The following is a 177,919-nucleotide window of genomic DNA, read 5'->3' as shown; positions in this document are numbered from 1 at the left end:
GACAATGGCATCCTGCTCTGCCGCCACCACCACCTGCTCCTGCACGACGAGGGCTGGGAGATCGAAACCCGCGACCACGACCCGCTAGCCCGGTTCTGGCTCATCCCACCCCGCGACATCGACCCCAGCCAGACCCCCAGGCCGATGCCATCCAAATCCCCGGCACTCAACGACGCCCTCCGAACCGCCGAGCGACATCGGGCCACCTGAGGCACCGCGGGAGAACTCTGCCCACCGACGGGTCTCGACAGGCTCGATCACCGAAATCGCCTACGCGTCGATGAGCACCTGCTCCAGCCCATGCTCGCCGATCGCTCGCATGGCGGAGTCCGGCTCCGAGTGAACCAGGAACGCCGTCGACAGCAGCAGCGCCCAGCCGTGCGCACGCAGCCAGGTGTCGTTGTCGGCATCGACGATCAGGTCCCTGAACGCGGTACGCACATCCGGGTCGAACGCCAGCCAGGCCACCGCTAGGTCGCTCGCCGGGTCCCCAGCGGTCAGGTCCCCGAAGTCGATGACGGCGCTCAGGGCTCCGGATGCGTTCACGAGCAGGTTCCCGGGATGCAGGTCGCCGTGCAGCCACACCGGCGGTCCTTGCCACGGCGGTGTTTCCACCAGCCGCTCCCACAATCGCCGCAACCGGTCAGCATCCGGCAGGTCAGCGGTCGCAAGCCGCTCCAGGAACACCGTCTCCCTTGACCGCAGCGGCACCCCGCGCACGGGGTTATGTGGCGCATCCGGTGGCGCCTGCTCGTGAAGCTCGTGCACGAACGCGGCCAGGTCGACCGCGAGCCTGCCGCGATCCTCCACCGGCACCCCGGTTGCGGCCGAACCGTCGAACCACGGCAGGATGCTCCACGGCCACGGGTACGCCGGTGTCGGCACCCCGATCCGCTCCGGAACGGGGATCGGGACGCTCACCTGACCAGCCAGTTCGGGCAGCCAGCGCTGCTCGTTGAGCGTCAGCTGCGCAGCGACCTCGCGCCGAGGCAACCGCACACCGAGCCGATCGCCGAGCCGGTAGATGGCGTTGTCCCAGCCGTTGGCGATCAGCGTGACTGGCCCCGCGACATCCGGATGCTGCGTCTCGACCAGGCGGGCAACCAGCGCGTCATCGACGCGGATGTCGGCGGCCGGCGTGCTCACCGGAGGATGTCCGCGGGCGGCGTGCGCTGAGGCACAGGCAGGATGCTGCGCGCGGCGAGCACCACGAATGCGACGAGCAGACCGAGGATCGCGACGTCGCACGCGATGTAGAGGTAGTGCAGGATCGAGCCGCTGTCCGCCGTGCCCGCAAGCACGGCATCCGTTCGTGCGTTCAGCATCGGCCGCACCACCAGCACCTCGAGCACCACCACGGCCCAGAGCGCGATCAGCACGCCGAACTCGCCGCGCGAGACGCGTGGCCGCATACACGCCACGGTGAGCACAACCATCAGCACGACCGTCGAGATGTTCAGCGCGGTGAAGACGAGGCGGCCGATACCAAGGCCCAGTTCGATGGTGATGCCGGGGGCGAGGAACTTCAGCGGCGCCTCAATAAACGAGATCGCGGCGATCATCCCGAACATGATCGCGGGGATGGTCAGCCGCAGTACAGGTGAGATGCGCTCCACGGTCAGACGTAGTCGGATTCGGGTTCGTCGGGGTCAGCCATGCGGACATGTTCTCATGCTCCACTGGAACCGACCAGAGTGTCAGATGTCGAGTTCGTCGCCGGGCTCGAGGGGGAAGAACTCGCCGCCGATCGCCTCGGTGGAGAGCTTCACGCGGGCGTTGGAGAGGTCCTTGCCCGCTTTGGACAGCACCATCTCGTGCACGGTGAAGCTGCGCCGCGGCTTCACCTCGGCGACGTAGTCCATCGCCTCGGCGATCTTCATCCACGGCGCCGCTGCCGGCACCGCGAGGGTGTCGACCTCGACGTCCTCGGGCACGGTGAAGGAATCACCCGCGTAGTAGAGCAGGTCGTTCACCAGCACGCCGACGTTGTCGACGACGGGGATGCTGGAGTGGATGACGGCGTGCTGCCCACCGAAGAAGCGCAGCGTGAACGGCTCGACCTCGACGGTGTCGCCGGCGCTCACCGCTTCTACCTTGAAGCCGTGGGCCGCGTCGACTACGCCCTGCGGGCCGAAGACTCGCGCATCCGGATTCTGCTTCAGGATGTGCTCGAGCTGGTCGGCCGTCCAGTGGTCGGCGTGCTCGTGGGTGATCACGATGGCCTTCACGTTGTTGGTGCCGATGAGCAGGGTCGTCCAGTTGCCGGGATCGATCACCAGGCTGCTGCCGCCCTGGTCCACGACAAGGCAGGAGTGCTCGTGCTTAGTGATTCTCATAGGCACAGAGTACTGAGCGATCTGGTGAAAACATGAGGAGCGGTCTGCCCCCGGTCTGGGGAGGAGGGGGCGAATCGCGGGCATCCGGATTCCCGCCATAATCGTGGGATGGTTACGACGGGGGCTAAGCGCATCGTCGTGGCCATCAACCCGAACGCGAGTTTCGGCAAGAGCCGCGCCGTCGGCCCGGCGGTTGTGCACACGCTGCGGGCGGCTGGCCACGAGGTGATCTCGCTCACCGAGCCGGACTACGAGCAGCTGCGCATCGTCGCCGAGCGTGAGGTGCGCCGGAAGCCGGATGCGCTCGTGGTGGTCGGCGGGGACGGCATGGTCAACCTGGGCGTGAACCTAGTGGTGAACACGAAGGTTCCGCTGGGCATCGTGCCGTCGGGCACCGGCAACGACATGTCGCGCGGGCTGGGCATTCCGGTGGGCAACACCGAGCTGGCGATCGACGCGCTGCTGGAGGCGCTCGAGCACAAGCCGCGGCTGATCGACGCCGGACGGATGCGTCATGCCGGTGGTGAGAGCTGGTTCGCGTGCGTGTTCTCGGCGGGGTTCGACGCGATCGTCAATGAGCGCGCCAACCTGATGCGCTGGCCGCGGGGGAGGAGCCGCTACAACCTCGCTCTGCTGCGTGAGTTGGCGGCGCTGAAGCCGATCCGGTACCGGCTCGAGCTCGACGGCGAGCCGCTGGAGACCGAGGCGGTGCTGGTCGCGGTCGCCAACAACGTCAGCCTGGGCGGCGGGATGCGGATCACCCCGGATGCGCTCCTCGACGATGGCCTGTTCGACGTGCTGATCGTGCAGCCGCTGTCGCGCACGGCGTTCCTGCGGATCTTCCCGCGTGTGTTCAAGGGCACGCACGTGAGCGACGCGCGCGTGGACATCCGGCGCGCCCGTCATGTGCGCGTGGATGCGGACGGCGTCGTGGCCTACGCCGACGGCGAGCGGATCGCGGCACTGCCGGTTGAGGTCGACGTGGTGCCGGATGCGCTGCGCATCCTGGCGAAGGCTCCCTCGCCTGCGAGTCGCGACTAGCTGTCGATGCGCGCCGGGTCGGTGGACACGCAGGTGTAGACCTGGTCGCCGTCGGCGTCCTTGTCATCGAGCGGGAAGACCATGAAGGTCTGCTCAGGGCGGGTCTCGAAGGTGCCCGCGGTCTTGAAGTCGGTGAACGCTGTTTCGCACGCGACGTTGACCGCATTCTGCAGCGAGCCGGCGTCGCTGATGTCGCCCCGGCTGAGCACGCCCTCGTCGAGCACGATGTTCTCGTGTTCGTCTGAGCACGGCACGACCGTCACCTCGCCGACGGTGCTGCCGTCGGCGGAGTTGAAGCTGAAGCAGTCACCGGGCATCAGGTCGCGCGCCGAAATCGTGGTGCTTTCGGTGACGCGGCCGCTGTCGTCCCGGGGTGGGCCGGACGCGCATCCGGCGAGAATCAGGCCGATCGAGACAGCAGCCATGGCGGACAGAACGCGCTTCAATGAGACCCCCTCGGTATACCAACCCGTCGAGCTTGGCAGAGGCAGGGCCGTTTTGGAGGGCGGGCGCGCCGTGTGGCATACTCTATGAGTTGTGCGACGCGGCCCCATCGTATAGCGGCCTAGTACGCCGCCCTCTCACGGCGGTAACGCGGGTTCGAATCCCGCTGGGGTCACCAATCGAAAGCCCCCGGACGTTCTTCGTCCGGGGGCTTCTTCGTTTGAGAGTCTTTCTCGAGACTGCGCAGACCTGCGGAATGAAGCCCCGAAACGCCTGTTTGTGCAGTTTCGAGGCAGGGTGCGTGGGCCCCGGCTCAGTCCCGCGTGTAGACCCACGGCAGCGCGCCGGTCTCCAGACGGTGGTGCGGGCCATCCGCGTCGAGCAGCGAGTCGTCGTCATAGGCGACGTCCGGGTGCCACAGCACCGTCGTGCCTGCGAAGCGGGTGATGAACTCCGCCAGGTCGGTAGCCCGCGCACGCGAGACCGCATCCGCCACTGACGCGTCGCCCAACAACTCGTGCAGCGTCACCCACGTCGGCGGGAACAGCTTCAGCCCACCCGCAGCATGCCGCTCCAGCGCATGCGCCGGTCGGATCCATTGGAACGCGATCGCCTCATCCGGATGCAATGTCACCGGTCCTGCCTCAGCCGGCGCATAGAAGAACCAGGTCTGCATGCGCTTCGGGATCCCAGCCGGCGGCGTCCACCGCGACACGGTCACCAGATTGGAGGCCGAGAGGACCAGCCCGGTCTCCTCCTCGACCTCGCGCACAGCAGCGACCCGCGCGGCCGCCTGATCCGAATCAGCACCGAGACCGGCGGCATCCTCCGGATCAACAGCCCCACCCGGGAACACCCACGCCCCTGCGAAGGATCCTCGATCGTGGGGCCGCTCCAGCAGCAGCACCTCGAGCCCGTCTGCGCCGTCGCGAAGCAGCACGACCGTCGCCGCGATGCCGTGCAGTCCCTCGTCCACTAGAGCCTCCCGATCAAGAAGCAAAGCCTGCCGCTATTGTGAGCGACTATGACGCGGCTCGCCCAATGCATCCTCGCCCCCAACCCCGGCCCGATGACGCTGGACGGCACCAACAGCTACATCATCGCCACGCCGGATGCCGCAGCGACGGTCATCGTCGACCCCGGACCTCTCGACGAAAGCCACCTGGCCAAGCTCACCGCCCGCCCGGTCGAGCTCATCCTCATCACGCACCACCACGCCGACCACACCGAGGCAAGCGCCGAACTCCACCGCCGCACGGGCGCCCCCGTGCGCGCGGCCGACCCCGCTCACTGCATCAGCGGTGACCCGCTCACCGACGGTGAGCTCATCGAAGCCGGCGGCGCCAGCATACGGGTCGTCGCCACTCCGGGCCATACAGCCGACTCGGTGTGCTTCGAACTCGCCGAAGACCGCTCGATGCTCACCGGCGACACCATCCTCGGCCGCGGCACGACCGTGATCATCCCGCCCGACGGCACCCTCGGCGACTACCTCGAAACCCTCGGCAGGCTGGGCGAGTTCGGAGCGCTCACGGTGCTGCCTGGCCACGGCCCCGAGCTGCCCGACCTGGCCGCCATCGCCAGTCAGTACCTCGAGCACCGGCTCGCCCGGCTCGACCAGGTCCGCGAAGTCATCGCGGGCCTCGGCCGCTCCGTCACCGTCGAGGACGTGGCGAAGGCCGTCTACCCGGATGTCCGCGGTGACGTGAAGAAGGCGGCGCAGCAGTCCATCCGGGCGCAACTCGACTACCTGGCAACCGAGTGAACGCGTAACCAGAAGCGGAAACCTCAAACCGGTCGGATACAATCGGCAACGCGAAGGGGAGTATCCCACTTCACCGCAATCGTCAGTACGGGCCGATCGGCTCCGGGTGCGGTGGTGCCGAAGGGCACGGGAGAGACTTTCGTCTCTTTCCCGCACCGTCCCTAACGAACGGACACACCTTTGCAATTACCGCTGTGGTTCGAAATCGGCTCACTGGCCGTGCTGACGCTCATCATCATCTTCGACCTCGTGCTCGCCTTCAAACGGCCACACGTCCCCTCCACGAGGGAATCCAGCCTCTGGGTCAGCTTCTACGTCGTGCTCGCGCTGATCTTCGCGGGCCTGATGTTCTGGCTCGGCGGCGTGCAGAAGGGCAGCGAGTTCATCGCCGGCTGGCTCACCGAATACAGCCTCAGCATCGACAACCTGTTCGTCTTCCTGATCATCATGGGCCGCTTCGCGGTGCCCAGGAAGTACCAGCAGGAAGTGCTCATGGTCGGCATCATGATCGCGCTCGTGCTGCGTGGCATCTTCATCCTGCTCGGCGCGCAGCTGATCGCGAACTTCAGTTGGATCTTCTACATCTTCGGCGTCTTCCTGCTCTGGACGGCGTGGAATCAGGCGTTCACGAGCCATGAGGACGAGGCGGAGAGCGAGAACAGGATCATCGGATTCCTGCGCAAGCGCATCCGGATGACCGACCAGTTCGAGGGCGGCAAGCTCCGCACGGTCGTCGACGGACAGAGGATGTTCACGCCGATCCTGGCGGTGATCATCGCGCTGGGCACAACGGACCTGGTGTTCGCGGTCGACTCGATCCCGGCGATCTTCGGCATCACGCAAGACGCGTTCATCGTCTTCACCGCGAACATCTTCGCGCTCATGGGCCTGCGGCAGCTGTACTTCCTGCTCGGCGACCTCGTCGAGAAGCTCGTCTACCTGCACTACGGCATCGCCTTCATCCTCGCCTTCATCGGTGTGAAGCTTGTGTTCCACGCGCTGCACACCAACGAGGTGCCGTTCATCAACGGCGGCGAGCCCATCCTGTGGGTGCCGGAGATCGGCACCGGACTGTCGCTCATCGTCATCGTCGCGGCGATGACCATCGCGACCGTGGCGAGCCTGATGCGGATGCGCAAGGACCGCGACCGGATCAGCAGCTGAGCGGCACTTGCTAACCTCGTTGTCGGGGTAGACGCGGGGGAGAGGTTTTCATGACGGATGCTGAGCACGAGTTCGTGCTGACGTCGCCCGGCCTCCGGATGCGCTTCTCGTCGTCCTCTGACCGCGGCAAGGTGCGCACGGTGAACGAGGACAGCATGCTCGTCGCACCACCGCTGTTCCTCGTCGCTGACGGCATGGGCGGCCACTCTTTCGGCGACCGCGCCAGCCAGCAGGTCATCGAGACGTTCTCGCGCGGCATCGAGGACGGCAGCGTGCTCACGCCGGATCGCGTCGTCGAGCTCATCAACGAGTCGAACACTGCGGTCGTCGCGCTGACCAGCGACGATCCGGATGCCGTGTGCGGCACCACCCTCGCCGGCATCACCGTCGTCGAGGTCGGCGTCGAGCCGCAGCACCACTGGATGGCGTTCAACGTCGGCGACTCGCGTGTCTACAGCTGGGACGGTCGACGCCTGGAGCAGGTGACCGTGGACCACTCGGCCGTGCAGGAGCTGCTCGACCTGGGCGAGATCTCCGCCGAGGAGGCGATCGCGCATCCGCATCGCAACGTCATCACCCGTGCGATCGGCGTCGGCGCCGAGGTGGACGCCGACATCTGGCTGCTGCCGCTGGGCGGCAGCCAGACCTTCCTGCTGTGTTCGGACGGGCTCAGCAAGGAGCTCGACGATGACCTCATCGCGGGCATCCTCGCCGACGTGAGCAAGCTCGCCACCGGCCAGGAGCTCGCCGACCGGCTGGTCGAGGCGGCGCTCGCCGCGGGCGGCACCGACAACGTCACGGTCGTCGTGGTTGAGGCGCAGTCGCTCGACACCGAGCGTCTCGAAGAGGAAACCAGCGACCGCTACGCTCTCCCGAACCACCTCGAGCAGACCCGACCAAGGAAGAGAAAGTGAAGCAGCTCACCTACGCACCCGACTCGGCCGGCTGGCTGGCGCTCGCTTCCGACGCCCGGCTTCTCGTCGTCAAGGTGACGGATGCGTCGACCGCCGAGCTGTACTGGCCCGCGGTGAATGCGGGCTTCCCGGCAACCGTCGACGCGCTCGCCAAGGGCGGGTTCTCGGCGCTTCCGTCGTTCGCGCTGCTCGAGCGCGAAGGCTCCGCGCTCCGCGTCATCGTGCGCGGCGCTGCCACCGTGCGGGTGTCTGCGACGTCGGGCGACACGGTGCTGGATGGTGCGGCGGTGACGACCTGGACCGAGTATGTCGTTCCGGATGCGCTCGGTTTCGACGTGTCCATTGACGCCGCCGGAGCGCTGCCGGTGCTGCCGCTGTCGAACGGCGCGGCGTTCGCGTCGCGCCTGGTGGGAACGGTCGACGTCGCGTCGGGAGCACCTGCCATCGCCGAGGTGCCCGAGGCGACGCTCAGCGAGGTCACCTTGAACGTGCCGGATGCCGAGGCGCCGGCGGTCTCGGCGCTGGTGGAGGCTCCGGAGAGCGACTACGACTACCTGTTCGGCGACACGATGTACCGCAACGTCGCTGACGCGGCGGTGCACGTCCCCGAGACCCAGGACGATGCCCCCGACCTCGCCGGGGACCACGACGGCATGACGATCGTGACCGACGACATCCGGAAGCTGCGCGGCGAGCGCAAGTCCGCACCGACGCCCACGCGTGCGACGGAACCGGAGCCGACGCTGCATCTGACCCTGTCAACCGGGTTGCGAGAACCACTTGATGCGCCGATCATCATTGGGCGTGCGCCGAGCGCCAGCAAGGTGTCGGGTGGCGCGCTGCCCCGACTGGTGACCATCCCCGGCGATCAGGACATCTCCCGCAACCACGCTCAGGTCACCGTCGAAGGCGGCACGGTCGTGGTGACCGACCTGCACTCGCGCAATGGCACCCAGGTGATCCTGCCCGGCAAGGCGCCGCAGCGGCTGCGGGCCGGCGAGCCCACCTCGGTCATCGTCGGGACCGTGATCGATCTGGGAGGCGGAGTCACGCTCACGGTCGGGCAGGACGCCTGATGCGCCGCCCGACCTCGACACCGCCCGAGCTGCCCGGCTACACCTTCGTCAACGTGCTCGGCTCCGGCGGGTTCAGCGACGTCTTCCTCTACGACCAGCAACTGCCGAAACGCCGGGTCGCGGTGAAGGTGCTGCTCACCGAGGAGCTCAGCGGAGCCAACCGCGCCGCTTTCGTCGCCGAGGCGAACGTGATGGCGCAGCTGTCCGCGCATCCGTACATCGTCTCCATCTTCCACGCGGACGTAGCCAAAGACGGCCGGCCGTACTTCGTCATGGAGTACTGCTCCGGCCCAAGCCTCGCCGAGCGCTACAAGGCCCGGCCGCTCGAGGTCGCCGACGTGCTGCGCACCGGCATCCGGGTGGCCGGAGCGGTCGCAACCGCGCACTCCGCCGGCATCCTGCACCGCGACATCAAGCCGGCGAACATCCTGACCAACGACTACGGCTGGCCGGCGCTCACCGACTTCGGCATCTCATCAACGGTTGATGACGACCTGGCGGTGCACACCACGACACTGAGCCGCGGCGGTGACACCGGCGGCACGAGCGGTGGAACGTCGGTCGGCATGTCCGTGCCGTGGTCGCCCCCGGAGATGTTCGAGGACGATCCGAAGCCGGATATCCGCGCCGACGTGTTCTCGCTCGCCGCCACCATGTACACGCTGCTGGCCGGGCACACGCCATTCGAGCTGCGCGGCCGCTCCAACGGCACGCTCGACCTGATCGGCCGGATCGAGCGCGGCGCGATCACCCCGTTCGACCGTGAGGACATCCCGCGCTCGCTCGTTGCCGTGCTGCACAAGGGGATGGCGACGCATCGGGATGACCGGTTCGCCACCGCGGTCGACTTCGCGCGGGCGCTGCAGCGCGTCGAGCTCGAGCTCGGGTACGCGCCGACCACAATCGACGTGCCGAACCTGGTCATTGCGGCGCCAGAGGCGATTGCAGGCGACTCGAGCGAGGACGAGACGCGGGTGCGTGGTGTCGCCACGATCGAGGCGCAGACCGCTGCGGCGCAGCCCGCGGCATCCGCTGGCCAGGTCGACGATGTCGCCACCGAGACCGTCGTGCGCGCCCGGCCGGTGCAGGCCGAGCCCGCCGTCAGCCGGCAACCCGAGCCGGAACTGGATGCGCCAGTCAAGTCGCGGGGCCGAACCCTCGCGATCGTCGGTACCGCGGTCGCGGTGCTCGTGCTCGCCGCAGCGGTGACCGTCGGCATCATCTTCTTCGGCGGGCGCGACTCGGAGGCCACCACCCCGACTGCGGCACCGCCACCGGGCGGCAACTCCGCGATCGTGGAAACCGTGCCGGTGCCGACCCTCGTGTCTGCGACCGAGAGCGGCGGAGCGATCGAGTTCACCGTCGAGCACGCGAAGGCGAAGGAGGGCGACTCCTACCGCTGGCAGCGCATGTTCGGTAGGGAGAACGAGCCCGTGCAGGCGTCCAAGACCGGCACGTTCACCGTCGACGGCTTCACCGGCGGCGAGGTGTGCGTCGAGGTTTGGGTGGTGCGCGACGGTCGCCAGTCGCCAGACCCGCTTCAGGGGTGCTACCCGCAATGAAGCCGTTGAGGGTTGAGTTCTGCGGCGAGTGGTACGACGTGGCGCCCGGCGCCGACTTCCACATCGGACGCGAATCCGACCTCGTCATCGACGAGAATCCGTACTTGCACCGCCGCTTCCTGCGCATCTACGACGATTACGGCCTGTGGTGGCTGGGCAATGTCGGCAACCTGCTCACCGCGACGGTGACGGATGCGTCGGGTCAGGTGCAGACCTGGCTGTCGCCGGGTGCGCGCATCCCGATCGTCTTCCAGCGGATGCAGGTGCTGTTCAGTGCTGGTTCGACCACGTATGAGTTCGCCATCCATTCGGAGGAGGACTACTACAACACGTCGAGCCCGCTCGGCGGGGCTGGGGGAGCGACCACCATCGGCCCGGTGCCGTTGACCACCAGCCAGCGCCTGCTGATCGTCGCGCTCGCCGAGCAGGTGCTGCGGCAGGACTCACCCGGCCGCGGTGAGATCCCGTCGTCGGCGGAGGCCGCGGAACGGCTGCACTGGTCGATGACGACGTTCAACCGCAAGCTCGACAACGTGTGCGACAAGTTGGACAAGGTCGGTGTCTCCGGCTTGCGCGGCGGTCGCGGCAAGCTGGCCACGAGCCGCAGGCTGCGGCTGGTGGAATACGCGGTCGCGACCCACCTGGTCAGTAAGGAAGACCTCTACCTGCTGGACCGCAACGACGCTGAACACACCGGTGGAACCGCTGGTTGAGGGATTACGCGTTTCCCCTGGTTGAGGGATTACGCGTAGCGCAATCGTCTCGAAACCGGCTCGCGCGGGTGCACCATCCGTGCGCGGGTCGAATTCGACCCGCGCGCGGAAGTTTGACCCGCGCGAGCGCTGGGATGGCGCGAGCGCCGGGATGGGGAGTTCTCCCCATACAGAGCGGTCCACCAAGCTGGCAATACCCTGTTAACCTTGACGTGATTCAGTCGACTGACAACTAGGACAGGCAACGGGAACCGGGCTTGAGCTTTCTCGGCAATTGGACGAAGCGACGCAAGACCGTCGCATCCACCGTCGCAATTGCCCTGATCGCCGGTATACCGGTCACGATGGCCGTGCTGCACCCCGGCTTCCCGGTCACCGACGTCGAACTGAACGCACGCGACGTCTGGGTCACCAACGGTGAGCAGCTGCTCGGCGGCCGCCTCAACCGCCAGATTGATGAGCTCAACGGCTCGGTCGCGGCATCCAGCCCCAACTTCGATGTGCTCCAGGAGGGCGACGCCCTCTTCATGCATGATCCGGATGCCGGGCGCATCGAGTCCGTCGACCCGTCGTTCACGCGGGTCAGCTCGGCGATCGACGTGCCCAAGGGCGCCGACGTCGACTACGGCGGCGGGCAGCTCGCGATCACCTCGGCCTCCGGCGACGTCTGGCTGATCTCCGCTGCCGGCGACCTGCAGTTCAACTACACCTCAACGCCTCCGTTGCTCGAGCTCGGCGCGGGTGGCCAGTCGGTCCTGACTAAGACCGGCACCCTCATCGCGGTGAGTCCGGACGACAAGACGATCTACCGCTATGAGGTCGGCGCGGAGGCGCCGGTCGAGTCGGCGTTCCCCGGTGTTGGTGACTTCCAGCTCACGGCGGTTGGCGAGCAGGCGGTAGTGCTCGACCAGTCCACCAATGACCTGATCAAAGAAGACGGCACGATCTTCCGCCTGGGCGACGAACGTGCAGTTCGCCTCCAGCAGGTGAGCGACGACGTCTCGTACGCGAGCGCTGCCACCGCGAGCTCCCTGCTCAAGGTCGATCTCGCATCCGGATCCGTCGAGAAGATCGACGCGGGAATCGCCGGAGGCGGCTCGGCGACCGGCGTGGCCGCGCCCGTGTGGCTCGACGGATGCCTGCACGGCGCCTGGGCCGCGGGCCAGCGTTACGTCCTCGCGTGCGACGGCCAGGAACCGCAAGGTGCCGACATTGACCAGCCGACCCAGGGAAGCCGGCTCGAGTTCCGCGTCAACCGCTCGGTCATCGTGCTGAACAACCTCGACAACGGCAACGTCTGGCTCGTTGACGAGAACATGCGCCTCGTTGAGAACTGGGACGAGGTCACTCCGCCCGAGGAGCAGGAGGGCGAGCAGGGCGACGAGAAGTCGACAACGCAGTCGTTCGAGGAGACCCTCGCCGAGCGCACAGAGCAGAACCGACCGCCCCTGGCGCGCGACGACGACTTCGGTGTGCGGCCGGGCAAGACGACGATCCTGCCGCTGCTGAACAACGACAGCGATCCGGATGGCGACGTCCTGGTCATCGCGGCCCACGGGGCGATCGCCGAATCCACCGGCGTGCTTGACCTCATCGACGGTGGACGGGCGCTGCAATTCACGCCAGCGCCCGGGTATGTCGGCACCATCACCTTCGGCTATACCGTCGACGATGGCCGCCCGGCCGGACGAGCGGATGCTCAGGTCACCGTTCGCGTTGTGCCGATGGACGTCAATAACCCGCCCGTCGAGGTTCGCACCAGCGGTGTCACGGTCGAGGTGAACCAGACCGTCAGCTACAACGTGCTCACCGACTGGATCGATCCGGACGGTGACGACCTCTTCCTGCTCGGTGCTGCACCGAAGTCCGCCGACCTGGTGCAGTTCACGCCCGACGGCTTCGTCACCTTCAGCCACCAGACCTCGGAGGTCGGCGCCAAGGAGGTGGTGTTCCAGGTCACCGACGGCATCGGGGCCCCGGTGCAGGGCACCCTCAACGTCGACGTGCAGCCCACCGGCGCACTCAATCCGATCGGCACACCCGACTTCGCCACGACGTTCGTCGGCGAGACCGTGGTCGTGAAGCCGCTCGCCAACGACCTGTCGCCATCCGGGGCCCAGCTCTCGTTGGCGGCGTTCGAGCAGCCCAGCGGCAGCGCATCCGCCTGGTTGAACACCGACCAGGGAACCATCACCTTCCTATCGCCCGACCCAGGCGTCCACTACGTCAAGTACACGGTCGCGGCTGGCGCCAACTCGAGCGTCGGCATCATCCGGATCGACGTGCACGAGAAGCCGGGTGAGGAACTCCCGCCGATCGCCGTCAAGGACACCGCCTACCTGCGCGGCGAGGAACCGACCACGGTGTCGGTGCTCGCCAACGACGTGAGCCCGAGCGGGCGCATCCTCGCCATCCAATCGGTCGACGTCGACCCCGCACTTGTGGCCAAGGGCCTCAAGGTCGAGGTGCTCGAGAGCACACTCGTGCGCGTCACCTCCCCGGCAGCGCTCGACGGGCAGGTGCAGTTCGGTTACACCGTCTCCGACGGGCTGAACACCGCCACCGCGGGTGTGACCGTCGTGCCGGTCCCGCCGCTCACGAAGCACCAACCGCCGGTGGCTGAGAACGACTTCGCCAAGGTGCGCGTCGGCGACATCATCACGGTGCACGTTCTCGACAACGACTTCCACCCGGATGATGTGCCGATGAGCGTTGACCCCGAACTGATCACCGCACCCGATGCCGGCATCGCGTTCGTCAACGGTGATACCGTGCGCTTTCAGGCACCGACAGAACCGGGCCAATACCGCGTCGATTACCGCGTGATCGACCCGTTCGGAGAGACGTCGGCCGCAACCGTGACCTTCACGGTTACGCCGCTCGACGAGGACGGCAACCAGGACCCTGTGCCCGCCCCTCTGGTGGCGCGAGTGCTCGAAGGTGGCACGATCACCGTCGACATTCCGCTCGACGGCATCGACCCCGACGGCGACTCGGTACAGCTCCTGAACTTCCCGACCAACCCGACGCTCGGCTCGGTGATCGAGAGCAGCGGCGGCTCGTTCGTCTACGAGGCAGCCAAGGGTCTGTACGGCACCGACTCGTTCAGCTACGAGGTCTACGACGCGTTCGGCGCGACCGGTGTTGGCGAGATCAAGATCGCCGTGATCCCGGAGCCGGCGGTCAGCCAGGATCCGATCGCCGTCCCGGACAACGTTTCGGTGCGGCCGGGCAGGCTCGCGCAGGTCGACCTGATGGCCAACGACTCCGACCCGCAGGGCGCGCCGATCAAAGTCAGCGACGAGCTCATCGACGTGCCCGCTGACGTGACCGCGAGTGTGGTCGACGGCCGATACCTGCTGCTCGAGGCGCCGGATGCCGAGCGCTCCTTCTCGCTGCGCTACGAGCTCACCAACGACCGCGGCGGACGCAACGTCAGCTACGTGCTCGTTCAAGTCACTCCGGATGCCCCGCTGCTGCCGCCCACCGCGCAGGACTACGCGATCGAGACCAAGGACATCGCCGGTCAGGTCTCGATCGAGATCAACCTGTTCGACGGATCGGTGTTCAACCCTGGTGGCCGCACCGAGGACCTCGTCGTCGAACTCGTGGGCCCGAACGCCGGTTCGGCGGAACTGCTCGAACAGAACGGGCGCATCCAGGTCACCCCGAAGCCGACCAGGCAGGCGATCGCCTACCGGGTGACGAACGATGTCGACGACCTCAGCGCGATGGCGTTCATCCTGGTGCCGGCCGCAGCCGATGAAGGCTTCGATGATCCGCCGATCATCGACCCGAACCTGCCAGAGCAGATCCTGTTCATGAACGAGACGCGCGAGTGGGACCTGAACGATCTCGTCTACGCGCCATCCGGACGCGACGTCTGGATCGCCGACCCCGACTCGGTGAGCGGCGTACAGAGCAATGGTGACGCGATCTTCATCGACAAGGACAGCCTGCGGTTCACGCCCGGACTCGACTACCGCGGGCCGGCTGCCATCAACTTCACCGTCACCGACGGTGCGTCGAAGAACGACCCGAAGGGCAACTGGGCGACCTTGCGGCTGCCCATCATCGTCGGTGACCCCGAGTTCCGGGATACCCCGCCGACCTTCACACCGCCCAGCCCGCAGCTGGAGATGGGGGAGTCGGTCACCATCGACCTTCGCGAGTCGACCGCGCACCCGAACCCGTCGATTCTCGGCCAGGTCACCTACTCGGAGATCACCGGCGCCGGTGCACAGTTGTCGGCCTCCCTCAACGGCTCGCAGCTGACCCTCAGCACACCGCGCAACACCCCGAAGGGCACCACGTTCGACCTCGGCGTGAAGTTGCGCTGGGACAAGTTCGAGGTTCCAGGTCAGGTGCACGTGACGATCGTGTCGTCGTCGCGGCCGCTGCCGGTCGCTGTGACCGATGACCTGGAGACGCAGCGCGGCGACGGCCCGGTGACTGTGCAGGCGCTCGGCAACGACTCCAACCCGTACGAGACGACGGGCGAACCTTTGCGCATCGTCGGCGCGCAGGTGCAGAACACCGGTGAGCCCGCTGGCGTGACCTTCACCGGCACCTCCGTGACCATCAGCCCGAGTGTGGCGCTCAAGAGCGGCGTGATCGAGGTCTTGTACACGGTCGAGGACGCGACCCAGGATCCCGACCGCCGCGCCAACGGCATCATTCGCCTTGTGGTCAGTGATGTCCCGGATGCGCCTGCCCCGCCGTCGAGAGACCCCGACTCGAACATCGGCTCCGACGGTTCCGCGACCATCAGGTTCGTCGCACCGGCCTCGAACGGCAAGCCGATCAGCAGCTACGAGGTGCGCTCCAACCCGTCGGTCGCGACCCCGGCGAACTGCACCGCCGGCGCGGCCTGCACGATCGGCGGGTTGAGCAACGGCACTGCGTACACCTTCTCGGTGCGCGCCATCAACGAGCACGGCCCGGGAACCTGGTCGGCCTTCAGCCAGCCGATCACTCCGTACGGCACGCCGGCGCAGGTGCAGCCGAGCAAGTCGAGCCAGTCGAAGTGGGCGCCGGCGTCCATCTCCTGGTCGTGGCCGCTTGTCGCGGGCACCGGTGGCAGCACCACGTACCACTGGCAGGTGACCCGCGGTGGCTCCGTCGTCGGCAGCGGCAGCGGCGTCGACCTCGGCAGCGCGACCGTGACGAACCAGCCTGCTGGCAGCTACACGATCACGGTGTACGCGCAGAACTCGGGCGGCAAGGCGGGTCCGTCGGGCACCAACTCGACGACCGTGAACTCGCAGACCGTGCCCGGAGCCCCGACGAACGTCAGCGGAAACCGCGGAAGTGCCACCGGCCCGACCAGCATCTCCTGGTCGTGGGGCACGCCGTCGAACGCCGGCGCAGGGGAGGCGGTCACCGACAACCTGCAATACCAGTACCGAGTCAATGGCGGCGGCTGGTCGGGTTGGAGCGGCGCTAGGAGCCACACCACGTCGGTTGGAAACGGCGGCGGTACGTTCACTATCGAGGTCCGGGCGCAGAACAACGCCGGCCCCGGGCCAATCGGCAGCGCGACAGTGTCGGTGAACCCCAAGCCGCCGGAGCCGCGGGTGACCCTGACCACGGGAACTCGCGTTATCTGCGAGAGCAGCCAGTCGTTCGGATGCCACACGTACAGAATCACGCTCCACGACTTCGGCAGCGGCACTCACAATGTGACGTTGCATTGCCAGACGACGACCTGGAACCGTCAGTTCTCCGGAAACACCTGGGAGAGCCAGGCGCACTGCGGTTACCGGGACGCTTACGTCGTGGTTGACGGAGTCGAGAGCAACCACGTGGACTTCAGACCTTGACCCTCGGAGAGAAAGACAGAAAATGCCAGTAACACAGGAGCAGGCCGCCTGGTTCGCCGACGCGTTCGACAAGCTGATCGCGAACGTCGAGAAGGCGATCGTGGGCAAGAACGAGGTGATCCGACTCGTGCTGACCGCGCTCGTCAGTGACGGGCACGTGCTGCTCGAGGACTACCCGGGCACCGGCAAGACCGTGCTCGCGAAGGCGCTGGCCAATACGCTCGACGGTTCGACCTCGCGCATCCAGTTCACGCCCGACCTGCTGCCTTCCGACGTCACCGGGGTGCAGATCTTCGACCAGTCGAAGGGCAAGTTCGAGTTCCACCCTGGGCCGATCTTCGCGTCCATCGTGCTCGCCGATGAGATCAACCGCGCCAGCCCTAAGACCCAGAGCGCCCTGCTCGAGGTCATGGAGGAGGGCGTCGTCACGATCGACGGCGAAGGACACTCGGTCGGCGCACCATTCCTCGTCATCGCGACACAGAACCCCGTCGAGCAGGCGGGAACCTACAAGCTCCCTGAGGCGCAGCTTGACCGCTTCCTGATCAAGACCTCGCTCGGCTACCCAGACACGAAGACTGCCGTCTCTTTGCTGATGGACTCGGCGACCCGAGCGCGCGCATCCCTCGTCTCGCCGATCATCAAGCCCGACTCGATCGTCGCGATGGCGGCACTCGCCAACGAGGTCTTCGTCGAAGAGTCGGTCATGCAGTACCTCAGCGACATCGTCGACCAAACCCGAAAGAACAAGGACGTCGTTCTCGGCGTCAGCATGCGCGGCGCGATGGCGCTCGCACGCGCCGTGAAGACCTGGGCGCTCATGAAGGGCCGCACCTACGCGACCCCGGACGACGTACGCGAACTCGCTGGGCCGGTGCTGGCACACCGTCTGGTGCTCGACCCGGAGTCCGACTTCGCGGGAGTCAAGGCGGATGACGTGATCGAACGCATCCTGCTCGACATCGAACCGCCGGCCTACCGGGCAGCCTGAGGCCGATCCGAGAGTGAGCACAGCCGAGACGACCCTGCTCGGGCAGGAGGAGGTACCGCGTCAGCGCGGTCTCTTCGGCGTGCTCGCGCGCATTCGGGAACTGGCGGCGTCCGTCTGGGCGGCTGCTGGTCCGTACGTGCGGATCGTGACGCCCATCGGATGGCTCGTCCTGGTTGCCGGGGGAACGTCACTGTGGGTGGGGCTCGCCTTCGGCTGGCACGAGTTCGTCTTCCTCGGCTGCGTGCTGCTGGCCGCGCTGCTCGTCGCTGTGGTGTTCCTGTTCGGGCGCGCATCGTACGAAGTGCACGTCGAGCTGAACCCGCGGCGTGTCGTCGTGGGGGACCGCGCAATGGGCCGGCTGATCGTCAGAAACACCAGCACCCGCAATCTGCCGCCGAACCGGATGGAACTGCCGGTCGGCCGCGGCCTCGCCGAATTCCAGCTGCCCGGGATGAAGCCCAAGCAGGAGCATGACGAACTGTTCGCCGTGCCGACCAACCGCCGCGCGGTCATCGTCGCCGGCCCGGCCGAGTCGGTGCGCGGCGACGCGCTCGGGCTGCTGCGCCGCGCGGTCAAATGGGCCGACCCGGTCGAGCTGTTCGTGCACCCGCTTACCGCGCGCCTGCAGCCGTCGGCATCCGGACTCGTGCGGGACCTCGAGGGTCAGGTGTCCAAGAAGATCACCAACAGCGACATCGCCTTCCATGCGCTGCGCCCCTATGTGCCCGGCGACGACCGTCGGTACGTTCACTGGCGCACCTCGGCGCGCATCGGCCAGCTCATGGTGCGCCAGTTCGAGGAGACCCGCCGGTCCCAACTGACGGTCATCCACAGCACGGATGCCAAGCACTACGCGAGCGAGGACGAGTTCGAGCTCGCGGTGTCGGTCTCTGCCTCCATCGCCGCGCAGGTGATCCGCGACGGCACCCAGATGAGCGTCGTGAGCGAGGACGGGCTGTGGCGTACCCACAGCGTCACGTCGATGCTCGACTCGTCCTGCCGCATCGAGGCGAAGCCGAGCCCGTTTGAGACACCGCGCCAGTTCGCTCGCGAGCGCACCAAGCGGCTGCCCGCGCCGAGCGTCGTGGTGATCGTCGGCGGTTCTGGCATGTCGACGGCCGACTTCCGCAGCATCGAGTCGCTGTTCACAGCCGACACGAACCAGATCGCGATCCGGGTGCAGCACGGCGCGGAGCCGAGCATGTCCTCGGTCGCGCGGCTCACCGTTGTCACCGTCGGGTCGCTTGACGACCTGCCGAAGCTCGTGCGGAGTCTGTCGTGAAGGCGAGCGACGTCGGCGTCGTCCTCCTCCTCAGCGCCATCGGCATCATCGGTTTCCGGCCGCCGTTCGCCGACTACACCTTCCTCATCGCCGGCGCCGGCGGCCTGGCTGTTGGCACCGCCGTTGCGGTGGTCGCGGCCCGGTTCCGCCTGCCCGCGGTACTCAGCGTGCTGGCCGCCATCGTCGCGTTCTTCCTGTTCGGTACCGCCTTCGCCGTGCCCGGCCTCGGCCTTCTGTGGGTGGTGCCGACGCTTGAGTCCCTCGCGGCGCTGGCCGTCGGTGCGGTGTTCGGCTGGGCGGATGTCGTCACCCTGCAGACCCCGATCGGCGCTCCCGACTACATCAACGTCGTGCCGTACACCGCGAGCTGGCTCGTCGGCTTCGTCAGCACAACCCTCGCGCTGCGCTGGCTGGGGGCAAGTCGAAGCGTCCTGCGTCTCGCCGCCGTCATGATCGGACCGGTGCTGCTCTATCTCGGCAGCATCCTGATCGGCACGGACCAAGCCTACTTCGCCGGGCTGCGTGGCATCGGCTTCGCGGGAATTGCGCTTGTCTGGGTGGGCTGGCGCCGGCGCTCGCAGCACACTGTCGCCGCCGAAAGCGCCAAGACGCTGTCCCGCCGGAAGCTCGGCGGAACCGTCGCACTGCTCGCGAGTGCGATCGTGCTCGGCACCGTCGCGGCGGTCGTCATCGCGCCGCCCGCGGAGAGCCGGTTCGTGCTGCGGGAGGAGATCGAGCCGCCGTTCTACCCGCTCGACTACCCGAGCCCGCTCGCCGGCTTCCGGCACTACACCAAGGTCGTGCCGGAGGAGGTGCAGTTCACGGTCGAGGGCATGCAACCAGGCGACCGCATCCGGCTCGCGACCATGGACGCGTTCACCGGCAAGCTGTGGAATGTCACCGGCTCCGAGACGCAAGCGGACGGCACCGGCGCGTTCGCCCTTGTCGGACGCAACCTGCCGTCACCCGACTTCATGACCGTCGACCACGAGTCCCAAGTGCGCATCACCGTCGGCAGCTACAACGACGTCTGGGTCCCCGGCGTCGGCTACCCGACGGACATCGAGTTCGTCGCAGGCGCGGCGGCCGAAGCACAGGACGAACTGCGGTTCAACGCCGCATCGGGCTCGGCAATGCTCCTCGGCGGACTGCGCGAAGGCGACAGCTTCGTCGTGAACTCTGTCGTGCAGCGAGTACCAGCCGCCGACGAGCTCTCCGACGTCAATGTCGCGAGCGTTCCGCTGCCGCCGGTGTACGACACGCCGGATGTCGTCACCGCCAAGGCGGGCGAGTTCGCCGGCGGCGCCTCGACCCCCGCTGCCATCCTCGAAACCATCAGTCGCACCCTGTCGGACACCGGCTTCCTCAGCCACGGCACCGCATCCGACTCGGTCGCATCCCGCGCCGGCCACGGCGCCGACCGCATCGAGGAACTGCTCACGCGCTCCCAGCTCATCGGCGACCAGGAGCAGTACGCCTCCGCGTACGCGCTCATGGCACGCAGCCTCGGCTACCCAGCGCGCGTCGTGATGGGGTTCGCCCCCGAGTTCACCGACGGTCAGGAGTCAGTGAAGGTGCTCGGCTCTGACGTGACCGCGTGGGTCGAGGTCGCGTTCGACGGTGTGGGCTGGGTCCCGTACGACCCGACCCCGGATGAGACCGACATCCCGCAGGACGAGATCCCGCAGCCGAAGACCGAGCCGCAGCCACAGGTGCGCCAGCCACCGCGCGTCGAAAGCGAAGAGGACGAGCTGATCACGCCGGTCGAATTGGAGGAGAGCGACTCCGACGATGATGAGCTGTTCGGGATCCCGACTTGGGCGTACTTCGTCGGCCTCGGCATCCTGATCCCGGCCGCGATCGTGTTCCTGCCGATGCTCGCCGCGCTGGCCATCAAGGCCCGCAGGCGGGCGAGACGCAGGTCGGCGGCCGCCGGCCATGTTCGCGCCGCCGGAGCCTGGGAGGAACTCGTCGACCAGTACGCGGAGCTCGGCTACGAGCCGCCCCAGCGAACCACCCGCGTGCTCACTGCCCGCGAACTGGAGCGCCAGCTCGGCTCGGACGGGTCACCGCTCGCCGCGCTCGCCACCGACACCGACCATGCCGTGTTCTCGGGCACCGACGTCGCGCCGGAGCAGACCGAACGGCTCTGGACCGAGGCAGAGGGCGCCATCGCGACCGCTCGCGCCGCGGTGTCCAGGTCACGGCGCTGGCTCAGCCGCTATCGCATCAACCGTGCACGCAAGACCCGATCGAGAGGAAGCCGGCAGTGAAGCTGAAGCTCACCCTGGGCCGCAAGACCGGTCCGAAGGCCGACATCGTCGTCACCGCTGACGCCTCCGCAACGATCGGCGCGCTCGCATCGACGATTTCCGCGGTCGACCCGCTGATTCCCGACCACGGCGCCTCATCCGCCAGCAGCCTGCGCTTGGTCAGCTCCGAGGGCGGCCGTGGGCGGCTGCTCGACCCGAGCCTCGCCGTTGGCGACTCGCCGCTGGCATCCGGAGCCGCGATTGAGCTCGTCGAGGGCACGGGCGAGCAGCCGCCGGAGGCGGGGCGCGAGGTCGCCGCGGTCCTTCGCGTTGTTGAGGGTCCGGATGCCGGCACAGAGTTCGCGCTTCCGATCGGCACCGCGACGCTCGGCCGCGAGCGTGGGCTCGAGGTATCCCTGAGCGACCCGTTGGTCTCCAAGCGGCACGCGCGGCTGGACGTATCGGCGGTGGCCGTGCGGTTCGTCGACCTGAACTCGGCCAACGGCATTGAAGTCGACGGTGGTCTGATGACCCGCGCCGACATCGGCGACGGCGGAACCGTGCTGCTCGGCGACACGAGGCTAACCGTGCGCATCGTCGCGCGGACCCCTGGGAAGCACGACATCATCGCCGACGGCCCGATCCCGTTCAATCGGTCACCCCGCGTGGAGCGCCGCTACCCGGGCACCGAGTTCGCGGGTCCAGCTGTCCCCGGGCCAATGGAATCGACGCCGTTCCCGTGGCTTGCCATGGCGGCCCCGATCATCATGGGCACAGTCCTGTTCTTCGTCACCGAACGCTGGATCTCGGTCATCTTCATGGCGATGGCACCGATCGTCATGATCGGCACCTGGCTGACGAACCGATCACAGCGCAAGCAGAAGGCCAAGGCAGCGGCCAAGCAGTTCGACGAGCAGCTCGAGGTGCTGGAGCGGGACCTCGCGACGCAGGTGCCGATTGAGCGCGAGGTGCGCCTGGCCGAAGTGCCGTCGACCATGGAGGTCTACGACGAAGCCATGCGTCTGGGCCCGGTGCTGTGGACGCGCCGGCCCGAGCACTGGTCGTTCCTGTCGCTGCGTCTCGGCGTCGGCACACTCCCGTCGCGCAACACTGTTGACGTGTCGGGCGAGGAGTCCGGGCTCCCCGAGTACCGGGAGCGGCTGCGCGAAGTCATGGAGCAGTACCGCTCGGTCGACGGGGTGCCGCTCAGCGAGAGCCTGTTCGACGCCGGTGCGCTCGGCATCGTCGGCGACATCACACCGACAGCGGATGTCGCCCGCGGCATCCTGAGTCAGCTCGTCGGCCTGCACTCACCCGCAGAGCTGGTCGTCACGGCGATGGCCGGCAGCGCATGGACGCCGGAATTGGAGTGGCTCAAGTGGCTGCCGCACACGGCATCCGCCAGCAGCCCCATCGAAGTGGCGCACCTCACCAACAGCCAAGGCAGCGCCGGAGCGCTGCTCGCGGCTCTCGAGGAGGTGCAGCAGGCGCGCGCCAAGAAGGAATTGCAGCGCGGTGCTCAGGTGTTCGACCAGTCGGCAATCGTGCAGGGCGCCAAGGTCGGCGAGGACGGCTCGCTGTCGGCACCACCGGTGCCCACACCGGCAATCCTGGTCGTCATCACCGACGATGCCCCCGTCGACCGGGCCCGGCTGATTCAACTGGCAGAGCGCGCGGCGGACTCGGGCATCTTCCCGGTCTGGCTGGCCCCGAACGTCGAGGCGCTGCCTGCGGTGTCGCGCACCTACGTGGAGACCACCGCGGACCCGACCAGATCGACAGTCGGGTACGTCCGCCTGGGTCAGCACATCAGCCCGGCGGCCACCGAGCCGGTCACCCGCGACCAGGCGCTCGCCCTCGCCAAGCGACTCGCTCCGGTGTACGACGCCGGGTACTTCGTCGCCGATGAGTCCGACCTGCCGCGCAGCATCTCCCTCGTCACTCTCCTCGGCGCGGAGCTGGCCGGCAGCAGCCAAGCGGCGATCGAGCGGTGGACCCAAAACGAGTCCATCCACGACCGCAGCGGCAGCGCGCCGAAGAAGCGCTCCAAGCGCAGCGGCCGCTTGCGTGCCATCGTCGGCCAGTCCGCGGTGGACGCGATGCACCTCGACCTGCGCCAGCAGGGACCGCACGCCCTCGTCGGAGGGACGACAGGATCCGGAAAGAGCGAGTTCCTGCAGTCGTGGGTGCTCGGCATGGCGGCCGAGTACAGCCCAGATCGCGTCACCTTCCTGTTCGTCGACTACAAGGGCGGCTCGGCGTTCGCCGACTGCGTCAACCTGCCGCACTGCGTCGGCCTGGTCACCGACCTCAGCCCGCACTTGGTGCGCCGCGCGCTCACCAGCCTGCGCGCAGAGCTGCACTACCGCGAGCACCTGCTCAACCGGAAGAAGGCGAAGGACCTGCTCGAGCTGGAGAAGCGCGGCGACCCGGATAGCCCGCCTGCGCTCGTGCTCGTGATCGACGAGTTTGCGGCGCTTGTCGGCGAAGTACCGGAGTTCGTCGACGGTGTCGTCGATATCGCCCAGCGCGGGCGGTCGCTCGGCATCCACCTCATCATGGCCACCCAGCGCCCGGCCGGCGTGATCAAGGACAACCTGCGCGCCAACACCAACCTGCGCATCGCGCTCCGGATGGCGGACGAGTCCGACAGCCAGGACGTGGTCGGCGACAAGATCGCCGGCACCTTCGACCCGTCGATCCCCGGCCGCGGCATCGCCAAGACCGGCCCCGGTCGGCTTACGCCGTTCCAGTCGGCCTACGCGGGGGGCTGGACCAGCGAAGCGCGCGAGGACCCGACGATCGCGATCAGCGAGCTGCGTTTCGGTTCGGAGATCGTCTGGGAGCGACCGGGGACAACCGACGTCCCGGTCGTCGAGGAGGACCAAGGCCCGACCGACCAGGCCAGGCTCGTGGCCACGATGGTCACCGCGGCACGGGAGGCCCGTATCCCCGCGCCCCGGCGACCCTGGCTCGACGAGCTTGCGGCGGTGTACGACCTGACCAGGCTGCGTCAGCGCACCGACACCGAACTCGTGCTCGGCGTCAACGACATGCCCGAGCGGCAGCAGCAGCATGAGGTCTGCTTCCGGCCAGACACCGACGGCAACCTGGCCGTCTACGGCGCGGGCGGCACCGGAAAGAGCTCCGCTCTGCGCACCATCGCGATCGCCGCGGGCATCACCCCGCGCGGCGGTCCGATCGACGTTTACGGGCTGGACTTCGGCTCCGGCGGACTCCGGATGCTCGAGCCGCTGCCGCACGTCGGTTCGATCGTGAACGGCGACGACTCCGAGCGCGTCATCCGGCTGCTGCGCACGCTGCGCGGCATGCTCGAAGACCGCAGCGAGCGCTACACCGCCGTCAACGCGTCGACGATCACCGAGTACCGGCAACTCGCGGGCAAACCGGACGAGAAACGCATCCTGCTGCTCGTCGACAACTTCCCGGCATTCCGGAACGAGTTCGAGGTCGGCGCATCCCGCGCCCCCTGGTACGGCGCATTCCAGCAGCTGTTGGGTGAGGGGCGCGCGCTCGGCATCCACGTGGCGATCTCGGCCGATCGCCCCGGCAGCGTGCCGACCGCCATCAGCTCGGCGATCACGCGCAGGGTGGTGCTCCGGATGGCGGAGGAGAGCTCGTACTACCTCCTGGACACGCAATCGGATGTGCTCGGGCCGGCATCCCCTCCGGGTCGCGCGGTCATCGACGGCCTCGAGACGCAACTCGCGGTGGTCGGCGGCACCGCGAACGTCGCCGAGCAGTCGAACGCGGTGCGCGCGCTCGCCGAGGCGATGGCCCGCACCGGCCGCATACCGGCGGAGCCGGTCGGGACACTGCCGACCGAGATTCCCGCGCGCGCGTTGCCCGAATCGCTCGGCGGCCAGGCGGTGCTCGGCATCTCCGAGCTGGACCTCGCCCCGATCGGGTTCGAGCCCACCGGTGTCTTCCTGCTCGCCGGCCCACCGGCGAGCGGCCGCACCAACGCGTTGAAGGTACTCATCGGCAGTCTCGACCGTGCGCTGCCCGGCTCGACGCGCTACTACTTCGGCAATCCGCGCTCCGACGTCGGCAGGCTGCCCGGCTGGGAAGCCAGCGCCACCGCGCTCGAGGACGTCACCGCGCTCGCGAAGGAGGTCACCGCCTCGGTCGGCGCCAGCAGTGCGGGCAAGATCGTCGTGGTCATCGAGCAGGTCGCCGACTTCCTCAGCTCGAGCGCGGACTCCGCGCTGGTCGAGCTCATGAAGGCGGTCAAGCGCAGCGACCACTTCCTGCTCGCCGACTCCGAGACCGGGCAGTGGGGGTCATCGTGGCCACTGCTGTCCGAGGTGAAGAGCGCCCGCACCGGGTTCCTGCTGCAACCGGAATCCATCGAGGGCGACACCATCCTGAAGACCTCCCTGCCGCGCGTCTCGCGCGCTGAATTCCCGCCCGGAAGGGGGTACTTCATCGCGCGCGGCAAGGCAACACGAGTGCAACTGCCGCTCGCTGAGGCGTGAGTGATGGGGACTGCTCCCCATCGACCACCGGATGCACTCATCGGTACCGTGAAACCACTAGCCCGCTCCCTGAGCGGCACAACCAAGAAGGAGCACACGAATGGCTAACCTCAACGTCACCTACGACGACCTCCGCGATGCTGCCCAGCGCCTCCTCGCCGGCCGCGACGACCTGAACGCGAAGCTCACCGAGCTCAGCAACCTCGTTCAGAACCTGACCGCCAACGGCTTCCAGGCCGAGCAGTCCTCGGCCGCCTACCGCGACTCGTACGAGCAGTTCACCTCGGGCACCCGCACCGCGATCGACGGACTCGAGGGCCTCAGCCAGTTCCTGGTCGCCGCAGCCGACGCGCTGCAGCAGACCGACGAGGGCCTCGCCAACGCCATCCGCGGCTAGTTACTCTCACCGGCCCCCGTAGCCCGGGGGCCGGTGCGAAGAACCGCACCCCACCAGCCAACCCACGAAAGGACGCGCACACGATGGCCGGAGGCGATCTCAGGGTCGACTACAACAGGCTCGGTGAGCTCGAGACCAACCTGACGGCCGCGGTCGACACGGTAGGCCGCGAGTTCGAGTCCATGCTGACCCTGTCGCACGCGGTCGGCGACCACAGGCTCGCAGCGCGAACCGTCGAGTTCCGGGACTCGTGGGACAAGCGGCGGCTGGAGATCGTGAAGAACCTCGAGTGGCTGCGCGACTCCGTGCGGAACATCCACACCCAGCTCGCGGAGACCGACGCGTCTCTCGCGAACGGGCTGACCAACCCGCCCGCCGGCAACGGCCCTGCACCCCAGGCGGTATGACATGTGCTTTCGCTGCGACGATCCGATTCCCGACGAGATCCCGGGCAATCCCGAAACTGTAAGCAGCTTCGCCAAGGCATTCAGCACCACCGCCGAGGCGCTGCGTGAGGCGGCCGCCGAACTCGCGAACCTCGCGAACGACGACATCACGATCAGCGAAGCGGTCGACGAGGTGCGCTCCAAGGCCGGGGACGCGAGCGGAGACACCGAGCGCGTGGCGGTCCGCTACCAGGGCGCGGCCGAAACCTTCAGCGCCTACGCCGGGTCGCTCTCCGACGCGCACACCAACGGCAACGGCGCGCGCACCCAGATCATCTCCAACAACGACAACGGGCGGTACTGGCGGCACCGCCAGAACCAGCTTCGCGATCAGGCGATGTGGGGCAACACCGATCCGGAGCTGCTCGCCGACCTCGAAGAGGCGAACCGGCAGGCGAACCACTACGACTCCCAGTACACGACCTACCTGGCGCAGTACAACGCCGCGGTGTCGTCCTGGGAGGCCGCAGTCAACGACGCCGTCAACGGCCTGCGCGATGCGGAATCGGATTCGAACCTCAACGACGGGTTCTGGGACGGGGTCCTGGGCGACCTGCAACTGTTGTGGGAACTCGCATCCAAATACCTCGGGCCGGTGCTCGAGATTCTGCGGGACGTGCTCGAGATCCTCAAGAAGATCGTCGACGTACTCGCTCTCATCGTGACTGTTCTCGCCCTGTTCATTCCGGTGCTGGCACCGCTCGCGGCTGCCCTGTCCGCGCTCGCGGTCATCCTGTCGGTGGCGATCTTCGCCTGCTCGGCGTTGCTGTTCCTGATGGGCAGGGAAAGCCTCGGCCGAGTGCTCGCGGACGGCATCTCCGCCCTCACCAGCGTGATCACCTCCAAGCTCGGTGGTGGCAGCGGCCTGTTCGACGATGTGGCCGGCGCGTTCTCTGGCGTGACGCAGCGCGGTGCCGCCGTCGCTGCGGGCAGCACCGTGCCGCTTGTTGTGCGGCCGACCAGCAACCAGGTGGCCGACCTGTTGCAGAGCCAGACGATCGGCGGCCTGGTCAGCGCGTACGGAACCCCGGTCAACTACTTCGTCAGCGAGGGTCTCGATTTCGAGTTGTCGCACCTCGGCCAGCGGCCGTGGGGTTCACCTCCGAAGCCGGTGTGGGACCTGTCCGACGCGACCCCGACCGACATGCTCCCCGGGTTCGCGGACATCGCCACCTTCGGAACCGCATCGCCGCTCGCGGGCATGTTCGACTGGGACTACGACACCGGTGCATCGTGGAATGAGATGACGGATGTCTGGGGCTCCGTGAACGCGGTGCCCGCATCGTGAGCGGCGGAGTCCTCAGCGACGGCATCCTGACCGTGCAGGTCCCGGCCGGCTGGATCGCCCTGCCCGGCCAGGACGAGGACGTGGACACGCGCATCGCCAACATCCTCGACGGCCTCGACTTCGGCGAGAACCGCGACGAACCCGCCGGTCGGCTCGCCGCCGCTCTCCGCACGGTGACCGCGATCGCCGCTGCCCTGCCCGCCGGAGCGCGACGCAGCTTCGCCTTCGTAATCGCGCCTCACACCGGTCGGGTGGAAGCGCTGCTCAGCATGCGCGTGAGCCGCATCGCGCCCGGCGCGTACGACAATTACCTCGCCGCAGCCCGTTCGTTCAGCGGCGACGAGAGCACCGAGGTCATCCGTCGCACCGTCGACGAGGTCGAAGTGCCGACCGGGCGCGGTGTGCTCAGCCACGACTTCACGCTCCCGGTCGCACGTGAAGGCGTGCCCAACCCGGCCATGGAACGCACCTTCCTCGCCCTTTTCCCGCACGGCGGCGAAACGGGAGTCGAGTTCACGCTGCTCACCCAGAACTTGGCCTTGTTCAGCGACACCGGGGCATACTTGATGGCGTTGGCCGCCGGGGAAGACCCGTCCGCCGGAGACGATTGATGACGATGACTGAACCCACAACTCCGCGCTTCGTACTGCCGGGCAAGTGGGGACGAATCAACCTCGCGACCGACGAGTCGATGCACCGCTCTATCCGCAAGGTCCTCGATGAGGCGACCAAGCGCCGCGACGACCTCGCGACGACTCGCGCAGAACTGCGCTCGCGCTTCCAGAAGGCTGCCGACGCGGCACGGGAGGGCGGCGCATCCGACTTCTACGTCGCGTTCAACCTGACCCCGAAGATTCCGCTTCCCGCTTGGGTCTCGGTGTTCACCCCGCGCATCGAGGCCACCGACTTCGATGCGCTGGGTTTGAGCGAGCTGAAGTCGTTCCTCGAGGTTGGAACGCGCGGCTGGGCCCCGGAGGAGGGGTCGGTGTCCACGCTGGACGGCGATGGTCGCATCCAGGCGGTCCGCCACTCGTGGCGCCGGGTGCGGGAGGTCTCTGAAGGGGATGCGGAAGCGACGTTCGAGTTCGTCGAGGCCGACTACTGGCTCGCTGCAGCCAACCCGAACCGGCTTGCGCTGCTGACGTTCTCCACCGCGCTCGCCGAATACGAGGAGGAGATGCTCGGGCTGTTCGACGCGATCGTGAAGACGATCCGCTGGCCCGCCCCGACCACGGCCGAGGGCGCCCAGTGACGACAGAAGGGGTCGTGATCCTCACGATCATCGCTGTGCTGGTTGTCGCGCCTTTCGTGCTGATCCCTCTGCTCGCGCGACGTCACGTGAAGGATGGCCGCCGCGCCGACGAGAATGGCGTGTGGCAGCCCAGTCTGAGCCCGGGCTACCTCTTTGCCCGATTCTGGGTGAAATTGCCTCGGCCAGAAGCGGACCGCATCGCCCGTCAGATCCTGGAGCACCTGAGGTTCCACACGCGGCGGCTGCCCGAGGCGACCTACCAGTTCGTGCTGCCGAACGGGTCGTTCGTGACGGTCAAGGACTTCGCGGCCGGTGGCGGTCGTTCCTTGTGGCTCATGAAGCACCGCGCAACGAGCACCGCCACCGGCACCCGGCTGGTCATGTCCTCTTTCAGCGGACCCGGGACGGTTCAGGTCGCCGACGGGTGGTTCACCGGGCCGATGACCCCGCGCCAGGAACGCTGGGTGGTCGGGCGCCTGTCCGCCGCAGTCTGGTACTCGTACGCCATCCGGGACCGGGATCGCGACGCTGGCTCTATCGTGATCCGCCCGCAGGATGATCCGCGGCCGCTCGCACCGGGCGACGACACCCGCTCCACCAAGGTCGCCACCGCGTGACCCACATGGGCAGCGGTGCCCATCGCCCGGAGATTCAAGGCTTCGCTACCGTGTCGCTGAGGGGGCAATATGAGCGATATCCGGATCGATTTCGACCGGCTGGATCGGGCTGACCAGCGGCTGAACACCGTGCTCGCCGACTTCACGAGCGTCGGCGAACTCTCCGCCCACGTCCCGGATATCGCCGGGCACGCCGCAGTCGCCGGGGCGACGCGCGATTTCCGCGACGCGTGGAGCATCCGCCGCGAGCGGCTCACGGAGGAGCTCACATTCGTGCGCGAGTCCGTCGTCGCCATCAGGGACACCTTTCGTGCCCTCGACTCCGAACTCGAGGCGCGCGTGACGGCCTTCACGAGCACGGAGGGCGGGGCGTGAGCACCCAGCTGTGGATGTTCGAGGAGCTGCCGGGTGACCCGCGTACGCTCACGGAGGAGTCCACTCGATTGGCGACGATCGCCGAGACGCTCCGCAGCCTCTCGATAGTGCTCAACAACGTCGCCGACGACGACCTCACGATCGGCAAGTCAGTCGACGCGATGCGTGAGCGCACGCGCGTGGTCTCCGCCGACCTGGTCACCGTCGAACCGCGCTACACCGAGACTGCGGCGGCACTCACCGACTACGCGGTGGTGCTCGAGGACACGCAATCGCGCGTGCGCGAACTGCGGACGGAAGTCGCCGCGCACGAGCATGACCTCGCCGTTGCCGAGCCCACTCTGCGCGACCTGGAACACCGCACCACGATGGCGGCGATGGCGGGGGAGGATCCCGGCGTCATCGAGGACCTGCTGAGTCGCCAGTCGTACTACCGCCGACAGGTGGCGGATGCGCAGGCTGGGCTCGCGGCCGCCTGGCAGCGGTACAACCAAGCTCTCGAGGAGCGCAATCTTGCCGCGGAGGCGGCAGCAACGCGCATCCGGATGGAGCTCGGCACCCTCAACGACGGCTTTTTCGATCACGTCGGAGCCGTGCTGGAGGACCTCGGTGGGTTCGTCGCTGCCGTAGGCGAGTGGATCGTGCGGGTGCTCGACACGGTGCTCACGACATTGCTCCTCATCGTCATTGTCGTCGTGTCCCTCGTCGTGGCGCTCGCGGTGGTGCTGGCGCTGTTCCCGGTCTTCCTCACGCTCATCACGTCTGGTGCGCTGACCATGGATGGGTTCGTGGAGGTGCTCGTCGGCGTGGCGCTCGTCGTCGTGCCGCTACTGACCGGCGCCGTCGCTGCGCTCATGCTGCGCGAAGCGCTCACGCCGACGCCGACCGTGCGGCCCGTGACGGATACGCTCGGCGGGCGACTCGTGAACAAGCAGGGTGCATCGGACTACCAGTACTTGTTCCAGAACAACGGGAAGCTCGACGAGAACGGCGGCAGGGACCGCACCGTCGTCGAAGTGGTTCGGGTGCTTGATGACAGCGGTGCACCGGCACTGGACGAGTTCGGCAATCCGATCTGGCGCGTGACACTGCCGAGCACCCAGGACTGGCAACTGCTGATGGGCGGCGCTTTCGGTGACGCCGGAGCGGTCAACGACCTGGGCTCCAACCTCACGCTGATTCTCACCCCAGACCAGAAGGCCGCCTACGAGCGGGCAGTGCTCCAGGCGATGAGCGACGCCGGGATCGGACCGGATGACTCGGTCATGCTCGCAGGCTGGAGCCAAGGAGGAATTCTCGCCGGCGCAATGGCATCGGACCCTGATTCGCCGTTCAACATTCGCGCCATCGCCGTCGCCGGTGCGCCGATCGATCACATGCCGATCCCGCCGACGGTTTCGGTGCTCGCGATCCAGCATGACGGCGATCACGTTCCCCGACTCGACGGCACCCCGCCGCGCCAAGGGCCGAACTGGGTGACGATAACCGAGCCGTCTGGTCGGTCGGGATACCCTCACAACGCCGACTACTACGCCCAAACTGCCGCTCGGGTGGACAGCGAACGGCAATCGATGTTCTTTTCCGACTTCGAGCTCGCGTATCAATACGAGTTCGCCGAGGCAGAAACGGCGGTCAAGTGAACAATCGGATCGCGGCAGCGCTGGCAGTAGTGCTGGCCACTCCGTTCGCGCTGAGCGGGTGCGTGGCGGCCCCCGACTTCCACACCGTGGTGCCCGCGGCGGTCGTCGCATCCAACCCGGTTATTGAGGACGCCTTCACGGCTACGTCCACCGGCATTGCCGGCGTCGGAGTGTGGGTGCGGGTGTACGTGACGTCGACAGAGCACGACGATCTGGTGCGCGTGATCGACAGCGCGCTCGAGGCGACGCTTGCGGCATCCCCAGTACGTCCCGTGAGCGTGCGGCTTGATGTCGCAGCGTCGCCGATGCCGGGTGAGCCGAACATGTCGCAACCGAACATCTCGATCGAGGATGCCGCACGCGAACTGGACCTCTATGACGGTCATCTCTCGGACGACACCATCTCCGGAACGATCGACTTCTTCGAGGAGCGGTACGGCACCTGGGAAGAACTGCGCCAGTGAGCACTCCACTGGACACTCCGCCCACTGAAGCCATGCCCACCCTGCGATTCCGCTTGCCTGGCGACTGGTGGGCGACCTCCCTGCTCGACCGGGAGGCGGCGATCGCGGCGGCGACCCGCCTCATCCGTCACCGCATCGGCACCACCGATGACCGGTCAGCGCTTCGGGCGCGGCTGCGCCGGGAGTTCACCGCCGCGATCGACGAAGCCATCGCGGGCAACGGGCAGAGCATGTTCCTTGCAATCCAGCTGGTTGACGGCCTGCCGTTGCCGATCACCATCACGGTGTACCTGCTCGATGTCGAACTGGTCCCAGCGGTCGGGACGCGCGGCGATCGCGTGCTGGGCATCCTGCGGCAGGGGTTGGAAGGCTCCGCGGACACCGGCGACCTGACCGCGCTCGAACTGGCCGGAACATCCGCGCTGCGACGAGATCGCATCCGGGCAACTGCTGTCGGCAGCGGCGACGACAGCGGGAGCCTTGACGTGCTCATCGTGGACTACTGGCTGGCCGTTCCGGACACCAAGCGGGTGGTGCTCGTGAACTTCTCCACGTCGATGGCGGGGCTCCGGGAACACCTGCTGCCGTTCTTCGACGCGCTCATGCGCGTCGCGTACTGGGAGAAGCAGCAGCAACCCGACCGGTGAATGAGCACGCGGCATCCGTTACCATTGCCGCGTGAGCGCAATAGGGGACGAGCAGGACGGCTTCATCACGCTGCCCCCCGGCATCGCGCCACCGAACCTCGACACGAACTCGGGGACGCGACGGATCCCGCAGCGGCCGCGTGATGAGATCGTGTTCCTGCCGGCACCGCCCGGGGCAACCCCGCCCGCGCCAGCAGTCACCGAGGCGCCGCCGCAAGCGGTCGTCGCGGCACCAACGGCAATCGACGAGGAGACTCGGTTCGCGCCGCGTAGGGGCAGGTGGAGCATTGTGCTCGAGAGCGGCGTGAGCGTCACCATGGATGCGACGACCGTGCTTGGCCGCAACCCGGCCGCGAACGAGCGGTGGCCGGATGCCCAGCTGCTGCAGGTCGACGACGCCCAGAAGACGGTGTCGAAGACGCACGCGGCGCTCGAGCTCGTCGATGAGGAGCTCTGGATTCACGATCTGGCGTCAACGAACGGCGTGTGGGTGGACGATCAGCGAGTCGAGCCGGGCGAGCGGATGCGCGTGCATCCCGGCCAGGAAGTAAGCCTCGGACGCTTCAACCTGCGCGTAGAGCGCTCCTGATCCCAACTCCCTCGCGCGGGTGTTCCTTCCACGCGCGGGCGTTGCAACACCCGCGCGCGAAAGTTTCACCCGTGCGAAGCGATGTGACAGGAGGGGCCGGATGGCCTACCGCGCGGCGTCGAGCCGCGCGAAGGCCAGCCGCTCAGCGGCCTCCAGCGTCGTAATGCCCTGCTCCTTGGCGTCCCGGAAAATCGTCGCGACCGTGTCACCGATCGCCGCGACGCGCCGCTCGATCGCTGCACCGTCGGCATCCGGCTCCGACGCCATGGCCAGGTAGATCACGCCACCCGCGTTGACCACGAAATCGGGAGCCCACAGGATGCCCCGCTCGGCGAGCAGCCCGGCGCCATCGTGCGAAGCAAGCTGGTTGTTGGCCGCCCCGACGACACCGCGCACCCGCAGATTCGCGATCACCTCGGGCGTCAGCACCTCGCCCAGGCCGCACGGCGCGAGCAGGTCGGCCTCGACCGTCCACGCCTCGTCGACGCCCACCCAGTTCGCACCCAGCTCATCGGCCAGCGCCTTCTTGCCCGGGTTCACATCCGTGACGGTCAGTGTCGCGCCGTCGGCCGCGAGTGAACGGGCCAACCGGCCACCCACCTGGCCCAGCCCGACGATGACGACATGGCGACCGGCGACATCCTTCGAGCCGTAGAGGGCGTCGAGGGTCGCGAGCACGCTCTGGTGCACGCCCGCCGCTGTTGCATCCGCCGGTTCGCCGACGCCGCCCTGGTCGGATGGCAGTCCGCACACGTGAGCGGTGCGCTCGGAGACGACGGCCATGAGTTCGGCGCTGGTGCCGACATCTTCCGCGGTCATGTAGGCGCCGCCGAGGCTCTCGACCGCGTCACCCAGGTCAAGCATCGCGAGCCGCTTCTGCTCCTCGGTCAACGTCACGCCCATCGGCACGTGGATCACCGACTTGCCGCCACCGCGGTTCAGGCCGGCAGCGGAGTTCTTCAGGGTCATCGCCTTCGCCAGGCGCAGCGAATCGGCGACCGCGTCGGTCCAGTTCTCGTACTGCCAGATGCGGGCACCGCCCAGGGCCTGACCGAGTCGCGTCGAATGCACCGCGACGCTGATGGTGAGACCGGATCGCTCCCCGGAGGTGATGAGCACCCGTTCGTGCTCGAGGGGGAGGGACGAGAGAGGGTCGGTCGCCGGCATTGAGTACTCCTTTGTAACTGGCCTTGTGGGCTTCACGGGCGGGCCCAAAGGGTCGGTGCCCATGGGAATCCTAGTGCCGCGCCGGGGGCCGTAGACTGGAATGATCGCTTTCCCGCGTGCGAAGCGCGCGCGGGGTGAATTCGCATGTCGCAAGGAGGAAAGCCGTGGGCAGGACGCTGGCGGAGAAAGTCTGGGACGACCACCTGGTCGTCAAGGGTGAAGACGGTTCGCCCGACCTTCTCTACATCGACCTCCACCTCATTCACGAGGTCACCAGCCCGCAGGCGTTCGACGGACTCCGGATGGCCGGCCGCCCGGTCCGCCGGCCCGACCTCACGATCGCGACCGAGGACCACAACACGCCGACGCTGAACATCGACAAGCCGATCGCCGACCTCACCAGCCGCACCCAGATCGAGACGCTGCGCCGCAACGCCGAGGAGTTCGGCATCCGTCTGCACTCGCTGGGCGACAAGGAGCAGGGCATTGTGCACGTCGTCGGCCCGCAGTTGGGGCTGACCATGCCTGGCATCACCGTCGTCTGCGGCGACAGCCACACTTCGACGCACGGAGCATTCGGGGCGATGGCGTTCGGCATCGGCACGAGCGAGGTCGAGCACGTGCTGGCGACCCAGACGCTCCCGCTGAAGCCGTTCAAGACCATGGCCATCACGGTCGAGGGTGAACTGAAGCCCGGCGTGACGGCGAAGGACATCATCCTCGCGATCATCGCCAAGATCGGCACCGGCGGCGGCCAGGGCTACGTGCTCGAGTACCGCGGCAGTGCCATCCGCTCGCTCTCCATGGACGGCCGGATGACAATCTGCAACATGTCGATCGAAGCCGGTGCGCGCGCGGGAATGATCGCACCGGATGAGACCACCTACGAGTACCTGAAAAGTCGCCCGCACGCGCCTCAGGGAGCGGACTGGGACGCCGCCGTCGCCTACTGGGAGACGCTGAAGACCGACGATGACGCCGTCTTCGACGCCGAGGTGTACCTCGACGCTGCCGAACTCGAACCGTTCGTGACCTGGGGCACCAACCCCGGCCAGGGCGTGTCGCTGAATGACCGGGTTCCCGACCCGGCGCTGCTGGACGACCCGAACGAGCGCGCCAACGCCGAGCGCGCTCTGGAGTACATGGACCTCGCCGCCGGCACCGCGATGAAGGACATCAAGGTCGACGCGGTGTTCATGGGTTCGTGCACGAACAGCCGCATCGAGGACCTGCGCGCGTTCGCATCCGTTGTGAAGGGCCAGAAGAAGGCCGACGGCGTTCGCGTCATGGTCGTGCCGGGCTCCGCGCGCGTTCGCCTTGAGGCCGAAGCCGAGGGCCTCGACAAGGTGTTCGAGGAGTTCGGCGCAGAGTGGCGGTTCGCCGGATGCTCGATGTGCCTCGGCATGAACCCCGACCAGCTGGCGCCGGGGGAACGTTGCGCATCGACCTCCAACCGCAACTTCGAAGGCCGACAGGGCAAGGGCGGGCGCACCCACCTGGTGTCGCCGCTCGTCGCCGCGGCCACCGCCATCCGGGGAACGTTGTCCGCGCCGTCGGATGTCGTCGCCACAGGCAGCACGCTGCCGCCGGTCATCGAATCGGTCGGTGTTCCGGCCGGGGCCCAGTCCACCGCAGAGGGGAGCGCACGCTGATGGAGAAGTTCGAGACCCTCACCGGAGTTGCCGTTCCGCTGAAGCGCTCCAACGTCGATACCGACCAGATCATCCCGGCGGTGTTCCTGAAGCGCGTCACCAAGACGGGCTTCGACGACGCGCTGTTCCACGCCTGGCGTCAGGACCCCGACTTCGTGCTCAACGACCCGGCGTTCCAGAACCCGCGCGTGCTCATCGCCGGCCCGGACTTCGGCACCGGGTCCAGTCGCGAGCACGCCGTCTGGGCGCTGCGCGACTACGGGTTCGCTGCGGTCTTCTCGCCCCGGTTCGGTGACATCTTCCGCGGCAACTCGGGCAAACAGGGCCTCCTCACCGGGCAGATCAGCCAGGAGGAGACCGAGGAACTGTGGGCCATGATCGAAGCCGACCCCGGGATTGGGGCCACCGTCGACCTGGTCGAGCGGACGCTGACGCTGGGAGATCGCTCAGTCGCTTTCGAGATCGATGATTACACTAGGTGGCGGTTGCTCGAGGGCCTTGACGACATCGGACTCACGTTGCGCGAGGAGGCGCAGATCACTCGCTTTGAGGATGCCCGAGAATCGTGGCGACCCACTACTCTTCCCGCACGCTAACCCTCAAGGTGGTCACATGGATTCTGCTGTCACGGATGCCCAGAAGGCAGGTGCACGGGTAGGCCTCAAGGCCGAGAAGCTCACCATCAACGGTGGGAACCCGCTACGCGGGCGTGTCACCGTCCGTGGGGCGAAGAACCTCGCCACCAAGGCGATGGTCGCAGCCCTCCACGGCGAGACCCCGAGCGTGCTGAAGGACGTCCCTGACATCAGCGATGTTCAGGTGGTCAGGGGTCTGCTCGAGGTCTACGGTGTCGTCGTCTCGGAGCCCGCCGCCGGCGAGCTCCGCTTCGACACGAGCAACGTCGAGAAGGCGCACTTCGCCGAGATCGATGCGCATGCGGGCGCGAGCCGCATCCCGATCCTGTTCTGCGGGCCGTTGCTGCACCGCCTCGGTGAGGCGCGCATCCCGGACCTGGGCGGATGCCGCATCGGCGACCGCCCGATCGACTTCCACCTCGACGCGCTCCGAGCGTTCGGCGCGGTCGTCGACAAGAGCTACGAGGGCATCCACCTGACCGCCCCGAACGGGTTGCGCGGTGCCGAGATCACGCTGCCCTACCCGAGCGTCGGCGCGACCGAGCAGGTGCTGCTCACCGGCGTGAAGGCCAAGGGCGTCACCGAGTTGCACAACGCGGCGATCGAGCCCGAGATCATGGACCTCATCGCGGTCCTGCAGAAGATGGGCGCGATCATCTCGGTCGAGCCCAGCCGCACCATCCTCATCGAGGGCGTCGAGTCGCTGCAGGGCTACAACCACCGCGCACTGTTCGACCGGAACGAGGCCGCGAGCTGGGCATCCGCAGCGCTCGCAACGCGCGGCGACATCTTCGTCGCGGGCGCACAGCAGTCCCAGCTGATGACCTTCCTCAATGTGTTTCGCAAGGTCGGTGGGGCCTTCGACATCGAGGAAGACGGCATCCGGTTCTACCACCCCGGTGGCGAGCTGAAGCCTGTCACCGTCGAGACCGACGTGCACCCCGGCTTCATGACCGACTGGCAGCAGCCGCTCATCGTCGCGCTGACCCAGGCGACCGGGACCTCGATCGTGCATGAGACCGTGTACGAGAACCGCTTCGGCTTCACCGACGCGCTCAATGAGATGGGCGCGAACATCGTCGTGCACCCCAAGGGCCTGCCCGACCACCCGCGCCGCGTCGCCCGCCGCGAGTTCGAGCAGGCGGCAGTCATCACCGGGCCGACTCCGTTGCACGGCGCCGACATCACCGTCCCCGACCTGCGCGGCGGCTTCAGTCACCTCATTGCGGCCTTGGCGGCCGAGGGCACCTCCACCGTCAGCAACATCGGCATCGTCAGCCGAGGCTACGAGCACATCATCGAAAAGTTGGACGCCCTCGGCGCTGATTACTCCTTCGAAGGCTGAGAGTGGCGCCGGGGGAGACAGGGGCGCGTAAGCCCAAGTCGGAGAAAACACCGCTCTATCGGGTGATCGCGTTCTTTGTCGTGCCGCTCATGAACCTGCTGGCGCGGTACGACATCCAGCACAGCGAGCATCTGCCGGCAAGCGGCCCGGCCGTCGTCTCACCGAACCACTACAGCGAGATCGACCCGATCGTGATCGGGCTGGCCATGTGGAAACGGGGAAGGACGCCACGCTTCCTCGCGAAGGCGAGCCTGTTCAAGGTGCCGGTGGTGGGCTGGATCCTGCGCAAGACCGGGCAGATCCCGGTGGAGCGCCGGCAGCGCAACACGAGCGACCCGCTCGCCGCGGCCAACAAGCTCACCGAGAACGGCCTCGCGGTCGTCATCTACCCGGAGGGCACGCTCACTCGCGACCCGGACCTGTGGCCGATGCGCGGCAAGCATGGGGCGGTCCGGATGGCGCTCGAACACGACGTGCCGCTCATCCCGGTCGCGCACTGGGGAACCCAGGCGGTACTGCCTCGGTACGGCAAGAGGATCAGCTTCTTCCCGCGCAAGGACATCTCCATCCGGTTCGGCGCGCCCGTCGACCTGACGCCGTTCAAGGGGCGCCCGCTCGACCATGCGACCCTGAACGCCGCCACAGACAAGCTCATGGACGCGATCGCCGCACTGCTGTCCGAGCTGCGCGGCGAGCCCGCTCCCGCCGAACGCTGGGACCCGTCAAAGGCCGGCCAGAGCGAGACGGGGCGCTTTGACTAGCACGCTGCCGATCCGCATCCCGCAGCCCGGCAAACGCCGGGTCGCTGTGCTGGGTGCCGGCAGCTGGGGCACGACCTTCGCCAAGGTGCTCGCCGACGGCGGATCGGATGTGGCGCTGTGGGCGCGGCGGCCGGAGCTTGCGCGGGAGATCGCCGAGTCCAAGCGCAACAGCGACTACCTCCCCGGCGTCAATCTGCCCCGGGATCTGTGGGCGAGCCCGCAGCTCGATGCCGTGCTCGACGGGGCTGAGATGGTGTTCGTCGCGGTGCCCAGCCAGAGCCTGCGCGAGAACCTGCGCGCGGTGCGGGACATCCTGCCACCGGATGCGATCATCGCCAGCCTGATGAAGGGCGTTGAAATGGGCACTGCGCTGCGCATGAGCGAGGTCATCCGCGACGAACTGCGCGCCGAACCCGCCCAGATCGCAGTGGTCTCCGGCCCGAACCTCGCCCTGGAGATCGCGCGGGAGGAACCGACGGCATCCGTCGTCGCATCCGAGAACCTCGACACCGCCACGCTCGTCGCGATGACGGCATCCAGTCGCTACCTCCGCTCCTTCGTCAACACCGACGTCATCGGCACCGAGTTCGGCGGCGTGCTGAAGAACCTCATCGCCGTCGCCATCGGCATCGTCGACGGCGTCGGCTACGGCGAGAACACCAAAGCCTCGATCATCACGCGCGGCTTGGTCGAGATGACGGACTTCGCGGTCGCCTACGGCGCACGACCGGAGACACTCGCCGGGCTGGCCGGGCTCGGCGACCTCATCGCGACGTGCGAGTCGCCGCTGTCCCGGAACAACACCGCCGGGCGGCTGCTCGGCCAGGGCTACTCGTTCACTGACGTCATCAAGCAGATGAACCAGACCGCGGAGGGCCTCGCATCCGTCGCCCCGATCCTGGAGCTGGCGCTTGCGAAGGGCGTCGAGATGCCGATCGTCTCGCAGGTCGCCGAGGTGCTCGCCGGTACCATGAACCCCCGGGACATCGCCCCGCACCTCACCATTTCGGACGAACCGCAACCGGAGAACTAGGTAAGTGACAGACAAGACCACCGTCGTACTCGTTTTCGGCGGCCGCTCCAGCGAGCACGCCATCAGCTGCGCCACCGCGGGCGGGGTGCTCGCGGCCATCGACCGCGACCGGTACAACGTCATCCCGGTCGGCATCACCACCGACGGCGCGTTCGTGCTCGAGGAGGACGACCCGGAGCGGCTCGCGCTGGGCGCCGAGCTGCCCACTGTCATCGACAACGGCACCAGGGTGCTGTGGCCTGAGTCCGCGGCGACACGCGAGTTGCGCGTCGTGGAGACGGATGGCTCGGTGCGATCGCTCGGCGACATCGACATCGCATTCCCGATCCTGCACGGACGCTTCGGCGAGGACGGCACGATTCAGGGCATGTTCGAGCTGATCGGCCTGCCCTACGTCGGAAACGGCGTGCTCGCATCCGCCATCGCCATGGACAAGCACATGACCAAGTCGGTACTGCAGAGCGCTGGCGTCGAGGTTGCCCCCTGGGTGGCCGTGACCGAGGCCGACTGGCGCGACGAGAGCGAACTGTGGGGCAGGCGTGCGCGTGGCCTCGCCCTGCCGCTGTTCGTCAAGCCGGCGCGGGCCGGATCGTCGGTGGGCGTGACCAAGGTCGAGGACTGGGACGACCTGGACGCGGCACTCGACGTGGCGTTCGCCGAGGACCGCACGGCGATCATCGAGCAGGCGATCGTCGGTCGGGAGATCGAGTGCGGCGTGCTCAGCGGCCGCGACGGCGGGGCACCCAGGGTGTCGCTGCCCGGCGAGATCCGGCTCACCGGTCGCGAGTTCTACGACTTCGACGCGAAGTACCGTGACGCCCCCGGCGTCGAGCTGGTGTGCCCGGTGGAGCTCAACGAGGGTCAGCAGCGTGAGCTCGAGCGGGTCGCGACGCGCGCGTTTCGGGCGATCGGGGCATCCGGGCTCGCCAGGATCGACTTCTTCCTGACCCCGTCATCGGACCTGATCGTCAACGAGGTGAACACGCTGCCGGGGTTCACGCCGATCTCGATGTTCCCGAAGTGCTGGATCGCCAGCGGCATCGAGTACCCGGAGCTCATCAGCGAACTGATCGAGCTGGGGTTCGAGACCGTCCGCTAGTCGGACTGCTCGCCGGGCTCCGGCAGGTCGAGCACCTCGTTCGGGTCGGTGCACGCGCCGGTCGCCTTGATGTTGCCGACCGCGTTCGACAGTTGGATGAGCGCGTTGGTGCCGGATGCGACGTCGCCGTCGACGATGACCTCGACCGCGGGGTCACGGCCGTAGGTCGTGAAGACGTAAGTCGGCGCGTTGCTGTCGTCGCGGATCCAGTCGATGCCGTCTAGTTCGACGCACAGTTGCGTCGTCGGGCCGGGAACCGGGACGCCGCAGCGCAGGATGATCGCGGTCGGGTCACCCCACGCGCCGGTGGCTTGCGCATCCGTGTAGCGGTACTCGAACTCGTCGATCGCATCCGGCAGGCGCACGATCACCTCGGCGCAGTCCGGGTTCACGGCATCCGGCGCCGCGTCGAGCGACACGGCCGGGGAACACGCCGTCAGGCCGCCGAGCAGGAGGGCAGCGACCGCGACTGATTTCGACGATCTCATCCTCTTCAGGCTACCGTGAGTGCATGCAGCGCCAGGACCCGCACGAGACCCTCGGCTCGGTCGGAGAACTGGGCGTGCTGAGCCGGATCTTCCCGCTGCTGCCGTCGTCTTCGGCCGAGCTGCTTGGCCCAGGCGACGACGCCGCGGTGATCGCTGCACCGGACGGGCGGTACGTCGTCACCACCGACATGATGATCCACGGGCCGGACTTCCGGCTCGCCTGGTCGACCCCGCATGACCTCGGCTGGAAGGCCGCGGCAACCAACCTCGCCGACGTGGCCGCGATGGGCGCTACGCCGACCGCGCTCGTCGTCGCGCTCGCCGCACCGGCCGAGACGCCGGTCGAGGTGCTCGAGGGGATCGCCGACGGGCTGCGAGAGGCGTGCCTTGAGCTCGCATCCGGGTGCGGTGTCGTCGGAGGGGACCTGTCGGTGTCGGACACGCTGACCTTCGCGGTGACCGCATTCGGCGACCTGGAGGGGCGCGACCCCGTGCTCCGCTCGGGCGCACGGGTCGGCGACCAGGTCGCGGTGTCCGGTCCGCTCGGTGCGTCCGCCGCCGCGCTGAGGCTGCTGTTCGAGCGCGCGGTGGATGAGCACGGGGAACCGGATGCCGCGCTCGCCGCCGGCCTGCGGAGCGACACCCCCGCGCAACTGGCCCCACGGCCGCCGATCGGTGACGGCGTGCTTGCGGCGAAGGCAGGCGCCACAGCGATGCTGGACATCAGCGACGGGCTCGCTATCGACGCCGGGCGCATCGCGCGGGCAAGCGAGGTCGCGCTCGACTTCGCGGCCTCGGAACTCGGCCCCGACCCGGAGCTCGCGCTCGGCGGGGGAGAGGACCACAGCCTGCTCGCGTGCTTCCCGCCGGATGCGGCGCTGCCCGGCGGATTCCGCCGCATCGGCACCGTCGTCGACGGCTCCGGTGTGCTGGTCGATGGGGAACCGCACGACCTCACCGGGTGGGACCCGTTCCGGGGGTGGGACCACTCCCGCGGGTGAATTGTTCACGCGCGGGTGTTGCAACACCCGCGCGCGACTGAAACACCCGCGCGCGGGTCGAACTTCCACCCGCGGGTCCAATTCGACCCGCGCGCGGAAGGTGCACCCGCGCACGCGGACGCGAGGTCAGCCCCTCGCGAGCCAGTACAGCGCGGTGTCGCCGTAGTCCTTGCGGCGCTCGAGCACCAGGCCCTCCGGCAGTCGCGGCTCCGGCGATCGGGACGAACGCTCGAGCAGCACCGCAGCATCCGGAGCCAGCCGCGCCGCGAGCGCCTCGAGGTTGTGCCCCAGCTCCACTTCGCCCATCTCGTACGGCGGGTCCATCAGCACGACGTCCCACTCGCGCGCGTCCGAGTTCAGGAACGCCTGCACACTCTGCCCGGTGACCTCGATCACCAGCTCATGCCCGGCAGGTGCCGTCCGCTTGACGAGGGCCGCATTCCGCCGACACACCTGCGTCGCACCGTGGCTGCGCTCGACGAGGACCACCAGCGCCGCACCCCGGGACGCAGCCTCCAGCCCGAGTGCGCCGGAGCCCGCGTACAGGTCGAGCACGCGCGCCCCCTCGACGAGGTCACGCGCGTCCAGCGACGAGAAAATCGCTTCCCGCACCCGGTCGCTCGTCGGGCGGGTGCCGTGAACCGGGGTGCCGATCGTCAGCGAACCGGCGAACCCGGCGATGATGCGTGTCACGCCAGTCAGCCTAAACGGGCACCGGATGCCGGTGCTGGCCGCCTGCGGTGGGTAGCGTTGACCCCGTGGAATCGCCGCTCGACCAGAAGCTCAGCAATTCCGCGGTGGGGCGGATGGCCAAGGCCCTCGACCGCGGGCTCGGCCTCGTCACCGTCGGCGACCTCCTGTCCCACTACCCGCGCCGGTATGCGAGCCGTGGTGAGCTCACCGACCTCGGTCGGCTGCCGCTCGACGAGACGGTCACCATCGTCGCCGAGGTGCTGGGTGCCTCCAAGCGAAAGATGCGTGAGCGGCGCGGCGAAATCCTCGAGGTGACGATCGGTGATGGCAAAGGCATCATGACCCTCACCTTCTTCGGGAAGGGGGCGTACCTACCCGAGAAAGACCTCATCCCGGGCGTGCGCGGGATCTTCGCGGGCAAGGTCAGCTCCTACAACAATCGCCGCCAGCTGACGCACCCCGATTACAAGCTGTTCGACCCGGACCAGGGCCTGGATGCGGCGGCGTGGGCGCAGCGACCGATCCCCATCTACCCGGCGACCGCGTCCCTCAAGACCTGGAAGCTGCACGACGCGGTGTGCGCTCTGCTCGACACACTGCCCCCGCTCGAGGACCCGGTGCCGGATGCCGTGCGCATCAAGCGGGGACTGCTCCCGTACCAAGAGGCGCTCAATCTCATCCATCGCCCGAATGAAGAGGCAGACTGGCGGTCCGCCCGCAAGACGCTCCGCTTCCAGGAGGCCTTCGTGCTGCAGTCGGCGCTGCTGCAGCAGCGCGCAGAACTGCGCAAGCAGGCCGCGACGCCTCGCGTGCCGAAACCGGGTGGACTGCTCGAGCGCTTCGACGCGCAGTTGCCGTTCACCCTCACCGGCGACCAGCGCGCTGTTGGCGAGCAGCTCGCCTCCGACCTCGCCGGCGACGAGCCGATGAACCGACTGCTGCAGGGCGAGGTCGGCTCCGGCAAGACCCTCGTCGCCCTGCGCGCGATGCTCGCGGTCGCCGACTCCGGCGGCCAGTCGGCGCTGCTCGCACCCACCGAGGTGCTCGCCGCGCAGCACTTGCGCTCGATCGTGAAGACGCTCGGCCCGGACCTCGCCGCTGAGGTGCACCCGACCCTCATCACCGGGCAGCTGCCGACCGCCGACCGGCGCAAGGCGACCCTGTCCACCGTCGCCGGGCAGGCGCGCATCGTCGTCGGCACGCACGCGCTCATGAGCCAGTCGGTGGAGTTCTTCGACCTCGGGCTCGTCGTCGTCGACGAGCAGCACCGGTTCGGCGTCGAACAACGCGAGGCGCTGCGGCTCAAAGGCGCCACGCCGCCGCACGTGCTCGTGCTGACGGCAACGCCGATCCCGCGCACCGTCGCAATGACCGTGTTCGGCGACCTCGACGTGTCGACCATCGCCGAGCTGCCGGCCGGGCGGCAGGGCATCGAAAGCTTCGTGGTGCCGCTCGCCGAGAAGCCGGGCTGGGAGAACCGCATCTGGGAGCGGCTGTCCGAGGAACTCGCCAAGGGCAGGCAGGCCTTCGTGGTCGCACCGGCGATCGACAGCTCCAACGTCGAGCTGGACGACCCGGATGCCGAGCCGATCGACGCCAAGTCGGTCAGCAGCGTCGCCGACACCCTTGCCATGCTGCGCAAGCATCCGCTGCTGGCATCCGCTCGCATCGAGCCGCTGCACGGCAGGCTGCCCAGCGACGAGAAGGATGCGATCATGCGCGCGTTCGCAGCGGGCGACATCGACGTGCTCGTGGCGACGACGGTGATCGAGGTCGGGGTCGACGTGCCCAACGCCGCGGTCATGGTGGTGCTCGACGCCGACCGGTTCGGCGTGTCGCAGCTGCACCAGCTCCGCGGCCGCGTCGGCCGTGGCGGCGTGCCCGGACTGTGCCTGCTCGTGACGACCGCCGAGGCCGGCACGATCGCCCGGGAGCGGGTCGACGCGGTCGCCGAGACCCTCGACGGGTTCGTCCTCGCCCAGAAGGACCTCGAACTGCGCCAGGAGGGCAACGTCCTCGGCAGCGTCCAATCCGGTCGCCGCTCGTCGTTGAAGCTGCTGCGCGCAGCACGCGACACCGACCTGATCGGCGAGGCGCGAGCGCTCGCCGCCGACGTGCTCGCCAGCGACCCCGACCTCCAGCGGAACCCGACCCTCGCGCGCGCCATCACGACGCGACTGGACGAAGCAGAGCGCGACTTCCTCGCCAAGGCCTGACGCGTTGCGGGGTGCGCCCGATAGGGTTTAGCCATGCGCAGGATCGCCGTCGTTCCGGGGTCGTTCGACCCGATCACCCTGGGTCACCTCGACGTGATCGACCGAGCGGCTGGCCTCTTCGACGAGCTCCACGTGCTCGTCGTGCACAACCCGGACAAGTCCGCCCTGCTCCCGGTCGCCCAGCGCGTGTCGTTGATCGAGCGGGCGATCACGGATGCCGGGATCGCCGGCAACATCATCGTCACCTCATGGACCGTCGGACTGCTCGTCGACTACTGCACCGAGGTCGGCGCCACCGTGCTGGTGAAGGGCGTCCGCTCACAGGTGGACGTCGCCTACGAGACGCCGATGGCGATCGTGAACCGCAACCTGGCCGGCGTCGAGACCATCTTCATGCTGCCGGATCCCGGCCACGCGCACGTCTCCAGCTCGCTCGTGCGCCAAGTCGCGGCGCTCGGCGGCGACGTCAGCCCCTACGTGCCACGCGCGGTCGCAGAGTACCTGCAGCAGCCCAGCCCCCGATGACCGCAGCCTTCAGCGTCTTCGCGCTCGATGGCATCCCCGAGGTCGGCGCAGGAGACGACCTCGCCGCGCTCATCCTCCAGGCAGCTGACGAGACCACGCTGCAGGATGGCGACATCCTGGTCGTCACGAGCAAGGTCGTCTCCAAGGCGGAGGGCCGCTTCGTGGCCGCGGCCACTCGCGACGACGCGATCACCGCGGAAACCGTGCGCGTGGTCGCGTCGAAGGAGCATCCCGGTGGGGTGACGCGCATCGTTGAGAACCGGCAGGGTCTCGTGCTTGCGGCCGCCGGCGTCGACTCGAGCAACACGCGGGAAGGCTACGTGCTGCTGCTGCCCGAGGATCCGGATGCCTCCGCTCGCAGCCTCTGCTCGGCACTCCGGGCGAGCGGTCCGCGGGTCGGCGTCATCATCTCCGACACCCTCGGACGCGCCTGGCGACTGGGGCAGACCGATGTCGCAATCGGCGCGGCAGGCGTGCGAGTGCTGGAGGACCTGCGTGGCACCACGGATGCGGGCGGGCGGGTCCTGGAGGCGACGATCGTGGCAGTCGGCGACCAGCTCGCCGGCGCGGCTGAGCTCGTCAAGGGCAAGGCCGCCGGCCGCCCGGTCGCGGTCATCCGCGGGCTGGGGCACCTGGTCACCGGGCTCGACGCACCGGGCGCGCAAGCGATCATCCGGCCGGCCGACGAGGATTTGTTCCGCGAGGGCGCCGCGGAGGCCTACGCTCGCGGCTACCGCGACGCAGTCGAGGGGGCGCCGGGCGGTCCCGCCTGAGCACCTGCCGCAGGGCTGAGTGACGCTCTCCCCAAAGGGGCGACGGTCTGCAAGACTCGTAGCGTAAGGCATCGACGATGATGAACTCAGACCCTCCGACGGGGCACCCAGGCGAACGCACCGAGCGTGCCTTCCGCCTGACCCGACGCGGGGTCTTGCTATTGTTCGCGGCCGCGCTGGCGTTCGTGTTCGCGTATGTCATCGGCTGGTACGAACTGCTGATCGTCGGCTCGTTCGCCTGCATCCCACCCTTGCTGTCCCTCGTGGTCGTGCACCGGATGCGCCCACAGTTCACGGTCGTCCGAACTATCGCCCCGTCGGTGCTCGCGGCCGGAAAGCTCGGTGCGGTGCGCCTCACGGTGCGCAACGTCGGTCAACGGCCATCGTCGGCCGGCAGTTGGCGTGACCGGGTGCCGTGGCCGCCGGATGCCACCGCCGCTGCCACGCTCGACCCGATGCAGCCCTCCGGCCAACTGCACCTGCGCTACGAGTTCGTGCCACCCCGCCGCGGTGTCGTGGAGGTCGGCCCTCTGCTGGTCTCCTTCTGTGACCCGTTCGGGCTCGCCGAGGGGCAGTACGCGGTCGGCACCGCGGATCGCGTCATCATCGGACCGGAGGCTGCCCGCCTCGACGAGACCGTTGTCGAGATCGCGGCCGACAGCGGCTCGGCCCGGCTCTTCCAGCACCGTTCGCTCGCAGGCGAGCACGACATCATGACCCGCGAGTACCGGCCCGGTGACGCGATGCGCCGCGTGCACTGGCGAGCGTCGGCGCACCACGGCGAGCTCATGGTGCGCGAAGAGGAGAAGCGTTCCCACGCGGCCGCGGTCATTGTGCTCGAGACACGCGTGCGCCACTACGCCGACACTGCAGGGTCGCGTGCCAGGACCCCGGAGAGCGGCGCATTCGAATGGGCCGTGCGGATGACCGCGTCATTGCGCGACCACCTGTCCGCCGCGGGACTCGCGCTCACTGTCGTTGAGACGGCGATGCCGCAGCTGGGCGACCCCGATCGGCTTGACGAGTTCGTGGAGAGCCTCGCGCGCGTGCACCTGAGCTTCGACGACGATCGTGAACTCTCGCTCGCCGCCGACGGCACGAGCGGTGCCGGTTCGATCTTCGCGGTGCTCGGCGTGCCGGATGCCGCGACCCTCGGCACGCTCGTCAGCGCCCGAGGCTCGTTCGACGAGGCCGCCGCCTTCGTCTCCGAGCACACCCCGGTCGCCGCGATCGAGGAGCTGCGTCGCGGCGGATGGCGGGTCGTCGCGGTCACGCCAGAGACTCCGGTGGCGGATGCCTGGCATGGTCTGGGCGGTCCGGATGCGTGACCTGCTGAAGCGTGACCTGCTGAACACCGCGCGCTGGGAGCGCACCGGGTGGCGCACGAGCGGCATCCTGCTGGTGGCTTTCGCAGTCACCCTCGGTGGACTGCACACGATGCTGGAGGGCGTCGGCTGGTGGCTGTGGTGCATGGTGCTGGTGGTCGTGGTTCTCGGCAGCGGCGTTGCCGCCCGGTGGGCGGGACTCGGACGCTGGTCCCCGCTGGTTTCGACGCTCGCGTTGGCGGCGACCGTCGTCACCCGGTTCGCTGCCGACACCGCCTGGCTGGGCGTGATCCCGACCGGCGACACCATCCTCCGCTTCCGCACGCTTCTGGTGGACGCCACCTACTCCATCACCTGGCAGAGCACGCCGGCCAACGCTGACGTGCCAATCCAATTCGTCATGGCGCTGGGCATCGGACCGCTGGTGCTGATCGCCGAGGCGCTAGCGTTCTCGGTGCGCCTGCCCGCTCTGACCGGCATCCCGCTCGTCGCCGTGTTCCTAGTGCCAGGGCTGACTCCGGATGCCGAGACCAGCGGACTCGCGTTCATCGGCACGGCCGCCAGCTACCTGTGGCTGCTCATGTCGACTCAGCGCTCGCTGGGCTCGTACCGGGGTCTGGCCCCCGCGCTCGCGATCGGGTCGATCGCGGTGATCGGCGGCCTTGTGCTCCCGGCGGCGCTGCCGAGCACCGAGCAGGGGATCACCGCAAGCGAAGCTGGTCCGAGCGTCGTCACCGGGGTCAACCCGATCGTTCGGCTCGGCGAGGACCTGAGGCGCACCGACGACCGCCCGGTGCTCAGCTACACGACCGCATCAAACAAGCCCTACTACTTGCGCCTGACCACTATCAGCGACTTCAGCCAAGACGGCTGGGGCCCCGAGCAGCCGGTCCTCGACCGGTCGAATCGACCGCACACGATTCCCCGGCCGAGCGGGCTGCAGGCGGACGTGCGGGTGCGGGAGGAGGTCGGCTTCATCAGCGTCGGCAACCTGGCGAGCCCGTGGCTGCCGGTGCCGTACCCCATCTCAAGCGTGACCCAGCTCAATGGCGACTGGCTCTGGGACAAGGACACCCTCACCGTCGCGAGCAACACCGACCTCGCGATCGGTGAGAACTTCACCGTGCGAAGCCACGTCATCGAGCCGACACCCGAGCAGTTGCAGCGTGCGGGCACGACTGTCCCCGACGGCGTCGAGGATTACCTGGAACTGCCGGCGGTGCCGGCGATCATCTCCGATACCGCGCGAGAGGCGACCGCGGGAGTCGACACCAACTACGAGAAGGCAGTCGCGCTGCAGCAGTACCTGCGCAGCGCACTGTTCAGGTACTCGGAGCAGACGCCGGTCGCGGAGGGCTACGACGGCACCGGTGTCGACATGGTCGGGGTGTTCCTCGAGCGGCGGGCCGGCTACTGCATCCACTTCGCCTCGGCGATGGCGACGATGGCCAGGACACTCGGCATCCCCAGCCGGATGGTCATCGGGTTCCAGCAGGGCAGCTCAACCAACTCGCCCGGCGACAGCAAGATCTTCGAGGTGACTACCGACGACCTGCACTCGTGGCCGGAACTGTACTTCGAGGGCATCGGCTGGGTGGCCTTCGAACCCACCCAGAGCCGCGGTCGCCTGCCCGACTACGCGAACCCTGGCATCGCCGGCGTCCCGGCCGCGATCGGCGGCGCGATCTCCGGCAACGCCGGCGCGCCGCGCGACGACAGCGGTCTCGACGGCCCGGCCGCGCCATCCGGTTCCCAGGGGTCCGGCTGGTTCGTCAGCGGCCAGTGGAGGCTGCTGCTGCCCATCGCCGGCGCGGTGCTGCTCGTGATCGTCCTGTCGCTGCTGCCCGCTGGCGTCCGGATGCTCCGTCACCGGCGGAACGTGGCCGGGCTGCGGAGCGGACGAGGAAGCGCGATGCTGGCATGGCGGGAACTGCGGGCCACCGCCACCGACGTCGGGCTGGCGCTGCGACGCACCGAGACCCCGCGCGAAACAGTCGAACGGCTGCGGCGCGCGCGGGGCATGACCCAATCCGGACGGGACGCGGTGAGCCGGATCGGGGCGGCGGTCGAACGCGAACGCTTCGGCAGGCCCAGCGAGCTTGCAGACAGCGGGTCGCTCGCTGACGACGTGGCCGTCGCGACGGCGTGCCTGCGCTCTGGCATCGCGGGGCCGGAGCGCCTCCGGGCCACGCTCTGGCCGAACTCGCTCGTGAACAGGAACGGGCGATTGGCCGCACGCACCGGATAGCTTCGCGCCAAACCGTAGGCCCAGACCCGACCGTCTGGCAGACTCGCTCCAAGCACAAGCGGAAACGAGGAAAAGATAGTGACGATGGCGACAGGGACCATGGGGATCGACACCTTCCACTCGTTTGCGGCGGACATCATCGGCGGCATCGAGACCGTCATCGACGGCAAGCGCGACGCCATCGAACTCGCACTCACGACGCTCCTCGCTGAGGGTCACCTGCTGATCGAAGACGTCCCGGGCGTCGGCAAGACGATGCTCGCGCGTGCGATCGCCCGCTCGGTCGACTGCACCGTGAACCGCATCCAGTTCACCCCCGACTTGCTGCCATCTGACATCACCGGCGTGTCGGTCTACAACCAGGCCGAGATGGAGTTCCAGTTCAAGCCCGGCCCAGTGTTCGCCAACCTCGTCATCGGCGATGAGATCAACCGCGCGAGCCCGAAGACCCAGTCGGCGCTGCTGGAGTCCATGGAGGAGGGCCAGATCAGCGTCGACGGCGCCACCTACCCGCTGGCTCGACCGTTCACGGTCGTCGCCACGCAGAACCCGGTCGAGATGGAGGGCACCTACCCGCTGCCCGAGGCGCAACGCGACCGGTTCATGATCCGCATCTCGATGGGGTATCCGGATGAGGCGGCGGAGGTCACCATGCTGCGCACCCGGGAGACCTCCAGCCCGCTGGACCGCCTGACCCCGGTGGTGACCCTCGAGCAGCTCACGAGCATGATCGGCCTCGTCCGCAACATCTACGTCTCACCCGCGGTCGAGCAGTACACGGTCGCCATCTCGCAGGAGACCCGACGCGACCGTGACCTGCGCCTCGGGGCGAGTCCGCGCGCGACCCTGCACCTGGTCAGGGCTGCGAAGGCGCGCGCCGCTCTCGACGGACGCGAGTTCGTGCTGCCCGACGACATCGACGCCCTCGCGGTTCCCGTGCTCGGCCACCGGCTGATCGCCGCCGCGCGCGTCGCCGGTGGGGCATCCGCTTTCCAGGCCAGCAGCATCGCCGACATCATCCACCGCATCGTGGCGGCGACGCCGGTGCCGCTGGGCGCAGGCGAGTCTGCCTGACGCCATGCGTCGATCCACACGGGGGTGGGGCCGGAGGTCCCGAGCCAGACTGCTGCTTCGCGGCTACGCTCTGCTGATCGTCGGCGCCGGGCTGGGCCTGGCCGCCTACCCGGTTGGCCGGGTCGAGCTGCTCTACCTGGGTGCACTGCTGGTGGCGCTTCCGCTGTTCGCACTCGTGTTCGTGCGCTTCCGCAGGATCCGGATGGGCGTAGCCCGCCGGTTCTCGCCCCCGCTGGCCACCGCCAGGCAGCCGGTGCTCGCTCGCATCGAGGTGCGCAACCTGGCCGGCTCGCGCACGCCAGAATCGACCTGGTACGACGTGCTGCCGTGGCGCCCGTTCGGAACCAGAACCGGTGGTTTGCGTGCCCTGTCCGCTCACCGCAGCGCGGCCAGCCGCGGCACCGCGACCATCGTCGAGTACACCTTCACGCCGCCGCGCCGCGGCATCGTCGAGCTCGGCCCGTTCGTAGTCGACTTCGCCGACCCGTTCTCCCTCGCGTCCGGTGAGGCCGTGGTCGGGGAACCGCAGAAGCTCGTCGTCACACCGGACCTCATCGTGCTGCCGGATACCGGAGCGTCGATTCACGCCGACGAGGGTTCGGCGCGTGCGCTGCAGCGGCGCGCCAGCGGCGGCGACGATGAGCTGATGACCCGGGAGTACCGCAGCGGGGACCCCCTGCGACGCGTGCACTGGCGGGCGTCGGCGCACCACGGCGAGCTCATGGTGCGCCAGGAGGAGCAGCGCAGCCACGCCGAGGCGCGCATCCTGCTCGACACTCGCCGAAACGGTTACCGCGACACCACCCGAGCGACGCCGGAGCAGCCGGAAAGCGAGGCGTTCGAGTGGGCGGTGCGCTTCACCGGGTCGCTCGCGCTGCGCCTGCAGCGCTCCGGCTTCACGGTGCGGATCGTCGAGACCGCTGCGCGCCAGCTCGCGTCCCCGGAGCAGCTCGAGGAGTTCCTGGAGAGCCTCGCCGCGGTTAACCTGGTCGACGAGCCGCGTACCGACGGGGTGTTCTCGCTGTTGCCCGACCCCGGCCGGTCGCTTGGCAGCGTCTTCGCGGTGATGTCGGATGCAGAACCGCACCTGGTCGACCGACTCGCGGCGCAGCGGCACCAGTTCGAGCTGGCGATCGCGTTCGTCGTCGATTCACGCGTGGACGCCGTCGAGCGGCCCCTCCGGCAGGCCGGGTGGGCCTGCGTGCCGGTCACAGCCGACGACGACCCATTCGACGCCTGGGTCGCGGCTGCCATCGCTCGGGAGGCGCAGCTTGCGCGCGCCTGACAAGCGCGTGGTCGACGAGCGACCGGCGGCGCGCAGCCTCGCGCTGCTGTTCTGCTTCGCCGCGGCGCTCGCCGGCCTGCACACGGTCATCGCCGAATTCGACTGGTGGTTCGTGCTCGTCCTCGTCGCGCTCGTGATGCTCGCCATCCCCGCCGGCGTGCGCGCGCTCACTCCACGCCGCTGGGCGCCGCCGCTGGTGGGGGCGCTCGCATTCCTCGGCATTCTCACCGCGTTCTTCGCACCGCGCACCGCGTTCCTGCTCGTGGTGCCCACCGAGGAGACGTGGGAGCGTTTCGGTACCCTCATCCGGCGCGGCTCCGACTCGATCGAGGGGCAGTCGGTGCCCGCGGACACGGACACCGGGATCATGTTCATCCTGTGCCTGGCCGTCGGATGCCTGGTGCTGCTGGCGGACCTGCTGGCGAACGCGATCCTCATGCCTGCGGTCGCGGGAATCCCGGTCCTGGTCGTGCTCGCGATCCCCGCTGTCACCGGATTGGACCGCACCGACCCAGTCGTGTTCGCGCTCACCGCCGTGGCGTATCTGGTGCTGTTGCGCGCGGGGTCGCCGCTGCACCAACCGGGCCTGTCCCTGACCGTCGGTGCCCTCGCGGTCGCCACAGCGCTCATCGCTCCGCTCGTGCTGCCGCCGGTGGCGCAGTCGGTGCAGACGAACGACCGGTTCGGCGGGCTGCTCGCCGGCGTCAACCCGGTGCTGAACCTTGGTAGCGACCTCCGCCGTGAGCTCGAGCGCACACTGCTCACCTACACCACGAGCAGCGGCGACGGCCACTACCTGCGCCTCGTGAGCCTGCAGAATTTCACCGCAGAGACCTGGGCACCAGACGAGCCCACCTTCGACACCGCCAACGTCCCGCAGCGCATGGGGGACCCGCCCGGGCTGTCAGCGGACGTGCCGACCGGGTCCGAGAGCGTCTTCGTCGACATCGCGAGCCTCGGCAGCCCGTGGCTGCCGGTGCCATACCCGACGACCGGCATCTCCGGGCTGCGCGGGGACTGGTTCTGGGACTCCGATACCCTCACCCTCACGAGTCCTGACGACACCGCGCGCGGGGAGGACTACCGCGCCGAGATCCTGTCTGTGCAGCCCACTCCTACCCAGCTGGTGACCGCGGGCGAAGCGGTGCCGGATGGGTTCGAGCGCTACACCGACCTGCCCGCCGACCTGCCGCCGGTGATCGGTGAGGTGGCGCGGTACATCGCATCCGATGCCGCGAGCAGCTACGAGAAGGCGATCGCCCTGCAGGAGTTCTTCCGCGACGGCGAGTTCACCTACTCTGAGGAGGCGCCGGTCGAGCAGGGCTACGACGGCAACGGGATGGACGTGATCGAGCGGTTCCTCGGCGTCAAGAGCGGTTATTGCGTGCACTTCTCCTCCGCGATGGCGGTCATGGCGCGCACCCTCGGCATCCCCGCTCGCGTCGCCGTCGGCATGCTGCCCGGCGAGACCACGGGTGAGCTCGAGGGCGGTCGCGAGGTCATTCGGGTCACCACGGCGGACCTGCACGCCTGGCCAGAGCTGTACTTTGACGGCATCGGCTGGATCCGGTTCGAACCGACCCCCGGCCGCGGCTTCGTGCCCACCTACGCCGACGAAGCGGCGCCCGGAGTGCCGCAAGCCCCGGCGCCGATCTCTCCGCAGCCGACGCCGACACCGACCGCCGCCCCCAGTCCGTCCGCGACCACCGCGCCGGGGGAGAGGCCGACAGACGACGAGGCGGACGGATCCGAATCCGGCACCGGATGGCTGTGGTTCAGCGGCGTCGTGCTCGGCGCAGTGCTGCTGCTGCTGATTCCCGCCATGATCCGCGCCATCCAGCGCGCGGTTCGCCTCAGCAGGCTCGAGCGCGGGCAATCGCTCGCCGACACCGGCTGGCGCGAGGTGCTGCAGACGGCGAGGGATCTGGGCAAACCGGTGGCTGACACCGCTACACCGCGCGTCGCCGCGCGCTCGCTCGCCGGGTCGGTGCCGGTCCCCGCCCTCGCCGGGACGCTGTCCGCGATCGAACGGGAAGCCTACGCACCGCCATCGAGCCTCGCCCCCGGGCAGCGCCGCGCCGATCAGGTGCGCGAGGTGCTCAATGGGCTGCATGCGAGCGCGAGCATCCGGGCGAGGCTGCGCGCCCTGTTCGCGCCGCGCTCGATCTGGCAGCCGATCACTCGAACGCGATAATCGGCCGCCGCGTCACCGGATGCGTGAGCACTGTCGCCTCGACCCGGTAGACCTCACGAATCAGATCCGGCGTCAGCACCTCGGCCGGTGCGCCCTCGGCGACGACACGGCCGGCCGCGAGCGCGACAACGTGGTCGGCGTACCCGGCCGCGAGGCTCAGGTCGTGCAGTGCCGCGAACACCGTCGCGCCATCGTCGGCGAGGCTCCGCAGCAGAGCGAGGGTGTCGAGTTGCGCCCGGATGTCGAGGTGGTTGGTCGGCTCGTCCAATAACAGCAGGCGCGGCTCCTGGGCGAGCGCGCGAGCGAGTTGGACCCGCTGGCGTTCCCCGCCACTCAGGGTCGAGTAGTCCCGCTCGGCGAATTCGGTCATGCCCACGGTGGCCAGCGATCGGTCGATGACATCGTCCTCGGGTGCGGCGGGAGCCAGAAGCGGGCGGTGCGGCGTCCGGCCGAGTTCCACGGCGGAGCGCACGTCGAGGCTGAACTCGGTCGTGACGTCCTGTTCGACGACGGCGAGCATCCTGGCCCGCGCTCGTCTGGGCATGCCCAGCAGGTCCTCGCCGTCGAAGCGTGCGCTTCCGCCGGCCGGCATCACCCCGGCGATGCCGCGCAAGAGCGTCGACTTGCCCGCGCCGTTGGGTCCGACGAGTGCGCTCACCGCGCCGGCGGGCAGGCTGAGGTCGACCGGGTGCACAATCGTCCGGTCCCGGATGGCGACGGTGAAGTCGCGCAGAGCGAGGCTCACGTGCTGCTCCTCCGACGTGCCAGGAGCACCGCGAACACCGGTGCGCCGAGGATGGCCGTGACGATACCGACCGGCAGCTCGCGCGGGTCGAACACCGTGCGCGCGATGGTGTCGGCCCAGACCAGCACAATCGCACCGAGCAGGGCGACGAGCGGCAGCAGCACCCGGTGCCGCGCGGCCACCATGAGCCGCACCGCGTGGGGGAGCACAAGCCCGATGAACCCGATAGAGCCGCTCACTGACACCATGGCGCCGGTGAGCAGCGCGGTGAACACCAGCAGCACCCACCGCGCGCCGGTTACGTTGATGCCGAGTGCCGCGGCCGCCGAGTCGCCGAACGCGAACCCGTCGAGCAGACGGCCGGCGAGCAGCACCGGGACGCCCACGACGACCAGCGCGCCGACGGAGATGACGACTGCCTGCCAGTTCGCGCCGGCGAGCGAACCCAGCAGCCAGTTCAGGATCTCCCGGAACGAGTCGCCCTTCGCCGACCAGAAGATGACGAAGCTGGTGAGCGCGGCGGCGAGAGCCGACACGGCGACACCCGCGAGCACCGTGCGGGTCGGCGACAGCGGCCCGGCGGCGCTCGCTAGCAGCAGCGTCGCGACGAGCGCCGCGAGCGCGCCGCCGAAAGCGGCGATCGGGAGCAGCACCGAAACGCCGATTATGAGCACCGTGACGGCGCCGAGGGACGCGCCGGCGGAAAGGCCCAACAGGTACGGATCGGCGAGCGGGTTCCGGGTGATGGCCTGCATCACCGCCCCGCTGATGGCGAGCCCAGCGCCGACCGCCGCCGCCGTGAGTACGCGCGGCAGCCGCAGCTCCCAGACGATGCCGTCGCGCAGCGGCGACAGCGTTGCCTCGCCGAAACCCAGGTGCGCCGCGACGCTCGCGAGCACATCGGCGGGCCGGATGTCGGCCGCCCCCAGGCAGATGGCGGCGATGATCGTCGACACCAGCACGGCGGCAAGCAGCGCACCCCAGCCCCAGCTCAGGAGACGGTTTCGGGCGCGCATCCTTTACTCGAGCCCGAGCTTGTCGAGCTGCTCGAGGATGCTTCCGACCGCCTGCACGTTTCGCACCCCGGCCTCGCCCGCGGCGAACGGGACGATGATGAACCGGTCGTTCTGCACGGCATCGAGCGCCGCCGTCGCCGCGTTCGCCTTGAGGTAGTCGACCTTGGATGCTGCGGTGTTCCACGCCGCATCAACCAGCACGATCACGTCCGGGTTCGCCTCGATCACCGACTCCCAGCCGATCGACACCCAGGTGTCGTCAGCCTTCACGATGTTTGTGAGCCCCGCCGCATCGAGCATCATCTCCGGCGCCCCGATGCCCGCGCCGACGTACGGGGTGTCCTTGCCGGAGGAGTACCACAGCGCGGTCAGCCCCGCCGTCGACGGTTCGAGCTGATCGAGGGCGTCGCGCTGCTCTGCGATGAGTTCGGTCGCGGCGGCCTCGGCACCGAAGACGACTCCGGCTTCCTCGAACTCGTCGAAGAGCACGTCGAAGGTCATTCGGGGCGGTTGGTAACCCTCGGCCTTGCACGCCGACGGCGGCACATAACTGCCGACGCCGAGCCCGGCCAGCACCGTGCGGTCACCGGCGGCGTCCGCGGTCAGGTTCGATTCCCAGCCGGCGAACACGAAATCCGGTTCGAGGTCGAGCACTGCTTCCTGGCTCGGGACCCCGTCGCTGATGACCGGGATGTCCGCGGCCGTGGCCCGCCACCCGGCGGGCACCGGGCCATCCTGGAACGCCATGCCGATGATGCGGCTGTGAAGCCCGAGGGCGAGCAGCAGTTCGGTCGTGGTCGACTTGATCGTGATAATGCGCTCAGGCGGCTCACCCACCTCGAACGTGAAGCCGCAGTTGTCGATCGTTTCGGGTGCTGCTGGTGCCGGCGCGACCGGCGTGACGGAACTCGAGCAACCGGCGAGGGCGAGGATGGCGAGGGCGCACAGTCCGGCGAACGGGCTGATAAGACGGGGCATGAGAGCCTCACGGAGTCGAAGGGAACGGCACAAGGATGGCGGCTCAAGCGTGCCGACCGAGGACCTGCCGCCCCAACTCACGGGGAAAACTCACCGCACCAGATCCGGTGCGAGGGTCCGCTCCAAATCTAGCGAAGATTACCGTTCACAACGGCCGCATTCACCGGTAGGTTTGCGCCAACCACAAACTCGCGCACCCCCAACGGAGTGGGCAATCGAGCGGAGGAACAATTGGCAGTCGTACGTGCGGCAATCACCCAGACCACCTGGACCGGCGATAAAGAGTCGATGCTCGACAAGCACGAGCAGTTCGCCCGGCAGGCAGCAGCAGAAGGTGCGAAGATCATCTGCTTCCAGGAGCTCTTCTACGGTCCGTACTTCGGGATCACCGAGGATCCGAAGTACTACGAGTACGCGGAGCCCGCGGATGGACCGGTCGTGCAGCGTTTCGCAGCGCTCGCGAAGGAGCTGGGGATGGTCATGGTGCTCCCAATCTACGAGGAGGACCAGCCGGGCGTGTACTACAACACCGCCGTCGTCGTCGATTCAGACGGGACGATCCTCGGCAAGTACCGCAAGCACCACATCCCGCACCTTGAGAAGTTCTGGGAGAAGTTCTACTTCCGTCCTGGCAACCTGGGCTACCCGGTCTTCAACACCTCGGTCGGTCCGATTGGTGTGTACATCTGCTACGACCGTCACTTCCCCGAGGGCTGGCGCGAACTCGGCCTGAACGGCGCGCAGATCGTCTTCAACCCGAACGCGACGAAGCCCGGGCTCTCCAACCGGCTGTGGGAGATCGAACAGCCCGCCGCCGCAGCAGCCAACGGCTACTACGTGGCTGCTCCGAACCGGGTCGGCACCGAGGACAACGAGTACGGGGACCTCGCGGTCACCTTCTACGGCTCGAGCCAGTTCGTCGACCCGCAGGGCAACCTGGTGGGCGAGTACGGCAGCAACGAGAACGAAGAGGTCGTCATCCGCGACCTCGACCTCGACATGATCCGCCAGGTGCGCAACAACTGGCAGTTCTACCGCGACCGTCGCCCGGAGTCCTACCAGTCGATTCCGAAGCCGTAACGGGAGGCGATCACACGTGAAGACCCTCATCAAGAACGGAACAGTCGTCAACGCCACCGGCACTGCGGTCGCCGACGTGCTCATCGACGGCGAAACGATCGCCGCGGTGCTCGAGCCGGGGTCGAGGCTGCTCGGCTTCGACATCGAAGGCAACGTCGACACGGTGATCGACGCGGCCGGCAAGTACGTGATCCCCGGCGGCATCGACGCGCACACCCACATGGAGATGCCATTCGGCGGCACGTTCGCGAGCGACACCTTCGAAACCGGGACCAGGGCGGCGGCGCACGGCGGCACAACCAGCATCGTCGACTTCATCGTGCAGTACCCGGATCAGAACATCATCGACCAGTACAACGCGTGGCACGAGAAGGCCGGCGGGAACTGTGCGATCGACTACGGGTTCCACCAGATCCTGTCCGATGTGCAGGAGTCGTCCCTCACCGCGATGGACGAGCTCATCGACGAGGGAGTGACCAGCTTCAAGCTGTTCATGGCCTACAAGGGCGTGTTCCTCTCGGACGACGGGCAGATCCTGCGCGCGTTCCAGAAGGGCGCCCAGAACGGCGCGATGATGATGATGCACGCCGAGAACGGCGCCGTCATCGACGTGCTCGTGCGGCAGGCGATCGAGGCGGGCAACACTTCGCCGTACTACCACGGGCTCACCAGGCCATGGCAGGCGGAGGAAGAGGCGACGCACCGCGCCATCATGATCGCCGACCTCACCGGCGCACCGCTGTACGTGGTGCACGTCTCCGCGAAGCAGGCGGTCGAGCAGATCGCGGCAGCACGCGATCGTGGTCTCAACGTCTTCGGCGAGACCTGCCCGCAATACCTGTACCTGTCGCTCGAGGAGCAGCTCGGCGCGCCAGGGTTCGAGGGTGCCAAGTGGGTGTGCTCGACGCCGCTGCGATCCCGCGAGGAGGGCCACCAGAACCACATGTGGCATAGCCTGCGCACCAACGACCTGCAGATGGTCTCCACCGACCACTGCCCGTTCTGCATGAAGGACCAGAAGGAGATGGGCAAGGGAGACTTCTCCAAGATCCCGAACGGCATCGGCGGGGTCGAGCACCGCATGGACCTGATGTACCAGGGAGTGGTCGACGGGCAGATCTCGCTGGCCCGCTGGGTCGAGCTGACCTCCACGACGCCCGCCCGGATGTTCGGAATGTACGGCAAGAAGGGCGTCATCCAGCCCGGAGCCGACGCTGACGTCGTAATCTACGACCCGAACGGGCACACCTCCATCGGCCTGGGCAAGACCCACCACATGAACATGGACTACTCCGCCTATGAGGGCTTCGAGATCGACGGCCACGTCGACACGGTGCTCTCCCGCGGCCGGGTGATCGTCGACGGCGACGAGTACCTCGGGCGCAAGGGCGACGGGCAGTACATCAAGCGTGGCCTGACCCAGTACCTGAGCTGAGGCGCGCCATGGACTTCGGAGCTGTACTCCAGACCAACCCGCCCGCGGCGCGAACCGTGCACCTTGCGAAACTCGCGGAACAGTACGGGTTCAGCCACGTGTGGACGTTCGACTCGCACCTGCTGTGGCAGGAGCCGTACGTCATCTACAGCAAGATCCTCGACGAGACGCACCGGGTGATCGTCGGCCCGATGGTCACCAACCCGGCCACGCGCGACTGGACGGTCACCGCATCCATCTTCGCGACACTCAATGAGATGTACGGCAACCGCACCATCTGCGGCATCGGCCGCGGCGACTCCGCCGTGCGCGTCACAAACGGCGCGCCGACGACGCTGAAGACGCTGCGCGAAGCGGTGCACGTCATCCGCGAGCTCGCGAACAGCCGGAGCGTCGAGTACAACGACGCCCATCTGCAGTTCCCATGGAGTCGCAGCTCCAGGCTGGACGTCTGGGTGGCAGCCTACGGTCCGCTCGCGCTGAAGCTTGCAGGTGAGGTCGGCGACGGCTTCATCCTGCAGCTTGCCGACGTCGATATCGCCAAGTGGATGATCAAGGCCGTGCGGGACGCCGCAGAGGCGGCCGGGCGTGATCCGCTGAGCGTGAAGTTCTGCGTCGCGGCGCCGATGTACATCGGTGACGACTGGGAGCACATGCGGGACCAGACCCGCTGGTTCGGTGGGATGGTCGGAAACCACGTCGCCGACATCGTGGCCAAGTACGGCACAGAAGGGGAAGGCTCACACGTCGTCCCGCAGGCGCTGACCGACTACATCAAGGGTCGCGAGGAGTACGACTACAACGAGCACGGGCGTGCGGGGAACGTGCACACGCAGTTCGTGCCGGACGAGATCGTCGACCGCTTCTGCCTGCTCGGGACGGCCGCCGACCACATCGCGAAGCTCGAGGAGCTGAAGGCGATCGGCGTCGACCAGTTCGCCGGCTACCTGCAGCACGACAACAAGGAGGAGACGCTCCGCGTTTACGGGGAGACCGTGATCCCCGCACTTACCGACCCGATCATCGCGAAGGGCTAGACAATGTCATCCGTATCCCTGGCGCGCAGCACGCGCGCCAGGCGCAAGGGGACACAGGTCAAGCGCTGGCTGTTCGGGCTGCTCGGGCTGGTGATCGTTGCGCTTGTCTGGGAGGGCTACAAGCTGCTCGGCCCGGCCGACGGGTTCGTGATCGCCGGCACCCGGGTACTGCCGCGCACGAGCGACCTTGCCATGCCGCACGTGTGGGACATGTTCTCCCGGCTCTTCGAACCCGTGACGAGCGCCGCAACCGCGCGTCCGCTGTGGCTCGAGGTGGCGATCGCGGCGACCCTGACGCTCGGTATCGCCGCGGTCGGCTGGCTCGTCGGCCTCGTGGTCGGCATCGGCTTCGCCCTCATCATGCAGCGGTGGAAGCCCGCCGAGTGGTCGATCCTGCCGTGGATCATCCTCAGCCAGACGATTCCGCTCATCGCGTTCGCTCCGGTCGTGCGCAGCTGGGGCTCGCGAATCGAGATCGGCGCGTTCGAGTGGGAGGACTGGATGTCGGTCGCGCTCATTGCGTCCTACCTCGCTTTCTTCCCGATCGCGGTGGGCGCGCTGAAGGGCTTGCACTCGCCCGATCGGCTGCACATCGAGCTCATGCGGACCTACGCATCCGGATGGTGGCAGACGCTTGTGAAGCTGCGGCTGCCGGCCGCGGTGCCCTATCTGCTGCCGGCGCTGCGGCTCGCCGCAGCCAGCGCCGTCGTCGGGGCGATCGTCGCGGAGGTCTCCACCGGTTTGCAGGGCGGCATCGGCCGACTGCTGATCACCTACGCCGGGCAAGCGTCCGGGGACCCGGCGAAGGCTTGGGCCCCCATCTTCGGTGCCATCGTGCTTGGTCTGGTCGCGGCCGGCTCCGTCGCGCTACTCGGCCTGATTCTCAGAAAGTACCGACGCTCGGAGGTAACCGCATGATCGAGAAGGCTCCCACCCGACCCGCCGACGCCGTCACAGTGACGGGCGTCGACAAGGTCTTCTCGACCGGGAAGGGGGAGGTCCGCGCGCTCGACGGCATCGACATGACGGTCAGCGCAGGGGAGTTCGTCTCGCTCATCGGGCCATCCGGCTGCGGGAAGAGCACCCTGCTGAGACTCATCGCCGACCTCGACGAGCCGACGGTAGGAGAGATCCGCGTCTTCGGCAAAGCCGCAAGGAGGGCTCGAGTCGACCAGGATTACGGGATCGCCTTCCAACAGGCGGCGCTGCTGCCGTGGAGGACCGTCGAGGACAACATCGCGCTGCCGCTCGAACTGCACAAAGTCGGTGCGGCCGAGAGGCGGGCGCGCGTAGCAGAGCTGATCGAGCTCGTCGGACTCGGCGACTTCGGCGAGAAGTACCCAGACCAGCTCTCCGGCGGCATGCAACAGCGCGTCGCGATCGCCCGTGCGCTCGCCGAGAAGCCGAACCTGCTGCTCATGGACGAGCCGTTCGGGGCGCTCGACGAGATGACCCGCGAGTACCTGCAGACCGAGCTGTTGCGTATCAGCGCCGAGACACGCGCGGCGGTGGTCTTCGTGACGCACTCGATCCCCGAGGCCGTGTACCTCTCCGACCGTGTCGTGGTGATGTCGCCGCGCCCTGGGCGCATCGATGGGATCGTGCCGATGCAGCTCGGCTCCCCGTCGAGCCGCAGCGACGACATCCGGGAGGACGCAGCATACTTCGAGATGATCACGGCAGTGCGCGAGGTGCTGCATGGCGGCGCCCCGATCCCCAAGGGGGTGGAGACACGATGAACCGGTCGCTGCGCGACGGATCGGTGCGGATTCTCGCACCGGTCGTGCTCGGCGCGGTCGTGGTCATCGCGTGGCAGCTCCTCGCAGGCAGCGGCCTGGTCGAGGCGTACCTGCTGCCGAGCCCCGCCGCGATCGGCGAGCAGATCGTCGAGTTCGCCCCAAGCATGGTCTCCGCGTCCGGGATCACCGGACTGAACTCCCTCATCGGGCTCATCATCGGCTCGGTGTTCGGGATACTGCTCGCGCTGCTCGCGGTCGCGCTCAGGGTCATCGACTGGATGGTTGAGCCGATCGTCGCGGCGCTGGCCGTCATCCCGATCGTCGCGCTCGCACCGGTGCTGAACACCATGTTCGGTGCGGACTCGCAATTCGGGCGGCAGGCCATTGCGGCTCTCGCGTCGTTCGTGCCCGTGTTCATCAATACCGTCCGCGGCCTGCGGCAGACGCGGCCAGTGCACCGCGACCTGATGCGGGCGTACGCGGCTTCCGGGGTGCAGGTCATGCGCACGCTGACCTTGCCGACTGCGATCCCGTTCGTCTTCACGGGCATCCGGCTCGCGGCGTCACTCGCGGTGATCTCGGCGCTCGTCGCCGAGTACTTCGGCGGCCCGCGCGGAGGACTCGGCGGGCTCATCGCGACGTCCGCCGCCTCGAGCGCATACCCGCGCGCGTGGGCGTACGTCGTCGCATCCATCATCCTCGGGCTCGCGTTCTTCCTCGTCACCCTCGCGATCGAACGCTGGGCGACAGGTCGCCGCGCGCCCGTACCGCTATAACCACAAGCCAGAACCACCGCCAATCACGCAAGGAACTTCTCAGGGAAAGGGATGAAAGATGAAGCACAGCACGCGCCGCATAGCGGCGATCGGGGCTGCGGGGCTCTCCGCAGCGCTCATCCTGTCCGCATGCACCGGAACCGGCGGCGAAACGGACGGCAACGGCGACGGCGAACTCACCGAGGTGAAGCTGCAATTGCAGTGGCTGCCACAGGGGCAGTTCGCCGGCTACTTCGCCGCGCAGGACCAGGGCTACTTCGAGGATGAGGGGCTTTCGGTCGAGATCATCCCGTCTGGCGGTGACATCGTGCCGCAGGATGCGCTCGCCAACGGCGACGTCGACTACGCGATCGCCTGGGTGCCGAAGGTGCTCGGATCGATCGAAGCCGGCGCCAACGTCACCAACATCGCTCAGATCTTCCAGCGCTCCGGGACACTGCAGGTCTCCTGGGCAGACTCCGGCATCGACTCCGTCGCAGACTTCGAAGGCCGCAAGATCGGCTCGTGGGGCTTCGGCAACGAGTGGGAGATCTTCGCAGCGATGGCCGAGGAGGGTCTTGACTCCTCGACCGTTGAGATCATCACGCAGGACTTCAACATGAACGCGTTCCTCTCTGGTGACATCGACGCCGCGCAGGCGATGACGTACAACGAGTACGCCCAACTGCTGGAGTCGGTGAATCCGGACACCGGTGAGCAGTACACCGAGGACGATTTCAACGTCATCAGCTACGAGGACACCGTCGGCGCCATGCTGCAGGACGCCATCTGGGCCGACACCGAGCGGCTCGAGAACGACGAGGAGTACCAGGACACCACCGTCGCGTTCCTGAAGGCCGTGATCAAGGGTTGGATCTTCGCGGCCGAGAACCCGGAGGACGCATCAGCGATCACTCTCGCCGCGGGCTCCAACTGGGGTCCGAGCCACGAGCTGTGGATGGTCAACGAGACCAACAAGCTCATATGGCCCGCGGAGAACGGCATCGGCTTCATCGACGAGGAGGCGTTCAACCGGACGGTCGAGGCCGCGCTCAGCGCCGTCAACGAGACCGGTGCACGCCTGATCACCGAGGAACCGCCGGCCACCGCGTGGACGAACGAGTACATCGAGCGGGCACACCAAGAGCTCGAAGGCGAGGGACTCGACCTCACCGGTGAGGGCTTCAGCCCGATTCAGGTGACGCTGGAGGAGGGCGGCAACTAGGTAACTTCCTGGCCCCTCGGGACTGGCTCTAGAGTGAGTCCCGAGGGGTTCACCTCGTCTTCACAAGCTCCAACGAAGGACCAATTGATGACCAGCATCGACCAGACCCCGCTGAACACCGCAGATGGGAAGCGCACCTACGACCTGGACCGCTCGCACGTGTTCCATTCCTGGTCGGCTCAGGGCTCGCTCAACCCGTTCGTCGTCGCTGGCGGCAGCGGATGCACGGTGTGGGATTACGACGGCAACGAGTACCTGGACTTCTCGAGCCAGCTCGTCAACACCAACATCGGCCACCAGCATCCGGCCGTCGTCGAGGCGATCACCCGCCAGGCCGAGACACTCGCGACCGTCGCGCCATCCCACGCCAACCTCGCCCGCGGCGAGGCGGCCGAGCGCATCCTGTCGCACGCGCCGGCTGGCTTCTCGAAGGTGTTCTTCACCAACGGCGGTGCGGATGCGATCGAGAACGCGATCCGGATGGCGCGATTGACCACCGGTCGCGACAAGGTGCTGACCACGTACCGCTCGTACCACGGCAACACCGGCGCGGCGATCGTCGCGACCGGGGACTGGCGGCGGATGCCGAACGAGTACGCGCGCGGCCACGTCCACTTCTTCGGCCCGTTCCTGTACCGCAGCGAGTTCTGGGCCGAGACGCCCGAGCAGGAGTCGGAGCGTGCGCTGCGTCACCTCGAGCGGGTCATCCAGTCAGAGGGGGCGGACGGGATCGCCGCGATCCTGCTGGAGACCGTGCCTGGCACCGCCGGCATCCTGGTGCCGCCTCCCGGATACCTGGCTGGCGTGCGTGCGCTGGCCGACAAGTACGGGATCAAGTTGATCCTGGACGAGGTCATGGCGGGCTTCGGCCGCACCGGCCGCTGGCTCGCGCTCGACGACTTCGACGTCGTGCCCGACCTGATCACCTTCGCCAAGGGGGTCAACTCCGGGTACGTCCCGGCCGGCGGTGTGATCATCTCCGACGAGATCGCGGCCGCGTTCAATGATCGGGTCTTCCCCGGCGGGCTCACCTACTCCGGCCACCCGCTGGCGATGGCCGCGATCGTCGGCGCGCTGGACGCGATGGAATCGGAGGGCATCGTCGACAACGCCAGGATGATCGGCGAGCAGCACCTCGGTCCGGGCCTGAAGAAGCTGCAGGAGAAGCATCCGATGATCGGCGAGGTCCGCGGCGTCGGCGTGTTCTGGGCGCTGGACCTGGTCACCGATCGCAACACGCGCGAGCCGGTGCCGGCATCCGTCATCGGTGGGCTCAAGGCCGACCTGCAGCGCCGCGGCCTGCTGGCGTTCACCGCGGAGAACCGCATCCACGTCGTCCCGCCGTGCATCGTCACGCCGGACGAGGTCGAGCAGGCCCTCGCCCTCTACGACGAGGCGTTCACAGCGGCCGAAAGCGCGTAGCGTCGTAGGCTGGGATCGTGGAGAAGACGTCATCGCCCTACCTCATCAATGTGCGCGACCTCATTCACCGGCCGGGGGAGCAGCGCGAGCGCGACCTCGAGATCACGACACCGGATGAGCTCGCCAACGCCGTCATCGGTGTCCGGGCTGGCGAGCCGATCAGTGTGAAGGCGACGCTCGAGTCGCTGCACGACGGGATCCTCGTCAGCGCGGAGGTCGACAGCACCGCGCGGGGTGAGTGCGTGCGCTGCCTCATCGACATCAGCCAAGAGGTCGAAGTCGATATCCAGGAGGTTTTCGCGTATTCTGTCGACGAAGCTTTTGATTACGAAGTTCAAGGTGATCACGTGAACCTTGAACCGGTGATCAGAGATGCGGTGGTGCTTTCACTGCCGTTCCAACCGGTCTGCCAGCCGGATTGCCCCGGCCTGTGCCCACAGTGCGGGGTGCGCTTGCTGGATGAACCCGGCCACAAGCACGAAGAGCAAACGGATCCTCGCTGGTCTGCGCTCGCCGCGCTGGCCGGAGAACCGCAAAACCCAGGCGAGACCGGCACCAAACCGGGTGCCGAGACAGAAGAGAGATAAGCAATGGCTGTTCCCAAGCGCAAGATGTCCCGCGCGAGCACCCGTGCGCGCCGCGCACAGTGGAAGGCGACTCCGCCCACGCTCGTGAAGACCATCGAGGGCGGCAAGGTCGTCTACAGCCTTCCGCACCGCGCGAAGGTGGTCGAGGACTCGGCCGGCACGCCTCTGTACATGGAGTACAAGGGCCGCAAGGTCGCTGACGTCTGATTCGCATCGGATGCGGGCGGTGACAGCGTGACCAACGCCGAGCTCGAGTCCACCGGAATTGCGCTCGCGGAACAGCTCGGGGTCGAAATCGATCCCGAGCTTTTCGTGCTCGCGCTCACGCACCGCTCCTACGCCTACGAACACGGCGGGATCGCCCACAACGAGCGGCTCGAGTTCCTCGGCGACTCGATCCTCGGCCAAGCGGTGACGGTGTGGCTCTACACCAGCTACCCCGACCTCGATGAGGGGTCGCTGGCGAAGCGGCGTGCAAGCCTCGTCAGCAGTGCCGCCCTGGCTGAGGTCGCGCGCACGATCGGCCTCGGGGCACACTTGCGCCTCGGGCGCGGCGAGGAACTCACCGGCGGGCGCGAGAAGTCGTCCATCCTGGCGGATACGGTCGAAGCGGTCATCGGCGCGGTCTACCTCGGTGCGGGCGGCGACGTCGCCACCGACCTGGTGCTGCGGCTGATCATCCCGCTGCTGGATGACCCTGACCGTTTCGGTGCCGCGATGGACCCCAAGACGAGCTTGCAAGAACTGGCCGCCGGACTGGGTCGCGGCACCCCGCACTACACGGTCACCGACAGCGGACCGGACCACTCGAAGCGGTTCTTCGCCACCGTGTCCCTCGGCCGCGAGGAGATCGCTAGCGGCTCAGGCACCAGCAAGAAACACGCCGAGATGGACGCGGCCCTCAACGCCTGGACCGCACTGCAGGCCCCCTGACGTGCCGGAACTCCCCGAAGTCGAGGTCGTCCGCCTCGGCCTGCAACCTGCGGTCACCGGCGCAACGGTGACGGCGGTCACGGTGCTCGACGAGCGCTCGCTGCGCCGCCATCCGGGACCTGCCGAGGACTTCGTCGACCGGCTCACCGGCGCGCGCCTGGCGGCGCCCTCCCGCCGCGGCAAGTACCTCTGGCTCCCACTGAAAACGCAGGAGATTCCGCCCGAAAACGGCGCTCTGTCACCAAACGGCCCGAAATCGGACGGATCTCCTGCATTTTCAGAAGCCGTGGTGGTGCACCTCGGGATGAGCGGGCAGGTGCTCGTGCGCGATAGGGACACCGACGACCGGATCACGCGCATTCGGCTCGACCTGAAGCATCCGGTCGCGGGGCAGGTGCGGCTGAACTTCGTCGATCAGCGCATCTTCGGGTCGATGGCGATCGACGAGCTGATTCCGGATGGCGGCGGGCGGGTCCCGCGCAGCGTCGCGCACATCGCTCGTGACCCGCTCGACCCGCTGTTCGACGATCGTGAATTCTTCCGGCGTCTCGCCATGCGCCGCACGGGGATCAAGCGCGCTCTGCTGGATCAGACACTGATCAGCGGCATCGGCAACATCTACGCCGACGAGGCGCTGTGGGCAGCGCGGGTCCACTACGACCAGCCGACGGCGACCCTGAGCCGACCACGCGCGAAGCGGCTGCTCGACGAGGTGCGCTCGGTGCTCGGCAAGGCGCTCGTCGAGGGCGGGACGAGCTTCGACTGGCAGTACCTGAACGTCAACGGCGAGGCCGGGTACTTCGCGCACTCGCTCAACGCCTATGGGCGCCAGGGAGAACCGTGTGCCCGCTGTGGCCGCCCGATCGTACGGGAAACCTTCATGAATCGGGGCAGCCACTTCTGCGCGTACTGCCAGCGCGTGCGGTGACCCGCGCGAAACCGGCCCACGGGCGAGAAGCGCTTCTCTGACTCATTCCTGAGATTCGCTTCACGAACCCTGTGTTTCTCTTCCCACCACCCTCGTTCGGGGTACGTTGTGCGCAAAGTCGGCGCCGGTCGGCGCACCCCAGCGACCCCGAGCACGCGAGGGAGTAAACAATGAAGAGGTCAATCCCGTTTGCCGTCGCCGCAGCTAGCGCGTTGCTGCTGACATCCTGCGCTGTCGGCACCGGCACGCAGAACACCGACGACGACACCGAGTACGACCCGTCGGCCGAGCTCAGCGGCGAGCTCAACGTCATGGGCTTCGGCGCGGGCGACGAGATCGCCCAGACGCGCTACGACCTCGCGGTCGACGCGCTCGGCGAGGTCGACGTCACCCTCATCGAGGGCGACCTGGACATGCAGCAGTTCCTGTCCTCCGTCGCGGCCGGCGACCCGCCCGAACTGCTGTACGCCAACCGCGACCAGATCGGGTCGCTCGCGGCGCGCGGTGCGATCATCCCTCTCGACAACTGCATCGAAGGGGAGGGCATCGACACCAGCCAGTTCGTCGAGTCGGCACTCGACCAGGTCACCTTTGACGACAGCGTCTACGGCATCCCGGAATTCAACGTCGTTCAGCTGACGATGGCTAACGAGAGCCTGCTCACGGATGCCGGACTCACGATCGAGGACGTCAACGGCTCAGACTGGGATGCTGTCACAGCTGCGGCTGAAGCGCTCGTGGTCAACGACGGCGGACTGTCGGTCATCGGCGTCGACTCGAAGCTGCCGGAGTTCTTCCCGCTGTGGGCGAAGGCCAACGGCGTCGACCTGCTGAGCGAGGACGGCCGCACCGCCAACCTCAACGACCCTGGCGCTGTCGAGGCGCTCGAGTTCGCGGTCGGCATCTATGAGGCGCAGGGCGGCTTCAGCGCGGTTAAGGCCTATCGCGACTCCGCCGACTTCTTCGGAAGCGGCAACCAGTACGCGACCAACGTGCTCGGCTCGATGTGGATGGAGCAGTGGTACCTGAACGTCCTGAACGACGTGTCCCCGGATGCGCCGATGGCGTTCGACACCTTCCGGACACCGGATGGCGAGCCGCTCGCGTTCGCCAGCGGCTCGGCTTGGGCGATCCCGGCGGGCAGCTCCAACCCGGCCGCCGGCTGCCGGTTCGCTCGCGTCATGACGGAGGTCGACAGCTGGATCGCCGCGGCACAGGCGCGACTCGACCTGCGCAATGAGGAGGGCACGGCGTTCACCGGCGTCCTCACCGGCAACGCGGTCGCCGATGACCAGATCCGCGAGATGGTCACCTCAGGCGGGGAGCCGTGGGATTCAGGGGTCGAGGCGATGTACGAGGCCAATGACAACACCTTCAGCCTCCCGGCGAACCCCGCCGATGCCGAGTTCAAGACCATCTGGCAGGACGCCGTCAACCGGGTGCTCAACGGTCAGGACGACCCGCAGACGGCTCTCGACGCTGCGCAGGAGGAGGCACAGTCAGTCCTCGATGAGGCCTGGGCGTCGATGGAGGAGTGATGTCCGCCCTCACCCTCGACACCCGGCCGTCGGTCGAACGCCCGGCCCGTCGGCGGGCGAGGCGCAGGAACGTCATCGCGGCGCTCCTGTTCCTCAGCCCGTGGATCGTCGGCTTCCTGATCTTCACCGCGTGGCCGATCTTCTACAGCGCGTACCTCTCACTGACCAACTACGACGTCATCAACTCACCCGACTTCGTCGGCATCGAGAACTACCAGCGGATGATCGAGGACCCGAAGGTGCGGCTCGCACTCGGCAACACCCTGCTGTACACGCTGATGAAGGTCCCGGCGTACATGCTGCTGTCGCTCGCCCTTGCGCTGCTGCTGGACCGGGCCGGCCGTGCATCCGGGTTCTTTCGCACCGTGTTCTTCCTGCCGAAGATGACACCGCCGGTGGCCGTCGGCGTGCTGTTCCTGCTGCTGTTCAACGGCCAGAGCGGGCTGGTCAACAGTGTGCTCGGCTGGTTCGGCATCAACGGGCCGTCGTGGACGACGGATCCGGCCTGGGTGAAGCCGGGGCTGGTGCTCATGAGCCTGTGGACGGTGGGAGCGAGCGTCATCATCCTGCTCACCGCGCTGCGCGACGTGCCGAAGGACCTGTACGAGGCGGCCAGGATCGACGGCGCCGGCTTCTGGCAGCAGACCAAGAGCGTGACACTGCCGATGATCAGCCCGACGCTCTTCTTCCTGGTCATCGTCAACACGATCGGCGCGTTCCAGACCTTCGACGAGGCGTACACGGCTTTCTTCGGCTCAGGCAACACGACCTATAGCAACGACGCAGCCTTGTTCTACGTGATCTACCTGTTCCAGCAGGCGTTCCAGTTCCTGCACATGGGCTACGCGTCGGCGCTCGCCTGGCTGCTGTTCCTCATCATCATGATCATCACCGTCATCCAGGTGATCGTGTCCCGCAGGCTCGTGCACTACGAAGGGGGCTCGCGATGACGACGACCGCGAGGGTTCCCGGCGTGACCGCTCCGCCGCTCGCGAGCGCAGATGCCATCGCAGTCGACAAGAGCGCGAAGGTCGGCAAGTCGAAGCGTGGATGGAAGCGGGTGCTCACCGTCACGCTGCTGGTGCTGTTCGGCGTCATCTTCCTGTACCCGTTCATCTGGCTGGTGAGCGCCTCGTTCAAGCCGCGCAGTGAGGTGTTCGACAACGCGCTCATCCCGAACACCTTCACGCTGGAGAACTACGTCAACGTGTGGCTGGAGGCGCCGCTTGCCCTGTGGCTGGTCAACACGGTGATCGTCACGGTGCTGGCCGCGGTGTCGGTGACCATCGCGAGCTCGATGGTGGCGTGGGGCTTCGCCTACTTCCAGTTCCGCGGCAGGAACGTGCTGTTCGGCATCGTGCTGGGCACGATGATGCTGCCGGGAGCTGTCACGCTGATCCCGACGTTCCTGATCTGGAACGGCCTGGGGGCCACGGGAACGCTGATCCCGTTGTGGGCAGGCAACCTGTTCGGCAGCGCGTTCTACATCTTCCTGCTGCGCCAGTTCTTCCTGACGCTGCCGCGCGACCTGTTCGAGGCTGCGCGGGTGGACGGCGCGAGCAACTGGAAGATCTTCTCCCGCATCGCGGTGCCGCTCACGAAGCCCGCCCTCGCCGTCGTTCTCCTGTTCGAGGCGGAGGCGGCGTGGACCGACCTGATGCGCGGTCTCATCTACCTGCGCGACACGGCGACCTTCACTGTTCCGCGAGGGCTCAAGGCTCTCGTCGACCAGTTCGGCTTCGGCGGGGAGTGGCACTGGGAGATCCTGGTCACGGCAAGCGTGATCACCACACTGCCGATCATCATCCTGTTCTTCTTCGGCCAGAAGCAGTTCGTCGAGGGGGTCGCCTCGAGCGGCATCAAGGGGTGACGTCGAGCTTCCAGCCGCCGCCGTAGCCCACCGGCATGAATCCGATGGCCTCGTTCACGGCGAGCATGTGCCGGTTCTCCTCGGCGTTGAAGGTCGTGACCGACGGATGCCCTGGGTGCGTGTCCTCGAGGTACTTCAGGTTCGCCAACTTGGCGAGCATGCCCAGCCCGTGACCGCGGTGTTCGCGCAACACCAACGTGTCGGCCTGTGAGACGGCACGCTCACGCTCGAGTGGCACCTCCAACTCAGTGAAGGCCACCAGCGTGCCGGACGGCACGTACTCGACCGCGGTGACCAGGATCAGGCGCGGGCTCGCGGCACGCAGGTCATCGAGGGTGCGCACGCGCGTCTCGTCCCACTGCTCCTCGGCGTAGTCGAGCCCGCCGCTCGGCGCATCCGTGCTCATCCGCTGGTGCAGCACCGCGAGATCCGCGACCCGGTCCTCCGGGGTGCGGCCGACCCAGCGCACCAGCCGGTAGCCGGCATCTGCGGCGACCCGCACGCGCTCCGCCAACTCGTCGAACCATCTAGTCGGCAGAGGGAGCGGAAGCCGACTGAAGCGCTCGACCTGCTGCAGTTCGTACCCACGGCCAAGCAAGAAGCGCGTACCGGGGTCGGCAAGCGGCACGGCGCCGAAGCCGGTCGGCGACGGGAGAGTCTCGCCGTCTGCGGCCTTGTGCAGCACGTAGGACTGCCACGGTCGAAGCCGTTCGGCAGCGGCGCGCGTCGCGAGCAGGTCGTACAGCGCGGCCCCGATGCCGGCTCGGCGGAACGCCGCGAGCACCTCGATCTCGAGCCACGCTTCGTCAACATCGTCCTCGATGCGCCAGTTCAGGATGCCGCGCGCGACGATGCGTCCATCCACCCGGGCGACGTAGGCGATCTTCGGGTCGTACGGGTCCAACCAGTGCGGCAGCAGTTCGGCCGCGGAGTAGGCGAGGTCGTAGTTGCCGACGATCTCAGCCTCGATGTCGTTGCGCACGGTGGTCATCTCGATGAAGTCCAGCGCATCCGGGGCGTCGATCGACTGAGGGATGTGCAGGTCGTCGATGGTGAACTCGGTCATCGGCCGTGCTCCTTGGCTCGTGCGTGTCGGCAGCCGCCCAGACTAACGCCCGCGCACGAAGAAAACGCGAATCTGAGACCATTCCGATGCAAAGCGCGGCAGAACTCTCGGATGCTCGGCGTCCGGTACCGTATACCGGGTGAGTCGCGGCGTGCGAAGAAGGGCGAACGGGTGTACCTGAAGAGCCTGACCCTCAAGGGGTTCAAGTCCTTCGCTCAGCCGACCACTTTTGCGTTCGAACCAGGGGTGACGTGCGTCGTCGGACCGAACGGCTCCGGCAAGTCGAACGTCGTCGACGCTCTCGCGTGGGTGATGGGCGAGCAGGGGGCGAAGACCCTGCGCGGCGGCAAGATGGAGGACGTCATCTTCGCCGGCACGGCCACCAAGGGCCCGCTCGGTCGCGCCGAGGTCACCCTCACGATCGACAACAGCGATGGCGCGCTGCCGATCGAGTACAGCGAAGTGACCATCAGCCGCACGCTGTTCCGCAACGGCGGCAGCGAATACGCGATCAACGGCGAGAACTGCAGGCTCCTCGACGTGCAGGAGCTGCTGAGCGACTCCGGGCTCGGGCGCGAGATGCACGTCATCGTCGGCCAGGGACAGTTGGATGCCGTGCTGCACGCGAGCCCCGAGGAGCGTCGCGGCTTCATCGAGGAGGCCGCCGGCATCCTGAAGCACCGCCGCCGCAAGGAGAAGACCCTCCGCAAGCTGGAGGCGATGCAGGCGAACCTGACGCGACTGAACGATCTCGCGGGTGAGCTGCGCCGGCAGCTCAAGCCGCTCGGGCACCAGGCCGAGATCGCCCGTGAGGCGCAGTCGATCGCGGCGATAGTCCGCGACGCGACCGCCCGGCTGCTCGCCGACGAGATCGTGACGCTGCGCGAGTCACTCGCGGTGCACTCCTCGAGCGAGGCGGAGCGCAAGACGGAGCGGATCGTTCTGCAGGAACAGCTCGACCAGAACAAGCTGCGCGAGCAGCGTATCGAGGCGGCGCAGCAGGGCGATCGGGTCGACACGGCCAGGCGGATCGCGTTCGGTCTGGAGCAGGTGCAGGAGCGCCTGCGCGGCCTGTTCACGCTCGCAAACCAGCGGATCGCGCTCCTCGGCGCGCAGGGCGAGGTGCACGACTTCAGCGCGGGTGTCACTCAGCAGCAGGTGGATGATGCGCGCGCTGAGGCGGAGCGGCTCGCCGAGCTCATCAGCGACACCGAGCGGGCCTGGCAGGAGGCGCAAGCCGTGAGCGCCAGCGCACGTGCTGCGCTGGATGCGATGGACGATGAGATCGCGCTGCAGAGCTCGCTCGTGTCGAAGCACGAACTCGAGCTCGCCGGGCTCGCCGGTGCGGTCGACACAGCCAACTCGCGGCTCGCCGCGGTGCGCGGAGAAGTGCTGCGGCAGCAGAACGCGCTCGACGCCGCAGAGCAGCGCCGCGAGGCCGCGCTCGCCGAATTCACCAGGCTGGAAGCGGATGCCGCGGTGGGGGAGGCGGGAGAGACCGACCTCGACGCCGCGTACGAGGAGGCACAGGGCGTCGTTGTCGCCGCCGAGTCGGAGATCGAGCGGCTGCGGGAGTCGCTGCACACGCTCGAGCGCGAACGCGACGCGCTCGCCGCCCGCACCAACGCGCTCACGCGCGCGCTCGAGGTCAAGGATGCAGCGGGCGATCTGGTCGCTGCGAAGTTGACCGGCATCCGGGGCATCGTCGCGGACCACATCCAGGTGAAGCCGGGGTTCGAAGCTGCCATCGCCGCTGCGCTGGGGAGCCTCGCCGACGGCGTGCTCGCCGAGGACCGTGACAGCGCCATCGACGCGGTCGCGCATGCCAAGCACCACGATCTCGGCAGGGTCGAGATCGTCGTGGCCGACAGCGGCGCCATGGCACCCGCCTGGCCGGCGCTGCCCGGCATCGTCGCCGCGCAATCAGTCGTGGACGCCCCCGGCGGCGTGCTCGGCATCCTCAGTTACATCGCCATCGCCGACGACCTCGATGCGGCGCGCTCAGCTGGCCCAAAGCTCGCCGACGCCGGGCTCGGCGGCCCGATCACGATCGTGACCAAGGGCGGCGACGTGCTCACCGAGTACGTGCTGCGCGGCGGCTCCGGCGGCAAGCAGGGGCGCATCGAGCTGCTCGCGGAACGCGACGCAGCCGCCGAACGCCTGACCGAGGTGACCTCGCTCATCGAGCGGGCACGATTCGAGCTGGCCGAGCAGCGCGGCGTGCTTCAGGTCGCCAAGGAGCAGTCCCAGCGCGCCCTCGCCACCCTGCGCGAGTTCGACGCCCAGCTGGCCGCGCGCACCGAGAAGCTCAACCGCGCCAAGGTCCAATTCGAGGCAGCCCAGGCAGAGGCGCAGCGCCTGGAGAAGGGTCTCGAGCTTGCGACGACCGCGGTGGCGGATGCGGTGGCTGCGGCGGAGAAGGCTGCAGCCGACCTCGAGTCGGCCCGGTCCAGGCCGAAACCCATCCTCGACGTGAGCGCGCGCGACGGACTGTCGCAGGAGCTCGACGCGGCACGCGAGAGCGAGGTTGAGGCGCGACTCCAGGTCGAGACCGCGCGCGAGCGGGTCCGTGCGGAACGCCAGCGGGCACTGCAGCTGGAGAAGCAGCTTGAGGAGGAGCGCGCCGCCGCGCAGGAGAGCGCCCGTCGGGCGGTGATCCGACGTCGCCAGATCGAGCAGGCGCAACGCGTCGCTGATGCGCTGCCCGCGGTGCTCGACTCGGTGAACCGCTCGGTGACCGCAGCCCGCATGGAACTCTCCGCGCGCGAAGCCGATCGCGCCAAGCAGAACGAGGAGCTCGCCGAGCTGCGTCGCCAGGAAGCCGGGCTGCGCGAGCGCCTGACCGCGGTGAGCGAAAGCGTGCACGGGCTCGAGATGCAGATCTACGAGAAGAAGCTGCACCTGTCGACGCTCGTCGAGCGCGCGGCGGAGGAGCTCGGCCTCGTCGAGGACGTTCTCGTCGCCGAGTACGGCCCGCAGGTCCCGGTGCCGGATGATGCCGCAACAGCGGTCGAGCCCCCTGCGGTCGAGCCTGTCGAGACCTCGACCGATATCTCGACGAGCTCGATCACCGATGAAGGGTGGATGGCCCCCTCGGAGGGCAAGCCGTTCAACCGCTCCGAACAGGAAGCCCGCCTGGCCCGCGCGCAGCGCAAGTACGCGCAGCTCGGTCGCGTCAACCCTCTCGCGCTCGAGGAGTTCGCGGCGCTCGAGCAGCGCCATAAGTTCCTCACCGAGCAGCTCACCGACCTGACAAACACCCGCAAGGACCTGCTCACGATCATCGACGAGCTCGACGTGAAGATGAAGGATATCTTCGAGGCCGCGTTCGAGGACACTCGGGCGGCCTTCAACGACGTCTTCCCGGTGCTGTTCCCAGGCGGCACCGGCAGCATCCGCCTCACCGACCCGGATGACCTGCTCACCACGGGCATCGAGGTCACCGTGAAGCCGGCGGGCAAGAAGATCGAGCGGCTGTCGCTGCTCTCGGGCGGCGAGCGCTCACTGGCTGCGGTTGCGCTGCTGATCGCGATCTTCAAGGCGCGCCCCAGCCCGTTCTACATCATGGACGAGGTGGAGGCGGCACTCGACGACGCGAACCTCGGCCGGCTGCTGACGATCTTCGAGGAGCTCCGCGAGAACTCGCAGCTCATCGTCATCACCCACCAAAAGCGCACGATGGAGATCGCGGATGCGCTCTACGGCGTCTCGATGCGCTCGGATGGGATCAGCGCCGTGGTCGGTCAGCGGGTTGCCCGCGAAGACGAAAAGGCGAGCTGAGCCGCCAGCGGGACCGGCAAGCTCCGAGTACGACCGGCAAGCTCTGCATCGCGGAGCCGATGCCCGTTAGCCTCCGCACTCGTCCGCGCATGCTCCGGACATCCGCGCCCGGTGCGCGGGGCGCGGATGTCCGGAACGGGCGCGCGGAAGTCGGTGAGCTCAGCCGCCAGCCACCCATCTGGTTGGCAGGAATGCCCCGTCTCGTGGCGGTCTGTCGCGCCTAGACTGTCGCAGTGATCGACATCGAGCGGGTGCAGAGGCGCGTCATCCGCACCCTCGTTCTGGCGCAGATTCTCGGCGGAATCGGCCTCGGGGCGACGGTGTCCGTTGGCGCATTGCTTGCTGCGGAGGTGAGCGGCGAGAACGCGTTGTCAGGCATGGCGTCGACCATGAGCACTCTCGGGGCTGCCATCATCGCGTTGCCGTTGGCCCGCTTGGCGATGCGGCGTGGGCGGGGGTTCGCGCTAGCGGCAGGGTCGATTCTCGGCATCGCCGGCGCGGTGCTGGCAACGGTGTCGGCGGCGCTCGGATCGTTCCCACTGCTGATCGTCGCATTCCTGCTCACCGGCGTCATCGGGGCCACGAACCTGCAGGCGCGGTTCGCGGCCACCGACCTGGCTCAGCCGGACCGCCGCGGGCGTCAGCTGTCCGTGGTTGTCTGGTCGACGACGATTGGCGCGGTGCTCGGCCCGAACCTGATCGGCCCTGGGGAGGCGCTAGGCGCCGCGCTCGGCCTGCCGACGCTCACCGGCCCGTTCATCTTCACCGTCGCCGCCCAGGTGGCAGCGACCGTCGTCTACCTCGTCGGTCTTCGTCCTGACCCGCTGCTCACGGCGATCGGCAGCCGCACGCCGGAGGAATCACGCCCCGCCCGAGGCGGCTTCGCGACGCTACGACACAACCCCCTTGCGCGCTACGCCGTGACGACCGTTGCCCTCAGCCACGCGACCATGGTCGCCGTCATGGCGATGACGCCGGTGCACCTTTACTCGCACGGCGCGACGCTCGAGCTGGTCGGCTTCGCGCTCAGTCTGCACATCGCCGGGATGTTCGCCCTGTCGCCGGTGTTCGGGTGGCTCGCCGATAGGGTGGGCCGACTCCAGGTGATCCTCATCGGCCAGGCGACGTTCGCCGCCTCGCTGTTGCTCGCCGGCTTCGTGAGCCACTCGGAAGCAGGTGTCACACTGAGCGTCACGCTGCTCGGGGTGGGCTGGTCGGCATCGGTCATCGCCGGATCGACCGTCGTCGCCGAATCCGCGGAAGGTCCCGACCGCGCCGCCCTGCAGGGCGTCTCCGACCTCACCATGAACGCGGTCGCGGCACTCAGCGGCGCGCTCGCCGGGCCGGTGCTGGTCGCGATCGGCTACTCGGGACTCGGCTTCGTCACCATCGCCCTGGTCGGCTTCGTCACGGTGTGGACGATCATCCGACTCACCGCTCAGGAGAGCCGTCTGGTGCCCGGGTCCAGGATCCGCAGCCAGCGGTAGCCGTACCCCTCCAGGTCGAGTTCGGCCCGCCCCCGGTCGTCGGTGCGCGTCTCGCCCTCCTGGAGCAGGTCCACCAAACGTGTTTCGGCATCCGCACCATCCACGGTGAGCGGGACGGTCAGCGCGTTCGGCGAGAAGTTGTGCAGCGCGATCATGCTCCCCAGGGGCCCGGTGACCCGGTGCGCAAGGACGGATGCGTGAGGCTGCTCGAGGATGGTCAGGTCGCCCCAGCCGATCTCGGCAGATGCCCGGTAGCGCCGGATGAGCAACTGGATGAAGCTGAGCAGAGAATCGGGGTCGTGCCGTTGCTGATTCACATTGATATGGTCAGGGCCGAAACCGTCAGCCACGACCGGATTGGGCAACGCCGACGGCCGCGCGGTTGAGAAGCCGCCGTTCTTCGCGTCAGTCCACTGCATGGGCGTACGCACCGCCTGACGCCCACCGGCATCGAGATTCTCGCCCATGCCGATCTCTTCCCCGTAGAACAAGACGGGTGTCCCCGGTAGGGAGAACAGCAGGCTGTACGCCATCCGGATGCGCCGGGGGTCGCCATCGAGCATGGTGGGGAGGCGGCGCACGATGCCGCGGTCGTAAACCTGCATGCGGGGCTCAGGGCCGAGGGCGTCGAAGACCTCCCGGCGCTCGACTTCGGTGAGCTTGTCGAGGGTCAGCTCGTCGTGATTGCGCACGAAGTTGGCCCACTGCGACTGCAGCGCCAGCTTCGGGCGCCTGGCGAGCGTGCGGGCGAGGGGGCGCGCATCCTCCCGGACAAGCGAGAGGTAGAACCGCTGCATCGACTCGAAGTCGAACTGCATCGAGAGCTCATCGCCATCCGGGCCGCCGAAGTAGGCCAGCTGGTCCTTGAACTTCAGGTTGACCTCGCCGAGCAGGATCGCGTCGCCCTGTCGCCTTCCGACGAAGCTGCGCAGGTCGCGCAGGTAGCTGTGACCGGCATCGGGACCCTCCGGCAGCATCCCCTCGGTGGTCTCGAGAAAGAACGGCACGGCATCGACGCGGAAGCCGGAGAGGCCGAGCTGCAGCCAATAGCCGAGGACCTTCGCGATCTCCTCGCGCACCTTCGGGTTGGCGGTGTTCAGGTCCGGCTGGTGCTTGTAGAAGCGGTGCAGGTAGTACTGGCCGGCCTTCTCATCGAACGACCAGACGCCCTTCTCCTCGCCCGGAAACACGGTCTCCGGGGCATCCTTCGGGATCTCGTCGCTCCACACATAGAAATCGCGGTACGGCGAATCAGGGCTGGACCTGGCCGCCTGGAACCACGGATGCCGGTCGGATGTGTGGTTGACGACCAGGTCGGCGATGACGCGCATGCCACGGTCCTTGGCGCTGCGAATCACCTCGACCAGGTCACCGATGTGGCCGAGGCGCTTGTCGATGCCGTAGAAATCCATGATGTCGTAGCCGTCGTCGCGGTCGGGTGTCGGGAAGAACGGCATGAGCCACAGGCATGTCACTCCGAGGTCGGACAGGTAGTCGAGCCGGTGGGCGAGTCCGCCGAAGTCGCCGCGACCGTCGCCGTCCCAGTCCATGAACGTCTCGACGTCGAGGCAGTACAGGACGGCGTTCTTCCACCACAGGTCGCTCGTGTCGGTGATTCTCATGCCACGCTCCTCGCCGTCGGGCGAAGTTGCGGCAGCACGTGCGCGCCGAACTGCTCGATGAACACCAGCTGTTCCTTGCCGACGTGGTGCAGGTACACCTCGTCGAAGCCGAGCTCGATGGCCTCACCCAGCCAGTCGACGTGGCGGGCGAGGTCATCGGAGACCTGTACGAGATCGGGGAGTTGCTCTGCCGGCACGTTCGCGCTCTCGCGATCAAACTCTTCCGTCGCCCAGATGTCCCAGCATCGAGGCGGCCCGATCGCGCCGTTTCGCCACTGATCGTGCGCGATCGCCAGTGCCTCGTCGTAAGTGGGCGCGTAGCTCAGGTGCACCTGGAGCGCGACCGGTCCGGTGCCGCCCGCGGAACGGTACGCGTCGATGACCTCGCGCAGCGCGTCGTGCGGCTGGGCGACGGTGATCAGCCCGTCCGCCCAGTCGGCCGCCCAGCTTGCGGTGGCCGGGGTGACTGCTGCGGCGAACAGTGGGGGAGGAACATCCGGAAGCGTCCAGAGCCTCGCCTCGTGCACGGCGACGTCGCCGGTTGCGCTCACCTGCTCACCGGCGAGCATGCGCCGGATGACGTCGACGCTCTGCCGCAGCCGCCGGTTGCGGGCGTCCTTGTCCGGCCACTCGTCGCCGGTGATGTGCTCGTTCATGTTCTCGCCGCTGCCGAGGGCCGCCCAGAACCGTCCCGGGTACATCGCGGCGAGGGTTGCCGCCGCTTGCGCGATGATCGCGGGGTGGTAGCGCTGGCCGGGGGCGTTCACGACCCCGAACGGCAGCCGGGTGGCCTGCAGTGCCGCGCCGAGCCACGCCCACGCGAATGCGGAATGGCCCTGCCGCTCGCTCCACGGCGCGAAGTGGTCGCTGCACATGGCCGCGGTGAAGCCGGCCTGCTCTGCATGCTGGACGGCATCGATGAGCGCGCTCGGGTGAACCTGTTCATGGGAGGCATGGAAGCCGATGACGGTCATCTTTCGACCGTCGCACGCGGGGCTGGGAAAGTGACGGGGATTCCGTTGTGGTCGCTGGAAGGGCGGTGGCACCGGCTTCAATAGACTCGACCCCATGGCTGAGCGCACCCCGTGGTCACTGACCGGAGCACTTCGCGGCATGTTCGCGAAGCCGACCATCGACGACAACACCTGGGAGGACCTCGAGGATGCGCTGATCACCGCCGACTTCGGTCCGGATGTCACTGACGGCGTCATCGAGGATCTGCGGGAAAAGGTGGACCGGTATCGCACGACCGACCCGGCCGACCTGAAGCGGATGTTGCGGGAGAGCCTCGAGGAGCGACTGTCGAAGCTCGACCCGACGCTGCGGCTCAGCGACCGCCCCGCGGTTGTGCTCGTCGTTGGCGTCAACGGGGTCGGCAAGACCACCACGATCGGCAAGTTCGCGAAGTTCCTGCGCAACTTCGACCGCAGTGTCGTCGTCGGGGCGGCCGACACGTTCCGCGCGGCAGCGGTCGAACAGCTGGCAACCTGGGCAGAGCGGGCTGGCGCGGACATCGTCCGTCCCCAGCAGCAGGGTCAGGACCCGGCATCCGTCGCGTTCCAGACTGTCGACAAGGCCAAGCGTGAGGGCATCGACATCGTCATCATCGACACCGCAGGTCGGCTGCAGACCAAGAGCGGTCTCATGGACGAGCTGTCGAAGATCCGCCGGGTGGTGGAGAAGCAGTCGGACATCGCCGAGGTGCTGCTGGTGCTGGATGCGACCACCGGCCAGAACGGGCTCGCGCAGGCCGAGGCGTTCATCGAGCACGCGGGCGTCACCGGGCTGGTGCTGACCAAGCTGGACGGGTCCGCGAAGGGCGGGTTCGTGCTCGCGGTGCAGGAGAAGACCGGCATTCCGATCAAGCTCATAGGGCAGGGCGAGGGCATCGGCGACCTCACCGGCTTCACGCCGCACGTTTTCGTTCAAAACCTCGTCGGCTGACCAGCGCGAGTGGAAGGATGATCGCATGAGCGACCTTCAGATCGGTTACGCGGCAATGCTGGAGCAGTTCGCACCGGCGGAGGCCGTTGCGTTGTCGGCGTTCGCCGAGGAGCACGGCTTCAGCGGCGTCATGGCGGCTGACCACTTCCAGCCGTGGGTTCCCGCCCAGGGGCAGTCCTCCTTCGTCTGGGCGATGCTCGCCGCGGTCGGGGAGCGCACCAGGGGTGACTTCGGCCCCGGCGTCACCGCGCCGACGTTCCGCTGGCATCCTGCGATGGTTGCGCAGGCATCCGCGACCCTTGCCTCGATGTATCCGGGACGACACTGGCTTGGCCTCGGGTCGGGTGAGGCGCTCAACGAGCACATCATCGGCGAGTACTGGCCGGAGGCGCCCGAGCGCATCAACCGGATGTTCGAGGCCATCGACATCATCAAAAAACTGTTCTCGGCGTCCATCGCCGGTAGGGATGTCAAGCACACCGGGCAGTACTTCAAGCTCGAGAGCACGCGGCTGTGGACGATGCCAGAGGTGGCGCCGGAGATCCTGGTTGCAACGGCCGGGCCGGTGACCGCGCGCCGCGCGGGCAAGCACGTTGACGGGCTCATCACGGTCGGCGCTCCGCTGGAGAAGATCTCGATGCTGTTCGGCAAGTTCGACGAGGGGGCCCGTGAGGCGGGGAAGGACCCATCGACGATGCCCAGGGTGCTGCAGCTGCACCTGAGCTGGGCGCCGACGACCGAAGAGGCGATGGCGAACGCGCTGCACGAGTGGCCGAACGGCGGGATGAAGTTCCCGAAGGGGGACATCCGGTCGCCGTTCGAGCTGGAGCAGATGGCGAAACTCGTGCGGCCCGAGGACTTCGAGGGGCGGATGGTCATCGACTCCGACCCGGACGTGCACCGCGCGTACATCCAGAGGTTCGTCGACCTGGGCTTCGACCGGATCTACCTGCACAACGTCGGCCGCAACCAGCGCGAATGGATCGAGGTTTTCGGTCGCGAGGTGCTGCCGAAGCTCAAGCGCTAACGCCCTACCGTCGGTGCTGTCGGCTCAGCTCCACATAGTGCGTCGCATTGCCGCGGACCTTCTCCAGCTCATCGTCGGTCAGCGGACGGCGCACCTTGGCCGGCACACCAGCCACGAGTGAACCGGGTGGGACGACGGTGCCCTCGAGCACGACGGCGCCAGCCGCGACCAGGGACCCGGCGCCGATCACCGCACCATTGAGCACGGTCGCGCTCATCCCGATCAGGCAGTCGTCGTCGACGGTGCAGCCGTGCAGCACCGCGGCATGGCCGACGCTGACGCCCGAGCCGATCGAGGTCGGAATGCCCGTGTCGCAATGCACGACCACGTTGTCCTGCAGGTTGCTGCGCGCGCCGAGCGTGATGCTGTCGGTGTCGCCGCGCAGCACGGCTCCGTAGAACACGCTTGACTCCGAGCCGAGGTTGACGCGCCCGATCACGGTCGCATTGGGGGCGACCCACGCGGTGTCGTCGATCTGGGGCACCTCACCGTCGAACGGGAGCACAAGCGGTTCACTGGTCATGTCGCCACGATATCGCCCCGCCAGACGGACAGCCTCGATCACCTAAACTGGGCAGCACCATGGCCACTTTCGGAAACCTCACCGACCGTCTCACAGAGACGTTCAAGAAGCTGCGCGGCAAGGGCAAGCTCAGCCCAGCGGATGTCGATGGCACAGTCCGCGAAATCCGACGCGCACTGCTCGACGCTGACGTCGCCCTCGATGTCGTCAAGGAATTCACCGGGAAGGTGCGCGAGCGCGCCCTCGGCGACGAGGTCAACAAGGCGCTTAACCCGGCGCAGCAGGTCGTGCAGATCGTCAACGAGGAGCTCATCGGCATCCTCGGAGGTGAGCAGCGGCGGCTCGAGTTCGCCAAGAATCCGCCGACCGTGATCATGCTCGCGGGTCTCCAGGGTGCGGGTAAGACGACGCTCGCGGGCAAGCTCGCGAAGTGGCTCGCATCCGAGAACCACACGCCGATGCTCGTCGCAGCCGACTTGCAGCGTCCCAACGCCGTCACCCAGCTGCAGGTTGTCGGCGAACAGGCCGGCGTCAAGGTCTTCGCCCCTGAACCGGGCAACGGCGTGGGCGACCCGGTGCGTGTTGCGAAGGACGCCGTCAAGTTCGCGCAGGACAAGCAGTACGACATCGTCATCATCGACACCGCCGGACGCCTCGGCGTAGACGCGGAAATGATGAAGCAGGCCTCCGACATCCGCAAGGCGACCGCGCCGGATGAGGTGCTGTTCGTCATCGACGCGATGATCGGCCAGGACGCGGTCGCCACGGCAAAGGCATTCCAGGACGGCGTCGACTTCACCGGCGTCGTGCTCACCAAGCTCGACGGCGACGCCCGCGGTGGCGCGGCGCTGTCGGTCGCATCGGTTACCGGCCGTCCGATCATGTTCGCCTCGACCGGTGAGGGCCTCGGCGACTTCGAGCCGTTCTACCCCGACCGGATGGCAAGCCGAATTCTCGACCTCGGCGACATCCTGACCCTCATCGAGCAGGCGCAGAAGGCCTTCGACGAGGAAGAGGCGCTCAAGGTCGCCGAGAAGTTCGCGACCGACACGTTCACCCTCGAGGACTTCCTGGCCCAGATGCAGCAGCTCAAAAACATGGGCTCCATCAAGGGCATGCTCGGGATGCTGCCCGGCGCGAAGGGTATGCGGCAGCAACTGGACAACTTCGACGAGCGGGAGATCACCCGCACCGAGGCGATCATCCAGTCGATGACCCCGTCGGAGCGGCGCCAGCCGAAACTGCTGAACGGGTCCCGTCGCCTGCGCATCGCGAAGGGGTCTGGCACGACCGTCACCGATGTCAACCAGCTTGTGACCCGCTTCGAGCAGGCCGCGAAGATGATGAAGACCGTCGCCAAGGGCGGCATGCCGCAGATCCCGGGAATGGGACCGATGCCGGGCGGCCGGATGAAGCAGCAGGCGAAGAAGGGCAAGAAGGGCTCCCGCTCGGGCAACCCGGCGAAGCGCGCGGCAGAAGAGGCGGCGCTCGCCGCCGGCATTCAGCCGGGCGGTGCTGGAGCGGGCGGAGCCGGTTTCGGCCTCGGCGGTGCGGCCAAGCAGGGCGGTCCGAGCGAGGAAGAGCTCGCTGCGCTGCAGAAGTTCCTCGGCCGCTAGGCGGCTCTAGCTCCGGCGAGCAGGCGCCGCAGCGCGCCATCCGGCGATCGGACGTTCCGCGTGCAGCTCGATGGCCTCGCGGTAGTGCTCGACCAACGCGTCGCACACGCTCGACCACGACCTGTCGCGCACTGCGGTGTGCGCCGCGCTAGCGAACGCGAGCCGCTTTGCGGTGTCGCCGGCCAGGTCGGCGACGCGCTCGCGCAGCTCGTGCAGGTTGCCGGGGGAGTACAGCCATCCGGTCCGGCTGGAATCGACCAGGTCGACCGGTCCGCCGCGCCCGGTGGCGACAACCGGCACGGCGCTCGCCATCGCCTCCTGGATGGTCTGGCAGAACGTCTCCGACTCGCCCGGATGCACGAACACGTCGAAACTGGCGACCGCCCGCGCGAGGTCGTCGCCGCCAAGGAAACCCGCGAAGTGTGCTGTCGGCAGCAGCTGCTCCAACCTGGCCCGCTGCGGTCCGTCACCGACGATGACGAGCTTGACGCCCTGCAGCGTCGCAAGCACCCGGAGGTCCTCGACCTGCTTCTCTGCGGCGAGCCGGCCGACGAAGCCCACAATGCGCTCGCCGTTTGGAGCAACCAGCTCCCGCCAGGCGTCGTCACGCTTCGCGGGCGAGAACCGTGCGCTGTCCACCCCACGCACCCAGGTGCGCACCCGGTCGATCTGGTGCTCGCGCAACTGCCTGACGGCATAGCTCGACGGAGCCAGGTTGAGGGTCGAGCGCTGGTGAATGCGCTGAACGTGCTGCCACAGCAGCGCCTCCGCGAACGGGAAGCCGTAGCGGGCCGCGTAGGCGGGCACATCCGTCTGGTAGATCGCCACGGTCGGCAGATCGAGCCGTTCGGCCGCGATCATCGCCTGCCAACCGAGCACGAAGGGCGAGGCGAGGTGCACGACATCGGGGCGGAAGGCACGCAGGCTCTTCGCGATGCGGTTCCTCGTCACCGTCGCGACCCGCACGTTCCGGTACGCGGGCAGCGCGAACGACGGGACACCCTCGACGTTTACCCCGCCGACCGTCGCGGGCAGCTCGGCGGTGCGCGGTGCGAGCACCAGCACGTCGTCGCCGCGCGCAGCGAGGTGGTCGATCACCCGCAACAGCGAGTGGGTGACGCCGTTCATGTGTGGGAGGAAGGATTCTGCGACCAGTGCGACTCTCACCCCGCCACCATCGCATCCGCCTCCGGATGTCCGGCCACGGTGCGGTGACGCGCCCACCAACCGTCGGTGAACGAATGGTGCCGTACGTGCGAGAGCAGCGAAACGTTGGGTACCGGTTGGCGAGCGCAGTCACTAGCTTTGTGCCATGAGGCGTTCCACCCTGCTTTCCTTCGCTGTCCCCGTTGCCTCGCTGGCGTTGCTGGCCGGATGCGCGAGTTCCCCCGGGGGTGCGCCGAGCGAGTTGGCGCCGAGCGGCGAGTCCGGGGCGATCAATCTCGTCGGCATGTGGCGAGTCGATGCACCACAGGAGTCCGACGAGACCTGGCTGCGGCTCGACGCGGGGAGCTTCGAGCTGTGGCGCGACTGCGGCGTTGTGAGTGGATCCTGGCAGGCGGGGGAGCGCATTTTCATCGCTGACGTCCACGGGGCGCTGGAGGGATGTGTCGAGAACGGCCAGATGCCCAGGGTGGACTGGCTTCACGAGGTGACGGGCTACGAGCCCAGCGTCGACGGTTGGGAACTGCTCGACCGGTCGGGCGGTGTCATCGCCTCCCTCACCATCGACGGCACTCCACCACCCAACCCGAACGTCAGCGACTCGATGCGCGAAGCGCCGGAGATCACCGACCGGACGCGCGAACACTTCGCCGAGCCGGCACCGTTGCCGAGCGACCTTGAGCCCGCAACTGTCGACGCGGTGGTTGGCCGCTGGCTGCCCATCGGAGCGGGCGAGGGTACGGATGCCTTCATCGAGTTCGCTGCGGATGGCAGCTACACCGGCTCCGACGGCTGCAACGGATCACAGGGTCGCTGGGCGGTGGGCGCGGACGGTGAATGGCTCGCCACCGCCGGCCCATCCACCCTCATCGCGTGCGACGGTGCGCCAACCGCGTTCTGGGCATCCGGCGCCCGCCACGCTGGCTTCGACGGCGAAGCGCTCGTCTTCGTCGACGCATCCGGAGTCGAGCTGGGGCGAGTGCAGCCCGCCTAGGCTTGGGGCATGCCCACGCGTCCCATCCGCATCGGCGTGCAACTCGCGCCGCAACACGCACCATATGAGGCCATCCGCGACGCCATCATCGAGCTCGAAGAGCTGGGCGTCGACATCATCTTCAATTGGGACCACTTCTTCCCGCTGTCCGGTGAGCGCGACGGCCTGCACTTCGAGTCATGGACGATGCTCGCCGCTATCGCCGAGCAGACAAGCCGGGTCGAACTCGGCGCTCTCGTGAACTGCAACAGCTACCGCAACCCCAGCCTGCAAGCAGACATGGCACGCACCATCGACCACATCAGCGCCAAGGGCGGCACCGGCCGGTTCATCTTCGGCACCGGCGCCGGATGGTTCGAACGGGACTACACGGAGTATGGCTATGAGTTCGGCACCCCGGGAACCCGCATCGCCGCGCTCGCTCGCGACCTGCCCATCATCAAGGAACGCTGGACCAGGCTCAACCCGCAGCCGACCCGCCCCATCCCGATCCTGATCGGCGGTGGCGGCGAGAAGAAGACACTGCGGATCGTCGCAGAGCACGCCGACATCTGGCACAGCTTCAGCGACGTGCCGACGCTCGAGCGCAAGCTCGGGACTCTCGCCGAGCACGGTCGCGCGGTCGGCCGGGACACCTCCCAGATCGAGATCTCTACCGAACTCAGACGCCGCACACCAGAGGATGCCGACGAACTCGTAGACCTCGGCGCCACACTGTTCACGGTCGGGCTGTCTGGCCCGCACTACAACCTCGACATGGTCAGGGACTGGCTCTCCTGGCGCGACGAGCACCGCTCGAAGTTGGCTTCCTGATCGTTCCTGCCAACCCTCACACGCCTTCTGCCAGAGTCACCGGCGCGGTCAAAGGTTGTCGCCGGTCACGACTAGCGTGAGTCAGGTGACTTCGACCATGAAACGCGACGCAGCTCCGACACCGGCATCCGGCGTCACACCGCTCGTGCTCGTCGCGATCATCGTGACGGTGCTCGCGTGGGCGAGTGCGTTCATCGTGATTCGCGGGGTCGCGCCGCACTTCAGCGGCGGGGGTCTCGCCCTCGGCCGACTGGTCGTCGGCACGGTGTTGCTCGCGCTGCTGCTTATCGGCAAGCGCTGGGTGAAGCCGACCGGGCGCGAGTGGGTCCTGATCCTCGTGTTCGGCATTGCCTGGTTCGGGCTCTACAACGTCGCTCTCAACATCGCAGAGCAGACGCTCGATGCGGGCACGAGCGCCATGATCGTGAACATCGCACCCATCCTGATCGCCCTCGGTGCGGGAGTGTTCCTGGGGGAGCGGGTGCCGAAGTGGCTCATCGTCGGCACCGGTGTCGCCTTCTTCGGCGTCATCCTGATCGGGATCGCATCCGGTGCCAGCCTCGGCGGCGGAGCGGGCATCTGGTGGTGCCTGCTCGCTGCAGTCACCTACTCGATCGGCGTGCTGTGCCAGAAGCCGGTCCTGAAGTCGCTGCCAGCATCGCAGGTTACCTGGATGGGCGCCGCCATCGGCACGATTGCCTGCCTCCCGTTCACCGGCAACCTGATCAGCGAGGTGCAGGCCGCGCCGATCGAGGCGGTGCTCGGAGTGGTTTACCTCGGCGCCGTCCCGACCGCGCTCGCCTTCAGCACGTGGGCTTACGCCCTCGGCCGCATGCCGGCCAGCCAGCTGGGGGTCACCACCTATGTCGTGCCAGCGCTCGTCATCCTGCTCGGTTGGCTCGTCTTCAGCGAGATCCCCGCTCCGCTCGCGATCGTCGGTGGCGCGCTGTGCCTGGTGGGCGTGGCGGTGTCCCGGATGCGGCCGCGTCGCCCGGAATCGACGCCGGTTCCCGCGAGCGCCGGAAATCTGTCAGAATAGTAAGTCGAGTCCCGGCCCGCCCGACCCTCTATCAGGCTGGCCGCAAGACCCCATCAGAGCTTTTGAGCCGAGTGTGCCCCCACGCCCACGGCGCTCAGTTCAACCAACTATTGAATCAATCGGAGAATTGTGGCTGTAAAGATTCGCCTCAAGCGCCTGGGCAAGATCCGGGCACCCTACTACCGCATCGTCGTCGCCGACGCGCGCACCAAGCGTGACGGTCGCGTGATCGAGGAGATCGGCAAGTACCACCCCACTGAGGAACCCTCGGTCATCGAGATCAAGTCCGATCGTGCGCAGTACTGGCTCAGCGTCGGCGCGCAGCCGACCGAGCAGGTCATGGCGCTGCTGAAGCTCACCGGCGACTGGGGCACCTTCAAGGGTGAGAAGAACCCCACCAACACGGTGCGCACCGCCGAGGCCAAGCCCGAGTTCCAGGCGGACGAGAAGAAGAAGCCCGTCCTGAAGCCCAAGGAAGAGAAGAAGCCGGCCAAGGCCGAAGCCGAAGAGGCAGCCACCACCGGTGACGAGGTCGCCACCGAGGCAGCTCCCGCCGAGGCCGAGGTTGCTGACGCCGCCCCCGCCACCGCCGAGGAGACGGCCGAGCAGGCCGCGGGCTCCGAGGCCGACGCCGCTGCCGCGGCTGAGCCGGGCAAGGAATAACCGTTGCTTGCTGCCGCTCTGGAGCACCTCGTGAAGGGGATCGTCGACAACCCTGACGATGTTCAGGTTGTCGCAAAGAACTCGCCACGCGGCGAGATCCTCGAGGTTCGTGTCAACCCGGATGACCTCGGTCGTGTGATCGGCCGTTCCGGTCGCACCGCCAAGGCGCTCCGCACGCTGGTCAGCGCACTCGCCGACGGCCGCAAGGTGCGCGTCGACGTGCTCGACACCGATTCCTAGAGTGGCATCAGCAGAGAACAACCGGCTTCGGGTTGGTCGACTCACCAAGGCTCACGGCCTCAAGGGAGCGATCAAGATCGAGTTGTATACCGACGAGCCGGAGAAGCGGTTCGTGCCGGGGGCGCGATTCTGGTTGCAAGTGCCGGAATCGTCCCCCTGGCATGGCAAATCGATCGAACTGACCGAGCTGCGCTACTACAACACCCAGCCGGTCGCCTTCTTCGAAGGGATCGGCGACCGCACCGCGGCTGAGTCCCTCATCAAGGCGATCCTGCTTGTCGATCACGACCCGGCAGAACTGCCGGAGGAGGACGACGCCTGGTACGACCACCAGCTGGTCGGACTGGGGGTCGTGCGCGAAGGCGAGACCGTTGGAACCGTCGCGCGGCTGGAGCACCTGCCCGCGCAGGACCTGCTGGTCGTTCAGACCGGGTCCGGCGAGGTGATGGTGCCGTTCGTCAAGGCGATCGTGCCCAGCGTCGACCTCGCCGCGGGCATCCTCACCGTCACGCCGCCGGCGGGCCTGTTCGAGGCACTGCCGGAGGATGCGTCGGAAGCGGAGACGGCGACACCCGCCGATGGCGACGCGGCCACCGGGGAACCGACCGCACCGTAGGCTCGTGCCCATGCGCATCGACATCGTCACGATTTTCCCCGAGTTCTTCTCGGTGCTGGACGTGTCGTTGCTCGGCAAGGCGCGCGCATCCGGTCTCATCGAACTGGGGGTGCACGACCTGCGCGACTTCACGCGCGATCGTCACCGTACCGTCGACGACACGCCATACGGCGGCGGCGCAGGCATGGTGATGAAGCCCGAACCGTGGGGCGAAGCGCTGGATGGCATCCTCGACGGCGATGCTGTTGTGGTATTCCCGTCGCCCGCCGGAGAGCCGTTCACGCAGGCGATGGCACGCGAGCTGGCCGACGAGCCGCACCTGGTCTTCGGATGCGGGCGGTACGAGGGCATCGATGAGCGCGTGGTCGAGCACACCGCGACGCGTGCGCGCGTGCGCATGGTCAGCCTCGGCGACTACGTGCTGAACGGGGGAGAGGTCGCCGCGATGGCGATGATCGAGGCGATCGGCCGGCTCATCCCGGGCGTTGTCGGCAACCCGGAGAGCCTCGTCGAGGAGTCGCACAGCGACGGCCTGCTCGAATACCCGAGCTACACCAAGCCGGCCGAATGGCGTGGCCTGAGCGTGCCGCCGGTGCTGCTCAGCGGCAACCACGCGGCCATCGCCGCCTGGCGCCGCGAGCAGCAGTTGGAGCGGACCCGACGCGTCCGCCCGGACCTGCTCCCACCCGAGTGACCCGAGTCAGTCGCGCGCGGTCAGCACGAGCGGGCCGTCGTCGGTGATGGCGATGGTGTGCTCCGCGTGCGCAGCGCGTGAGCCGTCGACGCTCCGCAGCGTCCAGCCGTCGGCATCCGTGTAGAGCCGGTCAGTGCCGAGCATGAACCACGGCTCGATCGCGAAGACCAGGCCGGGCTTCAGCGGGAAACCCCGGCCGGGGCGTCCGTCATTGGGCACGTGCGGGTCACCGTGCATGGTGCGCCCGACGCCATGGCCGCCGAAGTCTGTGTTGATGGACAGGCCGGCCGCGCGGGCCACCTCGCCGATCGCCGATGACACGTCGCCCATCCGGTTGCCGACGCGCGCTGCCTTGATGCCCGCCGCCAGCGCTTGTTCCGTCGTCTCGATGAGCGCCAGGTCCTCCGCGCGCGGTGTGCCGACGACCAGGGACACCGCCGAGTCCGCGACCCAGCCGTCGACGGATGCGGCGAAGTCGATGCTGAGCAGGTCGCCATCCTGCAGCCGGTAGTTGTGGGGCAGCCCGTGCAGTGCGGCGTCGTTGACCGAAGTGCACAGCACCTTCCCGAACGGCATGGCACCGAACGAAGGGTGATAGTCGATGTAGGTGCTGACGGCACCGCGCTTACGGATCAGATCGTGCGCAAGCGCGTCGAGTTCGAGGAGGTTCACGCCGACGTCGGCTGCCTTCTGCAGCTCGCCCAGCACCTCGGCGACGAAGGCTCCCGCCGGTCGCATCTGCTCCAGTTCCGCCGCGGTTCTCAACTCGATCATCCAGCCATTCTTCACGATCCCGCGCCTAGGCTTGGTGCATGTTGGTGAGGCGCGGGTTCTACTGGGCGCAGTTCGGCGCGGTCATCGTCCTGCCGCTGTGGCTTCTCATCGGCCGCGGTCTGGTCTTCAGCGGCTCCGGCTGGGCGTTCGTGATGCTGCTGATCGTCGCGCCAATCCTGTTCGTCTACATGGGCCTCATCCTCGGGCTCACGCTTGCACGCAAGTCGGTTCGAGCGACGAAGGCGGTCTCTTGGATCGACGTCGCGCTGCTCGCGGTGTGGTGGCTCGTGCTGATCGCGGCAGGGTTCGTCAGGAACGACGGCATCGCCGCCATAGCGATCCTCATCTCGATTGGCGCGTTCTGGCTGCAGCTGTGGCAGCTGATCCGCGAAACCCGCGACCGCTTCAACGCGGCTACCGCGCGGCTCACCGACAGCTATCCGGTGACTCCGAATCCGGATGACCCGCCCCGCATCATCCGTATCGACCAGTAGCAATCGTCGATACGAATCGCTGCCAACTGGCGGCAGACGGCCGGTTATGACAGAATTGCTGTTTGTGCCCGCGCACGGTTCTGCCACAGGGGAGCCGGCTACGACAGGGCGCCTCTCACCTTCGAAGTTTTACCGAGCACGCCGTCGACCTGTGGCGATTGCAGGAAGCGAACCACAATGAACATCCTCGATTCAGTCGATGCAGCCTCACTTCGCAGCGACATCCCGGACTTCCGTGCCGGTGACACCGTCAAGGTGCACGTCAACATCGTTGAAGGCACGCGCAGCCGTGTCCAGGTGTTCCAGGGCGTCGTGATCGGACGTCAGGGCGAGGGTGTCCGCGAGACGTTCACGGTCCGCAAGATCAGCTTCCAGGTCGGCGTCGAGCGCAAGTTCCCGGTTCACTCGCCGGTGATCGACCGCATCGAGATCGTCACCCGCGGTGACGTTCGCCGCGCCAAGCTCTACTACCTGCGCGACCTTCGCGGCAAGAAGGCCAAGATCAAGGAAAAGCGCGAGTCCAACTAACCCCTGGTGGCCCGTGGCGCATAGGCGCCTCGTACAATGGTCCGCAAACCCAGGGGCGAGATGACTCAAGACAACCCGCCGATCGCGGCGGACGACGTCGAGGCGATCCGACGCAACCGCGCGCGAAGCGCGAGACTCTTCGCGCGGGATATCATCCTGATCTTCGCGGCAGCGATCATCATCTCGGTGTTGATCAAGACGTTCCTCATTCGCTCGTTCTACATCCCCTCCGGGTCGATGGAGAACACGCTCGAGGTCGACGACCGCATCGTCGTCAACGAACTCGTCCCCGATCTGGTGCCGATCGAGCGCGGTGACGTTGTCGTGTTCCGCGACCCCGGCGGGTGGCTCCGCCCCATGCCGGAGCCGCGGATGAACCCGATCACCGCCGGGTTCGACTGGTTCCTGGGCGTTGTCGGGCTGAGCGCATCCGACAGCAACGACCACCTCGTCAAGCGCGTCATCGGTGTGCCCGGCGACCAGGTGGTGTGCTGCAACACGTTCGGCCAGATCACCATCAATGGCGTCCCGATCGACGAGCCGTACCTGGAGCTTCCGCAGGGCGTGACGAAGGCATCCGGTGTCGACTTCGACGTCACGGTGCCCGAGGGTTCGCTCTGGGTGCTCGGCGACAACCGCTACGACTCGAAGGATTCCCGCTACAACACGACCCAGCCAGGACAGGGCTTCGTGCCGATCGATAACGTTGTCGGTCGCGCGTTCGTTGTCACCTGGCCGGTGGAGAACTGGAGCTGGATCGACAACTACCCGACGGTTTTCTCCGGCGTTGACGGAGGCGAGGGCTGACAATGGCCGTCGCTGACCCGACCCTGAAATTCGAGCGGGAATTGCATGACGGCGGCGCCCGGTTCGTGATCGGATGCGACGAGGTCGGCCGCGGGGCCATCGCGGGCCCGGTCGCGGTCGGCCTGTGCGTCGTGGACCGCGAGCGTGGCCCTGTGCCCAAGGGCCTGCGGGACTCGAAGATGCTCGCCGAGCCGAAACGCGAGGCACTCGCGCCGCTTGCGGCAGCCTGGGCCCGGTTCTCCGCGGTCGGACTCGCGAGCGCCGATGAGATCGACCGGTTCGGCATCATGGCTGCGCTAGCCATGGCAGGCAAACGCGCCCTCGAGGCCATCGCCGATGCCGGCATCCCGATCGAGGAGTCGGTCGTGCTGCTGGACGGCCACTACGACTGGCTCAACCCTGGACTGGGCAGCTCCCGGGTGAAGCTGACCACCCGGGTCAAGGCCGACCGGGATTGCGCATCCGTCTCCGCCGCATCCGTCATCGCCAAGGTGCACCGCGACCGCATGATGATCGAATCCGACGTCCGCTGGCCCGGCTACTCGTGGACCAGCAACAAGGGTTACGGCTCGAGCGAGCACTACGAGGCCATCGATCGGTTGGGTCCGAGCGTGCTGCACCGTCTGAGTTGGCTGAGGCAGCCAGCACTCGACATTGCGGACGCCTAGGATTGGGTGGATGGAAGACGACGACTTTGAGGACTACGACCGTGAGGTCGAATTGGCGCTGTTCCGTGAGTACCGGGACGTTGTTGCGCAGTTCCGCTACGTCGTCGAGACGGAGCGGCGCTTTTACCTGGCCAACGAGGTCGACCTCGTGCGCCGCGACACCGAGCACGACTTCTACTTCGAACTGACGATGCACGACGTGTGGGTCTGGGACGTCTACCGCTCCGACCGGTTCGTGAAGAGCGTCCGCGTGCTCACGTTCAAGGACGTCAACGTCGAGGAGTTGAGCGCCAAGGAGCTCGAGCTGCCGCAGGAGCTCGCGCTCGACGAGTGACCTAGAAGTAGGTCTTCACCGCGTCGACGACGCGATAGTTGGGGTCGACGACCGGGATCAGCCGCCATTTGTCGAATGCGGTGCACGGATGCGAGATGCCGAACGCGATCAGGTCGCCGACCGCGAGGGCGGTGCCCGCCGTGATGCGGAGGTGCGCGTGTTGGTCGCTCAGCCGCTCGATCGTGATGCCGGATGCCTGGCGCCGCGCATCCGGGGACCCGACGGTGAGCGGCATCGGCAGGCCGGCGTCGAACGGAGCATCGCGTCTACCGAAGTTCGCGATGGCAAGGCCGGGTTCCGGGGTGGAGATGACCTGGGCCCACAGTTCGAAGGCCGGTTCCAGCTCGGTGCCGTCGAGGGTGGGGCTGCTGTTCGCGTACAGGCCGTGGTCGTGGGTGAGGTAGCAGCCGCTGCGCAGGATCACCCGCACATCGGCGTCGTGTGACCAGCCGCGGCGCGTGAACGCGCCGATCACCAGGTCGAAGTGGGCGCTGCCGCCGAAAGTGGCGATGGGCTCCTCGACGTAGCCGTCCGAGATCATCGCGTCGAGCAGCTGCGCCGCCGACTCGAGGTAGCCGGCGATCGCGCGCCGCTGACCGTCGCCCTCGCCGGGCATGACGCCCTCGAATCCCTCGACACCGCGAAGCCGGAGACCGCGTTCCCCCGAAATGCGCTGGGCGAGGGAGAGTGCCTGCTCGGTCGTGCGGCATCCGGCGCGCCCGCCTCGGTAGCCGAGTTCGATGAGCAACTGGACCGGTGTTTCGGCGTCGCGCGTGTGCTCGATGATTCGGTCGACGGCCGCGTGCGAGTCGACGCACAGCAGTACCTCAGCGCCGTCACGCTGCACCTCGGCGATCCACTGGAGGTCCCCGGCTGCGATGACCTCGTTTGCGATGAGGATGCGCCGGGCACCGCTGGCCGCGAACACCGCGGCCTGCGCGACCGATGCGACGGTGACCGCCCACGCTCCGGCATCCTGTTGCCTCCACCACAGCTGCGGGCTCAGGTGGGTTTTGCCGTGCGGGGCAAGCTCGACGCCGTGCCGCTCGCAGTAGTCCGCCATCGCCTGCAGGTTGTGCTCGAGCGCGTCGTCGCGCAGCACGAGCATCGGCAGACTCAGGTCCGTGAGAGTCCACCGGTGTTCGCGGACCGAGCCGACGGTGGCGCCGATATCAGGGAACCCGCGCTCGCGCCAGGTGATCGGCTCGTCGAGGACGACTCGGTGGGACTGCTGCACTGCGACTCCCCAGTGGTTGGCGTGCCTCTACGGTAGCGCCGCCAGACCCGCCCAGGTGGCCCGCTTCGAGCACCCAGGGCGGCGCGCTTGACTAGAGTCGCTGTCATGTACGACGTGACTGCTGCGGATTCGATCGTTCTCACCTACGAGCCTGTGCCGGAAACGCAGGTGGTTGCGGGCAGGCCCCGGGTCGGCAGTGCTGAGCTTCACGAGTTGGACGGGCACTCGGTGGGCGTCTGGGAGCTGACCGTCGGGGCCATGGCGGATGTCGAGATCGACGAGGTGTTCGTGGTGCTTTTCGGCGCGGCGACGGTCGAGTTCGTTGACGAGGGTCGCAGCATCACGCTCGGACCCGGGTCGGTCGGTCGGTTGAGTGCGGGCCAGCGCACCATCTGGACCGTCACCGAGACCCTGCGCAAGGTGTATTTCGCCTGACCTCGGACCACCCGTCGTCACGTCCTCCACACGGAACCGGCGCGACTGCACGTCCACCGCTCGGGCCGTTCGTCGCGTGAGAGACAGTGGCCCGGCTGACCCTTGACCCATGGCGGCGAAAGACGAGCTGGGCAGGCGTGGCGAACATCTTGCGGCCGAATATCTTCAGGCGCTCGGCTTCGCGATCATCGACCGCAATTGGCGGTGCACCGACGGTGAGATCGACCTCGTCGCCCGCGATGGCAACGAGACGGTCTTCGTCGAGGTCAAGACTCGCGCAGGGCTCGGCTTCGGGCATCCGTTCGAGGCGATCACCGCCCGCAAGCTCGCGCGACTGCGCCGCCTCGCGTCGCAGTGGTGCCGGGCGCACCCCGACGTCACCGGGTTGGTGCGCATCGACGCGGTCGCGGTGGTCGCGCCTCGGGGCGAGGGGCCGACCATCGAGCACCTGTCGAGGATCTTCTGATGTCGGTTGGCCGCACCCATTCGGTGTCGCTCATCGGCTTGCACGGCGAGATCGTCGAGGTTGAAGCGGTCTTCTCCGCGCAACTGCCGAAGTTCGTCATCATCGGCCTGCCGGATGCGGCGCTCGGCGAGGCACGCGACCGGGTGTTGCCGGCTGCCGCGAATTCCGGATGCGAGCTGCCGAGCCGCCGGCTGACCGTCAACCTGTCGCCTGCGGCGCTGCCGAAGCAGGGATCCGGGTTCGACCTTGCGATCGCGCTGGCAGCCATCGCCGCGACCGGTGCGATCGCCTCCGAGTCGATCGATCGAGTGGTGCACCTGGGCGAGCTCGGACTGGATGGCCGATTGCGGCCGATCAACGGCATCCTGCCCGCGGTGTCCGCCGTTGCGGCGGCGGGCTTCGAGACGGTCATGGTACCCAGCGGAAACGTCGATGAGGCGGAGCTGGTTCCGGGGGTTCGCGTGATCGGGGTCCCGAGCCTGCGCGATGCTGCGATCTGGCACGGCGGGGAGTATGAGCCGATCCCGGTCGAGCCGTTGATGCGCGGCGGGGTAGACGATCCAGAGGAGGATCATCGCGACCTCGCCGATGTCATCGGCAACCCGGAGGCGGTCGAGGCGATGGTGGTGGCCGCCGCCGGCGGTCACCATGTATTCCTGCTCGGCCCGCCCGGCTCCGGCAAGACCATGCTCGCCGAGCGGTTGCCCGGTCTCCTGCCCGACCTCGACCCGGTGAGCGCGCTCGAGGTCAGCTCGGTGCGCTCGCTGGCTGGCTTGCCGGTTGGCCGCGAATTGGCCCGCAGGCCACCGCTCGAAGCGCCGCACCACACCGCGACCGCCGCGGCGTTGATCGGAGGGGGCACCAAGCAGATCAGGCCGGGGGCGGCAGCGCGAGCAAGTGGGGGAGTCCTCTTCTTGGACGAAGCGCCGGAGTTCAACGTGAACGTGCTCGACGCGCTTCGGCAGCCGCTCGAATCCGGGGTGATCTCGATCCACAGGGCCAACGCCATCGCACAGTATCCGGGTCGATTCCAGCTGGTGCTCGCAGCCAACCCGTGCCCATGCGGGCAGTACGGCTCGCGGGATTCGGACTGCACCTGCACTCCGAGTGTGCGTCGCCGCTATCTCGCGAGGCTGTCCGGGCCGCTGCTCGACCGGATCGACATCCAGGTGCGGGTCCCGCGCATCACGTCGGCGCAGCTTCGGACAGCGGATGACGCGCGGCGGCTCTCATCGCGAGCTGCGCGTGAGCGTGTGATCGCGGCCAGGGCACGAGCGGCGCATCGCCTGGCCAGCACGCCATGGACGATCAACGCCCAGGTTCCCGGCTACTGGTTGCGGCATCCGTCACGACGTCTCGGGCCGGTTGCGACCGCATCCATCGACCGGGCGCTGGAACGGGGCGGTATCACGATGCGCGGCTACGACAGGGTGCTGCGGCTCGGCTGGACGCTCGCCGACCTCGAGGGAGCCGAAGCGCCGAGCGCGGATCACATCGGAAGAGCACTGTTCCTGAGAAAGGCGATGGCATCATGACCACTTTCGGGCTGAAGAACGCGGAGATCGCCCAACACGTCCGAGCGGTCGCGCGCGACGACCTCGACGCCGACGAACTGTTCGACCGCTTCGCGCGGGCAGCCTGGACCGGGATCGCCGAGCCCGGGGACCGTGCGGCCGGTGTGCTCGTCGGCATGCTCGGCGCGGCGAGCGCTCTCGACGCGGTGATCGCCCGAACCTCGGTCGATGCCATCGTCGAGAGGGTCCGCGGCGAACTCACCCCGATGGAGACCACCGAGGCCATCGCCAGGTGGCAACCCCGTTTGCAGGCACGGGCAACAATCATCGCGTTGAAGCAGGCGGCCCGCTACGGCGTCCGGCTGGTCGTACCGAGCGACACGGTATGGCCGGCCCGACTTGACGACCTCGGCCCACACGCGCCAATCGCGCTCTGGTTGCGCGGGAACGAGTCGACCCTCGCGACGACGCAGTCCTCGATTGCGCTGGTCGGTGCGCGGGCCGCCACCGGCTACGGAGAGCACGTGACCATGGAAGCGTCGGTCGGGCTGGTCGATCGCGGGTACACGATCGTCTCCGGCGCCGCCTACGGGATCGACGGGATGGCGCACAGAGCCGCCCTCGCCAGTTCCGGTCAGACGATCGCCGTGCTCGCCGGTGGGGTGGACCGCTTCTACCCGAGCGGTCACGAGGCGCTGCTCACCAGGATCGTGAACGACGGCGCTGTCGTCTCCGAACTGCCCTGTGGCGCCGCGCCGACCAAATGGCGGTTCCTGCAACGCAACAGGCTAATCGCGGCGATGAGCCTCGCCACGGTCGTGCTCGAGGCCGGCTGGCGCTCCGGATCGCTCAATACCGCCGGCCACGCTTCGGCGTTGGGTCGCCCACTGGGAGCGGTGCCCGGCCCGGTGACCTCCGCCGCCTCATCCGGATGCCACAGGCTGATCCGCGAATTCGATGCGATCTGCGTCACCAGCGCGGAGGAGATGGCCGAACTCGCGCCGCTCAGCGAACACCGGCTGACCCAGGCGCACACCGAGGTGCCGCTTCCCGGTCTCGACAGCGACCAAGTGCGTTTGCGCGACGCCATGAGCAACCGGGCGGCGCGGCCCGTCGTCGACCTCGCAGCGCGATCCGGGCTCTCGGTTGCCCAGGTGCAGTCGATGCTCGGCACGATGGAACTGGAGGGCAGGGCGGCAGAGCGGGAGGCAGGCTGGGTGCGACTCTGACCTTGCCGCCACCCCCTAGTCTGGTGTCGTGATTCAGGTTGGACAGTACCCAGCGCCCTCGCACGTCGTCGCCCACATCAGCGACACCCATTTACTGGCCGGCGGCGCTCCGCTGTACGGGAAAGTGGCGACCGACGCGCACCTGAAGCAGGCGCTCGAACAGTTGGAGCGGTCGAGCATCCGCCCGGATGCGCTCGTCTTCACTGGCGACCTCGCCGACCTGGGCGAACCGGATGCCTACACGCGACTGCGCGGCATCGTCGAGCCGGTGGCCGAGCGGCTCGGCGCGCAGCTCATCTGGGTGATGGGCAACCACGATGAGCGACTCCAGTACTCGGCCGAACTGTTCGACGAGACCCCGAACGACGCGCCGCAGGACCGGGTGTACGACGTGAACGGGCTGCGCATCATCTCCTTCGACACGAGCGTGCCCGGGTACCACCACGGCGACGTCACCGACGACCAGCTCGCCTGGCTCGAGGACGTCCTCCGGACCCCGGCGCCGCACGGCACACTGCTGGCAGTCCACCACCCGCCCATCCCCACACCCCTGCTCGAGGCGATGGGCATGCTGGAGCTGCGGGACCAGAGCCGGCTCGAGCGCGTCATCCGCGGGACCGACGTGCGCGCAGTGCTCGCCGGGCACCTGCACTACTCGACGCACAGCACGTTCGCGGGCGTCCCGGTGTCGGTGGCGGCGGCAACCTGCTACACCCTCGACCTCACCGCAGAGCAGCGGCTGCTGTCCGGCGTCGACTTCGGGCAGTCGATGACCATCGTGCACGTCTACGAGGACCGCACCGTGCACTCCATCGTCCCCGTAGGGAGCCCGGAGGAGATCACCGGGCAGCCGGACAGCGCATGGGACGTCATCGAGTCCATGACCCCCGAGCAGCGCGAGCAGATGTTCTCCGCCAAGCGTTCACCGTTCAACCTCGGCGAGCAGGCCGACTGACGAACCGTGGCGGTGCGGGCGAACGCGTCCGTGTGCGCGACGATTGACGCATGAGGCTTGAGCGCGCGGTCGACGACTTCGTCGTGCAACTCGCCTCCGAGCGCGGCCTGAGCGCGAACACCGCCAAGGCCTACCGCTCCGACCTTGACGCGCTCGCCGCATTCGCCGGTGGCCGCGGCGCCCACGACACGTCAGACCTCGACCTCGAACTGCTGCGCGACTGGCTGTGGCAGGACTCCCGCTCCGGCCTGGCCAAGTCGACCATCGCCCGCCGCTCCGCCGCCGCGCGCGGTCTCACCGCCTGGCTGGCACGAGAAGGGCACACGACAGCGGATGCCGGGGCCAGGCTTCGCGCGCCGAAGGCCGACCAGCACCTGCCGCGCGTGCTCACCCGCTCGCAGGTCGACGGCATCCTGGACTCGCTCGCAGCCCTCGCGGCGACGGGCGACCCGGTTGCGGTCCGCGATGTCGCGCTCATCGAGCTGCTCTACGCATCCGCGCTGCGCGTCGGCGAACTCGTCGGTCTTGACCTTGGCTCGCTCGACCGGTCGCGGCTCACGGTGCGCGTGACCGGAAAGGGCTCGAAGGATCGCGTTGTGCCGTTCGGAGTCCCCGCATTGAGGGCGATCGACGAGTACCTGGCGACTGCGAGGCCGAAGCTGGCCGCACGGAACAGCGCGGAGGAGACCACGGCCATCTTCCTCGGCGCGCGCGGCAAGCGCATCAACTCCCGAACCGTCTACCAGCTCGTTGCGAGCCTGCTCGCCGATCTGCCCGGCACCGGCCCGGCGGGCCCGCACGCGCTGAGGCACACCGCGGCGACGCACCTGCTCGATGGCGGAGCCGATCTCCGGGCGGTGCAGGAACTCCTCGGCCACGCGAGCCTCGGCACCACCCAGCTCTACACACACGTGTCTGCCGCCCGCCTAAAAGACACCTACCGAGTCGCCCACCCGCGCGCGTGACCCGCGTGCGAGGTGCCGGCGCTCAGTCGAGTGACCTCGTCGGCAGCAGCACGGCTCGCGACACGCCGCCCAGGTAGTTCAGCGGCGACACGTACTCACCGTGCAGCCGAACACCGAAGTGCAAGCACGCCGTCGCGCAGTGGCCTGCCTCGAGCGTGCCCACCGGCTGACCGCCCGAGACGGCATCGCCGGCTTTGAGCGGTGATGCGACGGGCTCGAAGCTGGAGATCAAGCCGCCCGGATGCCTGATCGACAGCACCGGACGATCCACGACGACGCCGGAGAAGTGCACGAGACCGGCCGCGGGCGCGAGAACATCGGCCCCGGGCACCGCTGTGATGTCGATACCGCGGTGACCGGCGGAATACGGTGTCGGCGGGGCGATGAAGGGCCGCGCGATCGGATGCGGCGGCGCGAGCGGCCAGCTCCACACCGCCGGCTGCGCTCCCGCCGCGTGCAGCGAGGCCGGAACTCCGACAACCACGAACGCAAACGCGAGTGCCAACCCGAGAAGCCGGATGGGGTCGGCGGGCGGCGGGAGCAACATGACGTCAGCGTCCCACCCCGGGCGGCCCACGCACCCGGATGCCGGAAGCAAGGGTGCACCGGAGGCAGCGCACCGAGGTGGTGGGGGAGCGGTGTTATCATTGACAAGCACTCCGCGAAGCGGGGTGACTACGCGTGCCCATAGCGATGCTCTCCACGAGCATCGTGGCATCACACTCCACTCAGTCTCGGCTTGCCGAGCGGAGCCGTGCCGGGCACCAGGTTTCGCGCCATCCGGTAGCGGAAGACAACTGAGCGGCACGACTCAAAGTGCCAGAAAAGGAGACGGCTCATGGCCGTTGTCACCATTCGCCAGCTGCTCGACAGCGGCGTCCACTTCGGACACCAGACCCGCCGCTGGAACCCGAAGATGAAGCGCTTCATCCTCACGGAGCGAAGCGGCAGCCACATCATCGACCTGCAGCAGTCGCTCGCCTACATCGACAAGGCCTACGACTACGTGAAGGACACCGTCGCGCACGGCGGCACCATCCTGTTCGTCGGCACCAAGAAGCAGGCGCAGCTCTCGATCGCCGAGCAGGCGCAGCGCGTCGGCCAGCCGTTCGTCAACCAGCGCTGGCTCGGTGGCCTCCTCACCAACTTCCAGACGGTTTCGAAGCGCCTCGCGCGCATGAAGGAACTCGAGGAGATCGACTTCGACGACACGACGAAGGGCTTCACCAAGAAGGAGCTCCTCATCAAGAAGCGCGAGCTCGACAAGCTGCACAAGAGCCTGGGCGGTATCCGCAACCTCACGAAGACGCCGTCGGCGCTCTGGGTTGTCGACACCAAGAAGGAGCACCTCGCGGTTGACGAGGCGCGCAAGCTCGGTATCCCGATCATCGCGATCCTGGACACCAACTGCGACCCGGACGAGGTCAACTACCCGATCCCGGGCAACGACGACGCGATCCGCTCCGTCGCGCTGCTCACCCGCATCATTGCGGATGCCGCAGCAGAGGGTCTGATCCAGCGACACAGCAAGACCGAGGGCGAAGGCGAAGCCGCCGAGCCGATGGCGGAGTGGGAGGCAGAGCTTCTGCAGGCCAACGCCGCGCCCGAGGCTGCAGCACCCGCCGCTGAGGAGCCCGCTGCTGCCGAGGCGCCCGCCGCCGAGGCACCGGCTGCCGAAGAGGCGCCCGCCGCCGAGGCTGCTGAGGAGCCCGCTGCAGAGGTTGCCGACGAGGCACCCGCCGCTGAGGCACCCGCCGCTGAGGAGGCGCCCGCCGCTGAGGAGGCGCCCGCCGCTGAGGCCGACGCCAAGCCCGCGCGCAAGACCGCAGCCAAGAAAGACGACGCGAAGTAACCCTTCGCCCACCACCAACGCTCAGAAGGAGCAGCACAGATATGGCTAACTTCACCGCCGCCGACGTCAAGGCGCTGCGTGACCGCCTCGGCACGGGAATGATGGACAGCAAGAACGCCCTCGTCGAGGCGGATGGCGACCTTGAGAAGGCCGTCGAGATCCTCCGCCTCAAGGGTGCGAAGTCCAACGCGAAGCGCGCAGACCGCGCGACGAGCGAGGGTCTGGTCGCAGCCAAGGCGCAGGGATCGATCGCAACGATGATCGAGCTGTCCTGCGAGACCGACTTCGTCGCCAAGAGCGACAAGTTCATCGCGCTGGCCGACTCGGTGCTCGACGCCGCGGTCGCCGCGGGAGCCTCGACCGCCGACGCTGCGCTTGCGGCACCGGCAACCGGCGGCACGGTCGCTGACCTTATTGCGGAGGAGTCCGCCATCCTGGGTGAGAAGGTGGAGCTGCGCCGCGTCGCCGTCGTGAGCGGTGACGCGTTCGAGGTCTACCTGCACCGCACGAGCAAGGACCTGCCGCCGCAGGTCGGCGTGGTCGTCGGCTACACCGGCTCCGACGCGGACACCGCGCGCAGCGTTGCCCAGCACATCGCCTTTGCCGACCCGCAGTACCTCAGCCGCGACGAGGTCCCGGCCGCCGAGGTCGAGAAGGAGCGCGAGATCGTCACCGAGATCTCCCGCAACGAGGGCAAGCCGGAGGCAGCCCTGCCGAAGATCGTCGAGGGTCGCCTCGGCGCCTACTTCAAGCAGGTCGCCCTGCTCGATCAGGACTACGCCAAGGACAACAAGCTCTCGATCGCCAAGGTGCTCGAGGACGCGAGTCTCACCGTGACCGGGTTCGCCCGGTTCAAGGTCGGGGCTTAGTCCCAGTGCGATACGGGGTCCGGACGATTCTTCGTCCGGACCCCGTTTTCACGCCCACAAGCAAATACTCTGTATCGAACGAACGCGAGGAGACGCCGTGACGGAATCGGGTAAACGACGGGTTCTCTTGAAGCTGTCGGGTGAGGCATTCGGCGGCGGCCAGTTGGGCGTGAACCCGGATGTCGTCGCCGGGCTGGCGAAGGAGATCGCGGCAGCCGCGAGCGACGTCGAGATCGCCATTGTCGTCGGCGGCGGCAACTTCTTCCGCGGCGCAGAACTGTCGCAGCGCGGCATGGACCGCGGCCGGGCCGACTACATGGGCATGCTCGGCACTGTCATGAACGCACTGGCCCTGCAGGACTTCCTGGAGCAGGCAGGCGCAGCCACCCGCGTGCAATCCGCGGTCTCGATGACCCAGGTCGCCGAGCCGTACATCCCGTTGCGCGCCGAGCGCCACCTGGAGAAGGGGCGCATCGTCATCTTCGGAGCGGGTGCCGGCCTTCCGTACTTCTCCACCGACACCGTCGCCGCGCAGCGTGCCCTGGAGATCCGAGCCGACGTCGTACTCGTCGCCAAGAACGGCGTCGACGGTGTTTACGACGGCGATCCGCGCAAAAACGCGGATGCCGCGAAGCTCGACAAGGTGACCTACCAGGAGGCACTGGTGCAGGGACTCAAGGTCGTCGACTCGACCGCGTTCAGCCTGTGCATGGACAACGGCATGCCCATGGTTGTCTTCGGCATGCAGCCGGATGGCAACATCACCAAGGCGCTGCGGGGCGAGCGCATCGGCACGCTCGTCAGCAACTGAGCCGACCTGACGATAAACTCGCATTCTGCGCCCACCGCAAAGGAGACTGATGTGATTTCGGACGTGCTGGCCGAGGCCAAGGACAAGATGGAGAAGGCCGTCGACGTCGCGAAGGATGACTTCTCGAACGTCCGAACCGGTCGCGCCAACCCTGCCCTGTTCCAGAAGGTGCTCGTCGACTATTACGGTACGCCGACGCCGCTCGCACAGCTCGCGGGCATGCAGAACCAGGATGCGCGTACGCTGCTAATCACTCCGTACGACAAGAGCGCGCTGAAGGACATCGAGCGGGCGCTTGTCGCTGCTCCCAACATCGACGCGAACGTCGGCAACGACGGCGAAGTCATCCGCGCCACCCTGCCCGAGCTCACCGGCGATCGGCGCAAGGAATACGTCAAGATCGTGCGCGGGAAGGCGGAAGACGCCAAGGTGGCGATCCGCAACATCCGACGCAAGGCGAAAGACGACCTGGACGCCCTCAAGGGCGATGTTGGCGACGACGAACTCAGCCGCGCTGAGAAGGAACTCGAGTCGCTGACCAAGTCCCACGTCGACTCCATCGACGAGGCACTGCGCAAGAAGGAAGCCGAGCTTCTCGAGGTCTGAATGGCTGATGACCCGACAGGCCCGCCGAAAAGCGCGGCCCCGTGGTGGCGTCGGCAGCGCGCTGAGTTGGAGGCGCGCGCAGACGCGACACGCAACGAGTTGCGCGAGCAGGTGAAAGCCCGCCGTGAAGACCTGATCAACCAGTTCGAGGCGACCCGCCATCAACTGGATGCGACGAACGAGCTCATCGAGGCGCGCACCGGCCGCAACCTGATCGCGGCCATCGCGATCGGCCTCGCCCTGGGCCTCGTGATGCTGTTCAGCCTGATCGTCATCAAAGAGCTCTTCATGGTGCTTGCCGCAGCCGGGATCGCATTCGCGACCTTCGAGTTGGCGACCGCCTTCCGGTCTGCCGGGCTGCGGGTCCCTCGCATCGCGTCAATCTTCGCGGGTGTCGCGATCGTGCCGGCATCCTTCTATCTGGATGATCGCGGAAAGTGGCTGGTCATGCTCGCCGGCGTCGTGCTCATCGCGATCTGGCGCATCGCCGAGTTGGGAGTGCGCAGGTTCCGCGCGCCTGCCAGGGCCGTGCTGGATGACATCGCGGCCGGAACCTTCATCCAGGTATATGTCGCATTCCTCGCGGGCTTCTCGGTGCTGCTGACGGCCAAGGAGAATGGCCAATGGTGGACGCTGGCCTTCATCATCCTGGTCGTCGCCGTCGACACCGGCGCGTACGCGAGCGGACTGCTGTTCGGCAAGCACAAGATGGCCCCGCGCATCAGTCCGAAGAAGACCTGGGAGGGTTTCGGCGGCGCGTTGCTTGTGGCCCTGCTCGCGGGCGTGCTGCTCGCGGTGTTCATGCTGCAGCAGCCGTGGTGGTTCGGCATGATTTTCGGCGCGGTGATCTTCTTCACCGCGACCATCGGCGACCTGACCGAGTCGCTCATCAAGCGTGACCTCGGCATCAAGGACATGAGCAGTTGGCTGCCCGGCCACGGCGGTTTCCTCGACCGGCTCGACTCGATCCTGCCCAGCGCCGCCGCCGCCTACGTGCTGTACCTCGTCTTCGCATGAGCCGCACCGGGCGCATCCGACGGTTAGGGCAGAATGGGTCAAATGAGCACAACTTTTCCCCGAGTGAAGCGGTCTGAACGCGGCTACAGCGTTGAACAGGTCGAGGACTTCCTCGAGGATGCTCGAATCGCGTACTCGGTAGAACCGGGCGCTCCCACCGGGATGACGTCGACACGCATCCGGCACACCGCGTTCTCGCTCGAGAAGGGCGGGTACTCGACCACGGCGGTCGACAGTGCGCTCGAACGGCTTGAGGACGCATTCGCTGCCCGTGAGCGAGAGGTCGTGCGACGTAACTCGGGCGATCAGGCCTGGGTGGAAGAGACCCGGGCCATCGCGCAGGAGATCGTCGACCGGCTCGATCGCCCGGCCGGTCAGAAGTTCCAGCGGGTGAACCTCCTCGTCGACGGCTATGACCAGCGTGAAGTCGACTCGTTCGCACGCAGGCTGATCGCCTATTTCCGGTCAGGGAAGCCTCTCAGCATCGAGGATGTCCGCACGGTGGCGTTCCGGCCCCGACGGGGCGGATACCGGGAGGCGCAGGTCGATCTGCTGCTGGATTCCGTTGTCAGCGTCATGCAGGCCGTGCGGTGAGCGTTCGGGACATACAGAAACTCGTGCGCTAAGGTAAAGCAATTGTGAGCAGGCACCGCATGAACACTGAGCCCCGGCCCCGGATTTCCGGCACCGGGGCTGACATTGTCGAGCGCCATGTTCGGCACCCGCTTTCCCTTCCGATCTTCGCTTTCTTCGTGGCGTTGGGCATTCTGATGGTGAGCGCCATCGCACCCAATCAGCCGGTCGCGGCGCTGTCCGCGCCGAAGTACGACACGCCAGAGCAACTGCCGAGCCAGATCCTGGTCGTGAACGGCGACTACGCGGCCACCGTGGAGCGCGACGCGTACTCCGCGAAGGAGAAGCCGAAGCCCGCGCCCGCACCCGTCGTGCACGCCGCGCCGCCGGCAGGCAAGCCCGATCCGGGCACCGCGCAGGCGATCGCCTACGAAATTCTCCAGTCGCGCGGACTCGGCGACGACCAGTTCAGCTGCCTGGTCAGTCTCTGGAACCGCGAATCCGGCTGGAACGTCTACGCGGCCAACCGGTCCAGCGGCGCCTATGGCATCCCGCAGGCTCTGCCCGGCAGCAAGATGGCCGCCTTCGGCGACGACTGGCAGACGAACCCGCGCACCCAGATCATGTGGGGACTCTCCTACATCGAGGGCCGCTACGGCACACCGTGTGGCGCCTGGAACGCGTTCCTCGGCAAGGGTTGGTACTGACCGGGTCACGCCGGCCTCGCCTTTAGGCTTGAACCATGCCTCGTTCCAATCGTCCGCGCCGCAAGCGCGCCGCAGGACCGGAGGACGTGGATCTCTCGCGCGCACTGTTCGGCTACCTCCGCCAGGAATCGAAGCGTGATGGGCTGTGGAACGTCCAGCCGGTGGCTGTGACCTCCGCGGTGAAGACCTACACATGCCCCGGATGCGGGCTCGAGGTCGGCCCAGGCGCGGCGCACGTCGTTGCCTGGCGTGCCGACGGGCTGATGGGCGAGGCAGATGACCTCGCTGCCCGCCGCCACTGGCATTCGCACTGTTGGAAGATCAAGTAGGGGATGCAATTGGAGATCAGAGCCGGAGTCGAGTTGCCCGCCCGTCGGGAGAACATCGAACTGCACACCTCGGACGGACTCACCCTGGTCGGTGAACTGTCGCTCCCTGCGCAGCGAGAGCCGGTCGCGACCCTGGTCGCGCTGCATCCGCTCACCACCCATGGCGGATTCATGGACTCGCACATCATCCGCAAGGCGGCCGCCCGGCTGCCCGCGCTCGCGGACCTCGCGGTGCTGCGCTTCAACTTCCGTGGCGCAGAGTCGCCGCGGGGACGCTCAGAGGGCGCCTTCGGCGAGGGCATCGACGAGAAGCACGACCTCGACGCCGCAATGCGCCTCGTCGAGGAGCGACAGCTTCCCTCGCCGTGGTTGGTCGGGTGGTCGTTCGGGACCGAAGTGGCACTCAAGCACGGCCTGCGGCATCCCGTCGTCGGTGCGATCCTGCTGTCGCCGCCCCTGCGCCGCGTCAACCGGGCGGAGCTCGAAGCCTGGGCGGGCAGCGGAAAGCAGTTGGTGGCGCTCATCCCGGAACTGGACGACTACCTACGCCCCGACGAGGCGCGCCTGAAGTTCGCAATCGTGCCAGAGACCAAGCTCATCGCGGTGGACGGCGGCAAACATCTGTGGGTGGGGGAGGACCAGACCCGCCGGGTGCTGAACGAGATCGTCACTGCAGTGAACCCGTCCGCGGCGCCGCTGCCCACCGACTGGACCCCGCCCGCCGCCGGCTGAGGGCTCACATCCCGTGCCCTTTGCGGATACCCGCTCCTGTGGTGGACATCCCGCCGGTTCCGGACACCCGCTCGTGTGGCGGACATCCGCGCCCGGCGCACGGGGCGCGGTTGTCCGGATGCGCGGCGTGTCGTGCCGCGTACGCGAAAGCGGGGCGTGCCGGCAGCCGCTTCGGGGCCGTTCCGGGCGTGCGCGCCCGTTCCGGACGTGCGCGCCCGGCGCACCGGGCGCGGTTGACCGGAGGTGGCGCGTCCTCGAACCGGCCGGGGCCTCTACAGCTCGTTCGCTCGCGGAACGACAACTTGGTTGACGATGATCAGGATCGACGCAGCAACCGGGATCGCGATGAGCGCGCCAAGGATGCCGAGCAGGGTGCCGCCGGCCAGAGCGGCGATGACCACCACAGCACCGGGCACCTTCACGACCCGGTTCATGATGTTCGGGTTCAACACGTATGCCTCGATCTGCATGTAGATCAGATAGTAGATTCCCGCAGCGATCGCGGTCGGGGGCCCGTCCAGGACCAAGCAGCTCAGGGTGACCAGGATGGCGCCGGAGATCGTCCCCACCAAGGGGATCAACGCGAAGATGAACATGATGAAGGCGAACAGCGCCGGGTACTCGGCGCCGATGATCGTCAGGTAGATGAAGCTGAGGGCGCCGTTGCAGAAGGCGATGCTCGTCTGCCCGACGATGTAGCGTCCGACCGAGCTGCTGATCTGCTCCGCGATGTCCGCGAAGCGCGCGCGCTTCGACGCGGGCACAAGCTGGTAGAGGCCGCGCTTCATGTGGCTCAGCGAACCGATGAAGTACAGGGTGAGGATGAGCACGATGAGTGCGCCGAACACGCCACTCGCGATGCCGATGCCGACCTGCAGCACGCCGCCGCCGATGGACGCGATGTTCTCCGGGTCATTCAGGAAGTCAGCCACCGAGCCCAAGATCACGTTCACTTGGATGTAGGGCGGCAGGGACTCCTGCAGGTTCGCGACCCAGGACTGATCTTCGATTGACGGCAGGATGTCCTGGATGCTCGTGACCAGGTTCGTGGTCTGCTCGGCGATGACCGGCACGACCGAGAACACCAGCCCGGTGAACACCGCGAGCACACCCACGACGACCGTCAGGATCGCCGCCCAGCGCGGGAAGCCCTTGCGCTCGAGCCAGGACACGGCGGGGTCGAGCCCCAGGGCGATGAAGATCGCAGCGCCGATGTAGGTCAGGATCGTCGCCAGCGTTCCGAGAGCGGTGCCGATCGCGAGCGCGACCAGAACCCCCAACCCACCGAGAAGGCCGAAACGGAACGAGTTCTGGATCTTCAAGGGGCACCCTTCGCGTCTTTACGAGTTCTCTGCGGTTACCTTCTCCGCGTCGCCGAGAACGTTGCGCAGACTCTCGAAGTAGCCGGCGACCGCTTCGCGCTCAATCCTAATCTTGGCGAGCCGCTCCTCGGCGTCAGACACGAGCTGTGCCGTGCGTGCTTCGGCTTCACTCACGATCGACTTCGCACGGGCCTCAGCGTTGGCGAGCACTTCGGCTGCGATCGCATCAGCCTCGGCACGGCGCGTGCGCGCCTCCGCCTTGGAGTCCGCATCCAGCGCCGCTGCCTCTGCACGCTTCTCCTCGGCGCGCGCGATGGCCTCGGTCAGCTGCGCCTGAGACTCGTCGAGGTACTTCTGCATCTGCGCCACGGCCTCCTGGTGGCGGGCCAGGTAGTCCTTCTCGGCGTCGTCGCGACGGGCCTTGAGCTCGATGTCCAGGTCGATGCGCGCCTGCTCAGCCTCGGCGGCGATCGCGTTCTTGGTCTCGTCGAGTTCGGCCGCGAGCTGTGCCCTGCCGGTCTTGGCCTCGTGAGCGAACGCCGTGCGCTGCTGCTCAAGCTCACGTGCCAGATCGGCGCGCTGCTTCTCTACTTCCGCGTCGACGCTCGAACGCGCTTCCGCGAGTTCTGCTTCCAGCTCGGCGCGGGCATCCGCTGACTCCTTCGCCAGCTGCTTCGCCGCGCGCTTGCGCTCCGCCGCGATCTCCTTGGCAGCGCGCTGACGTTCGGCAGTCAGCTCGGCGATCGTCCGCTCGCGTTCAGCACCCAGTTCGGCCTCGACACGAGCGCGCGCGGCATCGACTTCGGCTTGCGTGCGCTCGCGCTCGTCGGTGAGTTCGGCGTAGGTGCGCTCCTTGGCCTCGGTGAGCTCAGCGGTGGTGCGCTCCCGCTCGTCGGTCAACTCCGCGTAGGTGCGCTCCTTGGCCTCGGTGAGCTCAGCAGTGGTGCGCTCCCGCTCTGCGGTCAGTTCCGCGGTGGTGCTCTCCCGCTCGGCGGTCAGCTCGGCGGTGGTGCGTTCGCGTTCCGCGGTCAGTTCCGCGGTGGTGCGCTCCCGCTCGGCGGCCAGCTCCGCCTCGGTGCGCTGGCGCTCGGCGTCCAGCTCGGCGTAAGTGCGTTGCTTGGCCTCGGTGACCTCCGCCTCGGTGCGGGCGCGTTCGGACTCCAGCTCCGCGTACGTGCGCGCCTTGGCATCAGCGAGTTCCGCTTCCGTCCGCTTGCGCGCCGCATCCAATTCGGCGTAGGTGTGGTCCTTCGCCGTGCTGAGCTCCAGTTCAGTGCGCTCGCGTTCCGCCGCAAGTTCAGCGGTGATCCGGGTGACGTCTTCAGCGAGTTCGTTCTTGGTGCGCTCACGCTCCTCCGCCAGTTCTGCGCGCGTCTGTTCCGCCTCGGCGACAAGCGCCGCGCGGGTCTGCTCGGTGTCCTCTTCCAGGCGGGCACGAGTTGCCTCGACGTCGCGGAGGGTGTCGGTTCTCAGCTGCTCGGTCTCGCGACCGAGATCCGCCCACTTCTTCTCGTACTCGGCCTCGAACTCGGCGCGGCGGAGTTCCGTGTCACGAGCCAGCTGGGCGGCCGCCTCGCGCGCCTCACTGGCTTCGCGGGCAGCAACAACGCTCAGCTCGGCTGAGGCACGCTCGGCCTCAGCGCGCACCGCCGCGGCTTCCCGCTTTGCCGTGGTCCTCGCCTCAGCTGCCTCCGTCGCGACAGCGCCACGGATGGCTGCCGCCTCGCGCAGCGCCTCCTGAGTCAGCAGTTCGGCGTCCTCGCGGGCGCGCTGCAGCAGGTCGTCGGCTTCGGCGCGGGTCAGCTCGAGCAGCGAGCTCGCTCGAGTGTGTGCGTCCGAGAGTTGCCGTTCGGCTTCGGCTGCCGCCTCGGCGCGCAGGGCGTCGATCTCGCCGCGGACAGAACTCCGGAGCTTCTCCGCATCGATGTCCGCCTGGCTGATGACTCGGGTCGATTGCTCTTCGGCCACGCGGAGGACATTCTCCAGCTTGGTTCCGAGTCCGCTGTAAGTGGGGCTGCCCGCCTCCTCGACCTCGGCCTGAAGGTCGGCGACGGTCGCGCTGAGCCGCTTGACGTCCTTCGACAGCTCCGCTTTGTCGGCGTTCGCCTTGATGAGTTCGCGTCGCAGCGATTGGATCGCCTTGTCGACCTCTTCGCGGTTGTACCCGCGCATCACGGTCGAGAAGGATTCGTCGTCGTTCGCCACGTTTCTCCCTGATGGTCTCCGGCGGCACGAGGCAACCGAGGGCTGGACATCGAAGAGTTTAGCGCCCCATACGGGGGCGGTTGGTCTCGCAGAGAATGACTCAATTCACCCGAGAGCGAAACAAGGAGGTCTCTCTCAGGAGCCCTGCGCTAACCTTTAATGTCTTTGTTGTTGCCATGCAGACGATTATTCGCATCTTCAGCCAGCCCGAAACGGACTGAAGCAGGGACGACTGGCAGAGACCAGCGCCCGCGTGGCGACACGAGAGGAGTAAATTACTTGCGCTTTATTGCGGCAATCATAAGTTTTGTGCTGGCAGCCGTCATGATCGGCTTCGGCATCGCACAGCGAACCATCCTAGCGGAGCCCGACCAAGTCGAAGCCGTAGCGGAAATCGACGGCACGGCCCCCATCACCCTGATCGACGGAGCGACCCTCAACTCGCTCGACGGTCGACAGAAGATCGAACTCACCGGGGAAGGCAACCTATTCGCTGCCTACGGTCGAACCAGCGACCTGCTCGCCTGGATCGGCGAGGCGAGTTACAACGAACTGCAGTACGACTCGGAGACCGGCGAACTCGCCACCTCGGTGGTCAAGGGAACCGAGGAAGCGGTCCCCAACCCGCGCGGTTCTGACCTGTGGCTCACCGAGTACTCCCGCGACGACCTCCTCAGCATCGTCGTCAATGTGCCAGAGGACGTCTCGGTCATCGCCATGACAGACGGTACGGCGCCCGCCCCGACCGAGGTCGCGATCTCCTGGCCGCAGGACAACCGCACGCCTTGGTCAGGTCCGCTGATCGTCGGCGGTGTCGTACTGCTTCTGGTGGGTCTCGGCCTCTACCTGTGGGCGCTCGCCCACCTCAACAAGTCACGCGGCCCACGCCGCAAGCAGCCGAAACTTCCGCGTCCGCCGCGGCGCCCGATCGCCCGCCCGAAGAAGCCGTCGGTGCTTCCGATCCCGCGTGGTCGCCGCAAGGCGCTGCGGATGGCGGTCATCCCCGTGACACTCACCACCGGTCTGCTGCTCTCGGCATGCTCGGCCGACTACTGGCCGGCCGCGTTCAGCGGTGAGGCAGAGGCGACGCCGACCCCATCGGCGACGACCTCCGCATCCGACGCCAAGCCGCCCGCGGTCACCGTTCCGCAGCTCACCAACATCATCGGCAAGGTAGCGACCGCTGCCAAGGACGCGGATGCTGCCGCGGATGCGGACATCGCCGCCTCCCGTTTCGCGGGCGCTGCCCTCGAAGCGCGCTCGGCGAACTACGCCATTCGCGCCGCCGACTCCAGCTACCCGGCTCCTGCCGCCATCCCTAATGGCGAGATCCAGCTCGCTCTGCCGCAGCAGACTGACGCGTGGCCGCGCACCGTGTTCACGGTCGTGCAGCAGAAGCCGGCCAAGAACGCCAGCCCGGTTGAGCCCGCCGAAGGCGAAGCCGCGGCGGAGGCTGAGCCGATGTACGGCCTCATGCTCGTCCAGGCGACGCCGCGGGACAACTTCAAGGTCGTCTACGCCGTGACCCTCGAGCCGAGCGCGAAGCTCCCCGAGGTGGTCTCAGCCGAGACCGGAACCGCGCGGCTCAAGCCCGACGTTCAGCAACTGCTGCAGATGGCTCCAGACCAGCTTGCCCTCGCCTACGGTGACGTGCTGTTGAATGGCGAATCGAGCGAGCACTACGGCAAGTTCGACACCGAGGGTGACTCGCTGATCGCCTCTATCGGCCAGGCAAAGAAGGCGGAGCGCCAGGCGAGCCTGCCCGCGATCGCCTCGATGGCGTTCGCGAACGCGGTCGGTCCGGGTGATGCGATCGCCATGGCGACGAACAACACCGGTGCCATCGTGTCGGTCTACCTCCACGAGACGGAAACCGTCACTCCCGTCGAGGAGGGTGCCACGATCAACGCTGAGGGTGCGGTGAAGACGCTCTCCGGCGTGAGCAGCACGACTAAGGGCACTCAGGCCACCTATGGCGACCAGCTGCTCTTCTACGTGCCGCCGTCGAGCAGCACAAATGAGAAGATCAAGTTGCTCGGATTCACCTCAGCCCTCATCTCAGCTCAGGAGTTGTAGTGTCGAACGTTCCCCCGGCCGCGAACTTCCGCGGCGCCGTCGACCTGTCGTCGCTCGTGCGGCAGCAGCAGGCGCCCCAGGAGACCACCGGGGGAGCGGTCGACGTACCCTCTCTCGTCGTCGATGGCACGGACGCGAACTTCGGCAACATCCTTGAGCTGTCGAAGACCGTCCCGGTGATCGTCGAGTTGTACGCGGGAGAACCGGCGCCTTCGCTCATAGCGCTCATCAAGGAGTACGCGGGCAGGTTCCTGCTCGCGACCATCGATGCGCAGGCCAATCCGCAACTCGTCCAGGCGTTCCAAGCGGTCGCAGCTCCGACCGTGGCGGCGCTTATCGGAGGCCGACCGGTAGGCCTCTACGAAGGCGAACTGCCGGATGCCGACGCCCGACGCGTGTTCGACCAGCTCGCCCAGGTCGCAGCGCAGAACGGAGTCACCGGCACCGTGCGCGCATCCGGCGCCGAAGCGCAGCCCGATGCCGAGCCGGCCGAGGAGCCGCTGCCTCCCCTGCACCAGGAGGCCTACGACGCCATCCTGACGGGCGACTATGACGCCGCGATCACGGCATACAAGACGGCCATGGCACAGAACCCCCGCGACGCGCTCGCCGTCGCCGGGCTCGCGCAGGTGTCGTTGCTGAAGCGACTCGACGGTGTGGCGGCTGATGACGTGCGGCGGGCTGCCGCGGATGCGCCCCAGGATGTCGATGCCGCACTTGCCGTCGCCGACCTGGACGTCTCCGGTGGGCACCTAGAGGACGCCTTCGGCCGACTGCTCGACCTGTTCGGCTCGCTCGGTGGAGACGACCGGGACCGCGTTCGCACGCGCCTGCTCGACTATTTCGAGATAGCCGGTGCAGAGGACCCGCGCGTGATCGCCGCTCGCAAGCGGCTCACGATGCTGCTCTACTAGCCGCTAGCGAGGCGCCAGCCAGAGGGTCCCAAGCGGGGGCAGCGTTAGCTCGGCAACCGCCGGTTGCCCGGCCCAGGCATCCGGTGTCGCCACGACGCGACCGGCATTGCCAACGCCGGAGCCGCCGAATTCGGTCGCATCCGTGTTCACTACCTCAGCCCAGTCGCCCGCCCGCGGCATCCCGATCCGGTAGCCATCGATCGTACGCCCCGAGAAGTTCGTCACTGCGACAAGCGGTTCACCGGATGCCGAATATCGTGCGATAGCCACCACGTTGTTCACCGCGTCATCACCCGAGAGCAGGCTGAAGCCATCAGCGCTGTCGTCGCGCTCCCACAGCGCCGGGGTGCCCCGATAGCGGCGGTTCAGCTCGCCGACGAGGCGATGCAGACCCTGGTGCGCGGGCTGGTCCAGAATCCACCAGTCGAGGCCGCGCTCCTCACTCCACTCCGACGGCTGGCCGAACTCCTGCCCCATGAACAGCAATTGCTTGCCCGGATGCGCCCACATGTACGCCAGGTACGCGCGCACGGTCGCCAGTTGCTGCCAGTGATCGCCTGGCATCTTGTGCAGGAGCGACCCCTTGCCGTGCACCACCTCGTCGTGGCTTATCGGCAGCAGGAAGTGCTCGGAGAACGCGTAGACGAAGCTGAAGGTGAGCTGCCCGTGGTGGTGAGCGCGGTACATCGGATCGACGGCCAGGTAGCGCAGGGTGTCGTGCATCCAGCCCATGTTCCACTTGAGTCCGAAGCCGAGCCCGCCTGCGCTCGTTGGCGTGGTGACGCCCGGGAACGCGGTCGACTCCTCGGCGATCATGACGATGCCGGGGTTGCGCTTGTAGGCGGTCGCGTTGACTTCCTGCAGGAAAGCGATCGCCTCGAGGTTCTCCCGTCCGCCGTGGAGGTTCGGCACCCATTCGCCGTCCGCGCGGGAGTAGTCGAGGTACAGCATCGAGGCCACGGCGTCGACGCGAAGCCCGTCGATGTGGAATTCCTCCAGCCAGTACAGCGCGTTCGCGACGAGGAAGTTGCGCACCTGCGAGCGCCCGAAGTCGAAGACGAGCGTGCCCCAATCCGGATGCTCGCCGCGTCGCGGGTCGCCATGCTCGTAGAGTGGCTCACCGTCGAAGCGCGCGAGCGCCCACTCGTCCTTCGGGAAGTGGGCGGGGACCCAGTCCACAATCACGCCGATGCCGGCGCGGTGGAAGCTGTCGACGAGGTGACGGAACTCATCCGGATGCCCGAACCGGCTGGTCGGGGCGTAGTAGCCGGTGACCTGGTAACCCCAAGACCCGCCGTACGGGTGCTCGGCGACCGGCATGAATTCGACGTGCGTGTAGCCGAGCTCTGACACGTAGTCGACAAGCTGGTCGGCGAGTTCGCGGTATCCGAGATCCTTGCGCCAGGAGCCCAGGTGCACTTCGTAAACGCTCATCGGCGAGGTGAGCGGGTCACGGTGCGCTCGCGCCGCCATCCACTCGGCATCGGCCCAGTCGTGCTCGCTGGCGACGATCCGCGACGCGGTGGCAGGCGGCACCTCGGCATACCTGGCCATCGGGTCGGCGCGCTGCACCCAGTGCCCCGCGGCGGTCAGCAGCTCGAACTTGTAGGTGCCGCCCGGTTGCAGCCCGGGCACGAACAGCTCCCACACGCCGTTGTCGTCGAGCCTGCGCATGGCGTGGCCGAGAGCGTCCCACGCGTTGAAGTCGCCGATCACCCGCGCTGCCAGCGCGTGCGGAGCCCACACCGAGAACGCCGTGCCATCCGCCGACTCGTGCGCCCGGACGTGCGCGCCCAGCATTTCCCACAACTGCTCGTGCCGTCCCTCGCCGAACAGGAACAGGTCGACATCGCCCACGGTTGGCGTGAAGCGGTACGGGTCATCCGCCGTCCACGTGCTGCCGTCGGGGTAGGTCGCCTCCAGTTCGTACGCTTGCCCGGCGCCGCCGGCTCTTCCCTGCCAGAGGCCGGATACGACGTGCTCCAGAGTGACTCGTTCGCCATCGGCCCGGATCGCGGTCACGGTGGTCGCGAGCGGCCGTAGCGCCCGGATGATCCACCCATCCCGGTGCTGGTGTTGCCCGAGGACCGTGTGGGGGTGGGCGTGCTTTCCCTCGGCGACCGCGGTGATCACGGACGGCTCGAGCTCCGGCATCCGGTGCATCAGTGCCCCTTGGCGTAGTCGACGCGGAGGATGTGCACTGGCTCCTTGAACGGGTCCAGCCGCACGTAATTGTCGGCAGACCACTCGAACCTGTCCTTGCTGACCAGGTCGGTGACGGTGAACCGCTGATCAAGCTCCATGCCGAACCTGGTGACGTCGAGGTGGACGGTCGTCTCCCGCATCGCGTGCGGGTCGAGGTTCGCCACGACGATGATGGCGTCGCTGCGGCCGCTCCGTGTGAACTGCCCCGACAGGTACTTGCTGTAGACGAGCACCGAGTCGTCGTCACTCCAATGCACCTCGAGATTGCGAAGCTGCCGCAGGCTCGGGTGTTCCGATCGGATGCGGTTCAACAGCCCGAGATACGGGGCGATCGACCTGCCCTCCTTCTGGGCGGCTGACCAGTCGCGTGGCCGGTACTCGTACTTCTCGTTGTCGATGTTCTCCTCGGACCCCGGCCGGGCGACGTTCTCGATGAGTTCGAATCCCGAGTAGACGCCCCAGGTCGGGGAGGCAGTGGCGGCGATCGCGGCACGCACTTTGTAGGCGGGCACCCCGCCGAACTGCAGGTACTCGGTGAGGATGTCCGGGGTGTTGACGAACAGGTTCGGCCGCAGGAAATCGCTCGACTGCGTGGAGAGCTCGGTGAGGTAGTCCTCGAGCTCGGGCTTGGTGTTCCGCCAGGTGAAATAGGTGTAGGACTGCTGAAAGCCGACCTGCGCGAGAGCGTGCATCATCGCCGGCTGGGTGAACGCCTCTGCGAGGAACACGACATCCGGGTCGGTCTGGGCCACCTCGTGCAGCAGCCACTCCCAGAACCAGAGGGGCTTGGTATGGGGGTTGTCGACACGGAAGATGCGCACTCCGACGCCCATCCAGTAGCGCACGACCCGCAGGATCTCCTCGCGCAGCCCCTCGGGGTCGTTGTCGAAGTTGAGCGGGTAGATGTCCTGGTACTTCTTCGGCGGGTTCTCCGCGTAGGCAATCGATCCGTCGACGCGCGCCGTGAACCACTCCGAATGCTCCTTCACCCACGGGTGGTCGGGCGAGCACTGCAGGGCGAGGTCGAGGGCAACCTCCTGGTTGTGGTTCCCCGCGACGGTGAGGAAGTCCCTGAAGTCCTGCAGCGTGCCGAGTTCCGGGTTGATCGCGGTGTGTCCGCCATCCGGTGAGCCGATCGCCCACGGCGAGCCAGGGTCGTTCGGCCCGGCGTCTGGTGTGTTGTTCGGTCCCTTGCGGAACGCGGTGCCGATCGGATGGATGGGCGGCAGGTATATGACGTCGAAGCCGAGTCGTGCCAGTGCCGGGAGGCGCCTGGCCGCGGTCCGGAACGTGCCGCTGCGCCACGCGCCGCCCTTGAGCTGCTTGGCGCCCTCGGAGCGGGGGAAGAACTCGTACCAACTGCCGACGCCCGCGCGAGTGCGCTCCACCCGGACCGGCAGCGGGAGGCTGAGGGTGATCCCGGATGCGATTGGATGCTCCTGGAGCGCCGCTGCGAGCTTCGGATCGGTGGCCGCGGCGAGACGCAGGGCGGGGGAGAGGCTCGCATCCGACATCGTCTTCAGGGTGTCCGCGATCACCGGATTGCCAGCGGCGCGCCCATGCGCTCGCCGCAAGAGCACGACGCCTTCCGCGAGCATGAGTGCAGCGTCGATGCCGGCCGGGACCTTGATCTCGGCGTCATGCAACCACGTCGCCCAGTCGTCGAACCAGGCCTGCACGCTGTACTGCCAGATGCCCTCGTGCTCGAGCAGGACCGGGGCGACCCAGCGGTCGGTGCCGGGGGCGACCATGCGCATCCGGTGTCGTGATTGCGCGCCGTCCGGGTCGGTCAGGAGCAGGTCGGCGCCGAGTGCGGCGTGACCCTCGGCGAAGACTGTGGCGCGGAACGGAACCACTTCACCGACGTACGCTTTGGCCGGAAAGAGGTCATCGGGTTGCCTGGGGCTGTCGAGACGGATCGGGATGCGCCCGGTGCGCGGTTCGTAGTCTGCGGCCACCCCCTGACCGTATCGAACTGTGCTCACCAGTCCCTCGGAAATCTCTCAGACGACAGGAGCTGAAATTACCCCCGTTTTGGGTGGGGTACAAACCGTGTCCGCACTTCGGAGGACTCATATACTCGATCGCGGGGTACGTTCAGTTCTTACCTGCTGAACGAATTCCGCCCCTGCGAGACGGTTACCCTCCGTCTCGACACGAAGATCCCGCGACCCGAAAGCGGGGGATTCGGCGTGCCCGCGTGCTTAACCTAGCGCCTGGGTGAGTCGAGTGCTGCCTTGACGGGTCCGAACCTGACAAGGACCAAGCACATGAACAAGCTCACCAAGGCAGCAATCGCAGGCGGCGCAGGCATCATCCTGCTTCTCGGCGGTGGCGGCACCTTCGCGGTGTGGAACGCCTCCAGCAACGCCGGCCAGGCCACGATCACCGCTGGCAGCCTCAGCATCGTCCCCAACGCCACTTCAGGTACCTGGAGCAGTGCAACGGGCGGCGCCATCACCGACATCACAAACTTCCGAATCGTCCCGGGCGACGTCCTTACCTACACCGCAGCTTTCGACGTAACCGCGGTGGGCGACAACCTCACCGCGTCAGTCGCTCTTGCCCCCGGTGCCATAACGCCTGCGACCACCGGCGATACCGACAAGAACGACGCTCTCGCCGCACGACTCACCAACAGCGCATCGTTCAAGATCAACAATGCAGACGTGACCACCCTCACTGCTTCCGCTGGAGTGCAGACGGTGACGGTCAGCGTCTCCATCACGTGGGAGGACAACGCAGCCGACAACGCCGCAATGACCGGCGCTGTCAACCTTGCGAACTTCGGCGTCACGCTCACCCAGACCATCTAGTCGTGTGCCGGCCGCCTCACCCCACAGAGGCGGCCGGCACCGAAGTTCCATGTCAGGACGACGGACCGAGGAGGTGACCCGATGAGCGAATCAACAAGCCGCAAGACCAAGAGCGCCGGAGCAATCCGCACGTTGCTGATCACCACGGGGACCCTCCTCGGCGTTGTCGTGTTTTCACTGTTCGGAGTGGGCGGCTCGTACGCCTACCTGAACTCGGCAGCGACAGGCACCGGAGCGGTGCTCCAGGCGGGTACCGCTGAGCTCACGGTCAGCACCGGAACGCTCTCCATGGCGAACTTCTACCCGGGCAAGGTGGAAACAGCCGGGTTCACGGTCACTAACAACGGCAGCGTCCCGCTCGCGTTGAGCGTCAGCTCGATCGCCGGGAACTTCGCCGCCAACGGGCTCACCGCAGCAGTGAGGTCGGGAGCATGCGCAGGCACGGGTACGCCGGTCACCTCCGGATCGCTGGGCGTAGTGCTGCCAGCCGGCGGCACCACGGACATGTGCCTCACCGTATCGATGGCCAACGACGCCCCCGCGAGCGCGATCGGCGCTGCGTCGTCGCTCACCGTCAGTCTGACGGGAGTCCAACAGTGACCCGCGAACGGATGCCGCGGCGCCTGCGCAACACGGCCATCGGCGTTGGACTGACCATCTTCCTGGCACTGAGCGCTACCGGCGTCCACGCGGCGTGGACGGCATCCACCTCCAAGTCCGCAACGGCCACAAACGGCACGATCGGTATCACTTCTTCAGGAATCGACGGGCTCGGAACCTCGTACGCAAGTCAGAACCAGTCTGCGGCTGCAAAGCTCATCACCTTGACCAACAGCGGGTCGACGCCTTTGACGATCTCGCATGCCACCGTCACCAATGAAGATCCTCTGGGTGGCGTGATTCGTCTCGCCTTATGGCCGAAGCCAGCTGGCGCCTGTCAATCCAGCCCTCCTACCGGTGCTTACACGACATTTTTCACTGGAGGAGTGAAAATCCTCAGCGGCATGCCGTCGTCGGTGAACCCCGGCACGAGCGTTCAACTCTGCGCCGTCACGACATTCACCGGTGACCCTGCGACTTACGCAGGTCAGAGCACAACGCCGTCACTTGCGTTCACGGGGACCGTTGGCACCAGTTGGTCAGCAGCGGGCTCCGCACAGCAGTTCACCCAGTCCGTTGCGGGAGTGCCGAACCCCTTGAACGTAAAGTGCACCACTGTCGCCATCGGCGACAGGAAGGCTATTGACATCACGTGGGAAGCAGCCCCTGCCACCGTCGACGGCTACGTAATCGTCTACCGCGGCACCGTTCACGAGAAGGCTCCCAGCGGCCTGACCATTCGTTTTGAGCACAATGAACTAGGCGGACAGGGGACGACGCTGACGGTGCACGCCGTCGTCGGCGGTCAACGTTCGGGTGGCATCGTCGTTCCTATCCTCCGTGACCCGCCATCGATCTCTTGCGTGCCAGCAGCATGATCACCGGCACGCGCTCGATCACCGTGGCGGCTGTCGCAGGAATCCTGCTCGCCGTCGCGGCCGCTGCTCCGGCAGCCGCTGCCGTGCCCGGCGTCCAGGTCAGCCGCGACGGCGTCACCTACGGGAACATCCTCGCCGCGCCGGTCTTCTCGACAACGCCGAACCTGGTGCCCAACGGTTCCGCCCAGGCGACTTTCTGGCTGAAGAACGAGTCAACGGTGCAGACGATGCTGCGCATTGACGCGGCGAACATCACGCTGACCGGCGATGCCGAAGGCGCCTTTCTGCTCCAAACCTCGACCGCAGCGGGAAACTACGTCGGACAGCCGGCAACCCTCGACCCAGCATCCGACTGCACGGTCCTGCTCAGCGGTGTCCACCTCATGCCGGGCCAGGTCACGACGGTCACCGTCACCGTGAGCATGGCCGACCTGACCGGTCAGCGCGGGCAGAATGCCTCCGCGAGCGCCGACCTGCTGGTATCACTCCGCGACGACATCGCATCCGACGCCGACCTCGCCGCCTGCCCGCCCGCAGCCAACGAATTCCCGGTCTTCCCCTCAACCGGGACATGGACGTCGCTGCCGTTCACCGGCGGAACCGTGAACGCACCGCTGATCGCGGCCGCCGGCCTGCTGGTGGGCGCCGGCCTCTGGTTCGTGATCGCCGCGTACCGGCGTCGTCGCCGAGACGAAGAGGTGCAAGCGTGACGACGACGGATGCCGTCGAGGAAGTTGCCGCGGAAGCGGCCGAACCGGAGAAGCGCAAGGGCGTCCTGCACTACATCGGCGTCGGACTGAGCGGCGGACTGCTGCTGCTCGTCGCCGCGTTGGCTGTGCTGCTCATCGCGCTGCCGGCCGCCGTCGGGGGGATGCCGCTCACGGTGCTGACGAGTTCGATGGAGCCCGGGCTGCCTCCCGGCACGCTGATCGTCGTGAAGCCCACACCGGTCGAGGAGATCCGGGTCGGTGACGTCGTCACGTTCCAACTGCGGTCGGGTGAGCCGATTCTCGTCACACACCGCGTCATCGAACGCTCGGTGAGTTCCAATGGCGAAGTGGCGTTCGTCACCAAGGGTGACAACAACGACCTCGCAGATGACCCGATTCGCGAGATCCAGATCCGTGGGACGCTCTGGTATTCGTTCCCCTGGCTGGGCTGGGTGAACAACGCGTTGAATGGCGAGGCCCGCGGTTGGCTCGTGCCGCTCGCAGCCGGCGGCTTGTTCGCATACGCCGGCTACCTCGTCATCAGCGCGAGCGTCGCATCGGCGAAGAAGCGCAAAGCGGCATCCGACGAGTCAGCCACTGCCTCCTGAGGCCCCACTGACGACCGTCGCCTAGGCTGTGCACTCGTGAAAGCCATTCGGAGATTCACCGTCCAGCCAGTCCTTCCCGAGTCGCTTTCCGCGCTCGACGAGCTTGCCACCAACCTCCGCTGGTCGTGGCACGAACCGACGCAGAGACTGTTCGAGCGCATTTCGCCGGTCGGCTGGGCGGCCTCAGGCCACGACCCGATCGGACTGCTCGGCACGCTGGATGCCGAGCGCATCAACGAGCTCGCTGCTGATGAGGACTTTGTACGGACCGCCGACGCTTTGCGCGATGACCTCAGGTCGTACATCGGTGAGCCGCGTTGGTATCAGTCATTGGGAGCCGAGGCTCCACGCGCAATCGGCTACTTCTCGCCGGAGTACGGCATTGCCGCTGCCCTGCCGCAATACTCAGGGGGTCTCGGAATCCTCGCAGGCGACCACCTGAAGAGCGCATCCGACCTTGGTGTCCCGATCATCGGCGCCGGCCTGTTCTACCGCGCTGGGTACTTCGCCCAGTCGATCCTGCGCGACGGATGGCAGCAGGAGTCCTACCCGGTACTGGATCCGGATGGCCTGCCCTTGAACGTGTTGCGGCATCCGGATGGCACCGCGGCCCAGGTCGCACTCGGGCTGCCGGATGATCGTGCACTGTACGCGCGCATCTGGCAGGTTGCGGTCGGTCGCGTCACGCTGCTGCTGCTCGACACCGACATCCCCGAGAATGACGACGACCTGCGCTCTGTCACCGACCGGCTCTACGGCGGTGGGGGAGAGCACCGCCTGCTGCAGGAGCTTCTGCTCGGCATCGGCGGTGTGCGCGCCATCCGCACCTTCTGCTCGATCACGGGCGCGGCGGAACCCGAGGTGTTCCACACCAACGAGGGCCACGCCGGATTCCTTGGCCTCGAGCGCATCAGCGACCTGATCGGCGACAGCGGTCTGAGCTTCGACGAGGCGCTTCAGGTCGTGCGCGCGGGCACGGTGTTCACGACCCACACGCCCGTTCCGGCCGGGATCGACCGGTTCGACTCGGCGCTCATCGAACGGTACTTCTCCACCGGCCTGCTGCCGGGTGTCCAGACCTCCGACGTGCTGCGGCTCGGCGAGGAAGACTACGAGGGGGGCGCTCCCGGCATGTTCAACATGGCGGTCATGGGCCTGCGCCTGGCCCAGCGCGCCAACGGGGTTTCGCAACTGCATGGCGAGGTGAGCCGCCGCATGTTCGGTGCCCTGTGGCCGGGATTCGACCCGGATGAGGTGCCGATCGGCTCGATCACCAACGGCGTGCACGCCCCCACCTGGACCGACTCGCAAGTCGCAGCACTCGCGAAGGACCGGCTCGAGGCATCCGACACCACCGCGGCCAACTGGCAGTCTGCCGCGGTCAGCGACGACGATCTCTGGCAGCTCCGGGGTCGCCTGCGCAAGCAGCTGGTCTCCGATGTGCGCCGGCGGATGCAGGATGCGTGGGTTCAGCAGAACCCGGGTCTCACGCCGCCGCCCTGGTACGCGAACCTGCTCGACCCGAACATCCTCACAATCGGTTTCGCGAGGCGGGTGCCGACGTACAAGCGCCTCACGCTCATGCTTCACGACGAGGACCGCTTGCGCGCCATCCTGACCAATCCGGACCGGCCAGTGCAGCTTGTCGTGGCCGGCAAGTCGCATCCCGCCGACGACGAGGGCAAGCGGCTCATCCAGAGGCTCGTGCAGTTCTCGGATCAGCCGGACGTGCGCGAGCGCATCGTCTTCCTGCCCAACTACGACATCGCGATGGCAGCGACGCTGTATCCGGGCACCGATGTGTGGCTCAACAACCCGCTGCGCCCGTTCGAGGCGTGCGGAACGAGCGGCATGAAGGCGGCGCTCAACGGCTCGCTCAATCTGTCGATCCTCGACGGGTGGTGGGCGGAGTACTTCGACGGTGAGAACGGCTGGGCGATCCCGTCAGCGGATGCCGCTGGTGACTCCGCCGAGCGAGACGCACTCGAGGCGGGCTCGATGTACGACCTGATCGAGCACCAGGTCGCGCCGCGGTTCTATGACCGGGATGAGAATGGTGTGCCCACCCGCTGGATCGAGTCGATCCGGCACACCCTTGCGTCGTTGTCGCCCGAACTCAGCGCCGACCGGATGGTGCGCGAGTATGTCGAGGCTCTCTACCGGCCGGCCGCGGTGTCGTCGCGTGCCGTAATCGCGGATTCGTGGGCGGGGGCGCGCGAGCTGGCCGCGTACAAGGAGCGCGTGCTAGCCGGATGGCACGGTGTCTCAGTCGGCAGCGTCGAGTCGGGCGGTGTTGACGCCGTCCCACAGGTCGGGGACGAACTGCGAGTGAGAGCCAGCGTGCATCTCGGGGAGCTGGCTGCGACGGATGTCGCGGTCGAGCTGGTCTACGGGCGGCCGAAGGCGAGTGACCAGCTCAGCGAGCAACAGCGGGTGCGGCTGGAACCATCTGGCGCCCACGCATCCGGTGTCGTGGAGTTCTCCGGCACGGTGCTGCTGGAGCGTGCGGGAAGCTTCGGCTACACGGTGCGGGTGACGCCCAGCCACCCGGCGCTGACGAGCCCGGCAGAGCTGGGCCTGGTGGCTGTCGCCCACTGACAGCGATCCGCGGGTCGAATTGCCACGCGCGGGTCGAATTCGACCGGCGCGTGGAAGTTCCACCCTCGCGTGGCGCTTTCGCTGGGACTCACGGCCGACAAGGCGACGGCACCCAGTACGCTCGAAGCCATGTCAGAAGCTCCCCGACGCAGACCCGAGTCTGCGGAGGTGCTCGGCTTCTACACGGCCCATGTTCGGGCTCGCCCGATGCCGGTTTTCGAGGCCCTTGTGGACCGGCTCGATCCCGGTCCTGGTGCCCATAGCCAGTTCCTTGCCGACCCCGCCGCCAGCCTCATCGTCGCTCAGGGCGGCTGGTGGTACCGGGCCGAGTACCGGGTCGTCCCGGATGAACACGGATGCCACATCGAGCACACCCTGCTGAATGTCGCCAAGACGGCGCACCGGCTTGGGCGGTTCGTCGGGCGCAAGGAGGTCGAGGCTGCGCCACGAGTCTTCGAGGAGCTTGTCGAGGACGTGCGCCTCAGCGTTGAATAGCCGCCGGTCAGCCGCGCGCGGTCTGGCCAGCGGAACACGTCTGTTGTGCGGCCGTCTGCCCGTGAATGGTGTCGGGAAGTGCCACGACCGGGGGCCCGGTGGCGGCGGGAGGTTCAGCAGTCCCTGGCTCGCCCGTTTCCGGCGTTTCCGGCGTTCCCGGCTCCGCGCTGCCGGGGTCGGCGGGCGCGCTTGGTGCGGGTGAGGCGGGCCCACTCTCGCCCTCAGCGAGGACCGCTCCGCCTCCGGTGTCGCCAGTCAGGGTGACCGGCACGTCCGACTTGAGCGCATCCATGAGCTTTTCGCCGTCGGCCTCCAACGGAAGAACACCCTGAATGCCGCCGCTCGAACCGTACGCCGTCGGGTACTGCGCGAAAGTGATCGCTTCGAGTGGGATGTCCTTCAGCGCCACCGCGATCGACATCATGGTGTCGAGGTTCTGCAGGCTGTTGGACAGCTGCATGTTCTCGGCGGCCGCCTTCGCGAGCCCGTACAGCTTGTACGGGTCAGACAGCGTCTCGCTGCTCTTCACCGTGCGCATGAGCGACGACAGGAAGACGTACTGGTTGTTGATGCGGCCCAGGTCCGAACCGTCGCCCACACCGTAGCGCGTGCGCAGGAACAGCTGCGCAGCGTCGCCTTGCAGGGTGTGGATGCCGGCATCCAGCTTCAGGCCGATCTGGAGGTCGTTGATCGGGGTCGCTACACACACGTCGACCCCGCCAACGGCGTTGGACATCTGAATGACACCGTTCATCTCGATCTTCGCCGCGAACGGGATGTCGAGTCCGGTGAATTGCGAGATCGTCTCGACCGTGCAGGCGAGGCCGCCACGCTCAAGCGTCGTGTTCAGCTTCGCCGACCAACTCGAGCTGACCGTTCCCTCACCGTCCGGATCGGGGCACTCGGGCACAGGGACGAACAGGTCTCGCGGGAAGCTGACCACCGTTGCGTGGGTGTGGTCCTCCGAGATGTGGAGCAGGATGTTGACGTCGTTCAGCGTCGCCTCGCGCTTGCCGTACCGCGGGTCGCCCTCACCGCTGTCACTTCCGACCAGCAGGAGGTTCACGCCGCCCTCGATGGCGCCCACGTTCGGCGGTGCGCCAGTCTCGCCGATGAGCGAGACGCCGGGCTTGATGCTGCTCGCAATACCCCACACCGCTATCCCGACCACCGTGAACGTGCTGACAAGCACGACAGCGAGCGCCACTCCCAAGTACTTCGCGGCGATGGCGATGGGACCGGGGGCGCTCAACTGCCCATGTCGGGCGATAGTTGAGCCATAACGCCGGCGTGCTCGCGTGGGCAGATCGCTCATTTGCTCGATCATAGGCGCGCGTCTTCGAGAATTCGGTGCGAGCGCAAAGAGCGCAAGGGCCGCCCGGGATGCCCGGGCGGCCCTTGCAGGGTGGAATCAATCAGGTCAGTTACGCGGTGTTGCCCTGCGCAGGATGAAGAATCCGACAATTCCGGAGATGATCGTGGGCACCAGCGTCCAGGTGACAACCCCGACGACGCCCATCTCGACGAACCACGCTCCGACCGCCATCCAGTGCGCGCCGAACGTGATCCACAGCACGGCTGCCAGCAACACCAGGACGAGCGCGCCGAAGAAAACCAGCATGCCGTTCGTTCGCCACTTCACGTACACCGCCGCGGTTGCCGCACCGACGAAGAAAAAGAACGAGAACAGCAGGAAGGTGATGTACAGGCGCTGCAGGAATCCGCCATCGCCGAAGTAGATCGCGTTGAACATCGAGCCGCCGACGTACCAGCCGCCGGTGGCCTGCTCGATCTCGCCGAGGACCGATATGAGCAGTGCCCACGCCGCGGACAGCATCACGAACGTCAGCACACTGCCCAGGTAGAAGTCCCGGCGGGTGACGCTGTAGCCCTGTGCGAACGGGAAGGTCAGGTTGATGGCCTGCACCGCCACAACCATCATGTAGACGAAGATGAACGTGCTGGCGCCGGAGTACTGCATGCCCTCGCTCGCATCGGCGAAATCGGATGTCGACAGTGACGACTTCAGTGTCCACCAGATGACGAAGTTCACCGCGAAGATGAACCCCAGGATCATCAGCGGCACCCCGAATAGGGCCATCCGGTTCACGACGTGGAGCCGAACGACGCTCCAGATGCGCTGGAACTCACCGCCCTTAGCAACATTCATGGGTCGAATCGTTGTTGTTGTCATGCGCTCTGCTCGAATTCCTTGTCGGTGGTGTTTGTCTTGCGAACGATCAGTTGCTGCAGCGAGATAGGGGTGAGCTCGATCCCCGCCGCCTGAGCCTCGCGGCGCTCGTCTGCGGCGAGACTTGCGACGGTGACGGATGCGATCCCGCCGATCGACTGCCGGTGCAGCACCTCGCGGCTCTTCACGAACTCCTCGACGGCGCTGCGCTGGCCCACCAGGTTGGTGGCCGATCCGCGCAGTTCCTCGGCCGGCTGGTCGATGATTATGCGGCCCGCATCGAGCACGATGACGTGTTCGAGCAAGTTGCTCACCTCGTCGATCAGGTGGGTGGAGAGAATCACGGTGCGCGGATGCTCGGCGTAGTCCTCGATCAGGCGGTCGTAGAACAGCTGCCGCGCCACCGCGTCGAGGCCCAGATAGGGCTCGTCGAAGAAGGTCAGCGGAGCGCGGGATGCGAGTCCGACGATCACCCCCACCGACGAGAGCTGGCCGCGGGAGAGCTTCTTGATCCGCCGGTCGACCGGGAGCCGGAAGTCCTCGACGAGCTCTGCGGCGAAGTCGGCATCCCAGTTCTTGAAGAACCACGGCGCACTCTTCAGCACGTGCTTGACCTGGAAGTCATCCGGGTATTTCTGGCTCTCCTTGATGAAGCTGACGTTCTGCAGCACCGACGCGTTCTCCACGGGGGACTGGCCGAAGATCCGGATGTCCCCGTCGGTTGCGAAGTCCTGCGCGGTCAGCAACTGCATGAGCGTTGTCTTGCCGGCCCCGTTTCGGCCGAGCAGGCCGTAGATGCCGTTCTCCTCAACCGTGAAGCTGACGTTGTCGAGGGCGGTGACGTTGCCGAACCGCCTCGTGAGGCCGGTGACCTCGATTGTCGTCGTCATTCGACTCCCTCTTTTCTGATCATGTCTGCGAGCTGTTCCCTGGTGATGCCGAGCTTGTCGGCCTCGTCCACCAGGGGCTGGATGTAGTCGTTCCTGAACTGCGTGCGGCGCTGCTCGACGATGCGAGTCCGTGCCCCCTCGGCGACGAACATGCCGATTCCCCTCTTCTTGTACAGAATTCGCGAGTCGACAAGCAGGGCGACTCCCTTCCCGGCGGTCGCCGGATTGATGCGATAGAAGGAGGCGAATTCGTTGGTGGACGGGACCTGTCCCTCTTCGGGGAGCAGGCCACTGATGATGTCGTTCTCGATCTGCTCTGCGATCTGCAGGAAGATCGGTCGTGAGTCATCCATTCGGACCTCCTTTCGGGTCTATTGGTTCGTTACTCCACTAACCAACCATAGAAGTAATGAAGCTGTCAACCCTTAGGCTCGGGAACGTGTTCGAACTTCACCACTTGACCGCGCAGGAGCAATGGGACTGGCTGCACCGGGGTGAGATCACCCCGCAGGAACTCGCCCAGCACTACCTCGAGCGCGTCGAACGGCTGAACGGTGATCTCGGTGCCTTCGTGACTGTGACCGGCGAAGCGGCGCTCGAACGCGCGGCCCTGGTGCGGAAGTCGGTGCCGCGCACCGCAGCGCTGTGGGGGATGCCGTATGCGGACAAGGACCTCATCCGGCGGGCGGGAGTGCCCGCCGGGTTCGGCTCGCGTGCGTTTGCAGGGTTCGTCCCGGAGGAATCCGACGACCTCGTGCGCGTGTTCGACGACGCCGGCGCAGTCAGCCTCGGCAAGACGAGCGTGCCGGAGTTCGGCATGCCCTCCTACACCGAGAGCCAAGTCGCTCCGCCTGCGCGCAACCCCTACGATCTCTCGCTCGGCGCGGGCGGCTCCAGCGGCGGCGCCGCGGTCGCCGTCGCGGCGGGCCTCCTACCGTTCGCGCCGGGTTCGGACGGCGGTGGCTCGATCCGGATCCCCGCAGCAGCGACCGGGCTGGTCGGCCTGAAACCGTCCCGCGGGCTGATCCCGGCCGGGACGGGCCTCGATTCGGTCGGCGGACTGTCAGTTCCCGGCCCGCTCGCGCGGACGGTTGCGGATGCCGCAATGATGCTCGATGCGATGATCGCCGGCGGTGACTACCCGTTCACTGTTCGCGCACCGCGCTGGGACGGCGGCCCGCTGCTGTCAGCTGCAGTGCGCGGCGAGGGCCGTTTCCAGCTCGCCGTCACGACCTCATCACCGTGGGATTCCGAGTACGACATCGAGGTGTCGCGTGAGGCGAAGGAGGCCCTCGAGCTCGCGTTGCGAGAACTCGACGCGATCGGACACGGCATCGAGACGATCGACCTCGAGCCCCAGGACAGTTACGCGTCTGCCTTTCGCACCGTTTGGCAGGGTGGGGCGGCGAACCTGCCGGTCGACGACGACCAGCTCGACCTGCTTGAGCCGCTGACCCGCTGGCTCGTCGAGCGAGGGAGGCAGACGTCGGCAGGGGCGCTGGCCACCGCGCTTCGCGTGTTGTCGGACTTCGAGCGGTCGGTCATCCGCCAGTTCGCGCCGTTCGATGCGATCGTGACGCCTGCGCTCGCGCTGACTCCGCGCCCGGTCGGCTGGTACGACAACGACGATCCGGAACGCAACTTCGAGCAGCAGTGCCAATACACGCCGTTCACCAGTTTCGTGAACGTCTCCGGGCTCCCGGCCATCTCGCTGCCTGTTGCGGTGACTGCTGACGGCCTGCCGATGGGTGTGCAGCTGATCGGCCGCCCAGGGGGCGAGCACGTTCTGCTGGCGATCGGTGCCCAGCTTGAGCGCCGCCTGCAGTGGCAGCGCAGGCATCCGCCCATGTGGTGAGCGGCCGTCAGACGTACCCGCCGTCATCCAACCCGGCCTCGATCTCGAACCGGTTGATGAGACCGTCCTGACCGGCCGCGACGTACAGCGGCACGAACGCCAGGCCGTAGCGCTTCCACTGTGCGCGGTGAACCGCCTCATGCCGCAGGATGCGCGGATGCAGTGCGCTGTGAGTGAGGAACACCGCGCCGATCGTGGTGCCACCGCGACCGAATGACCACCGCGGCATCCGGCGGGCCACGATGACGCCTCCCATCGGCCGTATCCGGCCGAGGCTGAGCGCACCTCCCCAGATCAGAGCACAGCCGGTCGCGAACCAGTAGCCGGGTCGCGCGACCACCGGATGCAGCAGGGCTCGGCGCAGGCGCGGGCGACGCGCTGTCCACCCGACGGCGCGCGTAGCCAGCGCCTCGATTCTGCTGAGCACGCAACCAGTTGTACACCGAAAGAACCGGCAGGCGCGCTCCTCTACAGTTGCGTACATGGCAGCTACGCCGCGGCGGGTAGCGATGGTGTCGATGCACACCTCGCCCGCCGAGCAACCCGGAACTGGGGATGCCGGCGGCATGAACGTCGCTGTGCTGGCGTCCGCCAGCTCACTCGCGGAGCGCGGCATCGAGGTCGAGCTGCTGACCCGTGCGACGGGCGAGCCGGCGGTGACCGAGCTCGAGCCCGGCGTGACGCTGTTCGAGTTGCCCGCCGGCACCTACGGTCCGCTCGACAAGCAGAGCCTCGCCGCGGTGTCCGATGAATTCGGAGAGGCCGTCGCGACGCTCGCCGGTCGGAAGAGCGCTCGCTACGACGTGATCCACGCGCATTACTGGCTCAGCGGGATCGCGACCTTGCCGGTGGCGATCGAGCTCGGACTGCCGTTCGTGCAGAGCTTCCACACCCTCGCGGCGATGAAAGGCCGTGAGACCGGTGCCCTCGAGCCGGAGCGCCGGCGCCACGCCGAGGCTTACCTGGCCACCCAGTCCACCGCCGTGATCGCGAATTCGGCCGCGGAAGCGACAAGCCTCATCGACGAGGTCGGCACGCCGACCGACCGGGTCTGGGTGGTGCCGCCCGGGGTTGATGTCGACCTGTTCCGTCCGAATCGGACGGACGCGGGGGAGCGGGTCCGCTCAGAGCTCGGCATCGAAGCAGGCAGGCCGATCCTCGCCGTTGTCGGGCGCATCCAGCCGCTCAAGGATCAGGCGCTCGCCCTCGAGGCTCTCGCGGAACTGCGCGCCATGCGCGGCTGGTCGCCGGTTCTCGTGATCGCCGGTGAGCCGACGCCGGGCGATGAGGGGTACGCGAGTGGATTGCGGTCGCTGGCGGCGGACCTCGGTATCGCGGACGATGTCCGCTTCGTCGGTGCGGTGCAACGCAACCGGCTGGCCGACCTGCTGGCGACTGCGACGCTGACGCTCGTGCCGTCGCACAGCGAGACTTTCGGGATCGTCGCCCTCGAGTCGGCGGCAAGTGGCACGCCGGTCGTCGCCTTTCGAGCATCCGGTCTCGTTGAGTCGGTGTCGGATGGGCACTCCGGACTGCTGGTCGACTCGCGGACGCCGCGCGACTGGGCGAACACCATCGACGGGCTCCTCGTGGACCCGCCAGCGCTCGGTCGGCTCTCGGCGGGAGCGCGCGACTACGCTCTCGGCTTCACTTGGGCGGCGTCAACCAGCGCCCTCCTCGACGTCTACCAGGCGATCATCGAGCCGTAGTTGCGATGGCCGGTCCTGGCCGTCCGAAGCCTTCCAGCAGGCGCAACCACAGTTCGCTCATGGTCGGGAACGCAGGCACCGCGTGCCAGAGCCGGTGGATCGGCACCTCACCGACGACCGCGATCGTCGCCGCGTGCAGGAGTTCGGCGACCTCGCGGCCGACAAGCGTGACGCCGAGCACGACCTCCCGATCCTCGTCCACGACCATCCTGGCCTGCCCCGCGTAGCCGTCGGCGTGCAACTCGGCACCAGAGACGCTGCTCAGGTCGTAGTCGACGACCCTGACCCGCTTGCCCGCCTTGCGCGCCTGATCGGCAGTCAGGCCGACGACGGCGACTTGGGGGTCGCTGAACACCACGTGGGGCACGGCGGCATGGTCGGCGGTGGCCACGTGAGTTCCCCACGGCAGGTCGTCGACGTGCTGCCCCTTGGCTCGCGCGGCGATGACGTCCCCGGCAGCTCGTGCCTGGTACTTGCCCTGGTGGGTCTGCAGCACCCGATTGTTGGCATCGCCGACCGCGTAGAGCCAGTCGTGGCCTTTCACGCGCAGCGTCTCGTCGACGTCGAGCCAGTCGCCACCCTTGATGCCGACGGACTCGAGGCCGAGGTCGCCGGTGCGTGGCACCCGTCCGGCACCGACGAGCAACTCCTCGGCGATGATCGTCGTGCCGTCGCCGAGCGAGAGGTGGACCCCGTCAGCGAGCCGCTCGACGCCGACGACCGCAACGGGCGTGCGGATGTCGACGCCAAGCGCCCGCAACCCGCGTTCGACCGCCTCCCCCGCGAACGGTTCCATCCGCCCGAGCATGCCGCTGCGTGCGAGCACCGTCACTGTCGTCCCGAATCCGGCGTACGCGGTCGCGAGCTCAGCGGCGACAGCCCCTCCACCGAAGATCGCGAGGCTGGACGGCGCGTGCTGGGCGCTCGTCGCCTCGCGGTTGGTCCACGGACGCGCGTCCACCATTCCGGGGATGTCCGGAATGAGGCTTGCCGAGCCGGTGCAGACGGCCACCGCGTGGCGCGCCTCGAGTTCGCTGGGGCCGTCGGAGCCGTTGACCAGCACGCGGCGTTCGCCCGTGATCCGGCCATGCCCGCGGTAGAGGTCGATGCCCACGCTCTCAAGCCAGTCGACGTCCCCACCGTCCTGCCAGTCGTTCACGAACCAGTTGCGGCGGGCCAAGGTCGCGGGAACGTCGAGCTCGCCGGTGATCGCCTGCTTCGCGCCGTCGACGGAGTGCGCGTGCTGCAGCGCGTTCGCGCTGCGCAGCAGCGCCTTCGATGGAATGCAGGCCCAGAACGAGCACGAACCGCCGACCAGTTCTTGTTCGACGACTGCGACGGAGAGTCCACCTTGGGCGGCGCGGTCGGCTACATTCTCGCCAACTGGACCCGCCCCGATCACGATCAGGTCGTAGGTTGCCATGGCTCGACGCTACGCCGGACAAGCCGATTGCCGCTCGGCTTCGACGGTTTCCTCTTCGAATGCTCAGCGACCGATGAACTCGGCCGGGGTGCGCGTCAGGAACGCCTGCATGCCGATCCTTGCGTCTTCGCTTGTGGCGAGTCGGACGAGTTCCGGCTGAAGGTTCCGTGCCGCGGCCGCTTCACCGTCCGCGGCGGCGGTGCGCGCACTCGCCAGGCTCGCCTGTACGGCGAGCGGCGCTTGCGCCGCGACCCGGCGGGCGAGTTCGAGTGCACGGTCGTACTGCTCGCCATCCGGGACCACCTCCTGCACGAGGCCGATCCGGTGCGCTTCTGTGGCGTCGAAACTGTCGCCGGTGAGGATCCAGCGCATCGCGTTGCCCCAGCCCGCGACCTTCGGGAAGCGCAGGGTCGCCCCGCCGAACGGCAGGATGCCGCGTGCCACCTCGATCTGCGCGAACGTCGCGGACTGGGCGGCGATGGCGATGTCGCTGGCGAGGATGAGTTCGATGCCGAGCGTCAGGCAGGTGCCCTGTACCGCGACGACCACCGGCTTGGTGGTGCCGCTGCCGTCGACCCGCCACGGGTTGATGCCGCCTTCGGGAACGATGTCGAGGCCCGCGGCGCCGATGCGAGGTGCGACGTCGGGCAGGTCGAGTCCGCCGGTGAAGTGCTCGCCGTGCGCGTAGACCAGCCCAACCCGCAGTTCCGGATCCCGTTCCAGCTCGCCGTAGGCGAGGCACAGCTCCTGCAGCAGGCGGAAGTCGGCCGCGTTGCGCTTGTCAGGCCGGTTCAGCCCGATCAGGAGGACGTGTCCTTCCCCGTCAACGGTGACACGAGGCGAGTCTGATTCAGTGATCATCGCCCCAGCCTACGGGCGTCACCGGGTGAGGGCGGCGATGATCCGCAGGATGGTCGGCAGGTCGTCGGCCGCGGCGGCCTCGGAGGCCGGCGCGAACTCGGTGAGACCCGCACCGGCCAGCGTGAACTCGGCGCGAAGCGCGCGCACGCACTCGATGAGCAGCGCGCTCGTGATGCCGAAAGGCTCAGGGAATACGAGACCCGCGAACTCCGCTGGGTCGAGCACGTCGAGGTCGATGTGCACGTAGACCGAGGTCGCGCCGGTCGCCTTGACCTGCTCGACTAGCGCCTGCGGGTTCAGGCTGGCCGGGTCGAGGCACGCGACGCTCATGTCGTCGATGTACTCGCGTTCCGCGCTGTCGAAGGCGCGCGCACCCGCGAGCACGAGCCGGCGCGGGTCGAGGGTTCGTTCGGGCGCGAGGTGCTCCACCCCCTCGCCGAGGAGCGTCCGCAGCACCATCCCATGGAAGGCGCCGGACGGTGACGTCTCGGGGGTGTTGAGGTCCGGATGCGAGTCGAACCAGACGACCGCGGTCGTCTCGTCGGCCGCACGCTCGATCGCGGCCAGTTCAACGCCGCAGTCCCCGCCGATCGTGATGACCGGCTTGGGCGCCGTCTTGAGGGCGACGCGCATCCGGTCCCGCACCGTGATGAGCGAACCGCAGCGGGCAACGCCGCTTCCGATTTCGTCGCCCGCTTCGAGGGGGACGTCGACGACAACCGTGCTGGAACCGGGAAGGTCGCCGCGGATCGCGTTGGCCCCGTCGACCAGCCTCATGGCGCGTGCTGAGCTTGAGCCCTGCCATTGCGGTACAACCAGGAACATCTAGCCTGCCCGTCTTTCGTGTGCAGTCTCCTCGGGGGTCGACCCTTGCTGCAGGGTCGACCCCGAGGATGATCGGCTTACTCGCCCGTGCCGACTGCCTTCTGCGGCGTTCCCGACTTGAGCGCTGCGAGGCGCGCCTCGACCTCGACCGACTCGTCCGAGCGCTCCAACTGCTCGAACTGGGCGTCCAGGCTGGAGGCCGCAAGCTCCTGCGAGCCGAGAACCTTCGCCTCTTCGCGGCGGATCTTCTCCTCGAAGCGGCTGATCTCGCTTGTCGGGTCGAGCAGGTCGATGCTCTTCATCGCATCCATCACCTGCTGCTGGGCGCCGGCGGTCTTGGCGCGCGCGATGAGCTCGTCACGCTTCGAGGACAGCTCGTGCAGCTTGCCCCGCATTGCCTCGAGACCCTGCTTGAGCTGGTTGACCACCGCGGTTTGCGACTGAATGGTTGGCTCGGCCGCCTTCGCCTGGTTCTCCTCAGACAGCTGACGGCCGAGGGCAACCTTGGCGAGGTTGTCGAACTTGTCCGCGTCCGCGGCGTTGCCGGCTGCGCGCAGTTCGTCAGCCTTGCGGCTGGCAGCGAGAGCCTTGTTGCCCCAGTCGGCCGCGGCCTTCACGTCTTCCTGGTAGTCCTGCTCGAGCAGGCGCAGGTTGCCGATCGTCTGTGCGATGGCGGCCTCTGCTTCAGCGATGTTGTTCGTGTAGTCGCGGACCATCTGGTCCAGCATGAGCGCCGGATCCTCGGCGGCGTCCAGCATCGCGTTGATGTTTGCCTTGGCGAGTTGGGCGATTCGCCCGAAAATCGATTGCTTGACCATCGTTTTTCCTTACCTTCCTGGGTGTGCCTTGCTGACTGTCGGATGTCTAGAATCTGCCGCCGCTGCTCCGCCTGCCACCGGAGAATCCTCGGGAACGTCCCCCAAAACTACCTGAGCGGCCGCCTCCGCCGAACCCTCCGCCGAATCCGCCCCCGCCGCCTCCGAAGATGCCGCCGCCTCGGCCGCCACCGCTCAGCATTCCGCCGATGATGCCGCCGATAATCGCGCCCCCGATGTCGGTTCCGACGCTGCTGCCGCGACCGCCGAACCCGCCGCCGTAGCCGGGCACCGAGTAGCCCTGCAGGTCGTACTGAGCGCTCGACAACGCCTGCTGCGCCAGGTTGCTGGCGGCACGGGCGTGCGCGAGCGCGGCGACCGGATCGGTGGTGGCGACCGCCACCGCCCCGTCCAGATGACGCATTGCCTCGGAGAGCCGGGTGCGCGCGGTGTCGCGGATGACCCCGCGCCTGGTGGTGATGAAGTCGTGTGCTGCCGAAATCTCAGCGCGAGCGCTGAAGATCGCCTGGTCGAGCGCTCCGGCGGCCCGGCGCACCTTCTCCTGTTCTTCGCGCACCGACGCGAGCACGGCGTCCAGCTGCTCGTTCGCCTTGTGCAGGTTGGTGAGGCTGTTGACGGGGTCGTCTCCGGATGCCGCCGCCGACAGTGCGGCCTCGGCTGCCGCGATCGCGGGCGCCAGTTGCGGATCGTCCAGCGGCAGTGCTCGGGCGGCAGCAAGGTCTTGTTCGGTGTCACTGACAGCGGCGCTGAGTGCGGCTTGCGCCTCGCGGAGGTCTGCGGCGATTCGCTCGACCGCGTCAAGCAGTTGCGTCACCTGGCCGACCGCAGCCTGCGCGGCACGAACGGCAACCGCGGCAGGGCCGGTCTTTCCGGCGGCAAGCGCCTGCTCCGCTTCGGTCGCGCGGCCGGTTGCGAAGGTCAGCAGGTCCTCGGCCTGCTTCGGATTGCCGGCAACCATGGCAACCGCCGCAGGGGAGTAGTCCCGTTGCAGGGTCACCAGCGTCTGCTTCGCGGCCTCAAGGCGTCCCCGGGCTTGATCAGTATCCGTCCGGACGGTCACCAGCTGCTCGGGCGCGGTCTGCTCCAGCGCGCGAAGCTCGTCGAAGGCGTCCGCCTGCGCGTCGAGCTCCTTGTCGCCGGCCTCCGCGAGTTCGACGATCTGCAGGGTCATGCTGCGGCGCTCCTCGGCAGACTCGGGGAACGCGTCGTCGAGCTTCTGGCGCAGCTCGAACGCGGCGCGCGCTTTGTCCTTGGCCGACCCAAGCGCATGAACGAATGGTTTTGCGGTCTCCTCGCCGAACTGGGCGACCGCGAAGTCGAGTTCCTGCTCGCTCGTCTTGATCTCGTCGTCGAGCTGCACGAGCAGGATGCTTGCGCGCTGGTCGAGCTGCTTGGCGTTCAGCTTCTCAGCAGCAACAGCGCGGCCCTTTCGCACGCGCGAGCGAATGAACAACGCGAGTCCGACGACCACGACGAGCCCCAGGAGTACCCAGCCCCACGGGAATCCGGGGTCTGTGATCTTCTCGCGCAAGCCGTCCGCTGCGGCGATCGCGGCACCAGCCCAGTCGCTGTCGGAGAGGCGCGGCTCGATCAGCTCGCTCTCGATCTGGCGAGTCTCGCTCTCGCTCAACTCGAACTCGCTCGGGTAGGACATCTGATAGATGCGGTCCTCGACCGCGACCGCCATCAGCACATCGTCGTTGCCAAGCCCGTTCTGTTCGGCTGTGATGTCCGCCCACGAGGACCCTGCCGGCACGCCCTCGAACGAGTCGACATACACGACGAAGAGCTGTGCGTCCGTCTCTGCGGCCAGCTGATCGAGCGAGTCCATGATCGCGCCCTCTTGGCCGCGCACAGCTCCTACGGAGTCGAAGATGTAGGCGCCACCGAGGTCGACGGGGTCCTCGGCGAAAGCGGCCGTCGGGGTCGCGAGAGCGATTGCCGCCCCGAACGCGATCGCGGCCCACCGTGTCAGAAGCGAGCGTTGCGTGGCGATGGCCGAGTCCTTTCGCTGTGCCGAGGTGAGGTGAGAGTCTAGCGGTGGCGACCGAACACCCGGGTTTAGCGAAGGTGAATCGGCACAAGCGCGCTGCCAACGAGTTCCGAGCCGGCGGTGTTGTCGCCTCCGACCTCCGAGACGACGATCGCGGCCGAGAGCTCGTAGCTGCCAGGGGCGGCTGGGGCAAGTGGGCTGTTCGTGCTCGAACCGGAACTGCCGCACAGGGCAGGTATGAAGGTCGCGTCGAACCGGGTGGACTGGCCGGGCGCCAGATCGATGGGGACCGCTTCGGCGAGCGGAGCGGGCGCGCCATGCCAGACCGTGACGCCATCCTGGGAGAGGGTGACCGCCGGTCCCGCTGCCGCCGAGCCGGTCACCCGCTTGGTGCCGCTGTTCGACAGGGTGACCGTGCCGATCACCTCACCGTCGGCGATCGCGACATCGGCTGGGAAGGCGAGGGTGAGAGTGAGACCGGATGCTGCGGGCTGCACGACCGTCAACGGCTGGCTGCACTGGTTGAGCAGCTGGAGCGGTGACGCAGGAACGAGTGAACTGTCGCGACTCTCGTCGGCCGGCCCGGTCCCGAACTCCGGACTCTGCATGCCGTCGCTCATGACAGACACGGGAGGCTGGACCAGCTGCGGCAGGGTGCCGACGCCGAGCACGATCACACCGGCCGCCGCGAGGGTGGTTGCCGCACCCGCGGCGAGTTGGCGTGGCAGTCGGCGGCGGCGAACTCGCCGCACGATGTCGGCGGGGTCGACCCCCGGCGACGGTGGCGTGTCGCCACCCTTCAGCCAGTCGCGCAGTTCGGACTCAGTGGGCACGATCGCCTCCCCGCGTGTTGGTCAATGGCCCGCCGTGCTCGTCGCCCATGGCAACCGCGAGACGGGCGAGCGCGTCGCTGATATAGCGCTTGACCGCGCCGGCGCTGATGCCGAGCGTTTCGGCGATGTCATCCACCTTCAGGTCCTCGTAATAGCGCAGGACGACGCACGCGCGCTCTCGCGGCGACAGCTGCTGCAGCCGCGCGTCGAGGTCGAGGCGTGTTTCGGTGGCCGCGTCGGTGGACTCCTGCTCGGCGGGGACCGCGGTGAGATGCTCGATGCGCCGCCAACGGCTACGACGGCGCCCGGTGTCGAGGTAGGTGTTCAGGATGGCCCGCCTTACGTAGGCTTCTGCGCTTGCAACGGTGAAGCCGTTGCGCAGGCGCCCGAACGTCTTGACCAGGGCGTCCTGCACGAGGTCAGCCGCATCATCCGCGCTTCCCGAGATCAGGTAGGCGTAACGGGTGAGGGCGTCACCGCGCTCTGCGACGAGGCGTGTGACGACCTCTTCCCAGCGCTCCTCGTTCCCGGCCCGTGCCACGCGCGTCCTCCTTGGTTCCGCCACCATTCTGGCGGGGATCGCGGAGGACGGCGCGCGCGACGCGAGCGCAATGCTGCTCATACCCACTAAGACGAGGCAGGCGCCCCGAACGTTGGGTGCGAGCGCGAGAGAGGGGTGTCAGGCGCTCTCGGTGTTCTCGAGACGCTGCCGGATGGCGGCTAGCTGGCGTCGCATCGCTTCAGGAGTGCGGTCGCCGAACTGCTCGAAGAACTTTTCGGTGTCGTCGAGCTCAGCGAGCCACGCATCACGGTCGATGGCGAACAGCTCGTCGAACGCCTCGTCGGACACGTCCAGGCCATCCCGATCGATTCCACCCTCGGTCGGCACGAGGCCGAGCGGGGTGTCCTTGGCGGGCACCTGCGCGTCGACGCGCTCCAGGATCCAGGCGATCACTCGAGAGTTCTCGGAGAACCCGGGCCACAGGAAGCTGCCATCCTCGCCGCGGCGGAACCAGTTGACCTGGAAGATGCGCGGCAGCACGGCGTTCTTGCGAAGCTCGGAACCGACCTTCAGCCAGTGCGACCAGTGGTCGGCCATGTTGTAGCCGCAGAACGGCATCATCGCAAACGGGTCGCGACGCAACTCGCCGACCTTGCCCTCGGCCGCCGCGGTGCGCTCGGACGAGACCGTTGCGCCCATGAACACGCCGTGTTCCCACTCGCGGGCCTCGACGACGAGCGGCACGTTGCTCGCGCGACGGCCGCCGAAGATGATCGCGTCGATGACGACACCGTTCGGGTCATCCCACGTGTCGGCGATCGTGGGGCATTGGCTCGCGGCGACGGTGAACCGGGAGTTCGGGTGCGCTGCGGGACCGTTGGCCGGATCCCACGGGCGACCCTGCCAGTCGATGAGGTTGTCAGGCGCCTTGTCGGTCATGCCCTCCCACCACACGTCGCCGTCCTCGCGCAGCGCGACGTTGGTGAAGATGGTGTTGCCCCAGATGGTGTCGATCGCGGTCTCGTTGGTGGACCGGCCGGTGCCGGGCGCGACACCGAAGAAGCCCGCTTCTGGGTTGATCGCGCGGAGGCGGCCATCCGGTCCCGGCTTCAGCCAGGCGATGTCGTCGCCGATGGTCTCGACCTTCCAGCCAGGGATCGACGGCTTGAGCATTGCGAGGTTCGTCTTGCCGCAGGCCGACGGGAACGCGGCGGCGACGTGGAACACGCGGCCCCGCGGGTTGGTGACCTTGAGGATGAGCATGTGCTCGGCGAGCCAGCCCTCATCCCGTGCGATGACGGATGCGATGCGCAGCGCGAACGACTTCTTCGCGAGCAAAGCGTTGCCGCCGTAGGCGGAGCCGTACGACCAGATTTCGCGGGTGTCCGGGAAGTGGGTGATGTACTTCTTCTCGTTCGACGGCCACGGCACGTCCGCCTCACCCGGGGCGAGAGGAGCGCCGACGCTGTGCACAGCCGGGACCCAGTCGGTGTAGCGGCCGAACTGAGCGAGAGCCTGCCCGCCCATGCGCGTCATGATCGCCATGCTGGCGACGACGTAGGGGGAGTCGGTCACCTGCACGCCGAGCTTGGCGATCGGGCTGCCGATCGGGCCCATCGAGAACGGGATGACGTACATGGTGCGACCGCGCATGGCGCCATCGAACAGTTCGAGGAGGGTTGCGCGCATCTCCTTCGGATCGCGCCAGTTGTTCGTCGGGCCGGCCTCATCGGGGTCCTCGGTGCAGATGAACGTGCGCGCCTCGACGCGAGCCACATCCTTGGGGTCGCTGCGAGCGAGGAAGCTGTACGGCCGATGTTCCGGGTTGAGTCGGATGAGGGTGCCGTCATCGACCATTTTCTTGGTCAGGTGATCCCATTCGGCCTTCGAGCCGTCGCACCAGACGACCTCATCCGGTCGGGTGAGGGCGGCGATCTCGGCGACCCATTCAACGACGTCCTGAGGCGCGTTGTCGGGGGCGCCTCCCATCGAATGCGTGGGCTCGACACCCAGCGCTGATGTTCCCGACTCGGAGTTGCGGGGGGCGGTGAGTGTCATCGTCTTGCTCCTCAATTCCTCAGCCGGAAGCGGACTTCGCCGGCTTCAAATCCTTGTCTAGTAACACTTTGCGCGTCATTCCGGAGATTTCGCAGTGAAAGTGGTCGAAAGATCGCTGATTCTTTCACTATTGTGAATTCATGACTGATCTCGCCACCTTAGGTCAACGCATCCGGCATTACCGGGGCAGTGCCAATCTCACCCTCGAACAGCTCGGTGCGACAGTGGGAATCGCAGGCAGCCAGCTCTCGCTGATGGAGAACGGCCGTCGCGAGCCCCGGCTGTCCGTGCTGCAGTCGATCGCCGCCGCCCTGAAGGTCGAAGTCTCCGACCTGCTGGACCCCGCACCTCCGAGCCCGCGCGCAGCCATGGAGATCGAGTTGGAGCGCTTGCAGCGCAGCGCCGTCTATGCGGGACTGGGGCTGCCGGTCATCCGGCCGTCGCGCACCATGTCGGACGAGACCCTTGAGGCCATGGTGGGCCTCCACCACGAGCTCGCTCGGCGCGCCCGCGAGGCGATCGCGACGCCGGAGGAGGCGCGCAGGGCGAACACGGAGCTGCGCCAGTACATGCGCACGCAGAACAACTACCTGCCGGCCATCGAGGAGCTCGCCCAGGAGCAGCTGCGCGCTGTCGGTCACGCCACCGGCGCGCTGACGCACCGCTCGGTGAACTTGATGGCGAAGCGACTCGGGTTCGAGCTCATCTACGTGTCCGACCTGCCGCATTCGACCCGGTCGGTCACCGACCTGGAGAACGGCCGCATCTATCTGCCGCCGGCTTCCATCCCCGGTGGGCACGGCCTGCGGTCGATGGCGCTGCAGGCGCTCGCGCACCGCCTGCTCGAACATCACGAGCCGGAGAGCTACGCAGAGTTCCTCAGGCAGCGGCTCGAGATCAACTACTTCGCCGCCGCGTGCCTCATGCCGCTCAAGCAGTCCGTCGATTTCCTCGGCAAGGCGAAGTCGGACAAGAACCTGGCGGTGGAGGACTTCCGCGACGCGTTCGGTGTCACCCATGAGGCCGCTGCGCTGCGTTTCACCAACCTCGCGACCACGCACCTCGGGATGACGGTGCACTTCCTGCGCGTCGGCGAGGACGGCGCCCTGTACAAGGGCTACGAGAACGACGGGCTCAACCTGCCGACCGATGTCACCGGGTCGACCGAGGGGCAGATCGTCTGCAGGCACTGGGCAGCGCGCCGCGCGTTCGAGCGCACCAACCGCACGACAGAGTTCTACCAGTACACCGATGCGCCGACTGGCACCTACTGGTGCTCGACCCAGATCGGGACGGCGGCGAGCTCGGAAGAGTTCTCGATCACCTTCGGCGTTCCGTTCGCGGATGCGAAGTGGTTCCGCGGCCGGGAGACGACCTTCCGGCAGCAGTCGAAGTGCCCGGATCCAAGCTGTTGCCGTCGTCCGTCGCAGGAGCTGTCGCAGCGCTGGTCGCACAAGGCATGGGCGAGCGCACGCATGCACGCGCACGTGCTCTCGCCGCTGCCATCCGGTACCTTCCCCGGCGTCGACGACACCGAGCTCTACGACTTCCTCGAGGCCCACTCCGAGTCGTAGTGCGGGGGAGTGCCGGGGGAGCGGGTGAATCCCTGAGCGAGGATCTCGCCTGCGACCTCCAGCCAGCCCTCCGGGTCGGCGAGTGAGGCCTCCGGTGACCCGGCCAGCTCGGCGAGCGAGAGCGGCTGGAAAGTGGTGGGCATACCCGCTTCGACGACGCCGGCGACGATGATCGTCCGCTTCCCTTCGGCGAGCTCGATGACGCCGCCGACGACCTTGCCGCTCAGCGAGGTTCGGTCGAACCTTCCCTCACCCGTGATTACGACATCCGCATCCCGGATTGCCTCGGGGAGGCCCGTGAGCTCGGCGATGAACCGCCCGCCCGGTAGCAGCTCAGCGCCCAGAGCGGTCGCGAGACCGTACCCTGTGCCGCCTGCGGCGCCGGCGCCGGGCCTCGAGGGGTCGCCGCGCAGGAATTGCGACAACCGGTCGAGTGCGTGGTCGAGCAGCTCGACCTGACCGTGGTCGGCGCCCTTCTGCGGTCCGAAGACGAAGGCTGCGCCGTGTGGCCCAGTCAGTGGCGCGTCCACGTCGGTGAGGAGGACGATGCGCTCGGCCACGTCGTTGACTGCGGACAGGTCGATGGCGCGAAGCGTGTTGAGGTGACCACCGCCATCCGGCAGCTCCCTCCCGCCAAAGTCGAGGAACCGAGCGCCGAGCGCGGTGAGGGCGCCCGTGCCGCCATCGGTGGACGCCGATCCGCCCAGCCCCACCATGAGACGGCGGATGCCGGTCGGCGCGAGAGTGGTCACGGCGTCGCGGATTACCTCACCGAGTCCGCGCGTCGTCGCGCCCAGCGGGTCGAGCGTGGCCATGAGTGGCAGCCCGGAGCTCTGCGCGAGCTCGACGGCCACGAGCCTGCCGGGCAGCTCGAGCCAGTCCGCGCGAGTGGGCACACCGTCCGGCCCGGTGACCGTGACGGTGTGCCGAGTGCAGTCGGGAATGGCCGCCTCAATGGCGTCGAGGGTGCCCTCGCCGCCGTCGGCTTGCGGGAGCAGCACCAGGTCGTCGTCCGGTCGTCTCCTGCTCCATCCGCGGGCAATCGCGTGCGCAACTCGGGTGGCGCTGGTCGACCCCTTGAAAGAATCCGGGGCGAGGACGACTCGCATCCGCCCAGTGTCCGGTGTGCGCCTGTGACTTTGCATGGTTCGCCGCCAGTTCACGGCAAATCCGGTGACGGCAGCCGGGTCAGGCGCGTTCCTTGCGCTCGGCGAGCAGTTCCTCGACGGTGCGCCGGATGAGGTCGTGCGGAAGCGGCTTGCCGAGCGGGAACTTCAGCGTTCCCTTGCCCGAGCGGAACGGTTCCAGTTCAGCCAGGAGCTGCTCGTCACGCCCCGGCACCGGGTAAATGCTGACGTGCTCCGTCCATCCGGAGACATAGACGACGTACTTGCCGTCGACCTTGAACGTCGGGATCTGATAGCTGATCACCTCGTCGGCATCCGGGATCACCGAGCGGATGACGCCGCGTACCTCATCGACTGCGGCGAGGACATCGGGCGACAGCGACCTGTCGTATTCGTCGACCGTCTCGAACTTCTGAGCCATGGGATGCTCCCGTCGTCGTTGCGAGAAAACCTACACCGCGATCGCCGGACCGGCGACGGATGTCGAGAATCCACTTGCGGCTCCGTCCTCGGAATGAACACGGCCACAATGGGCCGTACTGCATGAAGGAGAACACGATGACCAAGTACCTGTTGCTCAAGCACTACCGTGGCGCGCCAACTGCGGTCAACGACGTGCCGATGGACCGGTGGACGCCCGAGGAGATCTCGGCGCATATGCAGTACATGGACGACTTCGCCGCGCGTCTCGAGAATTCCGGCGAGTACGTTGGCGCGGCTGCGCTGTCGCCAGAGGGCACGTTCGTGCGCTTCGACGGCGACGGGCGTCCCCCGGTCACGGACGGTCCATTCGCGGAGACCAAGGACCTGATCGCCGGGTGGATGGTGATCGATGTCGAGAGCTACGACCGGGCGCTGGAACTTGCCGGCGAGCTGTCCGCGGCTCCGGGCGCCGGCGGCAAGCCTATCCACGAGTGGCTCGAGCTTCGCCCATTCCTCGCCGCGCCCGAGACCATCACGGAGTGACGGACGGTGGATGAGGCCCTGTTGCGGACCCTCACCCCCGCTGTGATCGGGATCCTCGTCCGCCGCGGAGTTGACTTCGCGGCGGCCGAGGATGCCGTGCAGGACGCCATGGTCGAAGCACTGCGCGTGTGGCCGGATGATCCGCCGCGGGATCCGAAGGGTTGGCTGGTCGTCGTGGCCTGGCGCAAGTTCCTCGACACGGCCCGCGCCGACGGCTCCCGGCGACAGCGAGAGGTGATCGTTGAGAGCGAGCCTGTGCCTGAGCCGGGCCAGGCGATGGACGACACCCTTCAGTTGTACTTCCTGTGCGCTCATCCCTCTCTGACACCGGCATCCGCAGTCGCGCTGACGCTGCGCGCGGTCGGTGGTCTGACCACGCGCCAGATCGCGAAGGCCTACCTCGTGCCGGAGGCGACGATGGCGCAACGGATCAGCCGGGCGAAGCGGACAGTGTCGGGCGTCCGATTCAACCAGCCGGGCGACGTCGCCACCGTGTTGCGGGTGCTCTACCTCGTCTTCAACGAGGGCTACTCCGGTGACATCGACCTCGCGGCCGAGGCGATCCGCCTCACCCGCCAACTGGCCGAAGAGACCAGGCATGAGGAGGTGGCCGGCCTGCTCGCACTGATGCTTCTTCACCACGCACGGCGCCCGGCACGGATGCGCCCGGACGGCAGCCTGGTGCCCCTCGCCGAGCAAGACCGCAGCTTGTGGGACACCGCGATGATCTCCGAGGGTGTCGACGTGCTCCAGGCAGCACTCATGCGTGATCGGCTCGGGGAGTACCAGGCTCAGGCCGCCATTGCGGCACTCCATGCGGATGCCCGCACGGCGGATGACACCGACTGGGTGCAGATCGTCGAGTGGTACGACGAACTGCTGCGACTCACCGGCAGCCCGGTAGTCCGTCTCAACCGCGCTGTCGCAGTCGGCGAGGCGGACGGTCCGCGAGCCGGACTGGCTGCCCTGGCGGACCTCGATCCTTCCCTGCCCCGCTTCACCGCGGCCGCTGCCTACCTGCATGAGCGTGACGGTGACCTTGTGACGGCAGCGCAGCTCTACGCGGATGCCGCGCAAGCAGCGCCGAACCTCGCAGAGCGCCACCACCTCACACGACAAGCGGCGCGGCTCAACGCGGAACTCCGCGCGAGGGACAGCTAGCCGGCGCCTAGGTTGCCCGCGAGCCTCTCGTGCATCGCTGTACTCGCCTCGTTCATGCCGACGATCACGACCCGCTTTCCGTAGCGCTCGTACTTGGTGGTGATGGCGTCCAGGGCGGCCACCGTTGAGGCATCCCACACGTGCGAATCGGACATGTCGATCACCACCCGGTCTGGGTCATCCGCGTACTCGAACTGTGTCGTGAGGTCGTGGCTGGAGGCGAAGAACAGCTCCCCGGTGACGGTGTAGTAGGCGGTTGGCACGGTCTCGTCGGCTGGCAGCGTGCGCTCCACCGTTGCGAAGTGGGCGACGCGGCGGGCGAACAGCACCATCGCCGCGATGACACCGATGATCACCCCGATTGCAAGGTTATTGGTGGCGACGACAATCGCGACGGTGATCACCATGACCGCGGTCTCGCTCTTCGGCATGCGCTTCAATGTCGCGGGACGGATGCTGTGCCAGTCGAACGTGGCGACCGACACCATGATCATGACTGCGACCAGGGCGGCCATCGGGATGACAGCGACGACATCACCGAGCGCGACGACGAGAATCAGCAGGAAAACGCCGGCCAGGAACGTGGAGATCCGGGTGCGTGCGCCGGACGCCTTCACGTTGATCATGGTCTGCCCGATCATCGCGCAGCCGCCCATGCCGCCGAAGAGGCCGGAGAGCACGTTGGCCGCGCCCTGACCGAGCGCCTCGCGAGTCTTGTGCGAGTGGGTGTCCGTGATGTCATCGACCAGCTTGGCGGTCATGAGCGATTCGAGCAGTCCGACAAGAGCCATCGCCAGCGCGTACGGAGCGATGATCGAGAAGGTCTCCCAGGTCAGAGGCACGTTGGGGATGAACAGTTCGGGCAGGCTCTCCGGCAGTTCGCCCTGGTCGCCAACCGTCGGCACATTCACCGCCGTGACAACGGTCGCAACGGTCAGCAGAACGATCGCAACCAGCGGCGCCGGAACGACCTTGGTGAGCCGGGGCATCCCGACCAGGATCAGCAGCCCGACTGCGACAAGCGGGTAGACGAGCCACGGCACACCGACCAGGTGCGGCAGCTGGGCGATGAAGATCAGGATCGCGAGGGCGTTGACGAAGCCGAGCATCACGCTGCGCGGGATGAACCGCATCAGCTTGGCGACGCCGAGAACGCCGAGGACCAGTTGGAACACACCGGCGAGGATGACGGTGGCGATGAAGTAGTCCATGCCGTACTCGCGCGCAACCGGCGCGATGACGAGCGCGACGGCACCCGTCGCCGCGGTGATCATGGCCGGGCGGCCGCCGAGGAAGGCGATGGACACTGCCATGACGAATGAGGAGAACAACCCGAGCCGAGGGTCGACGCCGGCGATGATCGAGAACGAGATTGCTTCAGGGATGAGCGCCAGCGCGACTACGAGCCCGGCGAGGACTTCGCGGGTAAGGAGGCGCGGGGAACGCAGGGCAGTCATCACCGATGGTTGCGGCGCGTAGCGGTCCCGCGACAGGACGTTCTGGCTGGTGGGCATGGTGGCTCCGTGGTGGCGACGCGAGTGCGTCCAGGCGGATGAGCGCGGCGTCGCGCTGGGAATGCCGGTTCGGCGGCTGTGAACTCACGCGGCTGGCGCGGCAGGTGCGTTCCGGTCAACTCGACACTATCGGACCGGTCTCGAAGCGATTATCAAGAGTGAGGGGACGAAGGGTCTCGTATCAGCGGTGGCGGCGAAAGATGCGCGCGAGTAGGCGTCTCGCCTTGGCGCGCGGCCTGAGAGCGGCATCCGCTCGCTCGCTCGGCACGAAGGTCACCTGCTTGCAGTTGGCACAGTCGAGGATGAGCTCATGTACCGAGAGGCCGGCGCCGTAGTAGGGGTTCTGCTTCGCCGATATCGGCGAATTGCAGGAAGGGCACCTCGTCACCTTCGCAATGTACCTCAGCGCAGCCAGCGGCGGCAGAAGCCCTCCTCGTTCTGGGATGCCGCGGGTTGCTTGCTGGACAGCGATATCGTCGAGGCGTGATCAACAGCAATGTCGGCAGCGCGGCCGTCGAACTCACCGCTGAGCTCGTCGCGATCGACTCGGTCAGCCCGAGCCTGGTACCGGATGCCGCCGGCGAGGCCCGGATAGCCTCACACCTGATGGACCGGCTGGATGCCGCGGGCTTCGCAATCCGCTCGATTCCCGCCCCATCCGACCCTCGACGCATCAGCCTCATCGCCCAACGCACCGGTTCGCGGCCCGGACGCACGGTCGTCTTGAACGGACACCTCGACACCGTAGGGGTGGAGGGGATGCCGGCCCCGTTCTCGCCGCGCATCGAGTCCGGCAGACTGTACGGTCGCGGTGCAAGCGACATGAAGGGCGGCGTCGCCGGTCTGGTCGTCGCTGCCGAACAGCTTGCCGCCGCCGACGTGCCCGGCACCATCATCGTTGCCCTCGTCGCGGACGAAGAGGACGCGAGCGTCGGAGCCGAGGCGGTGCTGCAGGAGCTCCGTGGTGTGACCATGGACCTCTGTCTCATCGCCGAGCCGACCTGGCTCGACATCGCGGTGGCGCACCGCGGCTACGCGGTCGTCGATGTCGCTTTGCGTGGGGCGGGTTCCCACTCGTCGCAGCCGGAGGCGGGCGTCGATGCGCTCCGCGCGCTCGGTCAGGTCCTCACCGCCGTCGCCGATGCGGACGACGAGTTGCGCCGGCGGGAACGGCATCCGCTCCTCGACTTCGGCTCGATGATGGCGACCGTCGCGAGGGCGGGCAGCGCGCCGTTCACCGTCGCGGCAACCGCAGACGTGGTGGTCGAGCGCCGCATCCTGCCGGGGGAGTCTCCGCACGATGCGCTCGACCTGATGCGCGCGCTGGTCGACCCGATCACCGCGGCGACCCCCGGGCTGGCGGGCGACGTGCGGCTCACCCACGCGCGCGATGCGTGGCAAGCGGATGCCGCTGGCAGCGCCGCGGAATTCACCAACCTGCTCAGCGATGCGCTCAGATCCGCCGGCGCGACCCCGCCGGCTCAGGTTGGGGCGCCGTACTGGATGGAGTCGGCACTGTGGCAGGCCGCGGGGGTGCCGACGGTGGTCTGCGGCCCGGCCGGCGGCGGGCTGCACGCGGTCGACGAGTGGGTGGAGATCGCCCAACTCGAGAGGTTCGCTGTCGCAGTCACGGATGCGGTGGAACGATTCCTGGAGGCCGGATCATGACCGCGAACGACCCGCGCGACCCGCGCGGCTACGCCCCGGATGCGCCGTTGTTCGAAGCGTGGCTGCGCTTCACCGGCCACCAGCGAGCCGGGCGGGTGACTCCGTTCAGCATCCCGGGCCACAAGCACCGCCAGGACCTCGTCGGCGAGCTGATTCAGGGCGATGTGCCGATGCTCGCCGGCCTTGACACGATGAAGCAGACCCTTGGGCTGTTGGCCGCGGCGGAGGCGCGCGCAGCAGATGCGTGGGACGCGGACTGGTGCCGCCTCTCGGTGGGCGGGTCGACGCACGCCAACCAGGCGGCGGTGCTCGCGCTCGGCCGTCCCGGACAGTCGGTCATCGTGTCGCGGACCCTCCACCGCTCGGTGCTGCTGGGCATCGTGCTGGCGGGACTGCGACCGGTGTGGGTGCATCCGGAGATCGACGCGGCTACCGGGCTGCCGGGCGCGGTGCCGGTGAGCGCAGTGGAGGCGGCGTTGCACGCGCATCCGGATGCGTGTGGCGTGCTTGTCGGCGATCCGTCCTACGTCGGGACGCTATCCGACATCGCCGGACTTGCCGATGCGGCGCACGCCGCAGGAGTTCCGTTGGTCGTGGACGCCGCGTGGGCAGCGTACTTCGGGTTCTCGCCCGCCGTGCCCGCGCATGCGCTCGGTCGCGGGGCGGATGCCCTCGTGACCAGCGCGCACAAGTCCCTCCCGGCGTGGAGCCAGGCTGCGCTGCTGCTCGCACGCACGGCTCGATCGGGCGGACTGCTCGACCCGGACCGACTGGAGCGGGCGTTCGAGGCATCTCACACCACGAGCGCAGCCGGCGCGATCCTCGCCAGCACCGACGCGTCGCGAGCGCTGCTGCAACGCGACGGGGCAGAACTGGTGGGACGACTTGTTGACCTCGTCGCTTCGGCGCGAGTCAGGCTGGCCGCGGTGGACGGCGTTGAGGTGCTCGCCGACCGCCCGGCCGGGCATCCGCACGGAGCGCTCGCCGTCGACCCTGCCAAGCTGGTCGTGCTTCTGGCCGGCACGGGCGCCCATGGGCACGCGATCGAGTCCGACCTGCTCGCCCAGGGCATCACTCTTGAGATGGCCGACTCTGGTGTGATCGTGCCGATGATCACCCTCGCCGATGACGCGAGCACCGTCGACGTGCTGATCGACGCCATCGTGGCCGCGATCGAGCGGCATCGTGGCACGCCCCAGCCCATCACGCCTTCCGCGGCATGGAGCGTGCGGGCCGAAACTGCTCTTGATCCGAGGACTGCATTCTTCGCGCCGCACGAGACGCTCGACGCCGACGCCGCCATCGGGCGCGTCTGCGCCGAGCTCATCGCGCCGTATCCTCCTGGCGTCCCGGTGCTCGCGCCGGGGGAGATCGTCAGCACCGCCACACTGGACGCGCTGCGGACCACCCTCGCAGACGGCGGCCGCATCGCCTACGCCGCCGACCCGACCCTCGCGACCATCCAGGTCGTCGCGTAGGCAGACCTACCGGACCCGAACAGGATAGAAGTACCGCACCAGCAGGTATCCGATTCCGCCACCGAGAAGCTGTGCGGCGATGAAGCCGAGGGTCGATGACGGAGCGATGCCGGCGAAGCTGTCGCTGAACATCCGCCCGACGGTGATCGCCGGGTTGGCGAAGCTCGTCGAGCTGGTGAAGAAGTAGGCAGCGCCGATGTAGGCGCCGACGGCGGCCGGGATGACGGATGCGCGTCCGGTTCGTGCCAACGCGAAGATCACGAGGACCAGTCCGGCGGTTGCCACAGCCTCGGCGAGGAACGTTGCGCTGGTCAAGCGTTCCTTCGCGCTCCATGAGACCACGGTGGCACCGAACATGAGGTTGGCGAGCATCGCCCCCGTGATGCATCCAATGACTTGAGCGGGAATGTAAGCGGCAGTGTCCCGCCACGAGCGCGACCCGAGCGTGGAATCAACGAGCGACACGACAGGGTTGAAATGCGCGCCACTGACGTGGATGAACAGGAGGATGAGCACCGGCAGCGCAAGGGCGGTCGCAAGCGCGTTCTCCAACAGCTGCAGGCCGACATCGGTGGGCGAGAGACGTTCGGCGGCAATGCCGGAGCCGACCACGACGGCAGCCAGAAGCGCGCTCCCGAGAAACTCAGCCGCGACCCGACGAAGACCAGCGAAGTTCAGCAAAATCATGAACCACATAGTGGCATATATTGACAACCTTCGATGGACGGGTGAATAATTCCGATTGATCGAAGTCCATCGATATTCAGACTCGAAGGTACAGCCGTGACACTTGCCGACCTGGCCATGCCCACCCTGCGCGACTCCCGTCTCGACGGCCTGCCCGTCGCCATCATCGGGGCGGGTCCCATCGGCCTAGCCGCCGCAGCACAACTGCACGAGCGCGGCATCGAGTTCGCCGTCTACGAAGCCGGTAACACCGTCGCAAGCAGCATGCGGTCATGGGGTCACATCAGCCTGTTCTCCCCGTGGGAGTTTCTGGTCGACCCGGCCGCGCGTCGGGTCCTCGAGCCCACCGGCTGGGGCGCGCCGAACGCCTCGCGCCTGCCCTCGGGCTCTGAAGTGGTCGAACGCTACCTCGTGCCGCTGGCGGCAACGGATGCGCTCGCACCCCACATCACGACAGGCGCGACTGTCGAGGCAGTCAGCAGGCAGGGCATGGACCGCACCCGCTCGAGTGGCAGGGACTCGACTCCGTTTGTGTTGCGGATCCTTCGGTCCGACGGCACTCGGGACGAGGTGCTCGCCCGCGCCGTCATCGACGCGTCCGGCACCTACGCCACGCCGAACACCCTCGGCTCCAGTGGTCTCGACCCGCTCGGCCTTCCTGGCGTGGCCGACCGCGTGAGCCTTGCCCTCCCCGATGTTCTCGGGTCCGAGCGAGACCGGTTTGCTGGGAAACATGTCACAGTGGTGGGCGCCGGGCATTCCGCCGCGAACACGCTTCTGAACCTGGTCGAGCTTGCCCGCCAAGGTGCCGGCACCACTGTGACCTGGCTCATCCGCAACCGTTCCGCGGTTCGCGTGCTCGGCTCTGAGGACGACGATTTGCAGGCGCGCGCCTCTCTCGGCGCGCGCATCCAGCAGCTGGTTGAGGCCGGTGAGATCACGGTCGTCGACCGCTTCGAGATCGCCAAGGTTGAGGATGTGGCCGGTCGCATCCGCATCTTCGGCACTCGGGACAGCGAACACGTCGATACCGACCTGATCGTGAACGCCACCGGGTTCCGCCCGAATCTCGACCTGTTGCGGGAGATCCGGCTTGACCTCGACGACATCGTGGAGGCCCCACGAGCGCTGGCGCCGCTGATAGACCCGAACGTGCACAGCTGCGGAACGGTTGAACCGCATGGCTTCGCCGAGCTGCAGCAGCCGGAACCCAACTTCTTCATCGCCGGAATGAAGAGCTACGGCCGGGCACCCACCTTCCTGCTGGCCACCGGGTACGAGCAGGTTCGCTCTATCGCCGCCTGGCTCGCCGGCGACCTCGCATCCGCCCGGGCAGTTGAGCTCAGCCTCCCGGCCACTGGTGTCTGCTCGACTACCAACGCCGCCGGATGCTGCTGACCGGGGCGACATGAACGCGCTGACCGTCACTTCCGCGAGACTGCGGAAATCTGCAGAATGGGGCACCTAAGAGCCCTTTCGTGCAGTCTCGGCGGGTGTACACCGAGTCGCCGCACACTGCTTGTCCGAACTAAGTGGCAGGAGTCCGAACTAGCGTGTCACGTGACAAGATGTGCCCCCAGCAGGATTTGAACCTGCGGCCTTCTGCTCCGGAGGCAGACGCTCTATCCCCTGAGCTATGGGGGCCAGGGCGTGCTCTACGTTACCAGCCGCAGCGGGTCCTGTGCGGCGGGTCAGCCGACCGCGTTCGCCGCTTCAGTCACGAGCGCCTGGGCATCCTGAGCCAACGTGAACCACGCCGAACTCACGGTCACCCATTTATCCCCCTTGAACACCTGCACCGTGCCGACATCGTGCTCGGTCGTGAACCAGGCATCGGCGCCGAGACCGGTCACCGGAGTTCCGGATGCGGCAGCCGCCTTCCGGGCCTCGAACTCCGCCGGCGACGGGATCGAGGCGGTGAAGTCGATCGCCTCACCGCTCGTGGCGTTCACCCAGCGGCACAGCGTGCCCTGGTCTGCAGCTGCATCCGCCGCCGGGGTGCCCGCCGTGGGGGAGAAGCTCCCGGTGAGCGCGAAGTTCGGGTTGAAGTCGTACATGGTCTGCAGGCTGGCGAGCGTCTCACACGGCACGCTGAACGGAGTGGCGCCGGGGTCCGGTTCGATCGTCGCCGTCGGGGTCGCGGTTGGATCGACGCGCGGGCCGGCCGACTCATCCGGCGAGAACGAGGCCGTAGGGCTCGGTTCCGGCTCGGCACCGGGAACGCAGCCGGCGAGGACGCCGATCGTGAGCGTGGCGGCGAAAAGTGCAGAAGAGGCGCGCAAGATGGTCACAACTCCATCTTCGCCTCAGGTGCCGCTCCTTGCGCGCGCACGCGCCGGGGACGCTGATGGCTCGCCACTAGAATCAATCGAATGACCCCTGATCAACTCGCAGCAGCCATCCACACGATCGTGTCGACGGTGCTCGAGGAGCGAGGGGCATCCACCGAGGTGCCGACGGAGACGATCGCACTCGAGCGCCCGAAGAACCGCGACCACGGCGACTGGGCTTCGAACATCGCCATGAAGCTGGCCAAACCGCTCGGCGTCAACCCGCGCGAATTCGCCGGTGAGCTGGCCGAGCGCATCCGGGAGATCGACGGGGTCGCATCCGTCGACGTGGCAGGACCCGGCTTCATCAACATCCGCCTCGATGCAGCGGCCGCCGGCGCCATCGCGAAGACCATCGTCGAACACGGTGCAGCGTTCGGCTCCAACGACAGCCTGCTCGGCGAGTCGATCAACCTCGAATTCGTGTCCGCCAACCCGACCGGGCCGCTGCACATCGGGCACACCCGCTGGGCCGCTCTCGGTGACTCCATCGCCCGGGTGCTTCGGGCCGCAGGCGCGACGGTCGCGAGCGAGTTCTACATCAACGACGCCGGCTCCCAGATGGACACCTTCGGCGACTCGGTCTACGCTGCCCTGCGCGGCGAGCCGACCCCCGAGAACGGCTACCCGGGCCAGTACATCCAAGACCTCGCGACGCGCGTGCGCGAACTCCACCCCGACGTGCTCGACCTTCCGGAATCGACCGGCCGCGGACTCGCGCGGGAAGTCGCCTACGAACTGCAGCTGACCGAGATCAAGGTGTCGCTCGAGCGGTTCAACGTGCACTTCGACGTCTGGTTCAGTGAACGCGACCTGCACAAGACAGACGATCAGGGGCGCAGCGCGATCGATGATGCGCTTGACCGTCTCCGTGTGCAGGGGCACGTCTTCGACGAGGACGGCGCGGTCTGGGTGCGTACGACCGACTTCGGCGACGACAAGGACCGTGTCATCCGCCGCTCCAACGGTGTCCACACCTACTTCGCATCCGATGCCGCCTACTACCTCAACAAGAGCGACCGCGGGTTCAAGCACAAGATCTACCTGCTCGGCGCCGACCACCACGGCTACGTCCACCGGCTGCGGGCGCTCGCCGGAGCCGCGGGAGATGATCCGGAGAAGGACATCGAGGTGCTCATCGGGCAACTGGTCAGCATCAACGGCGCCCGCCTCTCCAAGCGCGCAGGCAACATCATCGAACTGGACGACCTGCAGGCCTGGCTCGGCACCGACGCGCTCCGGTACTCGCTCGCGCGCTACCCGGCAGATTCACCGTTGACGCTGGACCCCGAGCTCCTGCAGAAGCGCAGCAACGACAACCCGGTCTTCTACGTTCAGTACGCGCACGCTCGCACCCACCAGGTGGCGCGGAATGCCGCAGCATCCGGTGTCGATCACGGCGTCTTCGCGCCGGAGCTTCTCACCCACGAGACCGAGAGCGAGCTGCTCGGCATGTTCGCCCGGTTCCCGGGCGTCGTGGCGCAGGCGGCGCAGTTGCGCGAGCCACACCGGATCGCGCGCTACGCGGAAGAGCTCGCGGGCTCCTACCACCGCTGGTACGACAATTGCCGGGTCACGCCATTCGGCGACGAACCGGTTTCCGACGTGCACCGCACTCGCCTCTGGGTCAACGACGCGACTGGCACCGTGCTCCGAAACGCGCTCGGTATGCTCGGCGTGTCCGCACCAGAGCGGATGTGACGAAGGGCGGGAAACCGGATGTCGGATGCGAACGCCACCGTGCCACTCGTGCCGCTGGCTGACCCGCCCCGGCGTCGCGGGGCCGGACGCGCCGTGCTGATCACGGTGCTCATCGTCGTGGTGCTCGTTGCCGGGGCCGCTGTGGTGGCCGAGTTGTGGGCGCGCGGCCGGGTTGCCGACCTTGTCGGCGACAAGGTGCGGCAGGTCTTCTCACTGCCGGACAGCCATCCGGTGTCGGTCGAGGTGCACGGGTTCTCCGTCATCCTGCAGGCGCTCAGCGGAACGATCGACTCGGCGACGGTGAGAGTCGACAACGTCGGCGTCGGCGACCTGTCCGGCGACCTCGTGCTGAACGCGACCGGCATCCCGGTCGACACCGACCTTCCGGTTCAGAGCGTGGATGCGACCGTGAGCGTTGGCGAGGAGAACATCCAACGCCTGTCCGGACTCCTCACTGCGGCAGTCGTCAACAATGTCCGGTTCGCCGAGCCGGAGATCCTGATCGGCACCGAATTCTCCACGCCGACGATGGAGTTCTTCGGCATCAAGGTGCCTGGCTTCACGGCATCCGCCGGCGTCGGAATCGAACCGTACGCATCCGAAGGCTGGCTCGGCTTCACCCCATCCAGCATCGAGATCGGCGGGCAGCAAACAACGGCCGAGGAACTGAAGAAGCAGTTCGGCAGCATCGCCGAGAACCTTTTGCAGACGCGGTCATTCTGTGTCGCAGGTGTGCTGCCGGCCGCGATCAGCCTGGACTCCGCCGAGGTGTCGGGCAACGAACTGCTGATCAAAATGAGCGCCCAGAACCAGGTGCTCTCGAGAGCCGCGCTGAGCGAGCGCGGTTCTTGTTCCTAAGCCCTGTGGGGCGTTCTGACAGCAGGGACGGTCGGTGGCCGCGCCTAAACTGAGCGGGTGGCCGACACCGAGATTGTTCGCGAGCAGACTCCCATCGACCTGGACCGCGCGAGAGCCGAAGCGAATGCGCTGACCGCGCGCATCCTCGAACTGCGCGACGCCTACTACGAGCGCGACGAGGTGCTCGTCGACGACGCGACCTACGACTCGCTGATGCACCGGCTGGAAGAGCTCGAGCACCACTTTCCAGAGCTGCAGGGGCAGGACAGTCCAACGCAGACCGTCGGCGGCCGCGCCGAGACGACCCTGTTCGCACCGGTGAAGCACGCCGAGCGCATGCTGAGTCTGGACAACGTCTTCTCGCTCGACGAGTTCCTCGCGTGGGCCGCGCGGGTCGAGAAATCCGCCGGCCGCGCGGGCAACTACCTGTGCGAGCTGAAGATCGACGGACTCGCACTGAACCTCCGGTATGAGCACGGGCGCCTGGTGAACGCGGCAACGCGCGGCGACGGCGTCGTCGGCGAGGACGTCACCCAGAACGTGCAGTACCTGAACGGCATCCCGCAACGGCTCGCCGGAGAGGGTCATCCGCCACTGGTCGAAGTGCGCGGCGAGGTGTTCTTCCCCGTCGAGAGTTTCCGCGAGCTGAACGAGCAGCAGGCCGCAGCGGGGGAGCGCGTCTTCGCGAACCCCAGAAACGCGGCATCCGGAAGCCTGCGACAGAAAGAAGAAGGAAAGACGGGCGCGGCGCTCACGCTGATGCATGAGAGGCTCAGCAGGCTCCGGATGCTTGTGCACGGCATCGGCGCGTGGCCGAACCCGCCAGTGGCGTCGCAATCCGAGGTGTACGCGCTGCTGGCCGGCTGGGGGCTGCCGACGAGCACGCACTTCACGGTGACCTCGAGCGCGGCCGACGCGGCCGCCTACATCGAGCATTACGGCGAGCACCGCGACAGCGTGGAACACGAGATCGACGGTGTGGTCGTGAAGGTCGACGAGCTCGCCCTGCACGATGAGCTCGGGTCGACCAGCCGGGCGCCGCGTTGGGCGATCGCCTTCAAATACCCGCCCGAGCAGGTGAACACGAAGCTCCTCGACATCGTCGTCAGCGTCGGCCGCACCGGGCGGGCGACACCGTTCGCGGTCATGGAGCCCGTGCGCGTCGCCGGGTCGACCGTGCGGCAGGCGACTCTGCACAACCAGGATGTCGTCAAGGCTAAGGGAGTGCTGATCGGCGACACGGTGGTGCTGCGCAAGGCCGGCGACGTGATCCCCGAGGTGCTTGGGCCGGTCGTCGAACTGCGCGACGGGAACGAACGCGAATTCGTGATGCCGACCGGATGCCCGGAGTGCGGCACCCCGCTCGCCCCGGCCAAGGAGGGCGACGTCGACCTCCGCTGCCCGAACTCGCGAAGCTGCCCCGCGCAGGTGCGCGGGCGTGTCGAGCACATCGGCAGCCGTGGCGCGCTGGATATCGAGGGGCTCGGTGAGGTGAGCGCCGCCGCGCTGACGCAGCCGCTCGTGCCGGCGGAGCCGCCGCTGCCCACTGAGGCGGGCCTGTTCGACCTGACCGTCGCTGACCTGTTCCCCATCCGGGTGCAGGTGCGCGACAGCGAGACTGGCCTGATCAGGCTTGAGGAGGACGGTTCGCCTAAGGAGGTCGCCCCGTTCCGCAGGCAGCGGAAGAAGGGCGATGCGCCATTCGATCCGGATGCCGCGGAGTTCGCCGGTGATGAGGGATTCGTGCCGTCCAAGTCGGCGTACGAGCTGATCGACCAACTCGAGAAGGCCAAGACCAAGGAGCTGTGGCGAAAGCTCGTTGCGCTCAGCATCCGGCACGTCGGACCTGTCGCGGCGCGCGCGCTGGCCCAGTACTTCGGCTCACTCGACGCGGTCCGCGACGCCTCGCGCGACGAGCTCGCATCGGTAGAGGGGGTTGGCGGCATCATCGCCGATGCCGTGAAGGAGTGGTTCGCGGTCGACTGGCACGTGGAGATCGTCGAGCGTTGGGCGGCGGCGGGCGTAGAACTGGTGACGCCGGGGCATCCCGGGCCGGGTGCGGCGGCCACGGCAGGCGGTCCGCTCGCTGGACTGACGGTCGTGGCCACCGGGTCGCTCGAGGGGTTCTCGCGTGAGGAAGCGCAGGAGGCCATCATCGCGGCCGGAGGCAAGGCGGCGTCGAGCGTGTCCAAGAAGACCGACTTCGTCGCGGCCGGCCCCGGCGCGGGTTCGAAGCTGACCAAGGCCGAGGAGCTCGGCCTGCGGATCATCGACGCCGAGCAGTTCGCGATCCTGCTGCGAGAAGGCCCAGACGCCCTGAACCTCTAGCTTCTCCCTGGTCCCGGGATCGCGGAGCGATCGTCTCGAAACCAGCGTCGGCATGGGTGTCCATCTCGGTGGTCGAGCCTGTCGAGACCCGGTTGGGAAGAGTTATCCACACCCCTGCCGCCGGAGGGTTCGTAATGTCGGTGGCTGGTTGTTCAGTGGAACTATGAAGACCACGACCCCCTATCCGGAGCCGGCGGAGCGTTATGCCAGGGCTTACGAGGACTGGGAGGCGTGGCTGGGTCGAGATCGCGCCGCGGACATCGAAGAGGCGTATCTGGCGGTGTGTGGTCCGTTCGAGGACCCCTACATTTTTGCGGCGGAGGCGGACCGATTCACTGCCGGCTTCGAGGGTGAGGAGCGGCATCGCCGGTCGCTGATGGATGATGTGCTGGAGCTGCAGTACGGGCAGGACCGGTTGCTGGCGAAGCAGCAGCGGGTGCTGGCGGAACTGGCCGACATGGCGGATGCCGAGGGTGGCGCATCCAACGCGGATCGAGAGATGGCCGGCCGGAGTCTGGTGTCCGAGCTGGCGGTGTTGCTGCGGCTGGCCGACCGCACGGTGGATGCGCGGGTGTGCACCGCCCAGAAGCTGGTGCATCACTTCCCGCAGACGTTGGAGGCGTTGCAGGCCGGGGCGATCGGCTTCGGCCACACCCGGGTGATCATGGACCGCGGGATGAACCTGGGCACCCCGGAAGCCCGCGCCGAGTATGAGCAGGTGGTGTTGGAGCGGGCGGTGGAGGTGACCCCGGGCCGGTTGGACCGGTTCGCGCAGCTGACCGCCGCCCGACTGGGCGCGATCCCGTTCGAGGAGCGGCACAAGAAGGCCCGCGAGGAATGCCGGGTGTGGGTGACCGAGTGCGGTGACGGCATGTCCCAGTTGAGCGCGATGCTGCCCACGGTGTTCGCCGAGGGGATCTGGGACCGGCTCACCAAGCAGGCCAAGGCGGTGGCCGACACCGGCGACCCGCGCACCAGAGACCAACTCCGCGCCGACCTCCTCACCGAGCTGCTGCTCACCGGGCAGCCGAACGGCGATCCGGATGCCCCGCACCGGGCCGGGGTCGGCATCCGCGCCGAGGTCGCCATTGTGATCCCGGCGCTCGCGCTGGCCGGCGACGAGACGGCCGGACCGGCGTCGATGGTGGGGCGGGGTCCGATCGACATGGACACCGCCAGACGGCTGGCGGCGGACGCGGACCAATTGGTGCGGTTGATCACCCACCCGGTGTCCGGGATGACGGTGGCGGTAGACAGTTACCGGCCGTCGGCGAAGATGCGCCGCTACCTGCGCTGGCGAGACGGACGCTGCCGATTCCCCAGCTGCAACGCATCCCCGTGGCGCACCGACCTGGACCACACCAAGGAGTGGCAGCACGACGGGAAGACCGCCATCGACAACCTGGCCAACCTATGCCGCGGCTACCACACCCTGAAATCGATCGGCGCCTGGACCGTGAGACAGGTCGCGCCCGGCCTGCTGGAGTGGACCAGCCCCAACGGGGTCACCGCCACCGACCACCCCGCCCGCTGGAACTGACGCCCCTCGGTGATCGAGTTCTTCGGTGGTCGAGCTTGTCGAGATCCCGGGGTCTCGACAAGCTCGACCACCGGTATGCCAGTAGGGTCTCGACTACCGAGACAGCTGGCGGCGCTAGAACGCCGCGCGAATACCGCCCACCGGCTCCCCGCCGCCCAGCACGCGCTCGGTGGTGAGGGCGATCACGCGATCCGCATCATCTCTGCCCACAACACCTGCCCGGGCAAGCAACTCCAGCGCAACGAGCGTCGTCGCACGTGAACTGCCGTCGACACACTTCACCGCCACCGCGGTGCCGTCCGACGCGGCCATCACCATGACGCCCTCTGCGCCGACCTTCGCGACAAGTCCGAGCTCCCGGATCACCACCGTGTTGGGTGTGCCCTCGCCTGCGATCGCCCACGGGTGACGCCGAATCGCCGAGGTCAGCCGCGCGGTGCGCTCGTCGGCCCCCATGCCGACATGGGAGATCCCGCGAGCCAGCCCGGTCAGGCTGAGCGCGAACACCGGAGCTCCACAGCCATCCGTGGCACTGTGGCCAATCGGCTCACCCGCGAAACGCTCGACAGTCTCGTGCACCCGCAATTGCAACGGATGCAGCGGGTCGAGGTAGTCATCGATCGACCAGCCATTGGCAACACACGCCATAAGGAATGACGCGTGCTTGCCGGAACAGTTCATTGTTACCCGGCGTCGCTCACCGCCGACCCGGGCGTGAGCCTGCGCGGCGGAATCCAGCGGCCAGTCGGGCGGACAATGCAGCGCATCCTCGCCCAGGCCTACCGACTCCAGCATCCGCCGCACGACCGCGACATGCTGTTCGGTTCCCGAATGGCTCGCGGTAGCGAGGACAAGTTCCTCATCGTCAAGGTCGACACCGCACTCCAATACGGTGAGCGCCTGCAGCGGCTTGAGGGATGAGCGCGGGTATACCAGCGCATCCGGATTCCCCAGCGAATTCAGCACTGCACCGCCGGCGTCGACAACCACCGCCGCCCCGAGGTGCCGCGACTCGATCATGCCACCGCGCTCGACGACCGCTAGCTCAACGATTCCGGTCGCATCTAGGGGGTGCCGGTTGCTCTCGCGTGCCATTGTTCGAGCCTATCGGCGGACCCGTGTACCGTTCAGGACATGCATCACGAACACCACTATGAGGTGCGAGTGCGCTGGACCGGCAACCGGGGAACCGGCACGAGCGGCTACCGCGAGTACGGCCGCCAGAACGTCGTCACCGCGGAGGGCAAGCACGACATTGATGGGTCCGCCGATCGCACCTTCCACGGTGATCGAGACCGCTGGAACCCCGAAGAGCTGTTGCTGACCGCGCTCTCGCAATGCCACATGCTCAGTTACCTGCACGTTGCGGTGAATCGCGGCATCGTCGTCACCGATTACCAGGACGACGCCGTCGGCACCATGACCTCGAACCCCGACGGCAGCGGGCAGTTCAGCAGCGTCACCCTCCGGCCCCGCGTCACAATCGCCGATGAGAGCCAGCTCGCAGAGGCCACGGATGCGCACCACGAGGCGAACCGTTTGTGCTTCATCGCCAACTCGGTCAACTTCCCGGTGAAGCACGAGCCGACGATCATCGCATCGTCGTAACGATTAGGCTCTTCGGAGTTCTTCGCACAGCTTCCACAAAGGGGCAGTGGGCAAGACTTGACCTGCAGTGCCACCCCGAGACCGGAAGCGATTTCTTGCCCAAGACACTCCCCAAGTTCGTCGCCACGTTCGCGATCGCCGGTTCCATGGTGGTTGCTCTCGCGGCCTGCTCACCGTCCGAGCCCGAGGCGACCGAGAACCCGGCTTCCGAGATCGACTACTGCGCGACGACATCCGGAGATGCCTCTGACGCCATCACGGTGACCGGTGAAATCGGGTCAGCTCCCGAGGTCGAATTCGACGGCGGACTCACCGTGTCTGAGACCGAACGCACCATCGTGATCGATGGTGACGGCGACGAGTTGCCGTTCAAGGGCACCGCGAATGTCGCGTACTCCGCGTACAACGGCGAGACCGGCGAGCTCTTCGAGACCTACGGCTACGGCGAAGAGGGCCCGATCGCCTTCACGGCCGATCCCTCCACCCTCCTGCCCGGCCTGGTGAAGTCCATCAGCTGCGTGGCGGAGGGCTCCCGCGTGGTGTCGGTCATCCCGCCGAGCGAGGGCTTCGGTGATCAGGGCCTCGAGACGGAGGGCTTCACGATCAACGGTGAGGACTCGCTCGTCTTCGTCATCGACGTCATCGAGATCAAGCCGGACAAGGCTTGGGGTGAGGACCAGCCCGAAGAGCCCGGCTTCCCGACCGTCCAACTCGAGGAAGACGGCACCCCGAATGTCACGGTGCCGAAGGGTGACCCGCCATCCGACTTGCAGATCGCGGTCCTCAAGCTCGGCGACGGCGAGACAGTGCCTGAAGGTGCAACCGTGCGCGTCCAGTACCAGGGCGTGAACTGGGCGACCGGTGAGATCTTCGACCAGAGCTGGGGTCGCGGTGCCGCCACCTTCTCGCTCGCGCAGGTCGTTCCGGGCTTCAGCCAGGCGATCGCAGGGCAGACCGTCGGTTCGCAAGTGATCGCGGTGATCCCACCGGGGCTCGCCTACGGTGAGGACCCCGATGCCCACGAACTCGGTGGTCAGACTCTTGTCTTCGTGATCGACATCCTCGAGGTCGTCGGCTAGCCACGACCCGAGCGCGCACATGGAAGACTGAACCTCGTGCGTAGGGTCATCGTCCTCGGTTCGACTGGGTCCATCGGCGTCCAGGCGCTCGAGGTCGTGGCCGCGAATCGCGACCGGTTCGAGGTGGTCGGCCTCGGTGCCGGATCGAACCGCGACGCGGTGGCGCGCCAGGCAGAACACTTCTCGGTCGAACACGTCGCTCTCGGCGCCGACGAGGCGGCTCAGCTCGTCCGCACCGTCGAAGCAGACGTCGTCGTGAACGGCATCACCGGCTCGGTCGGGCTCGGACCGACGCTCGCTGTGCTCGAGACCGGTGCGGTGCTCGCCCTTGCCAACAAGGAGAGCCTCATCGTGGGCGGGTCCCTGGTGAAGGATGCCGCAGCGCCGGGCCAACTGGTGCCGGTCGATTCGGAGCACTCCGCCATCGCGCAGGCGCTGATGGCCGGAACCCACGAAGAGATCCGCAGGCTGGTGCTCACAGCTTCCGGGGGTCCATTCCGGGGCAGGTCCCGAGACTCGCTACGCGAAGTGAAGCCGGCGGATGCGCTCGCCCACCCCACGTGGGACATGGGACGGGTGGTCACCACCAATTCCGCGACGCTCGTCAACAAGGGGCTGGAGGTCATCGAGGCGCACCTGCTGTTCGATGTGCCGTACGACGCCATCGACGTGGTTGTGCATCCGCAGTCGATCGTCCACTCGATGATCGAGTTCGTCGACGGATCGACCATCGCACAGGCCAGCCCACCCGACATGCGCCTGCCGATCTCGCTCGCGCTCGACTGGCCGCACCGCGTGCCCGGGGTGGGCGCGCCGCTCGACTGGACCCGCGCACAGCAGTGGACCTTTGAGCCGCTCGACTCGGAGGTGTTCCCTGCGGTAGACCTCGCGAAACGTGTGGGGCGCGCCGGTGGAACCTACCCGGCCGTGTTCAACGCCGCCAACGAGGTGGCGGTAGACGCGTTCCATGAGGGCAGGATCGGATTCCTCGACATTGTCGACACGGTGAGTCGCGTCGTGGACGCGCACGAGCCGGGCGAGCCATCGCTTGCCGGCGTCCTGGACGCGGAACGCTGGGCGCGATCCGAAGCCGAACGGGTGGTGGGACGCTGACACCGACGCCGGTCGAAGAGGCCATCGCCGATGGTCGGAAGCTCGCCGACTACGCGAGCAGGATGAAGGTCAAGAATGCCGTCATCATCCGGGCCCTCACGGGCGACCGGCGGTTCGACCCTGAACAATATCTGCCGGAGGCGAAGGCCGCGCTGGGCGGGTTGGCTCGCGAATTCGACGAGGCCGGCGATCGCCTCGACGCTCAAATCCGGCAGCTCAGAGGGCGCAGGGGCAAGGCGACCCACGCGCACGACTACCGGCAAGCTGACGCGTCTAACCTTCGGCTGCGCGCGACAGTGCTCCGTGCGCTATCCGAGGAGCTGCGCCGACTCATCGACGACCGAGATCACCTGCTCGGCCTGATCGAGAGCGCGCGAAAGGATGCCTGGGGCGACATCTCCAAAGCGGTGATCGACTCCCTCGATCGCCAGGTCGTGGTCGTCGACGACGACTATCTGCGGGAGCGGGAGGAGCGGATGGGTCTCGTTGTCGACGACCTGCGCCGCCTGATGGACTGATCGGGCACGTCAGTCGTCGTCGTCGTCGTTGCCCTTGTTGCCCTTGCCGTTCCCGTTGTTGCCCTTATTGTCCTTGTTCTTGTCTTTCTCTTTGTCCTTGTTGCCGTTGTTGCCGTTGTTCCCGTTGTTGTCATTTCCGCCCTCGTTCGACGCCGGTGGCTCAGGCGGGGGAGGAGCCGGCTGTTGCGCTGCAATCGCGGCCTCCAGGTCGGCTCGGACGAGCGCGATCGCGGCGAGGATGCTGTCATAGCGTTCGGGGGTGATCAGCCCGCGCGCAAGCGCGTCCTTCACCTCCACCTCCAGTTCGGCGACCTTCTGGAGTGCGGCGTCGAATTCGGCGGTCGACGCAGCCGTACTCACTTCGAGCACACTCTCCTGGAACCTCGCTGCCGCATCCGGATCGAAGCTGGGCGCCTGGGCACATCCAGACAGCACGACGCCCGCCGACAGCACGACGGCCGCGACACAGGCGCGCGTACGGGTCATCACGGTGCCACCGTCCTCTGCAGTTGTTCGAGGTGGGTGCCGAGCGGCCCCTCGACGACCGGATAGTCCGGTGCCGCTGGCGGCTCAGGATTGAGCGTCGGGATGATGGTCAGCGCGACAACGACCGCGAGCACGAGCGCCGTGAGGATGCCTGCGATGAGCGCGACTCGCTTGGCCCCTAAGGCCCGCAACCAGGAGTGGCTTGCGGGCGGTTCAGCGTTTGCCACGGCAGTCACGCCAACAGCTTTCGGCGCGGTAGTCGGCTGATGGTTTACTACGGGGGCCGTCGTCTGCGTGTCGGACGTCTCGCGTTCTAGCACCGGGTAGCGCATCGTCTGCTCGTACGGCTCTGGCAGTGCGGCGATCTCAAGCGACACGTCGCGTGCGCTCGGACGCTGGTCTGGCTCGCGCGCGGTCATCCGCCGAATCAGGGCCGCCCATCCGTCCGGCACCGAGTCGGGGATGGCGACGTCCGAGTTCACCCGGGCCATCATCGACTCCATCGCAGAACCGGGGAACGCGCGTTCGCCCGTCAGGCACTCGAGCAGCACCAGCCCGAATGCGTACACATCGCTTGCCGGCGTGATCGCGCCGCCGAGCGCCTGCTCCGGGCTGAAGTAGCTCGCGGTACCCAGCACGGTGCCTGTCGCGGTGATGCGACCGCCGTCGACGAGGCGGGCGATGCCGAAGTCGGCGAGCTTGGCATGCGGTCCGGACTCGTCGTCTCCGCGATCGGTGAGGAGGATGTTGCCCGGTTTGATGTCGCGGTGCACGACACCGTTCGCGTGGATGTAGGCGAGCGCGTCGGCGAGTTGCCAGCCGATGACCGCGACCTCGACAGGGGAGACCGGTCCGGCTGAGAGCCTCGCGCGAAGGTCGTCGCCAGGCACGTACTCCATGACGAGAAATGACGTTCCAGTCGACTCGTCGGTGCCTGCGTCGAAGAGAGTGACGAGTGCGGGATGATTCAGTGCCGCGAGAGTGCGCACCTCGTGCTGCTGCCGCTCCAGTTCGTCCTCTTGGGTGACGTCGGATCGGTACAGTTTGACGGCCACCTGACGGCCGAGCGCCTCGTCGAACGCGAGGTAGACGGATGCCATCCCGCCACGACCGAGCAACGACTCGGTCCGGAAACGCCCGGCGAGGACGGATCCGATCGGTTGTTCAGTTCCTAGGTCGGCTGGCACGTTCTCTCTTTCGGGGGGAGGACGATCGTTCTCTCTGCAGGGCAGGAGTCATGTTATCGAGCAACCCTGAAGACTCCTGAAGTTGTCGGCGAGTATCCTGAATCGGTGGAAACGGTGCTTCTGTATGTGGTGGGCGTGGTTATCATCGCGCTCGGGCTGGCGCTGTCGATCGCGTTGCACGAAATCGGCCACCTCCTGCCGGCGAAGCTGTTCGGGGTACGCGTTTCCCAGTACATGATCGGTTTCGGGCCGACGTTGTGGTCGAAGCGCAAGGGGGAGACCGAGTACGGCGTCAAGGCGATCCCGCTCGGCGGGTACGTCTCGATGGCGGGCATGTACCCCCCGGCTAAACCGGGCGAGAAGGCACGCACTTCGAGTACCGGCTTCTTCCAGTCGATGGTTCAGGATGCGCGCACCGCGAACGCGGAGACCGTGCCCGAGGGCCAGGAGCACCGCACCTTCTACCGCCTGCCCGTGTGGAAGCGGATCATCATCATGGCCGGCGGGCCGTTCATGAACCTCCTCATCGCGGTTGCGCTCTTCGCCGTCGTGCTGTGCGGCTTCGGCGTGCAACAGGTGTCCACCACCGTAGGAAGTGTCAGCGAGTGCCTGATCCCCGCATCGGCGGAACAGCGCGACTGCGCACCGAGCGATCAGGCGGCTCCGGCGGCCGCGGCCGGCATCCTCCCCGGCGACACTCTGGTGTCCGTCGATGGCCAGGCCATCAGCAGCTGGCAGGACAGCACCGCGATCATCCAGAAGTCGGCTGGCGAACCCATCGACATCGTCGTCAAGCGCGACGGCAAGAACATCGACGTGGTTGCAACTCCGGCGCTCACGGAGCGTTACGTCTTCGACGATAACGGCGAGGTCGCCACCGGAAGCGATGGGGAGCTGCTCACCGAGCAGGTCGGGATGCTCGGCATCACCGCCGCCTACAAGGCCGTGCCGCAACCGCCGAGTGCCGTGCTTCCCGCGGTGGGTGACAACATCACCGCCGTCACGGGCATCATCCTGAACCTCCCGCAGCGACTCGTCGACGTCGCCAACGCGGCATTCGGTCCCGAGGAGCGTGACCCGAACGGGCCGATGAGCGTCGTCGGCGTCGGGCGGATCGCCGGTGAGGTCACGAGCATCAACACCATCCCGATCGCCGACCGCGCCGCCTACCTGATCGGCTTGGTCGCATCCGTCAACGTCGCGCTGCTGGTCTTCAACCTCGTGCCGCTGATGCCCCTCGATGGCGGACACATCGCCGGCGCAGTGTGGGAGGGCATCCGCCGCTTCTTCGCGAAGCTGTTCGGACGCCGCGACCCCGGCCCGTTCGACGCGGCCAGGTTCATCCCGATCACCTTCGGCGTCGTGATCCTGCTCGGCGGCATGAGCCTCCTGCTGATCTACGCCGACATCGTGAAGCCGATCTCCCTGCTCTAGGAGGTGGTCACAGGGAGAGCAGCAGGGCCTCGCCCTGACCGCCACCGCCGCACAGCGCCACCGCGGCCTTGCCCGAGCCGCGACGCTTGAGTTCGTAGGCCGCGTGCAGCGCGAGGCGGGCACCGGATGCGCCGATCGGGTGCCCGATCGCGATCGCACCGCCGTGGATGTTCACGTTGTCGAGGCTCACGCCGAGCGCGCGCGCCGAGTGCAGGGACACCGCGGCGAACGCCTCGTTGATCTCGATGAAGTCGAGATCCGCGGTTGACCAGCCCTGGCGCTCGAGCGCCGCGGTGATCGCGTGCGCTGGTTGCGCGTGCAGCGAGTTGTCCGGGCCGGCGACCTGGCCTGGGGCTCCGATGACGGCGAGGTAGTCGAGGTTGTTCGCCTCGGCGTACTCGCGGCTGGCGAGGATGACCGCGGCAGCACCGTCGGAGATGGGGGAGGAGTTGCCCGCGGTGATGGTGCCACCCTCGGTGAACGCCGGGCGCAGCCCTGAAAGTGACTCGGGTGTGGAGTCGGGGCGCACGCCCTCGTCGGTGTCGACGACAGTGTCGCCCTTGCGGCCCTTGATGGTGACGGGCACGATCTCCTCGGCGATCAGGCCTGTCGCAGCGGCGGCCCGCTGGTGGGATGCGGCGGCGACCTCGTCCTGGTCTTCGCGGCTGATGCTGAGCGACGGGTTGTGCTTCTCGGTGGAGGTGCCCATCGACTCGCGGTCGAACGCATCCGTCAGCCCGTCGTGCGCCGTGGTGTCGACTACCGAGGTGTTGCCGTAGGACCAGCCGCGGCGCGAGCCGGGCAGCACGTGGGGCGCGTTGGACATGGATTCCTGCCCGCCGACCGCAACCACCTCGGCCTCGCCAGCGCGGATGAGCCGAGCACCGTCGATGATCGCGGCGAGCCCGGAGAGGCAGATCTTGTTGATGGTGGTGGCGGGGACGTTCCAGCCGATGCCCGCGTGTATCGCGGCCTGGCGAGCGGGACCCTGGCCGAGGCCCGCGGTGAGCACGTTGCCCATGATGACGGCGTCGATCGCGCTGACGTCGACCCCGGAGCGCTCGATGGCACCTTTAAGCGCGATGGTGCCGAGCTCGACGGCGGAGAGAGAGGACAGTGCGCCGTTCATCTTCCCTTGTGGGGTGCGTGCTCCGGCGAGGATGACGACATCGCGTGTGGTCATAGGTTGCGGCTCCATTGCTCGTTCGCGCCGTTTAAGGTGATACGGCGCGGTGCCCGTGTGTCTGCTTGACACTCTACTTCGAATGGTACTACTTTGCTGAGACCTGAATCGTCTGTCATATTGGCGGACGAACCCCACGTCACCAACAGCACGAAAGGCATTCACATGCGGGTAACAAAGAAGTACCTGGCACCGGCCATCCTGGCCGTCGCGGGTCTGGCCCTAGCCGGATGCGCACCGTCGACGTCCACCCCTGAGCCCGGCACCAACGGAGAGGACCTCGCACCGGTCAACGTTGCGGTCATCACCTCCGAGACCGGTCCGCTCGCCCTTTACGGCCAGGCCTACCTGAACGGTTTCGAGGCCGGCCTCGACTACGCGACCGACGGCACCGGAAAGGTTGACGGCCGCGAGATCAACATCACCCACGCGGACGATGCAGGCGACACCGACAAGGCCGTGACCGCGGCCAAGAACTTCATCGGCGACGGCTACAAGATCATCGCCGGCACCGCGGCATCCGGTATCGCACTCGCGCTCGCCGAGCAGGCCGAGCAGAACAAGATCCTGTACATCTCCGGCCCCGCCGCAGCCGACGCCATCACCGGCGTCAACGACTACACCTTCCGCTCGGGCCGCCAGACCATCCAGGACATCTCCACCGCGGGTACCTTCGCGGGCGACGTCAAGGGCAAGACGGTCCTCGTCTTCGCGCAGGACACCGCGTTCGGCCAGGGCAACTTCGCCGGCGTCACCGCAGTGCTCGGCGGGCAGGGCGCGACCGTCGTGAGCGAGCTCGTTCCCGAGGACGCCACCGAGTTCACGCCCTTCGCCCAGAAGATCAACGACGTGAAGCCGGACCTCGTGTTCGTCGCGTGGGCGGGCGCAACCTCCGCCGCAATGTGGGAGGCGCTCTCGCAGCAGGGCGTGTTCGACAACTTCCCGGTCGTCACCGGTCTCGGCGACGTCTCCACCTTCGGCGCCTACGGCCCCGCGAGCGAGAAGATCAGCTTCCTCAACCACTACTTCGGTGGCGCTGCGGGCACTGACGCCGAGAAGTTCATGATCGAGCACCTGGAGAAGAACGGCCACGTCGCCGACCTCTTCTCACCGGATGGCTTCGTCGCCGCGCAGATGATCGTGCGAGCGATCAGCGAGGGTGGCGGAGACGACGTCGACGAGATGATCGCATCGCTCGAGGGCTGGACCTTCGACTCGGTTAAGGGTGAGCTCACCATCCGTGCCGCGGACCACGCCGTCATCCAGCCGATGTTCCAGGCGCGACTCAAGGCACAGGGCGGCACCTACGTCCCCGAGCTGATCAAGGTCGTCGACGCCAAGACCGTCGAGCCGTAAGCGACAAGCACCAAACATGACGACCAACCAGCCCGTGCTCGAAGTACAGGATCTGAGCCTTCAGATCGGCGGCGCACGCATCCTCACGGATGTGAACCTGTCGGTGGCGCAAGGCGAGATGCTGGGTGTTATCGGTCCCAACGGGGCCGGTAAGACCACCTTGTTCAACCTGATCTCAGGCGTCCTGAACCCGACAGGCGGCACCATCCGCCTCGAGGGCAAGGACGTGAGCAAGGACCAGATCTTCACGAGAGCACGGGCTGGTCTCGGTCGCACCTTCCAGACCTCCAGCCTGTTCAACGGACTGTCGGCCCTGGAGAACGTCCGCCTCGCGGCACAGGCCAAGCTCGGCGGCAGCCTGTCGCTGACCCGGTTCCCCCGGAACGGCGACCAGGCAACAACGATCGCCGAGGAGAAGCTCGAGGAAGTCGGACTCGCGCACCATGCGACAACCGACGCCGGCGTGCTCTCCCACGGCGACAAGCGCAAGCTCGAGATCGCGATGCTGCTGGCTACTGAGCCCAGCGTCATCCTGCTCGACGAGCCGATGGCGGGCGTCGCATCCGGTGACGTTCCCGGGCTCACCGAAGTCATCCGCAACCTGCACCGCGGGCACGGACGCACGGTCCTCATGGTCGAACACCACATCGAGGTCGTCCTCGGTCTGGTCGACCGTGTCGCCGTCATGCACCATGGACAACTGCTCGTCGTTGACACTCCGGAGGCCGTGATGGCCAACCCGGCAGTGCAGAGCGCCTACCTCGGGGAGAGCGTGTGAACGCCCCAGCACCATCCGACTCGATCCTCACCGTTCTGGGTCTCAGCGCCAAGGTCGCCGGGCAGCAGGTCGTCGAGGACGTCAGCTTCGACGTTCCGGCGACCGGCGTCACGGCCCTGCTCGGTCGCAACGGTGTCGGCAAGACCAGCACCATCAAGGGGATCCTCGGCCTGATCGAGCGCAAGGGCGAACTGACGTTTGCCGGCGAGCGGATCGAACGGCTGCGCACCCACAAGATCGTGCAGCGTGGCATCGGCTATGTCCCAGAGGACCGCGAGGTGTTCAGCAAGCTGAGCGTCGCGGAGAACCTGCGTCTCGCCGAGCGCACCAGCAAGCCACGCCGCGAGCTGGTTGACAACCTGTTTCCGGACCTCGTCGAGCGGGCGGCCCAGAAGGCAGGAACGCTTTCCGGCGGCCAGCAGCAGATGCTGTCGCTCGGTCGCGCGCTGATCAACGAGAACCGGCTGCTGCTCGTCGATGAGCCGACCAAGGGGCTCGCGCCGATCATCGTCTCCCAGGTCGCGGATGCGCTCGCCGAGGCAGCGAAGACCGTCCCCATCCTGCTGGTCGAGCAGAACCTGCAGGTGGTGCGCCAACTCGCCGAGGACGTCATCGTGCTCGATGGAGGCCGTGTGGTCTACACGGGCAAGGCGAAGACCCTTCTCGATGACGAGACACTCATTCACCGATTCCTCGGAGTGAGCGGTGGCGACAGCCACCCGGCGCCGAGCGTAGCGAGCGCGACCAGCGCTCAGGAGGAGCGCGCATGAGCACCATAGTGCTGCTGCTCATCACCGGGCTCGGGCTCGGTGCACTGTACTTCCTCGTCGCATCCGGGCTCTCCCTGATCTACGGGCTGATGGACGTGCTGAACTTCGCGCATGGGTCGTTCCTGACCCTCGGCGCGTTCGCCGGCTGGGAGTTCGCCCGCCGCTTCGGGGCCGACAGCTGGGGGACCTTCCTGCTCTCGCTGCTGGTTGGCGCAGCGGTCGGCGCGATCTTCGCAGTCCTGACCGAGCTGCTGCTGATTCGAAAGCTGTACGAGAGACTGATCGAGCAAGTGCTCGTGACGGTCGGTCTCGCACTGGCAACCGTCGCGCTGTTCGAGGGCATCTGGGGGCAGGACCCCATCTACCTCACCGCGCCGGCGTGGATGGGCGGCCAGACCAACGTCCTCGGTGCATCCATCCCGAACGACCGCTTCCTGTACATCGCGGCAGCAGTCATCGTGCTCATCGCCATCGTGCTATTCCTGAAGTTCACGCGCTTCGGGCTCATCATCCGCGCCGGCGTGGAGAACCGCTCCATGGTGACGGCGCTCGGCATCGACGTTCGCTCGGCGTTCACGCTCGTGTTCGCCATCGGTGGCGCCGCAGCCGGAATCGGCGGCGTGCTGGCCTCGCACTACAACGGGTATGTGTCGCCGTACATCGGCGGTTCGCTGCTGATCTTCGCGTTCATCGTCACCGTCATCGGCGGTCTCGGCTCGCTCAGCGGCGCTGCGATCGCCTCGGCAGTGGTCGCGGTGCTGCAGCAGTTCGCGAACTACCACTGGGGCATCGGTGACCTCGTGGTCGTGCTGCTGCTCGCGGCAGTGCTGCTCCTCCGCCCGTCCGGACTTCTCGGGAGCAAGGCATGAGCAACGCAACGCAGACAACGAACAAGCCTTCGGTGATGGACTTCCTCACCCGCCCGGCCGTCAAGTGGGTGCTCGGGGCGCTGCTCGTCGGCTTCCTCGCGCTGCTGCCCATGCTGAACCTCAGCATCCCCGGCGTGCTGCCTGGCGCTACCTACACGCCCGGCACGCTGCAGCTCCTCGCGTTCACGATGCTGATCGCCGGTCTCGCGCTCAGCTACCACCTGATCTTCGGTGTCGCCGGGCTGCTCTCGTTCGGCCATGCGCTGTACTTCGCGGCCGGCGCCTACGGCCTCGGGATCGTGCTGCGCCGGTTCGAGATGGAGCTCATCCCGGCGATCGTGATCACGCTGGTCGTCGGCCTCCTGATAGCAGGCGTCGTCGGCGCGGTCAGCCTGCGGGTCACCGGGATCGGGTTCGCCATGGTCACCCTCGCGTTCGCGCAGGCGGGCTCGGTGCTCGTGCGCCGCAACGCCGATTGGACCGGTGGCGACGAGGGACTCGCACTCGACACGACGCACATCCCGGATGCACTCGTTGGCGTGCTCAACACGCGCAACCTGTATTGGGTCTGCCTCGCAGTGCTGGTGCTCGTGTTCCTCGTGACCAGCTGGTTCGAGAAGTCCCGTGCGGGCCACGTCGTCGCGGCGACGCGCGAGAACGAGCTGCGTGTTCGCGTCATCGGCATCCGGCCGTACTTCGTGAAGCTGCTCACGTTCATCGTTGCTGGGGTGCTCGCCACCATCGTCGGCATGGCCTACCTGCTGCTGCAGTCGAGCGCGACGCAGAAGATCATCACCGCCGACTTCACCCTGACTCTGCTCGTCATCGTCGTGCTCGGCGGCGTCGGCTACCGCTGGGGCGCCGTCATCGGCGGTGTCGTCTACACGCTGCTGGACCAGCGACTCACCGTGCTTGCCGGCTCGGAGGCGATCGCAGGTCTTCCGGACTTCCTTCGCATCCCCCTTTCGGAACCCCTCTTCATTCTGGGAACGTTGTTCATCCTGGTCGTTCTGTTCCTGCCGGGCGGCATCGCCGGACTGGCGAAGCGCGTCACGCGGGGACGGTCGAATGTCCGGGCTGAGAGGGATGTCCTGGAGGAGGTCGTGTGAACGACGGGCTGCACACGCTCGGCCGGTGGACCCGTGACCGTGCGGTCGCGACGCCGGACCGGGTGGCGGTAGACGATCGCGGCGTTGTCGTGACCTACCGCGACCTTGACGAGCGCGCGAGCAACCTCGCGGCCGCCCTGCTCGAGCGCGGGTACGGCGTCGGCGACCGCATCGCGACGATCACCGGCAACAGCGCCGACCATGTCGTGCTGTTCTTCGCGTGCGCGAAGGCCGGCATCATCCTGGCGCCGCTGTCCTGGCGGCTGTCCCCTCGCGAACTCGCCCAGCAGTTGGAGATCGCCGACCCGGCTCTGCTGCTGGTCGAGGAAGAGTTCCGCACCCTCGCGGCGGCGACAACCAAGCGGCTCGTCACGCAGCCGGCCGTCGAGGCCCTCGGCGGCAGCGGAATCGAGGCGAGCGTCCCGCACCCTGTGCGCAGCAACCCGGCCGAGCTTCCAGAACAGCGCGCGGTGCGCGACGACGACGGCCTGCTCATCATCTTCACGTCCGGAACGCAGGGACCGGCCAGAGGCGCCATCCTCACGCATGCCAACTGCTTCTGGACCAACCTCGCGTTCTCGCGCACCGTCGAGATCACCAGCCGCGACACGGTGCTCGCGGTCATGCCCCAGTACCACGTTGGCGGCTGGAACGTTCAGCCGCTGCTCGCCTGGTGGGTCGGCGCGACGGTCGTGCTCGAGCGCACCTTCGACCCCGGGCGGGTCCTCCAGCTCATCCAGGACCGCAGGATCACCACCATGATGGGTGTCCCCGCGAACTACCTGTTCCTCGCCGAGCACCCGTCCTTCCGGGGCACCGACTTCTCCAGCCTCAGGCACGCTGTCGTCGGCGGGGCGCCGATGCCGGAACCGCTGCTGCGCACCTGGCACTCGCGTGGCGTCGCACTGACACAGGGCTACGGCCTGACCGAGGCGAGCCCGAACGTGCTGTGCCTGCCGGACGAGGACGCCCGCACCAAGATCGGACTCGCGGGCAAGCCATACCCGCACGTCGAGGTCGCCGTGGCGGATGCGATCACCGGCGAGATCCTCGACGGCGAGGCCACAGGGGAGCTGCTCGTCACAGGCCCCAGCGTCTTCCCCGGCTACTTCCGCGATCCGGAGAGCACCGCTCGCGCGCTGCACGGCGGCTGGCTGCACACCGGCGACCTGGTTCGCCGCGACTCCGATGGGTATTACCAGGTCGTCGATCGAATCTCCGACATCTTCATCTCCGGTGGCGAGAGCATCTCGCCCGCCGAGGTCGAGAGTGTCCTTGCCGGCCATCAGGCGGTCGCCGATGTCGCGGTCGTCGGTGTCCCGGATACCCGGTGGGGCGAAGTGGGGATCGCGCACGTGGTCGTCCGGCCGGGTTATGCAACCGACGAACAGGACCTGCTGGCGTTCTGCGGTCGCGACCTGGCCGCCTACAAGGTGCCCAAGCGCATCCGGTTCGTGGCGTCCATCCCACGCTCGAGTGGCAACAAGGTGCTGCGCCGCGCGCTGGTCGATGCGTACCTGGCCGAGCAGGCGAGCGAGCACACGAGCGGCGGGCCGCGATGACTGACGCGCCACGCACCGAGAGGGGCAACAGGACCCGCTCCAAGCTGCTCGTCGCAGCCGAGAAGGTGTTCTCCGAGTGCGGCTACCACGAGGCATCGATCGTGCGCATCACCGAAGCCGCCGGCGTGGCCCAAGGCACGTTCTACCTCTACTTCGGCAGCAAGCTGGAGATCTTCGACGAGCTGGTCGAGGACCTCAACCGCAGGGTCAGGCATGCGATGCGCGACGCGATGGAGGGGGCACCGACCCGACTCGAAGCCGAGCGCGCCGGCTACCACGGCTTCTTCCAGTTCACCGCAGAGCACCCCGCGCTGTACCGCATCGTGCGTGAAGCGGAATCGGTGTCGCCGAAGGCGCTGCGCATGCACTACACGCGGATCGTCGACGGCTACATCGAGGGCCTGCGCGAAGCGAAGGACCACGGAGAGATCGGCGATGTTGACCCGGCCGTCGTCGCCTGGATCCTGATGGGCATCGGCGAGATGGTCGGCATGCGGTGGGTGCTCTGGGGCGAGGACGGAGCCGCCGGCGCCGACAACGACCCCACCGCGAGCGGCACCTCGCGGGTCCCGGACCACGTGTTCGAGGAGATGATGAGCTTCATCCAGCGGGGCCTCGGCGCCCCCGAGCAGAGAAAGGGACAAGCATGACGGACCTGACCGGCCGAAGGGCCCTCGTCACGGGCGGTGCGAGCGGCATCGGCGCCGCGTGCGTGCACTCGCTCGCCCAGGCGGGAGCCCACGTCATCGTCGCCGACCTCGACGGCGATGCGGCTGCCAGGGTCGCAGCGGAGGTGGGTGGCGAGGCATGGCAGGTCGACCTGAGCGACACGCCCGCCCTCGCTGACCTCGACCTCGACATCGACGTGCTCGTCAACAACGCCGGAATCCAGCACGTCAGCCCCATCGAGGACTTCGACCCCGCCCGGTTCAACCTGATCATGCGGCTCATGCTGGAATCGCCG

General features: G+C 67.5%; 164 protein-coding genes, 2 tRNA genes and 1 pseudogene (1 of these 167 cut by a window edge). 121 read left to right on the top strand and 46 right to left on the bottom strand.

The features are described 5' to 3' along the window. Positions 1-210: hypothetical protein (locus IRG63_RS09520; protein WP_227411987.1), on the top strand; the 210-nt coding region annotated here is incomplete at its 5' end. A 60-nt stretch (positions 211-270) separates the two neighbouring features. Here the strand turns inward: IRG63_RS09520 and IRG63_RS09515 are convergent. The 3 genes from IRG63_RS09515 to IRG63_RS09505 form a co-directional block, all read right to left on the bottom strand. Continuing rightward, the gene (locus IRG63_RS09515; RefSeq protein ID WP_193509962.1) at positions 271-1,146 is read right to left on the bottom strand and encodes an aminoglycoside phosphotransferase family protein; all 876 of its coding nucleotides are present in this window, start codon (positions 1,144-1,146) and stop codon (positions 271-273) included. Continuing rightward, positions 1,143-1,616 carry a hypothetical protein gene (locus IRG63_RS09510; RefSeq protein WP_193509961.1) on the bottom strand — a complete coding sequence of 158 codons (474 nt, stop codon included), beginning with the start codon at positions 1,614-1,616 and terminating at the stop codon, positions 1,143-1,145. Before IRG63_RS09510 ends, IRG63_RS09515 begins: the two co-directional genes overlap by 4 nt. An 81-nt stretch (positions 1,617-1,697) precedes the next feature. After that, positions 1,698-2,336 carry an MBL fold metallo-hydrolase gene (locus IRG63_RS09505; RefSeq protein ID WP_168626544.1) on the bottom strand — a complete coding sequence of 213 codons (639 nt, stop codon included), beginning with the start codon at positions 2,334-2,336 and terminating at the stop codon, positions 1,698-1,700. Between the two features lie 108 nt (positions 2,337-2,444). Between IRG63_RS09505 and IRG63_RS09500 the strand changes: the two genes are divergently transcribed. Next, positions 2,445-3,377, top strand: a complete 933-nt coding sequence (locus tag IRG63_RS09500; protein WP_193509960.1) for a YegS/Rv2252/BmrU family lipid kinase — start codon at positions 2,445-2,447, stop codon at positions 3,375-3,377. Here IRG63_RS09500 and IRG63_RS09495 read toward each other — a convergent pair. Beyond that, the gene (locus IRG63_RS09495; RefSeq protein WP_168626546.1) at positions 3,374-3,823 is read right to left on the bottom strand and encodes a hypothetical protein; all 450 of its coding nucleotides are present in this window, start codon (positions 3,821-3,823) and stop codon (positions 3,374-3,376) included. The two genes, IRG63_RS09500 and IRG63_RS09495, sit on opposite strands and share 4 nt — an antisense overlap. A 100-nt stretch (positions 3,824-3,923) precedes the next feature. On the opposite strand from IRG63_RS09495, the gene IRG63_RS09490 reads away from it, so the two are divergent. Next, positions 3,924-3,999: transfer RNA gene (locus IRG63_RS09490), tRNA-Glu, on the top strand. A 135-nt stretch (positions 4,000-4,134) separates the two neighbouring features. On the opposite strand, the gene IRG63_RS09485 is transcribed toward IRG63_RS09490, so the two are convergent. After that, positions 4,135-4,797 (bottom strand): NUDIX domain-containing protein, encoded by a 663-nt coding sequence (locus IRG63_RS09485; RefSeq protein WP_193509959.1) that lies wholly within the window; start codon positions 4,795-4,797, stop codon positions 4,135-4,137. Between the two features lie 48 nt (positions 4,798-4,845). On the opposite strand from IRG63_RS09485, the gene IRG63_RS09480 reads away from it, so the two are divergent. The 22 genes from IRG63_RS09480 (at position 4,846) to IRG63_RS14095 (ending at position 33,576) form a co-directional block, all read left to right on the top strand. Then, on the top strand, positions 4,846-5,586 hold the full coding sequence (locus IRG63_RS09480) for an MBL fold metallo-hydrolase (RefSeq protein WP_193509958.1): 741 nt from the start codon (positions 4,846-4,848) through the stop codon (positions 5,584-5,586). 180 nt (positions 5,587-5,766) lie between these two features. Continuing rightward, positions 5,767-6,750 (top strand): TerC family protein, encoded by a 984-nt coding sequence (locus tag IRG63_RS09475; RefSeq protein WP_168626550.1) that lies wholly within the window; start codon positions 5,767-5,769, stop codon positions 6,748-6,750. Positions 6,751-6,800: 50 nt separating this feature from the next. Continuing rightward, positions 6,801-7,664 (top strand): PP2C family serine/threonine-protein phosphatase, encoded by an 864-nt coding sequence (locus IRG63_RS09470; protein WP_193509957.1) that lies wholly within the window; start codon positions 6,801-6,803, stop codon positions 7,662-7,664. Continuing rightward, positions 7,661-8,740, top strand: coding sequence for an FHA domain-containing protein (locus tag IRG63_RS14105; RefSeq protein WP_193509956.1), 1,080 nt, complete (start codon positions 7,661-7,663; stop codon positions 8,738-8,740). The genes IRG63_RS09470 and IRG63_RS14105 overlap by 4 nt, the downstream gene beginning before the upstream one ends. Further along, complete coding sequence (locus IRG63_RS09460) at positions 8,740-10,302, top strand: serine/threonine-protein kinase (protein WP_193509955.1); 1,563 nt, start codon at positions 8,740-8,742, stop codon at positions 10,300-10,302. Before IRG63_RS14105 ends, IRG63_RS09460 begins: the two co-directional genes overlap by 1 nt. Further along, positions 10,299-11,015: a hypothetical protein gene (locus tag IRG63_RS09455; protein WP_193509954.1), complete on the top strand. Its 717-nt coding sequence runs from the start codon at positions 10,299-10,301 to the stop codon at positions 11,013-11,015. The genes IRG63_RS09460 and IRG63_RS09455 overlap by 4 nt, the downstream gene beginning before the upstream one ends. Positions 11,016-11,272: 257 nt before the next feature. Further along, entirely contained in the window at positions 11,273-16,837 is a 5,565-nt protein-coding gene (locus IRG63_RS09450; RefSeq protein ID WP_193509953.1) for an Ig-like domain-containing protein, read from the top strand. Between the two features lie 22 nt (positions 16,838-16,859). Further along, positions 16,860-17,828, top strand: a complete 969-nt coding sequence (locus tag IRG63_RS09445; protein ID WP_168626556.1) for a MoxR family ATPase — start codon at positions 16,860-16,862, stop codon at positions 17,826-17,828. Between the two features lie 13 nt (positions 17,829-17,841). After that, entirely contained in the window at positions 17,842-19,110 is a 1,269-nt protein-coding gene (locus tag IRG63_RS09440; protein ID WP_193509952.1) for a DUF58 domain-containing protein, read from the top strand. Continuing rightward, on the top strand, positions 19,107-21,383 hold the full coding sequence (locus IRG63_RS14100) for a transglutaminase domain-containing protein (RefSeq protein WP_193509951.1): 2,277 nt from the start codon (positions 19,107-19,109) through the stop codon (positions 21,381-21,383). The genes IRG63_RS09440 and IRG63_RS14100 overlap by 4 nt, the downstream gene beginning before the upstream one ends. Next, the gene (locus IRG63_RS09430) at positions 21,380-25,861 is read left to right on the top strand and encodes an FtsK/SpoIIIE domain-containing protein (protein WP_193509950.1); all 4,482 of its coding nucleotides are present in this window, start codon (positions 21,380-21,382) and stop codon (positions 25,859-25,861) included. The genes IRG63_RS14100 and IRG63_RS09430 overlap by 4 nt, the downstream gene beginning before the upstream one ends. Before the next feature lie 100 nt (positions 25,862-25,961). Then, on the top strand, positions 25,962-26,258 hold the full coding sequence (locus tag IRG63_RS09425) for a WXG100 family type VII secretion target (RefSeq protein ID WP_168626560.1): 297 nt from the start codon (positions 25,962-25,964) through the stop codon (positions 26,256-26,258). Between the two features lie 83 nt (positions 26,259-26,341). Further along, entirely contained in the window at positions 26,342-26,665 is a 324-nt protein-coding gene (locus IRG63_RS09420; protein WP_168626561.1) for a hypothetical protein, read from the top strand. A gap of 1 nt (position 26,666) precedes the next feature. Further along, positions 26,667-27,992, top strand: coding sequence for a hypothetical protein (locus tag IRG63_RS09415; RefSeq protein ID WP_168626562.1), 1,326 nt, complete (start codon positions 26,667-26,669; stop codon positions 27,990-27,992). After that, positions 27,989-28,603 carry a hypothetical protein gene (locus IRG63_RS09410; protein WP_168626563.1) on the top strand — a complete coding sequence of 205 codons (615 nt, stop codon included), beginning with the start codon at positions 27,989-27,991 and terminating at the stop codon, positions 28,601-28,603. Before IRG63_RS09415 ends, IRG63_RS09410 begins: the two co-directional genes overlap by 4 nt. Before the next feature lie 5 nt (positions 28,604-28,608). Continuing rightward, positions 28,609-29,244, top strand: coding sequence for a hypothetical protein (locus tag IRG63_RS09405; protein ID WP_193509949.1), 636 nt, complete (start codon positions 28,609-28,611; stop codon positions 29,242-29,244). Next, positions 29,241-29,861: a hypothetical protein gene (locus IRG63_RS09400; protein WP_168626565.1), complete on the top strand. Its 621-nt coding sequence runs from the start codon at positions 29,241-29,243 to the stop codon at positions 29,859-29,861. Before IRG63_RS09405 ends, IRG63_RS09400 begins: the two co-directional genes overlap by 4 nt. 69 nt (positions 29,862-29,930) lie before the next feature. Continuing rightward, complete coding sequence (locus IRG63_RS09395; protein ID WP_168626566.1) at positions 29,931-30,236, top strand: hypothetical protein; 306 nt, start codon at positions 29,931-29,933, stop codon at positions 30,234-30,236. Next, positions 30,233-31,876, top strand: coding sequence for a hypothetical protein (locus IRG63_RS09390; RefSeq protein WP_193509948.1), 1,644 nt, complete (start codon positions 30,233-30,235; stop codon positions 31,874-31,876). Before IRG63_RS09395 ends, IRG63_RS09390 begins: the two co-directional genes overlap by 4 nt. After that, on the top strand, positions 31,873-32,340 hold the full coding sequence (locus tag IRG63_RS09385) for a hypothetical protein (protein ID WP_193509947.1): 468 nt from the start codon (positions 31,873-31,875) through the stop codon (positions 32,338-32,340). Before IRG63_RS09390 ends, IRG63_RS09385 begins: the two co-directional genes overlap by 4 nt. Positions 32,341-32,372: 32 nt before the next feature. Next, on the top strand, positions 32,373-32,987 hold the full coding sequence (locus tag IRG63_RS09380; RefSeq protein WP_168626569.1) for a hypothetical protein: 615 nt from the start codon (positions 32,373-32,375) through the stop codon (positions 32,985-32,987). A 31-nt stretch (positions 32,988-33,018) separates the two neighbouring features. Continuing rightward, positions 33,019-33,576: an FHA domain-containing protein gene (locus tag IRG63_RS14095; protein ID WP_168626570.1), complete on the top strand. Its 558-nt coding sequence runs from the start codon at positions 33,019-33,021 to the stop codon at positions 33,574-33,576. Positions 33,577-33,681: 105 nt separating this feature from the next. Here the strand turns inward: IRG63_RS14095 and IRG63_RS09370 are convergent, their stop codons facing one another. Further along, positions 33,682-34,743 carry a Glu/Leu/Phe/Val dehydrogenase family protein gene (locus tag IRG63_RS09370; RefSeq protein WP_168626571.1) on the bottom strand — a complete coding sequence of 354 codons (1,062 nt, stop codon included), beginning with the start codon at positions 34,741-34,743 and terminating at the stop codon, positions 33,682-33,684. A gap of 164 nt (positions 34,744-34,907) precedes the next feature. On the opposite strand from IRG63_RS09370, the gene leuC reads away from it, so the two are divergent. The 6 genes from leuC (at position 34,908) to IRG63_RS09340 (ending at position 41,268) form a co-directional block, all read left to right on the top strand. Beyond that, positions 34,908-36,395, top strand: coding sequence for a 3-isopropylmalate dehydratase large subunit (gene leuC / locus IRG63_RS09365; RefSeq protein WP_168626572.1), 1,488 nt, complete (start codon positions 34,908-34,910; stop codon positions 36,393-36,395). Further along, the gene (gene leuD / locus IRG63_RS09360) at positions 36,395-36,991 is read left to right on the top strand and encodes a 3-isopropylmalate dehydratase small subunit (RefSeq protein ID WP_168626573.1); all 597 of its coding nucleotides are present in this window, start codon (positions 36,395-36,397) and stop codon (positions 36,989-36,991) included. Before leuC ends, leuD begins: the two co-directional genes overlap by 1 nt. Positions 36,992-37,007: 16 nt before the next feature. Beyond that, positions 37,008-38,375 carry a UDP-N-acetylglucosamine 1-carboxyvinyltransferase gene (gene murA / locus IRG63_RS09355; protein ID WP_168626574.1) on the top strand — a complete coding sequence of 456 codons (1,368 nt, stop codon included), beginning with the start codon at positions 37,008-37,010 and terminating at the stop codon, positions 38,373-38,375. A 62-nt stretch (positions 38,376-38,437) separates the two neighbouring features. Beyond that, the gene (locus tag IRG63_RS09350; RefSeq protein ID WP_370566224.1) at positions 38,438-39,136 is read left to right on the top strand and encodes a lysophospholipid acyltransferase family protein; all 699 of its coding nucleotides are present in this window, start codon (positions 38,438-38,440) and stop codon (positions 39,134-39,136) included. Next, positions 39,129-40,169: an NAD(P)H-dependent glycerol-3-phosphate dehydrogenase gene (locus IRG63_RS09345; protein WP_227411985.1), complete on the top strand. Its 1,041-nt coding sequence runs from the start codon at positions 39,129-39,131 to the stop codon at positions 40,167-40,169. The genes IRG63_RS09350 and IRG63_RS09345 overlap by 8 nt, the downstream gene beginning before the upstream one ends. Positions 40,170-40,173: 4 nt before the next feature. Then, positions 40,174-41,268 carry a D-alanine--D-alanine ligase family protein gene (locus tag IRG63_RS09340; protein ID WP_193509945.1) on the top strand — a complete coding sequence of 365 codons (1,095 nt, stop codon included), beginning with the start codon at positions 40,174-40,176 and terminating at the stop codon, positions 41,266-41,268. On the opposite strand, the gene IRG63_RS09335 is transcribed toward IRG63_RS09340, so the two are convergent. After that, positions 41,265-41,756 carry a DUF3515 domain-containing protein gene (locus tag IRG63_RS09335; RefSeq protein WP_168626576.1) on the bottom strand — a complete coding sequence of 164 codons (492 nt, stop codon included), beginning with the start codon at positions 41,754-41,756 and terminating at the stop codon, positions 41,265-41,267. The genes IRG63_RS09340 and IRG63_RS09335 overlap by 4 nt on opposite strands. 23 nt (positions 41,757-41,779) lie before the next feature. On the opposite strand from IRG63_RS09335, the gene thiL reads away from it, so the two are divergent. Beyond that, positions 41,780-42,757 (top strand): thiamine-phosphate kinase, encoded by a 978-nt coding sequence (thiL, locus tag IRG63_RS09330; protein WP_168626577.1) that lies wholly within the window; start codon positions 41,780-41,782, stop codon positions 42,755-42,757. 126 nt (positions 42,758-42,883) lie between these two features. On the opposite strand, the gene IRG63_RS09325 is transcribed toward thiL, so the two are convergent. Further along, entirely contained in the window at positions 42,884-43,450 is a 567-nt protein-coding gene (locus IRG63_RS09325) for an RsmD family RNA methyltransferase (protein WP_193509944.1), read from the bottom strand. A 113-nt stretch (positions 43,451-43,563) separates the two neighbouring features. Here IRG63_RS09325 and IRG63_RS09320 point away from each other — a divergent pair, with 113 nt between their 5' ends. From IRG63_RS09320 to IRG63_RS09285, 8 genes are all read left to right on the top strand, one after another. Further along, the gene (locus tag IRG63_RS09320; RefSeq protein ID WP_193509976.1) at positions 43,564-45,666 is read left to right on the top strand and encodes an ATP-dependent DNA helicase RecG; all 2,103 of its coding nucleotides are present in this window, start codon (positions 43,564-43,566) and stop codon (positions 45,664-45,666) included. A 33-nt stretch (positions 45,667-45,699) separates the two neighbouring features. After that, the gene (coaD, locus tag IRG63_RS09315) at positions 45,700-46,191 is read left to right on the top strand and encodes a pantetheine-phosphate adenylyltransferase (RefSeq protein ID WP_168626579.1); all 492 of its coding nucleotides are present in this window, start codon (positions 45,700-45,702) and stop codon (positions 46,189-46,191) included. After that, positions 46,188-46,964, top strand: coding sequence for a coenzyme F420-0:L-glutamate ligase (cofE, locus tag IRG63_RS09310; protein WP_193509943.1), 777 nt, complete (start codon positions 46,188-46,190; stop codon positions 46,962-46,964). The genes coaD and cofE overlap by 4 nt, the downstream gene beginning before the upstream one ends. A 77-nt stretch (positions 46,965-47,041) precedes the next feature. Beyond that, a complete protein-coding gene (locus tag IRG63_RS09305) occupies positions 47,042-48,292 on the top strand; it encodes a DUF58 domain-containing protein (RefSeq protein ID WP_193509942.1) in 1,251 nt (416 codons plus the stop codon). Next, the gene (locus IRG63_RS09300) at positions 48,258-50,537 is read left to right on the top strand and encodes a DUF3488 and transglutaminase-like domain-containing protein (protein WP_193509941.1); all 2,280 of its coding nucleotides are present in this window, start codon (positions 48,258-48,260) and stop codon (positions 50,535-50,537) included. Before IRG63_RS09305 ends, IRG63_RS09300 begins: the two co-directional genes overlap by 35 nt. Before the next feature lie 84 nt (positions 50,538-50,621). Beyond that, the gene (locus IRG63_RS09295; protein ID WP_168626920.1) at positions 50,622-51,611 is read left to right on the top strand and encodes a MoxR family ATPase; all 990 of its coding nucleotides are present in this window, start codon (positions 50,622-50,624) and stop codon (positions 51,609-51,611) included. A 4-nt stretch (positions 51,612-51,615) separates the two neighbouring features. After that, entirely contained in the window at positions 51,616-52,896 is a 1,281-nt protein-coding gene (locus tag IRG63_RS09290) for a DUF58 domain-containing protein (RefSeq protein WP_168626583.1), read from the top strand. Then, positions 52,883-55,090: a DUF3488 and transglutaminase-like domain-containing protein gene (locus IRG63_RS09285; RefSeq protein WP_168626584.1), complete on the top strand. Its 2,208-nt coding sequence runs from the start codon at positions 52,883-52,885 to the stop codon at positions 55,088-55,090. Before IRG63_RS09290 ends, IRG63_RS09285 begins: the two co-directional genes overlap by 14 nt. On the opposite strand, the gene IRG63_RS09280 is transcribed toward IRG63_RS09285, so the two are convergent. From IRG63_RS09280 to IRG63_RS09270, 3 genes are read right to left on the bottom strand one after another with little or no spacing between them, the layout of a single operon-like run. Further along, positions 55,074-55,835: an ATP-binding cassette domain-containing protein gene (locus IRG63_RS09280; RefSeq protein ID WP_168626585.1), complete on the bottom strand. Its 762-nt coding sequence runs from the start codon at positions 55,833-55,835 to the stop codon at positions 55,074-55,076. The genes IRG63_RS09285 and IRG63_RS09280 overlap by 17 nt on opposite strands. Then, positions 55,832-56,851, bottom strand: coding sequence for a putative F420-0 ABC transporter permease subunit (locus tag IRG63_RS09275; protein WP_193509940.1), 1,020 nt, complete (start codon positions 56,849-56,851; stop codon positions 55,832-55,834). The genes IRG63_RS09280 and IRG63_RS09275 overlap by 4 nt, the downstream gene beginning before the upstream one ends. 3 nt (positions 56,852-56,854) lie before the next feature. Then, a complete protein-coding gene (locus tag IRG63_RS09270; RefSeq protein WP_193509938.1) occupies positions 56,855-57,829 on the bottom strand; it encodes a putative F420-0 ABC transporter substrate-binding protein in 975 nt (324 codons plus the stop codon). A 231-nt stretch (positions 57,830-58,060) separates the two neighbouring features. On the opposite strand from IRG63_RS09270, the gene IRG63_RS09265 reads away from it, so the two are divergent. From IRG63_RS09265 to IRG63_RS09195, 15 genes are all read left to right on the top strand, one after another. Then, on the top strand, positions 58,061-58,909 hold the full coding sequence (locus IRG63_RS09265) for a nitrilase-related carbon-nitrogen hydrolase (protein WP_168626588.1): 849 nt from the start codon (positions 58,061-58,063) through the stop codon (positions 58,907-58,909). A gap of 16 nt (positions 58,910-58,925) precedes the next feature. Next, the gene (gene hydA, locus IRG63_RS09260) at positions 58,926-60,344 is read left to right on the top strand and encodes a dihydropyrimidinase (RefSeq protein WP_168626589.1); all 1,419 of its coding nucleotides are present in this window, start codon (positions 58,926-58,928) and stop codon (positions 60,342-60,344) included. An 8-nt stretch (positions 60,345-60,352) separates the two neighbouring features. Beyond that, the gene (locus IRG63_RS09255) at positions 60,353-61,381 is read left to right on the top strand and encodes a TIGR03842 family LLM class F420-dependent oxidoreductase (RefSeq protein WP_168626590.1); all 1,029 of its coding nucleotides are present in this window, start codon (positions 60,353-60,355) and stop codon (positions 61,379-61,381) included. Between the two features lie 3 nt (positions 61,382-61,384). Next, the gene (locus IRG63_RS09250) at positions 61,385-62,299 is read left to right on the top strand and encodes an ABC transporter permease (RefSeq protein ID WP_168626591.1); all 915 of its coding nucleotides are present in this window, start codon (positions 61,385-61,387) and stop codon (positions 62,297-62,299) included. After that, positions 62,296-63,120 carry an ABC transporter ATP-binding protein gene (locus IRG63_RS09245; RefSeq protein WP_168626593.1) on the top strand — a complete coding sequence of 275 codons (825 nt, stop codon included), beginning with the start codon at positions 62,296-62,298 and terminating at the stop codon, positions 63,118-63,120. Before IRG63_RS09250 ends, IRG63_RS09245 begins: the two co-directional genes overlap by 4 nt. Further along, positions 63,117-63,896 (top strand): ABC transporter permease, encoded by a 780-nt coding sequence (locus IRG63_RS09240; protein WP_168626594.1) that lies wholly within the window; start codon positions 63,117-63,119, stop codon positions 63,894-63,896. Before IRG63_RS09245 ends, IRG63_RS09240 begins: the two co-directional genes overlap by 4 nt. A gap of 58 nt (positions 63,897-63,954) precedes the next feature. Next, on the top strand, positions 63,955-65,100 hold the full coding sequence (locus tag IRG63_RS09235) for an ABC transporter substrate-binding protein (RefSeq protein ID WP_168626596.1): 1,146 nt from the start codon (positions 63,955-63,957) through the stop codon (positions 65,098-65,100). Positions 65,101-65,187: 87 nt separating this feature from the next. Next, complete coding sequence (locus IRG63_RS09230) at positions 65,188-66,522, top strand: aspartate aminotransferase family protein (protein WP_193509937.1); 1,335 nt, start codon at positions 65,188-65,190, stop codon at positions 66,520-66,522. Between the two features lie 17 nt (positions 66,523-66,539). Then, a complete protein-coding gene (locus tag IRG63_RS09225) occupies positions 66,540-67,109 on the top strand; it encodes a DUF177 domain-containing protein (protein WP_349236143.1) in 570 nt (189 codons plus the stop codon). 3 nt (positions 67,110-67,112) lie between these two features. Further along, positions 67,113-67,316 carry a 50S ribosomal protein L32 gene (rpmF, locus tag IRG63_RS09220; RefSeq protein ID WP_108517177.1) on the top strand — a complete coding sequence of 68 codons (204 nt, stop codon included), beginning with the start codon at positions 67,113-67,115 and terminating at the stop codon, positions 67,314-67,316. A gap of 27 nt (positions 67,317-67,343) precedes the next feature. After that, on the top strand, positions 67,344-68,042 hold the full coding sequence (rnc, locus tag IRG63_RS09215) for a ribonuclease III (protein ID WP_168626598.1): 699 nt from the start codon (positions 67,344-67,346) through the stop codon (positions 68,040-68,042). A 1-nt stretch (position 68,043) separates the two neighbouring features. Beyond that, positions 68,044-68,970, top strand: coding sequence for a bifunctional DNA-formamidopyrimidine glycosylase/DNA-(apurinic or apyrimidinic site) lyase (gene mutM, locus IRG63_RS09210; protein WP_193509936.1), 927 nt, complete (start codon positions 68,044-68,046; stop codon positions 68,968-68,970). 170 nt (positions 68,971-69,140) lie between these two features. Continuing rightward, a complete protein-coding gene (locus tag IRG63_RS09205) occupies positions 69,141-70,508 on the top strand; it encodes an extracellular solute-binding protein (protein ID WP_168626600.1) in 1,368 nt (455 codons plus the stop codon). Then, positions 70,508-71,458 (top strand): carbohydrate ABC transporter permease, encoded by a 951-nt coding sequence (locus IRG63_RS09200; protein WP_168626602.1) that lies wholly within the window; start codon positions 70,508-70,510, stop codon positions 71,456-71,458. Before IRG63_RS09205 ends, IRG63_RS09200 begins: the two co-directional genes overlap by 1 nt. Further along, the gene (locus tag IRG63_RS09195) at positions 71,455-72,378 is read left to right on the top strand and encodes a carbohydrate ABC transporter permease (protein WP_168626603.1); all 924 of its coding nucleotides are present in this window, start codon (positions 71,455-71,457) and stop codon (positions 72,376-72,378) included. The genes IRG63_RS09200 and IRG63_RS09195 overlap by 4 nt, the downstream gene beginning before the upstream one ends. Here IRG63_RS09195 and IRG63_RS09190 read toward each other — a convergent pair. Beyond that, the gene (locus tag IRG63_RS09190) at positions 72,368-73,444 is read right to left on the bottom strand and encodes a GNAT family N-acetyltransferase (RefSeq protein WP_168626605.1); all 1,077 of its coding nucleotides are present in this window, start codon (positions 73,442-73,444) and stop codon (positions 72,368-72,370) included. The two genes, IRG63_RS09195 and IRG63_RS09190, sit on opposite strands and share 11 nt — an antisense overlap. Before the next feature lie 171 nt (positions 73,445-73,615). Here IRG63_RS09190 and smc point away from each other — a divergent pair, with 171 nt between their 5' ends. Both smc and IRG63_RS09180 read left to right on the top strand, forming a co-directional pair. After that, on the top strand, positions 73,616-77,224 hold the full coding sequence (gene smc / locus IRG63_RS09185) for a chromosome segregation protein SMC (RefSeq protein WP_193509975.1): 3,609 nt from the start codon (positions 73,616-73,618) through the stop codon (positions 77,222-77,224). Between the two features lie 233 nt (positions 77,225-77,457). Continuing rightward, positions 77,458-78,711: an MFS transporter gene (locus IRG63_RS09180; RefSeq protein WP_168626607.1), complete on the top strand. Its 1,254-nt coding sequence runs from the start codon at positions 77,458-77,460 to the stop codon at positions 78,709-78,711. Here IRG63_RS09180 and IRG63_RS09175 read toward each other — a convergent pair. Then, positions 78,663-80,333: an alpha-amylase family protein gene (locus IRG63_RS09175; RefSeq protein WP_193509935.1), complete on the bottom strand. Its 1,671-nt coding sequence runs from the start codon at positions 80,331-80,333 to the stop codon at positions 78,663-78,665. The genes IRG63_RS09180 and IRG63_RS09175 overlap by 49 nt on opposite strands. After that, positions 80,330-81,307 carry a TIGR03885 family FMN-dependent LLM class oxidoreductase gene (locus IRG63_RS09170; protein WP_193509934.1) on the bottom strand — a complete coding sequence of 326 codons (978 nt, stop codon included), beginning with the start codon at positions 81,305-81,307 and terminating at the stop codon, positions 80,330-80,332. The genes IRG63_RS09175 and IRG63_RS09170 overlap by 4 nt, the downstream gene beginning before the upstream one ends. A gap of 94 nt (positions 81,308-81,401) precedes the next feature. On the opposite strand from IRG63_RS09170, the gene ftsY reads away from it, so the two are divergent. Both ftsY and IRG63_RS09160 read left to right on the top strand, forming a co-directional pair. After that, positions 81,402-82,277, top strand: coding sequence for a signal recognition particle-docking protein FtsY (gene ftsY / locus IRG63_RS09165; RefSeq protein WP_168626611.1), 876 nt, complete (start codon positions 81,402-81,404; stop codon positions 82,275-82,277). A 25-nt stretch (positions 82,278-82,302) separates the two neighbouring features. Next, a complete protein-coding gene (locus tag IRG63_RS09160) occupies positions 82,303-83,304 on the top strand; it encodes a TIGR03557 family F420-dependent LLM class oxidoreductase (protein WP_168626613.1) in 1,002 nt (333 codons plus the stop codon). 4 nt (positions 83,305-83,308) lie between these two features. On the opposite strand, the gene IRG63_RS09155 is transcribed toward IRG63_RS09160, so the two are convergent. Continuing rightward, positions 83,309-83,827: a gamma carbonic anhydrase family protein gene (locus IRG63_RS09155; protein WP_193509933.1), complete on the bottom strand. Its 519-nt coding sequence runs from the start codon at positions 83,825-83,827 to the stop codon at positions 83,309-83,311. Between the two features lie 59 nt (positions 83,828-83,886). Between IRG63_RS09155 and ffh the strand changes: the two genes are divergently transcribed. Next, positions 83,887-85,443, top strand: coding sequence for a signal recognition particle protein (ffh, locus tag IRG63_RS09150; RefSeq protein ID WP_193509932.1), 1,557 nt, complete (start codon positions 83,887-83,889; stop codon positions 85,441-85,443). 6 nt (positions 85,444-85,449) lie between these two features. Here the strand turns inward: ffh and IRG63_RS09145 are convergent, their stop codons facing one another. Next, complete coding sequence (locus IRG63_RS09145) at positions 85,450-86,610, bottom strand: glycosyltransferase family 1 protein (protein WP_193509931.1); 1,161 nt, start codon at positions 86,608-86,610, stop codon at positions 85,450-85,452. Positions 86,611-86,755: 145 nt separating this feature from the next. Here IRG63_RS09145 and IRG63_RS09140 point away from each other — a divergent pair, with 145 nt between their 5' ends. From IRG63_RS09140 to trmD, 7 genes and pseudogenes are all read left to right on the top strand, one after another. Further along, positions 86,756-87,601, top strand: a complete 846-nt coding sequence (locus IRG63_RS09140; RefSeq protein WP_193509930.1) for an META domain-containing protein — start codon at positions 86,756-86,758, stop codon at positions 87,599-87,601. Between the two features lie 9 nt (positions 87,602-87,610). Further along, a complete protein-coding gene (locus tag IRG63_RS09135; protein WP_193509929.1) occupies positions 87,611-88,414 on the top strand; it encodes an LLM class F420-dependent oxidoreductase in 804 nt (267 codons plus the stop codon). A gap of 85 nt (positions 88,415-88,499) precedes the next feature. Further along, a complete protein-coding gene (locus IRG63_RS09130; RefSeq protein ID WP_370566223.1) occupies positions 88,500-89,453 on the top strand; it encodes a DMT family transporter in 954 nt (317 codons plus the stop codon). 129 nt (positions 89,454-89,582) lie between these two features. Next, a pseudogene (gene rpsP, locus IRG63_RS09125) lies at positions 89,583-89,984 on the top strand (30S ribosomal protein S16); the annotation flags it as partial. 135 nt (positions 89,985-90,119) lie between these two features. Next, positions 90,120-90,356: an RNA-binding protein gene (locus IRG63_RS09120; RefSeq protein WP_168626623.1), complete on the top strand. Its 237-nt coding sequence runs from the start codon at positions 90,120-90,122 to the stop codon at positions 90,354-90,356. A gap of 1 nt (position 90,357) precedes the next feature. Beyond that, positions 90,358-90,972, top strand: coding sequence for a ribosome maturation factor RimM (rimM, locus tag IRG63_RS09115; RefSeq protein WP_370566222.1), 615 nt, complete (start codon positions 90,358-90,360; stop codon positions 90,970-90,972). Positions 90,973-90,982: 10 nt separating this feature from the next. Continuing rightward, on the top strand, positions 90,983-91,666 hold the full coding sequence (gene trmD / locus IRG63_RS09110; RefSeq protein WP_193509927.1) for a tRNA (guanosine(37)-N1)-methyltransferase TrmD: 684 nt from the start codon (positions 90,983-90,985) through the stop codon (positions 91,664-91,666). Between the two features lie 6 nt (positions 91,667-91,672). Here trmD and map read toward each other — a convergent pair whose 3' ends face one another. After that, positions 91,673-92,440 carry a type I methionyl aminopeptidase gene (gene map / locus IRG63_RS09105; RefSeq protein ID WP_193509926.1) on the bottom strand — a complete coding sequence of 256 codons (768 nt, stop codon included), beginning with the start codon at positions 92,438-92,440 and terminating at the stop codon, positions 91,673-91,675. A 38-nt stretch (positions 92,441-92,478) separates the two neighbouring features. Between map and IRG63_RS09100 the strand changes: the two genes are divergently transcribed. The 5 genes from IRG63_RS09100 to IRG63_RS09080 all read left to right on the top strand — a co-directional run bounded on the left by IRG63_RS09100 (position 92,479) and on the right by IRG63_RS09080 (position 95,271). Continuing rightward, positions 92,479-92,934 carry an MFS transporter gene (locus tag IRG63_RS09100; protein ID WP_193509925.1) on the top strand — a complete coding sequence of 152 codons (456 nt, stop codon included), beginning with the start codon at positions 92,479-92,481 and terminating at the stop codon, positions 92,932-92,934. Positions 92,935-93,111: 177 nt separating this feature from the next. Further along, positions 93,112-93,462, top strand: coding sequence for a 50S ribosomal protein L19 (gene rplS / locus IRG63_RS09095; RefSeq protein ID WP_193509924.1), 351 nt, complete (start codon positions 93,112-93,114; stop codon positions 93,460-93,462). Positions 93,463-93,522: 60 nt separating this feature from the next. Beyond that, on the top strand, positions 93,523-94,269 hold the full coding sequence (gene lepB / locus IRG63_RS09090; protein ID WP_168626629.1) for a signal peptidase I: 747 nt from the start codon (positions 93,523-93,525) through the stop codon (positions 94,267-94,269). A gap of 2 nt (positions 94,270-94,271) precedes the next feature. Further along, the gene (locus IRG63_RS09085) at positions 94,272-94,937 is read left to right on the top strand and encodes a ribonuclease HII (RefSeq protein ID WP_168626630.1); all 666 of its coding nucleotides are present in this window, start codon (positions 94,272-94,274) and stop codon (positions 94,935-94,937) included. A gap of 10 nt (positions 94,938-94,947) precedes the next feature. Continuing rightward, positions 94,948-95,271, top strand: a complete 324-nt coding sequence (locus IRG63_RS09080) for a DUF2469 family protein (RefSeq protein WP_168626631.1) — start codon at positions 94,948-94,950, stop codon at positions 95,269-95,271. Between the two features lies 1 nt (position 95,272). Here the strand turns inward: IRG63_RS09080 and IRG63_RS09075 are convergent, their stop codons facing one another. Beyond that, the gene (locus tag IRG63_RS09075) at positions 95,273-96,508 is read right to left on the bottom strand and encodes an alanine racemase (RefSeq protein WP_193509923.1); all 1,236 of its coding nucleotides are present in this window, start codon (positions 96,506-96,508) and stop codon (positions 95,273-95,275) included. A gap of 105 nt (positions 96,509-96,613) precedes the next feature. Between IRG63_RS09075 and IRG63_RS09070 the strand changes: the two genes are divergently transcribed. The 6 genes from IRG63_RS09070 (at position 96,614) to IRG63_RS09045 (ending at position 102,072) form a co-directional block, all read left to right on the top strand. Further along, positions 96,614-96,943, top strand: a complete 330-nt coding sequence (locus IRG63_RS09070) for a cupin domain-containing protein (protein WP_168626633.1) — start codon at positions 96,614-96,616, stop codon at positions 96,941-96,943. A gap of 109 nt (positions 96,944-97,052) precedes the next feature. Further along, positions 97,053-97,409: a YraN family protein gene (locus IRG63_RS09065; RefSeq protein ID WP_168626634.1), complete on the top strand. Its 357-nt coding sequence runs from the start codon at positions 97,053-97,055 to the stop codon at positions 97,407-97,409. Next, on the top strand, positions 97,409-98,944 hold the full coding sequence (locus IRG63_RS09060) for a YifB family Mg chelatase-like AAA ATPase (RefSeq protein WP_168626635.1): 1,536 nt from the start codon (positions 97,409-97,411) through the stop codon (positions 98,942-98,944). The genes IRG63_RS09065 and IRG63_RS09060 overlap by 1 nt, the downstream gene beginning before the upstream one ends. Continuing rightward, on the top strand, positions 98,941-100,152 hold the full coding sequence (dprA, locus tag IRG63_RS09055; RefSeq protein WP_193509922.1) for a DNA-processing protein DprA: 1,212 nt from the start codon (positions 98,941-98,943) through the stop codon (positions 100,150-100,152). The genes IRG63_RS09060 and dprA overlap by 4 nt, the downstream gene beginning before the upstream one ends. A gap of 28 nt (positions 100,153-100,180) precedes the next feature. After that, a complete protein-coding gene (locus tag IRG63_RS09050; RefSeq protein WP_168626637.1) occupies positions 100,181-101,107 on the top strand; it encodes a phosphodiesterase in 927 nt (308 codons plus the stop codon). A gap of 50 nt (positions 101,108-101,157) precedes the next feature. Then, positions 101,158-102,072 carry a tyrosine recombinase XerC gene (locus IRG63_RS09045; protein ID WP_193509921.1) on the top strand — a complete coding sequence of 305 codons (915 nt, stop codon included), beginning with the start codon at positions 101,158-101,160 and terminating at the stop codon, positions 102,070-102,072. Between the two features lie 22 nt (positions 102,073-102,094). Here IRG63_RS09045 and IRG63_RS09040 read toward each other — a convergent pair whose 3' ends face one another. Beyond that, a complete protein-coding gene (locus tag IRG63_RS09040) occupies positions 102,095-102,619 on the bottom strand; it encodes a M23 family metallopeptidase (RefSeq protein WP_193509920.1) in 525 nt (174 codons plus the stop codon). 291 nt (positions 102,620-102,910) lie between these two features. On the opposite strand from IRG63_RS09040, the gene rpsB reads away from it, so the two are divergent. From rpsB to IRG63_RS08995, 9 genes are all read left to right on the top strand, one after another. Continuing rightward, positions 102,911-103,924: a 30S ribosomal protein S2 gene (gene rpsB, locus IRG63_RS09035; RefSeq protein WP_193509919.1), complete on the top strand. Its 1,014-nt coding sequence runs from the start codon at positions 102,911-102,913 to the stop codon at positions 103,922-103,924. A 41-nt stretch (positions 103,925-103,965) separates the two neighbouring features. Then, positions 103,966-104,793 carry a translation elongation factor Ts gene (gene tsf / locus IRG63_RS09030; protein ID WP_193509918.1) on the top strand — a complete coding sequence of 276 codons (828 nt, stop codon included), beginning with the start codon at positions 103,966-103,968 and terminating at the stop codon, positions 104,791-104,793. A gap of 97 nt (positions 104,794-104,890) precedes the next feature. Beyond that, the gene (gene pyrH / locus IRG63_RS09025) at positions 104,891-105,604 is read left to right on the top strand and encodes a UMP kinase (RefSeq protein ID WP_168626641.1); all 714 of its coding nucleotides are present in this window, start codon (positions 104,891-104,893) and stop codon (positions 105,602-105,604) included. A gap of 51 nt (positions 105,605-105,655) precedes the next feature. Further along, positions 105,656-106,210, top strand: coding sequence for a ribosome recycling factor (frr, locus tag IRG63_RS09020; RefSeq protein ID WP_193509917.1), 555 nt, complete (start codon positions 105,656-105,658; stop codon positions 106,208-106,210). Continuing rightward, positions 106,211-107,227 (top strand): phosphatidate cytidylyltransferase, encoded by a 1,017-nt coding sequence (locus IRG63_RS09015; protein WP_193509916.1) that lies wholly within the window; start codon positions 106,211-106,213, stop codon positions 107,225-107,227. Between the two features lie 42 nt (positions 107,228-107,269). Next, positions 107,270-107,821 carry a DivIVA domain-containing protein gene (locus IRG63_RS09010; protein WP_193509915.1) on the top strand — a complete coding sequence of 184 codons (552 nt, stop codon included), beginning with the start codon at positions 107,270-107,272 and terminating at the stop codon, positions 107,819-107,821. Between the two features lie 158 nt (positions 107,822-107,979). Beyond that, positions 107,980-108,507, top strand: coding sequence for a lytic transglycosylase domain-containing protein (locus IRG63_RS09005; protein WP_349236145.1), 528 nt, complete (start codon positions 107,980-107,982; stop codon positions 108,505-108,507). Positions 108,508-108,542: 35 nt separating this feature from the next. After that, positions 108,543-108,836 carry a hypothetical protein gene (locus IRG63_RS09000; protein WP_193509914.1) on the top strand — a complete coding sequence of 98 codons (294 nt, stop codon included), beginning with the start codon at positions 108,543-108,545 and terminating at the stop codon, positions 108,834-108,836. 3 nt (positions 108,837-108,839) lie between these two features. Then, the gene (locus tag IRG63_RS08995; protein WP_168626646.1) at positions 108,840-109,568 is read left to right on the top strand and encodes an alpha/beta hydrolase; all 729 of its coding nucleotides are present in this window, start codon (positions 108,840-108,842) and stop codon (positions 109,566-109,568) included. A 272-nt stretch (positions 109,569-109,840) separates the two neighbouring features. Here the strand turns inward: IRG63_RS08995 and IRG63_RS08990 are convergent, their stop codons facing one another. Next, the gene (locus IRG63_RS08990) at positions 109,841-110,890 is read right to left on the bottom strand and encodes an AI-2E family transporter (RefSeq protein WP_168626647.1); all 1,050 of its coding nucleotides are present in this window, start codon (positions 110,888-110,890) and stop codon (positions 109,841-109,843) included. A gap of 18 nt (positions 110,891-110,908) precedes the next feature. After that, complete coding sequence (locus IRG63_RS08985; RefSeq protein ID WP_193509913.1) at positions 110,909-113,095, bottom strand: hypothetical protein; 2,187 nt, start codon at positions 113,093-113,095, stop codon at positions 110,909-110,911. A gap of 309 nt (positions 113,096-113,404) precedes the next feature. On the opposite strand from IRG63_RS08985, the gene IRG63_RS08980 reads away from it, so the two are divergent. Both IRG63_RS08980 and IRG63_RS08975 read left to right on the top strand, forming a co-directional pair. After that, positions 113,405-115,171, top strand: a complete 1,767-nt coding sequence (locus IRG63_RS08980) for a hypothetical protein (protein ID WP_193509912.1) — start codon at positions 113,405-113,407, stop codon at positions 115,169-115,171. Then, positions 115,171-116,085 (top strand): tetratricopeptide repeat protein, encoded by a 915-nt coding sequence (locus tag IRG63_RS08975; protein ID WP_193509911.1) that lies wholly within the window; start codon positions 115,171-115,173, stop codon positions 116,083-116,085. The genes IRG63_RS08980 and IRG63_RS08975 overlap by 1 nt, the downstream gene beginning before the upstream one ends. A gap of 3 nt (positions 116,086-116,088) precedes the next feature. Here IRG63_RS08975 and glgB read toward each other — a convergent pair whose 3' ends face one another. Together glgB and IRG63_RS08965 are read right to left on the bottom strand one after the other, a co-directional pair. Continuing rightward, positions 116,089-118,239 (bottom strand): 1,4-alpha-glucan branching protein GlgB, encoded by a 2,151-nt coding sequence (gene glgB / locus IRG63_RS08970; protein ID WP_193509972.1) that lies wholly within the window; start codon positions 118,237-118,239, stop codon positions 116,089-116,091. Positions 118,240-118,247: 8 nt separating this feature from the next. Next, entirely contained in the window at positions 118,248-120,248 is a 2,001-nt protein-coding gene (locus tag IRG63_RS08965; protein WP_193509910.1) for an alpha-1,4-glucan--maltose-1-phosphate maltosyltransferase, read from the bottom strand. Positions 120,249-120,560: 312 nt separating this feature from the next. Between IRG63_RS08965 and IRG63_RS08960 the strand changes: the two genes are divergently transcribed. The 7 genes from IRG63_RS08960 (at position 120,561) to IRG63_RS08935 (ending at position 126,995) form a co-directional block, all read left to right on the top strand. Further along, positions 120,561-121,106 carry an alternate-type signal peptide domain-containing protein gene (locus tag IRG63_RS08960; RefSeq protein WP_168626651.1) on the top strand — a complete coding sequence of 182 codons (546 nt, stop codon included), beginning with the start codon at positions 120,561-120,563 and terminating at the stop codon, positions 121,104-121,106. Positions 121,107-121,187: 81 nt separating this feature from the next. Next, positions 121,188-121,706 (top strand): TasA family protein, encoded by a 519-nt coding sequence (locus tag IRG63_RS08955; RefSeq protein WP_168626652.1) that lies wholly within the window; start codon positions 121,188-121,190, stop codon positions 121,704-121,706. Next, positions 121,703-122,584, top strand: coding sequence for a hypothetical protein (locus IRG63_RS08950; protein ID WP_193509909.1), 882 nt, complete (start codon positions 121,703-121,705; stop codon positions 122,582-122,584). Before IRG63_RS08955 ends, IRG63_RS08950 begins: the two co-directional genes overlap by 4 nt. Then, a complete protein-coding gene (locus tag IRG63_RS13775; protein WP_227411983.1) occupies positions 122,581-123,294 on the top strand; it encodes a hypothetical protein in 714 nt (237 codons plus the stop codon). Before IRG63_RS08950 ends, IRG63_RS13775 begins: the two co-directional genes overlap by 4 nt. Next, positions 123,291-123,902: a signal peptidase I gene (locus IRG63_RS08945; protein WP_370566219.1), complete on the top strand. Its 612-nt coding sequence runs from the start codon at positions 123,291-123,293 to the stop codon at positions 123,900-123,902. Before IRG63_RS13775 ends, IRG63_RS08945 begins: the two co-directional genes overlap by 4 nt. A gap of 36 nt (positions 123,903-123,938) precedes the next feature. Next, positions 123,939-126,500 (top strand): alpha-glucan family phosphorylase, encoded by a 2,562-nt coding sequence (glgP, locus tag IRG63_RS08940; protein ID WP_193509907.1) that lies wholly within the window; start codon positions 123,939-123,941, stop codon positions 126,498-126,500. 129 nt (positions 126,501-126,629) lie between these two features. Continuing rightward, positions 126,630-126,995, top strand: a complete 366-nt coding sequence (locus IRG63_RS08935; RefSeq protein ID WP_168625523.1) for a hypothetical protein — start codon at positions 126,630-126,632, stop codon at positions 126,993-126,995. A 7-nt stretch (positions 126,996-127,002) separates the two neighbouring features. On the opposite strand, the gene IRG63_RS08930 is transcribed toward IRG63_RS08935, so the two are convergent. The 4 genes from IRG63_RS08930 to IRG63_RS08915 form a co-directional block, all read right to left on the bottom strand. Beyond that, positions 127,003-128,310 (bottom strand): LCP family protein, encoded by a 1,308-nt coding sequence (locus tag IRG63_RS08930; RefSeq protein ID WP_193509906.1) that lies wholly within the window; start codon positions 128,308-128,310, stop codon positions 127,003-127,005. A 105-nt stretch (positions 128,311-128,415) separates the two neighbouring features. After that, entirely contained in the window at positions 128,416-129,165 is a 750-nt protein-coding gene (locus tag IRG63_RS08925) for an ABC transporter permease (protein ID WP_168626657.1), read from the bottom strand. A 20-nt stretch (positions 129,166-129,185) separates the two neighbouring features. Continuing rightward, positions 129,186-130,076, bottom strand: a complete 891-nt coding sequence (locus IRG63_RS08920; RefSeq protein ID WP_168626658.1) for an ABC transporter ATP-binding protein — start codon at positions 130,074-130,076, stop codon at positions 129,186-129,188. Next, positions 130,073-130,429: a GntR family transcriptional regulator gene (locus IRG63_RS08915; RefSeq protein WP_168626659.1), complete on the bottom strand. Its 357-nt coding sequence runs from the start codon at positions 130,427-130,429 to the stop codon at positions 130,073-130,075. The genes IRG63_RS08920 and IRG63_RS08915 overlap by 4 nt, the downstream gene beginning before the upstream one ends. A gap of 86 nt (positions 130,430-130,515) precedes the next feature. On the opposite strand from IRG63_RS08915, the gene IRG63_RS08910 reads away from it, so the two are divergent. Beyond that, positions 130,516-131,931 carry an amidase gene (locus tag IRG63_RS08910; RefSeq protein WP_168626660.1) on the top strand — a complete coding sequence of 472 codons (1,416 nt, stop codon included), beginning with the start codon at positions 130,516-130,518 and terminating at the stop codon, positions 131,929-131,931. A gap of 7 nt (positions 131,932-131,938) precedes the next feature. Here IRG63_RS08910 and IRG63_RS08905 read toward each other — a convergent pair whose 3' ends face one another. Then, positions 131,939-132,358, bottom strand: a complete 420-nt coding sequence (locus IRG63_RS08905) for a hypothetical protein (protein WP_370566218.1) — start codon at positions 132,356-132,358, stop codon at positions 131,939-131,941. A gap of 55 nt (positions 132,359-132,413) precedes the next feature. Here IRG63_RS08905 and IRG63_RS08900 point away from each other — a divergent pair, with 55 nt between their 5' ends. Continuing rightward, positions 132,414-133,640 carry a glycosyltransferase gene (locus tag IRG63_RS08900; protein ID WP_193509905.1) on the top strand — a complete coding sequence of 409 codons (1,227 nt, stop codon included), beginning with the start codon at positions 132,414-132,416 and terminating at the stop codon, positions 133,638-133,640. On the opposite strand, the gene IRG63_RS08895 is transcribed toward IRG63_RS08900, so the two are convergent. From IRG63_RS08895 to IRG63_RS08860, 8 genes are all read right to left on the bottom strand, one after another. Further along, complete coding sequence (locus IRG63_RS08895) at positions 133,627-135,063, bottom strand: NAD(P)/FAD-dependent oxidoreductase (RefSeq protein ID WP_168626663.1); 1,437 nt, start codon at positions 135,061-135,063, stop codon at positions 133,627-133,629. The two genes, IRG63_RS08900 and IRG63_RS08895, sit on opposite strands and share 14 nt — an antisense overlap. 63 nt (positions 135,064-135,126) lie before the next feature. Further along, positions 135,127-135,924, bottom strand: a complete 798-nt coding sequence (locus tag IRG63_RS08890) for a crotonase/enoyl-CoA hydratase family protein (protein WP_193509904.1) — start codon at positions 135,922-135,924, stop codon at positions 135,127-135,129. An 18-nt stretch (positions 135,925-135,942) separates the two neighbouring features. Beyond that, positions 135,943-136,701, bottom strand: a complete 759-nt coding sequence (locus IRG63_RS08885) for an arginase family protein (protein WP_227411982.1) — start codon at positions 136,699-136,701, stop codon at positions 135,943-135,945. Between the two features lie 125 nt (positions 136,702-136,826). Continuing rightward, positions 136,827-137,567 (bottom strand): PspA/IM30 family protein, encoded by a 741-nt coding sequence (locus IRG63_RS08880; protein ID WP_168626666.1) that lies wholly within the window; start codon positions 137,565-137,567, stop codon positions 136,827-136,829. A 46-nt stretch (positions 137,568-137,613) separates the two neighbouring features. Continuing rightward, complete coding sequence (locus IRG63_RS08875) at positions 137,614-139,440, bottom strand: TPM domain-containing protein (protein ID WP_168626667.1); 1,827 nt, start codon at positions 139,438-139,440, stop codon at positions 137,614-137,616. 206 nt (positions 139,441-139,646) lie between these two features. Beyond that, positions 139,647-140,411 carry a hypothetical protein gene (locus tag IRG63_RS08870; protein ID WP_168626668.1) on the bottom strand — a complete coding sequence of 255 codons (765 nt, stop codon included), beginning with the start codon at positions 140,409-140,411 and terminating at the stop codon, positions 139,647-139,649. Next, on the bottom strand, positions 140,401-140,952 hold the full coding sequence (locus tag IRG63_RS08865; protein ID WP_349236148.1) for a sigma-70 family RNA polymerase sigma factor: 552 nt from the start codon (positions 140,950-140,952) through the stop codon (positions 140,401-140,403). The genes IRG63_RS08870 and IRG63_RS08865 overlap by 11 nt, the downstream gene beginning before the upstream one ends. A gap of 138 nt (positions 140,953-141,090) precedes the next feature. Then, positions 141,091-142,971, bottom strand: coding sequence for a phosphoenolpyruvate carboxykinase (GTP) (locus IRG63_RS08860; RefSeq protein WP_193509902.1), 1,881 nt, complete (start codon positions 142,969-142,971; stop codon positions 141,091-141,093). A 140-nt stretch (positions 142,972-143,111) separates the two neighbouring features. Between IRG63_RS08860 and IRG63_RS08855 the strand changes: the two genes are divergently transcribed. Then, positions 143,112-144,545, top strand: a complete 1,434-nt coding sequence (locus IRG63_RS08855; RefSeq protein WP_193509901.1) for a helix-turn-helix domain-containing protein — start codon at positions 143,112-143,114, stop codon at positions 144,543-144,545. On the opposite strand, the gene IRG63_RS08850 is transcribed toward IRG63_RS08855, so the two are convergent. Next, positions 144,512-145,654, bottom strand: a complete 1,143-nt coding sequence (locus tag IRG63_RS08850) for a glycerate kinase (protein ID WP_227411981.1) — start codon at positions 145,652-145,654, stop codon at positions 144,512-144,514. The genes IRG63_RS08855 and IRG63_RS08850 overlap by 34 nt on opposite strands. A 79-nt stretch (positions 145,655-145,733) precedes the next feature. After that, positions 145,734-146,093, bottom strand: coding sequence for an iron chaperone (locus IRG63_RS08845; RefSeq protein WP_168626671.1), 360 nt, complete (start codon positions 146,091-146,093; stop codon positions 145,734-145,736). Positions 146,094-146,230: 137 nt separating this feature from the next. Here IRG63_RS08845 and IRG63_RS08840 point away from each other — a divergent pair, with 137 nt between their 5' ends. Both IRG63_RS08840 and IRG63_RS08835 read left to right on the top strand, forming a co-directional pair. Continuing rightward, the gene (locus IRG63_RS08840; RefSeq protein ID WP_168626672.1) at positions 146,231-146,638 is read left to right on the top strand and encodes a YciI family protein; all 408 of its coding nucleotides are present in this window, start codon (positions 146,231-146,233) and stop codon (positions 146,636-146,638) included. A 21-nt stretch (positions 146,639-146,659) separates the two neighbouring features. Beyond that, positions 146,660-147,799 (top strand): RNA polymerase sigma factor, encoded by a 1,140-nt coding sequence (locus IRG63_RS08835; protein WP_227411980.1) that lies wholly within the window; start codon positions 146,660-146,662, stop codon positions 147,797-147,799. Here the strand turns inward: IRG63_RS08835 and IRG63_RS08830 are convergent. Beyond that, entirely contained in the window at positions 147,796-149,313 is a 1,518-nt protein-coding gene (locus IRG63_RS08830; RefSeq protein WP_168626674.1) for a SulP family inorganic anion transporter, read from the bottom strand. The genes IRG63_RS08835 and IRG63_RS08830 overlap by 4 nt on opposite strands. 483 nt (positions 149,314-149,796) lie before the next feature. On the opposite strand from IRG63_RS08830, the gene IRG63_RS08825 reads away from it, so the two are divergent. Together IRG63_RS08825 and IRG63_RS08820 are read left to right on the top strand one after the other, a co-directional pair. After that, entirely contained in the window at positions 149,797-150,981 is a 1,185-nt protein-coding gene (locus IRG63_RS08825; protein WP_168626675.1) for a M20/M25/M40 family metallo-hydrolase, read from the top strand. Next, on the top strand, positions 150,978-152,459 hold the full coding sequence (locus tag IRG63_RS08820; RefSeq protein ID WP_168626676.1) for an aminotransferase class I/II-fold pyridoxal phosphate-dependent enzyme: 1,482 nt from the start codon (positions 150,978-150,980) through the stop codon (positions 152,457-152,459). Before IRG63_RS08825 ends, IRG63_RS08820 begins: the two co-directional genes overlap by 4 nt. 6 nt (positions 152,460-152,465) lie before the next feature. On the opposite strand, the gene IRG63_RS08815 is transcribed toward IRG63_RS08820, so the two are convergent. Next, positions 152,466-153,146: an MIP/aquaporin family protein gene (locus tag IRG63_RS08815; RefSeq protein WP_168626677.1), complete on the bottom strand. Its 681-nt coding sequence runs from the start codon at positions 153,144-153,146 to the stop codon at positions 152,466-152,468. A gap of 96 nt (positions 153,147-153,242) precedes the next feature. Here IRG63_RS08815 and IRG63_RS08810 point away from each other — a divergent pair, with 96 nt between their 5' ends. Then, positions 153,243-154,544 (top strand): FAD-dependent oxidoreductase, encoded by a 1,302-nt coding sequence (locus IRG63_RS08810; RefSeq protein WP_370566217.1) that lies wholly within the window; start codon positions 153,243-153,245, stop codon positions 154,542-154,544. A 173-nt stretch (positions 154,545-154,717) separates the two neighbouring features. On the opposite strand, the gene IRG63_RS08805 is transcribed toward IRG63_RS08810, so the two are convergent. Both IRG63_RS08805 and IRG63_RS08800 read right to left on the bottom strand, forming a co-directional pair. Then, a tRNA-Arg gene (locus tag IRG63_RS08805) sits at positions 154,718-154,790 on the bottom strand. A 47-nt stretch (positions 154,791-154,837) separates the two neighbouring features. Beyond that, positions 154,838-155,437: an arginyl-tRNA synthetase gene (locus IRG63_RS08800; protein ID WP_168626678.1), complete on the bottom strand. Its 600-nt coding sequence runs from the start codon at positions 155,435-155,437 to the stop codon at positions 154,838-154,840. 81 nt (positions 155,438-155,518) lie between these two features. Between IRG63_RS08800 and IRG63_RS08795 the strand changes: the two genes are divergently transcribed. From IRG63_RS08795 to IRG63_RS08780, 4 genes are all read left to right on the top strand, one after another. Next, complete coding sequence (locus IRG63_RS08795; protein WP_193509898.1) at positions 155,519-157,177, top strand: arginine--tRNA ligase; 1,659 nt, start codon at positions 155,519-155,521, stop codon at positions 157,175-157,177. 18 nt (positions 157,178-157,195) lie between these two features. Further along, positions 157,196-158,035, top strand: coding sequence for a DUF2993 domain-containing protein (locus tag IRG63_RS08790; protein WP_168626680.1), 840 nt, complete (start codon positions 157,196-157,198; stop codon positions 158,033-158,035). A 57-nt stretch (positions 158,036-158,092) separates the two neighbouring features. Further along, the gene (ligA, locus tag IRG63_RS08785) at positions 158,093-160,363 is read left to right on the top strand and encodes an NAD-dependent DNA ligase LigA (RefSeq protein ID WP_370566216.1); all 2,271 of its coding nucleotides are present in this window, start codon (positions 158,093-158,095) and stop codon (positions 160,361-160,363) included. A gap of 163 nt (positions 160,364-160,526) precedes the next feature. After that, positions 160,527-161,903: an HNH endonuclease signature motif containing protein gene (locus tag IRG63_RS08780; RefSeq protein WP_193509897.1), complete on the top strand. Its 1,377-nt coding sequence runs from the start codon at positions 160,527-160,529 to the stop codon at positions 161,901-161,903. A gap of 114 nt (positions 161,904-162,017) precedes the next feature. Here the strand turns inward: IRG63_RS08780 and IRG63_RS08775 are convergent, their stop codons facing one another. Next, positions 162,018-162,998: an asparaginase gene (locus IRG63_RS08775; RefSeq protein ID WP_168626682.1), complete on the bottom strand. Its 981-nt coding sequence runs from the start codon at positions 162,996-162,998 to the stop codon at positions 162,018-162,020. 39 nt (positions 162,999-163,037) lie between these two features. On the opposite strand from IRG63_RS08775, the gene IRG63_RS08770 reads away from it, so the two are divergent. The 4 genes from IRG63_RS08770 (at position 163,038) to IRG63_RS08755 (ending at position 166,221) form a co-directional block, all read left to right on the top strand. Then, entirely contained in the window at positions 163,038-163,511 is a 474-nt protein-coding gene (locus tag IRG63_RS08770; RefSeq protein ID WP_193509896.1) for an OsmC family protein, read from the top strand. Positions 163,512-163,606: 95 nt separating this feature from the next. After that, the gene (locus IRG63_RS08765) at positions 163,607-164,590 is read left to right on the top strand and encodes an FKBP-type peptidyl-prolyl cis-trans isomerase (RefSeq protein WP_193509895.1); all 984 of its coding nucleotides are present in this window, start codon (positions 163,607-163,609) and stop codon (positions 164,588-164,590) included. Between the two features lie 36 nt (positions 164,591-164,626). After that, positions 164,627-165,703 carry a 1-deoxy-D-xylulose-5-phosphate reductoisomerase gene (gene dxr / locus IRG63_RS08760; RefSeq protein WP_193509894.1) on the top strand — a complete coding sequence of 359 codons (1,077 nt, stop codon included), beginning with the start codon at positions 164,627-164,629 and terminating at the stop codon, positions 165,701-165,703. A 62-nt stretch (positions 165,704-165,765) separates the two neighbouring features. After that, positions 165,766-166,221 carry a hypothetical protein gene (locus IRG63_RS08755; RefSeq protein ID WP_193509893.1) on the top strand — a complete coding sequence of 152 codons (456 nt, stop codon included), beginning with the start codon at positions 165,766-165,768 and terminating at the stop codon, positions 166,219-166,221. A 9-nt stretch (positions 166,222-166,230) separates the two neighbouring features. Here IRG63_RS08755 and IRG63_RS08750 read toward each other — a convergent pair whose 3' ends face one another. After that, complete coding sequence (locus IRG63_RS08750; RefSeq protein WP_193509892.1) at positions 166,231-166,707, bottom strand: hypothetical protein; 477 nt, start codon at positions 166,705-166,707, stop codon at positions 166,231-166,233. Next, positions 166,707-167,894: a serine/threonine-protein kinase gene (locus tag IRG63_RS08745; RefSeq protein ID WP_349236151.1), complete on the bottom strand. Its 1,188-nt coding sequence runs from the start codon at positions 167,892-167,894 to the stop codon at positions 166,707-166,709. The genes IRG63_RS08750 and IRG63_RS08745 overlap by 1 nt, the downstream gene beginning before the upstream one ends. A 105-nt stretch (positions 167,895-167,999) precedes the next feature. Here IRG63_RS08745 and IRG63_RS08740 point away from each other — a divergent pair, with 105 nt between their 5' ends. Beyond that, a complete protein-coding gene (locus IRG63_RS08740) occupies positions 168,000-169,328 on the top strand; it encodes a site-2 protease family protein (protein ID WP_193509891.1) in 1,329 nt (442 codons plus the stop codon). Positions 169,329-169,335: 7 nt separating this feature from the next. On the opposite strand, the gene IRG63_RS08735 is transcribed toward IRG63_RS08740, so the two are convergent. Next, positions 169,336-170,511 (bottom strand): acetyl-CoA C-acetyltransferase, encoded by a 1,176-nt coding sequence (locus IRG63_RS08735; RefSeq protein WP_168626689.1) that lies wholly within the window; start codon positions 170,509-170,511, stop codon positions 169,336-169,338. Positions 170,512-170,676: 165 nt separating this feature from the next. Here IRG63_RS08735 and IRG63_RS08730 point away from each other — a divergent pair, with 165 nt between their 5' ends. The 8 genes in view from IRG63_RS08730 to IRG63_RS08695 are tightly spaced (at most 35 nt apart) and all read left to right on the top strand, a layout consistent with a single transcriptional unit that may run on beyond the window. After that, on the top strand, positions 170,677-171,867 hold the full coding sequence (locus IRG63_RS08730; protein WP_168626690.1) for a substrate-binding domain-containing protein: 1,191 nt from the start codon (positions 170,677-170,679) through the stop codon (positions 171,865-171,867). Positions 171,868-171,883: 16 nt separating this feature from the next. After that, complete coding sequence (locus tag IRG63_RS08725) at positions 171,884-172,645, top strand: ABC transporter ATP-binding protein (RefSeq protein WP_168626691.1); 762 nt, start codon at positions 171,884-171,886, stop codon at positions 172,643-172,645. Beyond that, on the top strand, positions 172,642-173,415 hold the full coding sequence (locus IRG63_RS08720) for an ABC transporter ATP-binding protein (protein ID WP_193509890.1): 774 nt from the start codon (positions 172,642-172,644) through the stop codon (positions 173,413-173,415). Before IRG63_RS08725 ends, IRG63_RS08720 begins: the two co-directional genes overlap by 4 nt. Beyond that, complete coding sequence (locus IRG63_RS08715; protein ID WP_168626693.1) at positions 173,412-174,284, top strand: branched-chain amino acid ABC transporter permease; 873 nt, start codon at positions 173,412-173,414, stop codon at positions 174,282-174,284. The genes IRG63_RS08720 and IRG63_RS08715 overlap by 4 nt, the downstream gene beginning before the upstream one ends. Positions 174,285-174,319: 35 nt before the next feature. Further along, positions 174,320-175,393, top strand: a complete 1,074-nt coding sequence (locus IRG63_RS08710) for a branched-chain amino acid ABC transporter permease (protein WP_193509968.1) — start codon at positions 174,320-174,322, stop codon at positions 175,391-175,393. Then, complete coding sequence (locus tag IRG63_RS08705) at positions 175,390-176,955, top strand: AMP-binding protein (RefSeq protein WP_193509889.1); 1,566 nt, start codon at positions 175,390-175,392, stop codon at positions 176,953-176,955. The genes IRG63_RS08710 and IRG63_RS08705 overlap by 4 nt, the downstream gene beginning before the upstream one ends. Next, entirely contained in the window at positions 176,952-177,605 is a 654-nt protein-coding gene (locus IRG63_RS08700) for a TetR/AcrR family transcriptional regulator (protein WP_168626695.1), read from the top strand. The genes IRG63_RS08705 and IRG63_RS08700 overlap by 4 nt, the downstream gene beginning before the upstream one ends. Then, positions 177,602-177,919: the 5' portion of a 3-hydroxybutyrate dehydrogenase gene (locus tag IRG63_RS08695; RefSeq protein ID WP_193509887.1), read on the top strand. 429 nt of this gene lie beyond the right edge of the window; the window shows 318 of its 747 coding nt (coding positions 1-318); it begins with the start codon at positions 177,602-177,604; its stop codon lies beyond the right edge, outside the window. Before IRG63_RS08700 ends, IRG63_RS08695 begins: the two co-directional genes overlap by 4 nt.

The organism is Cryobacterium sp. BB736, from assembly GCF_014980265.1.
Classification (GTDB): Bacteria; Actinomycetota; Actinomycetes; order Actinomycetales; family Microbacteriaceae; genus Terrimesophilobacter.
The sequence above is the reverse complement of the archived record's forward strand: the minus strand, read 5'-3'. Positions and strand labels throughout refer to the sequence as shown.

Bases quoted from the DNA above. Each gene is read 5' to 3' on its own strand.
- IRG63_RS09175 (WP_193509935.1), bottom strand. From the start codon at position 80,333: ATGAGAATCACCGACACGAGCGACCTGTGGTGGAAGAACGCCGTCCTG.
- IRG63_RS08840 (WP_168626672.1), top strand. From the start codon at position 146,231: ATGACCAAGTACCTGTTGCTCAAGCACTACCGTGGCGCGCCAACTGCG.
- IRG63_RS09470 (WP_193509957.1), top strand. From the start codon at position 6,801: ATGACGGATGCTGAGCACGAGTTCGTGCTGACGTCGCCCGGCCTCCGG.
- IRG63_RS09245 (WP_168626593.1), top strand. From the start codon at position 62,296: ATGATCGAGAAGGCTCCCACCCGACCCGCCGACGCCGTCACAGTGACG.
- IRG63_RS08895 (WP_168626663.1), bottom strand. From the start codon at position 135,063: ATGGCAACCTACGACCTGATCGTGATCGGGGCGGGTCCAGTTGGCGAG.
- murA (WP_168626574.1), top strand. From the start codon at position 37,008: ATGGATTCTGCTGTCACGGATGCCCAGAAGGCAGGTGCACGGGTAGGC.
- IRG63_RS09100 (WP_193509925.1), top strand. From the start codon at position 92,479: ATGTTGGTGAGGCGCGGGTTCTACTGGGCGCAGTTCGGCGCGGTCATC.
- IRG63_RS09305 (WP_193509942.1), top strand. From the start codon at position 47,042: ATGATGAACTCAGACCCTCCGACGGGGCACCCAGGCGAACGCACCGAG.
- IRG63_RS09425 (WP_168626560.1), top strand. From the start codon at position 25,962: ATGGCTAACCTCAACGTCACCTACGACGACCTCCGCGATGCTGCCCAG.
- IRG63_RS09445 (WP_168626556.1), top strand. From the start codon at position 16,860: ATGCCAGTAACACAGGAGCAGGCCGCCTGGTTCGCCGACGCGTTCGAC.
- trmD (WP_193509927.1), top strand. From the start codon at position 90,983: ATGCGCATCGACATCGTCACGATTTTCCCCGAGTTCTTCTCGGTGCTG.
- IRG63_RS09320 (WP_193509976.1), top strand. From the start codon at position 43,564: ATGGCCAAGGCCCTCGACCGCGGGCTCGGCCTCGTCACCGTCGGCGAC.
- IRG63_RS09335 (WP_168626576.1), bottom strand. From the start codon at position 41,756: ATGAGATCGTCGAAATCAGTCGCGGTCGCTGCCCTCCTGCTCGGCGGC.
- IRG63_RS08700 (WP_168626695.1), top strand. From the start codon at position 176,952: ATGACTGACGCGCCACGCACCGAGAGGGGCAACAGGACCCGCTCCAAG.
- IRG63_RS09160 (WP_168626613.1), top strand. From the start codon at position 82,303: ATGAGCGACCTTCAGATCGGTTACGCGGCAATGCTGGAGCAGTTCGCA.
- IRG63_RS08960 (WP_168626651.1), top strand. From the start codon at position 120,561: ATGAACAAGCTCACCAAGGCAGCAATCGCAGGCGGCGCAGGCATCATC.
- IRG63_RS09240 (WP_168626594.1), top strand. From the start codon at position 63,117: ATGAACCGGTCGCTGCGCGACGGATCGGTGCGGATTCTCGCACCGGTC.
- IRG63_RS08715 (WP_168626693.1), top strand. From the start codon at position 173,412: ATGAGCACCATAGTGCTGCTGCTCATCACCGGGCTCGGGCTCGGTGCA.
- dprA (WP_193509922.1), top strand. From the start codon at position 98,941: ATGACCACTTTCGGGCTGAAGAACGCGGAGATCGCCCAACACGTCCGA.
- IRG63_RS08900 (WP_193509905.1), top strand. From the start codon at position 132,414: ATGGCAGCTACGCCGCGGCGGGTAGCGATGGTGTCGATGCACACCTCG.
- tsf (WP_193509918.1), top strand. From the start codon at position 103,966: ATGGCTAACTTCACCGCCGCCGACGTCAAGGCGCTGCGTGACCGCCTC.
- IRG63_RS09455 (WP_193509954.1), top strand. From the start codon at position 10,299: ATGAAGCCGTTGAGGGTTGAGTTCTGCGGCGAGTGGTACGACGTGGCG.
- IRG63_RS09000 (WP_193509914.1), top strand. From the start codon at position 108,543: ATGCCTCGTTCCAATCGTCCGCGCCGCAAGCGCGCCGCAGGACCGGAG.
- IRG63_RS09370 (WP_168626571.1), bottom strand. From the start codon at position 34,743: ATGCCGGCGACCGACCCTCTCTCGTCCCTCCCCCTCGAGCACGAACGG.
- IRG63_RS08880 (WP_168626666.1), bottom strand. From the start codon at position 137,567: ATGGTCAAGCAATCGATTTTCGGGCGAATCGCCCAACTCGCCAAGGCA.
- coaD (WP_168626579.1), top strand. From the start codon at position 45,700: ATGCGCAGGATCGCCGTCGTTCCGGGGTCGTTCGACCCGATCACCCTG.
- IRG63_RS08775 (WP_168626682.1), bottom strand. From the start codon at position 162,998: ATGGCACGCGAGAGCAACCGGCACCCCCTAGATGCGACCGGAATCGTT.
- IRG63_RS09010 (WP_193509915.1), top strand. From the start codon at position 107,270: ATGAGCACAACTTTTCCCCGAGTGAAGCGGTCTGAACGCGGCTACAGC.
- IRG63_RS08995 (WP_168626646.1), top strand. From the start codon at position 108,840: ATGCAATTGGAGATCAGAGCCGGAGTCGAGTTGCCCGCCCGTCGGGAG.
- IRG63_RS08855 (WP_193509901.1), top strand. From the start codon at position 143,112: ATGACTGATCTCGCCACCTTAGGTCAACGCATCCGGCATTACCGGGGC.
- leuD (WP_168626573.1), top strand. From the start codon at position 36,395: ATGGAGAAGTTCGAGACCCTCACCGGAGTTGCCGTTCCGCTGAAGCGC.
- ffh (WP_193509932.1), top strand. From the start codon at position 83,887: ATGGCCACTTTCGGAAACCTCACCGACCGTCTCACAGAGACGTTCAAG.
- IRG63_RS09140 (WP_193509930.1), top strand. From the start codon at position 86,756: ATGAGGCGTTCCACCCTGCTTTCCTTCGCTGTCCCCGTTGCCTCGCTG.
- IRG63_RS09195 (WP_168626603.1), top strand. From the start codon at position 71,455: ATGACGACGACCGCGAGGGTTCCCGGCGTGACCGCTCCGCCGCTCGCG.
- IRG63_RS09480 (WP_193509958.1), top strand. From the start codon at position 4,846: ATGACGCGGCTCGCCCAATGCATCCTCGCCCCCAACCCCGGCCCGATG.
- IRG63_RS08770 (WP_193509896.1), top strand. From the start codon at position 163,038: ATGCATCACGAACACCACTATGAGGTGCGAGTGCGCTGGACCGGCAAC.
- IRG63_RS09415 (WP_168626562.1), top strand. From the start codon at position 26,667: ATGTGCTTTCGCTGCGACGATCCGATTCCCGACGAGATCCCGGGCAAT.
- IRG63_RS09395 (WP_168626566.1), top strand. From the start codon at position 29,931: ATGAGCGATATCCGGATCGATTTCGACCGGCTGGATCGGGCTGACCAG.
- rpsB (WP_193509919.1), top strand. From the start codon at position 102,911: ATGGCCGTTGTCACCATTCGCCAGCTGCTCGACAGCGGCGTCCACTTC.
- IRG63_RS08795 (WP_193509898.1), top strand. From the start codon at position 155,519: ATGACCCCTGATCAACTCGCAGCAGCCATCCACACGATCGTGTCGACG.
- IRG63_RS09250 (WP_168626591.1), top strand. From the start codon at position 61,385: ATGTCATCCGTATCCCTGGCGCGCAGCACGCGCGCCAGGCGCAAGGGG.
- IRG63_RS09080 (WP_168626631.1), top strand. From the start codon at position 94,948: ATGGAAGACGACGACTTTGAGGACTACGACCGTGAGGTCGAATTGGCG.
- IRG63_RS09275 (WP_193509940.1), bottom strand. From the start codon at position 56,851: ATGCGCGCCCGAAACCGTCTCCTGAGCTGGGGCTGGGGTGCGCTGCTT.
- IRG63_RS09270 (WP_193509938.1), bottom strand. From the start codon at position 57,829: ATGCCCCGTCTTATCAGCCCGTTCGCCGGACTGTGCGCCCTCGCCATC.
- IRG63_RS08820 (WP_168626676.1), top strand. From the start codon at position 150,978: ATGACCGCGAACGACCCGCGCGACCCGCGCGGCTACGCCCCGGATGCG.
- IRG63_RS09500 (WP_193509960.1), top strand. From the start codon at position 2,445: ATGGTTACGACGGGGGCTAAGCGCATCGTCGTGGCCATCAACCCGAAC.
- IRG63_RS09170 (WP_193509934.1), bottom strand. From the start codon at position 81,307: ATGACCGTCATCGGCTTCCATGCCTCCCATGAACAGGTTCACCCGAGC.
- IRG63_RS09070 (WP_168626633.1), top strand. From the start codon at position 96,614: ATGTACGACGTGACTGCTGCGGATTCGATCGTTCTCACCTACGAGCCT.
- IRG63_RS08920 (WP_168626658.1), bottom strand. From the start codon at position 130,076: ATGACGACGACAATCGAGGTCACCGGCCTCACGAGGCGGTTCGGCAAC.
- IRG63_RS08790 (WP_168626680.1), top strand. From the start codon at position 157,196: ATGTCGGATGCGAACGCCACCGTGCCACTCGTGCCGCTGGCTGACCCG.
- IRG63_RS08845 (WP_168626671.1), bottom strand. From the start codon at position 146,093: ATGGCTCAGAAGTTCGAGACGGTCGACGAATACGACAGGTCGCTGTCG.
- thiL (WP_168626577.1), top strand. From the start codon at position 41,780: ATGCAGCGCCAGGACCCGCACGAGACCCTCGGCTCGGTCGGAGAACTG.
- IRG63_RS13775 (WP_227411983.1), top strand. From the start codon at position 122,581: ATGATCACCGGCACGCGCTCGATCACCGTGGCGGCTGTCGCAGGAATC.
- IRG63_RS08860 (WP_193509902.1), bottom strand. From the start codon at position 142,971: ATGACACTCACCGCCCCCCGCAACTCCGAGTCGGGAACATCAGCGCTG.
- IRG63_RS08925 (WP_168626657.1), bottom strand. From the start codon at position 129,165: ATGAATGTTGCTAAGGGCGGTGAGTTCCAGCGCATCTGGAGCGTCGTT.
- map (WP_193509926.1), bottom strand. From the start codon at position 92,440: ATGATCGAGTTGAGAACCGCGGCGGAACTGGAGCAGATGCGACCGGCG.
- IRG63_RS09255 (WP_168626590.1), top strand. From the start codon at position 60,353: ATGGACTTCGGAGCTGTACTCCAGACCAACCCGCCCGCGGCGCGAACC.
- IRG63_RS09420 (WP_168626561.1), top strand. From the start codon at position 26,342: ATGGCCGGAGGCGATCTCAGGGTCGACTACAACAGGCTCGGTGAGCTC.
- rpmF (WP_108517177.1), top strand. From the start codon at position 67,113: ATGGCTGTTCCCAAGCGCAAGATGTCCCGCGCGAGCACCCGTGCGCGC.
- IRG63_RS09300 (WP_193509941.1), top strand. From the start codon at position 48,258: ATGCCTGGCATGGTCTGGGCGGTCCGGATGCGTGACCTGCTGAAGCGT.
- IRG63_RS09155 (WP_193509933.1), bottom strand. From the start codon at position 83,827: ATGACCAGTGAACCGCTTGTGCTCCCGTTCGACGGTGAGGTGCCCCAG.
- ftsY (WP_168626611.1), top strand. From the start codon at position 81,402: ATGGCTGAGCGCACCCCGTGGTCACTGACCGGAGCACTTCGCGGCATG.
- IRG63_RS08815 (WP_168626677.1), bottom strand. From the start codon at position 153,146: ATGATTTTGCTGAACTTCGCTGGTCTTCGTCGGGTCGCGGCTGAGTTT.
- IRG63_RS08755 (WP_193509893.1), top strand. From the start codon at position 165,766: ATGAAGGTCAAGAATGCCGTCATCATCCGGGCCCTCACGGGCGACCGG.
- IRG63_RS08955 (WP_168626652.1), top strand. From the start codon at position 121,188: ATGAGCGAATCAACAAGCCGCAAGACCAAGAGCGCCGGAGCAATCCGC.
- IRG63_RS09290 (WP_168626583.1), top strand. From the start codon at position 51,616: ATGCGTCGATCCACACGGGGGTGGGGCCGGAGGTCCCGAGCCAGACTG.
- IRG63_RS08780 (WP_193509897.1), top strand. From the start codon at position 160,527: ATGAAGACCACGACCCCCTATCCGGAGCCGGCGGAGCGTTATGCCAGG.
- IRG63_RS08935 (WP_168625523.1), top strand. From the start codon at position 126,630: ATGTCAGAAGCTCCCCGACGCAGACCCGAGTCTGCGGAGGTGCTCGGC.
- IRG63_RS09205 (WP_168626600.1), top strand. From the start codon at position 69,141: ATGAAGAGGTCAATCCCGTTTGCCGTCGCCGCAGCTAGCGCGTTGCTG.
- IRG63_RS08730 (WP_168626690.1), top strand. From the start codon at position 170,677: ATGCGGGTAACAAAGAAGTACCTGGCACCGGCCATCCTGGCCGTCGCG.
- rplS (WP_193509924.1), top strand. From the start codon at position 93,112: ATGAACATCCTCGATTCAGTCGATGCAGCCTCACTTCGCAGCGACATC.
- IRG63_RS09060 (WP_168626635.1), top strand. From the start codon at position 97,409: ATGTCGGTTGGCCGCACCCATTCGGTGTCGCTCATCGGCTTGCACGGC.
- IRG63_RS08725 (WP_168626691.1), top strand. From the start codon at position 171,884: ATGACGACCAACCAGCCCGTGCTCGAAGTACAGGATCTGAGCCTTCAG.
- IRG63_RS09135 (WP_193509929.1), top strand. From the start codon at position 87,611: ATGCCCACGCGTCCCATCCGCATCGGCGTGCAACTCGCGCCGCAACAC.
- IRG63_RS09015 (WP_193509916.1), top strand. From the start codon at position 106,211: ATGGCTGATGACCCGACAGGCCCGCCGAAAAGCGCGGCCCCGTGGTGG.
- IRG63_RS08915 (WP_168626659.1), bottom strand. From the start codon at position 130,429: ATGGATGACTCACGACCGATCTTCCTGCAGATCGCAGAGCAGATCGAG.
- glgB (WP_193509972.1), bottom strand. From the start codon at position 118,239: ATGCCGGAGCTCGAGCCGTCCGTGATCACCGCGGTCGCCGAGGGAAAG.
- IRG63_RS09200 (WP_168626602.1), top strand. From the start codon at position 70,508: ATGTCCGCCCTCACCCTCGACACCCGGCCGTCGGTCGAACGCCCGGCC.
- IRG63_RS08930 (WP_193509906.1), bottom strand. From the start codon at position 128,310: ATGAGCGATCTGCCCACGCGAGCACGCCGGCGTTATGGCTCAACTATC.
- IRG63_RS08735 (WP_168626689.1), bottom strand. From the start codon at position 170,511: ATGACCACACGCGATGTCGTCATCCTCGCCGGAGCACGCACCCCACAA.
- IRG63_RS08885 (WP_227411982.1), bottom strand. From the start codon at position 136,701: ATGAGGCTGGTCGACGGGGCCAACGCGATCCGCGGCGACCTTCCCGGT.
- IRG63_RS09065 (WP_168626634.1), top strand. From the start codon at position 97,053: ATGGCGGCGAAAGACGAGCTGGGCAGGCGTGGCGAACATCTTGCGGCC.
- IRG63_RS08830 (WP_168626674.1), bottom strand. From the start codon at position 149,313: ATGCCCACCAGCCAGAACGTCCTGTCGCGGGACCGCTACGCGCCGCAA.
- IRG63_RS09460 (WP_193509955.1), top strand. From the start codon at position 8,740: ATGCGCCGCCCGACCTCGACACCGCCCGAGCTGCCCGGCTACACCTTC.
- IRG63_RS09040 (WP_193509920.1), bottom strand. From the start codon at position 102,619: ATGTTGCTCCCGCCGCCCGCCGACCCCATCCGGCTTCTCGGGTTGGCA.
- IRG63_RS09380 (WP_168626569.1), top strand. From the start codon at position 32,373: ATGCCCACCCTGCGATTCCGCTTGCCTGGCGACTGGTGGGCGACCTCC.
- IRG63_RS08850 (WP_227411981.1), bottom strand. From the start codon at position 145,654: ATGCGAGTCGTCCTCGCCCCGGATTCTTTCAAGGGGTCGACCAGCGCC.
- IRG63_RS09045 (WP_193509921.1), top strand. From the start codon at position 101,158: ATGAGGCTTGAGCGCGCGGTCGACGACTTCGTCGTGCAACTCGCCTCC.
- lepB (WP_168626629.1), top strand. From the start codon at position 93,523: ATGACTCAAGACAACCCGCCGATCGCGGCGGACGACGTCGAGGCGATC.
- IRG63_RS09085 (WP_168626630.1), top strand. From the start codon at position 94,272: ATGGCCGTCGCTGACCCGACCCTGAAATTCGAGCGGGAATTGCATGAC.
- IRG63_RS08750 (WP_193509892.1), bottom strand. From the start codon at position 166,707: ATGACCCGTACGCGCGCCTGTGTCGCGGCCGTCGTGCTGTCGGCGGGC.
- IRG63_RS08710 (WP_193509968.1), top strand. From the start codon at position 174,320: ATGGACTTCCTCACCCGCCCGGCCGTCAAGTGGGTGCTCGGGGCGCTG.
- cofE (WP_193509943.1), top strand. From the start codon at position 46,188: ATGACCGCAGCCTTCAGCGTCTTCGCGCTCGATGGCATCCCCGAGGTC.
- IRG63_RS08890 (WP_193509904.1), bottom strand. From the start codon at position 135,924: ATGATCACTGAATCAGACTCGCCTCGTGTCACCGTTGACGGGGAAGGA.
- IRG63_RS09405 (WP_193509949.1), top strand. From the start codon at position 28,609: ATGACTGAACCCACAACTCCGCGCTTCGTACTGCCGGGCAAGTGGGGA.
- IRG63_RS09505 (WP_168626544.1), bottom strand. From the start codon at position 2,336: ATGAGAATCACTAAGCACGAGCACTCCTGCCTTGTCGTGGACCAGGGC.
- IRG63_RS09230 (WP_193509937.1), top strand. From the start codon at position 65,188: ATGACCAGCATCGACCAGACCCCGCTGAACACCGCAGATGGGAAGCGC.
- IRG63_RS09295 (WP_168626920.1), top strand. From the start codon at position 50,622: ATGGCGACAGGGACCATGGGGATCGACACCTTCCACTCGTTTGCGGCG.
- IRG63_RS09190 (WP_168626605.1), bottom strand. From the start codon at position 73,444: ATGACCGAGTTCACCATCGACGACCTGCACATCCCTCAGTCGATCGAC.
- IRG63_RS09235 (WP_168626596.1), top strand. From the start codon at position 63,955: ATGAAGCACAGCACGCGCCGCATAGCGGCGATCGGGGCTGCGGGGCTC.